Origin of the sequence: Burkholderia sp. BCC0398 (genome assembly GCF_902833245.1) — a bacterium.
GTDB lineage: Bacteria > Pseudomonadota > Gammaproteobacteria > Burkholderiales > Burkholderiaceae > Burkholderia > Burkholderia sola.
This window is the reverse complement of sequence record NZ_CADFEM010000003.1, coordinates 338,512-569,197: the sequence shown is the minus strand read 5'-3', so window position 1 is coordinate 569,197 and position 230,686 is coordinate 338,512. Positions and strand designations below refer to the sequence as shown.

The following is a 230,686-nucleotide window of genomic DNA, read 5'->3' as shown; positions in this document are numbered from 1 at the left end:
ACGTGCCTGCGGCCAGCGCGACGCCGGCCGCGAGCCCGGCGCCGGCCTGGGCCAGGAATGTGCGGCGCGGCAGCGGCGTCGCGGAAGTGTCGTTACCGTGAGTCATCGTCCCCTCCGTCAACCGACGAGCCCAAGCTGACGCATCAGCGTCAGGTTGTCTTCGATGTGCCAGTTTTCCGCGATCCGGCCGTGGTCGATCCGATAGATATCGGTCGCGATGAAGTCGATCGCCTGTCCGCGCCCGGCCGTTCCGTTGAACGCCCCGGTGAAATGCCCGCGGAAATGCAGGTGCACGACGACCCGGTCGCCGGCGACGATCATCTGTTCGATGTCGCAGCGCAGGTCCGGGATCGCGCCGCGCATCGTGCTGGACGCCGCGAGCGGCCCCGGTAGGCCCTGTTCGCGGCCGGGCGGCAGCGTTCGGTCGGTGAAGTCGTCGGCGAGCGCCGCGCGGGCGAGCGCGGGGTCGCCGGTATTCCAGAAGCTGCCGTAGCGGCGCGCGGCCAGCACGTGCGCGCGGGCCTGCGCGGCCGGCAAGCCCGCCGCGACGGTCAGCGTGTGCGGCTCGACGAGATCGGCGGCATGGGCCGCGGCGGGCCAGAGCGCCACGACGCAAGCAGCTGCCGCGAATGCGTGCGCGACGGGGCGGGTGGCCGAACGAAGGCGGATCGACATGGTTTCGAGGGTCCTGTGAAAGCGTCAGGCGACGACGCGGAACAGGTATGGTAGGTTTCCGTTCTGCATGCAAATACGGGCAAAAGGCGAATGGATTATTCGAAAAAAGGAAAGGTTTGGGTGAGGCGGGCGCCATGACGCTGATCGACGATTTCCCGGCGCTCGATACCTTCGCGCGGATCGTGTCGGCCGGCAGCCTGTCGGCGGCGGCGCGCGAGCTCGACCTGTCGTTGTCCGTCGTCAGCAAGCGACTCGCGCATCTCGAGTCGCGGCTCGGCGTGCGCCTGCTGCACCGGACGACGCGGCAGCAAACGCTCACCGACGACGGCGCGCAGTTTCACGCGCAGGTGCTACGCATCCTCGCGGAGGTCGAGCAGGCGGAAACGCTGATGCGCGATCGCCGCGGCACGGTCAGCGGCGTGCTGCGCGTGACGGCGCCCGGCGAGCTCGGCCGCCTGCGAATCGCGCCGCTCGTGGCGGCCTTTCAGCAGCGACATCCGCAATTGACCGTACAGCTGATGCTGACCGATACGGTCGTCGATCTGCTCGCGTCCGACATTGACGTCGCCGTGCGGATCGGCAATCTTGCCGATTCGACGATGATCGCGCGCGAGCTGGCGCCGAATCATCGCGTGCTGTGCGCGTCGCCGGGTTATCTCGCGGCGCACGGGTCGCCGGCCCATCCGGTCGAGCTTCGTGCGCATCGATGCATCGTGATGGGCGACCAGCCGCGTGCCGAATGGCGGTTCGACGGCGCGCAAGGCGGCGTGGCGGTCGAGGTGACGGCCGCGCTGCTGACCAACGACGGCGGCGCGGCGCGCACGCTGGCGCTCGAGGGCGCGGGCATTGCGCTGAAGTCGATCTGGGACGTCGGCGCCGATCTCGACGCCGGCCGGCTCGTACGCGTGCTGCCGGCCTTCGCGGCGTCCGCCGCGCCGCTGCATGCCGTCTATCCCGGCGGCCGTCACGTGCCGCTGCGCGTGCGGACATTCGTCGATTTCCTGCGCGAGCAGTTGCGTCATGCGTGGCACCGCCACGACTGAACCCACCCCGGGTGGCGGGCCGGGCGCGTGGCGACCCGTCATTCCGAAGCGGTTTACAATCGTTTGCATCGGGCGTCGCAAGCGTTGCCCCGCGCGTCGCCCCCCGTTCGACAGGATGCCAACGATGCCAACGACCTCAGCGAATCCCCCGGTTCCCCGCCAGCGGCGCGTGCAGTGTGCGAGCACGGCCGGCCTTCACCACGTCGCCTATACCGAGTGGGGCGACCCCGCGAATTCGCGCGTGCTCGTCTGCGTGCACGGCCTGACCCGCTCCGGCCGCGATTTCGACCGGCTGGCCGCCGCGCTGTCCGATACGTATCGCGTCGTCTGCCCCGATGTCGCCGGGCGTGGCCGCTCGGACCGGCTGGCCGATCCGCGGCTCTATGCGATTCCGCAATACGTGGCCGACATGGTGACGCTGATTGCCCGGCTCGACGTCGAATCGGTCGACTGGTTCGGCACGTCGATGGGCGGCCTGATCGGCATGGCGCTTGCCGGGCTGCCCGGTTCGCCGCTGCGCCGGATGATCGTCAACGACGTCGGTCCGCGCATCGAGCCCGATTCGCTGACGCGTATCGGCGAGTACCTCGGCGTGCAGCCGCGCTTTGCGACCGAGCAGGAGGGAGTCGATTATCTGACGTCGCTGTCGCTGCCGTTCGGTGCGCTGAGCGCCGACGAGTGGCGCGAGATCAACGGGCCGCTGCTGCACGAACTGCCCGAAGGCGGCTGGACGATGCGCTACGATCCGCGCATCGCCGAGCCGTTCAAGGCGACGACGCCCGAACTGGCCGCGCTCGGCGAGGCCGCGCTGTGGCGCGCGATCGAGACGACGGACGCGACGCTGCTCGTCGTGCGCGGCGAGACGTCCGACCTGCTGTCGCGCGAGACGGCGGCCGAAATGGTCCGTCGCGGCCGGCATGTGACGCAGGTCGAGATTCCGGGGGCAGGGCACGCGCCGGCGTTCGTCAGCGCGGACCAGATTGCGCTCGCGCGGCGGTTTTTCGTCGAAGGCGACGCATAAACGCGTCATAATATGCGGTTCGGCGGCACGCGGGCCGTGCCGCCGCCCGAATCCCTACCCATCACGACCGGAACATTTCATGGCAGTCATTCGTCACCACGGCGGGGCCCGTCTCTCCGAAACCGCGATCCACAACGGTACCGTGTATCTGGCCGGCCAGATCGCCGAAGACACCACGCAGGACATCCGCGGCCAGACGCGCGAAGTGCTCGGCCACATCGACCGCCTGCTCGCCGAAGCGAACAGCGATAAGGCCCATCTGCTGTCGGTGCAGATCTACATCTCGGATCTCGCGAACTTCGAAGGCATGAATGCCGAGTGGGACGCATGGGTTGCGGAAGGCAACGCGCCGCCGCGCGCGACCGTCGAGGCGAAGCTTGCCGATCCGGCGCTGCTCGTCGAGATCGTGGTCGTCGCCGCGCAGCGGAGCTGAGCGTCAGCCAAAGATGACCGTATTCCGGCAGGCCGTGCAATGACCGAATCCGTTTCCGCTTCTCCCGTCGCGGCGCCGTCGTTCGACGACGTGCTCGCGTTCGTGCGCGAGCGGGCCGGCGACGCGCGCCTGTCGTCCGGCGAGCTGCTCGCCGATCACTCGGCCGGCACGGCGTCGATCATGCGCACGCTGAACGTCGATCCGCACGCGATGCAGGCCGCCGCGCTGTTCGTGCTGACGCCGCATCTGAGCGACCCCGAACGCGAGCTGACCGAGCGTTTCGGCGACGAAGTCGCGCGGCTCGTGGCCGACGTGCGCAAGCTGTTGCGGCTCGGCACCGTCAGCCTGCGCGCCGCGCAGAACGCGAAGCCCGACTCCGGGCGCGACGCGGCGGAAGAGCGGCGCACGCAGATCGAGGCGCTGCGCAAGATGCTGCTCGCGTTCGCGCAGGACATCCGCGTGGTGCTGATCCGCCTTGCTTCGCGCTTGCAGTCGCTGCGCTACTACGCGGCCGCGAAGCTCGATCCGCCGCCCGACGTCGCGCGCGAGACGCTCGAGATCTATGCGCCGCTCGCGAACCGTCTCGGTATCTGGCAACTGAAGTGGGAACTCGAGGATCTCGCGTTCCGCTTCGAGGATCCCGTCACCTACAAGCGGATCGCGAAGCTGCTCGACGAGAAGCGCATCGAGCGCGAGGCGTACGTCACGCAGGCGATCGCGCGGCTGCAGCACGAGCTCGCGCAAGCGCACATCCAGGCCGACGTCAGCGGCCGGCCGAAGCATATCTACAGCATCTGGCGCAAGATGCGCGGCAAGGAGCTCGATTTCTCCGAGCTGTACGACGTGCGCGCGTTTCGCGTGATCGTGCCCGACATCAAGGATTGCTACGCGGTGCTCGGCATCGTGCATCACCTGTGGCAGCCGGTGCCGAAGGAGTTCGACGACTACATCTCGCGGCCGAAGCCGAACGGCTACAAGTCGCTGCATACGGTCGTGATCGGCGACGACGGCCGTGCGTTCGAAGTGCAGATCCGCACGCAGGAGATGCATCGCTTCGCCGAGTACGGCGTCGCCGCGCACTGGCGCTACAAGGAGGCCGGCGCACGCGGCTATGGCGGACAGTTCTCGGCGAGCGACAAGTACGACGAGAAGATCGCGTGGCTGCGTCAGTTGCTCGCGTGGAAGGACGACGTCGAGGACGGCACCGAGGTGTCGGGCGATCAGGCGTGGGCGCAACTGCGCGAGACGTCGCTCGACGACGACCACATCTACGTGCTGACGCCGCAGGCGCGCGTGATCGCGCTGCCGCAGGGCGCGACGCCGGTCGATTTCGCGTACCACCTGCACAGCGAGCTCGGCCATCGCTGCCGCGGCGCGCGCGTCGACGGCGTGATGGTGCCGCTGAACACGCCGCTTTCGAACGGCCAGACGGTCGAGATCGTCGCGGTGAAGGAAGGCGGGCCGTCGCGCGACTGGCTGAACCTGCAGCTCGGTTACCTGAAGAGCCCGCGTGCGCGGCAGAAGGTGCGTGCGTGGTTCAACTCGATCGAGCAGGAAGAAAACATCGCGCACGGCCGCGCGCTCGTCGAAAAGACGCTGCAGCGCGAGGGCAAGACGTCGGTCAGCCTGGACAACCTCGCCGCGAAGCTCGGCTTCAAGTCGCCCGAGGAGCTGTTCTCGGTCGTCGGCAAGGAAGAATTCAGCCTGCGCAACGTCGAGCACGCGCTGTCCGACGCGCCGCCGCCGGAACCGGCGCCCGAGGCGCCGGCCGATTTCGAGAAGCGCAGCAGCGGCGCGAGCGTCGCGCACGGTGCATCGACCGGCGTGCTGGTGGTGGGCGTCGACGCGCTGCTGACGCAGCTGGCGCGCTGCTGCCGTCCGGCGCCGCCCGATCCGATCAGCGGTTTCGTCACGCGCGGCAAGGGGATGTCGATCCACCGCACCGACTGCCCGACGTTTCGCCGGATGGTCGAGCGCGCGCCGGAACGCGTGCTGCAGACGACCTGGTCGGCCGACGTGCTGGGCGGGCGCGGCGCGTCCGTCTATCCGGTCGACCTGATGATCGAGGCGAGCGATCGGCAAGGGCTGCTGCGCGATATCTCCGAAGTGTTCGCGCGCGAAAAGATCAACGTCGTGGGCGTGAAGACGCAAAGCCGCCGCAATGCGGCCTTCATGCAGTTCACGGTCGAGGTCTCGAATTCGGCGCAGGTGCAGCGCGCGTGCACGCTGCTCGGCGAGGTGCAGGGCGTCGTGCGGGCAGGGCGGAAATCCTGATGGGGTTGGATCCGCGTTATTTTGCTGCGACCGCATAAAACACTTGCCAAGCCTGCAGCCACTCCATATAATCTTAGCTTCTCTAGGCTCGTAGCTCAGTTGGTTAGAGCACCACCTTGACATGGTGGGGGTCGTTGGTTCGAATCCAATCGAGCCTACCAACGAATTGAGAATGCCCGGCCTCCGGGTGTTCGAAGCAGTACACAACTCAACGCGAACAAGGCGAATACGGTTATGACACCGCGAACGTTGACCGAAACCACTTCGGAGCGACGCTAGTCGAGGAACGTTTTCGCCCTTTCAGTTTGAGTGAAGTATCGAATGCGGCCCCTCGAAAGCGGGGCCGCATTTTTTTTGTCGCGAATTTTCACGCGCGAGTTGATCTCGCGTACCTGGTCTGCCGCCCACTGTCGGCATCACGGAGAATGCTATGGTTTCGATACGCTTGCCTGACGGCTCAGTTCGACAATACGAGCATCCGGTGACAGTTGCCGAGGTTGCGGCCTCGATCGGTCCCGGCCTCGCCAAGGCTGCGCTGGGTGGCAAGCTCGATGGCGAGCTCGTGGATACGTCGACGCTGATCGACCGCGACGCGTCGCTCGCGATCGTCACGGACAAGGATGCCGACGGCCTCGACATCATCCGCCACTCGACCGCCCACTTGCTCGCGTATGCGGTGAAGGAGCTGTATCCGGACGCGCAGGTGACGATCGGCCCGGTGATCGACAACGGTTTCTATTACGACTTCTCGTACAACCGCCCGTTTACGCCGGAAGATCTGGAAAAGATCGAAAAGCGCATGCAGGAACTCGCGAAGAAGGACGAGCCGGTCACGCGCCGTGTCGTGTCGCGCGACGAGGCGGCCGGTTACTTCCGCAGCATCGGCGAGAAGTACAAGGCCGAGATCATCGAATCGATTCCGCAAAGCGACGAAATCAAGCTGTATTCGCACGGCGGCTTCACCGATCTGTGCCGCGGCCCGCACGTGCCGTCCACCGGCAAGCTGAAGATCTTCAAGCTGATGAAGGTCGCGGGCGCGTACTGGCGCGGCGATTCGAAGAACGAGCAGCTGCAGCGCATCTACGGCACGGCCTGGACGAAGAAGGAAGACCAGGACCAGTACCTGCACATGCTCGAGGAAGCGGAAAAGCGCGACCACCGCAAGCTCGGCAAGCAGCTCGACCTGTTCCACATGCAGGAAGAGTCGCCGGGGATGGTGTTCTGGCATCCGAAGGGCTGGGCGCTGTGGCAGCAGGTCGAGCAGTACATGCGCCGCCGCGTGAACGACGCCGGCTATCTCGAGATCAAGACGCCGATGATCATGGACCGCTCGCTGTGGGAAGCGTCGGGCCACTGGCAGAACTATCGCGAGAACATGTTCACGACGGAGTCGGAGAAGCGCGACTACGCGATCAAGCCGATGAACTGCCCGGGCCACGTCCAGGTGTTCAAGCACGGCCTGCGCTCGTACCGCGACCTGCCGCTGCGTTACGCGGAATTCGGCTCGTGCCACCGCAACGAGGCGTCGGGCGCGCTGCACGGCCTGATGCGCGTGCGCGGCTTCGTGCAGGACGACGCGCACATCTTCTGTACGGAAGATCAGTTCATCTCGGAATCGATCGCGTTCAACACGCTCGCGATGAGCGTGTACAAGGACTTCGGTTTCGATCACATCGACATCAAGCTGTCGCTGCGCCCCGACCAGCGTGCGGGGACGGACGAAACGTGGGATCGCGCCGAGCAGGGTTTGCGCGACGCGCTGACCGCCTGCGGCCTCACGTGGGAAGAGTTGCCGGGCGAGGGTGCGTTCTACGGCCCGAAGATCGAGTACCACATCAAGGACGCCCTCGGCCGCTCGTGGCAGTGCGGCACGCTGCAGCTCGACATGGTGCTGCCGGAGCGCCTGGGCGCCGAGTACGTCGCCGAGGACAACAGCCGTCGCCGGCCGGTGATGCTGCACCGCGCGATCGTCGGTTCGATGGAGCGTTTCCTCGGCATCTTGATCGAGCACCATGCTGGTGCAATGCCGGTCTGGCTCGCGCCGTACCAGGCAATTGTGCTCAATATCGCCGAAAGTCAGGCCGAATATGCGCACGCTCTGACCCAAACGTTGCAAAAACAAGGGGTTAGAGTGGCGGCCGATTTGCGCAACGAGAAGATTAGCTATAAAATACGCGAGCACACGCTGGAAAAGGTGCCTTATCTCCTCGTCGTGGGCGATAAGGAGCGTGATGCGCAAACGGTAGCCGTGCGTGCCCGTGGCGGCGTCGATCTTGGCGTTATGCCGGTCGAAGCCTTCGTTGAGCGTCTGCAGGAAGACCTGCGCTCGTTCAAGTAACCGCCCTGGCAGCGCGGCTCATTTTTTTAATTTTTAGAGGAAACGTAACATCGCTACTGATAAGTCGTCGCACCGCATCAACGGTGAAATCACTGCGCCGGAAGTGCGCCTGGTCGGGATCGAGAACGAACCGCTCGGTATCGTAAAACTCGCTGACGCTTTCCGTAAATCGGAAGAACTGGATGTTGACCTGGTGGAGATCGCGCCGCAAGCGGTGCCGCCGGTTTGCCGTCTGATGGATTACGGCAAGTTCAAGTACCAGGAATCGAAGAAGCAGCACGAAGCGAAGCTGAAGCAGAAGGTCATCCAGGTCAAGGAAGTCAAGTTCCGCCCGGGTACCGATGACGGGGATTACAACGTCAAGCTCCGCAATCTCGTGCGCTTCCTCGAAGAGGGCGACAAGACGAAGATCACGTTGCGTTTCCGCGGCCGCGAAATGGCTCACCAGGAAATCGGTATGCGGATGCTGGAGCGTCTGCGCACGGATCTCGAGGAAGTCGGCCAGGTCGAGCAGATGCCGAAGATGGAAGGGCGCCAGATGATCATGGTGCTCTCGCCGAAGAAAAAGAAGTAACGAGCCCGCGCGCATCGCGCGCAGGTTCGACAGTGGTTCGGCGCGTAGCCCGGTCAGGGCGGCGCGCCAACGATGACGGCGGCTGCGCAAGCGGTGCGCCGTACACAAGTGGACTGGGTTTCGAAGGGCGGGTCAAGGGCGCAAGCCAACCGCACACCCATCGCCATCTAATAAACTGGAGTTGTTCGTCATGCCTAAGATGAAGACCAAGAAGAGCGCTGCAAAGCGCTTCGTGGTGCGTCCGGGCGGTACCGTCAAGCGCGGTCAAGCCTTCAAGCGTCACATCCTGACCAAGAAAACCACGAAGAACAAGCGCCATCTGCGCGGCGCAACGGCAGTTCATGATTCCGATCTGAACTCCGTCCGCGCGATGCTCCCGTTCGCGTAACCCCTCAACTGATACTCCAAGGAGAGAAACATGCCTCGAGTCAAACGTGGGGTAACCGCACGGGCCCGCCACAAGAAGATCATCAACCTGGCCAAGGGTTATCGCGGCCGCCGCAATAACGTCTACCGCATCGCCAAGCAGGCGGTGATGCGCGCTGGTCAGTATGCGTATCGCGATCGCCGCAACAAGAAGCGTGTGTTCCGCGCACTGTGGATCACGCGTATCAACGCGGCAGTTCGCCAGCACGACATGACCTACAGCGTGTTCATCAACGGCCTGAAGAAGGCGTCGATCGAACTCGACCGTAAGGTGCTGGCCGACATGGCGGTGTTCGACAAGGCTGCTTTTGCTGCGATCGTCAAGCAGGTGAAAGCCGCCGTTGCAGCCTAATTGCGAAATTAGCACTGCGTGGTTAGTTGCAGCGAGGTTCCGGTAGTCTCGGCCGCTGCAGCGAAAACGGGGCTCTTCCGAGCCCCTTTTTTGTTTGGCGAGGCCATTTCGCTCGCCAAGACCGAATGACGTTGGAAATGATGGGATCTATGGATCTGGACCAGATTGTCGCCGACGCGCAGCAGTCCTTCGAACAGGCTGCCGACATCACCACGCTCGAAAACGAGAAAGCCCGATTTCTCGGCAAATCGGGTGCGCTGACCGAGTTGCTCAAGGGCCTCGGCAAGCTCGATCCCGAAGCACGCAAGACCGAAGGCGCACGCATCAACGTCGCGAAGCAGCAGGTCGAAGCCGCGCTCACCGCCCGTCGCCAGGCCCTGGCCGACGCGCTGCTGAATCAGCGCCTCACCGCCGAAGCGATCGACGTGACGTTGCCGGGCCGTGGCGCCGGTGCAGGCAGCCTGCACCCGGTGATGCGCACGTGGGAGCGTGTCGAACAGATTTTCGGCTCGATCGGTTTCGACGTGGCCGACGGCCCCGAAATCGAGACCGACTGGTACAACTTCACGTCGCTGAACAGCCCGGAGAACCATCCGGCGCGTTCGATGCAGGACACCTTCTACGTCGAAGGCAAGGATGCCGACGGCCGCCAGCTGCTGCTGCGCACGCACACGAGCCCGATGCAGGTGCGTTATGCGCGCATGAACCGTCCTCCGATCAAGGTGATCGCGCCGGGCCGCACGTATCGCGTCGACAGCGATGCGACCCACTCGCCGATGTTCAATCAGGTCGAGGGGCTGTGGATCGACGAAAACATCAGCTTCGCCGACCTCAAGGGCGTCTATACCGACTTCCTGAAAAAATTCTTCGAGCGCGACGACATCCTCGTGCGCTTCCGTCCGTCGTATTTCCCGTTCACGGAACCGTCGGCCGAGATCGACATGATGTTCGAGCACGGCAAGAACGCCGGCAAGTGGCTCGAAATTTCCGGCTCCGGGCAGGTGCATCCGACCGTGATCCGCAACATGGGCCTCGACCCCGAGCGCTACATCGGTTTCGCGTTCGGCAGCGGCCTCGAGCGCCTGACGATGCTGCGCTACGGTGTCCAGGATCTGCGGCTGTTCTTCGAGAACGACCTGCGTTTCCTGCGCCAGTTCGCATAACGCCGCTCGCCGCGCCGACCTGTGCCCGCGCATGCCCCGACGGACGTTTCCGACGGAGCCCGGGCGTCGATCTAACCTGTTTCGAACGTAGACATCCATGCAATTCCCTGAATCCTGGTTGAGAACCTTTGTCGACCCGCAGCTGACGACCGACGCCCTGTCGCACGCGCTGACGATGGCGGGGCTCGAAGTCGAATCGCTGAGCAAGGCTGCGCCGCCGACGTCGAAGATCGTCGTCGGCCGCGTGCTCGAAGTCGTCAAGCATCCGGATGCGGACAAGCTCAATGTCTGCCAGGTCGACGCCGGCACCGGCGCGACGCTGAACATCGTGTGCGGCGCCCCGAACGTGGCGCCCGGCATCAAGGTGCCGGTCGCGCTGGTCGGCGCGGAACTGCCGCCGGCGGAAGAGGGCGGCAAGCCGTTCGCGATCAAGCTGTCGAAGCTGCGCGGCGTGGAGAGCCAGGGGATGCTGTGCTCGGCGCGTGAGCTGAAATTGTCCGAGGATCACAGCGGGCTGCTGATCCTGCCGGAAGATACGCCGATCGGCCAGGACATCCGCGAGACGCTCAATCTCGACGACACGATCTTCGAAATCAAGCTGACGCCGAACAAGGCCGACTGCCTGTCAGTGTTCGGTATCGCGCGCGAGACGGCCGCGATCACCGGCGCACCGCTGACGCCGGTCGACATCCGCCCGGTGAACGTCGAGCTCGACGAGACGCTGCCGGTGCGCATCGCCGCGCCCGATCTGTGCGGCCGCTTCTCGGGTCGCGTGATCCGCGGCGTGAATGCGCACGCGAAGACGCCGCAGTGGATGGTCGAGCGCCTCGAGCGTTCGGGCCAGCGCAGCGTGTCCGCGCTCGTCGACATCTCGAACTACGTGATGTTCGAGCTCGGCCGCCCGTCGCACGTGTTCGATCTCGACAAGATCCACGGCGGCATCGAAGTGCGCTGGGGCAAGCGCGGCGAATCGCTGAAGCTGCTCAACGGCAACACGGTCGAACTCGACGAAACGGTCGGCGTGATCGCGGACGATCGTCAGGTCGAAAGCCTGGCCGGCATCATGGGCGGCGACAGCACGGCCGTCACGCTCGATACGACCAACATCTACCTCGAAGCCGCGTTCTGGTGGCCGGACAGCATCCGCGGCCGCGCGCGCAAGTACAACTTTTCGACCGATGCGGCCCATCGCTTCGAGCGCGGCGTCGATTACGCGACGACCGTCGAGCACGTCGAGCGCATCACGCAACTGATCCTCGAAATCTGCGGCGGCAAGGCCGGCCCGGTCGACGATCAGGCGGTGAACCTGCCGCAGCGTGTGCCGGTGAAGATGCGTGTGTCGCGCGCGAACCGCATCATCGGCGTGAAGATCGACGCCGACGAGATCGCGAACATCTTCACGCGCCTCGGCCTGCCGTTCGAGCGTGAAGACGACGCGTTCCTCGTCACGCCGCCGTCGCACCGCTTCGACATCGAGATCGAGGAAGACCTGATCGAGGAAGTGGCGCGCATCTACGGCTTCGAGAAGATTCCGGCGCGGCCGCCGGTCGCGACGAGCGAAATGCGTGCGACCCACGAGACGCGGCGTTCGATCCACGACATCCGTCACGCGCTCGCCGCGCGCGACTACGCGGAAACCGTCAACTTCAGCTTCGTCGATGCGGAGTGGGAGCAGGATTTCGCGGGCAACGACAACCCGATCCGTCTGCTGAACCCGATCGCCAGCCAGCTTTCGGTCATGCGCACGACGCTGTTCGGCAGCCTGATCTCGGTGCTGCGCCACAACCTGAACCGCCGCGCCGATCGCGTGCGCGTGTTCGAATCGGGGCGCGTGTTCATTGCCGATCCGTCGGTGAAGGCCGGCGAATTGGCGGTCGAAGGTCATGCGCAGCCGAAGCGCGTCGGCGCGCTGGCGTACGGTCCGGCATTCGACGAGCAGTGGGGCGTCGCGACCCGCGCGGTCGATTTCTTCGACGTGAAGGGCGATCTCGAGGCGCTGCTCGCGCCGGCGGTCGCGCGCTTCGTGAAGGCCGAGCATCCGGCCCTTCATCCGGGCCGCAGCGCGCGCATCGAAGTCGATGGCCGTGCGGTCGGCTGGATCGGCGAGCTGCATCCGCGCCTGATGCAGAAGTACGAGCTGCCGCACGCACCGGTGATGTTTGAAATCGACGCGGATGCGCTGACTGCACGTGCGCTGCCCGCGCCGACCGACGTGTCGAAATTCCCGCCGGTCCGTCGCGATATCGCCGTTGTCGTCGATCAGGCGGTCGAGGTTCAGGCACTTTTCGACGAAATGAAGAAGGCGCTTGCCGAAGACGCCTGCCGATTCGTTCAGAAGGTTGTACTCTTTGACGAATTTCGTGCAAAATCAAATACTTCCGGTGGTCTTGCCGCGAACGAGAAGAGCCTTGCCTTCCGCGTGACGCTGCAGGACGCGGCTGGCACGCTGCAGGACGAGGTCGTCGATCAGGCGATCCAGACGCTGGTCGAGCGAATGGCTCGTGCCGGTGCGCGCCTGCGCGGCTAAGGAGAGGGCCCGCCCGTTCGCGGGCGGCTTTTTCCATCGTAAGTTTTGATTCAACGCGCTGTATGGCAGATATGAACGACATGACCTCGAGTGAATTCGAAGCCCTCCTGACGGCGCAACGCAGCGCCATGAACCGCGACGCTTCGGCGCCGGCGTCCACGGAGACGCCGACGCTGACGAAGGCGGAACTGGCGGAGCTGCTGTTCGATAGCGTCGGGCTGAACAAGCGTGAAGCGAAGGACATGGTCGAGGCGTTTTTCGAAGTGATCCGCGATGCGCTCGAAAACGGCGAAAGCGTCAAGCTGTCGGGGTTCGGCAATTTCCAGTTGCGCGACAAGCCGCAGCGCCCGGGCCGCAACCCGAAGACGGGCGAGGCGATTCCGATCGCGGCCCGCCGGGTGGTAACTTTCCACGCGAGCCAGAAGCTGAAGGCGCTGGTCGAAAACGGCGCGGAGTAATACGCGCCCACGCCCCGCGCGGCCGCCGCGCACCCTTACCGACGGTTAACCGATGACCACCACGGTTGAGAAAGTCGTCTTGCCTCCGATTCCCGCGAAGCGCTACTTCACGATCGGCGAAGTCAGCGAACTGTGCGGGGTCAAACCACACGTGCTGCGTTACTGGGAACAGGAGTTCACTCAGCTGCGGCCGGTGAAGCGGCGTGGCAACCGGCGGTATTACCAGCATCACGAAGTGCTGCTGATCCGGCGGATTCGCGAGTTGCTGTACGAGCAGGGCTTCACGATCAACGGCGCGCGCAACCGGCTCGATTCGCCGGGCAGCGATCGGGCCGCGGCGGAGCCGGTCGAATCCGATGTGCAGGCCGCCGATGCGCGCGGGGCGGCCAACGCGGGCGCAAACGTCGATGTGACCGCGTTGCGGCAGGCATTGCTGGACGTGATCGACGGACTGAAACACGACTGAGCGCACGGTGCGCAGGATGTATGGGAAAGCCCGGTTGGCGACCGCCACCGGGCTTTTTTCATGCGGGTCGCGCCTGCGGATCAGCGCGACGCGAGCGGATTCTTCCGGCCCATGTCGACGACCAGCGTGCCGTCCGGCAGCATCCGCACCGAGCCCTGCGCGACCTGGTTGCGGTACCCGTACAGGTCGAACCGCATCGGGCCGGCCTCGGCCGAATTCCGGATCAGCGCGCGCACGTTCAGTTCGAGCACGTTGAACATCTTCATGTCGCCGCCTTCCATCCACATGTAGCTCGGCGCATCGATCTGCGGCCGCTTCGGCGCGGGCGCGCCCGGTGCGCGCCGGAACGTCAGACGCAAGCCGTCGCGCTCGACCGTCGCCTGCGCGAGCTTGCCGTTCAGCACGGGCGGCGGGAACACGGTGTACTGGTCGAGCACGAGCGTGTCGCCGCGCAGTTCCGCGCCGCGCCGCTGCAGCGGCGTCAGCGACGACAGCTCGATGCCGAGCGAGCGCAGTAGCGTCGCCTGCGGGATGCCGAGCACCGACACCTGCGACGGCTTGAATGCGAGGTGGCGGTCGTCGAGCACCGTCAGCGAGCCCTTCATGTCGGTCGGCAGCCAGACGCCCGGCACGTGATTCCACAGCTTGATGCCGCCCTGGACGCGCAGGTTCTGCCCGTCCGCGCTCAGTTGCAGGCCGTTCAGCGAACGCGGCGAATAGTCGAGCAGGTAGTCGTTGAACAGCGCCGACATCGCCTTCCACGACTCGACGACCGTGCCGCCGAGAATGCGGATGTCGTACTGGTTCGGGTCGTCGAGATCGACGGGTTCGCCGGCGCGCTTCGACACGAGTTCCACGTCGAGATCTTCGACATGAAAACCGATATCGCCGGACAGGTTGAAGTCGACGTTGCGCAGATGGATCGTCGGGTTGCGGTTCGACACGTGCCGCTCGTTGAACGGCGTCGTCGACGTGCGCCGCATCGCGACCTTCTGCATGCCGGGCCGCGCGGCGTCCGCCGCGAGCGCGTACGCTTCCCAATGCTGGCGCACGTCGCGCAGCGCATTCTGCTGCGCGGCGAGGAAGCTGTCGTTCAGGCGCGCGGCCGCGTTGCCGAGCAGCGCGCCGCTGGCCGGGCCCGCATATGTAGGCATCCGGATCGCCATCGCGCCGCTTTCGTCGAAGTTGAAATAGCCGGCCGATACCTGGTCGCGATAGTGGTACAGGTCGAACACGAACGTCTGGTCGCGCTTCGACGCGTCGAGCGGAGCGATCAGGATGTCCGCGTTCATCGGCATCGAGCGCATGAATTTCACGTCGCCGCCGCGAATGTACATCGCTTGCTGCGGCGCGTTCGCGGGCATCGCGAAGCCCGCATGCGTGCCGTCGTCGAGCTTCAGGTCGAGGCCCGCCGGCGTCACGCGCAGCGCGGTGATCGTCAGCTTCAGGCGCGGCGGCGGCATCAGCTTGTCGACCGCCATCACGAGATCGTCGCCGGCGAGTTGCGCGATCGGCGTCTCCACCTTCAGCAGGTCGGCCATTTTCACGTTGGCCGCGCGCATCACCGGCTGCGCGTCGAGGCCCGACACGCGTACGCCGGTCGGGTGGAACACGAGCTGGCTGCCGTCGCGGATCGCGAGCGTGCCGGTCAGCGAGAACGGTACCCAGCCGTCGCGCTGCATCTCGCCTTGCAGATGGATCACGCCGTCGCCGGCCGATACCGCGAGCTTGCGCAGCGGCGCGTTGCGATAGCCGAAGATGTAGGTGTTGAAGAGGGCGGTCAGCTTCGCGTTGTCGAGCGTGACCGTGCCTTCGTGCACGTCGATCTCGAAGCTCGTCGGATCGTCGAATACGATCGGCGCGCCGGCCTGCGTGGGCACGAGCGTGGCCGACAGCTGATGAATGAAGAAGCCGAGATTGTTGACGACGCGGAAATCGACGTCGCGCAGGAACGTCATCGCGCCGTTCTGGCCCGAGTCGCGCAGCGTGAACGGGCGCGGTTGCGTGAGGCTGATCGACGCGAGCGACGGCACGGTGCGCGCGATTTGCTGCTCGCGCGCGAGGCGCTCCGCCTTCGTGCGTTCTATCTTCGTCGATGCGATCGACGTGTTGCTGTCGCGCTGCGCGGCCGATTCCGCGCAGCCGGCGCAGAGCAGCGTGAGCGCCAGCGCGCCGCAGCCGAACACGCGGGATGTCGTGTGTGATCGCGGGGCGGCCGTGCGTCGCAGGCCGGCAACCCGGTCGAAAATTGCCAAAGGCGAGCGATGGCCGCGCCGGACCGCATTCCGCATCGTCTGTCTCCATGTCTTGTCTTGATCGACGGGGGCGCGCGCCACTGCACGGCGCGAGCGTCGATGCCGTGCAGTGTGTCATAGCGCGCTAGAGCGGCGTTACCAAACAACGGCCGCCCGGTTACGGCGCGCTGGCGGGCTGCCGGACAATGGTTTCGCGGTGGATGGACGGGCGGATCAAACGGTCGTTTGGTTTGTCCGGACCGTCGGCCGGCGTCTTTCGACGCGCCCCTGAAAACCCGCGGTCGACCATGACCGGCGCGGGTTTCACCGGATGCCGAAGTGGCGCGGCCCCGGGCATCGACGGATACGATCGGCGAGGGCGGCGAGGTAAGATCGGCTCAGTGGCGAATTCGACATCACAACACGGCAGCCATCACGGGGAAGCGCCATGGACCTGAAGGAAGTCGACGTACTGGGTGCGGGAGTGGGCGATCACTGGTACTACGCGTCGAAGGCGAGCGCCATTCGCCGGTTCCTGGGCGCGTCGGGCGTGAACCGGATACTCGACGTCGGTGCGGGCTCCGGCTTTTTCTCGAAGCATCTGCTCGAGCGCACGCCGGCGACGGAAGCATGGTGTGTCGACACGAGCTACGCCGACGACAGCGATGGCGAAGAGGCCGGCAAGCCCATCCACTTTCGGCGCTCCGTCGATCGATTCGATGCCGATCTCGTGTTGCTGATGGACGTGCTCGAGCATGTCGACGACGACGTCGGGCTGCTGACGCAGTATGTGAAGGGCGCGCCTGCGGGCAGCCGGTTCCTGATCACGGTTCCCGCGTTCCAGTTTCTTTGGAGCGGCCACGACGATTTTCTCGAGCACAAGCGCAGGTATACGCTCGGCGGCCTCGAGGACGTGGTCCGGCGCGCGGGGCTCGACGTCGAGCACGGCGCCTACTATTTCGGCCTGACGTTTCCGCTCGCGGCCGCACTGCGGCTGGGCGAGCGGGCGCGTTCGCATCCGCGCGAGCCTGCGTCGCAATTGCGCCGTCATCATCCGTTCGTCAACGGTTTGCTCAAGACGATCTGCCGCATCGAGTTGCCGATGTTCCGCTTCAACCGCATCGCCGGCCTGACGGTCATCTGTATCGCGCGCAAGCGGTGACGGTGACGGTGAAGGCGATGCGGGTTCGATGCCGCGGATTGCTTGCATCGGCACGATCGCGCCAAAAAATTTCACGAGGGCAGGCACAAAATGCATGCGACCCGTTCTAAATCGGGGAACTGTCTGTTATAATTTTTTTCTTTCGGGGCGTAGCGCAGCCTGGTAGCGTACCTGCATGGGGTGCAGGTGGTCGGAGGTTCAAATCCTCTCGCCCCGACCAGACAAGAACCCGCGTCAGTTCAAGCTGACGCGGGTTTTTTCTTGGCCGTCGCTTTTTTGCACATCGCGGCGCGGCCCCGGTAAAATGCACGGTTGATCCACGGAAAGCGCCGTGATTTAGCGGAAGAGGATTCCCCGAACATGACTGATCTTCGTCTTACCATGCGGTTCGCTGCAGTGCTCGCCACCGGCGCGCTCGTCGCCGGTTGCGGTACGTCGTCGCCCACGAAAGTGGACTACAAGAGCGATTCGAAATCGAAGGAAGCGTCGCTCGCAGTGCCGCCCAACATGCTCGACGAGACGGCCGATCAGCGTTCGCTGCCGCCCCAGGGCGGCGCGACTTCCCTGTCCGCGCTCAAGCAGGTCCAGCAAGCCGCGCCCGCGCTGGACACCGTCGCGCCGGCCGTGGCCGGCATGCATATCCAGCGCGACGGCACCGAAAGCTGGCTTGTGATCGACGGCAAGCAACCGGCCGCGATCTGGCCGCAGGTTCGCCGTTTCTGGCAGGAGCAGGGCTTCCTGCTCGTCGTCGACCAGCGCGACAAGGGCGTGATGGAAACCGATTGGAACGAAACCCATCCGCAGATCAACGACGGCCTGATCCGCAGCGTGATCTCGAAGGCGATGGGCAATTCGTACGTGACGGCCGAGCGCAACAAGTACCGTACGCGTCTCGATTCGGCGCCGAACGGCGGCACCTACGTGTTCATCAGCCAGAAGGGGATGCGCGAGGCGATCACCGGCGCGAACAACGATTCGAGCAAGTGGGAGCCGAAGCCGAACGATCCGGCGCTCGAGACGGAATACCTGAAGCGGCTGATGGCCGTGCTCGCGCAGAACGAGCAGCGCGCGAAGAACGGCGAACCGCCGATCGCGAACATCAAGGACGACGCAGTACCGAAAGACAAGAAGGCCGATGCCGACGCGTCGTCGAAGGCCGCTGCGGCAATCGCCGCGCAGAACGTGTCGCGCACGTCGGCGCAAGGCAGCGACGCGGCTGATGCGGCCGTGCCGTCCGAAGTCACGCTCGGCGAGCCGTACGACCGGTCGTGGCTGCACGTCGGTCTCGCGCTCGATCGCGCGAACTTCACGGTCGACGATCGCGATCGCTCGAAGGGGCTGTATTTCGTGCGCTATGTCGATCCGAAGGATCTGAGCTCGGCCGAGCAGGGCTTCTGGAGCCAGCTGTTCCACGGCAAGAAGGAAAAGCAGGCGAAGCAGTATCGCGTCAACGTGAAGGCGCTCACTGCCGATCAGACGCGTGTCGCGGTCGTCGACGATGCGGGCTCGATCGACACGTCGTCGCCGGCTCGGCAAATCATGGGATTGCTCGTGAATCAGCTCCGCTGATCCCGGCGTTTCCCGCACTCCTGAAAAGCCCGCCATCCGGCGGGCTTTTTTCATGGCTGCTCGCTGGCGCGTGCGATTGTTCTAGTGGTTCGGCCCGCCTCGTGACGTTACGTAACATTCGGGCGTTACGACGACAGAACACGTGTCACATTGTCGCCGATCCAAAAAATTGTCCTTACAAATCAAAGGAGTGTCGTGCATGTCGAGCTTGGCACGTAACCTGCTTTATAGGTTGGAATCGTTAGAACGGGGAGGCTGGCGTCAGCGTCCGGAGCGTGCGCCGCGTGCGCCGAACAACGGTCTCGATGCCTTCACATGCCGACGCGACAAGCGTCCGCACAACAGATGATGATCCGCACCCGCGTGCGGATCTCGATGGCCCCGTCGCCTATCCTCGTAGGGCGACGGTTTCGCCCGCGCTTCTCTGAAGCGCGGGCTATTTTTTTTGTGCCATCGTCATGCCGTATCGGCGTAGCCGATGCGCGCTGCGGGATTCGCGTATTCTCGGACTTTTTCGGACGAAGGAGGCGGGAATGGCGGAAATTGCAGTCGTGGCGCTGATCGTGGCGAAGCCGGGCGCGGAGGAAAAACTGCGCACCGTGCTCGAGGGTATCGTCGAGCCGACCCGCAACGAAGCCGGCGCATTGCAGTACGACTTGCACCGGGATCTGAAGGAGCCCGCGCGGTTCGTATTCGTCGAGCGTTGGGAGAGCGAGGAGGCGTTGGCTGCTCATGCGCGTTCCGCGCATATTCTCGCTTATCGCGAGGCGGCCGCGGACTGGATCGAGCGTTCCGAAATCCGCGTGCTGTCGAAGCTCCTCTGAACGCGAGCAGGCCAGGGCGACCGGACGTGTCCGGTCGCGGGCGGCGCGTCAGTGCGACGTGCCGGGTACGTCCAGGATCAGGATGATCGTCCAGTCGGCGTCGCCGTCATGGTGATACTGGCGCTCGGCAACGATGAACGGTTGCTGCTTGCCTTGCGGGCCGAGGAACAGCACGTCGCCTTCCATCGGCAGGCACTCGATCGGCGGTAGCGCGAGGAACGCGTCGGCCGAGCCGCGGGGCATCAGTTGCTTGATCTGGCGAGTGGCGGCTTCGGTCCACTCGATGTCGAGTTGAATGTTGCTCATGCTGTCCTCCGCACCGGGGTGCGCACGGGTGGAAAATTTCGGTGCGCGACTTTAGCACAGCGCGCAGGCGCCGCAACCAAAAAAGCCGAACCCGGCTGCCCGGATTCGGCTTTTCGCTGAAGCGGTGCCGCCGAACTTACTGGCTGGCAGCGTCTGCAGCCTTCGCCTTCTTGGCGGCCTTCTTGTGATGCGCAGCCTTCTTGCCGTGGTGATGCTCTTCCTGCGCCGCCGGCTGAGCCGCTTCGGCCGCTTGTTGCTGTTGCAGCGCTTGTGCACGCTGCTCGATCTCGGCGATCTTGGCCGGATCGGTGATGGTTTGAATCTGCGTGCTCTCTTGCGCGTACGCTGCGCCAGTCAGCGCCGACATCGCTACCAGGATAGCCAGGGACGTCTTCTTCATTGCTTTACCTCCGCTAAGTGGTGATGAACCCGAGTGTTGCCGTTTTGTCTGGCGACTGCCGTCGAGTGCGTGTCGAGTGTAACAAAAGTGACGGATCAATGTGCACCGGATCGTCGCACGACGCAAGACCTCGTTGAAGTCGCGCAACACTTCGCGCACTTCGTCACGCGTCTGCCATCCGGGTGGCACCGCGATTTTCGCGCCGGGTTTCCCGGTGTCGTCAAAACCAGCCGAGCCAGCGATACACGTGGAATTGCGCGATTCCCACCAGCTCGTGCAGCGCCTGCGCGGCGTTGGCCACATTGCGCCAGCGCGGCAGCCAGCCCGTCTGCGCGCGGCGGAGATTCGCATAAACGGGCTGCGGATCGATGCCGAAACGGCGGAAATCGAGCAGGGCGCGGCGCATCTGATACGACGACGTGACGAGAATGCGCGCGTCGTCATACTGTGAGCGTAGTATAGACGCAGTGAATTTCGCGTTTTCGTAGGTCGTGCGGCTGTTCGGTTCGAGCACGAGGTCGGCGGGCGCCACGCCCTGCGCGACGAGCTGGCGTCCGTAGACGGCCGCCTCCGTGTCGCCGTGATGTTGCGGGTCGCCGCCCGACATCACGACGGTGCAGCGCTGGGCCTGCTGCCGGCACGTGCGATAGAGCGCCGCCACCTTGCGGATGCGCGCGACGCCGTCCGGCGGCGGCTGCAATCCGGTGTCGGTGCGGTGCGTGCCGGCGCCGATGAGGATCAGCGTGGTGCGCCCATGCATGTCGGGGCGCTCGACCGGCGTGACGCCGGCCTCGGTCCACGCGATCAGCGGCGCCGCGAGCCAGCCCGTCGCGAGCAGCCAGAACAGCGCGGCGGCGGCGATCGAAATGGTTCGACGCTGCTTGCGGCAGAGCATGAAACCGATGAAGAGAAGTACAAATGAATCGAACAGAATCAATTTGATTGGGGTATGGTGTCTTTTTATGGACGGCTGACGATACGGCCCTGACGCGACGCCGAACAACGTTGGCCTCCAGAATCGGTGGCGGTTTCGGCGGGCGGAGACCCCGCCCGGTGCGCCGCTTCGCATTGTCGCTGCACTTTAAGAAAGAATCGAGATGGCCACGTATTCCAACGAAGCGGTGCTCGACGCATTGAGACGAGTGCAGTACCGCCAGGTACCGTGGGCACGCCGCCCGGGCGTGTTCGAGTATCTCCGTTCGCTCGGGCTGATGGACACGGTCAGGCAGAAGACCGTTGCCCCCGCACCGGGCTTTCATGCACCGGTCGACATTGCCGTACTGACCGACAGCGGTCGAGCCGAATTCTCGCGCCTCGAGCGCGCCGAGAAATTGCTTTCCTGGACTGATCGCCGCATGGACGACTACGCATTGAGCGAAGCGGGCGCCGTGGCGATTCTCGAAAGCCGCCTGTAGCGGGCTTCATCCCGGCCCGTGCATCGCCGCGCAGGCCGGCGATGCAAAAAAAAGCCCGTATCGCGAGGATACGGGCGTACCGGATACTTTTGCTGCTGCCACGCTGTGCTCATGGCAACGATGTGACTCGCCGCATGCGGCGCAGTTCCCGGATCCGGGCATTTTCTTTGGCGAAATCTCGAAATCGACAGGACTACGGATGACGCGACATGCCGGGTGGCTGTGAGCCGATCCGCGCCCGAGCGTTGCTGGCGATATCGCCGCGCAAGTCGCCGCGCGGCACGGTTTGCCGGCTCGACGAGTTGGCGGCCGGCGGCTGGCGGAGGCTGTTGCGGTGGTCCTGCTGGCGATGGGGCGGCTTCGCGCGATCGTCGGCATGGGCCGGAGCGGCCAGCGCCACGGAAACGACAATGCCGCATGCAACGAGCAGTGACATTGTTTTCATGGCGGGGCTCCCTCTCAAGCCGTCCGTGCGGCCTGTTGATATGACGCTAAGGTAAGCGTGGGAGTGCAGGCTTGCTGTAAATATTGGTAAATAGATGTTTCGCGGCACGACAACGGTAATCGACGGCAAAGCGTGCGACGCAACGAAGTCGCGTCGCAGAAAGACACCGGGCGGCCGCAGCCGCCCGATCGAGCATTCGTTACGCCATCTTGACGGGGGCGCGCCAGGATTCCGGATTGGTCCAGAAGGCGCCGCGCAGCCGGTCGCGGCTCGGCGGGGCGGGCGGCTTCGCCGCGCTTGCGCCGATGCGTCCGCGCAGCGAGATTTGCCGGCCGCTCGTGCCGAGTCGTTTCACGATTTCGGCGAGCGTACCGTCCGCCTGCCATTCGTCGAAGCGGCGGCGGCAGGTCGGCGGGGACGGGTAGCGGCCCGGCAGTTTCGACCAGCCTTCACCCGTCGACAGCACCCACAGCACGGCGTTGACCACCGACCGGGCTTCCACGCGGGGACGGCCGCGCCGCTCGCTCCGCGCGGGCTCCGAGCAAAACAGACCCTCGACCAGCGCCCACTCGTTATCTCTCAAATCGTCGAACAGCATCATGTCCTCACCTCAGCGAAGCTAACTCCGGTGCGCTGCCCTGCGCCGCGCACTCTTCAAGCACTCGAGCGTCGAGTGCCGGGTGGGGGCGTCCGGTTGGCCGGCAGCGGCGTTTCTGCTCTTCCGTCCGACGAACCTGCACCCTGTGCGCAAGGTAATGCACGAAGCGTGCCATGTCGGAGGTGAATCCCTCGAGAGCCGCTTGGCAGCGAGCTAACGGCTAAGTCAGCTAGGGGCGTATAAGACGCCAAAATAACCCGTCAGCAAATCGGGACAATCACCAATCTTGTGCAATTCGCCCATGTCACGTGCGTTTGCGAATCTATTGCACCGCAGCGAAACATGGACGGCGGGGGCCAGATTCGCTCACCGCGGACGGCTTCGCACATTAGAATCACGCATCGATATCGGCGATTGATGAGGTCGGGACATGAACGTTACGCTGCGCCAGCTTCGCGTGTTCATCGAGGTCGCGCGGCTCAAGAGCTTCAGTCGGGCGGGTGACGAGATCGGGCTCACGCAGTCCGCGGTCAGCCGTTGCGTGCGTGAGCTCGAGGCCGAACTCGGGTTGAAGCTGATCGACCGGACGACGCGCGACGTGCAGCTGACCGACGTCGGCGGAAACCTGATCGCGAGCGTGTCGCGCCTGCTCGACGATCTCGACGACACGCTGCGCGAGATTCGCGAGATTGGCGAGCAGCGTCGCGGGCGCGTGATCGTCGCGGCAAGCCCGACGATCGCCTGCAGGCTGATGCCGCGCGTGGTGGCGTCGTGCGAGCGCCAGTTCCCGTTCGTGACGCTCGGCCTGCGCGACGACGTGCAGAGCGACGTGCTGCGCAAGGTGAAGTCGAGCGAAGTCGACTTCGGCGTCGTGATCGGGCCGCTGACGGTCGCCGATATCGTCTGCGAGCCGCTGATGACCGATTCGTTCTGCCTCGTCGCGCGCGCCGACCATCCGCTTGCGGCGCGGGCCGAGGTGCCGTGGACGGCGCTCGACGGCGAGCGCCTCGTGCTGCTCGATCATGCGTCGGGCAGTCGGCCGCTGATCGACGCGGCGCTGGCCACGCATCGCGTCAACGCGACGGTCATGCAGGAACTCGGGCATTCGGCGACCGTGTTCGGGCTGGTCGAGGCCGGTGTCGGCGTAAGCGTGCAGCCGTGGCTGTCGTTGCCGCTGCCTGCCGGCTCGACGCTGGTCGCGCGGCCGCTCACGCCGCGCACCGAACGCACCGTCGAGCTGGTGCGCCGCCGCGACCGGTCGTTGTCGCCCGCCGCGCAGGCGATCTGGGAGCTCGTGCGGCAGATGCCGGCAAGGGCCGAGGATCTCGACTGACGTGCGCCGCCGTGCGCCGGTCCGGCTTGCCGGCCGGTACACTACGCGGATCGTGTTCCTCCGCGGTGTTCTCGATGACGCATTCCGCAGGTTTTTTCCCGCCGCACGATGAGCCGGCGGCGCGCACCGCGGTGCATGCGCTGCGGCCGTCGCTGATCCGCGAGGTCGCGAACGCCGGTTTCGGCGTGCCGGACATGCTGCCGTTCTGGTTCGGCGAATCCGATCGCGTGACGCCGGACTTCATCCGCGACGCCGCGGCGGCGGCGCTGCGCGACGGCGCGACCTTCTACACGCACAATCTCGGCACGGCGCCGCTGCGCGACGCGATCGCGGCCTACGTCAGCGCGCGTCACGGTGCGACGGCGGCCGACACGGTCGCCGTGACGAGTTCGGGCGTGAGTGCGCTGATGCTGGCCGCCCAGATGCTGGTCGGGCCGGGCGAGCGTGTCGTCGCCGTCACGCCGCTGTGGCCGAATCTCGTCGAGATTCCGAAGATTCTGGGAGCGCAGGTCGATTGCGTGCCGCTCGGCTACGGCGACGCGGGCTGGCAGCTCGACGTCGGCCGGCTGCTCGCGGCGCTGACGCCCGATACGCGGATGCTGCTGATCAACTCGCCGAACAACCCGACCGGCTGGACGATGTCGCGCGACGATCAGCTGGCCGTGCTCGCCCATTGTCGTCGTCACGGTATCTGGCTGGTCGCCGACGAGGTGTACGAGCGGCTTGCCTTCGACGAGGGCGGCGCGCCGTCGTTTCTCGACATCGCGTCTCGCGACGAGCGCGTCGTGGTCGTGAATTCGTTCTCGAAGGCATGGGCGATGACGGGCTGGCGGCTCGGATGGCTGATTGCGCCGGCCTCGGTGATGGGCGACCTGTCGAAGCTCGTCGAATACAACACGTCGTGCGCGCCGGGCTTCGTGCAGGCCGCGGCCGAGGTCGCGTTGCGCGACGGCGAGCCGTTCGTGCGGGCGTTCGTCACGGCGCTGCGCGACGCGCGCGATCACCTGGTCGCCGCGCTGCGGACGCTGCCGGGCGTCGAGGTGCCGCCTCCGCCGGGCGCGATGTACCTGTTCCTGCGGCTGCCGGGGGCGGCCGACAGCCTGGCGTTCTGCAAGACGCTGGTGCGCGACGCGGGGCTCGGCCTGGCGCCCGGGCGTGCGTTCGGCCCGGAGGGGGAGGGGTTCGTGCGCTGGTGTTATGCGTGCGATCCGGCGCGGCTCGACGCGGGCGTCGAGCGGCTGCGCCGGTTCCTTGCGCATGGCGCGGGCGCCCGCTGAAGCGGGGACGGAGCGGGTGCGCCGCCCGGGCGGCGGCCTGTTCCACTCATCTTTACGCACCGGGCAATTTTGCGTAATATGGCGCTCAGTCACGCGGTTCCGTCGTTGAGCCGTGCTGTTCCGTCCGGTTTGGGCCTGGCCTGAAGTTGGTTCGCCGCCCCCGGTTCGTGCTCCCATCAATATGACCGATCAGAATCGGGCGAGCGCGTCTTCCGTTCCTTTCGTCTGTTTGTTGATCCGGTTCGTTTGACCACAGGGTCTGGCCTAGCTGCATGAATACCCAAGAGGCGAAGATCGTCCTCGAGACTGCTTTGATCTGTGCGCAGGAACCGCTGAAGCTTGGCGATTTGCGCAAGCTCTTTGCCGACGGCGTGTCGGCTGACACGGTCCGCACGTTGCTCGAAGACCTGAAACAGGATTGGTCCGGTCGCGGTGTCGAACTGGTGGCGCTGGCGACCGGGTGGCGCTTTCAGAGCAAGCCGGCGATGCGTCATTATCTGGATCGCCTGCATCCCGAGAAGCCGCCGAAATATTCGCGCGCGGTGCTCGAAACGCTCGCGATCATCGCGTACCGGCAGCCCGTCACGCGCGGCGACATTGAAGAGATTCGCGGCGTCACGGTCAATACGCAGGTGGTCAAGCAACTCGAGGACCGCGGCTGGATCGAGGTGATCGGTCATCGCGACGTGCCGGGGCGTCCGGCGCTGTATGCGACGACCAAGCAGTTCCTCGACGATCTCGGCCTGAAGGCGCTCGACGACCTGCCCGCGCTCGAAGAGCCGGCTGCGAACATCGAGGCCGCGCTGCTCGCGCAGCAGGCGATGGATTTCGACGGTGACATGCCGGCGGCCGACGCGCCGCAGGCGCTGGCGGATGAAGCAGTCGCCGGCGAGTCGACCGACGGGGCCGGCGATGCCGCGGCCGACGTCGCGTCGACGCAGGAAATTCCGGGTCGCGATACGCTCGATGCTGATCGCGGGCAAACGGAACAGATTGAACGGACGGAACAGGTTGGCGCCGAAGCAGTGCCGACCGATGTGCAGCCCGAGCCGCAGCGTGCGGATTGGAGCGAGGAAGATCGCAAGCCGGCCGCCGAAGCGGCTGCCGGAGACGGAGCGGAAGCGGCCGGCGGCATGCCCGGCGAGGCCGATCAGGCCGACGCATCCCGCCTCCGTCCTGCGGACGACGAGGCGCTGGACGACACGTCCGACAGTCTCGCGGATGCCGTGCGAAGCGCCAGTGCGCCCATCGGCGCCGACGCGCTGCCGGACGACGAAGCAGAACCCGAACAGCGTCGCGCCTGATCGCGGCCAACTTCTTGCCGCGCCCGCGCCGGGCGCGAGACCTGACATTTTGAGGTTGTTTTGACAGATATCCACGATATTGAATCGTCCGCGCCTGCCGTGCAGGCAGCGCGTGCCGACGATGCGCCGGAGCGGGATGCTTCGGCCGCGGGTGGCGACGAGCGTCCCCGCCGCGGTCTGCGGCGCGGCCCGCGCAGCCTGATCGCGCGGCGTCGCGCGGCGGCCAAGTCGAAGGGCGCCGAAGGCGAGCAGCCGGGTGCCGAGGGCGCGGATGCGCAGCCGGCCGACGCTGTCGACGCGCAGCCGGCGCGTGCGCCGCGCAAGGAAGGCGCGGCCAAGGGCGGTCGCAAGCCGGCCGCCAAGCGCGAAGGCGCACCCAAGGGTGGCCAGGGCGGCCAGGGCCGTCGCGGTGCGGCGAAGGCTGAAGGCGGCCCGGCGAAGGCGGCGGAAGGCGATGCGTCCCAGGACGAGCTGTTCGCATACGTGACGTCGCCCGCCTTCGACGCGGACAACTCCGCGGGCGGCAGCGGCGTGCGTGCGCCGATGCTGCGCCGCGGCCGCAGCCAGCCGGCGAACAAGCGCGTGCTGTCGCCGGACGACGACGCGCCGAAGCTCCACAAGGTGCTGGCGGAAGCAGGCATGGGTTCGCGCCGCGAAATGGAAGAGCTGATCGTCGCCGGCCGCGTGTCGGTGAACGGCGAGCCCGCGCACATCGGCCAGCGGATCATGCCGACCGACCAGGTGCGGATCAACGGCAAGCCGGTCAAGCGCAAGCTGCCGAACAAGCCGCCGCGCGTGCTGCTGTATCACAAGCCGACCGGCGAGATCGTCAGCCACGCGGATCCTGAAGGCCGTCCGTCGGTGTTCGACCGTCTGCCGCCGATGAAGACGGCGAAATGGCTCGCGGTGGGCCGCCTCGACTTCAATACCGAAGGTCTGCTGATGCTGACGACCTCCGGTGATCTCGCGAACCGCTTCATGCATCCGCGTTACAGCGTCGAGCGCGAGTACGCGGTACGCGTCGTCGGCGAGCTGGCCGAAGGGATGCGGCAGAAGCTGCTGCACGGCGTCGAGCTCGACGACGGTCCGGCGAATTTCCTGCGCATCCGCGACGGCGGCGGTGAAGGCACGAACCACTGGTATCACGTCGCGCTGGCCGAAGGCCGCAACCGCGAAGTGCGCCGGATGTTCGAGGCGGTCGGCCTGATGGTGAGTCGGTTGATCCGGACGCGTCACGGCCCGATTCCGCTGCCGCGCGGCCTGAAGCGCGGTCGTTGGGAAGAGCTCGACGACGCGCAGGTGCGCAAGCTGATGGCAACCGTCGGCCTGAAGGCGCCGGCCGAGGAGAAGGGCAAGCGCGGCAGTGCCGGTCCGGCCGAGCGTCGCCAGCCCGACCCGATGGAGACGTCGATGGGCTTCATCAGTCGCGAGCCGGTGCTGACGACGCACGGGCAACTCGACCAGCCGCGTCGCGGCGGTGGCCGACGCGGCGGCCCGGGTCTGCCGGGCCTGAGCGGCTACGGCAGCCTGCCGGTTGCGCCGTCGGGTTATGGCAACCGCGCGGGCGGCGGCCGTGATGGCAATCGCGCAGGCGGCGGCCGCGACGGCAATCGCACCGGCGGTGGTCGCGATGTCGACGGCAATCGCGCGTCGTATGGCGCGGGCCCGAAGCGCGGCGGCAGCAAGGGTGGCGGCAATCGCAATCCGAACGGCAATCGTGCGGACGGCGCCGGCAACGGCGGCGCGCGCGGTGGCCAGCGTCCGCAGCGCAGCCGCACGCGCGGCCGCTAAGCGTCTATTGGGGCACGGCGGCGTAGAGCCGCCGGCGTGCCGGCTCGATCGGCGTCCGGCCGATTTTTCCGGCACGACGCATCGCGTCGATGATCTTCGGCTGTATCCATGCCGCGTGCCGCGGCAATGCCGATCATCGGCGCGGCGGGATGCGCCGGTCGACCGGACAAGCCCGATTTCGCATTTTCGGTCCGTAAAGGCGGCCGACGCGCTGCTTTTACCGGCTGGCTTGGCGTTTGCGCCAAAAATCGCTATAATCGCGGAGTCGCTGGGCGTACGGATTCAATGTGCGGCTCAGGTGCGACCACCAGTAAGAAGATGGGCGTTCCGCCCATTTTTTTTTGCTGAAACGGTTAGGCATCTCGGGTAGCGCTTCCTGCGCCGGCTAAGGCGCGCGCCCGCGGGTGAATCGCGAGCGGCGGGCGCGAACACCTGAGAGGACACTGTGCAACTGACGGAACTGATAGAAACCACGGTCACCGGGCTCGGCTACGAGCTGGTGGAACTCGAGCGCACCGGGCGCGGCATGCTTTGCATCTATATCGATCAGCCTGCCGGCATCTCGCTCGAAGATTGCGAAAAGGTTACGCGTCAGCTCCAGCACGTCTTGACGGTCGAAAATATCGATTACGAACGGCTCGAAGTCTCGTCCCCGGGGCTCGACCGCCCGTTGAAGAAGCTGGCCGACTTCGAGCGCTTCGCCGGCAGCGAAGTTTCCGTGACCTTGAAAAAGCCGCTGGACGGGCGCAAGACGTACCGGGGCATTCTGCACGCGCCGAATGGCGAAACGATCGGTTTGGAATTTGAGGGGAAGAAGGGCGAGGCAGCCATGCTGGATTTCACGCTGGCCGATATCGATAAAGCCCGCCTGATTCCGCAAGTTGACTTTAGGAGCCGCAAATAATGAGTCGCGAAGTGTTGATGCTGGTGGATGCGCTGGCGCGCGAGAAAAACGTCGACAAGGATGTGGTGCTGGGCGCCCTCGAGGCTGCGCTCGCGTCCGCTTCCAAGAAGCTGTTCGACGAAGGCGCCGAAATCCGCGTCCATATCGATCGCGAAAGCGGCGAGCACGAAACCTTCCGTCGCTGGCTCGTCGTGCCCGACGAGGCAGGCTTGCAGGAGCCGGATCGCGAGATCCTGCTGTTCGAAGCACGTGAGCAGAAGCCCGACGTCGAAGTCGGCGAGTATGTCGAGGAACCCGTTCCGTCGATCGAATTCGGTCGGATCGGCGCGCAGGCCGCGAAGCAGGTGATCCTGCAGAAGGTGCGCGACGCGGAGCGCGAGCAGATCCTGAACGACTACCTCGAGCGTGGCGAAAAGATCATGACGGGTACGGTGAAGCGGCTCGACAAGGGCAACTTCATCGTCGAATCGGGCCGTGTCGAGGCGCTGCTGCGCCGCGATCAGCTGATCCCGAAGGAAAACCTGCGCGTGGGCGACCGCGTGCGGGCATACATCGCGAAGGTCGACCGCACCGCGCGCGGCCCGCAGATCGAGCTGTCGCGCACGGCGCCCGAATTCCTGATGAAGCTGTTCGAGATGGAAGTGCCGGAAATCGAGCAGGGCCTGCTCGAGATCAAGGCGGCCGCCCGCGACCCGGGCGTGCGCGCGAAGATCGGCGTGATCGCGTACGACAAGCGGATCGATCCGATCGGCACCTGCGTCGGCATCCGCGGTTCGCGCGTGCAGGCCGTGCGCAACGAGCTCGGTGGCGAAAACATCGACATCGTGCTATGGTCGGAAGATCCCGCCCAGTTCGTTATCGGCGCGCTCGCGCCGGCAGCCGTCCAGTCGATCGTCGTCGATGAAGAAAAGCATTCGATGGACGTCGTCGTCGACGAGAACGAACTGGCTGTCGCGATCGGCCGCAGCGGTCAGAACGTGCGCCTTGCCGGCGAACTGACCGGCTGGCAGATCAACATCATGACGCCGGACGAATCCGCGCTGAAGCAGGGCGAAGAGCGCGACCGGCTGCGTGCGCTGTTCATGGCGCGTCTCGACGTCGACGAAGAAGTTGCCGACATCCTGATCGACGAAGGCTTCACGAGCCTCGAGGAAATCGCGTACGTGCCGCTCAACGAAATGCTCGAAATCGAGGCGTTCGACGAGGACACCGTGCACGAACTGCGCAACCGCGCACGCGACGCGCTGTTGACGATGGCCATCGCGAACGAAGAAAAGGTCGAGAACGCAGCGCTGGATCTCAAGAGCCTCGACGGCATCACGCCGGAGCTGCTCGCGAAGCTGGCCGAACACGGCGTGCAGACGCGCGACGATCTCGCCGAACTGGCTGTAGATGAACTGGTCGACATGACCGGAATGGAAGAGGATGCCGCTAAGGCGTTGATCATGAAAGCACGTGAACATTGGTTCCAGTGAGAAATGACCATGGCGCACTGATTTGATGGCGGCCGTATGGCCTGACCCGATGCTAACCGCAAGGAATCGGTCCTTGCACTAAGAGGAATGAATGGCGAGTAACAACGTAGCCCAATTTGCCGCGGAACTGAAAATGCCTGCTGGTGTGCTGCTCGAACAGCTGCAGGCAGCGGGCGTCCAGAAAGCGAGTGAAGACGATGCGCTGTCCGAAGCGGACAAGGCGCGTCTGCTCGATCATTTGCGCAAGTCGCACGGCGCAACCGACGGCGACAAGCGCAAGATCACGCTGACCCGCAAGCATACGTCGGAGATCAAGCAATCTGACGCGACGGGCAAGGCTCGCACCATTCAGGTCGAGGTCCGCAAGAAGCGTACGTTCGTCAAGCGCGACGACGTGGCCGACGGCGCGGAACAGGGTCAGGCGCAGGTCGCCGAAGCGGACGACGATGCAGAACTGAAGCGTCGCGAGGAAGAGGCGCGCCGCGAGGCCGAGCTGCTCGAGAAGCAGGCGCAGGAGTTGCGCGAGCGTCAGGAGCGCCTCGAGCGCGAGGAAGCCGAACGTCGCGCCCGCGAGGAAGCGGCCGAGGCCGAGCGCCGTCGCGCCGAGGAAGAAGCGGCGACGAAGCGTGCCGCGGCGGAAGCCGCCGCAGCCCAGCAGCAGGCGGCAGCGCAGCAGGCTGCTGCTGCCGAGCAGGAAGCGACGCCGACGCAGTCCGCGCAGGACGAAGCACGCGCAGCCGCCGAACGCGCGGCGCAGCGCGAAGCGGCGAAGAAGGCCGAGGACGCTGCCCGCGAGGCAGCCGACAAGGCGCGCGCCGAGCAGGAAGAGATCAGCAAGCGTCGCGCGGCGGCAGAAGCCGAAGCACGCGCGATCCGCGAAATGATGAACACGCCGCGCAAGGCCGTGGTCAAGGCAGTCGAGCCGCCGAAGCCGGTCGAGCCGCCGAAGCCGGCTGAAGCGAAGGGCACGCTGCACAAGCCGGCGAAGCCGGAAGGCGCACAGGCGCGTCCGGCCGTGAAGAAGCCGGCGGGTGCGGCGGCTCCGGCCACCACGCAGGCGCCGGCAGGCGCGGGCGACCGCAACAAGAAGCCGGGCGCAGGCAAGGGCGGCTGGCAGGACGACGCATCGAAGCGTCGCGGCATCAAGACGCGCGGCGACTCGAGCGGCGGCGTGGACCGCGGCTGGCGCGGCGGCCCGAAGGGTCGCGGCCGTCACCAGGACAGTTCGACGTTCCAGGCGCCGACCGAACCGATCGTTCGCGAAGTGCATGTGCCGGAAACCGTGTCGGTTGCCGATCTCGCGCACAAGATGTCGATCAAGGCCTCCGAAGTCATCAAGGTGATGATGAAGATGGGCCAGATGGTCACGATCAACCAGGTGCTGGATCAGGAAACGGCGATGATCATCGTCGAGGAACTGGGCCACCGCGCGGTTGCCGCGAAGCTGGACGATCCGGAAGCGCTGCTCGTCGAAGGCGAAACCGGTACCGATGCGGAGCAACTGCCGCGTCCGCCGGTCGTCACGGTGATGGGTCACGTCGACCACGGCAAGACGTCGCTGCTCGACCACATCCGCCGCGCGAAGGTTGCAGCGGGCGAAGCGGGCGGCATTACGCAGCACATCGGCGCTTACCACGTCGAAACGCCGCGTGGCGTCATCACGTTCCTCGATACGCCGGGTCACGAAGCGTTCACGGCAATGCGTGCACGCGGCGCGAAGGCGACCGACATCGTGGTGCTGGTGGTGGCGGCCGACGACGGCGTGATGCCGCAGACGAAGGAAGCCATCGCCCACGCGAAGGCGGGCGGCGTGCCGATCGTCGTCGCGATCAACAAGATCGACAAGCCGGATGCGAACCCCGATCGCGTCAAGCAGGAGCTGGTCGCGGAAGGCGTCGTGCCGGAAGAATACGGTGGCGATTCGCCGTTCGTGCCGGTGTCGGCGAAGACGGGCGCGGGTATCGACGATCTGCTCGAGAACGTGCTGCTGCAGGCCGAAGTGCTGGAACTGAAGGCACCGGTCGAAGCGCCGGCCAAGGGCATCGTGATCGAAGCGAAGCTCGACAAGGGTAAAGGCCCGGTCGCGACGATCCTCGTGCAGTCCGGTACGCTGAACCGCGGCGACATCGTGCTGGCGGGTACGGCCTACGGCCGCGTCCGTGCGATGCTCGACGAGAACGGCAAGCCGACGAAGGAAGCCGGCCCGTCGATCCCGGTCGAAATCCAGGGTCTGTCGGAAGTGCCGGGTGCGGGCGAGGAAGTGATCGTGCTGCCGGACGAGCGCAAGGCACGTGAAATCGCGCTGTTCCGTCAGGGCAAGTTCCGCGACGTGAAGCTCGCGAAGCAGCAGGCCGCGAAGCTGGAAAGCATGCTCGAGCAGATGGGCGAGGGCGAAGTGCAGAACCTGCCGCTCATCATCAAGGCCGACGTGCAGGGTTCGCAGGAAGCGCTCGTGCAGTCGCTGCTCAAGCTGTCGACCGACGAAGTGCGCGTGCAGATCGTGCACAGCGCGGTGGGCGGCATCAGCGAAAACGACGTCAACCTCGCGACGGCATCGAAGGCGGTCATCATCGGCTTCAACACGCGTGCGGATGCTCAGGCACGCAAGCTGGCCGAGGCGAACGGCATCGATATCCGCTACTACAACATCATCTACGACGCAGTGGATGAGGTGAAGGCGGCGATGTCGGGCATGCTGGCGCCGGAGAAGCGCGAAGTCATCACCGGCATGGTCGAGGTGCGCCAGGTCTTCAAGGTACCGAAGATCGGCACGGTCGCCGGCTGTATGGTCACGGACGGTATCGTCAAGCGCTCGTCGTCGGTGCGCGTGCTGCGCAACAACGTCGTGATCTTCACGGGCGAACTCGAATCGCTGAAGCGCTTCAAGGACGACGTGAAGGAAGTGAAGCAAGGCTTCGAGTGCGGTATGTCGGTGAAGAACTTCAACGATATCGTCGAAGGCGACCAGTTCGAAGTCTTCGAAGTGACCGAAGTCGCGCGTACGCTGTAATCGTCGCGCATCGGCTCATGGGCGGGGCAGGCTTGGGCCTGTCCCGCCCATTTTCATGGTGGCGTGCCGAAAACGGCCGCCGCTTCATCCTGATAAACGGATCACGGATCGATCATGTCCAGGAAACGTACTTCCCCCAATCGCAACGTTCAGATCGCCGACCAGATTCAGCGCGATCTGTCCGAACTCATCATGCGCGAGGTCAAGGATCCGCGCGTCGGCATCGTGACCATCCAGAGCGTGGAACTCACGCCGGACTATGCGCACGCGAAGGTCTATTTCACGGCGCTCACCGGTGATCCGGACAAGACGCAGGAGGCGCTGAACCATGCGTCGGGTCACCTGCACAACCTGCTGTTCAAGCGCCTGCACATTCATACGGTGCCGACGCTGCATTTCCATTACGACCAGACGATCGAGAAGGCCGTCGAAATGTCGCGCCTGATCAAGGAAGCGAACTCGACCCGCGCGAAGGACGACGACGAGGCCGACGCGCCTGCCAAGGACGACTGAGCTCGACGGGTCTATGACGAATGCAGCACCCCAACGTCCGCGCGTGCCCCGGCGCGTGCTGGACGGCGTTCTCCTGCTGGACAAGCCGGTCGGCCTGTCCAGCAACGATGCGCTGATTCGCGCGAAGCGCCTGCTTCTCGCGAAGAAGGCCGGTCACACCGGCACGCTCGATCCGCTGGCTTCGGGCCTGCTGCCGTTGTGTTTCGGCGAAGCGACCAAGTTTTCGCAGGATTTGCTCGACGCCGACAAGACCTATGAAGCGACGATGCGTCTCGGCCAGCGCACGGCCACCGGCGACGCGGAAGGCGACGTGATCGACACGCGGCCGGTCGAATGCGATCGGGCGGCGGTGGAAGCCGCGCTCGTGCGCTTCACCGGCGACATCGTGCAGGTGCCGCCGATGTATTCGGCGCTCAAGCGCGACGGCAAGCCGCTGTATGAATATGCGCGCGCAGGTCAGACCGTCGAGCGGGAAGGCCGCAACGTGACGATCCACTTGCTCGAACTACTCGCGTGCGAGCTGCCCGACGTGACGTTTCGCGTGACCTGCAGCAAGGGCACGTATGTGCGCACGCTGGCGGAGGATATCGGCGAAGCGCTGGGTTGCGGCGCGCATTTGACGATGCTGCGTCGCACGGGCGTCGGTGCGCTGACGCTCGAGCATGCGGTGACGCTCGACGCGCTGTCGGACGCGGCCGAATCGGCGCGCGATGCATGGCTGCAGCCGGTTGATGCGCTGCTGTCGACGTTTCCGCTGGTGCGTCTCGACGAAGCTAGCACGAAGCGGTTTCTGCACGGGCAGCGGCTACCGCTGTCGGCGCTCGAACCGATCGACGCGGGCGAGGGCGAGCGCGTGCGCGTGTACGACGCAACGCGGTTGCTCGGCGTGGCGCGCAAGGCGAATGGCGTGCTCGCGCCGGAGCGGCTGGTCGTGACGGCTGAGTGATGCGAGGCGCGCAAGCGCCATCGCCGGCACAAAAAACCCGGTCGAAATCGACCGGGTTTTTTGTTGGGTGCATTGCATTGAACGTGGTGCTCAGTGCGCGGCCGACGCCGCCGCACCCGCATCGCCGCCGCCCGCGCGTTCGGGCTTCGTGATCCAGATCAGTCCGATCAGCAGCACGAAGATCGCCGCCGAAATGTAGAACAGATCGTTCACGCCCAGCTGCGCAGCCTGCTGCGTGGCCATGTTGTTGATCAGGCCGTGTGCCTGCTGCTGCGTAAGCCCGAGATTGCCCATCTGAGTGACGGCCTGATTGAACGTCGGGTTGTACGGATTCGTCTGCTCGACCAGCTGCGCGTGGTGGAAGTTGTTGCGGTGGTCCCACGCGGTCTGGAAGATCGACGTGCCGATGCCGCCGCACATGATCCGCACGAAGTTCGACAGGCCGGACGCCGCCGGAATGCGGTGGCCGGGCAGGCCCGACAGCGTGATCGACACCAGCGGGATGAAGAAGCCCGCCATCGCGATGCCCTGCACGAGCGTCGGCAACGTCAGCGACCATTCGTCGACGCCGGTCGTGTAGCGCGAACGCATCCAGAAGCACAGCGCGAACGTGAGGAACGCGGCGGTCGCGATGTAGCGCGGATCGGTGCGCGGCAGGAACTTGCCGGTCAGCGGCGACAGCAGGATCGCGAACAACCCCACGGGCGCCATCACGAGCCCCGCATCGGTGGCCGTATAGCCGATCTGGGTCTGCAGCCACAGCGGCAGCAGCACGAGATTGCCGAAGTAGAGCCCGTAGCCGACCGCGAGCGCGATCGTGCCGCCCGTGAAGTTGCGCATGCGGAACAGCGACAGGTCGACGACCGGATGTTCCGCGGTCAGCTCCCAGATCACGAAGAACGCGAACGAGATGACCGCGATCAACGCGAGCGCGACGATCGTGGTCGACGCGAACCAGTCGAGATCCTTGCCCTTGTCGAGCATGATCTGCAGCGAGCCGACCCACAGCACGAGTAGCGCGAGGCCGACGCCGTCGATCGGCGCGCGGCGCACCGTCGATTCGCGCGTACGGTAGATCGACCACGTGGCAAGCGCGGCGGCGATGCCGACGGGGATGTTCACGTAGAAGATCCACGGCCACGAATAATTGTCCGAGATCCAGCCGCCGAGGATCGGCCCCGCGACCGGCGCGATCAGCGTCGTCATCGACCACAGGGCGAGCGCCATCGGCGCCTTCGCGCGTGGATAGCTCGACAGCAGCAGCGATTGCGACAGCGGAATCATCGGGCCCGCGACGGCACCCTGGAGCACGCGTGACGCGAGCAGGAATGGCAGGCTCGGCGCCAGCCCGCACATCCATGACGAGATGACGAACAGGATGATCGACGCGAGGAACAGGCGAACTTGCCCGAAACGGTCGGTCAGCCAGCCGGTCAGCGGCACCGAGATTGCGTTGGCGACCGCGAACGACGTGATGACCCACGTGCCCTGGTCGGACGACACGCCGAGGTCGCCCGAGATGGTCGGGATCGCGACGTTCGCGATGGACGTGTCGAGCACGTTCATGAACACCGCGAGCGACACCGCGATCGTGCCGAGCACGAGTTGCCCGCCCTGCAGGGGCGGGTAGGAGACAGGAGCCTGTGCCATGTCGGTTGTCTTTCCGGAGTCGGAACGGTTACATCATTTTCGCGGCGGCGTTCTGCTTCGCCGCGACCGGCGCCGACGCGTTGCCGCCTGCGTTCTCGGCGATGATGCGCGCGATTTCGGCGTCGGCTTCGTCGCCGTATTTCGCGAACACGTTGGTCTCGTAGACGGTGTTCGGCGCGTTGACGAGCTGGTCGCCGCGTTCGTCCTTGATGTCCACGTCGACCTGCATCGACAGGCCGATGCGCAGCGGATGCTTGTCGAGATCCTTCGGGTCGAGCTCGATACGCACCGGCAGGCGCTGCACGACCTTGATCCAGTTGCCGGTCGCGTTCTGCGCCGGCAGCAGCGAGAACGCCGAGCCCGTGCCGGCCGAGAAGCCGACGACCTTGCCGTGGTACGTGACCGACGAACCGTAGATGTCGGCCGTCATCTCGACCGGCTGGCCGATGCGCATGTGCTTCAACTGGACTTCCTTGAAGTTCGCGTCGACCCACACGGCATTGAGCGGCACCACCGACATCAGCGGGTTGCCGGGCGATACGCGCTGGCCGACCTGCACCGAGCGCTTTGCGACGTAGCCGGTGACCGGCGCCGGCAGCACGTTACGCGCGTTCGCGAGGTATGCGTCGCGCACCTTCGCGGCGGCGGCCATCACGTTCGGGTGCGATGCGATCGTCGTGTTCGCGGTCAATGCGCGATTCGATGCGAGCTGCTGCTGGGCGGCGTCGACCGATGCCTGCGCGGCCTTCACCGCGTCGCGGGCGTGCGAGATTTCTTCCTGCGACACGGCGCCCGTCTGCGCGACGGCGAGGCGGCGACGCAGGTCGTCCTGTGCCTTCGACAGGTCGGACTGGCGCAGCGCGACTTGTGCGCGGTACTGGTCGTCGTTGACGAACAGGCCGCGCACCTGGCGCACCGTCTGCGCGAGGTTGGCTTCCGCCTGCTGCAGTGCGACCTGCGAATCGGCCGGGTCGAGCACGACGAGCGGGTCGCCGGCCTTGACCGTTTGCGTGTCGTCCGCCTTCACGGCGATCACGGTGCCGGTGACCTGCGGCGTGATCTGCACGACGTTGCCGTTCACGTACGCATCGTCGGTGTCTTCATGGAAGCGGGCGACGAGGAAGTAGTACAGGCCGTATGCGATGGCCGCGATCACGATGACCGCGACGAGCAGCGTCATCATTCGTTTGCGCTTGCCGTTGTTCTGCGGCTGCGCGCTGGCGGCGTTTTGTTGGTCGCTCATGGCGATTTTCTCCGTCCGTTATTTCGAGTGTCTGCGTAGTGGTGGCGCCGGCTCAGTTGGCGGCTTGTTTGGTCGGCGTGGCCGCATCGGGCGCGGCGAGCGGCGTGCCCGTCGCGTCGAACCCGCCGCCGAGCGCCTTGATCAGCGCGAGCTGCATGTCGCGGCGACGCATCTTCAGGTTGGTCACCGTCTGCTCCGATGCGAGGCGGTTGCTGTCCGCCGTCAGCACTTGCAGTTGCGGCGACAGGCCGGCCTTGTAGCGGATGACCGCGAGATCGTACGCGCGCGTCGATGCGTCGAGCGCACGTTGGGCGTCGCCCATCTGGCGATCGACCGCGCGGATCGACGCGACCTGCGTCGCGACGTCGTTCAGCGCGCTGATCAGCGTCTGGTTGTAGTTCGCGACCGACAGGTCGAAATCGGCGTAGCGGCCCTTGAGCTGGGCGCGCAGCGCGCCGGCATCGAAGATCGGCAGGTGGATCGCCGGGCCGAACTGCGCCTGGCGGCTCGCGAAATTCAGGAATTTGCCCCAGCCGAATGCATCGAAGCCGAAGCCGGCCGCGAGGTTCACGTCGGGGTAGAACTCGGCCTTCGCTTCCTTCACGTCGTGCATCGCGGCTTCGACCTGCCAGCGCGCGGCGACGATGTCGGGGCGGCGCGACACGAGATCGGCCGGCAGGTTGCCGGGCAGCGTGACGTCGCCGCTCGGGTTCATCACGGGCGCCGCGATCTGCAGCCCGCGATCCGGGCCCTTGCCGAGCAGCGCGGCGAGCTGGTAGCGCACCGTCGTGATCTGGCCGTCGAGGTCCGACAGCGAAGCCTGCGTCGTCGCGATGTTGCCGCGGGCCGTCTGGCGTTCGACGTTGGTGTCGAGGCCGGCCGATACGCGGCCGTCGGTGATCTTGCCGACCGTCTCGCGGTTGCTGATCTCGCGCTGCGCGATGTCGCGCAGCGCATAGAGCTGCGCGAGCGAGTTGTAGGTGCGCGCGACCGACGACGCGAGCGTGATGCGCGCCTGCTGCATGTCGGCTTCGGCGGCCTTTTCCTGCGACACGGCCGTGTGCAGGCGTTCGCGGTTCTTGCCCCACAGGTCGAGTTCCCACGACGCGCTCGCGAGCGCGTTGTTCTCGCTGTACCACTGGCCGCCGTACGGAGGCGGGAACAGTGCGTTCGACGAATACAGCTCGCGCGTCCACGAATAGCTGGCTTCGGCCTTCGGCATCAGGTTCGAGCGGGACGATTCGATGTACGACGACGCCTTCGCGATGCGTGCCTGCGCCTGCGCGATCGACGGGTTGCCCTGCAGCGCTTCGTCGATCAGCTTCGGCAGTTGCGGATCGCCGAACTGGCTCGCCCAGTCGAGCGCCGGCCACTGGCCGCCCTGGGCCGGCAGGCTCTGGGCGGATTCGAATTGCGACGCGGGGGCGATCTGCTTGTCGCTCTTGATGCCGATGTAATTCGCGCAGCCCGCCAGCGCCAGCGCGGCGACCGCGGCGGCGACGGCGGCGCGGCACGACCCGGCGCGCACGGACAACGGGGAGGTTTTCATCGCGCTAACCCCTGACTCGGAATGAATGATGGACACTGCAAGGATTTCCTTACATTAATCTGTCAAAAGTAATTGTTATGGCAACTATTACGTGACGCTGCCGCCGGCCGTCTCGCAATAGTTGCTGAGAATGCGGCGCAGCATGCTCTTCAGGAACCCGACTTCTTCCGGCGTAAACCCGTCCAGCACCTGGTCGAGCACGCTGCGAAAAATGGGCGGCAGCCGTTCGGCTAGCGCACGGCCTTCGTCGGTGAGTTCGAGGCGCACGACGCGCCGGTCCTCGATGCTGCGCACGCGCGACAGCAGGCCGCGTTTCTCGACCCGGTCGAGCAGGCGCGTGACCGCGCTCGCGTCGATCCCGTATTCGCGCGCCAGTTCGGCGGCCGTCGAACACTTGCCGACCGCGATCATGAACAGCATGCTCGCCTGCGTGCCGGTGATGCCGAGCTCTTCCTGCGTGCGCTGCGTGACGAGGTTGGTCATCACGGACTTCACGCGCGACATCAGATAGCCGACGCTGTCGTTCATCTGATACGTGGACAACGGCGAAACGGGCGGTGGGGTAGGAGAATCCGACATAAAACCCTGAAGCTGCAATAGTTGACTAGGCAGCAGTATAGGCACAATTGCTTGCCGCGGCAAATGTTAATCGAACGGCTAAGCGCGTGCTCGGCACGGCGAGAATCCCTTGTCTCGATAAGGTTTTTCGTCCGGGCGCGGTGGGGCGAAGCGGATTGGCGCAGCCTGTTTTGCTGCGTTGCAACGCGCGGGACAGCTGTCGACACGCACACGTGCTATAATTTGAGGCTCTCCAAGCTGCAACGCGCGCGCCCCGTGGAAAACGAGCGCGCGCGTTTGCGCGTTCAAACGATTTCCAGGTTTCTATGACCCGCGCCCTTCGCAATATCGCCATCATCGCCCACGTCGACCACGGCAAGACCACGCTCGTCGACCAGCTGCTCCGCCAGTCCGGCACCTTCCGCGACAACCAGCAGATTGCGGAGCGGGTGATGGACTCGAACGACATCGAAAAAGAGCGCGGGATCACGATTCTCGCGAAGAACTGCGCGGTCGAATACGAAGGCACGCACGTCAACATCGTCGACACCCCGGGGCACGCGGACTTCGGCGGCGAAGTCGAGCGCGTGCTGTCGATGGTCGACTCGGTGCTGCTGCTCGTCGACGCGGTCGAGGGCCCGATGCCGCAGACGCGCTTCGTCACGAAGAAGGCGCTCGCGCTCGGCCTGAAGCCGATCGTCGTCGTCAACAAGATCGACCGTCCGGGCGCGCGGATCGACTGGGTGATCAACCAGACCTTCGACCTGTTCGACAAGCTCGGCGCGACCGAAGAGCAGCTCGATTTCCCGATCGTCTACGCGTCGGGCCTGAACGGCTATGCGTCGCTCGACCCGGCCGCGCGCGAAGGCGACATGCGCCCGCTGTTCGAGGCGATCCTCGAGCACGTGCCGGTTCGCCCGGCCGATCCGGAAGCGCCGCTGCAGCTCCAGATCACGTCGCTCGACTATTCGACGTACGTCGGCCGGATCGGCGTCGGCCGCATCACGCGCGGCCGGATCAAGCCGGGCCAGCCGGTCGTGATGCGCTTCGGCCCGGAAGGCGACGTGCTGAACCGCAAGATCAATCAGGTGCTGTCGTTCAAGGGCCTGGAGCGCGTGCAGGTCGAATCGGCCGAAGCGGGCGACATCGTGCTGATCAACGGGATCGAAGACGTCGGCATCGGCGCGACGATCTGCGCGGTCGACACGCCGGAAGCGCTGCCGATGATCACCGTCGACGAACCGACGCTGACGATGAACTTCCTCGTCAACTCGTCGCCGCTCGCCGGCCGCGAAGGCAAGTTCGTGACGAGCCGCCAGATCCGCGACCGTCTGATGAAGGAACTGAACCACAACGTCGCGCTGCGCGTGAAGGATACCGGCGACGAAACGGTGTTCGAAGTGTCGGGCCGCGGCGAGCTGCACCTGACGATTCTCGTCGAGAACATGCGCCGCGAAGGCTACGAGCTGGCCGTGTCGCGTCCGCGCGTCGTGATGCAGGAAATCGACGGCGTGCGTCACGAGCCGTACGAGCTGCTGACGGTCGACGTCGAGGACGAGCACCAGGGCGGCGTGATGGAAGAGCTCGGCCGCCGCAAGGGCGAAATGCTCGACATGGCGTCGGACGGCCGCGGCCGTACGCGCCTGGAATACAAGATCTCGGCACGCGGCCTGATCGGCTTCCAGAGCGAATTCCTGACGCTCACGCGCGGCACGGGCCTGATGAGCCACATCTTCGACTCGTACGCACCGGTCAAGGACGGCTCGGTGTTCGAGCGCCGCAACGGCGTGCTGATCTCGCAGGACGACGGCGCGGCCGTGGCCTACGCACTGTGGAAGCTGCAGGATCGCGGCCGCATGTTCGTGAAGCCGGGCGACGCGCTGTATGAGGGCATGATCATCGGCATCCACAGCCGCGACAACGACCTCGTCGTGAACCCGATCAAGGGCAAGCAGCTGACCAACGTGCGCGCGTCGGGTACCGACGAAGCCGTGCGTCTGGTACCGCCGGTCCAGATGTCGCTGGAATACGCGGTCGAATTCATCGACGACGACGAGCTCGTCGAAGTGACGCCGCAGTCGATCCGCCTGCGCAAGCGCTTCCTGAAGGAGCACGAGCGTCGCCGCGCGAGCCGCGAAGGCGCGGTCGACTAAGCATCGACTGTTCCCGCGCACGACGAAAGAGGCTGCCTTCGGGCAGCCTTTTTTGCATTCGCGCATCGCGCAACCGGAGTGCCTGCAAAACACTGTTCCGGCGGGTCGCGGCAATCCGGCAAAACCCCGCCACGCGGTGCTTTCGGGCACATTTCACCGTGAACTCCGGTATCGGTTCTGTGATATGCTGCGCGCACGCAAGTTTTAGGTCCTTCCAAGCAAGACTTGATTCGCAATCCGCTAAACGGTCAGGCCGTGTCGCGGAAGGTTGAGTAACCCGCTATTTCTCGAGAAGCTCGAAGAAAGGTGAGCGTAAAATGTCAGATGTAATGAAGCAGTTTCAGCTGAACTCCTATCTGTTCGGCGGCAATGCTTCGTACGTTGAAGAACTGTACGATGCATACCTCAACAATCCGGCGTCGGTGCCGGAGAACTGGCGAGAGTATTTCGACGCGCTGCAGAACGTGCCCGCGACGGACGGCTCCAACGCCAATGACGTCGCTCACTTCCCGATCGTCGAATCGTTCGCCGAGCGCGCGAAGGCCAATGCCTTCATCCCGCGCGAAAGCACCAGCAATCTGGCAACCGCGCGCAAGCAGGTGCACGTCCAGTCGCTGATCAGCGCCTACCGCTTCCTTGGCTCGCAATGGGCCAACCTCGATCCGCTGAAGCGTCGCGAACGTCCGGCCATTCCGGAACTCGAACCCGCGTTCTACGACTTCTCCGAAGGCGACCTCGACCAGACGTACAGCGCAAGCAACCTGTACTTCGGTTTCGACCAGGCTTCGCTGCGCGACATCGTCAAGGGCCTGCGCGACACGTACTGCGGCACGATCGGCGCCGAGTACATGTACATCAGCGACCCGGAACAGAAGCGCTGGTGGCAGGAGCGCCTGGAATCGACCCGCGCGACGCCGGCTTTCTCGGTCGACAAGAAGAAGCACATCCTGAATCGCCTGACGGCCGCCGAAGGCCTCGAGCGCTACCTGCACACCAAGTACGTCGGCCAGAAGCGCTTCTCGCTCGAAGGCGGCGAAAGCTTCATCGCGGCGATGGACGAAGTCGTCCAGCACGCGGGCAAGAGCGGCGTGCAGGAAATCATCATCGGCATGGCTCACCGCGGCCGTCTGAACGTGCTGGTCAACACGCTGGGCAAGATGCCGGCCGACCTGTTCGCCGAATTCGAAGGCAAGCACGTCGACGACCTGCCGGCCGGTGACGTGAAATACCACAAGGGCTTCTCGTCGGACGTGTCGACGGAAGGCGGCCCGGTCCACCTGTCGCTCGCGTTCAACCCGTCGCACCTCGAAATCGTGAACCCGGTGGTCGAAGGTTCCGCGAAGGCGCGGATGGACCGTCGCGGCGACGAAGACGGCCTGCAGGTGCTGCCGGTGCAGATCCACGGCGACGCGGCCTTCGCCGGCCAGGGCGTCGTGATGGAAACGCTGAACCTCGCGCAGACGCGCGGTTACGGCACGCACGGCACGCTGCACATCGTCATCAACAACCAGATCGGCTTCACGACGTCCGACCCGCGCGACGCGCGCTCGACGCTGTACTGTACCGACGTCGTCAAGATGATCGAAGCGCCGGTGCTGCACGTGAACGGCGACGATCCGGAAGCCGTCGTGCTCGCGATCCAGATCGCGATCGACTACCGGATGCAGTTCCACAAGGATGTCGTGATCGACATCGTCTGCTTCCGCAAGCTGGGTCACAACGAGCAGGACACGCCGGCGGTCACGCAGCCGCTGATGTACAAGAAGATCGCGCAGCACCCGGGCACCCGTGCGCTGTACGCCGAGAAGCTCGTGCAGCAGGGCGTGATCACCGCGGAAGACGCCGACAACTACGTGAAGGCGTACCGCAAGGCGATGGACGACGGTCACCACACCGTCGATCCGGTCCTGTCGAACTACAAGAGCAAGTACGCGGTCGACTGGGTTCCGTTCCTGAACCGCAAATGGACGGATGCAGCCGACACGGCCGTGCCGCTCGCCGAACTGAAGCGCCTGGGCGAACGCATCACCACGGTCCCGGAAAACTTCAAGGTTCACCCGCTCGTCGAGCGCGTGATCAACGACCGCCGCAACATGGCGCGCGGCGACCAGCCGCTCGACTGGGGCATGGGCGAACACCTCGCGTTCGCGTCGCTCGTCGCATCGGGCTACTCGGTGCGCCTGACGGGCCAGGACTCGGGCCGCGGCACGTTCACGCACCGTCACGCGGTGCTGCACGACCAGAACCGCGAGCGCTGGAACGACGGCACGTACGTGCCGCTGCAGAACATCGCCGACGGTCAGGCGAAGTTCACGGTGATCGACTCGGTGCTGTCGGAAGAAGCGGTGCTGGGCTTCGAATACGGTTACTCGACCGCCGAGCCGAACACGCTCGTGCTGTGGGAAGCGCAGTTCGGCGACTTCGTCAACGGCGCGCAGGTCGTGATCGACCAGTTCATCTCGTCGGGCGAAGTGAAGTGGGGCCGCGTGTCCGGTCTCACGATGCTGCTGCCGCACGGCTACGAAGGCCAGGGTCCGGAACACTCGTCCACGCGTATCGAGCGTTTCCTGCAACTGTGTGCCGACCACAACATGCAGGTCGTCCAGCCGACGACGCCGGCGCAGATCTTCCACCTGCTGCGTCGCCAGATGATCCGTCTGTTCCGCAAGCCGCTGATCGTCGCCACGCCGAAGTCGCTGCTGCGCCACAAGGAAGCGGTGTCGGATCTGTCGGAACTGGCGAAGGGTTCGTTCCAGCCGGTGCTGGGCGAAACCGATGGTGGCATCGACGCGAAGAAGGTCAAGCGCGTGCTGGCATGCTCGGGCCGCGTGTATTACGACCTCGTCGCGCATCGCCGTGAAGCGAAGGCGAACGACGTCGCGATCATCCGTATCGAGCAGCTGTATCCGTTCGCGCACAAGCAGTTCGAAGCCGAAATGAAGAAGTACGAGAACGCGACTGAAGTGGTCTGGGTGCAGGACGAGCCGCAGAACCAGGGCCCCTGGTTCTACGTCGAGCACCACCTGAAGGAAGGCATGAAGGAAGGGCAGAAGCTGGCATACAGCGGCCGTCCGGCTTCGGCCTCGCCGGCGGTTGGCTACTACGCGAAGCACTACGAGCAGCAGAAGGCCCTGATCGAAGGGGCATTCGGCCGCCTGAAGAGCGCATCGATCGCGAAATAACCGACGTCAAGCGACACGGGAAGGCGCGCGGCGCTTTCCCGTCCCTTTTGGCCCCCGCGCGCGTCGCGCGCCGCACCGGCCGAAGGAATCGCACGAACCTCGTCACACCCCAGATTAAGCATCCAGGAAAATCACATGGCTATCGTAGAAGTCAAAGTCCCCCAGCTGTCGGAGTCGGTGTCGGAAGCCACCATGCTGCAGTGGAAGAAGAAGCCGGGCGAAGCAGTCGCGCAGGACGAAATCCTGATCGAACTCGAGACCGACAAGGTCGTCCTCGAAGTGCCGGCGCCGGCAGCGGGCGTGCTCGCGCAAGTGCTGCAGAACGACGGTGACACGGTGGTCGCCGACCAGATCATCGCGACGATCGACACCGAAGCGAAGGCAGGTGCTGCCGAAGCAGCGGCAGGCGCCGCCGAAGTCAAGCCGGCCGCCGCGCCTGCAGCGGCCGCGCCGGCCGCCCAGCCGGCTGCCGCGACCGCATCGAGCTCGGCCGCCGCATCGCCGGCCGCCGCGAAGCTGCTGGCCGAGAAGGGCCTGTCGACGGGCGACGTCGCAGGGTCGGGCCGCGACGGCCGCGTCACGAAGGGCGACGCGCTGGCAGCAGGCAGCGCACCGAAGGCGGCTCCGGCCGCCGCACCGGCGAAGACCGCCGCCGCGAAGCCGGCGCTGCCGGAAGTGAAGGTGCCGGCGTCGGCAGCGACCTGGCTGAACGACCGTCCGGAACAGCGCGTGCCGATGTCGCGCCTGCGTGCGCGTATCGCCGAGCGTCTGCTCGAATCGCAGCAGACCAACGCGATCCTGACGACGTTCAACGAAGTGAACATGGCGCCGGTCATGGAGCTGCGTAACAAGTACAAGGACAAGTTCGAGAAGGAACACGGCGTGAAGCTCGGCTTCATGTCGTTCTTCGTGAAGGCGGCCGTGCATGCGCTGAAGAAGTTCCCGCTCGTGAACGCGTCGATCGACGGTAACGACATCGTCTATCACGGCTACTTCGACATCGGTATCGCGGTCGGTTCGCCGCGCGGCCTGGTCGTGCCGATCCTGCGCAACGCGGATCAGCTGAGCCTCGCCGAGATCGAGAAGAAGATCGCCGAATTCGGCCAGAAGGCGAAGGACGGCAAGCTGTCGATCGAGGAAATGACGGGCGGTACGTTCTCGATCTCGAACGGCGGCGTGTTCGGCTCGATGCTGTCGACCCCGATCATCAACCCGCCGCAGTCGGCCATCCTCGGCGTGCACGCGACGAAGGAGCGTCCGGTCGTCGAAAACGGCCAGATCGTGATCCGCCCGATCAACTACCTCGCGCTGTCGTACGACCACCGCATCATCGACGGCCGCGAAGCCGTGCTGTCGCTTGTCGCGATGAAGGATGCGCTGGAAGATCCGGCACGCCTGCTGCTCGACCTGTAAGCCGAGTCTCACCGCATCGACCCGGTCCGCGGGTTCGCGCCCACGCGCGAACCCACGGGCGTACAAGTAGAAAGGATTGTCATGTCCAAGGAATTTGACGTCGTCGTGATCGGCGCCGGCCCCGGCGGCTACATCGCCGCGATTCGCGCCGCGCAGCTCGGCAAGACCGTTGCCTGTATCGAGAAGTGGAAGAACCCGGCCGGCGCGCTGAAGCTCGGCGGCACTTGCCTGAACGTCGGCTGCATCCCGTCGAAGGCGCTGCTCGCGTCGTCGGAAGAGTTCGAGAACACGTCGCATCACCTGGCCGACCACGGCATCACGGTCGACGGCGTGAAGATCGACGTCGCGAAGATGCTCGGCCGCAAGGACGCGATCGTCGAGAAGATGACGAGCGGGATCGAGTTCCTGTTCAAGAAGAACAAGATCACTTGGCTGAAGGGCCATGGCAAGTTCACCGGCAAGACCGACGCCGGCGTGCAGATCGAAGTGAGCGGCGAGGGTGAAACCGAAGTCGTCACCGCGAAGAACGTGATCATCGCGACGGGCTCGAAGGCGCGTCACCTGCCGAACATCCCGGTCGACAACAAGATCGTGTCGGACAACGAAGGTGCGCTGACGTTCGACGCGGTGCCGAAGAAGCTCGCCGTGATCGGCGCGGGCGTGATCGGCCTCGAGCTCGGCTCGGTGTGGCGTCGCCTGGGTGCCGAAGTGACGGTGCTCGAAGCGCTGCCGGCGTTCCTCGGCGCAGCCGACGAAGCGCTCGCGAAGGAAGCGGCGAAGCTGTTCAAGAAGCAGGGCCTCGACATCCATCTCGGCGTGAAGATCGGCGACGTGAAGACGAGCGCCGACGGCGTGTCGATCGCGTACACGGACAAGGACGGTAACGCGCAGACGCTCGACGCAGACCGCCTGATCGTGTCGGTCGGCCGCGTGCCGAACACCGACAACCTCGGCCTCGAGGCCATCGGCCTGAAGGCCAACGAGCGCGGCTTCATCGACGTGGACGACCACTGCCGCACGGCGGTGCCGAACGTGTACGCGATCGGTGACGTGGTGCGCGGCCCGATGCTCGCACACAAGGCGGAAGACGAAGGCGTGCTGGTCGCGGAAGTGATCGACGGCCAGAAGCCGCACATCGACTACAACTGCATTCCTTGGGTGATCTACACGTACCCGGAAATCGCATGGGTCGGCAAGACGGAGCAGCAGCTGAAGGCCGAAGGCCGCGAGATCAAGTCGGGCAAGTTCCCGTTCTCGATCAACGGCCGCGCGCTCGGCATGAACGCGCCGGACGGTTTCGTGAAGATGATCGCGGACGCGAAGACCGACGAACTGCTCGGCGTGCATGTGATCGCGGCGAACGCGTCGGACCTGATCGCGGAAGCCGTGGTGGCGATGGAGTTCAAGGCGGCGTCGGAAGACATCGCCCGCATCTGCCATCCGCACCCGTCGATGTCGGAAGTGATGCGCGAAGCGGCGCTCGCGGTCGACAAGCGCTCGCTGAACAGCTGAGCGCGGTATAGCGCCGGCCGGCCACCGGCTGGCGCAACCGTCTCATGACGAGGGCGGGCGGGTTTTTCCCGCTCGCCTTTGTTTTTTCCGGTTTGCCCTGATGAACGTCACCGAATACTACACGCGCGAACTGACCACGCGCGGCTATCAGTCCGATCCCGCTCAGCGCGCGGCCGTCGATCGCCTGCAGCGCTGTTTCGACGAATGGGTCGACTACAAGGCGCGCCGCTCGAACGCGTTCAAGAAGCTCATCAATCACCCGGATCTCCCGCGCGGCGTCTACATGTGGGGCGGTGTCGGCCGTGGCAAGAGCTTCCTGATGGACAGCTTCTACGCGGTGGTGCCCGTGCAGCGCAAGACGCGCCTGCATTTCCACGAATTCATGCGCGAAGTGCACCGCGAGCTCGAGGAGCTGAAAGGGCAGGCCGATCCGCTCGACGAACTCGCACGACGCATCGCGAAGCGTTACCGGCTGATCTGCTTCGACGAGTTCCACGTGTCGGACATCGCCGACGCGATGATCCTATACCGCCTGCTCGACCGCCTGTTCAACAACGGCGTGCAGTTCGTGATGACGTCCAATTACGATCCCGACGACCTGTATCCGGATGGCCTGCATCGCGACCGCATGCTGCCGGCGATCGCGCTGATCAAGGAAAAGCTCGACGTGCTCAACGTCGACGCGGGGGTCGACTATCGCCAGCGCACGCTCGCGCAGGTGAAGATGTATCACACGCCGCTCGGCGCGGAGGCCGATCGCGAACTACGCCATGCATTCGGCAAGCTCGCGGCCGTGCCCGACGAGAGTCCGATCCTGCATATCGAGAAGCGCGAGCTGAAGGCGCTGCGCAAGGCGGACGGCGTCGTGTGGTTCGATTTCGCGACGCTGTGCGGTGGCCCGCGTTCGCAGAACGATTACCTCGAGCTGGCGAGCCGCTTCCATGCGATCGTGCTGTCCGAGGTGCCGCAGATGTCGCCGCGGATGGCGTCCGAAGCGCGCCGCTTCACGTGGCTCATCGACGTGCTGTACGACCACAAGGTCAAGCTGCTGATGTCCGCGGCGGTGCCGGCCGAGGCGTTGTACGTCGAAGGGCCGATGGCCAACGAATTCGCGCGTACGGTCTCGCGCATCGTCGAGATGCAATCGAAGGAATATATCGAGACGCCGCGCCGCATCGTCGATACGTCGTTGACCTGAGCCGATTGCCGGCTCGGGTAATTGGCGACATTTAAACGTCAATTTCGGTTAAATTCAGCGAATCTCAGGGTATTTTCGGATTTGTCTTATATTCATCGTTGAGGTGAGCCGATATTGTGGTGTCATGGTTATTAAGGCTGGAGATGTCCATGACCCCGTATCGCGATTTGACCGACCACCAATGGCGCTGCGTCGCGCCGCTTCTGCCCGAAATGCAGCCGCGCACCGAATTGCGCGGCCGGCCGTTAGCCAATACGCGCGCCGTGCTGAACGGCGTGCTCTGGGTGATCTACAGTGGCGCGACATGGTCGGCCATGCCGCGCCGTTACCCGTCGTATCAAACATGCCATCGACGCTTCAAGGCGTGGCACGAAACGGGCACGCTGATGAACGTGATGCGTGAGCTCTATGGCGACGTCGGCATGAATCTCTGCAATGAGCTGTCCGCGCGGATGCGCAAGCACACGCAATCGAAGGCGGCGGAGGCGCGTAGCCACGCGGCACCCGCATATCGTGCGCCGGGCAGCTATCCATCGGATGCGATGAAGCACGCGGCGTGAAGCCCATCGGTTTTTCGTTGTGCGTGCACCAAAAGAAATCGGCCTGGCGACGTCGTCGCAGGCCGATTTTTCATTGAGCCGCGCGTACTCGCGCGTACGGCGTTATTGCTGGCGCACCCAGGTCTGCGACCGGCCCAGCAGCGACACGCCGATGTAGCCGCGCACCACGAGCTTCTGGCCGCCGTCTTCAAGCGTCATCTTGCACTTGTAGACCTTGCCGTTCTCCGGGTCGAGAATGTTGCCGCCGTCCCAGTGGTCGCCGTCCTTCTTCATCGCCTTGATGATCGTCATGCCCTTGATGAGCTGATCCTTGCGCTCGTCCGTGCATGCGGTGCAGCGGCGATCGGGCGTATCATTCGCGCCGAGGCCCTTGACGACCTTGCCCGTCAGCGCTCCGTCGCCGTCCTCGGCGATCTGCACGAGCGCCTTCGGTTGATGGGTGTTGTCGTCGATCGTTTGCCACATGCCGATGGGGCTGTCGGCTTGTGCGAACGTGGGGGCTGCGCACGCGAGCAGGGCGCCGGCGATGGCGAGTGCACGCAACGGGCGAGTCAGTTGAATCATTGTCATCCTCCTTGTTTTGCATGTCTGTTCGATTCGCTCGCACGACCGTCTGCATGGGGCGGGCATGTTGCGAGCTTCGCCAGAATACGTGAAACCGCACGCCGCGTTTGATAGAGGGGACTCTAATCGAAACGGCCAGCATGACGCTCGCCGTTCGTGACTTTGGTGACCGATCAGTTGAGCTGATAAGAGAACGCCGCGTTGATGCGCGGGCTGCGTGACGCGCTTTCGACCGGCGCATCGCCGACCGGTTTGGCGACGTTCAGATCGAGGCTGTAGTAGCGGCTGTCCGTGAGTCGCACGCCGATGCCGACCGACGACATGCGATTCGGCGATGGCGTGCCCGCGTGCAGATACACGCGCGCCATGTCGTATGCGATGTACGGCGTGATCGATTTCAGATACGTCCAGCCCGGCGTGAAGCCGCGGTTGACTTCGAGCGACATCCCCCAGCCCGAGTCGCCCGACGTTTCACCCGGCTGATAGCCGAGCGCATAGCGGGTCGAGCCGAACGAGATCTGCTCGGACGTCGGCAGCGAATCGGGACTGTATTGCCCGGTCAGCGACACCGACGTGCCGATGCGGAACGGCCATTCGTTCGTCTGCGTGAAGGTCGCGCCGGTTCGAACGAAGGTCAGCGAGATCGGGCTGTCCGCCGAGATCGTCGTCGTACCGATAGTCGTGTCCTGCGCTTTCGACGCGCCGAGGATGTTGAAGCCCTTCGCGACGTTGACGCTCAGCTTCTGCACCTGTTTCGGCTGGACGCTCGTGTAGTCGAGCTGCATCTGCAGCACGCGGACTTGCGAGCGCGTATCGATGCTGTTGCCGTTGATTTTGCTCTGGTAACGGTCTTCGTTGTGCGACGCATAGCCAGACACGGTACCGAGCAGGCTACGCTGATTGTTCAGCAAGATCGGATAGGAGGCCGAAAGACCGAGCTTCTCGTTCTTGACCGTGCGCTCGACCGACGACGGCAGGCCGGGGTTGTCGGTCGGCTTGCCGCGATACGTGCTGGCATCGAGGCGCGTGATGAGGCCGTTGCTGCCGATCGGCACCGCGCCGCTGAACGCGAAGTAGGTCTGCTTGTCGCGTCCCGGCGGCGCGAGCGCCGAGATGCTCAACTGCTCGCCGAACCGCGTGAGGCCGTTTTCGGTCGCGGTGATGAGGCCCTGGACGCCCGGGTGGTTGAAGTCGATCCCCGTGCTGACGTTGAACGGCTTGCGATCGACCGCGAGTTCGAGCGTCGTCGCGCCGTCGGTGGTTTGCGGCGGCGGCACGTTCGCCTTCACCGTGAGGCCCGGCAACAGCCCGAACGTGTTCACGTAACGCTCGAACGTCGCGCGGCGCAGCGGGCGATCGTCCGTGATGTGGGCAGCAATCGCGCGAATCTTGGGTTCCATCGCGCCGGGTTTGCCGGTGACCTTGACGTCCGACACATAGCCTTCCACCACCGTGATGCGCACGACGCCGTTCTCGAACGTCTGCGCGGGAACGAACGCGAACGACAGCGCGTAGCCGCGTTCCTGATACAGCTTCGTCACGCCGTTGGCGGTTTCGATCAGCTCGCCGATCGTGATGTCCTTGCCGACGAGCGGTGTGAAGCGGCGCGTGATTTCCTCGAACGGTATCGACTTCACGCCTTCGACCTGGAACGTCTTCGGCGTCAGGTGCCGCGACAGCAGCTCCTGCAATTGCGGCGCCTGCGGCGCGACCTGAACGGTGACGTTCGGGCCCGTCTTCGGTGCGTTGATCTGGGGAAGGGAGTCGAGCGGGTTGCCGCCGACGCGCGTTTGCGCCTGTGCCGTGCCTGCTGCCGCGATGGCGAGCAGCATCATCCATCTGTCGAGTCTGGATTTCATTGTTCTTCCTCGTAGGCCTTGCTTTTCGTCTTCTTTGTAATGCCGGCGCGCGACACCCAGGTGTCGCGCGCCGCGTGCCGCCATGCCGGTTGTGTTCGTACGGCCGCGTCATTCGCTCCGGCTGCGATGACGCGACCGTCCTCCTTACTTGCCGACGCTACCCAGCGTACCCAGCAACCCCGTGACCGGTGCCAGCAGGCCCGTCGAACCGCTGCCCGACGATGCCGTACCCGACACGCTGCCGACCAGCGACGTGACCGGCGCGAGCGGGCTCGAGCCCCCGGACCCTGCTGCACCGCCCACTGCTCCGGTGACAGTATTCAGCAAACCGGTGACGGGCGCGAGAGGGTTTGCACTGCCTGCGCCGCCCGTCGCGCCGCCGAGCGCGCCGGTGACCGTCGAGACGAGGCCCGTGACCGGTGCGAGCGGGCCGCTGCCCGAGCCGCCCGTTGCGCCGGTGAGCGAGCCGAGCGGTGTCGAACCGAGACCCGACAGCAGGCCGCCGAGCGGATTCGTCGAAGCGGAACCCGACGACGAGCCGTTCTGGACGGTTGCCGTCGAGCCGCCGACGAGGCTTGTGATCAGGCCGGGGATCGGTGCTGCGCCGTTCGGGCCGTTCGGATTGACGAGGCCGCCCGCGTTGGTCACGGTATTGCCGACCGCGGTCACGAGCTGACCGACGTCGCCGACGAGCGGCTGGCTCGACGTCCCGCCGACCTGCTTGCCGGCCGAGCTGATCGCGCCGCCGATCTGGCCGAGCAGGCCCGACACGGGTTGGCCGAGACCGGTCGTCGTGCCGACCTGCTGCGTGACCTGGCCGGCCGTGATCACGAGCGGCGTGATCGCCGAGCTGATCGGTTGCGTGACCTGCTGCACGGCGCCCGACGACAGCGTCGAGCCGATCGTCGTGCCGGCGGCCGTCAGGCCGTTGGCGACCGTGTCGAGCACGGTGCCGACCGGCGTCGTGACCGGTGCGAGCGGCGCCAGCGGGCCCGCGCCCAGCGCCTTGACCGTCGAGCTCAGGCCGGACACCGTGTTGCTCGTCGCGCCGACGACGTTGCCGAGACCGGCGACCGTCGTGCCGACCGGATCTTTGATCGAGCCGGTCTGGCCGAGCCCGTTGCTCAACGCATCGGCGGCCGCGTCGATGATCGTGCCGGTGCTCGACACGGTGCTGCCGACGCCCTTCGTCACGCCGTCGCCGAGGCCCGGCAGGCTGACGTTCCCGATGGTGCTGCCAAGGTCGGTGGCGGTTTGGCCGAGCGTGCTGACGGCGCCCTTGGTACCGGTCGTCGTGCCGCTGGTGCCGCTCGTCCCGCTGGTACCGCTCGTGCCACTGGTGCCGCTCGTCCCGCTGGTGCTGCCGCTCGGCGGCGCGCTGACGCTGTTGCCGCCGCACGCGGCGAGCAGGCAGGCCGTCGCGAAAACGGTAAGGGGTACGCGCCATTGGCGCAGGGTGGTCGTCGTGTTGGAACGCTGGGACATGATGGACTCCTCGCTGTCTTGTCGATGAATGGATGTCGGATTACTTGTGCGTGCCGCCGAGCAAGCCGCCGATCAGCGACGTGACGGGTGCGAGCAGGTTCGTGCCGGAGCCGGAGCTCGTGACGGCACCCGTGCCGCCGCTCAGCGCCGGCGCGCCGACGGTGCTGGTGGCTGCGGGGACCGGCGCTGCAATCGGATTGCCGCCGCCCGTTACGCCGCCGAGTGCGCCGGTGACCGCGGAGACGAGGCCCGTCACCGGGGCGAGCGGGCTGCCGCTGCCGCCTGCCGCACCGCCGAGCGCGCCCGTCACGGTGGAGACCAAGCCGGTGACGGGTGCGAGCGGGCTGCCGCCCGCGCCGCCCGCCACACCGCCGAGCGCGCCGGTGACAGTGGAGACCAGGCCGGTGACCGGAGCCAGCGGGCCGCCACCTGCGCCGCCTGCGGCGCCGCCGAGCGCGCCGGTGACGGTGGAGACGAGGCCGGTGACCGGAGCCAGCGGGCCGCCGCCTGCGCCGCCTGCGGCGCCGCCGAGCGCGCCGGTGACGGTGGAGACGAGGCCGGTAACCGGAGCCAGCGGGCCGCCGCTCGTGCCGCCTGCTGCACCGCCCAGACCGCCGACGGTGCCGAGGAGGCCGGCGAGCGGCGCGAGCGGATTCGTCACGCCGCCCGTGCCACCTGTGAGCAGGCCGCCGACGGCCTTCACGGTGTTGCCCGTCGACGAGACGGTGCCGCCGAGGCCCGTGGTGACCGGGTTGCCGCCCGTCGATGCGATCAGCGCGCCGGCCTGGTTCAGCCCGTTGCCGATCGTGCCGAGCAGCGTGTTGACCGGTGCGCCGAGGCCGGTTGCCGCGCCGATCGTCTGCGTCGTCTGGCCGACCATCGTCGTGATCGGCGTGATGGCCGAGCTGACCGTTTGCGTGACTTGCTGGATCGGGCCGGTCGACAGCGCGTTGGTGAGCGTGGTGCCGCCGTTCGACACGGCGCCGCCGAGCGTCGATACGAGGCCGCCGACGGCGCCCGTGACCGGCGCGAGCGGCGACAGCGGGCCGCTGCCGAGGCTCGTGACCAGATTGCCGGTTTGCGTGACTGCGCCGCCGAGCTGATTGACCACGCCGCCGGTGCTGGCGACCGTGGTGCCGACCGGATCCTTCGTCGCGCCGAGCTGGCCGAGGCCGCTGCCGAGGCCATTGCCCAGCGCGGTGACCGCGCCGCCTACGCTTTGCACGATGCCGCCCGCGGCTTGCGTGGTGCCCGGATTGACGCCCGGCAGCGACTGGCCGGCGATGACGGTGCCGAGACCCGAGACGGCGCCGCCGAGCCCCGTGGGGATCGTGCTGGCTTGTGCGAGGACAGTTCCCACGGCGTTCGACGAGACACCCGAGGTGCCGGACGTACCGCTCGTACCCGAAGTTCCGCTGGTGCCGGACGTGCCGCTCGTACCCGAAGTTCCGCTGGTGCCGGAGGTACCGCTCGTGCCGCTCGTACCCGAGGTCCCGCTGGTGCCGGAGGTGCCGCTCGTACCCGAGGTGCCGCTCGTGCCGTTGCCGCCCGACGTGGAGATCGTATCGCCGCCGCCCGAGCTGGAACCGCCGCCGAGGCCCTGGCTGATGGAGCCGGAGCCGCCGCACGCGGAGAGGGAGAGCATGGCTGCAACGGTGGCCGCGATCAGAGTCGTCCGGAACACGCCATGAGGGATAACCTTAATGTCCATTTCTTCCTCGCATTAAAAATGTGTTGTGAACTGCGTTGTGTTGAGTGGTGCGAGGACTACTCTGCAACTGTCGTGCCATTTCGAGGCCCGACGGTTCGACAACCGGTTTTAAACGAGGCAATTCCTTGTCGGAAAAGGAAGTCGCGGGAATTGAAAGATTGTTGAATCTGTTTAAAAGCAGATGAATGAGAACGGTTTCGGCCGTTTCGTAACGTAACGTCACAACATTGGCGTTACGCGTGCGGCGTAACGTGGGCCCCGCGCAGGCTTGGTGGACACGGCAATGGTTTTACTGATGGATTAGGTGTGCACATCTAACCTATCGTAAATCCTATGTGTAAGTCGTACCGAAACGCCGTACAAATACGTCGTGCTCCTGGTCTTTTTTTCCGTCAGAGCGGTTAAAAGAGGTTGGAATTTAAATAGGAACGGATATAGAATCGGGAGCAGATGTAAGGAAATGTACGGTTCGGTACACTACGTTCGAGGAGGAGCGCTATCGCGAATGTTAACTTGCATCAAATCGTGAGCAATGCCCTTCGGGGCGACCTATAAAGAAAGCGCACCCGGTTGACGTTACAGCAGATGTGACGAACGGTTGGGGCAAACGGCCAGAATGCGGGGATGTATACGTATAAAGGCCAGAAAACGTAAATACAGGCACGAGGAATAAAATGAAAGCAATCATCAAGCGTTTCCTTAAGGAAGAAGACGGGGTTACCGCGATCGAGTATGGGCTGATCGCGGGTCTTATCGCTGTCGCGATCGTTGCCGGGGTGACGAACATCGGTAGCAGTCTCGGTAACATGTTTACCAATCTCGGCACGTGCGTGTCGTCTCCTTCGTCTACGAACTGTTCTGCCTCCGCGATTCGGGCAACGCCGTCGACCTAAGCCGACTTCTTCTTTTTCGGAAGTCGTCGTGGCGCAGTAGCGGGCGCACTGCCTCGGTAATCCGCCCGCCCTTGCATCTGCTGCAGGTCGTGGTGCGATGGGACATCTCTTTTTTAGCGGGGTATTTCTGGCCTGGACGGGTTTAGTCGCGGTCAGTGATACTCGTTTCCGCCGTATTTCGAACGCGCTTGTCGTAGCCGGATTAATCGGTGGGTTCGGTGCCGTGTGCGCGGCCGCGAGTCCATTTGGTATTTCGGTGCTTCAAGCAGCGGTCGGCATGCTGGTCGGCCTGATCGGGCTGATACCGTTCTTCCTTCTGCGCGTCATGGGCGCGGCGGACGTAAAAATTTTCGCTGTACTCGGTATCTGGTGCGGTGCGCATGCGCTGCTTTGGCTCTGGGTAGCTGCCAGTCTGGCTGCAGGGCTGCACGCGCTCGCACTGATGCTGCTGTCGCGCACTTCGCTCGGGAGCTTATGGCGGCAGCGCGAGCCGGCGCTGATACTTGGCAGATATCGGGCGACGCCCTATGCCGCATGCCTCGCGGTACCGGCTGCAGCATGGTTGATCTATCTGATCGCAACGAGGGGCGTGCTATGAAACGACAGAGCGCGTGTCCGGGGCGGCGGCGGCAACGTGGAGCGACAGCGGTCGAGTTTGCGATCGTGTTCCCGCTGTTCTTCGTGATTTTTTACGCGATCCTGAGTTTCGGGATGGTTTTCGTCATTCAGCAGAGCTTGACGCTGGCTGCGAGCGAGGGGGCGCGTGCAGGGTTGGCCTATGCACCGGACCTCACGACGCGCGTCGCGAACGCCAAGACGACTACGCAGAACGTTCTCGGTTGGCTAAACAGCAGTCCGCCCAACGTGGCGGCCCAGCAATGCAACTACAACGGAACGCCTACGCCGTTGCTGTACTGCCTGACAGTCACGGTCAGCTATACGCCTGATAGCTGGATGACGATCATGCCATTCCTGGGGACGATCATGACGAAGCCACTGACAGGTACGGCAGTGGTGCAAATTCCGCAGTCGATGCTGTGAGTTGGGCGTCATGACGCGATAGACATGTCACACGCAAATCGCGTGACAAGAAGAAACTAATTGGATTCATTCCGGGCATCCATACGACAACATGGCCAACAACTTAACGAAGATCATCGCGGGGCTGCTGATTGCGATCGCCGTTCTGCTCGGAATCTATGCATGGGTGCTTGGACGCAGCGCTTCAAGTCCCGCGCCGGCACGGCCGATGGTGGCGGCAACTGCGGTGCCGGTCGTGATTGCAACACGTGCGTTGCCCGGTGGGCAGCCGATCCCAGCTGATGCGCTGAAGATCCAAGCAACGGCGCCGGCACCGGCAGGCGCTTTCAGCGACCTTGTTCCACTGGTCGGTCGCGTGCCGATTCGCGACATTCCGGCCTCGACGCCGGTCGTTGCCGATGCGCTGGTGTCCGGGCTTGCCGAGGACGTGCAGCCCGGCGAGCGTGCGGTTGCGGTTCGCGTCGACGAAACGAACGCGGTCGGCAACCGGCTGCGGCCCGGGAATTTCGTCGACGTGTTCCTGAACCTGAAACGCGAAGTGGGCAGCACGATGCTTGACGGCGAGGTTTCGCAGACACAGGCGCGGCTTTTGTTGTCGAAGGTTAGGGTGTTGTCGTTCGGCGATGCGACCGCCGAGCGCGACAGCGGCAACAACAACGGTGGTAACGGGCAACCGACCGGCGCCCGCATCGCGGTGCTCGCGGTGCCGACCGCGCAGGTCGATGCGCTGACGCTCGGCGAGGCGAGCGGCCGCCTGACCTTTGCATTGCGCAACCCGCGTGACGACGACCTGGCGCTGCAGACCGTTGCAGTACGTACGGACAACAAGCTGTCGCCGTCGGCGCTGGCCGCGGCAGGCGTCTCGCTGCAGCAGCTGTCCGGCACCCCGAAAACACCGGTAGCCACCGCGAACCTGCCGCCGTTGCCCTCGCATCTGCCGCCGCCGGTGCGGCCGAGCGCGGGCGGCGGTATCGAAGTGATTCGCGGCGGCCGGTCGGAAACGGTTGCTTATTGAACCAGATCGACGGCCATCGATATCAGCGACGACAAGCAAAAGGCCGCGCGCCGGTCTACCAAACGATGAAAAACACACTGATTGCATTCGCGATTGCCATCTACGTCATGACCTTTGCCTCGTTCGCGAGCGCCGGCGCTACGATCGAACTCGCCGTCGGCGCGCAACGGCAGATTTCGGCGGGCCGTACCCTGCAGCGCGTCGCGGTCGGTGATCCGGCAGTTGCCGACGTGCTGATCATGAAGGGCAGCCGCTCGGGCTCCGTCCTGCTCATTGCGAAGGCTCCCGGCGCGACGAACGTGATGCTGTGGGAGCGCGGGCGCGATGAACCGACGATCTGGAACGTCGCGGTGGTCGATGCGGCCGCGCAAGCCGTGCTCGATGGCGCTACGCCGCGCGTGAATGCATACGGCGGCACGGCTGTGCTGCAAGGGTCGGCCGCGTCGCTCGAGGCACATGCGCGTGCGGCTGCTGTCGGCAAGAACATGGGCGGAAAAGGTGCCGTCATCGATCGCTCGACGGTTCCCGGCAAGAGTGTCGTGCAAGTCGACGTGCGGGTCGTCGAATTCAGCCGTTCGGTGCTCAAGCAGGTCGGGTTCAATTTCTTCAAGCAAAGCAACGGCTTTTCGTTTGGATCGTTTTCGCCGGGTGGCGTGCAGTCTTATAGCGGCGGTTCGGGCCCGGGGACCGGGGGATACGTTCCGACGCTCGGATCACCAGTCGCATCCGCATTCAACCTGGTCGTGAACGCGGCCGGACGCGGCATCTTTGCCGACCTGTCTCTGCTGGAGGCGAACAATCTCGCGCGCGTGCTGGCCGAGCCGACACTGGTCGCGCTGTCCGGCCAGAGCGCGAGCTTTCTCGCGGGGGGCGAGATTCCGGTGCCATCGCCGCAGGGGTTGGGTTCGACGGCGATCCAGTGGAAGCAATACGGCGTCGGGCTTTCTTTGACGCCGACGGTCTTGAGTCCGAGCCGGATCGCGCTGAAGGTCGCACCCGAGTCGAGTCAGCTTGACTTCGTGAACAGCGTGACGATCAGCGGCGTCGCAGTGCCCGGTATTACGACGCGCCGTGCGGACACGACCGTTGAACTGGGCGACGGAGAGAGCTTCGTGATCGGTGGCCTCATCGATCGCCAGACGATGTCGAACGTGAGCAAGGTGCCGTTGCTCGGCGATCTGCCGATCATCGGGACGTTCTTCAAGAATCTGAGCTATCAGCAGAACGACAAGGAACTGCTGATCATCGTGACGCCGCATCTCGTCGCGCCGATTGCCAAGGGTGCGGTGTTGCCCGCGACACCCGGTGAGTTGTCCGAGCAGCGCGACGGGCCGGTCTGGAAATCGTATCTGGGCGGAGCTGCGTCGCCCGACGCTGCTCCTGGATTTTCGAAATGAGTGGAATGTCTCGCGGTTTGCGATGCAACGCCACGTCTTGTGTAATCGGGGGTGTTCGACATGAATGCGCGAATTCAATCATTGTGTGAACCCGCCGTGACCGACTATTTCGTTTGCGCATCGCAGCATGAGGCACATGTCCGCTGGCTGGCCGATACGCTCGTATCGGCCGGCGCGGTCGAGGCCGCATCGCTGGAACCGGGTGTGCTGGCGCAGCGCATTACGGGCCTCAATCCGGCGCTCGTCTTCATCGATTTCTCGGATGGCGGCACGGCCGCGAGCATTGCCGCGGCTGCGATTCGCGCCACCCACCCCGGGCTGCCGATTGTCGCGCTCGGTTCGCTCGCACAGCCGGAGAGCACACTCGCTGCATTGCGTGCCGGCGTCCGCGATTTCATCGACGTGTCGGCGCCGGCGGAAGATGCTTTGCGCACGACTCGCGGGTTGCTGGCGAACGTCGGCGAGCCGGCGAGTCGCCACGGCAAGCTCGTTGCATTGCTCGGCGCGCGCGCGGGCATGGGGGTGAGCACGCTCGCAGCGAATCTGGCCGTATGGTTGCAGAAGCGCTCGGTGAGCCCGGAGGGGAGTGGCGTGCCGAACGGCGGGACGCCGGCCGGTCGCCAGACCGCGCTCGTCGACCTCGGGCTGCCAGCGGGCGATGGCGCACTGTTCCTGAATACCCGCTGTGAGTTCCATTTCATCGATGCGGTTCACAACCTTCGTCGCATCGATCGGACCTTCGTGAATACCGCGCTGACCCGGCATGAGAGCGGCGTCGTATTGACGACGCTGCCCGCGGATCTCGGCGCGCTGCGCGACGTGTCGTACGCGTCGTGCGCTGGTTTGCTGAACCGGTTTCGCGCATTCTTCGATCAGCAGATCGTCGATCTCGGCGGTTTCTCGAATCGTGAATTCATTGCACAAATCACGAGTTCTGCCGATGAAGCATGGCTCGTCTGCGATCAGGGCGTTGCGTCGATCGTATCGGCGGCCGATCTGCTCACCGGGCTGCGCGACGCGGGCGTCGACACCGATCGTGTACGGCTCGTCGTCAACCAGTACGACCCCGCACTCGATCTGACGCCCGCGCAAATTGCGGAGCGACTCGGGCTGTCGCTGGCCGGCACGTTGCCGTCGCGCCGCGTCGCGATCGGCCATGCGGCAAACCAGGGCCGACTCATCGTCGATATGGCGGAGCGCGATCCGTACGTGCGCGCTCTCGAGTCGCTCGCCGCGCGGTTGCCGGGCGTGTCGATTCGCCCGGCCGTACCGCGTCCGGCGTCGGGGCTGTCCGCGCTGAAGCGCTTCATTCAACCTTCGTCCAAGCGGTCGTAAGCGATGGCACACGACATTCAATTTGCCGACGGCGCAGCGCCGTTTTCCCAGACGCAGCAATTCCACGACATCAAGAATGCCGCGCACGAACACTTGCTGACGCGCATCGAAGAGTTGGGCGCCGAGTTCGGCAGATGGTCCCGCCAGGCGATCAACCAGTTCGTCGATCTCGAGATTGACAGCTTCGTGCGCTTGCGCCGCATTCCGCTCAACGAGAACGAGGTACGGACGGTCGCGGAGGCGTTGACGAAGGAGCTCGCGGGTTTCGGGCCGATCGAGGATCTACTTGCGGACCCCGCGGTCGAGGACATCCTGATCAACGGCTACAGCGACGTGTATGTGTCGCGTCATGGGATCCTCGCCAAGCTGCCAGTGCGCTTCACCGACAACGCGCACTTGTTGCGGATCGTGCGGCGGATCCTCGCGCCGATCGGTCGCCGTCTCGACGAGTCGAACCCGATGGTCGATGCACGGTTGCCCGACGGCGGTCGCGTAAACGTGGTGATCGAGCCGCTGTCGATCGACGGTCCGGTCGTGTCGATCCGGAAATTCCGCAAGGATCCGCTGAAGCCGTCCGACCTGCTCGGCAACGGAACGTTCAACGAAGAGATCAACACGTTGCTTCAGGCGGCAGTCGAGGCGCGCTGCAACATTCTCGTGTCGGGCGGTACGAGTTCCGGCAAGACGTCGCTCCTGAACGCGCTCGCGTTCCATATTCCGGAGATCGAGCGTGTCGTGACAATCGAGGATACGGCGGAACTGTCGCTGAACCACCCGCACGTCGTGCGGCTCGAAAGCCGACCGGGCGGGTTCGACGGTACCGGCGTCGTGTCGATTCGCGACTTGCTGCGCAATACGTTGCGGATGCGTCCGGACCGGATCATCGTCGGCGAAGTGCGCGGCGGCGAGGTGCTGGAAATGCTGCAGGCAATGAACACGGGCCACGACGGCTCGATGGGCACCGTGCATGCGAGTTCGCCGCGCGAGTGTCTGTACCGTCTCGAGATGCTGGCCGGTTTTGCAGGTTTTCAGGGCACCGAGTCGAGCCTGCGTCGGCAGATCGCGAACGCCATCGACTTCATCGTGCAAATCGGACGCCTGTCGAACGGGCGGCGACGGATTTTATCGATCACCGAAGTGACGGGACTGTCCGACAACATCATTGCGACCCAGGAGCTTTACCGCTATGAAGCGCGCGTGACACCGGAGGGCGAGGAAGTCGATCACTGGGAAACCCTGGGCATTCATCCGCATTCACCGAAGCTCGCACGCTTTCGCCAGACGCTGACGAGTGGTGGGTTCGGCGACGGCGGATTCGGTGGAGGCGGCTTTGGCGGTGGCGGGTTCGGCCGCGGCGGCGGGGGTTTCAATGTATAGCGCAATGGTATGGGCGCTGGCGATCGCGATGCTGTGTGTCGCGGCTGCGATGATGCTGTGGCATCACGCGGAGACCCGGCGCGTACGGACCGACGCGAAGCGTTTCATCGACAGCCGGCTCGAGCCGCGCGCACGCGTCTCCGCATCGGCGACACCTGCTGCTGCTGCTGGTGCCGTGCGCACCATGCAGCAACCGGGGGCGGCACGGAAGGTACCGTCCGAGGCCTTCGGGGCGCACTGGTATGCGACTGCCTCGGAATATCTGTCCAACCTTGCGAGCCGCGCGGGGATAGACGATGCGCGTGGCAAGGCAGTCGTCGCGCTTGCCGTGCTCGTCGCGGCTGCGGTCGTCGCGGGCAGCCACGGCGGCATGCTGGCGTGTTTCGCGGCACTCATTTGCGGAGGCGCGATACTTGGCGTTTGGCTCGCATCGCGGATTCAGCGGAGACGGCTGAAAATTGTTCGGCAGATCCCGTCATTTCTCGACGGGATCGTGCGTCTCGTGACGCTGGGCAACAGCGTGCCCGCTGCTTTTCAGTCCGCACTGTTGACGACCGAGGAGCCGCTGCGCGGCTGTCTCGACGTCGTGTCGAGGATGCTGCGGAGCGGTATCGAGATCGACCGCGCGATGATGCACATCGCGAAGATCTACCGGGCCGAAGAGTTCGAGCTCGTCGGCTCGGTGCTGCGCTTGTCGGTCAAATACGGCGGTCGCGCGGATGTGATGCTTGAACGGATGGCCGTGTTCATGCGCGATCTCGAGCAAGCCGAACGTGAATTGACCGCGATGTCGTCGGAGACGCGGCTGTCCGCGTTCGTCCTCGTCATGCTGCCAATTGCAATCGGCAGCTTTGTCGTGATGACCAATCCGAAGTATCTGTACGGAATGTGGGGCGATCCGAGCGGGCGGTCGCTGCTGATGATCGCGTTCCTGGCCCAAGCGGTAGGTAGCATTTGGCTGTATCGAATGGCTCGGCTCAGGTGAGGCTATGACGGCAACTCAAATCGGAGCGATTGCATTGGCCGTGGGCGCGCTCGGGGTGCTGCTGCTCGGGATGGTCGTGACGTTACGTGCGAATGCCGCCGCGCGGGCCGAACGAGCATTGGTCGATGCGCTGGATCGGCGCATGGCTGCATTGGAGGCGGCGAAGGCGCGGCCCGCGCAGGATGGCGATGCGCCGGCGAAAGCCAACGTGCGCGGCGGGCAGCGTGTCGAACGTTGGCTGAATCGCCTGTCGGCGGCAGGCATGCGGTGGCTGGATACCGGCTTCGGCAAATATGCTGTCGCGGAAGAAGATCGTCGCCTCCTGGAGCAATGCGGGTATGTCGATGCACGGACGCGTGGACTGTTTCTGAGTGCACGGGTCGCGTGCGGGATCGCGTTGCCGCTGCTGTTCGCGATGTTCGCGAGCGGGCGCGTGAAAGGCAGTATCTGGATGGTCGGCATGTGTGGTGCATTCGCGCTCGGCTTCATGCTGCCGAAACTCTATGTGCAGCGCCGCGCCGCGTCGCGGCGACAGAGCGTTGTCGACGAACTGCCGCTACTCGTTGACATGTTGCGCTTGCTGCAAGGTGTCGGCCTGTCGCTCGATCAAAGCCTGCAGGTCGTGACGAACGATTTTCGGGGGATGCTGCCGGTGCTGTCGTCGGAGGTGGGAATCGCGCAGCGTCAGTTCGCCGCGGGCCGTACGCGCGAGCAGTCGCTGCAACGGCTGTCGAGTGGATTCGACAACGAGGATCTGCGCGCGATCGTGCGATTAATGATTCAGGTCGACAAGCATGGCGGTGCGGTGCAGGAACCGCTCAAGCAGTTCGGCGACCGTTTGCGCGAAACGCGTCGAGCGATGCTGCGCGAACGGATCGGTAGATTGACGGTAAAGATGACGGGCGTAATGGTGCTGACGCTGTTACCCGCTCTGCTGATCGTAACGGCGGGGCCGGGCATGCTGGCGGTGATGCGCGCGTTGTCGTCGCAGCATTGAAGGATGGAAGGACAGACGATGAAGCGAATCGGCGAAGCGGTAACCCGGGCGGGCATGCTGGCGGTGGCGCTGCTGCTCGGCGCATGCGCAACCAAGGAAAGCGGGTATGGCGTCGGCGCGCAGACCGAGCGTGCGGCACTGATGCAAGCAGCAGATCAGAAGCAGTCGGTGCCGGATACGCCGGGGATGTATCTGGGTCTGATTCAGCGCATGCAAGCGCAGGGCCTCTATTACGCTTCGCTCGCGCATATCGATGCATATGACAAGACATACGGTGTCATGCCGGAATCGATCCTGTTGCGTGCGGATGCGCTGCGGATGACCGACCAGCCGGCCGCAAGTGCGGCTGTGTATGCGCAGTTGCTGAAGACGCCACTTGCGGCCCGTGGTTATCGCGGGCTGGGGTTGCTTGCGGGCGCTGCAGGCGATTTCGACCGTGCCGTGCAGGCGCTGACGCAAGCATCGGAACTCGCGCCGACGGATCCGTCGCTACTGTCCGACCTCGCTTATGCGAAGTTGCGCAGCGGCGACGTCGTCGGCGCGCGAGTGCCGTTGATGAAAGCTGCCGAACTCGATCAGCGCAATCCGAAAATCGTCAGCAACCTTGCGCTGTATCTGTTTGCGGCAGGACGTGCGCAAGATGCGCAACGGCTGATGAACCAGCAGCATCTGTCGCCGGAAATTCGAAAGGACATCAACGGTGATGCCGCGAAGATCGCCGCGGCAGTGCGTGCGCAGCAGCGCGCAATCGCGACGCCGCCGGTGGTATCGCGGCCCGGCGCGACGACGCCGATCACGCCGATGGCGAACAACTTCGGTTACGACCAAACTGTGCCGCTGCTGCAACGGTTTTCACAATGAACGGACATTCGGGGAACGACATGAGCGACAACACACGGAATCGAAGCGCATGCGGGCGCCGGATTGCGACGCTGGTCTCGATCGTCTGCATCGTAACGGGTTCCGGCGCTGCATACGGTCAAGATGCCGTGACACTGGGTGCGTCCGACGTTGGCCGCTCGACCAAAGACTGGCTCGCGATGCAGCGCGACAACCGCGCGGCGGCGCCGACGCAACCGGTGTTCGGGGACGTCGCGTCGCTTGCGTACCAACGCTATCTCGATTCGTTCAAGAACAAGATCCCTGATTCGATGAGTTCGCAACTCGGCGCCGTGGGTGGCATGTCGGGCGGCGGACAGGGCGGGCAATAAGCGGGATGACCATGCGCGCAGATCAGTCGCACACGGCGCGGCGGGACAGCGCCGGTCGTCCCGGGATAAACCGCCAGCGCGGTAGCGTCGCGATCATGGCGACGATCTGGGTGCTGGTCGCGATCATTATCCTGGGCGCGATCGACGTCGGTCATTTCTATGCCGAAAGACGCCGGATGCAAGCGGCGGCCGATTTGGCTGCGTTATCGGCAGTCTCTCAAGTGACGACCGACGCGACTTGCCAGGCAGCGAGGACCGCAGCCAGCCAAATCGCGAACCCGGCGACGAATGCATTGCCGGAGGGTTCGAAAGTTTCCGTGTCGTGCGGCATCTGGACCGCGCCTCAGGGCGGCGGCAGCGCGCAGTTCACACGGGTGTCGGGCGACACAATCAGCGGTAACCAGTGCGCTGGGCTCTCTGCGGGAACGGTCAATGGCCAATCGACCAACGCAGTTTGCGTCACGGTGACCGAGCCGGTCGACGGGATTTTTCGCGGCGGCGTCACGATTGGCGGATCGGCCATTGCCAAGAGCGTACCGACCGACACTTTTACGCTGACCACGTCGCTTGCAGCGTTGAACGGTGGATTGGCCAACCAATTGCTCAAAGCGTTGACACGGTCAAACGACAATGCGCTGAATCTCCAGCTGGTTGACTATCAGGGACTCGCACAAGTCAACTTGAAGCTGGCCGGCATTCTTGCCAATCTCCCGGTCGGCACCAGTACAGGCGTGCTGAATGGCACCGTGACGCTCGGTCAGCTGGCGAATGCCGCGGTGCAGGCGGCGACGCAGCAGAGCGTAGCCGCGGCGAACCTGAAGGTGCTGAATGCATTGGTCATCGCCCTTTGTCCGGGGGGAGTCTGCGGCGGGCCGCAGATCGCGCTCGGTCAACTGGTTTCCGCTGCGACCGCGACGGGAAGCTCTGCCGTCAATGCCAGCGTCAATGCACTCGGATTGCTGTCGACGGCACTGCAAATCGCGAATGGCACGAATTCGGTCGACATTCCCAGCGTCACGGTTCAGACGCCTACCGCGCTCTCACCGCTACTGAACGTGGCCGTGTCGGGTTCAGTCAAGTTGGGGGCCAATCCGCCGTCCACGGCGAGCGGTCCGCCCGGGCCGTTGAATTGCGGGACGTCCGATTGCGCAACCAGCACGTCGACCGCGCAGGGCAACGTGTTCCTCAATACGTCGCTCTCGCTGCTGTCAAGCTGCCCCACCGGTGGATTGGTCTTTCCGGGTGGCAGTTGTCCGTCAGGTAGTCCGACGCCGCTTGCTGCCGTTCAATTGCCGATTACGGCGTATGTGGCGCCCGCCACGGCAGGCCTGGCGTCCGTCAGCTGTTCGGCGGACGGTACGAAAAGCGCGACAGTGAACGTGCAGACCGGAGTCGTCGCCGTCTATATCGGGGGGGCTTCAAGTACGAAGATCAATCTCTCCGCTCCGTCCGGTTATTCACCCGACGGTAGCGCGGCTCCGATTCCGCTGGTGTCCGTCAATCTGAGTAGTTTGCTCAATCTGCTGAACCTCGGCGGACTGTCGTCTACGCTGGCAGTATTGATCAAGACCCTGACGCTGGGTATCGTCGATCTGAACGCAATTTCGGTCAACATTGGCTTGCGGCCCGGGCAAATGACGACAGTGCCCGTCGCTAATCAAAGTCCGACGCCGTTGCTATTCTCATATCCGGGATCTCAATCATCCGCTGCACCGAATCCACCGTCGCCGTACACGTTGGGCACGGGAACGGACCAGTTCCTGTCGCCGGCGGTGACGGGCATCACGAACAATGGTCTCACGGTGTCGTTGGCGCTGGGTGACAGTGGATTGCTTGGAGCGCTGAAAGCAGTAGGCATCGATCTGACCGGGGTATTGAGTCAGTTGTTGAGTAACCTTCTCGGACCGCTTCTGAGCGCGCTCGGGAACACGCTCGTTCCGCTCCTCCTGCAACCGATCGATTCGCTCCTGACTTCCGTCACGGGCCTGCTCGGCCTGAGCCTAGGAAACGCCTATGTCACGAACACGCCGGATTCGATCAAATGCGGCAATCCCATGCTGGTTCAATAAATGCTTGAGCGTTCCGTTATCGAAGCAGCCGGTATCGTCGCTGCCCGCAGTCGGCCGCTGATCTGCAACGCCAGGCAACCCGTCAATTACTGAAGCCGCACCCGAAACATGAGAACCACGCCCGCAATCGAAGAGCTCGACCTGTACGTCTGGGAAGGCAAGGCGGACATCGTCGACCGCGTCGCCCGGTGCATGGCGAGCTTCGACGTCGAAGTGATCCGCGCCGACAACGCGACGGTCTCGCCCGAGCGCGCCGCGATGCGGCGGTCGCTCGCGATCATCAGCGTGACGATGATCGAAGGCGGCGCGGCATTCCTGCGCGACTGGCAGGCCAATATCGGCATGCCGGTCGTCTGGGTCGGCGCGGCGCGCGACCACGACGCGTCGCAGTATCCGCCCGAGTACTCGCACATCCTGCCGCTCGACTTCACGTGCGCGGAACTGCGCGGCATGATCGGCAAGCTCGTCACGCAACTGCGCGCGCACGCCGCCGAAACGTTGCAGCCGTCGGAACTCGTCGCGCACTCCGAATCGATGCAGGCGCTGCTGCACGAAGTCGATACGTTCGCCGACTGCGACACCAACGTGCTGCTGCACGGCGAAACCGGCGTCGGCAAGGAGCGCATCGCGCAACTGCTGCACGAAAAGCATTCCCGCTATCGGCACGGCGAGTTCGTGCCGGTGAACTGCGGCGCCATTCCGGATGGCCTGTTCGAATCGCTGTTCTTCGGCCATGCGAAAGGGTCGTTCACGGGCGCGGTTGTTGCGCATAAAGGCTATTTCGAGCAGGCGGCCGGCGGCACGCTGTTCCTCGACGAAGTCGGCGATCTGCCGCTGTACCAGCAGGTCAAGCTGCTGCGCGTGCTCGAGGATGGCGCGGTGCTGCGCGTCGGCGCGACGGCGCCGGTCAAGGTCGATTTCCGTCTGGTCGCGGCGAGCAACAAGAAGCTGCCGCAGCTCGTGAAGGAAGGGCTGTTCCGCGCGGACCTCTATTACCGGCTCGCGGTGATCGAGCTGAGCATTCCGTCGTTGGAAGAGCGCGGTGCGGTGGACAAGATCGCGCTGTTCAAGTCGTTCGTCGCGCAGGTGGTCGGCGAGGAGCGGCTCGCCGAGTTGTCGGACCTGCCGTACTGGCTCACGGATTCGGTGGCGGACAGCTATTTCCCCGGCAACGTGCGCGAACTGCGCAACCTCGCCGAGCGCGTCGGCGTGACGGTGCGGCAGACGGGCGGCTGGGATGCCGCGCGGCTGCAGCGGCTGATCGCGCACGCACGCAGCTCGGCCCAGCCGGTGCCGGCGGAGAGTGCGGCCGAGGTGTTCGTCGATCGCAGCAAGTGGGACATGAACGAGCGTAACCGTGTGATCGCGGCGCTCGACGCCAACGGTTGGCGGCGTCAGGACACGGCCCAGCAGCTCGGCATCAGCCGCAAGGTGTTGTGGGAAAAAATGCGCAAGTACCAGATCTTCGACGAAGAGCCCGAGACCCGCGAAAGCGAGTAATTAATGAGATAAAATCGCGTGGAATGACAACGATCCGCGCGGGAATAAAACTTCATGAGCCATATGACGGGGTTGGGGCGGGTGAGCGTATTGCTCGCCCTGGTAGGAGGCATGCAAGGCGCGTTCGCGCAGGGGCTGGCAGGCAGCGATCCGTCGGCGGTGCAGCCGGCGTCGGCGCCGGTGGCCGCGATTCCGGTGATCGATTCGCAGGCACCGACGTCGGTGCAGCCGCAGGCCGGCGAGTCGACGGGGCCGAGCACGGTAGACGATTTGCAGCGCCAGATCCAGGCGCATTCGCTGACGGAAATGCGCACGAGCTACAACGGCAGCTACGGCGCGAGCCTGCTGTTCAACGTCAAGGACGGTGCGTATTTCGTCGCGCTGTTTCAGCAAAAGGCGTTCTGGCGCGTGATCAAGACTTACAACGAAGCGCGAGCGGAAGCGATCTATCGCGATTTCTCGCACCAGGCCGAGCGGCTGGCCGTCGACGAACTGCGCGCGGCGAAGCTGGAATCGCAGAAGGCGCAGATGGACAAGCAGATCGAAGTCGTGCAGGACCGCGCGCGGCGTCTGCAGGCGGACATCTCGATCGCCCGCCAGCAGCAGGCGGCGGTGGCGGATCGCCAGAAGAGCGTGCGGAGCGAAACGGCGACGCTGCAGGCGCAACAGGCTCAACTTCAGTCGCAACTGCGGGCGTTGCAGCAGCAGGTGCGTTCGTTGCAGCGCGAGGCCAACGCGGGCCTGCCGACGACGGCACGCTGAACCCGGTCGCGGCGGCGGTGCGGCGACGTGCCGCGCCGGCCGTACCAGTGAAAAGGGCAAGCCGGTTGGCTTGCCCTTTTGTTTTACTGGCCGTCCGGCACGATTCGCCGGCGCCGCGTCACGATGACCGGCCCGTTGCCGCCGCGGGAATCCGACGGCGCGGCGTTGCCGGATGCGTCGCCGGTGTCGCGCGGCGCGCCGTAGCTTTCGCGGGGTTCACGCGGAGCGCCGTAGCCTTCGCGCGGCTCACGCGAGCCGTAACCCTCACGCGGTTCGCGCGAACCGTAGCCTTCACGCGGCTCGCGAGAGCCGTAGCCGCCGTCGCCGCGCGATTCGCGCGGGCCGCCGTGCGAGCCGTACGGGCTGTGACCGCCGCCTTCACGGCCGCCGGGGCGACCGCCGGTGCGCGGGCCGCGGGGGCCGCCGCCGCCAGGGCGCGAGCCGCCCGTATCGAGCTGGATCGTGGAAATCGCGCGCTTGTAGATGCCTTGCAGACCCACGGGGGTGCGCAGCATCACCAGATACTGGTCGAACGACTCGATACATCCCGTCAGACGAATGCCGTTGACGAGATAGATTTCAACACGCTTACGTTCCTTGCGCGCCGAATTGATGAAGTCGTTTTGCGGATGGGATTCTGCGGGATTGGCCATTGAGGTGCGGCAGGAGCCTGCGTCAGAGAATATGTTGTGCGTGTGTGTGGCGTGTTCGTCCACAAGGCGTTTGGCGGAATTCTACCCTGTTCGATAGGGGAGCGCGCAGTCGCGATTGTGTCGAACCGTAACCCACTATAGACGTTCCGGCGCATTTTCGCGATTAGGCCGAACGGCCGAAGCCGTTTCGTTACGCTGCGTTACGACTCTCGCAGCCCCGTATCACCTCGGTGCGCGCGCTGCGCTTACATTGGTCGCGCGAGCCGGGCGGGCCGGCTTATCAGGGATGCGGAGCATGAACAAGAGGCAAGTCGCAGTGGTGATCGGGAGCATGGCGTTGCTCGTTTCCGGCAGTGCAATGGCGGGGCGTGTGGATCTGTCGGTCGGCATCGGCGTACCGGTCGCGCCGGTAGCACCGGTCTATGTCGAGCCGGCGCCGGTCTATGTAGCGCCGCAGCCCGCCGTCGTCGCCTATCCGGGCTACGGGTATGGCTATTACGGCGATGACGACGACGACCGCTACCGCAAGTGGCGCAAGCACTATTACAAGCACTGGCATCGTCACCACGACGACGATGACGATTGAACCCGCGGTGAGCCGCGCCGACGCGCGTCAGAACGCGTAATCCGGGTTTTTCGGGTCGAATGCGGTGTCGTCGAGGGGCGTCGGCGCGATTTTCTCGATGACGATCCGCTCGAAGATCCTGCCGTCGTTGTCATAGGATTCGACGGTTCGGAAATAGGGGGCGTGCAGGTCGAGCCCCAGCACTTCCTTTTTCGCATAGAACTGCGGCCGGCCGGTCGGCGTTTCGTAGGTGAGTGCGACGACGCGCACGCCGTCGATCGTCCGGGCCTCCACGTCGGTCGGCCGCTGCACGCCGGCTTCCACGTATTTCTTCCCTTCGGTCAGGTACAGGTTCGCGATGAACTCGGTGCCGAGATCCTTCACCTGATGATTCGACTGGGCGCGCGCGAGCGCGCCGTCGATCGCCGTCCACAGCGGAATCTTGCCGAGCAGGCCGCCGAGGTGGCCGTACATCTCGTCCTTGCGCTGCGTCGTGTCGTAGATCGTCTCCTGTCCGGCATGCGCGCCGCCCGGCAGCCATTTCGCATACAGGCGCAGCGGCTCGCGGGTCGTCTTCACGAGCATGCGATCGGGCGTGTCGGGCCATTTTCCGCTGATGCGCTCCTGGCGCACCATCGTGAACTGGTAGGACGGATAGCCGTTCGGGCCGTGACGGATATAGAGCGGCACGGCGAGCGGATCGAGCGCCTTGAAGAGCGCGGTGAGCGTCGTGTCGTCGAGCTGAGCGAGCGTGCCGCGCTGGGCCGCCGTGCGCAGCCAGCGCGCCTGTTGCGCAACCGGCTCGTGCGTGACCTTCGCGAGCTCCGCCGGCAGCGCGGCCGCCGGCGCCGCGCTCGCGGCGCCGGCCGTTTCCTGCGCATGCAGCGCGGCTTGCGCGAGCGCCAGCGCGCACGCGACGGTCGCCACGGCGGCATGCCGCGCGCGGCGTTTCATTCGTTCGTTCATCGACGGCGTCTCCCGGAGCGATGGATCGTTCAGCCTTGCTTCGCGGCCTTGAGTTTGGCGAGTTCCTCGTCGCGCAGCGCGCGGCGCAGGATCTTGCCGACATTCGTCTGCGGCAGCGCGTCGCGGAACTCGACGAATTTCGGCATCTTGTAGCCGGTCAGGTTCTTGCGGCAGTGCGCGAGCACGTCCTCGGCCGTCAGCGACGGGTCGCGCCGCACGACGAACACCTTGATCCGTTCGCCCTGGACCTCGTCGGGAATGCCGATCGCCGCGGCTTCGCTGATGCCGGGATGCATCACGAGCACTTCCTCGATCTCGTTCGGATACACGTTGAAGCCCGACACGAGGATCATGTCCTTCTTGCGGTCGATCAGGCGGATGAAGCCGCGCTCGTCCATCACGCCGATGTCGCCGGTGGCGAGCCAGCCGTCGGCGTCGATCACCTTCGCCGTCTCGTCGGGGCGCTGCCAGTAGCCGCGCATCACCTGCGGGCCGTGCACGCACAGCTCGCCCGGCTCGCCGATCGCGGCCCAGGTGCCGTCCTCGCGGCGAAAGCGCACGACGGTCGACGGCGCGGGCAGCCCGATCGAACCGCTGAACGCGGCCATGTCGTTCAGGTCCACGGGATTCATCGTGACGATCGGCGAGCACTCGGTGAGGCCGTAGCCTTCGACCACCGGCCGGCCCGTCACCTGCTGGAAGCGCTCGGCGACCGCGCGCTGCATCGCCATCCCGCCCGCCATCGCGAGCTTGAGCTTCGAGAAGTCGCGCTTGCGGAATTCCTCGTTGTCGAGGAACGCGTTGTACAGCGTGTTGATGCCGGTGATGCCCGTGAACGTCTCGTGGCGGATGATCTTCATCACCATCTTCATGTCGCGCGGGTTCGCGATCAGGATGTTGCGCCCGCCGAGCCCCATGAAGATGAACGCGTTCACCGTCAGCGAATAGATGTGATAGAGCGGCAGCGGCGTGAGCACGGTCTCGACGTCGCCCGACACCTGGTCGGCGATCCAGGCCTTCGCCTGCAGCAGGTTCGCGATCAGGTTGCCGTGCGTGAGCATCGCGCCTTTCGCGACGCCGGTCGTGCCGCCCGTGTACTGCAGGAACGCGAGATCGTCGCGCGTGATCTGCACCGGTTGCGGCTTGCCGCGCGCGCCGAGCGCGAGCGCGGAACGCAGCCGGATCGCCTGCGGCAGGTGGTAGTCCGGCACGAGCTTCTTCACGTGCTTCAGCACAAAATTGATCAGGCGGCCTTTCGCGTTGAGGCCGTCGGCGAGCAGGTCGCCGAGCGCGGTGACGACGATGTGCTTCACCTGCGTTTCCGGCAGCGCGTCCTGCAGCGTGCGCGCGAAGTTCTCGAACACGACGATCGTCTGCGCGCCGCTGTCCTTCAACTGATGCGCGAGTTCGCGCGCTGTGTAGAGCGGGTTCACGTTGACGACGATCGCGCCGGCCTTCAGCGTGCCGAACAGCGCGACCGGATACTGGAACGTGTTCGGCAGCATGATCGCGACACGGTCGCCGGGCTTCACGCCGACGCTTTGCAGATACGACGCGAATGCGTCGACCTTCTGCGCGAGCGTGCGGTAGGTCATCGACGCGCCGGCGCTCACGTAGGCGACGCGCTCGGCGAAGCGGGTCGTGCATTCGTCGAAGAACTGCACGAGCGACGCGTATTGCGTGACGTCGATCTCGTGCGGAACGCCGGGCGGGTACGACGCGTACCAGACGGCGTCGGTGTTCGGCGGAAGTTGGGCCGAGGTGGGTGCTGCGGAAGATGACATGACGTGTCTCCGGTCTTGGCTCTCGGCGAGGGCCCGCGCGTCAGCGCCTGCCCATGCCCCGTGCTTCGCGGCCGGCCGACGCGGGCGTCTCGACGCCGTGCCCGACCGCGCGTATCAATCAAATCGTGAACAGGAAGCCGCGCGTGGCCTCGCGCGCTCAGTTCGTGGAATGCAGTGTCGCAGCCTCGGCGGTCGTCGTCGGGCACGACTGCGGCAGCCCGAACGCTTCGCTTGCGCCCGCGTCGTCGAGTACGGCCGCGAAGATCGACAGTTGAGCACTGTCGGGCATCGGCGCCTTCAGCGCGGCGACGATCAGCGACGACAGCCGCGCGATCATCTGCACGTCGTTCATCGTGCGGCCTTGCGAGAATTCGTCGATCAGGCTTTCCGTTTCGGCGCCCGCGAGCGCGCCGGACAGCGCGCCGATCGCGAAGTGCAGCCGCCAGCCGAGCTCGGTGCGCGGCAGGTGCGGCAGCGCGCGCTGGAACGCGTCGAAGAAGCGGCCCGCGACGCTCGCGTAATGCGCGGTCAGGAAGTTGCGCACGAACGGCGAAGGATCGGTGTACGCGCGGCCGATCAGCCGCAGGAACCCGGGCCCGCCGCGTTCGGGGTTGCGCGATGCCTTCAGCGCCGGAATGAACATCGCGCCGAGCACGTGCTCGCAGGTGATGTGCGTGCCGAGCTGCGCATCGAAGCGGTCGAGGATGCCGAGGCGTTCCTGGTTCAGCTGGTCGAGCCGGCGCGACAGCATCGCGTGGATCAGCGCTTCCTTGCTGCCGAAGTGGTAGTTGACCGCGGCGAGATTGACCGTCGCGCGCGACGTGATCTGCCGCATCGACATCGCTTCGAAGCCATGTTCGATGAACAGGTCCTCGGCCGCATCGAGAATGCGCGCCTTCGTCCCGCCGGTCTGCCGCGTGCCGGATGACCGTGCCCCCGACGGCCGTCCCGCGGATGGCCGCCCCTCCTGACTTACTGCCATGTTCCGCCTCCCATGCCGGTTTCCCGGCCGCGAACTGGTGATTTGATTATCTGATTCAAACAGTCGTTTTTATTAAGATAAAAAATCGCGGGCGGACCGGGCAAGCGCGGAATCTGGATCAATTCCTCTAGTTCGATGTGCGGGTGCGGAAAGCACGGCGCCCGCGCCCGGCGGGGCGCGGCGCGCGCGATGACGCGGTGCCGCAACGTGCGGGGTCACCCGGTAGTGGTACGCGTATTGACCGATTGCGTCATGTCGATGCCGCGCCGCTCGCGGCTGAACAGGATCAGCACGGCGATCGCGACGGCGACGATGCCGGCCACGAGCGCGAGCGCGAAGCCGTAATTGTCGTGGTTCGACACGGCGAGCGACGCCTGCATCGTCGCGTTGCCCGACGCGAGCAGGTTGCCGAGCTGGTAGACGACGCCGGGGAAGGTCGCGCGGATCTCGTCGGGCGAGATCTCGTTCAGGTGAACCGGTATCACGCCCCATGCGCCCTGTACCGAGATCTGCATCAGGAACGCGCCGGCGGCGAGCGCGATCGCGCCGCTGGAGAACGCCCACAGCGGCAGCACGGGCAGCGCGATCAGCGCGGCGATGAAGATCGCGCGGCGCCGGCCGATCCGCTCCGAGATCGCGCCGAACGACAGCCCGCCGACGATCGCGCCGATGTTCAGCACGATCGTGATCCACGACACGGTATGGGGATCGAAGTGATGCTGTTCGCGCAGGAAGGTCGGATAGAGATCCTGCGTGCCGTGCGAGAAGAAGTTGAACGCGGTCATCAGCACGATCGCGTAGATCGTGAGCTTCCAGTTCTGTTTCAGCGTGGCGCCGAGGCTCGGGCGCGCGCGCTTCTCCATCTGTTTCCAGGCCGGCGATTCGGGCACGTGTGCGCGGACGTACAGCACGAGCAGCGCGGGCAGCACGCCGACCATGAACATCCCGCGCCAGCCGATGTATTGGTAGAACAGGCCGAACACGACCGACGCGAGCAGATAGCCGCTCGGGTAGCCGGCCTGCAGCAGCCCGGACACGAGGCCGCGCGCGTGGGTCGGCACGGTTTCCATCGTCAGCGCGGAGCCGACGCCCCATTCACCGCCCATCGCGATGCCGAACAGCGCGCGCAGCACGAGCAGCGCGGTCAGGCTCGGCGCGAAACCCGACGCGAGTTCGAGTAGCGAATAGCATGCGATGTTGACCATCAGCGTCGGGCGGCGACCGAAGCGGTCGGCGAGCCGGCCGAAGATCAGCGCGCCGAGCGGGCGCATCGCGAGCGTCAGCGTGAGCGCGAACGCGACGGCGGGGATCGTCGACGCGAATTCCGCGGCGATGTCCTTCAGCACGAAAACCATCAGGAAAAAGTCGAACGCATCGAGCGTCCAGCCCAGATAGGCGGCGATCGTGACGTTGCGTTGCTCGCGGGTCCAGCTCATGTGCGGGTCTCCTCGTTGGCTTGCGCGCTCGCGATTCTGCATGCGGATGCCGGCCCGGCTCGCGCGCGGCGCGGGGCACTGATCGAGTGTAGGCTTGCGCGCCGCGCGAGGTGGGGCGCGATAGCCGCGAATCGGGAATAATCCCTACGAAATGCACTGTTTCGGAAATGGAAACGGAGCCGCGCGAGGCGCGCGACCGGACTCTGTATCATTCCGGAAGGCTTTTTGTATCAGTTCTGTAATGCGCGCGCTGCGCATCGCCACCGAATCAGGAGTCCCGATGAACGACCGTTCCGCCACTGCATTGCCCGTGCTCGAAACCGCGCGGCTGTGGCTGCGTCCGCGCGTGCTGGCCGATCTCGATGCGTGCATCGAGATGGATCGCGATCCCGAGGTCACTCGCCACATCGCGGGCCCGTGGCACGACCCCGTCGAGCATCGCCGCTTCGTCACGCACCGGATCACGCGCGACTATCCGCCCGGTCTCGGCTACTGGTCGATCTTCGAGAAGGCCGCGCCCGAGGTGTTCATCGGCTGGATCCTGCTGATCCCCGACTACAAGGACGGGTCGCGCGACGTCGAGATCGGCTGGCGGCTCGTGCGTGCGACGTGGGGGCGCGGCATCGCGAGCGAAGCCGCGGCGGCCGTCGTGCGGCACGCGTTCGACACCGTGCGCCTGCCGCGCGTGATCGCCGATATCGCGGAGGCCAACAGCGGCTCGCTGAACGTGGCGCGCAAGCTCGGAATGCGGCGCGTGAGCATCGTGCACGACGGCATTCCCTACATCCGGCATCGTCTCGAACGCAACGATTTGCGCGCGTAGCGCGGCGTCGTGCAGGCAGCGGGCGTCGCGGATCGTCGACCGAACGCGGATCAAGACGATGACGGATTAACGGCGCGCGCGATCCGGAGTATCGTTGCCGGAATTTCGCTACATGGGGTACGACCATGGCACTCGGCAACGACGTTCATCTCATTCCCGTCAGGCTCGACGCGCTGCGTCCGACCCAGATGACGGTCGGCTATCGCGAAGTGAAGGCGAAGCGCAAGCACTGGAAGGCGCTGAACCGGCGCGCCCGCAAGGCCGCGATCGAATCGCACTGGTTCCCGGCCGTGCTCGGCCCGGGCGGGCTGCACTACATCACCGATCATCATCATCTCGGCCTCGCGCTGATCGAGGAGGGCGAGGCACGCGTGAACGCGATGCTGCTGAAGGATCTGTCGTGGCTCGACGACACGATCTTCTGGCGGATGATGGAACACAACCAGTGGGTGCATCCGTTCGGCCCGGACGGCTCGCGGCGCGACTATGCGCATTTGCCGAAGGCGCTGACGGGCCTCGAGGACGATCCGTACCGCAGCCTCGCCGGCGAGCTGCGCACGGCGGGCGGCTATGCGAAGGACGCGACGCCGTTCAGCGAATTCCTGTGGGCCGACTATCTGCGCCAGCACGTGACGCTCGACCAGATCCGCAAGAACTTCGCGAAGGCGCTCGACGTCGCGCTGCATCGCGCGCACGAGCAGGATGCGCGCTATCTGCCCGGCTGGTCGGGCGTGATTGCCGTCAAACCCTGACCGGCGCACGGCGCGCACCGCCTCATGACGATCGCCCCGATCCGCCCCGACGCCGGCCCGCAACATCCGGACCATTTCGCGACGCTCGATGCGCCGCCCGCGCCGCGCACGCGGCGCGTCGGCCTCGATGCGCTCGCCGGCCTGTCGATTGCCGGCCTGCTGATTCCCGAGGCGGTCGCGTATGCGGGGCTCGCCAATCTGCCGCCGCAGGCCGGCCTGATCGCGCTGCTGTCGGGGCTCGTCGTCTATGCGCTGACGGGCAGCAGCCGCTTCGCGATCGTGTCGTCGACGTCGTCGTCGGCCGCGGTGCTCGCCGCGACCGTGCTCGCCGAATCGGGGATGGCGCTGGCCGCGCAGCTCGCGCTGGCGGCGGCGCTCGTCGCGATGACGGGCGTGCTGTTCATCCTGGCCGGCGTCGCGCGGCTCGGCGGCATGTCGGACTTCGTCGCGCGGCCTGTGCTGCGCGGCTTCACGTTCGGTCTCGCGCTGACGATCGTCATCAAGCAGCTGCCGAAGATTCTCGCGATTGCCGTGCAGCACAGCGACGCGCCGCACGTCGCGCTCGACCTGCTCGCCGGCGCGCCGCACGCGAATCTCGCGAGCGTCGTGCTCGGCGCGACCGCGCTCGCGCTACTGTTCGTGCTCGGGCGCCGCTCGCGCGTGCCCGCGACGCTCGTCGTGATCGTGCTGTCGATCGCGGCGAGTTATGCGGTCGACTGGCAGCGGTACGGCATCGCGATCGTCGGCCATATCGACTTCCGGCACCTCGAATTCGGCTTGCCGCATCTCGATCGCAATGCGTGGATGCAGACGGTCGAGCTCGCATTCGCGCTGATGCTGATCCTGTACGCGGAATCGTACGGATCGATCCGCAATTTCGCGCTGAAGCACGGCGATACCGTATCGCCGAACCGCGACCTCGTCGCGCTCGGCTGCGCGAACCTCGTGTCGGGCCTGCTGCACGGGATGCCGGTCGGCGCCGGCTATTCGGCGACGTCGGCGAACGAGGCGGCCGGTGCGCAGTCGCGCGTGGCCGGCCTGTGGGCAGCCGGCGTGGTCGCGCTGATCGTCTGGCTGCTGCTGCCGCAGCTCGCGCGCACGCCCGAGCCGGTGCTCGCGGCGATCGTGATCTTCGCCGTCAGCCATTCGCTGCATCCGTCCGTGTTCCGGCCGTACTGGGCGTGGCATCGCGACCGGCTCGTCGTGATCGCGGCGCTGCTCGCGGTGCTCGTGCTCGGCGTGCTGCACGGGCTGCTCGCGGCCATCGGCGTGAGCCTGCTGCTGACGCTGCGCAAGCTGTCCGAGCCGAACGTCAGCGTGCTCGGCCGGCTGCGCGACAGCCACGATTTCGTCGACGTCGCGAGCCATGCCGAGGCGAAATCGGTGCCGGGCGTGCTGATCGTGCGGCCCGAGGCGCAGCTGTTCTTCGCGAACGCGGACCGAATGCTCAATCGCGTGCGGGCGCTGCTGAAGACCGCGCCGGACACGCATACCGTGATGGTGAGTCTCGAGGAAACGCCGGATGTCGACGGCACGACGATCGAATCGTTGCGCACGTTCGCGGCCGAATGCGCGGCGCGCGGGCTGCGGCTCGCGCTCGTGCGACTCAAGGTGCACGCACTGCATGCGCTGCGCCGCGCGGCGGACGGTACGCTGCACGCCGACGTGATGTCGGAGCTGAGCGTCGACGAGAGCCTGCAACTGTTGCAGGCGGGCAGGCCGCCGAACGGCAGCGGCGGCCGCGAAGGCACGAGCGCCGCGTGACGGCGCGGCGCGTCGGCGCCGTCTATGGCGAAAGCGCGGCGCCGGCGGCGGTGCGCTCGATCATGTCGGCCACTTCCGCGGCCGTCGGCGCATAGGCGCCCGCATGTTCACACGCCACGGCCGCGCACGCGGCCGCGTGGCGCAGATGCTCGGCGGCCGACGCATCGGGCCGCGCAAGCTGGCTCGCGAGCCAGCCGCCGATGCTCGCATCGCCGCAGCCGACCGTATCGGCGACTTCAGTCGGGAACGCAGGCTGGAACAGCACGGTATCGCGATGCAGCAGTTGCATGCCGGCCGCGCCGTGCGTGACGAGCATCGTCGCGTCGGGCGCCCACGTGCGCAGTTGCGCGAGCGCGGCTGCTTCGTCGAGTTCCGGAAACAGCCCGCGCAAATCCTCGTCGGATACCTTGATCCAGTCGGCGAGCGCGGTCAACCGGCGCAGCGTGTCGCGATACGACGGTGCGGCCATCGGCGCGCGGAAGTTCGGATCGAACGAGATGCGCTTGCCGGCCGCGCGCGCGGCCTGCGCGAGCGCGATCAGGCGCGACGCGAGCGGCTCGCGCACGACGCCGAGCGAGCCGACGTGCACGATGTCGGCCGCGTCGAACGCGCCGGCCGGCAAGTCGGCCGGATCGAACGCGAGATCGGCGCTGTTTTCGCCGATGAAGAAATAGTCGGGCGGCTGCTTCGATACGACCATCGCGAGCAGCGGCGCGCGGTCGACCTGCCGGATGAAGCGCATGTCGAGCCCCGCGTCGGCGCTCTTGCGCATCAGCTCGTCGCCGAAGGTGTCGCGGCTGACCGTGCCGGCGAAGGCCGTCGGCACGCCGAGTCGCGCGCCGACGCGCGCGACGTTCCAGCACGAGCCGCCGGCGATGCTGTGCCAGTGGTTTGCGTCGTCGCGGATGAAATCGGTCAGCGCTTCGCCGAACACGATCAGGCGGGGAAACGTCGTCGTCATGTTGAAACCTTGTGCCGCGGCGTCGCGCGCGGCCGTACGGCGGTTGATCTGAATCTGAACGGTCGGGCAGTACGGGCCGTCGCGCGCGGCGACGCGGCCCGCCACCGCCCGGCGTCGCGGGCGGGCGGCGCGCTCGCCGCGATCAGCGTGGGGCGCTCCAGCCCTTGTAGGTCTTCACGTTGTCGCGCGTGACGAGCGTCGGCTCGATCAGGATCATCGGGTTGGCCGGCTTCTGGCCGTTCATGATCCCGTAGCCGACATTGACGGCCTGCTGCGCCATCGCCCACGGATCCTGGCTCGACGACGCCTGCACGAGCGTATTCGACTTGAGTGCGACCTCGATGTCGGGCGCGCCGTCGACCGACGTGATCACGATGTTCGGACGGTTCAGCTGTTTCGCCGCGAGATCGGTGCCGATCGCCTGCGGGTCGTTGATCGCGAACACGCCGTCGAGCTTCGGAAAGCGCGTCAGGTAGCCCTGCATCGCATTCATCCCGCCTTCGCGCGAGCCCTTGCCGTCCTGGTCGCTCGACAGCAGCTTGATGCCGGCGTTTTTCGCGAGCACGGCCTTGCAGCCGTTCACGCGATCGATCACGGCCGACACCTGCGGGCCGTTCTCGATGATCACGTTGCCCTTGCCGTTCAGCTTCTTCGCGAGGTAGTCGCACGCGAGTTCGCCGGCCTTCACGTTGTTGGTCTGCACGGTCGCATTCGCGCCGGCCGCCGCGACGTCCACCGCGACGACCGTGATGCCGGCTGCCTGCGCCTTCTTCACCGCCGGCTCGATCGCCTTCGGATCGGTCGCGTTGAGCAGGATCATGTCGACGTGCGCGGAGATGAAGTTGTCGATCTGCGTGAACTGCTTGTTCAGGTCGTAGTCGGCCGAGACGGCCGTGACCTTCGCATTCGGGTTGAGCTGCTTCGCGCGCGCTTCGGCGCCTTTCACGATCGTGACGAAGTACGGGTTGCCGAGCGAGCCGACCGTGACGCCGATCGATTTCAGCGGCTTGTCGGCTGCATGGGCGGCGGCGCTGAAGGCAAGTGCGCAGGCGACGGCGGTCAGGGCGGCGGTGTGCTTGAACATGTCGTTGTGTCTCCGAGAGGTCTGTTGGCGAACGGGCGCAGGAGGACCTGCCTGCACCTTGATGGTTGAATGGTAAGAGACGGGTATCAGGTACGGGCCGAGTCGCGCTGGCGGTAGCGGTCGAGCGCGACCGCGCCGATGATCACGAGCCCCTTGATGATGTACTGCCAGATGTCGGACACGCCGAGCAGCACGAGGCCGTTGGTCAGCACCGCGATGATCAGCGCGCCGATCAGCGTGCCGACGATCGAGCCGACGCCGCCGACGAAGCTCGTGCCGCCGAGGATCACCGCGGCGATCGCGTCGAGCTCGTACGACTGGCCGAGCTGCAGGCCGTTGGCCGCATACAGGCGCGCGGCCGACATCACCGCGCCGAGGCCGGCGAGCAGGCCCGACGCCGCATACACGAACAGCTGGATCGCCCGCACGTTGATGCCCGACAGGCGCGCGGCTTCCGGATTGCCGCCGACCGAGTAGATCCGCATCCCGAGCACGGTGCGGCGCAGGATGAACCACGAGATCGCGATCACCGCGCAGGCGATCACGACGAGCCACGGCACGCCGAGGATCGAGCCGTTGCCGATGAACGCGAACGGCAGTTGCGGGTTGAACACGGTCGTGTCGTTGCCGATCAGCCGCGCGACGCCGCGCACGGCCGTCATCGCGCCGAGCGTGACGATGAACGGCGGCAGGCGCAGGAACGAGATCAGTCCGCCGTTGATCGCGCCGAACACGAGGCCGACGACGAGCGCGAACGGCACGCCGAGCCAGCCCCAGCCGGGAATGGTCGACGCGATCAGCGCCGCGACGGCCGCGGCGGCGAGCACCGAGCCGACCGACAGGTCGATGCCACCCGTCAGGATCACGAAGGTCATGCCGGCGGCGAGCACGATGTTGATCGACGCCTGCTGCGTGACGATCGACAGGTTCTGCAGCGTGAAGAAACCGTCGGTCAGGAAGCCGAAGCCGACGCACAGGACCAGCAGCACCGGCAGCATGCCGGCCGTACGGATCAGCGATTGCATGCGGGCGCGATGATCGGCGCCGCGCATCAGGGGCGTGCGGTTGGTGACCGGATGGGCGGTCGCGGAAGCGAGGTTCCGCTGCTTGGTCGGGTTGATCATTTCGGTACCTTGAATGAAGAGGGAAATGAAGGGGCCGTGGTCAGTGCGCGTCGGCCAGTTCGGCCTGCGAGCCGGTGGCGAGCGCGATGATCGCTTCCTGCGTGATCGGCGTATGCGTGTGTCCGCCGAGTTCGCCCGCGATCTCGCCTTCGCGCATCACGAGCACGCGGTCGGCGACGCCGATGATTTCCGGCAGTTCGCTCGAGATCACGATCACGCCCACGCCGGCACGGGCCAGTTCGTTGATGATCCGGTAGATCTCGGATTTCGCGCCGATGTCGACGCCGCGCGTCGGTTCGTCGAGGATCAGCACGCGCGGCTTCGTCTCGAGCAGGCGCGACAGCAGCACTTTCTGCTGGTTGCCGCCCGACAGCGCGCCGACGTTGACGTTCGCGTGCGGGACGCGGATCGACAGCGATGCAATCGCGTCGCGCGCGCGTTCGGCGCCGCGCGCGAGGTCGAGCGCGCCGAGCCGCGCATCGCGGTTGCATACCGAGATGTTGATGTTGTCGCGCACGCTCATGTCGAGGAACAGGCCCTGGCGCTTGCGGTCTTCCGTCAGGTAGACGAGGCCCGCGTCGATCGCGTCGCGCGGCGAGTGTGCGCCGAACGTGCGCTCGCCCAGCTTCACGTCGCCGCGCACGCGCGGCTCGGCCCCGAAGATCAGCCGCGCGAGCTCGGTGCGGCCCGCGCCGACGAGGCCCGCGATGCCGAGCACTTCGCCCGCGTGCAGGTCGAGGCTGCAGCCGCGCACGCGCGCGCCGTCGGCGATGTCGCGGACCGACAGCAGCAGGTGGCCGGGGTCGTACGGCGCGTGTTCCTTCTTGTAGAAACCGGAGATGTCGCGGCCGACCATCATCGCGACGAGTCGCTCGGCCGACAGCGCCTCGCGTTCGAGCGTGCCGACGTACGTGCCGTCGCGCAGCACCGACACGCGATCGGACAGCTCGTAGATCTCCGCCATCCGGTGGCTGATGTAGATGATCGCGAGGCCTTCCTCGCGCAACTGGCGGATCAGGCGGAACAGGTGTTCGGTTTCGCGCGACGACAGCGGCGTGGTCGGCTCGTCCATCACGAGGATGCGGGCGCGGGTGTGCACGGCGCGCGCGATTTCGACGAGCTGCTGTTCGGCGATCGACAGCGTGTCGACGAGCGTGTCGGGCCCGAACGGGGCGCCCAGGCGCGCGAGCACGTCCTGGCAGCCGCGCGCCATCGCCGCGCGATCGATCGTGCCCCAGCGCCGGTTGCCGCGGCGCAGTTCGCGGCCGACGTAGATGTTTTCCGCGACGGTCAGGTTCGGCGACAGGCACAGCTCCTGGTAGATCACCGCGACGCCGGCATCGCGCGCGGCGAGCGGGCCGTCGATGTCGATGCGTTGGCCGTCGATCAGGATCTCGCCGCCGGCGTCGGCGCGATAGGCGCCCGACAGGATCTTCATCAGCGTCGATTTGCCCGCGCCGTTCTCGCCCATCAGCGAGTGGATCTCGCCCGGATAGACGGTGAGGCTGACGTTGTCGAGCGCGCGCACGGCCGGGAACGTCTTGCTGATCCCGCGCATCTCGAGCAGCGGGCGGGGCGACTCAGAACGCGACATGGTGGACCTCCTGCGAATCGGTGCGGGCGCCCTTGAGGATGCCGGCCCGCGGGGAGAAGTTGAAAAACATAGGCAGCGTGGCGGCGCCGATCGCGCCGGCATCGGCGCCGAACGTGCCGCGCACGAGGACCGGCGTGCCGCGCGCCTCGGGCGCGGTGGCCACGAGCGCCGCGCGCAGGCGGGTCGTGAGCGCGTCGAGCAGGCCCGCGTCGGTGTCGGCGTCGATCACGACCACCGGCGCGTCGATCACGCACAGCACCGCGCGCAACGCCGGCGCAAGCGCGTCGACGCAGTCGTCGATCCATTCGTCGACGGCCGGCAGGCCGCGGGCGATGCAGGCTTCGAGATCGGCGCGGTTGTCGACCGTCTCGCCGTGATGGCGCAGGTGGCGCACGAGCGCATGCAGCGAGGCGCGTGCGAGCAGGATGTCCCACGGGCCGCGCGGCGGCGGCGCGGAGGCCAGCCGGCTCGGCGGCACCGGAATCACCGCGATGTCGCCGGCATTGCCGGTCACGCCGCGCAGGCAGTCGCCGTCGATCGCGATGCCGCCGCCGATCGCCGGCCCGATGAACAGGTAGACGAAGTCGTCGCACTGCCGGCCGTACCCGTAGAACAGTTCGGCGATCGCGGCCGCGTTGCCGTCGTTTTCGCCGAATACGGGCAGCGACAGCGTGCGGCCGAGGTCGGCCGCGAAGTCGACGTCTTCCCACGCGCGGAACGTGTCGGGCGCGAGGCCGAGCTCGCGCATCCACGCGCCGAGGTTGTACGGCTGCGCGACGCCGACGCCGGTCAGGCGCGCGCGTTCATGGTCGGGGAGCAGGGCCTGCATCGCGTCGATGTCGTGACGCACGATCTCGAGCACGTCGGCGGGCGGCGGAAGCAGCGTGTCGTGCGAGCGGCGGCCGAGCACGTCGCCCGCGAAATTGACGAGCGCCGTCTCGATGCGCATCCGGTCGAGATGGACGCCGATGCCGAACGCGCCGCGCGGATCGAGGCGGATCAGCGACGCCGGCTGGCCGCGCTGGCCTTCGGTGCGGCCCGCGAATTCGATCAGCTTCGCGTCGGCGAGCGACGCGATGATGCTGCCGACCGCCGTCCCCGTCATGCTCGCGAGACGGGCGAGGTCGGCCTTCGATGCGCTGCCCGCACGGCGCAGCGTCTTCAGCAGCAGGCGCTCGTTGTAACGGCGCACGTTGGCCGAATTGCTTCCCTGGCCGAAGTGCGGGCTTCTCATGGCGTCTCCTTCCATGTCGCACCGCTCGGCGGCGCATTAAATAAATCATGTTGATTTATTTAACCGCGCGAACGGCGGTCTGTCAGCCTAGGGAAATCCCGGTCGTATCCGGGAACGGCAGCGTGGCTCGGCCGCCCGCGGCTCGTTTCGGGGCCGGGAATTTCGAATTCGTCTGATGGATTTGCTGCCGGCCGCGCGTCACGATTGCCGGCTCGGCTGCATGCGAAAGCACAGCCGGAAGAGGGCGATGTCTGCGGGCGCCGCGTGATGCGGGGCCGGCAGCGTCGGTCGTTCATCGTTTACTGGACGCAGGGCGGCGGGAGCCGTCCGGCGTCTGCACTCGGGAGAAACGCCATGCATCGTACGACGCGGCCTTCGGTATCGCTGCTCGATCCTTATACCGGCAGCGAACCGCTGCCGCTTTACACGACGACGGTGACGGTCACCGGCGGCGAAGCGGCCCACGGACGTTCGTCCGGCCACGCGCGTTCGACAACCGGCGAACTCGATGTGTCGTTGCGCCTGCCGGTCGAATTGGGCGGAGTGGGTGGCGGTACGAATCCGGAGCAGTTGTTCGCGGCCGGCTTCGCGGCGTGCTTTCACGGCGCGTTGACGCTGGTGGCGATGCGGCGCCGGGTGCGCTTGCCGCCCGATCTCGCGATCACGGCCAGCGCAACGTTTCAGCGCGATCCGGTGGATGGCCTGTTTGCGATCGCGCTCGATCTCGAGGTCGGCATGCCGGGCGTCGGCGCAACTGCCGCGCGCGAGCTGGTCGCGGAGACGGAGGCGATTTGTCCGTACGCGAAGATGGCGAGGGACGGGATTCAGCATGTCGTGCGCGTCACCGGGACGGTGTAATCACGACGCCAGCCGGCTGCGCTTGCAAGCGCAGCCTTTCGAGCCCTCGCGCAAGGCGCACAGGCGCTTTGTTTCCTGGGCTTGAAATGAAAAAAGGCCGGCTAGAAGCCGACCTTTTTAGAAAACAGATGGTGCCCAGGAGAGGACTCGAACCTCCACGATGTTGCCACCGCTAGGACCTGAACCTAGTGCGTCTACCAATTCCGCCACCTGGGCACGTTTCGCTTGCTGCGATGCGAAGACCGCTATTTTAGCGTGCTGACGGAGTCTGTCAACACAATTTCATCCGGAGCGATAAAAATAATGCGCGCGTGGCGTGGCGCGATCGTCACGCGCCGATCGGTTCCGCGCGCTTCGCGGTGAAATTCCAGCGCTCCGCCTGGCTGGTATCGACGCGGGCGGGCAGCAGTCCGGCCGCCAGGAACGTATCGGCGATCTTCTGTTGTTCGCCGAAGTTTTGCGCGGCCACCGCGCGGACGAGGTAGCTGCGTCGCGCATTCGCCCGCGCGATCGTCGCAGCATCGAGCCCCCAGATCGGCGCGAGCGTGTTCGCGGCGTCCTGCGGATGGTCGCGCAGCCACGCGCCGGCCTGGGACAATTGGTCGAACAGAATCTGGACGACGTCGGGGCGCGCGGCGGCAAAGCTGCTCGATGCGAGGTAGTAGCGCTGGTACGACGCGAGTCCGCTGCCGTCGGCCAGGATCCGCACGTCGGGATTCCGGTCGACCGACGCGACATAGGGGTCCCACGTGATCCATGCGTCCACGCTGCCGCGCTCGAATGCGGCGCGGCCGTCCGCGGGCGTCAGGTAATGGATCGCCACATCGGCGGGCGCGAGCTTCGCGCGGGCGAGCGCGGCGAGCAGCAGGTAGTGGCTGCCGGCTGCCTTCGTGACCGCGATACGCCGGCCCTTGAGATCGGCGAGCGTGCGCAGCGCGCTGTCCTGCTTGACGACGATCGCCTGCGCCTTCGGCGAAGGCGCCTCCTGCGCGACATACACGAAACGCGCATGCGCGGCCTGCGCGAAGACCGGGACCGTATCGGCCACATCGGCGCTGAAGTCGACGGCGCCGACGTTGAGCGCTTCGGTCAGCGGCAATCCGCTCGCGAATTCATGCCATGACACGGTCAGGCCGAGCGGCGTCAGCGCCTGCTCGAGCGTGCCGCGCGTCTTGAGCAGCGTGATCAGCGTCGACGACTTCTGGTAACCGATGCGCAGTGCGGCCGGCGCGTTCTCGGCGTGCGCGCGGACACCGGCGGCCGTGAGGCCCGCGGCCAGCATCGCGCGTGCGAATGTGCGGCGGTTCATCGACGTCATGAAGGGGACTCCTCGTTGGATGCGTTGAAAGCGAGGCGGCTAACGTAACAACGGGGAGGGGGATTGATAACCGATAAATTCTGCTATCGATCGGAGCGGCCGACATAAGGGGCGAAGACGGGCAGTCGCGATGGAAGTGCCGAAATGAAAAAGGCCGGCTGAAAGCCGACCTTTTTAAATACAGATGGTGCCCAGGAGAGGACTCGAACCTCCACGATGTTGCCACCGCTAGGACCTGAACCTAGTGCGTCTACCAATTCCGCCACCTGGGCACGTTTCGCTTGCTGCGATGCGAAAGACCGAAATTATAGCGGGTCCGAAGTGGCTGTCAACACAATTCCACTGGAACCCACCAAAAATATTCGTTCGCGCTCGATAGCCGCCGGCACCTCGACGGATCGGACCGCGCCGTTGCACGACGAAACTGCGGCGCGATGGCCCTGTATCGACGCGAACCGGCCCGCGACCCGTCGTCCCGTTGCGCAGACAACGGCGGAGCGTTGCCGTCCGTCCTCGTCGTGGGCAGCACGCTTGATTTCGAGGGATAAGACAAGTACTAAAGTGCGGATAAATCCTATGGGACAAGAGATAATTGAATCTGGAACTTGAAAAAAATCAAAGCGATTCGAGCAACATGTCGGTCTGGTAACCGGCAGCCGAATGCGGCGCGGTTGTGTGTTGAGGAACCCGAGCCCGCCTGCGCGGTAGTCGCGCGGCGGGATCGCCAGTGCGACGAAGAATGCGGACGATCCGCCGCAAGACAATTCAGGAAATGCGCACCATCGAACTCGGGCAAATAAAACAATAACGCGGAATGCCATCCCATGCCTGACTGGCTCAATCGAGTCTGGAGAATCGCGACGTCCGTGCGGCCCGCCGTCTGGCCGCTGTCGGCCGGCGTTGCATTGCTGGCGGTGCTCAGCTGTACGCCGGCGGCCGAGACCTTGCTGTCTCCGCTCGACCGTCTGTACTGGAATCTGGTCACGACCGGCGTCGATTACGGCGCGCGCGACGATGTCGTCGTCATCTCGATCGACAAGAAGACGGTCGCCGAACTGGGGGGCGATGCAAGTTATACGCGAGCCGCCTATGCGCAAGTGCTCGATCGCCTGGGCGGCGCATCGAGCGTCGTGCTCGACATGACGATGTTCGGCCCGGCGCGCGGCGACGACGCGCTCGTGGCTGCGCTCGCCCGGCACGGGCGCGTCGTGCTGCCCGCCCACGTGTCGCCGGAGGGCACGCGCGCCGACACCGTGCTGCTGCCCGCGCCGCGGTTGCGCGGCGCGGCGGCGGCCGTCGGCCAGCGCAGCGTCGTGCTCGGCAGCGACCATCTGGTGCAGGGCATCGTGCCGTACGTCCGGGCCGGCGATTCGGACCGCGAACTGTCGCATGTCGCGCTGGAGGCGATTCGTGTCGCGGGGAGGTCGCTGCCGGCCGGCGACGTGCGCCTTCACGTGCAGGATCACGTGTCCAGGATGGGCCATGTCGAAGCGAGCTCGCTCGCGTTGCTCCTGCCGGCGCGCTTCGATCTCGACCGCTATTCGTACGTCGATGTGCTGAAGGGGCGGATCCCCGAGTCGGCGTGGCGCGGCCGCATCGTCTTCGTCGGCGACGCGATGTCCGATCTCTCCGGCGTCTACGACCTGTCGACGTCGGCGGGCGGACGGCTGCGTCGCGTCGAGGTGGATGCGCTGGTGACGCAGGCGCTGGTCGACGGCCAGATCCTGTGGCGCGAGCCGATCGCGATCCAGATCGCCGTCAGCATCGCGGTCGCGACGGGGATGCTGCTGATCTGCCTGCTGGTGCCGGGCTGGCGCATGTATGCATTCGCGATCGGGTGGCTGGCCGCGTTCGTCGCCGCCGAAATGCTGCTGCTCGTACATGGGTCGTACTGGACGCCGATCGGACCGTTGCTTGCCGTGTGCGTATTGATTTTCGCGATATGCGGCTGGCGGCGCGCCGGCAGCCTGCGGGCGTTCCTGCTGAGCGAATACGGGATGCTGCGCGGGCTGGCCGGCCAGCACGCGTTCGTCGGCTTGCCGCCCGCGGCCGGCGCGGACAGCGGGCTGCCGACGACGGATGAAGTCGACCTCGCGATGCAGCGCATTCGCGAATGGCGGACGGCGTATGTCGACATGATCGAGACGCTGCCGTATCCGATCTTCGTCGAACAGCGTGGCGAGATGCTGATGTGCAACGCACGCGGCCGCGCGATGCTGGCGGCGCTCGACGCCGACGGCGACGCGGCGGTACGGCGCGTGCTGTCGATCGTGCGCGACGAAGTGCTGACCGCGAAGGCGAGCGGCAAGATCCATTCGGCCGAGCTGGCGCTGAACGGGCGCACGCAGATGGTGATGGTGACGCCGTTCGGCGATGGCGAACGGCACAGTTCGACCGCGAGCATGATCTGCCTCGTCGATATCCACAACATCAAGGCCGCGGTCGAAAGCGACCGGCGGACGCTGCGGCACATGGCGCACGATCTGCGCAACCCGCTGTCGACGGTGCTCTCGCTGCTCGAGGAGCGCAACCAGGCCGATGGCGCGAGCGACGAGGGTTTCCTGGCCGACCTGCACAAGCTCGTCGACTACAGCCTGCGCGTCGCCCAGGATTTCACGCAGTTGTCGCGCGCCGAGCACCTTGACACGCATGCCTACGTGCCGATGTCGGCGAGCGACCTCGCGACGGAAGCGGTCGATCATGTCTGGCACAGCGCGAACGGGAAGCGCATCCGCGTCGAGGGCCCGCATTACGAGGGTGACGACGCGTTCGTCCTCGGCAATCGCGACATGCTGCTGCGCGCGTTGACCAATCTGCTCGACAACGCGATCAAGTACTCGGCCGAGGACACGGTGGTCGACGTGTGGATCGATGCCGACGACCGGCAGGTTTCGGTCGCGGTGCAGGACCAGGGGATCGGCATTCCGGCCGACGCGATGCCGCGGCTGTTCGAACCGTTCTTTCAGGTCGACGGCATGTATCGCGACGCAAGTGGCGGTGTCGGCCTCGGGCTGCCGTTCGTGAAGGCAGTGATCGAGCGCCACGGGGGATCGGTCGAGGTGACGTCGGCGCCGGGGCAGGGCAGCCGCTTTACCGTACGCTTGCCGAGAACCGCAGCGCAAATGCTCGAAGACGCGTAACCGCCGGGTACCGGAACGGCAGCGCGGGCGTGCGCTTTGCCGAAGCCGGGCGAGGATTGAAACCCGATCGATGAAAGGCCGGATCCCGTGCCGCGCGGGTCCGGCCTTTTTGCGTTTCGGCGGGGCATTCGTCACGACGACGAATACCGAGGCCCGGACAGCGTGTCGAATGACCGTCACGCGGAACGTGTACTTCGTGTCCTGTTTGACCGACGGCACGTCGACGCTCGCGGTCGCGCTCGTCGCATTGACGAGCTTCAGCGGATCGCCGCCGACCTGTTCCCACTTGAAGCTCAGCTTGTCGCCGTCGGGGTCGCGCGACTTCGACGCATCGAGCGTCACCGTCTGCGGCCCGGTCACCGTCATGTCGGCGCCTGCGTTTGCGACCGGCGGATGGTTTTCGGCACCGCCGCCGCCTTCGTCGCCGTGGCCGAGGCCCTTGTGCATCGCGTTCAGGATGTCGCCGTTGTCCGCGTCGATTTCCCACGAGAACAGGCCGCCCAGCTGATGCGCCCGCACGTAGTCGCCCTTGGCGAGAACGGAGCGCTCGTCGTCGAACGTGAGAAGTTCGCCGGTGCTCTTGTTGAACACGTACGGCGCTTCGGCCGTCTGGTCGTAGTGGTATTCGTAGCCGTTGATGCCGGCGTTGTTGGGCCCGATCATCTCCGCCTTGAGCTTCTTGTAGTCGAGGATGCCCGGCTCCCACTGGCCCTTGTGCGGGCCCGTCGCCGTGCCGGTGAACGGATTGCCGTCGGCATAGCCGTGCACGCCGTTCCAGCCGCGCGCATACGCCGCCGCGCCGACCACGAGCTTCTTCGGATCGACGCCCTGCGCGAGCAGCGCCTTGATCGAGTTGTGCGTCGTGTACGCGGTGTCGGGCTTCCAGTCCGGTGCGTACAGCGCGGTTTGATGGCCCAGCTCCGTCAGACTGAACGCACCGTAGAAGTCGTACGTCATGTCGAAGATGTAGTCCATGTACTTCGTGGCTTCCTTGTAGTTCACCACGTCGATCTTGTCCTTGCCCGCGCCGATCGCCGACGTCAGCTCGTAGGTCTTGCCGGTTTCCTGCGACAGCTTGTCGAGCATCTGCCGCAGTTCCTTCATCAGCGTCACATACAGCGGGCCGTCCTTCACCGGATCGCCGAGCGACGGATTCACGCCCTTGCCGCCGGGGAATTCCCAGTCGATGTCGACGCCGTCGAAGAACTTCCACGTGCGCAGCAGTTGTTCGGTCGAATCGACGAACACCTTGCGCTTCGCCGGATCGTGCATCTGGAAGAACGGGTCGGATAGCGTCCAGCCGCCGATCGACGGCAGGATCTTCAGGTTCGGGTTGCGCTTCTTCGCGGCCATCATCTGGCCGAGCACGCCCTTGAGCTTCGAATTTGCGGTCTGGCCCGGCAGCGCCTTGGCCATTTCGCCGTACGTGTCGTGGATCGCGACGCTGTAGTCGGGCAGGCCCTTGCAGCTTTGCATCAGCGTGTTGAACGAGCCCGGCAGGTCCTTCGCGAGCGACGCGTTCACGTCCGCGCCGCCGCAGATCGGGATGAAGCCGTACAGCATGTGCGTGAGGTTCTCGACCGGCACGTTGTCGACGTTGAACTTGCGATCGTAGATCGACCAGGTCGCGAAGTAGGTGCCGACCACCGAGTCGGACGTGTTCGCATACGGCTTGTGGGTCTTGCTCGCGTTGTTCGGCAGGTCGTCCGCCAGTTCGGGAATCGTGTCGAACACGACCACGTCGAGCGGCGCGCTGTCGGTCGAGGCGCCGTTGGCGTCGATCACGCGAACCTGCATCTTCTTTACGCCGGGCGTCTTCACGTTCGCGACGACCTGGCCGCTTTGCGTGCCGCCGGGCGTCATCCGGACCTCGGACGCCGGATCGACGACACCGTTGCTGCACCCAGCGTTTCGTCAGCAGGACATACGTCACGCACATTCCGGCGGATCGTTCGCGATTCGCTTAACGAGGCAACTCCATTCAACGCTCAACCCAACGGAATCAGATGAGAACCCGATCAGCCAAAAAGACCCTCTTTACCCTGTCGCCGCTCGTAGCCTGCGCGTCGATGTTCTTCGCGCAAGCCGCGTTTGCCCACGGCTACCTGTCGGAGCCGCCGTCGCGCGGCCTGCTGTGCAGTTCGAAGGCGGGCAAGGTCGAAAACTTCAACTGCGGTTCGGTCACCTACGAACCGCAAAGCATCGAAGGCAAGCAGGGTTTCCCGGCAGCCGGCGCGCCGGACGGCGAGATCGCGAGCGGCGGCGTGACGCAGTTCAGCGAGCTCAACGAGCAGTCGGTCGATCGCTGGAAGATCACCGACATCAAGCCGGGCGCGCAGAAGTTCAAGTGGACGTTCACCGCGCCGCACGTGACGAAGGAATTCAAGTACTACCTGACGAAGCAGGGCTGGAATCCGAACGCGAAGCTCACGCGCGAGCAGTTCGACCTGGCGCCGTTCTGCACGATCGACGGCGGGATGAAAAAAGCCGACGAGATCGGCCCGCACGGCTGCACGATCCCGTCGGACAAGAAGGGCCATCACGTGATGCTGACGACGTGGCACGTCGGCGATACGGCCGGCATGTTCTATAACGTGGCCGACCTGAACATCACCGACGCCGGCGGCCCGACCGATCCGGGCAAGCCGAACTGGTCGAACGTCGGCAGCATCGCGCCGACGATGGACCTGAAGACTGGCGACAAGGTCACGAACCGCGTGTTCAAGTCGGGCGGCGAAGTGCCGTCGATGAAGACCACGGTGACGATCGGCTCCGCGCAGCAGGGCGAACGCAACATGTGGCCGATGCTGCTCGCGAAGGAAATCAACCGCACGCAGGCGGCGAACCTGATCGCCGGCGTCGAGCGCGACGGCCGCATCGAGCCCGCGCTTGGCAAGAACGACGTGTTCTCGAAGAGCACCAGCGGCATCGTGCGCACCGAGACGACGATCGATCACCAGCCGGAAGGCGGCCTCGACGAAGGCTTCAGCATTTCGAACAACGGCGAGTTCAAGATCCAGAACGGCAAGGCGACCGCGAAGTTCTTCCTGAAGTTCAATCACACCAAGGACACGAACGTCACGGTGAAGGTCTACGACGCGGCGAACTCGCTGGTCGGCTCGAAGTCGTCGACGATGCGCATGCAGGGCGACGTGAACGTCGATATCGCGAACGCGAAGGCGGGCGACCACACGGCCGTGGCGACGTCGCAGATCGAGGGCGGCACGCTGAAGCAGGAAACCACCACGTTCAAGCTGACCGGCGAATCGGGCGGCGAAGGCGCTCAGTGCCAGGCTGCATGGAAGCAGGGGACGGCCTACACGGGCGGTGCGAAGGTGCAGCACAACGGCCGCACGTACGAGGCGCGCTGGTGGACCCAGAACGAGGTCCCGGGCGATCCGGCATCGACGGGCGCCGACCATACCGGCAAGGTGTGGAAGGACCTGGGCGCCTGCAGCAAGTAACGACCTGACAAGGAGATGACGTGAGCCGCGCGCAGCCATGCGCGCGGCTTTTTTGCTGACGCGCGGTCGCGAGTCGGCCGATTCAAAACCGTTTTTGATATTTCGTTGATGAAGGTGGTGACGCTTCCCTTCCCCCGGGAAAATGACCTCATCGATCGGCGCTTTCCTTCAATCGAACCACCTCTCCGAAAGCGCCTCACTCACCTGCCGTCTGCAACACGACGGCCCCCGGCCGCGACGCCGTGCCGGGATCTCTACAGAGGGCAAACGACGTGAAACAGAACTACCGGAAATGGGCAACGCGCCGCGGCCAGCAGGGCTTTACGCTGCTGGAGCTGCTGGTCGTGCTGCTGATCATCGCGCTGCTGGCCGGCTATGTCGGTCCGAAGCTGTTCTCGCAGGTCGACAAGGCCAAGGTCAAGTCGACCGAAGCGCAGATGAAGACGCTGGGCGACGCGGTCACGCAATTCCGGCTCGACACGGGCCGCTATCCGACGGCCGACGAAGGGCTCGACTCGCTGGTCGCGCAGCCGCAAGGCAGCGACGGCTGGAACGGTCCGTACCTCGCGAAGGCGGTGCCGAAGGACGGCTGGGGCCGCGCCTACCAATGGAACGTGCCGGGCCGCGAAGGCGAGGCGGAGATCGTGTCGCTCGGACGGGACGGTCGTGTCGGCGGGAGTGGTCTCGATGCGGACCTCGTCTATGACATGTAAGGGTCCGCGCCGCTGGATCGCGGGGGTGGCGCTGTTCGCCGCCTGCGCGTCCGGCGCCGCGGCCAAGGATTGCTGGACCCGGGCGGGCGATCGTCACGGCATCGATCCGTTGCTGCTGGTCGCGATCGCGAAAGTGGAATCCGCGCTGAACCCGCGCGCGATGAACTGGAACCGGAACGGCACCTACGACATCGGGCTGATGCAGATCAACAGTTCGCATTTGCCGCGTCTCGTCAAGGTCGGCGTGACGCACAAGCGATTGATCGACGAGCCGTGCACGTCGATCGACACCGGCGCGTCGATTCTCGCCGGATTCATCGACCGGCACGGCTACACGTGGAACGCAGTCGGCGCGTACAACGCCGGGTCGTCGACGAAACGGGAACCCGCGCGCAAGGCTTATGCGACCAAGGTCTGGCGCGTGTACCACGCGCTGACGAGCGATCGCGACGCGAGCCTTGCGCTGCTCGACGACTGGCGGAGGTAGCGATGGACGCGTTTCGGGTACGCGTGCTTGCCGCCGGCAAGGTCACGCAGCAGGCGGTCGAAGCGGCAAGCGAGACGGACGTGCGGGCGCGCTTCGCGGCGCAGGGCGCGGTCGTGCTCGAGGTGCGGCGCGATGCCCGTTTCGGGCGTCGCAGACGGGCGCCGAAGTTCGCGCTCGCGCTGTTCCTGCAGGAATTGTCGACGCTGCTCGACGCGGGCCTCGTGCTGATCGAGGCGCTCGAGGCGCTGCGCGACAAGGCGGATTCGGGCCGGGATGCGAAGCACGTGATCGACCGGATCCTGGCGGTGATGGTCGAGGGGCAGCCGTTGTCGAAGGCGCTCGCGCAGCAGCCCGCCATTTTTCCGCCGCTGCTCGTCGCGACGATCGAATCGTCGGAGGGCAGCGGTCAGTTGCCGCTCGTCCTCAAGCGCTATCAGCAATACGAAGTGCGAATCGAACAGGTTCGCAAGCGCGTGATCGGCGCGCTGATCTATCCGGCGGTCGTGATCGGCGTGGGCATCGCGATCCTGCTGTTCATGGCGTTCTTCGTGATCCCGCGTTTCGCGGTGGTGTTCGAATCGCTCGCCACATTGCCTGCGACGGCCCGCGCGATGCTCTGGTGGGCGAACCTGCTGCGCGAGAACGGGATGGCGGTCGGGCTCGCGGTCGCTGCGTCGTTCGTCGGCGCGGCGCTGGGGCTCCGCTCGGCCGCGTTCAAGCGTGCGGTGCAGCGCCTGATGTGGCGCGCGCCGAAAGTGCGCGACATCTGCGCGCTGTTCGCGCTCACGCGGTTCTACCGGACCGTCGGCCTGCTGATCGCGGGCGGCACGCCGGCGATCGTGGCGCTGGAGCTGTCCGGCAAGGTGTTGCCCGAGCACTTTCGCGCGCGGCTCGCCGTCGCGCTGACCGAGATGCGCGCAGGGCGGCCGGTCGCGGCCGTGCTCGCCGCGCATGGATTGACGACGTCGGTCGCCGAGCGGCTGTTGCGCGTGGGCGAACAGAGCGGCGACCTCGGCGGGATGTGCGAGCACATCGCGCAGTTTCACGACGGCGCGCTCGACCGCGCGATCGAGATGCTCAGCAAGGTGTTCGAACCGGTCCTGATGCTCGCGGTGGGCGCGACGGTCGGCGCGGTGGTCCTGCTGCTCTACATGCCGATCTTCGAATTGGCCGGCAGCGTCGGATAGCCCGAGCGCCAACGCGTTCGCGATTCCACTGTCCAACTGGAGAAAATTCAATGAAAACGGAACACATCGTTCAACGCTGGCAGTCGGAATCCGACGCATCGGGCGTCGATTTCGCGCAGTACGTCGGCGGGTTGCTGGCCGCCGATGCGGCGCTGCTCGCACAGGCGGCCGCCTGCCTCGGCATCGGCGCAGTCGACGCGGATGCGCTGCGCGCGGCGCGCACGCGCTTCGACCTGCTGCCGCTGCACGACGCGCTGACCTGGCGCGTGCTGCCGGTCGAACTCGACGGCGCGCCGTGCGTGGTCGTCGCCGATCCGTTCGCCCGCCACGTGCGCGACGAACTGCTTGCGCGCTTCGGCACGCGGCCGATCGAACTGGCGATGAGCGCGCCGGGCGAGGTCGAGCGGCTGCTCGGCGACATCGAGTCGAGCGAGCGGCTGATGGATGACGTGACGATCGATACGCAGGGCGATTCGCTCGCGCAGGCGATCGAGTCGATCTCGCTCGCGAGCATCGCGAAGGACGAAAGCCCGATCATCCGGCTCGTCAACACGACGCTCTACGACGCGCTGCAGAGCCGCGCCAGCGACATTCATCTCGAAGCGGTGCCGGACGGCCTGTCGATCCGCTACCGGATCGACGGCGTGCTGCAGTCGATCCGCCATATTCCGGGGCTCGAGGCGGCCGCGCAGACGCTGTCGCGTCTCAAGGTGCTCGCCGCGCTCGACATCGCGGAGAAGCGCGTGCCGCAGGACGGCCGCTTCAAGGTCGTGATGCAGGGCCGCGAAATCGATTTCCGCGTGTCGATCATTCCCGGCACCCATGGCGAAAACGCGGTGATGCGCGTGCTCGACAAGTCGCAGCGCGGCGACAGCGTGAGCCTCGACGTGCTCGGCTTCGATGCGCCGACGGCGCGGCGCGTGCGCGCGCTCGCGCATCGTCCGTACGGGCTGATGCTCGTGACGGGGCCGACCGGCAGCGGCAAGTCGACGACGCTGTACGCGGTGCTGTCGGAGGTCAACACCGGCGACGACAAGATCATCACGATCGAGGACCCGGTCGAATACGAACTGCAGGGCGTGCTGCAGATTCCGGTCAACGAGCGCAAGGGGCTCACGTTCGCGCGCGGCCTGCGCTCGATCCTGCGTCACGATCCGGACACGGTCATGGTCGGCGAGATCCGCGACGAGGAGACCGCGTCGATCGCCGTGCAATCCGCGCTGACCGGCCACCGCGTGCTGTCGACCGTGCATGCGAACGACGGGTTCAGCGTGATCGACCGGTTCATCTACATGGGCGTGGAGCCGTCGACGTTTCTCGAGGCGCTGAACGGCGTCGTGTCGCAGCGCCTGGTACGCCGGATCTGCGCGAACTGCGGCGACGCCGCGCACGGCGCCGACCTGCGCGACGCGCCGCTCGACGAGCTGAAGCGCGTGGTCGCGCCCGGCGCGGGCTGCGAGACGTGCCGCGGCACCGGCTATCACGGCCGGATCGGGCTCGCGGAAGTGCTGACGCTCGACGCCGCGATGAAGGTCGCGTTGCTCGAACGCTCGATCGAGAAGCGGACGCGCGCGCTTGCGGACAACGCCGACTACCAGTCGATGCGCGACGCGGGGCTGGCGGCGATTCGCGCGAGGCTCACGACGTTCCAGGAGGTGCAGCGTGCGATCGCCGTGGAATAACGCCGTCGCGGTGCTTGACGCCGACACGCTGCGCGTGTGGACGAGCGACGGCTGGCGCGTGCGTCGCGCCGGCCCGCCGCAGATCGTCGTCGCGCACGACGGACTGCCGGCCGACGCGCTGGCGCGGGTGCTGGGCGACCTGCCGAAGCAGCGCCTGCCGATGTGCAACCGCCTGCGGATCGTCGTCGGCCATCCGTGGACGCATGGCGTCGTGCTGCCGTGGCAGGACGGGCTGGTGTCGGACGCCGCCTGGGACGGCTATGCGCGCGCGCTGTTCGCCGCCCGCGCGCAGCGCGGTGCGCTGCGCATCCGTATCGAAGCCGCGCGGCACGGCCGCGCACGTCTGGCGGTGGCGGCCTGCGACACGTTGCTCGCGTCGCTCGCGACCGTGAGCCGCGCCACCGGCTGGCGGCTCGTCAGCGTGCGCGATGCGCTGTCGGCGTCGCTCACGCTGCATGCGGGCCGCCTGAGCGCGGAAGACTGCCGCTACGCACTATTGCAGCCGCGCGTCGTCACCTGCGTGTTTCGTCGCGCTGGCGAGTGGGCCGACGTGGTCACGCTGCCGCGTGCGGGCGGCCGGCGGCTCGACGACTGGTTCGCCGCCGCCGCGCTGATGGCCGGGCAACCGCTGGCCGGCGCGGCGTTCGCGAGTGCGCTCGACGGCGCGCCGCCTGCCGCGGACGACGTCACGCTGCTCGACGACGGGTGGGGCGACGTACCCGTGTGCGCATCCGGAGAACCGGCATGACGCGCGTCGACGAACTGGATTTCGCGGCGCCTCGCACGCGCGTCACGCCGTGGGCGGCCGTCGCGCTGTGCTGCGCGTTGCTCACCGGTGCATTCGCCGCGAGCGAGTGGTCGCGCGTCGACCAGTTGCGCGACGACGTCGGCCGCCTCGAAAGCCGTATCGACCAGCGCAAGCGCGCGATCGAGCGCGAGCAGCGCCGGCAGAAGAGCATGACGCCGGAGCAGCGCCGCATCGAGCGCGTGCTCGCCGAGCAGAAGACGAGCGCCGCGGGCTCCGGGCTGTCGGTGGTCGACTGGATCGAGCACGCATGGACGCCGCAAATCGCGCTGAAATCGCTGACGGTCGACAAGGCCGGCCGCGAGGCGCGCATCGAAGGCGGCGCGGCGGAGTTGTCGCACATCTACATCTTCGTCGATCGTCTGAACGACCGTCACCCGGACCGCAAGATCGGCCTGCTGCAGCACCGCACGAAAGCGGAGGACGGCAAGAACATCTTTCACTTCAGCCTGAGCATCGAACACCCATGACGAACCTGAAAGCAATCGACACGACGGCGCTTGCCGCGCGGCTGCGCTGGGGCGCCTATGCGGCGACCGCCAAGCTCGGCGTGCCGGGGCTGCTCGCGGGCGGACTGGTCGTCGCGCTGATCGGCGCTCACGCGCTGCACCTGCAGCCGGACGACGAGCGGCTCGAGGCCGAGCGTTCGGCGCGCGTGGCGGAGCTGGCCGCGCTGCCGAAGCCGGGCAAGCAGGCCGGCGCCGGCGGCATGACGCTGCAGCAGGTGCAGCAACTGCGCAGCAGCGAGCAGGCGTACTCGATTTTCCAGATCCTGTCGCAGCGCGGCATGGATCGCAAGCACGCGACGTATCGCCGCGAAGTCGAGATGAAGGGCAAGCTGCGCCGGCTCACGATCAGCATCGCGCTGAGCGGCAGCTATGTCGGGCTGCGCGAAGCGATGCGCGAGATCGCGGACCAGCCGATGGTGCGCATCGAGGGCGTGTCGATCGAGCGCGACCGGATCGACAGCGCCACCGTCACCGCCGACCTGCGGGTCAGCCTGCTGGGGCCCGATACATGATGCGCACCGTCCTGATCCCGCTGGCGCTCGCAGTCGCCACCGCTTGCCTCTCCGGCGGCAGCGCCGCGCACGAGAGCGGCAGCCCGGCGCCGATCGTCGACGTCTTCCCGGCGCAGAGCTGGGCGTCGCTCGGCGCGGAGCCGGCGCGCGACGACCCGCCGCCGGTCGCGGCGCCCGAACCCGCACCCGAACCGGAACCGCCGTCGCTCGACACGCCGATCGACGCGCCGCCGGCCGCCGCCGTCCCGTTCGAGATCGCCGGGGAGTGGCGCGAGAGCGGCCAGCGCATCGTCGTGCTGGAAGGCATCGGCAAGACGTTCCTGCTGTGCGGATCGCGCTGCGACGTGCGGGACGCGGTACGGCCGGGCGACGAGATCGCCGAAGGCTACCGGCTGAAGAAACTGGGCGAACAGGGCACGGTGATCGTGACCCGCGGCAGTGCCGATGTCGAGCTGTCGCTGCCCGTCCCGATCCAATGAACCCCGAATCCAACCTCTGCCGAACACCATCATGAAACGTAAAGTCAGTCTGTTGCTCCTGATTTCGGCGCTTGCGCTGACAGGATGCGCAAGTACCCCGTTCAATGCCGCGCCCGATGCCGCCGCGACGCCCGCCGAACGACTCGGCACGCTGCAGCAACAGCAGGCCGCCGCGCCCGACGACATCGCCGTCACGACCGCCGTCGAATTCAGCCGGCAAGCGTATGTGCGCGCGGAACTGAAGGAAGCCGACCGCCAAGTCGCGCAGGGCAACCATGCGGCCGCGATCGATCACCTGGAGAACGTGCTGGGCGAAGATCCGGGCAACCTGAAAGCCGCCCAGATGCTCGAGCAGGTCAAGCGCCGCCAGCAAATGGCGGTCGACCTCGCGCGCGCGCAGCGCATCGGCGGCGAGAAACCGCAGGAGGCGCTCGAGATCGCGCGGCGCATCCTCGCCGAGCAACCGAACCACGCGGGCGCCAAACGCCTGCGCGACACGATGCTGCGCCAGTCGCAGGCCAGCCGCGCGGTGCGCCCGCAACTGTCCGACGCGCTGCGCAAGCCGGTGTCGCTCAATTTCAAGCAGCAGCCGCTGGCCAACATCTTCGACGTGATTTCGCGCGTGTCCGGCGTGAATTTCGTGTTCGACCGCGACGTGGACACCAGTCAGGCCGCGACGCTGCTCGCGGAGCGCACGACCGCCGAAGACGCGATCAACCTGCTGCTGCGTACCAACCAGCTCGAGAAGAAGGTGCTCGACAAGCACACGCTGCTCGTCTACCCGTCGCAGCCTGAGAAGGCCCGCAATTACACGGAGTTCGCGATTCGCACGTTCTTCCTGTCGCATGCGGACGCCAAATCGGTGATGGCCGCGCTGCGCCAGATGGTCAAGCCGAAGGACGTGTACGTGGACGAGCGGGTGAACGCGGTCGTCATGCGCGACACGCCGGAGACGATCCAGGTCGCGGAGCGCGTGGTGATGGGGCTCGACATCCCGCAATCGGAAGTGACGCTCGACGTGCAGGTGCTCGAGGTGAACATGAACGACAGCCTCGATCTCGGCGTCCAGTATCCGGGCAAGATCCAGTTCAACGCGCTCGGCGGCGTGGAAGGCGGTGCGCTGACGCTCGGCGACCTGCTGCGGCTGAATCGCGACCGCGTCGGCGTGTCGAGCGAATCGGGCGGCCTCGCGCTCGCGATCGATCTGCTGCAGAAGCAGGGCAAGACGAAGACGCTCGCCAACCGGCCGCGCCGCTGTACGCCGACGCGCCGATGCTGCTGTCCCGCACGCGGGGCTTCGCATGAGCGTCCGTCGACGTGCCCGCGCGCGCGGCTTTACGCTGATCGAGCTGATGGTGGCGATGTCGCTGCTGGCGTTGCTCGCGACCGTCGCGCTGCCGTTGACGGATCTCGTCAAGCGGCGCGCGGACGAGGCCGAGCTGCGCCGTACGCTGGTCGTGATCCGCTCGGCACTCGATGCATACAAGGAGGCGGCGAGCGACGGGCGGATCGAGCGCAGCGTCGACGCGAGCGGCTACCCGGCCGACCTGCGCGCGCTCGTCGACGGCGTCGTCGACAAGAAGTCGACGGACGGTGCGCGACTGTATTTCCTGCGCAAGATTCCCGCCGATCCGATGTGCGAATGCGACGGCAAGGCGCCCGAAGACACGTGGGAAACGCGCAGCTACGCGAGCGATCCCGATTCGTTTTCTTCCGGTGAGGACGTGTTCGACATCCGCTCGACCAACCGCAAGGAGGGCCTCAATGGCGTCCCGTACAACCAGTGGTAGTCGTGTGCGCCGCGCCGCCGGCTTTACGCTGATCGAGTTGCTCGTCGTGATGGCGATCATCGCGGCGCTCACCGCGTTCGTCGCGCCCGGCTACCTGAAGCAGAGCGACCGCGCGAAGGAAACGGTGCTGCGTCACAACCTGAACACGCTGCGCCAGTCGATCGACGACTATCGGGCGGATCACGGCCGCGATCCCGCCACGCTCGATGCGCTGGTCGAGCAGCGCTACCTGCGCGAGCTGCCGCTCGATCCGGTCACCGGCAAGCGCGGCTCGTGGCGGCCGCAGGCCGGCGAGACGGGTGGCATCGCGGACGTGAAGAGCGGGGCGAAAGGGCGTGCGCTCGACGGGAGCGACTATGCGACGTGGTGATCGGCGATGCGGCTTGCGCGGACAGCGCGGCATCGCGTATCTCGGCGTGCTGATGCTGGTCGCGGCGCTCGGGCTCGGCATGACGCAGGCGGCGCGGATCTGGACGACGGTGCAGCAGCGCGACCGCGAGGCGCAGCTCCTGTTCGTCGGCGACCAGTTTCGCGCGGCGATCGCAAGCTACTACAATGCGGCGGGAGGCGGCCGCTATCCGGCGTCGCTCGACGCACTGCTCGAGGATCGTCGCGGGCTGCCGACGGTGCGTCACCTGCGGCGCCTGTACGCCGATCCGCTGACCGGGTCGACGCAGTGGGGGCTCGTGAAGGCGCCGGACGGCGGCATCATGGGCGTGTTCAGCGAGGCGCCCGGGCAACCGCTGAAGCGCCAGGGTTTCCCGGCGCGATACGACGCGTTCGGCGACAGCGGCGCGTACAGCGAATGGACTTTTGTTTATCTGCCGCCCGCTCCGGTCGACTCTGCGGCGAACGGGCCGGGAGACGGGGCGGCATACTGAGATCAGGACGAACATGATTGTCGCAATACTTGAAGACATCGTGACCCAGGCAGGCGTCGTGGCCGGCTGGCTCAACAAGGCCGGCTACGACACGGAGGTGCGGCACGACGGCGACGGCTTCATCGAACTGGTGCGCACCCAGCGCGTCGACGTGCTGCTGCTCGACTGGGACGTGCCGGGCAAGTCGGGGATCGAGGTGATGCGCTGGGCGCGCGAATCGTTCGCCGACGCGCTGCCGATCATCATGATGACGCAGCACGACGGCGAGAACGACATCGTGTTCGGTCTGAACAGCGGCGCCGACGATTACCTGATCAAGCCGCTGCGCGAGCGCGAGCTGGTTGCACGCGTGAACGCGCAGGCGCGCAAGTACTATCCCGAGACGCAGCGGGCGAAGGTCGTCGAGGTCGGCAAGTTCGCGCTCGACGTGAGCGCGCACGCCGCGACCGTGGACGGTGCGCCGGTCGAACTGTCTCTGCGCGAGTTCGAGGTCGCGCTGATGCTGTTCGAGAGCGTCGGGCGGATCGTGTCGAAGGACATGATGATCAAGCGCATCTGGGGCGTGGTCGACCGGAAGTACGACGCGACGCTTGCCACCTACGTGAGCAAGCTGCGCTCGAGTCTCGGGCTGCGCGCAAAAAATGGTCTCGTGATCACGACGGTCTACAACTACGGATACCGGCTCGAGCGGGCCTGAGCATCCGGCCGGATAGCGGCCGCTTCGTCTCCCGATCCGGCGACGCGGGGTGGCGCACCGCCTCGGCTCGCTGGCCTTCCGCCGCCGTTCGGCATTGCAACGATGCACGTCGCGACGCTGTCGTGATGCGCGGCGGCGCGCTTCGCGATCCATTCATCCACCTGTTCTTTCTCTGTCATTTTCCACCGGTTCGAACGGCACGTTCGGTCACGCCGGTGCGAGATCGCGCTCGCGCTCGGCGCGCGTGCGGCGCCTGTCGGGCGATCGTTGAGGATCTCTTCACATTTGTTGGGTGGCGGCGACCGGGCCGGAATAATGCCTGTGAACTCGACGGGTTCACGGTTCCGCTGTCCGGGACCGGCAGTGAAGCTCCTTACTTTTCCCCAAGACATTCGATGAAACAGTTCCAGAAACCTTTCGTGCTGCTCGCCCTGATGGCGGCATTCGGTTCGACGTCCGCGTTCGCGGCCGACGGCACGGTGAACTTCCACGGCAAGATCGTCGCGACGACCTGCAAGATCGACAACAGCAATATTCAGGTGCCGCTCGGCGCAATCGGTATCGACCAGCTCGCCGAAGCGGGCCGGGAAAGCCGTCGCGTGCCGTTCCAGATCGCGCTGAGCGAGTGCAATGAGCAGTTGAGCGGCGTGCGTGCGCAGTTCGAAGGGCTGTCGCACGGCGAAGATGCGACGCTGCTCGCGGTCGGCACCGGCAGCAAGGACGACGCGAAAGGCGTCGGTATCCAGTTGATGCACGAAGACGGCAAGCAGATCGGCATCAATACGGAATCCGACACACTCCAGTTGACGCCGGGCAGCAACGTGCTGAACTTCGCCGCGAACTACGTTTCGACGTCGGACCAGACCGAGGCGGGCGAGGCGAACGGTACGGCGTCGTTCACGCTGAACTACCGTTGAGCCGAGGGGGCCAGCCGATGACGCATCGCTTCGTACCCCGCGTGCTTGCCTGCATGCTCGGGCTGTGCATGACTCACGGCGCACTCGCGGGCATCGTGGTGGGCGCGACCCGCGTGATCCTGCAGGAAGACCGGCGCGAGGCCGTCGTGCCCGTGAAGAACACGGACGGCCAGCCGTATGTCGTGCAGGCGTGGATCGACGGCGGGCCCGCGCAGGCCGGCGCGAAAGCGCCGTTCTTCGTTACGCCGCCGCTGTCGCGGCTCGATCCCGGCAAGGAAAACCTGCTGCGCGTGATGCGCGTCAAGCACGCACTGCCGGCCGATCGCGAGTCGATGCTGTGGCTGAACGTGAAGGAAATACCGGTCGCGGCGAAGCAGGAGAACGTGTTGCAGATCGCGATCCAGACGCGGCTCAAGGCGTTCTACCGCCCGCAGGGCCTGACCGGCTCGGCGGCCGATGCACCGGCGGCGCTGACCTGGCGCATCGTGCCGTCGCGCGACGGCGCGATGCTGGCGGTGTTCAATCCGACGCCTTATCACGTCACGTTCGCGAAGATCGACGTCGATGCGGGGGCGACCGAGGATGTCGATCTCGAGACGGCGCCGCCGTTGCAGGCGACGACCTACCCGCTGCGCAACCTCCGTGCGCTGCCGGCGCAGCCGGTCGCGCTGCGGTTCAGCACGATCAACGACTACGGCGCCGTGACGCCGACCGTCACGGTGACGGTGCCGGCCGACGCCACCTGATGCGACGCGGTCGCGCAGCCGCGGCCGACGGGCGCTTCACGATCCGCTTTTACGACCTTTTCATCCTTCAGACCTCACGCGGCGCGCGTTCATCCGGCGCGCGCCGCGCCTTTCGTTCATGACACGACGCCTTCACCTGCTGCGCCGATGCGTGCTCGCGCTCGCCTCGACCCTCGCGATCGGATTGCCGATCGCGGGCGGCGGGTCCGCGCACGCGCAGACGGCATTCAATCCCGCGTTCCTCGCGTTCGGCAACACGCAGGCGGACGTGGACCTCGACGCGTTCGCCGAGGCGAACGTGCTGCTGCCCGGCATCCATCCGGTCGAGGTGGCGGTGAATGGCGAATCGTACGGCCTGAACGACATCCGCTTCGAGCGCGGCGCCCCCGACGAATCGGTACGGCCGTGCCTGAGCGCCGCGCAACTCGATGCGTTCGGCGTGAATCTCGCGGCGTTTCCGCGACTCGCGGATGCACAGGACAATGCGTCCGCTTGCATGAACCTGCGCGACGCGATGCCGGACGCGACCGTCACGGTAGACCCGGATCGCCAGGCGCTGTCGCTGACGGTCCCGCAGGCGAAGATGAAGCGGGTCCCGCGCGGCTCGGTCGATCCGTCGCGCTGGGACAACGGCATCGATGCGATGCGCATCGACTACCGTGTCAACGCCGCGCAGCGGCGCTACGGCGACCTGCCGTCGGGCCACGCGACGGAAGCCTACGGCAGCGTGCGCGCGGGCCTGAACCTCGGCGCGTGGCGCCTGCGCGGCAGCGCGATGGCGAACCGCAACGCGTCCGGTTTGCAGACGCAGTTCTCGAACGCCTATCTCGAACGCGACATCCCCGCGTGGCGCAGCCGCGTGACGCTCGGCGACAGCTTCACGTCCGGCAGCGTGTTCGACAGCGTGGCCTTCCAGGGCGTGCAGCTCGCGTCCGACGACACCATGCAGCCGGACAGCCAGCGCGGCTACGCGCCCGTCGTGCGCGGCATCGCGCAAAGCCACGCGAAGGTCGAGATCCGTCAGAACGGCTATCTGATCTACAACAGCTACGTACCGCCCGGCCCGTTCGAGATCGACGATCTGTATGCGGTCGCGTCGAACGCGGATCTCGAGGTGACGATCATCGAGGCCGACGGGCAGGCGCGCAGCTTCATTCAGTCGTCGGCGAGTATTCCGACCCTGCTGCGCCAGAACGCGTGGTCGTATCGCGCGGCTGCGGGCCGCCTGCGCGCCGATTCCGGCCGGCCGCAGTGGTTCGCGTCGGCGAGCGCCGCCTATGGCTTGCCGGGCGAGACGACGATCTACGGCGGCGCGACCTTCGCGAGCGGCTATGCGGCGCTGGCGGCCGGGGTCGCGCGCAACATGGCGCGCCTGGGCGCGGTGTCGGTCGACGTCACGCATGCGCGCCACCGGAACCACGCGGGGCAGGCGGGGGCCGGCAGCGCCGCGCGCCTGATGTTCGCGAAGGCGTTCGCGGCCACCGGCACCGAGCTGCGCGCCGCGCACCATCATTATTCAGACGGCTATCGCAGCCTGTCCGACGTCGCAGTGCGCTATGCGGCGTCGGTCGACCGGTGGGCGTATCGCGCCGGCAAGCGCAGCCGCAGCGAGCTGAGCGTGTCGCAGAACCTCGGACGCGCGGGCTCGCTGTACGTCAACGCGAGCCGGCGCACGTACCGCGACGGCGCGGGGGAAGACCGGCTGGTGCAGCTCGGCTATTCGGGTAGCGTATCGCGCGTGTCGTACAACGTGAGCGTCAGCCACGAGTCGCGCGCCCGCGGCGCGAGCAGCCGGCAGGTGTCGCTGAACCTGTCGCTTCCGATCGGCGGCGGGCGCACGGCGGCGCCTCGCGCGTACGGCAGCGCGACGCTGATCGCCGGCACTGCCGGCACGGAGCAGCGCGCGGGCGTGTTCGGCACGCTGCTCGCCGACGATAGCCTCAGCTATGGCGTCGACGCCGATCGATCGGCGAACGGCCTCGGCGGCGCCCTGAACCTGAACTATCGGGCGACGGCCGGCCAGTTCTCGGCCACCCACAACCAGGCGCGCGGCGGCTCGCAGACATCGGTCAGTGCCGCGGGCGGCGTGCTCGTGCACGGCGGCGGCGTGACGTTGTCGCAGCCGCTCGGCGAAACCGTCGCGCTCGTGCGCAGCGAGCGCGCGGCCGGCGTCGGCGTGGTGGCGCATGCCGGCGTGCGTACCGACCGCGCGGGTTATGCGGTCGTGCCGCATGTCACGCCGTACCGGCAGAACCGCATCGCATTGCGGACCGCGGAGCTCGATCGCCGGCTCGAGATCCGCAACGCGATCGTGCACGTCGTGCCGACGCGCGGGGCGGTCGTGCTGGCGCCGTTCGAGGTCGAGGCCGGGCGCCTGATGCTCGATCTGGTCGACGACGCGGGCAAGCCGGTGCCGTTCGGCGCGGCCGTGCTGACGGCGAACGGCAAGGCGGTCGGCATGGTCGGCCCGAACGGTCAGGGCTTCGTCACGGGGATCGACCGCGCCGGCGACCTGCTCGTGCGCTGGGGCATGCGTGCGGACGAACGCTGCGCGCTGTCGTACGACATCGGCGAATCGACCGCGCATCGCAATTTTCCCGAACTCGCGGCCGTCTGCTCGCGCGCGCATCCGGCGCTGCGGGCCGACGCCGCGTCAACCTCGTCATCCCGATCATGAAACCCTCGACTTTCCGATTTGCCGCGCGTCTGCGCCGCTGGGCGGCACTCGTCGCGCTGACGCTCGGTACGGCGCCCGCGTTCGCCACGTGCCTGAGCGCGCCCGAAGACTTCAATCCGCTCGAGTTCGGCCCGATCGCGGCCGACAGTGTCGACGCCGGCGGCATCGTCGCGTCGGCGCGTTTCACGCTGACCGTCACCTGCTCGCGCAACGGCCAGAACGTGCCCGAGCCACGCACGTTGCGGTATGCGAGCGAGTTCGGTCCGCTGCCGGGCATGAACCTCTGGGCGAGCAACCTGCCCGGGCTCGCGCTTCGCGTGGCGCGAGATGGCGAGGATCTCGGCGGCCAGACCGACGGGTTGCTCGGCGTGCATCCGGGCGATGGCACGGCGCGCGAGTACGTGATCGACGTGGAACTCGTCAAGACCGGGCCGGTGACGCCCGGCTTCCTGCAGGGGCAGGTGCTGAGCGTCGATGCATCGGCCGCGATTGGCGACCCCGACCACAACGTGGTGCACAAGCACATCACGAGCAGCTATGTGCGCGGTGTCGCCTGCACGGTCAATACCGATTCCAAGCATCTTGTCGTGCCGCTCGGCGCGGTGCCCGCGAACGCTTTCGATGGTCCGGGCTCGACCCGTGCGTCGCGGGAATTCGCGATCAACCTGACCTGCAGCCCGTATGGAGAAGCGCGGCCGACGCCGCTGTCGATCCAGTTGCTCGGCGAGACGGTGCCGGGCACGGCGGACGTGCTGAAGCTGCATGGCGACGCTGCCGCGCAAGGGGTGGGGATCCGCGTGCTGAAGGACGAAGCGCCGGTGGCGTTGAATGCGTGGCACAGCCTCGGCGATGCGACCGTCGGCGCGACCACGTTGCCGTTCACCGCGCAGTACTACCAGTACGGCGAGCGCGTGACGGCGGGTTCGGGCGACGGCGTGATGACATTCCTGATCGAGATGCGTTGACGCCGGCCGGCCACGCGGCGCTCGTCCGCGCGCCGGCCAGCGCCGGACCGGGCGTTTTGAAATCTTTGAGGATGCTTATCCATACCGGAATCGACGTCGATAATTTCATCCACTGTTCCAACACAACACTGCAATGGCAATCGATAAAGGATGAATCATGCATACGGTTTCTCAGACCAGTTTTCGGCAAGCGTCTTCGGATGACGGCCGCTACGATCGCTTTTCCCGCGCACTGCACTGGATCTTCGCGGTCGTGATCCTGTACACGATGGTGGCCGGATTCTCGCTGCACTTCATTACCCAGCCGGACGTCTGGCGTTTCGTGTCGACGCTCAACATGTCGCTCGCGAGCAGCCTGATCGTGCTGTTTCCGCTGCGCTACGTGTGGTCGTTCTTCCGCCGGACGCCGCCCGACATCGCGTCGATTCCTTCGAAGCAGCGATCGATCGCGCATCTGGTGCACTCGCTGATTTACGCGCTCGTCGCGTTCGTGCTGTTCAGCGGCTTCGTGATGGTGCCGGACGGCTACTGGCTGTTCTGGGCGGTTTACGTGAATACGCCGTTCAGCGCGGGGCCGGTTACCGAGCACTGGTTCGTGCTGCACAAGATCGGCTGCTATCTGCTGGCATTGCTGGTGGTCGCGCACGCGGGCGCCGCGCTCAAGCACCATTTCGTGTCGAAGAACGGCGTGCTGAAGCGCATGCTTTGACGAGGCCGCCGCAGTGAGTCGATGAAAGGGAAGGCGGGCGCGCAGGCGCTTTACTTCCTGGGCCGAAAATGAAAAAAGGCCGGCTAGAAGCCGACCTTTTTAGAAAACAGATGGTGCCCAGGAGAGGACTCGAACCTCCACGATGTTGCCACCGCTAGGACCTGAACCTAGTGCGTCTACCAATTCCGCCACCTGGGCACGTTTTGCAGTAGCTGCTTGCTGCAAAGAAGCGAAATTATAGCGCCCCAATTATTCCTGTCAACGCTTTTTTGCGATGCATCGCAAACCGGCTGCCGCCGCGCGTGCCGGCGGCATTCCCGTCATTTGGCGACACGGGCGGGTGATAGAATGACCCGCCGCCGTCAATATAGAACTGTCAGACGGACACCTCTATGTTGATGCCGTGCACCATCAGTCAACGCAACGAGAACAATCATCGACAAACCCTTGAGCAAATATCCGTACCCCATTCCGAGCCGTGAAGAGATTCTCGGCGTGCTGCGTACGAGCGACGCGCCGCTGGCCGCCAACGACATCGCCGAAGCCCTGTCGATCAAGCGTCAGGAGCGCGAGGGGTTCTTCCGGCGTGTCGCCGCGATGGAGCGCGACGGCCAGATCCGCCTCGACAAGCGCGGCCACTACCAGTTGACCCATCCGTCGAATTTCGTCGCAGGGCGCGTGCAAGGGCATCGCGACGGCTACGGGTTCGTGATCCGCGACGACGGCCAGGACGACCTGTTCTTGCCGAACGGCGAAATGCAGAAGGTGATGCACAACGACCGCGTGCTCGCGCGGATCGTCGGCTACGATCGCCGCGGCCGGCCGGAAGGGCATGTCGTCGAAGTCACCGAGCGCGCGAACAAGCGCGTGATCGGCCGCCTGCTGAACGAGAACGGCGCGCTGATCGTCGCGCCGGAAGACAAGCGCATCGGCCACGACATCCTGATCACGCAGAACGTGAAGAAGGCGAAGGTCGGGCAGGTCGTCGTCGTCGAGCTGACCGATTTCCCGAGCCGTCATTCGCAGCCGCTCGGCCGTGTCGTCGAAGTGCTCGGCGACATCGACGATCCGGGCATGGAAATCGAAATCGCGGTGCGCAAGTACGGCGTGCCGCACGAATTCAGCCAGCCGGCGCTCGACGAAGCCGCCGCGCTGCCCGACAAGGTGCGCCCCGCCGACCTGCGTTTCCGCGTCGACCTGCGCGACGTGCCGCTCGTGACGATCGACGGCGAGGACGCCCGCGACTTCGACGATGCCGTCTACTGCGAGCCGGTCAAGGTCGGCCGCGGCGACGGCTACCGGCTGATCGTCGCGATCGCCGATGTGTCGCACTACGTGCAACCGGGTAGCGGGCTCGACGCCGACGCGCTCGAGCGCAGCACGTCGGTCTACTTCCCGCGCCGCGTGATCCCGATGCTGCCGGAGAAGCTGTCGAACGGCCTCTGTTCGCTGAATCCGCAGGTTGATCGCTGCGTGCTCGCGTGCGACATGGTGATCACCGGGCGCGGCGAGATCAAGGCATACCAGTTCTATCCGGCCGTGATCCATTCGGCGGCGCGCCTCACGTACACGGAAGTCGCGGCCGTGCTGTCGAACACGAAGGGGCCGGAGGCCGCGCGCCGCGCCGACCTGCTGCCGCACCTGCAGGATCTGTACGGCGTCTACAAGTCGCTGTTCGCCGCCCGTCAAAAGCGCGGCGCGATCGACTTCGACACGACCGAGACCTACATCGTCTGCAATTCGCAGGGCAAGATCGAGCAGATCGTGCCGCGCCAGCGCAACGACGCGCACAAGCTGATCGAGGAATGCATGCTGGCCGCGAACGTCTGCGCGGCCGATTTCCTGAAGCGCAACAAGCATCCGGGCCTGTACCGCGTGCACGCGGGGCCGACGCCGGAGAAGCTCGAGAACCTGCGCGCGTTCCTGCGCGGCATGGGCCTCTCGCTCGGCGGCGGCGACAAGCCGCATGCGAGCGACTACGCGGCGCTGATGGCGCAGATCCGCGACCGGCCGGACGCGCAGATGCTGCAGCCGATGCTGCTGCGCTCGATGCAGCAGGCGGTCTACAGCCCGGACAACATCGGCCACTTCGGTCTCGCGTACGAGGCGTACGCGCACTTCACGAGCCCGATCCGCCGCTATCCGGACCTGCTCACGCACCGCGCGATCTACGCGATCCTGTCGGGCAAGAAGTACGCGCCGAAGGCGCCGGAAGGCTTCGAGCTGAATACCGCGTTGTCGCCGCGCGCCCGCGCGATGCAGCAGGCCGACGACGAAGCGCGCGGCCGTTCGCGCTCGAACACGGCGATCTGGGAAGAGCTTGGCCTGCACTGCTCGGCGAACGAGCGCCGTGCGGACGAAGCGTCGCGCGACGTCGAGGCGTGGCTCAAGTGCTACTTCATGCGCGACAAGCTCGGCGAGGAGTACGGCGGGATGGTGAACGGCGTGACGTCGTTCGGCATCTTCGTGCAGCTCGACACGCTGTTCATCGAAGGGCTCGTGCACGTGACGGAGCTCGGCTCGGACTACTTCCAGTACGACGAGATCAAGAACGAGCTGCGCGGCGAACGCACGGGCATCCGCTATCGCCTGTCGGATCGCGTGCGCGTGCAGGTGAGCCGCGTCGATCTCGATGCGCGCAAGATCGATTTCCGCCTCGTGCGCGATACGCCGGTGAAGGCGCCGCGTCCGTCGCCCGCGCCGGCTGCCGGCGTCGATCGCAACGGCGGCGGCCCGCGCGTGCGTGCGCTGCCGCCGGTCGACGAAGCCGCGCCGCGTCGCAAGCCGGCCGCGAGCGCGCCGAGCGTCGCGGTGAAGGAAGCGCGCGCCGCGCGTGGCGCCGCGAAGAAGAAGGGCGGCGGCGGTGGCGGCGGCGCACCCGCGAAGCCGACCGCGAAGAAGGCCCGCGCCCGCAAGAAGTATTGAGCGTTCGGGGCGGCGTACGCGCACGCCCCGCAGTATCGAGAGACGCCGCGTCACCGGTCATCGGCCGGCCACGCGGCGCTTTCCTTTTCCATGGATCGCGGCCGCGCACGTCGCGCGGCCGCACGTTTGATCGAAGGTTGTTCCAGTCATGTCACGTCTGAAGGTTCTTTACGGTTTTCATGCGGTGACCGCACGTTTGCGGCACGATGCATCGACGGTGGCGGAGGTGCTGTACGACCAGACGCGCCGCGACCGCCGCATGCAGGACTTCCTGCACACCGCGAAGGAAGCGGGCGTGCGGCTGATCGCGGCCGACGAAACGCGCCTGTGGGGCCTCGCGCATACCGAGCGCCACCAGGGCGTCGTCGCGCGCGTCGAGGACATGCCGCTCGCGCAGAACCTGTCCGAGCTGCTCGACGGGATCAACGGGCCCGCGCTGCTGCTCGTGCTCGACGGCGTCACCGATCCGCACAACCTCGGCGCATGCCTGCGGGTCGCCGATTCGGCCGGCGCGCACGCGGTGATCGCGCCGCGCGACCGGGCGGTCGGCCTGAACGCGACCGCGGCCAAGGTGGCGAGCGGCGCGGCCGATACGGTGCCGTACATCACGGTGACGAACCTCGCCCGCGCGCTGCGCGAGCTGAAGGAGGCCGGCGTGTGGATCATCGGCACGTCGGACGAGGCGTCGGCGACGCTCTACGACACGAAGCTCGACGGCCCCGTCGCGCTCGTGATGGGCGCGGAAGGCGAAGGCATGCGCCGGCTCACGCGCGACACCTGCGACGAAGTGATGAGCATCCCGATGGCCGGCAGCGTCGAAAGCCTGAACGTGTCGGTCGCCAGCGGCGTGTGCCTGTACGAAGCCGTGCGCCAGCGGCGCGTGAAGGGCTGAGCCCGGGGCTGCCCCGTCCCGCGCGCGATGCGCGGGCGTCGAATGACCCGAACGACGCGCGCCGCGATGCAACGCGGCACGCGGCTCTGCGGAACCCGCGACCGATGACCCTGTTTCGTGTTGGCGTCTCCTGCGCCGTGCTCGGCCTGCTCGCAGCCTGCACGTCGCCGTCGCTCGTCGAACGCGGCACCTACTACGCCGACACGAGCCTGCACGCGCGCGGCGCCGATTCGCGGATCCGCTTTCTCGTGATGCATTACACCGAAAGCGACGAGACGAAATCGCTGCGCACGCTGACCGGCGAGTCGGTCAGCGTGCACTACGTCATCCCGCCGCAGCCGCGCACCGAGCGCGGGATGCCCGTCGTCTACCAGCTCGTTCCGGAAGCGCGGCGCGCGTGGCACGCGGGCGTCAGCGAGTGGCAGCGCACGACCGAGCTGAACGCGGTGTCGATCGGCATCGAGAACCTGAACCGCGGCCCGCTCGACGCGCAGCAGCGTACCTGGCAGCCGTATCCGCCCGAGCAGGTCGACGCGCTGATCCGTCTGTCGAAGGACATCGTCGCGCGCTACGGGATTGCGCCGACGCGCGTGGTCGGGCACAGCGACATCGCGCCGCAACGCAAGATCGATCCCGGTCCGCTGTTCCCGTGGCATGCGCTCGCGCAAGCCGGCGTCGGCGCATGGCCGGACGACGCGACCGTCGCCGCGCGGCTCGGCGGCCGCGACCCGCACGCGCCGGTCGACGTGCGCGACCTGCAGTTCAAGCTCGCGCGCTACGGCTACGACGTGCCGACCGACGGCGTGCTCGACACGCGCACGCAACGCGTGTTCGCGGCGTTCCAGATGCATTTCCGGCCGTCCGATTACGCGGGCAATCCGGACGCGGAAAGCGACGCGATCGCGCAGGCGCTGCTCGACAAGTACTTCCCCGGCACGCAAGCGGCGGCCCCCGCACCGGCGGCCGACACGCGCTGACTACGCGGCGTATCGCACGCCGAAAAACGCGGAGGCGTCCGCCGACTCCGGTAAACTGGCAGTTTTCCGCAATCCCGCAGCATTACCACGCCATGACTCAAGACGAACTCAAACGCCTCGTCGGCCAGGCCGCCGCCGATTACGTGATCCAGAACGTGCCGGAAGGCGCCGTGATCGGTGTCGGCACCGGCTCGACCGCCAACTGCTTCATCGACGCGCTCGCCGCCGTCAAATCGCGCTATCGCGGCGCCGTGTCGAGCTCGGTCGCCACGACCGAACGCCTGAAATCGCATGGCATCAAGGTGTTCGACCTGAACGAGATCGAGTCGCTTCAGGTGTACGTCGACGGCGCCGACGAAATCGACGCAGGCGGCGCGATGATCAAGGGCGGCGGCGGCGCGCTGACGCGCGAGAAGATCGTCGCGTCGGTGGCCGACACGTTCGTCTGCATCGCCGACGCCAGCAAGCGCGTGCCGGTGCTCGGCGCGTTCCCGCTGCCGATCGAGGTCGTGCCGATGGCGCGCACCGCGATCGGCCGGCGCGTGACCGCGCTCGGCGGCGTGCCCGTGCTGCGCGTGACGAAGGACGGCGCGCCCTACATCACCGATAACGGTAACGAGATCATCGACGTGAAGGGCCTGCAGATCGCCGATCCGCGCGGTTTCGAAGCGCAGCTGAACGCATGGCCGGGCGTCGTGACGGTTGGCCTGTTCGCCGAACGCGGCGCGAATCTGTGCTTGCTCGGCACGGAAAACGGCGTCGAAACGATCGTTTATCCGGCTGGCTGAAACTGAATGAGAAGCAGTCCGTAACGGTGCGGTATCGGCCGTCATGGATTGGATGGTTAAATCTTGTGGAAACCGGGGTCCGGCAGGCGCGGCGCGCTTCCCGGGCCTTTTTTTTAGCCGTATAAATCACCTCGTTCAAAAGAGGGATAACCCTGTCAGGTGTTTACCAGATAGCGAAATATCGTCGAACTCATCAACTTATAGATCATAAGAACAGAGTAGTAACCAGGGCCGGCGGAACTGCGGAGCAGGTGTTCGCAAATCGACGCACGGGGAGGTGTCATGGAGCAGGGCAAAGACCGGTCACTGGTCGCCAAAGTGATGGATGGGCTTGTCGCGGGTATCGTCGAGGACAAGTACGGCGGCATCTTGCCGCCGCAGGACGTGCTGTCGAAAGAGTTCGATGTGAGCCGCACGGTGATGCGGGAAGCGTTGTCGATGTTGCTTGCGCGCGACATGCTCGACGTGCGTCCGAAAGTCGGGACGCGCGTGCGGCCGATGCGCGACTGGCGGATGATCGACGAGGACGTTGTGAGCTGGCGCTTTCGGGCAAAACCCGATCCGCAGTTCATGCGCGACGTCATCGAATTCCGGATGCTGATCGAGCCACGTGCGACCGCGCAGGCGGCGGTGCGTGCGACGGCGGCCGACATCGCGGGCATTCGCGAAGCGTTCGATGCGTTCAAGGTGCTGCAGCCGGGCGACGCCGGCTACGACACGGCGGACGAGTTGCTGCATACGCGGATCGTCCAGGCGAGCGGCAACCAGTTCTTCCAGCAGATGGCGGCGATCGTGCGCGGCGCTGTGCGTCTCGTGAACCCGCGCGTCGTGCAGAAGGAGGGCGCGCACGACACCGCGGTGAAGGCGCATGCGCGCGTCGTCGATGCGATCGAGCGGCGCGACCCGCGCGAAGCCGAAGCGGCGTCGCTCGCGCTGATCGATTTCAGCGCGGACGAGATTTCGCGCGATTTCTCGGTCGACGTGCCGGTGCGCGCCTGACGCGGCGCGTGTCGCTCATCCTCGTGCCGCCGGGCCGTTTATCATGACGGGCGGCCGGCAGCGTGCCGGCCACCGTCATACGACCGACACGGAAGATCAGGATGAACGACAACGACCATCGCCCGGTGCGCTTCGGCATCGTCGGTGCAGGCAGCATTGCGCGCCGCTTCGCGCAAAGCCTCGCACACGTGCCGGGCGCCACGCTCACCGGCGTCTGGGCGCGCCGCGCCGACGCGGCTGCCGCCTTCTGCGGGGCATACGGCGGCACGCCTGCCGCGCGCCTCGACGCGCTCCTCGCGAGCGACGAAATCGACGCGGTCTACATCGCGACGCTCCATGACAGTCACGCGCGGTACACGCTGGCCGCCCTGGCTGCCGGCAAGGCCGTGCTGTGCGAGAAACCCGCGGCGCTGAACGCCGCGCAACTCGACACGGTGCTGGACGCGGCGCGCGATGCCGGGCGGCTCTTCATGGAGGCGATGAAGCCCCCATTCTTCCCGCTGTATCGTCAACTGCGTGCGCACCTGCGTGACGATCCGATCGGCGAGATCCGGCTCGTGCGGGCGGGCTGCGCATCGTCGTCGGTGCCGGACGACCATTCCGTCTATCGGCTCGATCGCGCAGGCGGCGCGTTGCTCGACATCGGCATCTACGAGGCGTTTCTCGCTGTCGACTGGCTCGGCGCGGCGCGCGACGTACAGACGCTCGGCCGCGTCGGTGCGACCGGTGTCGACCTGTTCGCGAGCCTGAACAGCGTGCATGCGAACGGCGGGATCGCGCAGCTCTTTTGCGGGCTCGACGTGATGGGGCGCGGCGACGCGCTGATCGCCGCGGCCGGCGGCCACGTGACGATTCACGAGAAGTGGTGGAACCCCGAGCGTGCGACGATCCGCTATGCGGACGCGCGCACCGTCGAACTCGACGCACCGGCCGCGGGCGGCGGGCTGAACTACGAAACCGCGCATTTCTGCGACCTGCTGCGCGCGGGCGAGACCGAAAGCCCGATCATGACGCACGACCATTCGCGGCAGATGATTGCGATGACCGATGCGGCGCGCGCCGTGCTCGGCGTGCGTTATTCGGGCGAATAGGCGGAATGGACGAAACAGGCGGGAAGGAAGGCGCCGGGCCCGCGAGCGCGGCCCGGCGTAACTGCGCGGCTCAGTGCCGCGACGGCAGCGACAGGCGCTTTTCGTACCAGCGCTGCACCCATTCGAGAATCTGGCACAGGATCCAGTACACGGCTGCGGCGGCGAGATAGAGCGGCAGCGGCTGATAGGTCGCCGCGATCACTTCCTGCGCGCTGCGCAGCAGTTCGGTCACGGTGATCACCGACACGAGCGACGTGTCCTTGATCAGGCTGATCAGGCTGTTCGACAGGCTCGGCACCGCGATGCGCAGCGCCTGCGGGCCGATCACGTAGCGCAGCGTCTGGCCCCACGACAGCCCGAGGCTGTATGCGGCGAGCCATTGGCCGCGCGCGATCCCGTTGATCGCGCCGCGCATGCTTTCCGACATGTAGGCCGCGACGTTCGCGGACAGTGCGATCACGCCGGCCGGCGTCGGGTCGAGCGAGATGCCGAGGCTCGGCAGCCCGTAATAGATCACGAAGATCTGCACGAGCAGCGGCGTGCCGCGCATCAGGCTCACGTACGCGCGCGCCAGCCACGCGAGCGCGTTGACCCAGATGCGCTCGAAGCCGTCGAGCGCTTCGCTTTGCCGGATGCCCATCATCGCGAGCACGACGGCGCCAAGCAGGCCGAACACCATCGACAGCACGGCGAACTTGACGGTCAGTACGGCACCCTGGGCGAGCACCGGCAGCGATTGGACGAGCAGGGACGTTGTCGACATGGAATACGAAGCGAATGCGTGCGCGAAAGCGCAATCATAAACCGGACCGATAAAACAAAGGGCGGCATCGTTGCGGATGCCGCCCTTTCCGGCCCGCCGTCAGGCGGGAAATGCAGGCGTGCTTACTTGATCGGTTTCGTCACGTCGATGCCGAACCACTTGTCGGAGATCTTCGTGAACGTGCCGTCGGCCTCGAGCTGCGTCATCGCGTCGTCGATCGCCTTCTGGAACTTCGGGTTGCCCTTCTTGAACGGGATACCCGACGGGTTCGCCGAACCGACGTTCGCGCCCGGGCGCAGCGGCAGCTGCGAGTTCTTCGTCAGGTACGCGAGCATCAGGCGGTCGTTGAGCGCCGCGTCGAGGCGGCCGGCCGCGAGATCGCGCAGGTACTCGGGCGCGCCCGGGTACGTCTTCACGTCGATGCCGGGCACCGATTTCGCCATGTCCATGTAGTTGGTGCCGAGCGCGACGCCGAGCTTCTTGCCCTTCAGGTCTTCCAGCGACTTGAACTCGCGCGTGTCGTCCTTGCGCTGGATCAGCTGCGCGGACGAGAACGTGTACGCAGGCGAGAAGTCGAGCGTTTCCTTGCGCTTGTCGGTGATGCCGACCTGGTTGGCGATCACGTCGAACTTGCCCGCCTGCAGGCCCGCGATGATGCCGCTCCATTCGGTCGTCACGAACTCGGCCTTCACGCCGAGCTTCGCGGCGACGGCCTTCGCGATGTCGACGTCGAAGCCGACGAGTTCGCCTTGCGGGTTCTTCGAGTTGAACGGCGGGAACGTGCCTTCGAGGCCGACGCGCAGCGTGCCACGCTGCTTGACCTGGTCGAGGAGGTCGGCCGCATGCGCGGTCGCGGCAGCGAACGACGTGCCGATCACGCCGGCAACCAGCAGCTTCTTCAACAGCGAAAATTTCATCGTGTGTGTCCTTGCCCTGTCCGGGTCAATGATTCTGATCGTGAAGCGATGATAGCAAAAACGCTATCAATATCTAAATAAAGTTTGTTTATGGCTATATTACGCGGTGCGTTCGCGGGCGATCGCCTTCACGCATTCGGACACGAGCGCCGGGCCGCGATAGATGAAGCCGGTATAGAGCTGGACGAGCGCCGCGCCGGCCGCGAGCTTCGCACGGGCATCCTCGCCCGAGAAAATGCCGCCGACGCCGATGATCGGCACGTCGTTGCCGACTTCGGCGTGCAGCTTGCGGATCACCTCGTTCGACGCGTCGAACACCGGGCGGCCCGACAGGCCGCCGGCTTCGTCCGCGTGCGGCAGGCCCTGGACGGCCGCGCGCGACAGCGTCGTATTGGTGGCGATCACCGCTTCGATCTTGTGGCGCAGCAGCGTGTCGCCGATTTCCTTGACCTGCTCGTCGTCGAGATCGGGCGCGATCTTCAGCGCGAGCGGCACGAGCTTGCCGTGCAGGTCGGCGAGGCGCTGCTGCTTGTCCTTCAGCGCGGCGAGCAGCGCGTCGAGCTCGCCCGCGCCCTGCAACTGGCGCAGGTTCTTCGTGTTCGGCGACGAGATGTTGATCGTCACGTAGCTCGCGAACGGGTACACGCGCTCGAGGCAGTACAGGTAATCCTCGGCCGCGCGTTCGATCGGCGTGTCGGCGTTCTTGCCGATGTTCAGGCCGAGGATGCCGCGATAGCGGGCGGCCTGCACGTTCTTCACGAACTGGTCGACGCCGTGGTTGTTGAAGCCCATCCGGTTGATCAGCGCTTCGGCCTGCGGCAGCCGGAACATCCGCGGGCGCGGGTTGCCGGGCTGCGGGCGCGGCGTGACCGTGCCGACCTCGATGAAGCCGAAGCCGAGCGCCGCGAGGCCGTCGATGGCCGCGCCGTCCTTGTCGAGGCCGGCCGCGAGGCCGACCGGGTTGCGGAACGTGAGCCCCATCACGGTGCGCGGCGCGTCGGGCACGCGGGCCGACAGCGCGCAGGCGAGGCCCGTGCGTCCGGCCGCGCCGAGCGCGCGCAGCGTAAGGTGGTGAGCGTCTTCCGCATCCATTTTGAACAGGGATGCGCGGGCCAGCGGGTAGAGGGAACTGAACACGGGAATGGGGCGGACGGCCGAAATGAATGACAACCCGCTATTTTACCGGGAGTTGCGCGGCACGGGCGTGCTTCGCTTCGTAGCCGCCGCGACGCGCGTCAGCCCGAGCCGGAATGTCCGCCCGGCAACGGCGCGCGCGCCAGCGCCGCGTCGACGGGCGGCAGGTCGATCCGTTCCGGATCGAGCGTCTTCCAGCGGCCGTCGATCAGCCCTTCGAGCGGATGGAAGTTCGCCTTGTAGGCCATCTTCGGGCTCTCGCGGATCCAGTAGCCGAGGTACACGTAGGGCAGCCCGAGGCTCTTCGCCTGCTCGATCTGCCACAGGATGTTGTAGGTGCCGTAGCTCGTGTGCCGGTCGTCGGGCTCGAAGAACGTATAGACCGACGACAGCCCGTCGCCGAGGATGTCGATCATGCTGACCATCCGCAGCTTGCCGGGTTCGCCGCCCGGTGCGTCGAGGTCGCGGAATTCGACGAGGCGCGAGTTGATCCGGCTTTGCAGCAGGAACTGTTCGTACTGGTCGCGACTGTCGCGATCCATGCCGCCGCCCGCGTGGCGCGCGGACTGGTAGCGCATGTAGAGCGCGTAGTGCTCTTCGTCGTAGTGCAGCGGCGACACCGTCGCGACCAGCGTGCGGTGCCGCTTCCACATCCTGCGCTGCGTGCGCGTCGGCGCGAACTCGCCGACCGGCACGCGCACCGGCACGCATGCGCGGCAGCCGTCGCAGTACGGACGGTACGTGAAGACGCCCGAGCGGCGGAAGCCGGCCTTCACGAGTTCGGTGTAGATGTCGGAATTGATCAGGTGGCTCGGCGTCGCGACTTGCGAGCGTGCGATGCGGCCGTCCAGATAGCTGCACGGATAGGGCGCCGTTGCATAGAATTGCAACGCCGAAAGCGGTGAAAGCGGCAGCTCAGTCGGGTGAGTCATGGGCAGCTCTCGATGCAGGGAAGGAGTGCCGCGCTAGCGCTCGCTCCCGGTGGGCGCCGCCGTTTCGGCGGGGCTCGTCAGCGCGGCGAGCACGCGCTTGTCGAACTGCCACGGAATCGGCGGTTCGGCTGCCGCGCGGCGCACGTGAGCGACAAAGGCCTGGCGTGCGATCTCGCGGCCGCCGAGCGACGCTAGATGCGACGTATTCTGCTGGCAGTCTATCATTTCCAACCCCTGCTCGCGAAGGTGCGCGACGAGCGCGGCCAGCGCGATTTTCGATGCATCGGTCACGTCCGCATACATCGACTCGCCGAAAAACATCCGGCCGAACGACACGCCATAGAGGCCGCCGACGCGGCGCCCGTCGTGCCACGTTTCGATGCTGTGCGCGTTGCCGGAGCGGTAGAGCGACGTATAGGCGTCGATGATCTCGGCGGTGATCCAGGTGCCGCGCTGCCCGCGGCGCGGCGCCTGCGCGCACGCGCGCATCACGCCGGGAAAGTCGTGATCGACGCGCACTTCCCATTCCGGCGTGCGCAGCACGCGCTTCAGCGTCTTGCGCAGCGACGGCGACACCTTGAATTCGGCCGGCACCAGGATCATGCGAGGGTCGGGGCTCCACCACAGCACCGGCTGGCCGTCCGAGTACCACGGGAAGATACCGCGCCGGTACGCGTCGATGAGGCGCGACGGCAGCAGGTCGGCGCTCGCGGCGAGCAGCCCGGGCGCGCCGGTCGCAGGGCCGAGCGCGCGTTCGATGGACGGAAACGGATCGTCCGGGCCGAGCCAGGGAACCATGGGTGGGGGCTCAGCCGTTGCGCAGCGAGCGGAAGATATCGCCGGTGTGCACGCCGTAGTCGCCGGCTGCGCGATCGGCGAAGAAGAAGCGCAGCGTCTGGCTGACGGTCGGGAACGCGATCTCGTCCCACGGAATGTCGGCTTCGTCGAACAGTTTCACTTCGAGGCTTTCCTCGCCGGCTTCGAAACCCGGATCGGTGAGCCGCGCGAGGTAGAACAGGTGGACTTGATGCACGTGCGGCACGTTGAGCAGCGTGAACAGGTTCTGCACCTCGACGCGCGCGCCGGCTTCCTCGAGCGTTTCGCGCGCGGCGGCTTCCGCGGTCGTCTCGCCCATTTCCATGAAACCCGCCGGCAGCGTCCAGAATCCGTAGCGCGGTTCGATCGCACGGCGGCACAGCAGGATCTGGTCGCCCCAGACCGGCACCGTGCCGACGACGTTGCGCGGATTCTGATAGTGGATCGTGCCGCAGTGATCGCAGACGAAGCGTTCACGGTTGTCGCCAGGCGGAATGCGCGCGAGGACTTCGTGACCGCAGACGGAGCAGAATTTCATGTCGAGTGGAAGGGACGAGGTGATGCGAGTGTATCACCGGCCCGCGGCATTCTTGAACGCCTGCGCATGCGGCGGCGTGTCGGGCGAAACGGCGCGCGCGTGCGCGAAGAGGGCGCGGCGTCCGGACGCGCGAAAACAAAAAGCCCGGCGCGAGGCCGGGCTTTTTGCGACATTCTGGACGGTTGGTTGCGGGGGTAGGATTTGAACCTACGACCTTCGGGTTATGAGCCCGACGAGCTGCCAGACTGCTCCACCCCGCGTCCGTCGAAGAAATGAATTATATGGGCTAACCCAGATGCGTGCAAGTGTTTTCTGACAACCGCATGGCAGGCGCTGGTGGGGCCGGTACGCGGTGGCACGTGCGCTAGAATCGAGCGGTTTGTGTCGCCATCCCGGCAGCGGCGCTGCGCGATCGCATCGGCGCCGCTGCAATTCTCATTACTGCATCGACGGATTCATGGATATCGCTCACGATCTGCAATCGATCGGCGCGCAGGAACAGGCGCTCGTGTTTCCCCATTTCGACCCGGCCCGCGCGTGGGCGCTCGGCAACCGGATGCACGCGCTCGCGACGTCGCGCGGCCATGCGATCGCGATCGACATCGTCACGTTCGGCCAGCCGCTGTTCTACGCGGCGCTCGCCGGCGCGACGCCCGACAACGCCGACTGGGTGCGCCGCAAGCGCAACGTCGTCGCGCATTTTCGCCGCAGTTCGTACGCGATCGGCCTGCGCATGCAGCAGGCCGGCGCGACGCTCGCGGACAAGCACGGGCTGCCGGCCGCCGACTATGCGTCGCACGGCGGTTCGTTTCCGCTGACCGTCGCCGGCGCCGGCGTGATCGGCTCGATCACCGCGTCCGGGCTGCCGCAGCGCGCGGACCACGAGTTCGTCGTCGAGGCGCTGTGTGCGGAACTCGGTCACGACTACGCGGTACTGGCCCTCGCAAGGAGCTGAGCGATGCAACTGCCCGGTTACGCATGGCTCGCGATCGCGATCGTCGCGGAAGTGATCGGCACGTCCGCGCTGCGCGCGGCGGACGGCTTCACGCGCCTCTGGCCGTCGGTGCTCGTCGTCGCCGGTTACGGCGTCGCGTTCTACTGCCTGTCGCTCACGTTGCGCACGATGCCCGTCGGCATCATCTATGCCGTCTGGTCGGGCGCCGGCATCGTGCTGATCACGCTCGTCGCGATGCTGCTCTATCGCCAGGTGCCGGACGTGCCGGCGGTGATCGGTCTCGGGCTGATCATCGCGGGCGTCGTGGTGCTGAACCTGTTCTCGAAGATGCAGGCGCACTGAGCGTGCGACTGCCGTTTGCCGGATGACCGTCATGACCGATTCCACTCCCGCCGCCGTTTCCGCCGAATCCGCCCAGCCTGACGTGCGCGCGTACGTCGCGAACCGCATCGGCTTTCTCGAACTGAACCGGCCGAAGGCGCTGAATGCGCTGTCGGTCGGCATGATCCGGCTGATGCAGCAGGCGCTCGACGCGTGGCGCGACGATCCCGACGTCGTCGCGGTCGTCGTGCACAGCCCGCATCCGCGCGCATTCTGCGCGGGCGGCGACGTGCGCTTCTTCCACGACGCGTGGCGGCGCGGCGACCGCGATGCGGTCGACACGTTCTTCATCGACGAATACACGCTGAACCATGCGATCTTCACGTATCCGAAGCCGTACATCGCGCTGATGCACGGCGTCGTGATGGGCGGCGGCATGGGGATATCGCAGGCGGCGCGGCATACGGGCGGCCTGCGCGTCGTGACCGACTCGACGAAGATGGCGATGCCCGAAACGCGCATCGGCCTGTTCCCGGACGTCGGGATGAGCTGGTTTCTCGCGCGCACGCCCGGCGCGATCGGCCGCTATCTCGCGGTGACCGGCGCGACGCTCGACGCGGCCGGTGCGCTGTACGCGCAACTCGCCGACGTCTATCTGCCCGACGCCGCGCTGCCGGCGCTGCTCGACACGCTGCGTACCGCGCGCATCGACAGCGGCGCGCAGGCCGTCGCATGCGTGAAACATGCGGCAGCCGCGCACAAGGTCGTGCCGACGCCCGACACGTCGGCGCTCGCCGATGCGCGTGCCGGGATCGACCGGCATTTCGCGCAGCCGGACATCAACGCGATCCTCGCGTCGCTCGACGCCGAGCAGGATTGCGCGGCGGTCGACGGCTGGGTCGAGAAGGCGACCCACGCGACGCGCGAGCAGTTGTCGCCGCTGTCGATGGCCGTGTCGCTCGAAGTCGTCGAACGCGCGCGCGGCGCGACGATGGCCGATTGCCTGCGGCGCGATCTCGATCTCACGCGCTCGACCTTCGCGCGCGGCGACGTGATCGAAGGCGTGCGCGCGCTGATCGTCGACAAGGATCACCAGCCCGTGTGGCGTTTCAAGTCGGCTGCCGACGTCCGGCGCGCCGACGTGCTCGCGATGTTCGACAGCCCGTGGGCGCCCGACGCGCATCCGCTGCGCGAGCTGAAGGACTGACGTCGATCAGGCTGAACCGCGCGAGCCGATCGACGCGCGACACGGAAACGAAAAGGCCGCGTGCACGATGCACGCGGCCTTTTTCATGGAAGTCGGCCGGTCCTGAAGGGCGCGTCGCCCGCGCCGCGGCGTTATTCGTCGCCCGCGTCGTCCGACATGAACGCGCGCATGAACACGAGCGCGCCGAAACCCCACACCGCATTGGCCGCGAAGCCGGCCGCGAGCACGGGCATCATGTTGCCCGACGGCCAGATGCCGCGCAGCGGATCGATCGCGAACACGCGAGCCGCCGTCAGCACGATGCCGCCGAACACGAGTGCGCCGATCCACGATGCTTCGCGTTCCGGCGACACGCGCAACAACCACGCCATCGGAATCGCGCAGCACGCGCTGATCAGCGCATTCGCGACAAATTCAGGAATGCCGAGCGGCGCGAACGGTTGTGTCGAGAAGCCGGTTGCGGCGATCAGGTCGGCCGTGTGAAGGAGGGCGAGCGTGGCCTCGCGGAAGAACAGTGCGGCCAGGAAGCCGGACAGGAAGGGCAGGATGACTTTCTGCATCGATGAGTGCACCGCAGGCGCGCACGGCCGGGGCCGGGCGCGCGGAGTTATTCGGATAGGTGCGCCATTATAGGGCCCGGCCGCGGCGATATTCGCTCCAGCGTCGTGCTAATCACGAAAGCGGAAAACCTAAGCTCAAAAAAATCGTTCCAAAGCCCTGTACCGGTCCCTAGACTGATTTCCCAGAAACAGCCGTGCAATCGCGTCCTCGTCCGCGGCACGGCCTGACCGGCGAGCCATCCCGATTCGAATGCACACCATGCATGCGTCGCTCATCCGCGACGCGAGCAGGGCGATGTCTTTTTCAAATTTCGGCAGTGACAGTCAAGCAGGAGCAGCAGATGAATGTGTTCTGGTTTATCCCCACGCATGGCGACAGCCGCTATCTCGGCACGGCCGAAGGCGCGCGAGCCGCGGACTACGATTACTTCAAGCAGGTCGCCGTGGCGGCCGACACGCTCGGCTACGACGGCGTGCTGCTGCCGACCGGCCGTTCCTGCGAGGATGCGTGGGTCGTCGCGTCGAGCCTGATTCCGGCGACGCAGCGTCTGAAGTTCCTGGTCGCCGTGCGTCCCGGCATCGCTTCGCCGGGGCTGGCCGCGCGGATGGCCGCGACGTTCGACCGCCTGTCGGGCGGCCGCCTGCTGATCAACGTCGTCACGGGCGGCGATGCGGCCGAGCTCGAAGGCGACGGCCTGTTCGCCGATCACGACACGCGCTACGAGATCACCGACGATTTCCTGAACATCTGGCGCGGGCTGCTGACCGCGTCGCACGACAACGGCGGATTCGACTACATCGGCAAGCACCTGCAGTCGAAAGGCGGCAAGGCGCTTTATCCGCCGGTGCAGCATCCGCATCCGCCGCTGTGGTTCGGCGGCTCGTCGCCGGCCGCTCACGCGATTGCCGCCGATCACATCGATACCTACCTGACCTGGGGCGAGCCGCCCGAGGCCGTCGCGAAGAAGATCGCCGACATCCGCGCCCGTGCCGACGCGCGCGGCCGCAAGATCAAGTTCGGCATCCGCCTGCACGTGATCGTGCGCGAGACCGAGGACGAAGCATGGCGCGACGCCGAGCGGCTGATCAGCCGGCTCGACGACGACACGATCGCGCGGGCGCAGAAGGCGTTCGCGAACATGGATTCGGAAGGCCAGCGCCGGATGGCCGCGCTGCACGGCGGCAAGCGCGGCGGCCGCGAGGCGCTCGAGGTCTATCCGAACCTGTGGGCCGGCGTGGGGCTGGTGCGCGGCGGCGCCGGCACGGCGCTCGTCGGCAATCCCGAGCAGGTCGCCGAACGCATGCGCGAATACGCGGATCTCGGTATCGAGACGTTCATCCTGTCCGGCTATCCGCACCTCGAGGAGTCGTATCGGTTCGCGGAACTCGTGTTCCCGCTGATCAAGGGCCAGGGTGTCGAGAAGGCGGCCGGTCCGTTGTCGGGGCCGTTCGGCGAGATCGTCGGCAACAACTATCTGCCGAAGACGAGCCAGAGCTGAGCGACGGAGGCTTGCGATGACAACGAAAACGTCGAAGACGGGCGTCGCCGTGGCCGCCCGCGCATGGCGCGGCGTCGCGCCGTGGCTCGTGCCGCTCGCGTTGCTGGTGGTGTGGGAAGTCGGTGCGCGCACCGGCTGGCTGTCGACCCGCGTGCTGCCCGAGCCGGTGGCGGTCGTGCGCGCGGCCTGGTCGCTCGTGACGTCGGGCGAAATGTGGGCGAACGTGAAAGTGAGCACGTGGCGCGCGCTGTTCGGCTTCGCGATCGGCGGCGGCGTCGGCCTCGCGCTGGGGCTTGCGACCGGGCTGTCGAAGGCCGCCGAGGTCGCGCTCGACTCGACGATCCAGATGATCCGCAACATCCCGGCGCTCGCGATGATTCCGCTCGTGATCCTGTGGTTCGGCATCGACGAGAAGGCGAAGCTGTTCCTCGTCGCGCTCGGCGTGTTCTTCCCCGTCTACATCAATACGTATCACGGGATCCGCTCGGTCGACGCGAACCTGATCGAGATGGCGAAGAGTTACGGCGTGCGCGGCTTCGCGCTGTACCGCGACGTGATCCTGCCGGGCGCGCTGCCGTCGATTCTCGTCGGCGTGCGTTTCGCGCTCGGGCTGATGTGGGTGATGCTGATCGTCGCGGAAACGATCTCCGCGCAGTCGGGCATCGGCTACATGACGATGAACGCGCGGGAATTCCTGCAAACCGACGTGGTGGTGGTCGGCATCCTGCTGTACGCGGTGCTCGGCAAGCTGGCCGATGTGCTGGCGAAATGGATCGAGCGCGTGACGCTGCGCTGGCACCCCGCCTATCAATCAGGAGCAAAGGCATGAATGCGACGACTTCGGCGGCCGCCTACGGCCCGCTCGCCGGCGCAGACCTCGAGGCCGAGTTGGCGCAGGCCCGCGTCGCGGACGGCGATGCGCGCGATGCGGCCATCCTCGAACGTGACGGCGGCGCATCGGTCGTGCCGCTCGCGCGGCGGCGCGCGGGCGGTCCGGCATCCGACGACGCGGTCACGCTGTCGGGCGTCAGCAAGCGCTTCGGCGCCCGCACGGTGCTCGACAACGTCGAGCTGAACATCGCGCGCGGCAGCTTCGTCGCGATCGTCGGCCGCAGCGGCTGCGGGAAATCGACGCTGCTGCGTCTCGTCGCGGGACTCGAGCAGCCGAGCAGCGGCGCGCTCGTGACGCACGGCGACGGCGGCGGCGCGCTCGATACGCGGATCATGTACCAGGACGCGCGCCTGCTGCCGTGGAAGACCGTGCTGCAGAACGTGATGCTGGGCCTCGGCCGCGGCGCGCGCGACCGGGCCCGCGCGGTGCTCGACGAAGTCGGGCTGCTGGAACGCGCGAACGACTGGCCCGCGCAACTGTCGGGCGGGCAGCGGCAGCGCGTCGCACTGGCCCGTGCGCTCGTGCACCGGCCGCAACTGCTGCTGCTCGACGAGCCGCTCGGCGCACTCGATGCGCTGACCCGCATCGAAATGCACGCGCTGATCGAGCGCCTGTGGCGCGAACATCGATTCACCGCGCTGCTCGTCACGCACGACGTGCAGGAAGCCGTCGCGCTCGGCGACCGCATCCTGCTGATCGAGCAGGGGCGGGTGGCGCTCGACCAGCCGGTGCCGCTCGACCGGCCGCGTGCCCGCGCGTCGGCGGCCTTCGCGGCACTCGAGGATCGCGTGCTGAAACGCGTGCTCGCCGGCGGCCCCGGCGCGGTCGATCAAGACACGCAGCATGAAGCAGACAAGGTTCGACCGGTCGGGCAGATCCGCTGGGCCGTTTAATGCCGGGCGGCTCCGGCCGCCCGTTCTGAGACTTTTTCTTCGGAGCGATCATCCCGATGAGCATCACCGCAATCAACGTACGTAACCAGTTCAAGGGCAAGGTCAAGGAGATCATTCGCGGGTCCGTGGTCTCCGAAGTCGACGTCGAGACGCCGTTCGGCATCGTCACGTCGGTGATCACCACCCGTTCGGTGGACGAACTCGAACTGAAGGTCGGCGCCGAAGTCGTCGCGCTCGTGAAGTCGACGGAAGTCTCGATCGCGCGTCTCTGAGCGCGTGGGTCGCGCGTCGGTGCGGCGCCGCCGGGCAGGCAACGTGCCCGGCGGCGCCGCATTGCATTCGTGGAGCGCGTTTGCCTCGGTATTCGACTGCCGGACGAAGTGCTAGGATGGAACGACACCGATGCCGGAGGCGAACGCATGACCCCCATCCTTTCCCCCGAAGCCATCGAGGCGCTGAAATGGATCGACCAGTTCGGCGACAGCCGGCCGGTTCCCGCCGCGTTCAATGACGTTATCTACGCATTGCTGAACGACGGGCTGATCTATCAGGCGACGGCCGACCGGGTCGACCTGACGGCCGATGGCCGGTCATTTTTGTCAGACGAATACGATTGAGCGCGCGATGGAACCGAGAGGCAGCGACCTCGGCGATTTCAGCGAGCCGTACCGCGGCTTCGAGATCGAGGTGAAGACCGAGCAGGTCTGGGACGGCGAGCATGCGCATTACCGCGTGCTGCGAGGCGATACCGTGCGGATCGACTGGCGGCTGGTCAAGGTCGACGGGATGCTGTTGACCGAGCGGCACGTGATCGAGCGCGTGTTCGACGAGGCGCGCCGGGCGGTCGATGCGGAGCTGGGCGACCGGTAGCGCGCGTGTCGGGCGGGCATGGCCGGGATTGCGGTAAAATACCCGGTTGTTTCCGCGCCGCCTGGCCTGTACCCGAATTCCATGTCCGTTTCGTCCTCGCTTCCTCCCCGCCGTGTATCGGTCGCGCCAATGCTCGACTGGACCGACCGCCATTGCCGGTCGTTCCACCGCACGCTGACGCGCAATACGTGGCTGTATACGGAGATGATCACGACGGGCGCGCTGCTGTTCGGCGATGCCCAGCGGCATCTTGCGTTCACGCCGAGCGAATCGCCGGTCGCGCTGCAACTCGGCGGCAGCGAGCGGGACGACCTCGCGCGCGCGGCGAAGCTCGGCGAGCAGTGGGGCTACGACGAAATCAACTTGAATTGCGGTTGCCCATCCGAGCGCGTGCAACGCGGCGCGTTCGGTGCATGCCTGATGAACGAGCCGCAGCTCGTCGCCGACTGCGTGAAGGCGATGCGCGATGCGGTGTCGGTGCCGGTCACGGTCAAGCACCGGATCGGCGTCGATGCGGTCGAGGACTACGCGTTCGTGCGCGACTTCGTCGGCACGGTGGCCGAGGCCGGTTGCGAAACGTTCGTCGTGCATGCCCGCAACGCGATCCTGAAGGGGCTGTCGCCGAAGGAGAATCGCGAGATCCCGCCGCTCAAGTACGACTATGCGTATCGGTTGAAGCGCGATTTTCCGTCGCTGGAGATCGTGATCAATGGTGGCATCACGACGCTCGATGAAGTCGCGCAGCATCTGGAGCATGTCGACGGCGTGATGCTCGGCCGCGAGGCGTATCACAACCCGTACGTGCTGGCGGAGGTCGATGCGCGCTTCTACGGATCGAGCGCGGCGGTGCCGACGCGCGAAGCGGCCGAAGCGCAACTGATCGCGTATTGCGCGGCCGAGCTGAAGCGCGGCACCTACCTCGGCGCGATCGTGCGGCACGCACTCGGGTTGTATCGCGGCATGCCGGGCGCGCGTGGCTGGCGTCGCGTGCTGTCCGACAACAAGAAGCTCGCACGCGGCGATCTGGCCGTGTTCGACGAGGCACGCGCGCATCTGAACGAAGCCGAAGAATTTTTTGAAAAAAAGGCTTTGCAAGATTCAAAAGTGTTCGTATAATCTTGTTCTTCGCTGCTGAAACAAAACAGCGAAACGAAGCAAGCAGTATCAGTGGTGGCTGTAGCTCAGTTGGTAGAGTCCAGGATTGTGATTCCTGTCGTCGTGGGTTCGAGTCCCATCAGCCACCCCAACAAATTCAAGCAAAAAGCCCGGTTCATTGAACCGGGCTTTTTGCTTTCTGGCGTTCGGACACAGCTAATGCGTGTCTTGGTCCCGGCTTCTTTAACGAAGTGGCATTCCCGTATTCAGCGAATCAACCACGGCGCCATTTCGGCCTCGCGCGCGTCAAAAGAGCGGTTGCATAAATCGAGTCGTCCCGGCGATATGACTTCGCTACCGAATATGAGACCTCGAATGAGACGACGCGGGCAGGTATCGGAATCGGGCGCGCGATCGTTCGTGGTATCGACGGATGGCCGCTTGTCCCGCATCGCCGATGTGGATGACGGAGATGGCGACGAGGCCCCCGGGCCTGCTTCGTATCGCGTTTCCTTGTCGTTGCGCTGACAACGTTCGTACCATGCTCGCGCCGTTTCCTTTCCCGCCTAAGGTTCCCGCGCGCCGTGCCGTTATCTTCTCTGGACAGCCCTCGTGCCTCGAATGCTGATCCGTTTTCTTGCCTGCTCGCGCTAAACGCGAGCGGGCTTTTTTCGTTTACGGCCGCTCGTAACCGGCTGATTGGCGGAATCGAACAAGGGCTTGGCGCAAACCGACAAAGCGCAACAGTCTTACATGCGTGTAATGTAGGACCTTCCTCGTGCCCTCATGCTTTGCAGGGCCGTTCGATCCCGACGACCGGAGAAGGTGTCGGGATTTTTTTTGGGCGCTCGCCGACGATCGCCGACAAGCCCTGCGAAATGCATCCCGCAAAGCGCGGTATATTTTGCGACGACACAGGCCGATCAAGAGAACCTACACGAGGAGTGGCTATCGATGCCGGACACGGTCACACTGCGCGCCGCGACGCGGCCCGACGCGAGCCACATTGCTCGCCTGCACACGCTGAGCTGGCAAACCGCCTATAGCCACATCCTTCCGGCCAGCTATCTGTCCGACGAGGTGCCGACGGAGCATGCGATCCGGTGGCGCAACTATTTCGATCGCAACGAGAGTGAGTGGGGTCTCGTGCTGATCGCCGAGTCGAACGGCGAGCCCGTCGGCTTCGTCAGCGCCGAGCGCCCCGTCGATCCGGCGCTGGGTGTGCTGCTCGACTGCCTGCACGTTCATCCTTCGCATCACGGCGGCGGCACGGGCAAGCGCATGATCGAAGCCGTTCGCGCATGGGCTCGCTCGATCGGCGTGGACAAGGTCCATCTGCAGGTACTCGAGGGCAACGTGCGTGCGATCGGGTTCTACGAACACAACGGCTGGCAATTGGCCGGTGTCGAAACGTGTCGCATCGGCCAGACGCAAGTCACCGACCGGATTTACGCAATCCACGCTTGAACGCCGGCCGGCATCGATGCGAGCGGCGGCAAGCGAGTGCAATTGCGCCTGGCTGCTAGGGAAGCGCCGGGTGAAAGCCGAACGGGCTTTGCCCTCACTCGCCGCAATACCGCACAAGCAAATCGGCTTCGGTCTCGTGAATTTCGACGGGCAAGATCGTCGCGCCGGCATAGGCGAGATAGCGCGCGCGATGCTGGCCGTTACGGAACGATGCGACGCCGATTTTCGACAGGCCGGGAATGCCGAGCAACGTTCGCGTTCTCGTCTCGCGAAACGTGATGAACGGCATGTCCGGAATCCGGTCCTGGCCCGGATCGAGAAATTCGCGAATGCCCGCGGCTTTTCCAGGGGCCCAGTACTGGACCGACGGCAACACATAGTCGGTGGTGTCCCGGTCGGCGCAGGCGAGCAGTTTACTCAGGTCGATCGTCACGACCCGATGGCGAGAGTCGTCGGACGAGAATACCCGCTTGAGGTGCGTGTAGGCATAGGGAACGTGCCCGGGAAGCTGGACGATCCAGACATCTACGCCGCTTTGTCGTGCGTGAGCGAGCGTCATTATTTCCTCTGGTAGCGCAAGCGGTCTTTGTGATCCGAGTTTAGCAGCGCGGACGGCTGCGCAGCAGGTCGAGACCAAAAATAGGAAAACAGAGCGACTTGCGGCTCAATCTGCAAAAGGAATGGGGGCGGCCATCCGTTGACGGCCCATATCGACGGGCCGCAACAATATCGCGATACGGCCAGCGAGAATGAAGCGCTGCGCGAAATTCTCGCAAGATTCATACTGTGTGGCGAAGCATGCGTCACGCACCGGGCATCACGAAAACTGAGAGGGCACATTGAACGGAGAGGCCAAGTCGTCGAAACTCGAGATCGACCATCTCGATTACCGCTTCACGGCAACGCTCGAAATCACGGAGTCCGGCCGTACCGCCGTTGTCGACAGGCAACTCGAGTCCGAGGTACGCAGCAAGACGCTCGGGTGGATCGTGTTCGATCGTTTTCTCGAGCGGAACGATTTCGCCGATGAGGCGGACGCGCGCGCCAATATCGTCGACTGGCTGGCGCGGCTGGCCGATCCGAGGTCCGTTGCCTCGGCCGAGATTGCGAAGGCGCGCGCGGTGGCAACCGGCGTGGTGGCGGCAGATCTGTCGACAGCCGAAATCGTCGGCGGCGTCGCTATTGAAATCGCCGGCAATCTCGACTGGATCGATAGGACGGTCGACTGGTTTTCCAGTGGTGCGTTGTAGCGACGAACGCGTGTTTTCGTGACGTAGATCATTGCGCGCAAGAAATTCCGCACATAAAAATGAGATGGAAATCGCATTGCGCAAAAAAATAGAATAATCCTGCTTTGACAATATCTGCGACTTACCGGAAACTGCCGCGGGTCTGAAAACGAGATTTGAATTAAAAAGAAATAAAAGGCTGGAATGAAAAACCGAACGCGGTCGGCCGGTTCCTCGCGCTTGAATCACGATGGTATTCGCCGGCACGCGCGCATGCCGGTTGCCGTCGCGTTGTCACTAAAGGGTGAGTTGCCGCACAGACCGTCGCGCAGCCCGCGATCACAATTTGACCGGTTGACCGTTCTTCCCCGGCCCGGTCAACCGTTTCCCCGCTCGCTCGTGCAGGAGCGGGGGCTTTTTGCCCCCCCGACGCCGGAAGATTGCGTCGGCGGAATCGGACAGGCGTTCGGCGGGCTGCGCGACGGCACACGTTCGCCCCCGACATCCGTTCGCCCGATCCGGACGAATTGCTTTCCTCGTGCCTGAGCGAACCCTCAGGCCCATCGCCGGTCCTTGCCGGCGATGCCTTGTCCCGGCGGCGCGTCACAGCGCTGCCGGGATGTTTTTTGCGTCACGTCACATCGCGCGTCACGGGCATCGCGCTCCGCTCAGCCCGCCTGTTCGACGCTGGTTTCCCATCCGTCATAGTTGCCGCCGAGCGCGCGCACCTCGCGATTGAGCGCGACCGTGTGGCGCGTGACGTCGGCGAGCGCCATCGTGCCTTCGTGCGAAAACCGCACCGCCGACTTGCCGTCCTCGGTCGGCGCGACCGATTCGACCGGATAGCCTTTCGCTTCGGCCCAGTCCGCGAACTGGTGCGCGTCGCTCGGGTCGGGGAAGTACGCCCAGTGCATCACGCGCCGGCTCACGTCCGGCGCGTCGCCTTGCTGCCGCAGCGCGTCCAGCGTGCGCATGTCGCGCATGATCTGCCAGTCGTCGTCGGTCGGGTAGAGCGTCTGCCAGTATGTCGTCTTGTCGGGGTCGTCCTGATGGGCATACTGAAGCGCATAGGTCGTCTGGTCGGCCAGCGAGTCGACGATCTCCGCGGCCGCCTCTTCGTCGAACGGCACGTAGAAAAGAAAATCCCGGTTGCCGTCGACGGTGATGCGGCCGACCTGCACGCCGCCTTTCGCGACGATCGCGGCGTCGAGCAGATCCTCGATCTTGGCGAGATCGGCGAATTCGTCGCCGGTCGGCAGACCTTCGGGCGACGGATGTGCAAAGGGGACGCGCACGCTGAGCAGCGACGTGCGCGGATCGCCTTCGGCGATTTCCGCAAAGCCGTGATTGAAGCTGATGAAAGCCTGATGGTCGCCCATTCTGGCAGGGAAGGTTCCCCAGGCGTCGCTCATGTGTTTCTCCCGTACACGATTGTCTGTTGACGGTTGCAAAGCGTCCCAATGTATCATCGAAAATCGCGTTGGCCGGAGCCGCGCACCTGATCGCGGGCCGTGTGCGCCGCGCCCGCGGGATCCGGGCTGTTCGCAGCGCGCCGCATGCATGCGGCCGGCCGCAAAAATTCAAGGGAGATGCCGATGTCGACGTTCGCGGTGAATGGTGTCCGAATCGATCCGCTCAGCGCGCGCGTGACGCACGTGCGCTGGGCGGCCGTGAACCCGGCCGATCGCTCGTGGGCGGCGACGCCCCGCGAGGCCCCGGTGGCGGACGTGGCGCGCGCGCTTGCGTCCGGTAACGATGTCCGCGCGATCTTCTCGGCCTCGGACACCACCGCAATCGGGCCCAGGCTGAAACGCGTGCTGTATCGCGATGCGTCGGAAGGCATCGAGCTCGACATCGATGCAACGAGCGAGTCGCGCACGTTGCGCGATCTGCCGCAGATCTGACCGCGAGCCGTTTCCCCAACCGAATCGCGCGAACGCGCCCACGACCATGTCCAGATTCGCCATTTTTCCGCTGGCATTCGCGCTTTGTCTGGCGCTTGCCGCCTGCCAGACCGCGTCCGGGCCGACGCCCGTGCACCCGTCGCCCGAAACCGCGTCGACGACCGTTCCCGCATCGTCGCCGCCGGCCGCGCCGATTCGCGGCATCGGCGTCGCGCCTCGTCTGGCCGGGCAGAGTCACGCGGCCGTCGGTCAATGCACGACCGACGGTACCGTCAACGTATGCAATTGACCGGCGTCGGCGCGATGGCGCGTGATGCGTGCAAACGGAATCGGAATCCCGACATGTCGCCCGCGTCGATGGACGGGCGGCCGTCGACACGAGCCGGCGAGCAATGAACGACGAACGCGAAACGACGGATTCCGGCTGGCACGTCGATCCCGTTGCGGGAACGGTCACCGGCGCGTTGCCGGTGACGCTCGCGGTCGACAGCCGAAGCCTGAAAAGCAGGGCGGTCGTGTGTGCGGGGCTGGCCGCGGCGAGCCTGTGCGGTTACGTGGCCGCCCCGACGCTCTGGCCGCTAGCGGCGCTGGCCGCGTTGCTGGGGCTCGCCAGTGCCGCGTTGTTCGTCTCGTCGCGGCGCAAGCTGGCGCTGCAGGTCGACGAGACGGGCTTCCGGCTGATCGGTTCCGCCCGCGAAAAACCCGTCACGCCGTGGCGGGACGTCGCTGAATTCCGGATCGTCAGCGTCGCCGGTAATCGTTACATCGGCTACCAGTTCTCCGTACATTCTTCCCGTACGAAGGTGCCGGGCGGCGTGATGCTGCCGATTGCCCGGTTTGCCGATCTTCCGCTCGACGCGGTGGCCGCGTTGCTGGAGGCTTGCCGCCGGCAGTTCGGCTTGCCGGACCAACCGGCCGACCGAACGGGCCGGTAACGCCCGATGCGGCTTCCTGCGCGCCCCGTCACTCGAGCAAACAGAAAAATCCCGGGCGCCGTGTCGATTTCCGCGGGAGTCGTCCGTCGTAGCATCGGAGGCGTGCGCATCGCGCGTCCGTCCCGATTTTCGATACGACAACCGACTGAAGGAGCGACACCATGGCCACATCCGTCAAGCCGATCCCGGAAGGGATGCGCACGCTGACCCCGCACCTGATTTGTGCGGGCGCTACCGCCGCCATCGACTTCTACAAGCGCGCGTTCAATGCGACCGAACAGTTTCGCCTCGCGATGCCCGACGGCCGGCTCGCGCATGCGTGCCTGGCGATTGGCGATTCGACGCTGATGCTGGTCGATGAAATGCCCGAACACGGCGCGCTGGGGCCGAAGGCGCTGAAAGGCACGCCCGTCTGCCTGCATCTGTACGTGCCGGACACCGATGCGGCGATCGAGAGGGCGGTCGCGGCCGGTGCGACGGTCACGATTCCGGCGGCCGACATGTTCTGGGGCGATCGTTACGGGCAGGTCGAGGATCCGTTCGGGCATCGCTGGTCGCTGGCGACGCATCAGCGCGATCTGACACCCGAGCAGATCGCGGACGCCATGGCCAGCGCGCCGCCCTGCGGCAGTTGAATCGACACCGTCGCACGAGCGCGGCGACGGCGGCGACGGGCAGCGCGGCGGCTTGATCGCGCCGCGCCGGCCTGGCTCGTCGGCGGTCATGCGCGGGCCGTCCGGCCGCGCTGCTTGTGTTAGTCCATCCGCCGATCGGCCGAGCCAAGCAGGTCGGCGACGGTGCGATGGCGGGCGGGATCATAGGCAACGTGTCCGACCGGGCCGCCACGTCGGCCGGTTTCGGTGCGATTTGCGTGAGTCTTGTCTCGTGTCCCGACTGTCAGGTCGGTCATGGTTCGTCGAACAGTATTGCGCACGGTTCGATGCATCGCCACGCTGCAACTCCCGCCGCGGCGGCGATCGGGTTCGCGAGTGTCGGTGAAGATGCGGCGAGAAGCGAGGGGCATCGGCCCGCGTTCCGTCCCGATGCGGAATCGGACCCGCGATGCCTCAAGGGCGCGCGTCGCCCTGCCGTAAACAGGACGAGTCCAATCGTTCATCTCATCTCATCCGATCGCACCATGGTTCGAATTCTGTACGCGGGCTATCTCGCGTTTGCGCTGTATCTCCTTTACCCGCTGGTTCAGAACACGCTGATGTTCAGCACCGCGTGCGTGCGCAGCGTGCTGCCGATGGGCGACCACGGGCTGTCGGCGAATTCGGCCAGCGGCGCGGACGGGCACGCGAGCCGTTGTGTCGCGAGCGCGCCTGCGCGCGTCGCGACCGGGCGGGCGCCGGAAATCCATTGAACGCGGCGCGTCGCGCGTGAAGGGCGCTTCGCGACGCCGCGTGCTGGCCATTCGGCCGAATTGAACATCGCGCCATGCTCGCCGATCATCTGCAACGCGGCGGCAGAAATGCGAGGGGCGAGCGCCACGAGAAAGCGTGTGTCGGCGTCAGTAGCTGGAGCGATACGGCGTGCCCTGGTCGAAGCGGCTTTGCCAGTGCGTGAGGTAGCGTGACGCGAGTTGCGGGTTGTTCCAGACCACGACGACGTTCTCGGAATTGCGGCTGGCCGCCGACGCACTGTAGTTGAACGAACCCGTTTCGACGTGCTCGGCGTCGATCACGAGGTACTTGTCGTGATGGATCGCATAGGCATCGATCGTGCGCGTCGGGATGCCGGCGTTGACGAGCAGGTTCAATGCCTGCTTGCTGCTCTTCGCGCGATTGCCCTTGTCGTCGACGACCACCGCGACGTTGACGCCGCGGCGCTTGGCGGCAAGCAGCGCGCGCGCGACGGGCGGCGACGTGAACGAGTACGCGGCGACCCGGATCGAGGTGCGCGCCGCCCCAATCGCTTTCAGCACGAGCGCCTCGGCGCCGCCGTCGGGCGAGAATGCCGATTCGACGACCTGGGTCGCGGGGGCTTCGTGAGTGGGGGCCGGCAGCCATCGCGACACGAGGTCGATCGCTTGCTGGAGCAGCGATTCGCTTTGCGTCTTGCCGAAGGCGGCGAAGGGTGTGGCGAGCAGGGAAGCGGCGAGACAGGCGGCGGCGAGGCGATTGCGCGACAACATCTTGGACAGCGAATAATTTCGAGACAGCGGGCCGTGAGTGTAACGCACGCATGCCGGCCCGGTCACGCGCGGATGCGAAACGAGGGCGTGCGCAGTGATCGGCAGGGGTGGACAGGGTGACGCAAAGTTGCGTTATGCAGCCGGTGCGGGCGAGCGGGCGATCAACGCACAGCGATAGTGCCGGCGATGGCAGGCGATTGCGTTTGCCGTTGCGGCGCACCGGCGTGCGAACGATGCGTGCGCCGGCGGGCGGACTGCGACTCGATGCGGCCTGTGGCCCAAGCGTATGTCTAGCAGGCGCGTCGGAACGACATCCGCGCGCGACGTATCGTCAATCCGTGGATGCGGACGCCTCGGTCCCGTCGGACGCGATCCATCCGGGCCCCGGCTCGGGCTGCACGTCGCGTGCGTCGAGCGGTTCGCCGCACGCCGAGCATACGGTGACCGCGTGCATCAGTTGCCCGCAGGCCCGGTGGCGTAATTGCACCGGCGGCCCCTGGCCGTCGTCCTTCCAGCGATCGCCCCACGCCATCAGCGCGAGCAGGGCCGGGTAGAGGTCGAGGCCCTTTTCCGTCAGCCGGTATTCGAAGCGCGGCGGGCGTTCCTGATACGCGCGCTTGACGAGCACGCCTTCGTCGACGAGCCGCGCGAGCCGTTCGGCCAGCACGTGGCGCGTCAGGCCAAGCTGGGCCTGGAACGCGTCGAAGCGGCGGCAGCCGAGGAATGCGTTGCGCAGGATCAGCATGGTCCAGCGGTCGCCGAGCACGGCGAGCGTGCGCGCGACCGAACAGTTCAGCGTGCCGATGTCATCCCATTTCATTGTCGAGTCTCGTGCCCGTTGCGGCAGTCTTGCGGCGGTTCAGCGAAATAGCGGGTTCGATTATAGAACCCGCCTTCGGTCGCAACGGGCGCAGGCGCGTTGACAACGGCCCGCCTCGTTGACAATAATGAGTTCCAATTTAGAACTTACTCGCGCGGCGACGCGCTTTCAACCCGGAGACAACCCGATGAACCCGCTTTCCCTGTCTGGCCTCGATCTGCTGCGTGCCGCCGCGTCCGGAGACGCGCCCCTTGCGTCGATTTCCGAGACGATTCCGATGCGCCCGCTCGACGTCGAGCTCGGTTACGTGAAGTTTTCGGCGCGGGCGGACGGCCGGCACCTGAACCCGCTGGGCGGCGTGCACGGCGGGTTCGCCGCGACGGTGCTCGATTCGGTCACCGGGTGCGCGGTACATTCGATGCTCGACGCGGGCGTCGGTTACGGCACCGTCGATCTGCACGTGAAGATGCTGCGGCCCGTGCCGCGCGACGTCGACCTGATCGCGGAAGGACGCGTGATTCACCTGTCGCGTTCGCTGGGCGTCGCGGAGGGCACGCTGAAGACGCCGGACGACAAGATCGTCGCGCATGCGTCGGCGACCTGCTTCATCCAGCGACCGCAGTGACGGAGCGCGGCCGCATCCGGGCGGGCGCGTGAACGCGCGGGGCAGCGCTGGAGGCCGCCTGTAAGCGTGCGCCGCGCCTGCCTGAAGCAGTTGCGTCAATGTGATAGCTTTCCTGCTTTCCACCGACGCGACAGGAACAGCATGGAATACCGCACACTCGGCGATTCGGGTCTCGAGGTCAGCCTGATCGGTCTCGGCACGATGACGTGGGGCGAGCAGAATTCGGAGCGCGACGCGCACGAGCAGATCGACTACGCGCTCGGGCAGGGCGTGACGCTGATCGACGCCGCGGAGATGTATCCGGTGCCGCCGAAGCCCGACACGCAGGGCCGCACCGAGCAATACATCGGCACCTGGATCGCGCAGCATCGCGCGCAGCGCGACCGTATCGTGCTCGCGACGAAGATCGCGGGCCCGGCGCGGCAGCCGCACAATCCGCGCCATATTCGCGGCGAGGGCAACCAGTTCGACCGCAAGAACCTGACCGAAGCGCTCGACGGCAGCCTCAAGCGCCTGCAGACCGACTATGTCGATCTCTACCAGTTGCACTGGCCCGATCGCAGCACGACCACGTTTGGCCGGCCCGCGTATCCGTGGGTCGACGACACATACACGGTGCCGATCGAGGAAACGCTCGGCGTGCTCGCGGAATTCGTGAAGGCCGGCAAGGTGCGCGCGATCGGCGTGTCGAACGAAACGCCGTGGGGTGTCGCGCAGTTCCTGCGCGCGGCCGAAAAGCTCGGGCTGCCGCGCATCGCGAGCATCCAGAATCCGTACAGCCTGCTGAACCGCACGTTCGAGAACGGGCTGTCGGAATTCACGCATCGCGACGGCGTCGGCCTGCTCGCGTATTCGCCGCTTGCGTTCGGCTGGCTGTCCGGCAAGTACGAGAACGGCGCGCGTCCGGCCGGTGCGCGCATCACGCTGTTCGAGCGTTTCCAGCGCTACAGCAAGCCGCAGGCCGTCGAGGCGACGTCGCGTTACGTCGCGCTCGCGCGGCGTCACGGGCTGTCGCCCGCGCAACTGGCGCTCGCGTTCGTCAACAGCCGCCCGTTCGTGCGCAGCAACCTGGTCGGCGCGACGTCGCTCGAGCAGTTGAAGGAGAACATCGGCAGCATCGACGTGGCGCTGTCCGACGAGATCCTCGCCGAGATCGACGCATTGCACGAACGGCAGCCGAACCCGGCGCCGTAAACGGCACGCGGCCCGCGCGGCAGCGATGCCGCGACGGGCCGAGTCGGGCGGTTGCGGCGGCGCCGCGCCGCGCCGTCGTTTCTCGCGTCAGCGCATCTTCAGCCGCGTGCGCGCGACGAACAACGCGGCGAGGCTCAGCAGCGCGCATCCCATCAGATAGAGCGCCGGCGACAGTCGGTTGCCGGTCGTGCTGATCAGCCAGGTGATGACGAACGGCGCGAAGCCGCCGAACAGCGTGACGCCGGTGTTGTAGCTGACCGCGAGCCCGGTGGCGCGTGTTTGCGACGGGAACAGTTCGGCCATCAGCGCCGGCAGCGCGCCGCAGTACATCGCCTTCAGCGCGCCGATCCAGATCAGTGCGGCGAGCATCGTCGCGAACGACGCGTGGCGCGTGAGCCACGCGAACGTCGGCCACACGGTCAGCAGCATCAGCACGGCCGCGACCGCCATCATGCGGATCCGCCCGGTGCGGTCGGACAGATGGCCGACGACCGGCGTGACGAGCGTCAGCACGAAACCGGTCGCGAGCGTCGCCGCGAAGCCCGTCGATGCCGGCAGCCCGAGCTGCTTGATCGCGTAGGTCGGCATGTACAGGATCATGTAGTTGACCGCGGTCGAGATCACGAGCGCGCCGATCGACAGCAGCAGCCGCACCTTCTGGTCCGCGAACAGCTCGCGAACCGGCGCCTCGGAGCGCGCCTGCGTCTTGAACTCGACGCCTTCGTCGACGTAGCGGCGGATATACAGCCCGACCGGGCCGATCGCGAGCCCGAACAGGAACGGCACGCGCCAGCCCCAGCTTTCGAGTTGCGCGGTGGTCAGCGTGGCCGTCAGCAGCGCGCCGAAGCCCGACGCGAGCAACGTCGCGAGGCCCTGGCTCGCGAACTGCCAGCTCGACATGAAACCGCGCCGCTGCGGCGCGTGTTCGACGAGAAATGCGGTCGAACTCGCGAATTCGCCGCCCGCGGAAAAGCCCTGCATCAGCCGCGACAGCATGATCCCGAGCGGCGCGAGCATGCCGATCGATGCGTAGGTCGGCATCAGCGCGATCAGCAGCGTGCCGGCCATCATCATCGCGATCGACAATAGCAGCGACGCCTTGCGGCCCGCGCGGTCGGCATACGCGCCGAGCACGAAGCCGCCGATCGGCCGGATCAGGTAGGACAGCCCGAACGTGCCGAGCGTCAGCATCAGCGACGTCGCTTCGCTCGTGGCGGGGAAGAACAGCTTGGCGATCGTCACCGCGAAGAAGCCGTAGACGATCAGGTCGAACCATTCGAGCGCGTTGCCGATCGACGCGGCGAAGATGATGCGCCGGATTTTCGCGGCGCTCGGGCGCGCGGCGTCCTGCGCGGTGAGGGTGGTCGTATTCATCGTGTGTGCAGATCCCGTGAAAGGGGCGAAGCGCGTTACAGGGCGGCGCCGGCCGCGGCGGATGCCGCGCGGCGAACGGGCGGCGCGTCGTCGCCGAGATCCCAGAAGAGGCCGGCCATCATCTGCAGCCCCTCGCTGACGACGCTCGCGAGCAGATGCTCGTCGGGCGCGTGCTGCGAGCACGCCGGGTACGAGTGCGGCACCCACAGCGTCGGCAGCCCGAGCGTGTCGGCAAACACCTCGTTCGGCAGCGTGCCGCCGAGATTCGGCAGGATCGCGGGCTTCTTGCCGGTGGTGCGCGCGAGCGACGCGACGGCCCAGCGCACCCACGGATCGTCCGGCGGCACGCGCGTCGCCGGTGCGCCGCGCTCGACGTCGATCTCGATGTCGGCGAAGCCGTGCGCATCGAGGTGCGCGCGCAGGTGCGCATGCAGTGCTTCCCAGTCGGTGCCGACGACGAAGCGCAACTGGCAGTGCGCATACGCGGCGGGCGGGATCGCGTTGACGGGGTGCTCCGGATTGCCGGCCTTGAACGCGAGGATCTCGAACGTGTTCCAGCCGAATACGCGTTCGGCCGCGGACAGGCCGGGCTCGCCCCAGTCGGCGTCGAGCGCCGGGTCGCCGGGGCCGCCGCCGACGGAAAGATCGGCGAGCGCGTCACGCACCGCGGCCGGGATCGGCGGCGGGCGCAGCCCCGCGACGCGAATCGCGCCGCGCGCGTCGACGAGGCTCGCGAGCGCATGCGCGAGCACGATCGCCGGATTGCGCAGCAGTCCGCCCCAGTTGCCGGAATGATGCGCACCGTCGCGGGCGCGCAGGCTCAGCTTGAAGTTGACCGCGCCGCGCGAGCCGAGGAAGACCGTCGGGCGCGCGGCGGCGATGCGTGGGCCGTCCGACGCGATCAGCACGTCGGCCGCCAGCGCGTCGCGCTCCTGGCGGCACAGCGCGTCGAGCCCCGGCGACCCGGTTTCCTCGCCCATTTCGATCAGCAGCTTCGCGTTGAAGCCGAGCCGGCCGCCGCGCGCATCGAGCACGCTCGCCAGCGCGGCGAGGTTGATCGTGTGCTGGCCCTTGTTGTCGGCGCTGCCGCGGCCATACCAGCGATCGCCGTCGGCCGTCAGCGTCCACGGCGACAGCGGCGCGCGCCACTGCGCGTCGTAGCCGCGCACGACGTCGCCGTGGCCGTAGATCAGCACGGTCGGCAGCGCGTCGTCTTCGTGGCGCGACGCGAGCAGGAACGGGCCGCCGCCGTCGACCGGGTTGTCGACGATCCGCGACGTGAAACCGAGGCGGGCGGCCTCGGGCGCGATCTCGTCGGTCAGATAGGCGCGCAGCGCGGCGCCGCTGCCGCATTCCTGGCTTTCGGTGCGCAGGCCGACGCGGCGGCTCAGGGTCGTGAAGAACGCGCCGGATTCGAACTGGTTCAGCGCATGCTGGATGGCGGCGGTACGGCTCAAATCGTGTCTCCTCGGTCGGGTTCGCCGTGCGCGGGCCGCGCAGGCAACGTGAAGTGCGATCGATTCTAGAAAGCCGCTTTTTTTGTCACAATGATCGAATTTCGAACCTTTCTTTGCCGAAAAGGCAAAGCAGCGCGGCCGGATGCGGCGCGGAGACAGAACGATGGCGGCTTTCCTGCATGGCCTGGGGTTGCGGTATTTCGTCGAGGTGGCGCGTACCGGCTCGATCAGCGACGCGTCCGCGCGGCTGCACGTGGCCGTGTCGGCGATCAGCCGCCAGATCGCGAAGCTGGAGAGCGAGCTCGGCGCGCCGCTGTTCGAGCGGCGGCCGCGCGGGATGGCGTTGTCGGAGGCGGGGGGGCGGTTGCTGGCGTTCGCGCAGCGCAGCCTGCTGGAGGCCGAGCACGTGATGAAGGACATCGGCGGGCTCGACGCGCTGCACGGCAGCCTGCTGAAGATCGCGTGCTCGGAAGGGTTCGCGATCGATTTCCTGCCCGGCGTGCTCGCGAGCTTCAAGGCGCGCCACCCGGGCGTCGATTTCACCGTATGGGTCGTATCGCCGGCGGACGCGACCCGGCGCGTGCGCGACGGCGATGCGGACATCGCATTGACGTTCAGCCTCGCGCCGGAGAAAGGCGTGCGCGTCGACCACACCGAGCGCGCGCCGGTCTTTGCGCTGGTCCGGCACGATCACCCGCTCGCGGCGCGCGATGCGGTGTCGCTTGCCGATGTCGCGCGGCACGCGCACGTGCTGCCCGAGGCCGGCACGACGGTGCGCCAGTTGATCGACATCGCGTGCGCGCTCGACGGGCTGCTGCTCGAGCCCGAACTGACCAGTAACAATACTGCGGCGATGTACGGCTACGCGCGCCGCACGGGTGCGGTGATGTTCACGGGGCTGTTGTCGGTGCGCGATCGCGCCGATGCGGACGGCTTCGTCGTCGTGCCGGTGACGAACCCGCAACTGCGCGAACGCAGCATCCAGGTGCAGACGATGGCCGGGCGCGATCTGCCCGCGTCGGTGCGCGCGTTCCGCGACCATCTGATCGACGCGATGCAGGCCGCGTCGTCGTCGCCGACTGCCGCACGAGGCCCGGGACGCCGGCCCGTGAGATAATCGTCAATCCGCCTTCCGTGCCCATGCGGCTCCCCGAGCCGCATCGCCCCTGTTCGACGCCAAATTGAAGAACCTGATTGTCACCCTCGATCGCGCCGGCGAGTTCGACGAGATCATCGACGTGCGCACGCCGCTCGAGTTCGCCGAGGACCATATCCCCGGCGCGCTGAACGCGCCCGTGCTCAGCAACGAAGAGCGCGTGCTCGTCGGCACGATGTACCGGCAGGTGTCGCCGTACGAGGCGACGCGCGTCGGCGCGGCGATCGTCGCGCGCAACATCGCACGCCATCTCGACACGACGTTTGCCGACCGGCCGCGCAACTGGCGACCGCTGATCTACTGCTGGCGCGGCGGCAAGCGTTCGGGCTCGATGACGACCTGGTTCAACCTGATCGGCTGGAAGGCGCGCCAGCTCGACGGCGGCTACAAGGCATACCGCCGGTCGGTGTGCGCGACGCTCGACTCGCTGCCGACGCGCTTTCGCTACATCGCGCTCGTCGGCCATACGGGCTGCGGCAAGACACGCCTGCTGAACGCGCTGCGCGACGTGGGCGCGCAGACGCTCGATCTCGAAGCACTCGCGTGCCATCGCGGCTCCCTGCTCGGCGCGCTGCCGGGCAAGCCGCAGCCCACGCAAAAGGGGTTCGATTCCGGGCTCGTCGAGACGCTCGGGCGTTTCAACTCCCAATGGCCAGTATTCGTCGAGTCGGAAAGCCGCAGGATCGGGCTCGTGCAGTTGCCGATCGCGCTGATCGAAGCGTTTCACGCGGGGCCGTGGGTGCAGGTCGAAGCGGCGCACGACGAGCGGATCGCGTTCCTGCTCGACGATTACGCGCACCTGTTCGACGAACCGGACGCATTCAAGGCGCAGCTTCATCGGCTGATCGGCCTGCACAGCCGCGAAGAGGTGATGCGCTGGAAGGCGCTGATCGATGCCGGCGCGCGGGCCGATCTGTTCACCGAACTGATCGACAGACATTACGATCCCGCCTACGCACGCACGTATCGCGCGACATACGACAAGCCGAACCGCGCGCTGACGTTCACGTTCCGGCCCAACGCGGACGACGTACGCGCTCAGGCGCGCACGCTGCTGGCCGAACTCGCGCAGGCCGGATTGCCCGCATCGGCCGCGCTTGCCGGCGGCACGACATCCGAAACCGACAAAAACCAATCGACGATCACCACACGATGACGACCACACGCACCCAACCGAACCCGGCCCTCGGCTGGATGACCTTCCTGCTGATCGCGGTCGCGGGACTGTTCTACGTAAAATGGTTCCCGTACTACAACAAGGCGTTCGTTGCCGCCGAGCACCATTCGATCGGCCAGTCGATCCTGATGGGCACGTCGGCGGCCGCACCCGAGCCGTCGCTGAAGGCGGCGCTCGACTACGCATGGGCATACGGCAAGGCGATCTGGCAGGCGATGGTGCTCGGCCTGCTGCTTGGCTCGGCCGTGCAGGCGCTGCTGCCCGCGCATTGGGTGGCGCGCGTGCTCGGCCGCACGGGCTTCGGCAGCGTCGCCGCGGGCGGGCTGCTGTCGCTGCCCGGGATGATGTGCACGTGCTGCGCGGCGCCGGTCGTCGCCGGCCTGCGTGCGCGCCATGCATCGCCGGGCGGCGCGGTCGCGTTCTGGCTCGGCAATACGGTGCTGAATCCGGCCGCGCTGGTGTTCATGGGCTTCGTGCTCGGCTGGCACTGGAGCGCGCTGCGCCTCGTGCTCGGCATCGCGATGGTGTTCGGGATCGGTTATCTGCTGAACCGCATCGCGCGCCCCGAAGACCGCAGCATCGACGATGCGCAGCTCGCCGCGCTGGCGGCCGAACAGGCCGCTGCCGGCAATCCGTTCGTCCGCTGGATGAAACTGCTCGCGCGCATGGCCGTGCGGCTCGTGCCCGAATACATCGTGCTCGTGCTGCTGCTCGGCGCCGCGCGCGCGTGGCTGTTTCCGCACATCGGCCCGGACATCGGCAATCATCTCGGCTGGATCGTCGCGTTCGCGTTCGCGGGCATGCTGTTCGTGATCCCGACGGCCGGCGAGGTGCCGATCATCCAGGCGATGCTGTCGCTCGGCATGGGCGTCGGTCCGGCCGCCGCGCTGCTGATGACGCTGCCGCCGATCAGCGTGCCGTCGCTCGCGATGCTCGCGCGTTCGTTCAAGCCCTACATGCTGGCGATCGTCGCGACGCTCGTCGTCGTATTCGGGATCGTGAGCGGCTTGCTCGCGATCGCGTTCGGGTTCTGACAACGCGGGCGACACGCCGGCCCGGCGCACGCGTCGCATTCGTATTCATCCGGCGCCGCCGCTTCACGCGTGCGGCGCCCTTTACAAGAAGCAAACAGGAAAACGCATGACCCAACCGAAGATCCATCCTCGACTCGAAAAGGCGCTGACGCGCGGCGATCTCGCGATCCGCCAGGCCAATTCCGCGCGGGCGACTGCCGTGCTGAACGCGCTCGGCACGATGATCATCGAGGCATCCGCAACGATCGGCGTCGAGGCCAGCATCGACATTCCGCAAGGCGATCGCATCTACGATCCGGTCAACGGCCTGTGGCCGCAGAAGATGCTGGTGTCGTTCGACGGCCCGGTGAACGAAGCCGACAAGGAAGAACTGCGCACGGTCTATCTGGTGGCCGACGATCCGGGCACGCAGTTCCGCGTCGAATGGCATCGCGCGGACGGCAAGCTCGGCCGCCAGGAAGGCGGCCCGCTCGCGACCGTCGCGTTCCTGACCGACGTCGAAATTCCGTGGAGCGACGATGACGAGTAACGTCGTCGCATGAAGCCGGTGCCCGGCGCCTGGTGCCCGACGCCTGGTGCCCGACGCGCCGGCCGTCAGCGCATCATCCGCCGCCGGAACAGCCACGCGGACAGCAGGAACCCGCCGACCGCGTAGCCGGCGAGCACCACGACGTGCAACGCGATGTCGGTCGCCGGCCGACCGAGCATCGCAGGCCGGATCAGCTCGACCGCATTCGCGAGCGGCAGCGCCTGCGCCGCGTGCCGCGCGAGCGGCGGCAACTGCGTGATCGGGAAGAACACGCCCGACAGCAGCAGCATCGGCGTCAGCACGAGCGTCTGGTAGAACATGAAGAAATCGTAGGATGGCGCGAGCGCCGTGACGATCATCGCGAGGCTGGCGAACGCGAGGCCGGCCAGCGCGATCACGGGCAGCACCGCGAGCATCGACGGAAACGCCGCGTAGCCGAGCACGCCCGCGACGAGCATGATCGCGCTCCCCGACAGCATCGCCTTGCTGGCCGCCCAGACGATCTCGCCGAGCACGATGTCGCCGAGCGCGAGCGGCGTATGCATGATCGCTTCCCACGTGCGCTGCACGTGCATCCGCGAGAAACCCGAATACATCGATTCGAAGCTCGCGGACATCATCACGCTCGAGCCGACCGTGCCGGCCGCGAGGAACGCGATATACGACACGCCGTCGACATGGCCGAGCATCAGGCCGAGCCCGAAACCCAGCCCGAACAGATAGATCATCGGATCGGCGAGATTGCCGAACATCGACGCGAGCGCGAGCTTGCGCCACACGAGATAGTTGCGCCGCCAGACGGCGACCCAGTTGCTTGCGTTCGCCGGCATCGCGATCGCGAAGCGCGACGCGCGCGGCGGGGCCGATGGCGTGGTGGCGGAATAGTTGCGGACGTCCATGGTCGATCAGTCCTGCATCTCGCGGCCCGTGAGCCGCAGGAACACATCCTCCAGATTGGCCGGGCGATGCAGATAGCGCAACCCCGGGCGGCCCGTGAGTCGTGCGCTGACCGGTTCGGGGTCGGTCACGTAGCAGAACAGCGTCTCGCCGCTGATCTCGGTGTGCTTCGCGAATGCCGACAACTCGTCGCGCAGCGCGACCGGATCCGGCCCGTAGATCTCGATCACGTCGCAGCCGATCTCCGATTCGATCAGTGCATGCGGCGCACCTTCGGCGATCTTGCGGCCTTCCTCGATCACGCACAGCCGATCGCACAGGCGCTCGGCTTCTTCCATGAAATGCGTGGTGATCAGGATCGTCTTGCCGCGCGCGAGCAGCGAGCGCAGCCGCTCCCACATCAGGTGGCGCGCCTGCGGATCGAGGCCCGTCGTCGGCTCGTCGAGCACCAGCACGTCGGGATCGTTGACGAGCGCGCGGGCGAGCGTGAGGCGGCGTTTCATGCCGCCCGACAGTTCGCCGACTTTTGCATCGGCCTTGTTTTCCAGCTTCGCGAATTCGAGCAGGGGCGGCACGAGCGCGCGTGCGGCCTGCGCGGACATCCCGAAATAGCGGCTGAACACGAGCAGGTTTTCACGGACGGTGAAGTCGGGGTCGAGGTTGTCGAACTGCGGGACGACCCCGACTCGCCGGCGTGCATGTCGCGCACGCGATGGAACCGGTTCGCCGCACAGCGCGATCGTGCCTGCGTCGGGATGCGCGAGGCCGAGCAGCATCTTCAGCGTCGTGGTCTTGCCGGCGCCATTCGGCCCGAGCAGACCATAGCATTCGCCGGCCTTCACGTTGAAGGACAGGCCATTGACGACGAGCTTGTCGCCATAGCGCTTTTCGACGTTGCGGAAATCGATTGGTGCGACGGACATGGGCGTGTTGTCGTTGTAAGCGGGTGCGTTCCGCTGTCCGGCCCGCGGCCCGTGTGCGAACGGATCGCGCGAAGGCGTGTCACATGGGCATGGCCGAAGCATACGACGCCGGCGCGAGCTGGCCCGCCGGACGTGGAACGGGGCCATTCTAGTGCATCGCTGCATCGCTTGAGGGCATGCGCGCACGGTGCGATTCAAGCGCGCAGCGATCGTGCACCGCATCATCGCGCACGCGCCGAGTGGGGCGAATCAGCGTTTTCCATCCCTTGCGTCCTGAATTGCGGCGCACCATGATGAATGCGTAGGCTCGTTGTCGCGATAGGGAGGCTTCATGGCTAGCTACAACAAGATTTTGCTGTGTTACGACGGCACGCTCGAAGGGCGCAAGGCGCTGCGTTACGGCGCCAATCTCGCAATGGACCTGAAGGCCGAAACGCACTTGCTGTCGGTCGTGGACATGCGTTCGAGCATCGCGCAAAGCGCGGGTTTGCTGACCGACGTTGCATGCGGCCGCTTCGAGGAAACCGCGCGCGAAATCCTGCAGGAAGGCGTGAACTGGCTGCGCGAGCGCGGCGTCCAGGCCGAAGGCCATTTCGCATTCGGTTATCCGATCGACGAAATCGCGAATCTCGCGTCGGAGCTGAAGGTCGACCTCGTCGTCGTCGGCCACCGGTGCCGCAGCGGATTGTCGAGATGGTGGATGGGGTCGGGCAATACGCAACTGCTCGATCGCGTGAACTGCAGCATTCTGGTCGCGTGCTCGTCGGCGGAAGAGCAGAAGGCCGAAATCGCGCGCGAACGTGAAGCGGCCACGGCGAGCAGCCAATGACCTAAAGGCTGGATGACCCTGACAGCCCGACCGGCGATGCGGGCCGGTCAGGCGTCGTGCTGCATTGGCAGCGCGCGCACCGAGCGCGGCCTGTTATGCGTGCAGGTCGATTCCGGACAATTTCCACGAGAACAGCCCGAAGCGGTGGAAGATCGCCGCATAGCGCGTGCCGTCGGCGCTGCGCTGATATGTGACGACGAATTCATCGATATTCCGGTAGCCCGCGCTGGTTTGCTGCTGGCGCGGCGCTTGCGTTGCTTCGCTCGGGCTGGCTGGTGCGGCGGGCGCAGGTGCCGGCGACGATGCGGCCGAAGCGGCCGCGTTGCCGCCCGGTACCGCAGCACTTGCCGGCGCCGGATTGACGGGCGGTGCGGCAGGCGGGTTGCCGGACGCATTGCCTGCTGGCGGCTGATTCGACCACTCGGGCGGGCGCTCGCCGGGATTGCCGCGCGGCGGCAATCCGCTCATCAACGCGGCGACGCCTTCCGGGGTCGCGTACGCATCGACCAGCGGGCCGATCAGCGCCGACCCGATCAGCGCGCCAATCACCGCTAACGGATTGTTCTTCTTCACGGCGTCGATCCGGCGCATCAACTCTTTCGTGACCTGCTGCTTCAGGCTGATGCGCAGCGACGGAAAATCGACATACTCGCTGATCGCCTGCGCATCGCGCGCATCGATCGCCGATTTCAGGCGACCGAGCGCGACATACGGTGACGCGTACGCATAGCCGAGCGCCGCAATGAGGGCGACGACCAGCGCGACGATCAGCAGCGGCTTGGTTCGCCAAGTGCGGCGCGACGATTCAGTCACGTTGCCTCCGGTGCGGGAAGGTTCCGCAATCAGAGACCGCCCGGCGTGGCCGATCGTTCCTCCGCGATGCAGCGATCGATCATCCGGCACACGGCATCGATCGTGCCCACCATGATCAGACGCGAGCGGCCGTGATAGACGCGCACCGGCGCGCGGCGCGCGGGTTCCGCATGATTCAGACCGGCGTTCAGCGACACCCGCGCGAACGCGGGGAGCGCCGACGGCAGCAGGGACGCCTGCCGTTCGACTGCGATTTCTTCTTGCACAGGCGCCGCCGCGGACAGCGGTGCGCAGGGCGTGCGGCCGCGCAGATGACGCAGGCGACCGAATTGACGGAAAGGCAGCAGGCGGGAAAGGCGTTCCATGATGTTCTCCTAGCGAGACGGAATGTCAGAGTTCGCCCGAGCGGATCAGCCCGACGGCGATGCCTTCCAGCGCGAAATCCGCGCTGCCGGCCTTGACGAAGATGTTTTCGTAATCCGGGTTCTCCGCGATCAGTTCGAGGCCGCCGGGCCGGCGCATCAGGCGCTTGACCGTGACGTCGTCGCCCAGACGCGCGACGATGATCTGGCCGTCCTTCGCTTCCGTGCGCTTCTGCACGGCGAGGAGGTCGCCGTCGAGAATGCCGGCGTCGCGCATCGACAGGCCGCGCACCTTCAGCAGATAGTCGGGCTTGCTGGTGAACAGCGCGGGATCGCACGCGTAGTGCTGCGAGATGTGCTCCTGCGCGAGGATCGGGCTACCGGCCGCGACGCGGCCGACGAGCGGCAGCGACAGTTGCATCAGGCCGGCGTGCGGCAGCGTGAACTGATGCGGGGCGTCGTCGAGGCCGAGCAGCCGGATGCCGCGCGACGCGCCGGCCGCCAGCTCGATCACGCCCTTGCGCGCCAGCGCGCGCAGGTGCTCCTCGGCGGCATTCGGCGAACTGAAGCCCAGCTCGGCCGCGATCTCGGCACGGGTGGGCGGGAATCCGGAGCGCTCGATCGCGCGACGGATCAAGTCGAACACTTGCTGCTGACGGGCGGTGAGTTTGGTCATGGCTGAACTGTATGGATAGACAGTGAGCTGTATTTTTATACAGTACTTGGGGAATTTCAAGTGTTACTTGAGGTTCGACGCGATCGCGCCGGTTCCGGCGTGATTTCGCGACGTCCTGACGCCGGTTTGTCCGCCGCAACCGTCCATCCCGTCTGCGTTAGCACTTTTGAGTATTAAAAAATAAGGAACGATTATTTTTAATCATGTAACCCGTTCGATAGACTGGCCCGACATCGCAATACCGACAACACTGGAGAACCAAGGATGGCGAAGCGCAATACGGGGCTGGTGGGCGGAGTGGGTCGCCTGATCGCAACACTCGCGCTGGGCGCGGCGGCGGCGCTGGGCGTCGCGACGCATGCGCAGGCCGATACGACCTTCCTGAACGTGTCGTACGACCCGACGCGCGAGCTGTATCAGGATTTCAACCAGGCGTTCGGCAAGGAGTGGAAGGCGAAGACGGGCGAAACGGTCAACTTCAAGCAGTCGCACGGCGGTTCGGGCGCGCAGGCGCGCTCGGTGCTCGACGGGCTGCAGGCCGACGTCGTCACGCTGGCGCTCGCGTACGACATCGACGCGCTCGCGAACAAGGGGCTGGTGAACAAGGATTGGCAGAAGCGCCTGCCCGACAACGCGTCGCCGTACACGTCGACGATCGTGTTCCTCGTGCGCAAGGGCAATCCGAAGGGGATCAAGGACTGGGACGACCTGACCAAGCCGGGCATCTCGATCGTCACGCCGAACCCGAAGACCTCGGGCGGCGCGCGCTGGAACTACCTGGCCGCATGGGCGTACGCCCAGCACAAGCCGGGCGGCAACGAGCAGACCGCGAAGGAATTCGTCTCGAAGCTCTACAAGAACGCAGGCGTGCTCGATTCGGGCGCGCGGGGCGCGACGACGAGCTTCGTGCAGCGCGGGATCGGCGACGTGCTGATCGCATGGGAAAACGAGGCATTCCTGTCGGTCAAGGAATTCGGCACCGACAAGTTCGAGATCGTCGTGCCGTCGGTGAGCATCCTGGCCGAGCCGCCCGTCGCGGTGGTCGACAAGGTGGTCGACAAGAAGGGCACGCGCAAGCTGGCCGAGGCATACCTGAATTTTCTGTACAGCCCGCAGGGCCAGGAAATCGCGGCGCGCAACTACTACCGGCCGCGTTCGAAGAACGTACCGGCGGAGCTGACCAAGCAGTTCCCGAAGCTGAAGCTGTACACGGTCGACGACACGTTCGGCGGCTGGACCAATGCGCAGAAGACGCATTTCGCGGACGGCGGCGTGTTCGATTCGATCTACAAGCCGCAGTAACGCACGCAGTCACACCATAACGACAAGCGGCGCGCCACGACAGCGCGCCGCGTCCCCGACGGCTCGCCGGCGCGATTCACTGCGCCGGCGTTTGCGTCGGACCCGTGAGCAGCATCGACCCAGCAAGAGCATCCGATGACGACGTACACCTTTCGCAAGCCGAGCGCGCTGCCCGGTTTCGGCGTGACACTCGGCATCACGGTGGCCTATTTGAGCCTCGTGGTGCTGATTCCGCTCGCCGCCACGTTCCTGAAGACCGCGACGCTGTCGTGGGACCAGTTCGTCACCGCCGTCACGTCGCCGCGCGTGCTCGCGTCGTACCGGCTGACGTTCTCGGCCGCGCTCGGCGGCGCGCTGATCAACGCCGTGTTCGGCTTCCTCGTCGCATGGGTGCTGGTGCGCTACACGTTCCCGTTCAAGCGCCTCGTCGACGCGGTCGTCGACCTGCCGTTCGCGCTGCCGACGTCGGTGGCCGGCATCTCGCTCGCGGCCGTCTACGCGACCAACGGCTGGGTCGGCCAGTATCTGGCGCCGCTCGGCATCAAGATCGCGTTCACGCCGGCCGGCGTGCTGGTCGCGCTGACCTTCATCGGGCTGCCGTTCGTCGTGCGCACCGTGCAGCCGGTGCTCGAGGATTTCGAGCGCGAGCAGGAAGAAGCCGCCGCGTGCCTCGGCGCGTCGCGCTGGCTGACGTTCCGCCGCGTCGTGCTGCCGGCCGTGCTGCCGGCGCTGCTCACCGGTTTCGCGCTGTCGTTCGCGCGCGCGCTCGGCGAATACGGGTCGGTGATCTTCATCGCCGGCAACGTGCCGATGAAATCCGAGATCACGTCGCTGCTGATCATCACGAAGCTCGAGCAGTACGACTACGCGGGCGCGACCGCGCTGGCGGTCGTGATGCTGGTCGTGTCGTTCCTGATGCTGCTGCTGATCAACACGCTGCAGTGGTATCTGCAGCGTCGTACGAGCAAGGGGGCGAGCGGCCCGGCGCCCGCCACCGTCACCGCCGCTGCTGCCGCCGCAGGAGGCCAGCAATGAGCCAGGAGGCCACCGTCGTGCTGAAAACCCCGTCGCCGGCCGCGCGTGCCGCGAAGCGGCTCGACCCGGTCAGCGAGTCGCGCGTCGTGCGCTGGCTGCTCACCGGCATCGCGCTGGCGTTCCTCGCGTTCTTCCTCGTCGTGCCGCTCGCCGCGGTGTTCGTCGAGGCGTTGCGCAAGGGCGTCGGCTTCTATCTCGAATCGCTCGCCGATTCCGATGCGTGGTCGGCGATCAAGCTGACGCTGACCGTCGCCGTGATCGCGGTGCCGCTGAACCTCGTGTTCGGCGTGTGCGCATCGTGGGCGATCGCGAAATTCGAATTCCGCGGCAAGGCGCTGCTGACGACGCTGATCGACCTGCCGTTCTCGGTGTCGCCGGTGATCTCGGGCCTCGTGTACGTGCTGCTGTTCGGCGCGCAGGGCTGGTTCGGGCCGTGGCTGCAGGATCACGACGTGCAGATCATCTTCGCGGTGCCGGGCATCGTGCTCGCGACGATCTTCGTCACGTTCCCGTTCGTCGCGCGCGAGCTGATTCCGCTGATGCAGGCGCAAGGCACCGACGAGGAAGAAGCCGCGCGCGTGCTCGGCGCGTCGGGCTGGCAGATCTTCCGGCGCGTGACGCTGCCGAACGTGAGGTGGGGCCTGCTGTACGGCGTGATCCTGTGCAATGCGCGCGCGATGGGCGAGTTCGGCGCGGTGTCGGTCGTGTCCGGCCACATTCGCGGCGTGACCGACACGATGCCGCTGCACGTAGAGATCCTGTACAACGAATACAACTTCGCGGCGGCGTTCGCGGTGGCGTCGGTGCTGGCGCTGCTCGCGCTCGTCACGCTCGCGCTGAAGCTGATCGCCGAGCGTCATCTTGCGGCCGAACTGGCCGACGCGCACGACGCCGTTCCCGCACATGCCGGCCCCGTCGGCGCCGTTTCGTCGAAATCGTAAAGAGGCAACCAGAATGGGTATCACCGTCCGTCACCTTCAGAAGCGCTTCGGCGATTTCACGGCGCTCGACAACGTCTCGCTCGACTTCCCGCCCGGCGAACTGGTCGCGCTGCTCGGGCCGTCCGGCTGCGGCAAGACCACGCTGCTGCGCGTGATCGCGGGCCTCGAGCACGCGGACGCCGGCCAGGTCGTGCTGCAGGGGCTCGACGTCGCGTCGGTCGGCGCGCGCGAGCGGCAGGTCGGCTTCGTGTTCCAGCATTACGCGCTATTCCGCCACATGACGGTGTTCGAGAACGTCGCGTTCGGGCTGCGCGTGAAGCCGCGCCGCGAGCGGCCGTCCGAAGCCGCGATTCGCGAGAAGGTGCACGAGCTGCTCAAGCTCGTGCAGCTCGACTGGCTCGCGCAGCGCTATCCGTCCGAGCTGTCGGGCGGCCAGCGTCAGCGCATCGCGCTCGCCCGCGCGCTCGCGGTCGAGCCGAAGGTGCTGCTGCTCGACGAGCCGTTCGGCGCGCTCGACGCGAAGGTCCGCAAGGAGCTGCGCGGCTGGCTGCGTCGCCTGCACGACGACCTGCACATCTCGACGATCTTCGTCACGCACGACCAGGAAGAGGCGCTCGAAGTGGCCGATCGCATCGTCGTACTCAATCGCGGCCACGTCGAGCAGGTCGGCAGCCCGCAGGACGTCTACGACCATCCGCAAAGCGCGTTCGTGTACGAGTTTCTCGGCGCGGCGAACCGGCTGCCGGGCACGGTGGCCGGGCGCGGCTTCGTCGCCGAGGGCGCGGCGGCGCCGATCGAGGTCGACGCCGATTTCGCGGGCCCCGCGAACGCGTACGTGCGGCCGCACGATCTGCAGCTGTGGCCGGCGGGCGAAGGGCACAGCGACGGCATCGCGGTGGACGTGCGGCGCGTGATTCCGCTCGGCGGTTCGGTGCGCGTGGAGCTCGAGGCGCGCGCGGGCGGCGCGCTCGAGGCGGAACTCGACCGCGACGCATGGCGCGCGCTTTCGCTGCAGGTCGGCGACGGCGCGACCGCCGTGCCGCGCGCCGTGCGGGTATTTCCCGCGCGTTGACGAGACAACGCAGGGCAGAGGGCGGGATTCGCGCCGATTCGACAATCAAACAACGACAGCCTAAGAGGCATACCCATGAATTTTCAGCAATTGCGGTTCGTGCGCGAAGCGGTGCGCCAGAACATGAACCTGACGGAAGTCGCGAACGTGCTGTACACGTCGCAGTCGGGCGTGTCGAAACAGATCAAGGATCTGGAAGATGAGCTGGGCGTCGACATCTTCATTCGGCGCGGCAAGCGGCTGACGGGGCTCACGGAGCCCGGCAAGGCGGTGCACCAGCTGATCGAGCGGATGCTGCTCGACGCCGAGAACCTGCGCCGCGTCGCACGCCAGTTCGCCGATCAGGACAGCGGCCACCTCGTCGTCGCGACGACGCACACGCAGGCGCGCTACGCGCTGCCGAAGGTGATCCGGCAGTTCACCGAGGTGTTCCCGAAGGTGCATCTCGCGCTGCGTCAGGGCAGCCCGCAGCAGATCGCGCAGATGATCCTGAACGGCGAGGCCGATCTCGGTATCTCGACCGAGGCGCTCGACCGCTATCCGGACATCGTCACGTTCCCGTGCTATTCGTGGCACCACACGGTCGTCGTGCCGAAGGGCCACCCGCTCGTCGGTCGCGAGAACCTGACGCTCGAGGAAATCGCCGAATACCCGATCATCACGTACGACCAGGACTTCACGGGCCGTTCGCACATCGACCAGGCGTTCACGCAGGCGGGCGCGGTGCCCGACGTCGTGCTGACCGCGATCGACGCGGACGTGATCAAGACCTACGTCGAGCTCGGGATGGGGATCGGCGTGGTCGCGGCGATGGCCTACGACCCGCAGCGCGACACGGGGCTCGTCGCGCTCGGCACGCAGCACCTGTTCGAGGCGAGCACGACGCGGGTCGGGCTGCGCAAGGGCGCATTCCTGCGTGCGTATGCGTACCGGCTGATCGAAATGTTCGCGCCGCACCTGAACGAAGCGGAAATCGCGGGGCTGTTGCGCGAAGCCGTTTGATTCGCGCGTGTCGCGCGCTGTCCGGGCGGATCCCGCGGACGGCGCGCGACACGCATGACGCGCACCTTGCCGTACGCCGCGCCGGGCGGCGGCGGGGGGATGGCCGCCGTCACGCTTCAAGCATCGGCCGACGCTGCCGGTCCGGTGCGTCGCGTCAGCCGACGATCGACCTGCGTTCCCGTGCGGACAGAAAAACAAGAACAACCGGCAACGCAGAACCTGCATGCACCGCGCTTCGGCGAACCGCCGCCGGCATCGCGAGTGTCGTATTTGCGCGTCGCGAAGCGCGCTCGCGCGCTCCGAATAAACCCTTAAATATTGATTAGACAGGTTGCGCGCCGAAGCGAATCGGTACAGCATAGCCTTCACTCCGCCGGCGTCCCGCCGGCGGTGGCGCGTCAACGCCAGCACGCGCCAGGCAGTCGGCCGTCTGCCTCGCTTCCATTCCGTGGTACCGACAGCAACATCGATGGCCATTGCCCGGGTAGTGTGGCGCAAACGTTTGCTCACATTAAAACAACAACCGAACAACAATCGGCCTTCGGGCCAGTCGCCAGGAGATGTGTATGAATGTCCGCTTTCGCCGTCGCTTCCTGACCGCCGCGCTCGCCGCCGTCGCGGTGGCCGCTGCCCCGGCTGTCCACGCGCAGTCCGCGGCCAAGCCGAAGGTCGCGCTCGTGATGAAGTCGCTCGCCAACGAGTTCTTCCTGACCATGGAAACGGGCGCGAAGGAATACCAGAAGCACAACGCGAACCAGTTCGACCTGATCACCAACGGCATCAAGGACGAGACCGACACCGCGAACCAGATCCGCATCGTCGAGCAGATGATCGTGTCGAAGGTCGACGCGATCGTGCTCGCGCCGGCCGATTCGAAGGCGCTCGTGCCGGTCGTGAAGAAGGCCGTCGACGCCGGCATCGTCGTCGTGAACATCGACAACCGGCTCGATCCCGACGTGCTGAAGTCGAAGAACCTGAACGTGCCGTTCGTCGGCCCGGACAACCGCAAGGGCGCGCGCAAGATCGGCGACTACCTTGCGAAGCGGCTGAAGGCGGGCGACCAGGTCGGCATCGTCGAAGGCGTGTCGACGACGACCAACGCGCAGCAGCGCACGGCCGGCTTCCAGGACGCGATGAAGGCGGGCGGGATGAAGGTCGTGTCGGTGCAGTCGGGTGAATGGGAGATCGACAAGGGCAATGCGGTGGCCGCCGCGATGCTCAACGAATACCCGAACCTGAAGGCGCTGCTGTGCGGCAACGACAACATGGCGATCGGCGCCGTGTCGGCCGTGCGCGCGGCCGGCAAGCAGGGCAAGGTGCTCGTGGTCGGCTACGACAACATCAACGCGATCAAGCCGATGCTGAAGGACGGCCGCGTGCTCGCGACCGCCGACCAGTATGCGGCGAAGCAGGCCGTGTTCGGCATCGACACGGCGCTCAAGGCGATCGCCGAGCATCGCAAGCAGGCCGACCTGTCCGGCGTGGTCGAGACGCCGGTGGATCTCGTGACGAAGTAACGCCGCACCGGTCCGGCCGCCGCGCTCAAGAATCCGGCGCGGCGGCCGTTATCCGGTGTGTGCGCGATCACGGCCACTGCATGCACTTGTGAGCGTCATACCCGCGCGCCCCGTGCGCGCGGCCGCAACCAGGATCGCGATGGAACCGACCTTCCAACCCTCCCGTTCAGCCCACCCCGTGCTGTCCGTCTCCGGCATCGGCAAGACCTATGCCGAACCCGTGCTCGCCGACGTCACGCTGACGCTCGACGCGGGCCAGGCGCTCGCGCTGACCGGCGAGAACGGCGCCGGCAAGAGCACGCTGTCGAAAATCATCGGTGGGCTCGTCGACCCGACCACCGGCACGATGCAGCTCGGCGGCGAGGCCTATGCGCCGGCGAGCCGCACGCAGGCCGAGGCGCTCGGCGTGCGCATGGTGATGCAGGAGCTGAACCTGCTGCCGACGCTGAGCGTCGCCGAAAACCTGTTCCTGAACCGCCTGCCGCGGCGCTTCGGCATCATCGATCGCGCGCGGCTGCGCGACGACGCGCGCGCGGCGATGGCGCAGGTCGGGCTCGACGCGGTCGACCCCGATACGCCGGTCGGCGCGCTCGGCATCGGCCATCAGCAGATGGTCGAGATCGCGCGCAACCTGATCGGCGACTGCCGCGTGCTGATTCTCGACGAACCGACCGCGATGCTGACCGCGCGCGAAGTCGAGCTGCTGTTCGAGCAGATCGACCGGCTGAAGGCGCGCGGCGTCGCGATCGTCTACATCTCGCACCGGCTCGAAGAGCTCGCGCGCGTCGCCGAGCGCGTCGCGGTGCTGCGCGACGGCCGGCTCGTGCATGCGGGCGACATGGCGGCGACGACGTCCGAAGGGCTCGTCACGCTGATGGTCGGGCGCGAGGTCGGCGAACACATCGATCTCGGCGAGCGCCGCTTCGGCGCGCCGCGGCTCGCCGTATCGGGCCTCACGCGCGGGACGGCGGTGCGCGACGTGTCGCTCGAGGTGCGCGCGGGCGAGATCTTCGGCATCTCGGGGCTGATCGGCGCGGGACGCACCGAGCTGCTGCGGCTGATCTACGGCGCCGATACGCCGGATGCCGGGACGATCGCCGTCGGTCAGCCGTTGAAGCCGGCGCGGATCGCGTCGCCCGTCGATGCGGTGAAGCTCGGCATCGCGCTGATCACCGAGGATCGCAAGGGCGAAGGGCTGCTGCTGTCGCAGTCGATCACCGCGAACGTGTCGCTCGGCCAGCTCGACCGGCTCGCGCGCGGCGGCATCGTCGATTCGGCCCGCGAAACGGCGCTCGCCGAGCAGCAGATCGATGCGCTGCGGATCCGTACGCACGGCGCGGCGCAGCCGGTCGGCGAGCTGTCGGGCGGCAACCAGCAGAAGGTCGTGATCGGCCGCTGGCTCGCGCGCGACATGGGCGTGCTGCTGTTCGACGAGCCGACCCGCGGGATCGACGTCGGCGCCAAATTCGAGATCTACACTTTGATGGGCGCGCTCGCGCGCGAAGGCCGCGCGCTGGTGGTCGTATCGAGCGACCTGCGCGAGCTGATGCTGATCTGCGACCGGATCGGCGTGATGTCGGCCGGGCGCATGACCGCCGTGTTCGAGCGCGGCAACTGGACCCAGGACGCGCTGCTGGCCGCGGCGTTCGCCGGCTTCGGCCGCGAGACGCCGGCGGCCGCCATGCAGCATCCGGACCCGGAGCACGCGCGCGGCGCCGCTCCGGGCACTTCGACGACAGGACGACAGCAATGACCCAGCCTCCCGTATCCCCGACCGACGCAGGCGCGCAGCAGGACGTGACGGGCCGCCGCGCGCGCACGCTGTCCGGCACGCGGCTCGGCCTGTCGAACTATCTCGGGCTCGCCGGCGCGCTGGCCGCGATGATCGCGCTGTTCTCGGTGCTGAGCTCGCATTTCCTGACCTACGACACGTTCAGCACGATCGCGAACCAGATTCCCGATCTCGTCGTGATGTCGGTCGGGATGACCTTCGTGCTGATCATTGCCGGGATCGACCTGTCGGTCGGCTCGGTGCTCGCGCTCGCCGCGTCGATGGTCAGCGTCGCCGCGCTGAAATGGCAGTGGGGGCCGCTGCCGGCCGCGCTGATCGGCATCGCGGTCGCGACCGCCACGGGCGCGCTGACGGGCGCGGTCACGGTCGGCTGGCGGATCCCGTCGTTCATCGTGTCGCTCGGCGTGCTGGAGGCCGCGCGCGGCCTCGCGTACCAGCTGACGAATTCGCGCACCGCGTATATCGGCGACGCGTTCGACTTCCTGTCGAACCCGATCGCGCTGGGCATCTCGCCGGCGTTCCTGATCGCGGTCGCGGTGATGATCGCGGCCCAGTTCGTGCTGACGCGCACGGTGTTCGGACGCTATCTGGTGGGCATCGGCACGAACGAGGAAGCGGTGCGACTTGCAGGGGTTAACCCGCGGCCGTATAAAATCCTCGTATTCGCACTGATGGGCGCGCTCGCGGGGCTCGCGTCGCTGTTCCAGATTTCGCGGCTCGAGGCGGCCGATCCGAACGCGGGCGCGGGCCTCGAACTGCAGGTCATCGCCGCCGTCGTGATCGGCGGCACGAGCCTGATGGGCGGGCGCGGCTCGGTGATCAGCACGTTCTTCGGCGTGTTGATCATCTCCGTGCTGGCCGCGGGGCTCGCGCAGATCGGTGCGAACGAGCCGACGAAACGGATCATCACGGGTGCGGTGATCGTGGTGGCGGTCGTGCTCGATACGTATCGCAGCCGGCGTACGCGCGTGCGGTAAAAAGACAGACAGAACAGACCAGAGAGAAACGGGAAATGGCGACGATCAAGGATGTGGCGGCCATGGCGGGCGTGTCGTTTACGACCGTCTCGCACGTGGTGAACAATTCGCGGCCGGTGTCCGCCGACGTGCGTGCGAAGGTCGAGGGCGCGATCCGCGAGCTGAATTACGTGCCATCGGCCGTGGCGCGCTCGCTGAAGGCGCGGGCGACGGCGACCATCGGCCTCGTCGTGCCGAACAGCACGAATCCGTACTTCGCCGAGCTGGCGCGCGGCATCGAGGATCAGTGCGCGGCCAACGGCTATTGCGTGTTCTTCTGCAATTCGGACGACGATCCCGTGAAGCAGCGCAACTACCTGCGCGTGCTGCAGGAAAAGCGCATCGATGGGCTGATCGTCGCATCGGCCGGCGAGGACGCGGTGCTCGCGCAGACGCTCGCGGATATCCATGCGCCGCTCGTCGTCGTCGACCGCAACATCGAGGGGCTCGCGGCCGATCTCGTGCAGATCGACCACGAGCGCGGCGCATACCTGGCGACGCGCCACCTGCTCGAACTCGGACACGCGAAGATCGGCTGCATCACCGGGCCGACCGACACCGCGGTCAGCGCGATGCGCGTACACGGCTTCATCCGCGCGATGGCCGAGCGCGGCGTCGACATCGTGCCGGGCGCGATCGCCGAAAGCGATTTCTCATGCCTCGGCGGCTATCACGCGGCGTCGCGGTTGTTCGAATCGGTACGGCCGAGCGCGATCTTCGCGGGCAACGACCTGATGGGGGTCGGCGCGCTGCGCGCGGCGGCCGAGCGCGGGCTGCGCGTGCCCGACGACTGTTCGATCATCGGCTTCGACGACATCGAATTTTCCCGCTACACGTATCCGGCGCTGTCGACGGTCGGCCAGTCGGTGCGCGCGCTCGGCGAAATGGCCGCGCAGACGTTGATCGAACGGATCGGCGGCGGCTCGACCGCCGTGCCGAGCCGCCGCCGTGTCGTGTCGCCGCGCCTCGTGCTGCGCGAATCGACGGCCGTCTATCGCGAGCCGGCCGCGCCGGGTGCGCGCGCATGACGGCGAGCGCAACGGGCGCCGGCCGCGTGACGGTGGTCGGCAGCCTCAACATGGATCTCGTCGTGCGCGCGCCGCGGCTGCCGCTGCCGGGCGAAACGCTCGCCGGGCACGCGTTCGCGCAGGCGGCGGGCGGCAAGGGCGGCAACCAGGCCGTCGCCGCCGCCCGGCTCGGCGCGCAGGTCGCGATGATCGGCTGCGTCGGCGCGGATGCGCACGGCGCGGCACTGCGCGCGGGCCTCGAGGCCGAGGGAATCGACTGCACGGGGCTCGCGACGAGCGCGTCGGCGTCGACCGGCGTCGCGCTGATCGTCGTCGACGATGCGAGCCAGAACGCGATCGTGATCGTCGCGGGCGGCAACGGCGAGGTCACGACCGACACGATCGCACGGCACGAGGCCGCGCTGGCGACGGCCGACGTGCTGATCTGCCAGCTCGAGACGCCGCCGGACGCGGTGTTCGCGGCGCTGTCGGCCGGACGCCGGCTCGGCCGCACGGTGGTGCTCAATCCGGCCCCGGCCGTCGCGCCGCTGCCGGACGGCTGGCTGCCGCTCGTCGATTACCTGATCCCGAACGAGGTCGAGGCGGCCGCGCTGACCGGGCTGCCGGTGCGCGACCCGGCCGACGCCGAAGCCGCCGCGCGGGCGCTCCAGGCCGGCGGCGCGCGCAACGTGCTGATCACCCTCGGCGCGCGCGGCGTGCTCGCGCTGACGGCCGACGGCGCCGCGCGGCACTATCCGGCGCCGGTCGTGCAGGCCATCGACACGACGGCGGCCGGCGACACCTTCATCGGCGGCTTCTCCGCACGGCTCGCGGCCGGCGCGGACGTCGATACCGCCATTCGCTTCGCGCAACGCGCGGCGGCGCTGTCGGTAACGCGCGCGGGCGCCCAGCCCTCGATCCCGACGCGGGCCGAACTGGCCGACTAGGGCCGATTCTCCAGTCTCGCGTTTTCGGTTCCCCACGCGCCCGGTCCGTCGCACGAGACGGCCGGGTGCGCTGCATTGGCGCGCCGACGCGCGTTCGCCCCGTTTTCGCTCCGACCCGAATTGCGTCGATTATTCAGTCTTATTCAATAAACAGACGAATAATGCGAAATAAACACGGCAAAACCATCAAGTTATGCGCCGCGCGGTCGTAAATGCACCGAGTGAAGCAATGCTTCGAGCCAACGGGCCGGGCCCGTTCATGACGACGCAACACAGGGTGGATGATGGTGTTCAGGAAGCTGACGATTCGTGCGCGCATCGGTTTGACGATGGCGTTTCTGGCGGTACTGCTGGCTGTCACCGGCGTGCTCGGTCTGCACGGGATGACGCGTTCGAACGAGTCGACGCGCGAGATTTACACGAACCAGATGCCGAGCGCGGTCGACGTCGCGGTCTCGGAAATGTTCGCCGCACGCGAGCGCCTCGCACTCGACCGTGCGGCGCTGCTGGCCGGCACGCCGGACTCGGCGGCGGCCATCGAGCGCAGCCGCGCGATGCGCACGCAGTCGGACGCGTGGTGGCAGAAATACCTTGCGCTGCCGCGCGACGCCGACGAGGACCGGCTCGCACAGGACGTCGCCGCCCGGCGCAAGGTGCTGCAGGCCAGTTGCGACGCGTTCGCGAGTGCGGTCGCGGCCGGCGATCATGACCGGATCGGCGACGGCGCGAAGCAGCTTCAGGCGCGCTATACCGAGCTGGCCGCGGCCGGCGAAGCGCTGCGCAACTTCCAGTTCACCAATGCGCAGGCGCGCTTCGATCAGGCGAAATCGGTGTTCGAGACGATGCGCGTGCTGTCGATCGTCGTGCTGTTGGCCGGCATCGGCGCCGCGGTGCTGTCGTGGCTGACGCTGAGCCGCGCGATCGGCCGCCCGATCGCCGACGCGCTGTCGCATTTCGACGCGATCGCCGCGGGCGACCTGCGCCGGCCGATCGTCGTGGACCGGCGCGACGAGATGGGCCAGATGCTGGAGGGCCTCGCGAGGATGCAGCGCGGGCTCGTCGACACGGTGCGCACCGTGCGCGGCGGCAGCGAGTCGATCGCGACCGCGGCCCGCCAGATCGCGGCCGGCAACATCGACCTGTCGTCGCGTACCGAGGAACAGGCCGCCGCGCTGCAGGAAACCGCGTCGAGCATGGAGCAGCTGACCGGCACCGTGAAGCAGAACGCGGACAATGCGCGTCAGGCAAGCTCGCTGGCCGCGAATGCGTCCGAGATTGCAAACAAGGGCAATACGGTGGTCGGCCAGGTGGTCGGCACGATGGGCGAAATCAACGACAGCTCGGCGAAAATCGCGGACATCATCGCGATCATCGAGGGAATCGCGTTCCAGACCAACATTCTTGCGCTGAATGCGGCCGTCGAAGCCGCGCGGGCCGGCGAGGAAGGCCGCGGCTTCGCGGTTGTCGCCGGCGAAGTGCGCAGCCTCGCGCAGCGTTCGTCGAGCGCGGCGAAGGAAATCAAGGCGCTGATCGACGCGTCGGTGGAGCGGATCCGGACCGGCTCGACGCTGGTCGACGAAGCAGGGCGCACGATGAGCGACGTGATCAGCGCGGTTCAGCGCGTGACGGACATCATGGGCGAGATCGCGGCGGCGTCCGAGGAGCAAAGCGGCGGGATCGACCAGGTGGCGCGCGCGGTCACGCAGATGGACGAGGTCACGCAGCAGAATGCCGCACTCGTCGAGGAAGCCGCGGCTGCCGCGCAATCGCTCGAAGAACAGGCCGCCCGCCTGCGCGAAACGGCGGCGGTATTCCAGCTCGACGACGGAGCGACACGCGCGGGCGCCGTCGTTGCGGTGGCGGCGCGTCCTGCGCCGCGTGCGCCTTCCGCTCCGGCGGCGGCCCCCGCACCGGCTGCCGCGCGCGTCGAACGCGACGCCGCGCCGAAACGCGCGGCCGCTGCAGCGACGGCGCCGGCGCGCAAGCCTGCCGCCGTCTCGCCCGCGCCCGCGCCCGCGCCGGCCGCCGCGACCGCCGGCGGCGACGACTGGGAGACGTTCTGATCGGCGCGCGCCGCGTATCGATCCCCATTTGGTGACCCACGACGCCCGCGATTGCGGGCGTCGTCGTTTCTGCGACAGTTGAATGTGACAGCGTGGACGATCGGTCGTGCATCGGCGCGTGCGTTGCGCATCGTGCACCGACGGACCCTCGGCGATGCGCTGCATGCGCGTCATGTTCCCCCGTTCGTCGTACGGGTATGTCCGTAAGGGACTGCGAAAAAAATTTGTAACGGTGCGCGCGGCGTGTCATCGCACGCGACCGCTCGAACGTATAGGAATGAAGGGAGAGGCGACGACGTCGGAGGCGTCCAACGCACGAGACGTTTCGATGTTCGACGAGACGCGGCGGATGCAGTTTCTGCGGCTCGGGAGGTCGATTGTAAAACGACGAAATGCGTTGTCCAAGCGGTGTTGTCGAGAATGACGAACTTCATACGAAGAGTTCGTGAAAAAAAATAAGAAAGGGTTTAGGATGAATTCGAACGCGCTTGCTTCTGCGCAGTCAGACGAAGGCAGGCACGTCTTCAGACTCAGGCGAGGGAGGTAGCATGGATATTTACAGCAGCTTCGCGAACCGCTTCGAAAAAACGCGAGAGGAAGAGCTCTCGCTGGAGGAGTATCTCGCGCTCTGCAAGAACGATCCATCCGCGTACGCGACGGCTGGTGAACGCATGCTGGAAGCAATCGGGGAACCTGAACAGATCGATACCCGCAACGACCCGCGCCTGTCGCGGATCTTCGCGAACAAGGTCATCAAGGTGTATCCGGCATTCCGTGAGTTCTACGGAATGGAGGAGGTGATCGAGCAGGTGGTCGCATACTTCCGCCACGCTGCGCAAGGTCTTGAAGAGAAGAAGCAGATTCTCTATCTGCTGGGCCCGGTGGGCGGCGGCAAGTCGTCGATCGCCGAGCGCCTGAAGCAACTGATGGAGCGCGTGCCGTTCTATGCGCTGAAGGGCTCGCCCGTCAACGAATCGCCGCTCGGGCTGTTCGACTACGACGAGGATGGTCCGATCCTCGAGGAACAGTACGGCATTCCGCGCCGCTACCTGAAAAGCATCCTGAGTCCGTGGGCCGTCAAGCGCCTGCACGAATACAACGGCGACATCCGCCAGTTCCGCGTGGTGCGCCGCTTTCCGTCGATCCTGCGGCAGGTCGGCATCGCGAAGACGGAGCCGGGCGACGAGAACAACCAGGACATTTCGTCGCTGGTCGGCAAGGTCGATATCCGCAAGCTCGAACAGTACGCGCAGGACGATGCCGATGCGTACAGCTACTCGGGCGGCCTGTGCCTCGCGAACCAGGGCCTGCTCGAATTCGTCGAAATGTTCAAGGCGCCGATCAAGGTGCTGCACCCGCTGCTGACCGCCACGCAGGAAGGCAACTTCAAGGGCACCGAAGGTTTCGGCGCGATTCCGTTCGACGGCGTGATTCTTGCGCACTCGAACGAATCGGAGTGGAAGGCCTTCCGCAACAACCGCAACAACGAGGCACTGCTCGACCGGATCTTCGTCGTGAAGGTGCCGTACTGCCTGCGCGTGTCGGAAGAGATCAAGATCTACGAGAAGCTGATCCGCAATTCGTCGCTGGCCGAGGCCGTATGCGCGCCGGGCACGCTGAAGATGATGTCGCAGTTCTCGGTACTGTCGCGCTTGCACGAGCCGGAGAATTCGAGCCTGTTCTCGAAGATGCAGGTGTACGACGGCGAAAACCTGAAGGATACCGATCCAAAGGCGAAGTCGTACCAGGAGTATCGCGACTACGCGGGCGTGGACGAAGGGATGACCGGCGTGTCGACACGGTTCGCGTTCAAGATCCTGTCTCGTGTGTTCAACTTCGATACGAGCGAGGTCGCGGCGAACCCGGTGCATTTGATGTACGTGCTCGAGCAGCAGATCGAACGCGAGCAGTTCCCGCCGGAAACCGAGCAGAAGTATCTGTCGTTCGTGAAGGACGTGCTCGCATCGCGCTACGCGGAGTTCATCGGCAAGGAGATCCAGACCGCGTATCTCGAGTCGTATTCGGAGTACGGTCAGAACATCTTCGATCGCTACGTCACGTATGCGGACTTCTGGATCCAGGATCAGGAATTCCGCGATCACGACACGGGCGAGAGCTTCGACCGCGCCGCGCTGAACGCGGAACTGGAGAAGATCGAGAAGCCGGCCGGGATCAGCAATCCGAAGGATTTCCGCAACGAGATCGTGAACTTCGTGTTGCGTGCGCGGGCGGCGAACGCCGGCAAGAATCCCGTGTGGACGAGCTACGAGAAGTTGCGCGTCGTGATCGAGAAGAAGATGTTCTCGAACACCGAGGAACTGTTGCCGGTCATTTCATTCAACGCCAAGGGTTCGGCGGAGGAGCAGCGCAAGCATGAGGACTTTGTGAACCGGATGGTCGCGAAGGGCTATACGCCGAAGCAGGTGAGGCTGCTTTGCGACTGGTACCTGCGCGTGCGCAAGTCGTCATGACGCGCGCGGTATCGCGCCCGTACGGCGAGTCCGTACGGGCGCTTTCAGAGGCGCCGCCCGCATGACGGCAGACGGCATGCGCGGCGAGTGCCCCGGCAGATCGACTTTCGAGCGGGAGACCGGGAGTGCTTCATCAAATCATCGACCGCAGGCTGGCCGGCAAGAACAAGAGCATCGCCAATCGCGAACGCTTTCTGCGTCGCGTCAAGAACTACATTCGTCGTGCCGTGTCCGACGCGGTGCGCGACCGTAGCATCAAGGATATCCAGAGCACGCAGAGCATCACGATCCCGCGCAAGGACATCGCGGAGCCGAATTTCCGGCACGCGCCGGGCGGGCGTCGCGAATATGTGCACCCGGGTAATGAAGACTACGTGCGCGGCGACAAGATTCCGCGTCCGCAGGGCGGCTCGGGCGGCGGCGGCAGTCAGGCGAGCAACGAGGGCGAAGGGCAGGACGACTTCGTGTTCGAGCTGTCGCGCGACGAATTCATGCAGTACTTCTTCGACGATCTCGAACTGCCGCGCCTCGTGAAGACGCACCTGCTGACGGTGCCGAGCTGGAAGAACGTGCGCGCGGGCTGGTCGGCGGAAGGTACGCCGAACAACATCGACGTCGTGCGTTCGCTGCGCAGCGCGCTCGGCCGGCGCATCGCGCTCGGCTCGCCGCTCGTCAACGAGCTGCGCGAGCTCGAGGCGCAGCTGGAGGCGCTGAAGAGCGACCCCGAAGACCGCCGCGCGGAAATCGCGACGCTCGAGGCCGAGATTCATCACCTGAAAGGGCGCATCTGGCGGATTCCGTTCATCGATCCGTTCGACCTGCGCTACATCAACCGCGTGAAGCAGCCGCAACCGTCGAGCCAGGCCGTGATGTTCTGCCTGATGGACGTGTCGGGCTCGATGGACGAGCAGCGCAAGGATCTCGCGAAGCGCTTCTTCATCCTGCTTTACCTGTTCCTCAAGCGCAACTACGAGCGCATCGAAGTCGTGTTCATCCGCCACCACACGCGCGCCGAGGAAGTCGACGAGGATACCTTCTTCCATTCGACCGAAAGCGGCGGCACCGTGGTGTCGAGCGCGCTCGAACTGATGCGCAAGGTGATGGACGAGCGCTACTCGCCGACCGAGTGGAACATCTACGGCGCGCAGGCGTCCGACGGCGACAACTGGACTGACGATTCGCCCAAGTGTCGCAAAATCCTGGAAGAGGATATCCTCACCAAGACGCGTTACTTCGCGTATATCCAGGTCGCGCCGGAAGAGCAGAATCTGTGGCTGGAATACGCGCAACTGGCCCTGTCGCAACCGCATCTCGCGATGAAAAAAGTGGAATCGGCTGCGGACATTTACCCGGTGTTTCGCGAATTGTTCGAAAAGCAGGTGGAAATGTCATGACGACCCGCCATCTGCACAACGAGTCGCGCGGCTACGAGCCGCGCCCTTCCGGCGACGATACGGCCGGCCCTGCCGCACCGCAGCAACGCGCGCAGGCCGAACCGCCGCCGCCGGCCGCCGACTTGCCCGGTTCCGGGCAAAAGGAAGCGCGTATGAACGTTGCCGAACGCAAGCCGTTGCCGTGCCCGTCCGACTGGACGTTCGAATTGCTCGAGGAATACGACACGCACATCTCGCAGGTCGCCGAACAATACGAGCTCGACATCTACCCGATCCAGCTCGAACTGATCAGCGCCGAGCAGATGATGGATGCGTATGCGTCGGTCGGGATGCCCGTCAACTACCGTCACTGGTCGTTCGGCAAGCACTTCCTCGCGACCGAGAAGAGCTACCGCCGCGGCCAGATGGGCCTGGCCTACGAAATCGTCATCAATTCGAACCCGTGCATCGCGTATCTGATGGAAGAGAACACGATGACGATGCAGGCGCTCGTCATCGCGCACGCGGCGTACGGGCACAATTCGTTCTTCAAGGGCAATTACCTGTTCCGGCTGTGGACCGACGCGCACGCGATCATCGATTATCTCGTGTACGCGAAGAACTACGTCGCGGAATGCGAGGAGCGCTACGGCCTCGATCGCGTCGAGGAACTGCTCGACTCGTGCCATGCGCTGATGAATTACGGCGTCGACCGCTACAAGCGGCCGCAGAAACCGTCGCTGTCGAAGGAGGCGGCGCTGCGGCGCGAGCGCGAGGCGTACCTGCAGTCGCAGGTCAACGAGCTGTGGCGTACGCTGCCGGGCAAGAAACCGGAGCTGACGGAGGAGCAGGACGACCGCTATCCGTCCGAGCCGCAGGAGAACCTGCTGTATTTCGCGGAGAAGAATGCCCCGCTGCTCGAACCGTGGGAGCGGGAAGTGATCCGCATCGTGCGCAAGATCGGCCAGTATTTCTATCCGCAGCGGCAGACGCAGGTGATGAACGAAGGCTGGGCGACGTTCTGGCACTACACGTTGCTCAATACGCTGTACAACCAGGGGAAGCTGGAAGACGGCTTCATGATGGAGTTCCTGCATTCGCACAGCAACGTGGTCTACCAGCCGCCCGTCACGAAGCCGTACTACAGCGGGATCAACCCGTATGCGCTCGGTTTCTCGATGATGAGTGACATCCGACGGATCTGCGAAGCGCCGACGGAGGAAGACTACAAGTGGTTTCCGGAGATCGCGGGCACGCCGTGGCTGCCGGCGATGCACTACGCGATGCGCAACTTCAAGGACGAGAGCTTCATCGCGCAGTACCTGTCGCCGAACCTGATCCGCGAGATGCGGCTCTTCTCGGTGCTCGACGACGACATGCGCGATTCGCTCGAGGTATCGGCGATCCACGACGATTCCGGTTACCAGTACGTGCGGCAGGCGTTGTCGCGGCAGTACGACATCCATCACCGCGAGCCGAACATCCAGGTGTGGGCCGTCAATACGCGCGGCGACCGCAGCCTCACGCTGCGCCACTTCATGACCGACAACCGCCACCTGTCGGGCGACAGCGACGAAGTGCTCAAGCACATGGCGCGGCTCTGGCAGTTCGACGTGTACCTGGAAAGCGTCGACGAGGCCGGCACCGTGCGCAAGCGCTACGAGTGCCGCTACGTGCCGCCGGAAGTGCGCGTGTGATCGTCGCCGCAGTCGGAAATGTTTGCATCGAACGCCAGCCTTCGGGCTGGCGTTTTCATATGACGAACGCGTGGCGGGAGAAAATTTTTCTACATCCGGACGAACCCGGAGCGCTTGTTACTTTACATTTCGCTAAAATCCCGTAGCGCCGTGCGCCGGAACCGGTGCCACGTGCGACCGCACGCGGCGGCCCCCAGCCGTCTCGCCCAGAAAGCACTAAAAGGAACAGACCAACCCATGGACGTCCAGACCGACCAAGCTGCGCTGTCCGCGCATGACACCCGGCGGCGCGTGTTCGCCATCGTCGGCGCCTCATCGGGCAACCTCGTCGAGTGGTTCGACTTCTACATCTACTCGTTCTGCGCGCTGTACTTCGCGCCGGCGTTCTTCCCGAGCGGCAACACGACGACGCAGTTGCTGAACACGGCCGGCGTGTTCGCGGCCGGCTTCCTGATGCGTCCGATCGGCGGCTGGCTGTTCGGCCGCATCGCCGACCGTCACGGCCGTCGCGCGGCGATGATGATCTCGGTGCTGATGATGTGCGGCGGGTCGCTCGTGATCGCGGTGCTGCCGACCTATGCGCAGATCGGCGCACTCGCGCCGGCGCTGCTGCTGGTCGCGCGCCTGTTCCAGGGCCTGTCGGTGGGCGGCGAGTACGGGACGAGCGCGACCTACATGAGTGAAGTCGCGCTGAAGGGCCGTCGCGGCTTTTTCGCGTCGTTCCAGTACGTGACGCTGATCGGCGGCCAGCTGTGCGCGCTGCTGGTACTCGTGATCCTGCAGCAGACGCTGTCCGCCGGCGAGCTGAAAGCATGGGGCTGGCGCATTCCGTTCGTGGTCGGCGCGGCGGCCGCGCTGATTTCGCTGTACCTGCGCAAGTCGCTCGACGAGACGTCGACGAGCGCATCGCGCGACAAGAAAGACGCCGGCACGATCCGCGGCGTGTGGCAGCACAAGGGCGCGTTCTTCACCGTGGTCGGCTTCACGGCCGGCGGCTCGCTGATCTTCTACACGTTCACGACGTACATGCAGAAGTACCTCGTGAACACGGCCGGTATGCACGCGAAGACGGCCAGCAACGTGATGACCGTCGCGCTGCTCGTCTACATGCTGATGCAGCCGGTGTTCGGCGCGCTGTCGGACAAGATCGGCCGCCGCACGTCGATGATCCTGTTCGGTTCGTTCGCGGTGATCGGCACGGTGCCGCTGATGCACGCGCTGAAGGACGTGACGAGCCCGGTGGCCGCATTCGTGCTGATCACGGTGGCGCTGGCGATCGTCAGTTTCTACACGTCGATCAGCGGCCTCATCAAGGCCGAGATGTTCCCGCCGGAAGTGCGCGCGATGGGCGTCGGCCTGTCGTATGCGGTGGCGAACGCGATCTTCGGCGGCTCGGCCGAGTACGTCGCGCTGTGGTTCAAGTCGATCGGCAGCGAGGAAACCTTCTACTGGTACGTGACCGTGCTGTGCGCGATCTCGCTGATCGTGTCGTGGCGGATGCGCGATCCGAGCAAGGAAGGGTATCTGCGTCACGAGCCGTGATCGGGCTGCGCGTCGCGCGTACTTGCATGATGACGAACGTCCCGCCGGTTGGCGGGACGTTTTTTTTTTGCGGCGTGCGATTCCGCACGCGCCGGCATGAGCGTGCCGCGTCATATCGATATGGAAATCGATTCGTTGTCCATGACGGGCGATTTCCTTAATCTGGCTGCGTAGTTCGTGTGACACCTCCTTGACTGGGATTCGCGCCCGCTGCTTGCAGCGGGCGTCTTTTTTTGTGTGACCGCGTGCGTGACCGCAGCCCATGTGCCTCATCACGAAACCCGCAGAGCAAAGCACCATTTGTTGGTTCGAATTCGCCGCACGCGCTGATACGTTAGCGGCTTCGCGACGACACACTTCGTCGCGATGTGTTTCGAACCGTGCCGCCGCGCGATCCGCGGCGGCCTCCATAACAAATCAGGTCGTGCTCATGAAAATCAACACGCTCGCTACGTGGCTCATCGGGGTCGCGCTCATCTCCGCAGGCACCGTCGCGCATGCGGACCGTCTCGACGACATCAAGAAGGCCGGCGTGCTGCGCGTCGCGACGTTCGACAGCAACCCGCCGTTCGGTTATGTCGACGCGAAAAGCAACCACATCGTCGGTCTCGACGTCGATTACGCGAAGGCGCTCGCCGACAAGCTCGGCGTGAAGCTGCAACTGCAACCGACCAACCCCGCGAACCGCATTCCGTTTTTGACGTCCGGCAAGGTCGACCTCGTGCTCGCGAACTTCACGATCACCGACGAGCGTGCGAAGCAGGTCGACTTCAGCATCCCGTATTTCTCGTCGGGCCAGCAGTTTCTCGCGAAGAAGGGCGTGCTGAAATCGGCCGACCAGCTGAACGCGCTGCGCGTGGGCGCGGACAAGGGCACGACGAACGAGATCACGCTGCGCGAGAAATTCCCGAAGGCGACGATCGTCGCGTACGACGACACGCCGTTCGCGTTCGCCGCGCTGCGGGCCGGCAACGTGCAGGCCATCACGCAGGACGGCCCGAAGCTGATCGGCCTGCTCGCGAACGTGCCGGACAAGCAGAACTACGAGATCCCGGCGTTCACGATCTCGAACGATTACATGGGCGTCGGCGTGCCGAAGGGCGAGACGCGCCTGCTCGGCTTCGTCAACGACACGCTGAAGGGGCTCGAGGCGAGCGGCCGCGCCACGCAGATCTACGACGCGTGGTTCGGGCCGACGACGAAGACGCCGCTCACGCGCATCTTCCGCATCGGCGACAAGACCTGACCTTCGCTGCACGCGCGCCGCGATCGGCCGGAACACCGGCCGCGCGGCGCTTTTCGTTTTCATCCGACCGCGCGCGTCGTGCGCGCTCTCCAGCATGCTCGGATTGGCTCCCAAATATCTATCCTGGCTCTGGCAGGGCTTCCTGCTGACACTCGGCCTCGCGGCCGCGTCGGCGATTGCCGCGACCGTCGGCGGGCTGCTGCTCGCCGTGATGCGGCATGCGCGCGGCAGGGCGCCGCGCGCGGCCGCCGCCGCGTACGTCGTCGCGTTTCGCAACACGCCGCTGCTCGTGCAACTGCTGTTCTGGTATTTCGGCGTCGCGTCGTTGCTGCCCGATACGTGGATCGCGTGGCTCAATGCACGCCATGCGGTGAGCGCGGGCCCGTTTACGCTCGCGTGGCCGTCGTTCGAATTCGTCGCGGGCTGGGTCGGCTTGAGCGCCTATACCGCAGCGTTCGTCGCCGAGGAATGCGAAGCCGGCCTGCGCGGCGTACGGCGTGCGCAACACGATGCGGCGGCCGCGCTCGGCCTCACGCCGACGCAGTCGCTGCGTTACGTGGTGCTGCCGCAGGCCGTGCGCATCGCGCTGCCGCCGCTGTTCGGCCAATACATGAATCTCGTGAAGAACTCGTCGCTCGCGATGGCGATCGGCGTGGCCGAGCTGTCGTATGCGTCGCGGCAGGTCGAGACCGAGACGTTCAAGACGTTCGCCGCGTTCGGCGTCGCGACGCTGCTGTACGTCGCGGCGGTGGCCGCGATCGAGGCCGGCGCGTATGCGGCCACGCAGTGGCGCGACCGGCTCGGAGCGGGGCGCTGACGATGGACCTTTCGCTGCTGCTGTCGAATCTGCCGTACCTGTTGGTCGGTGCATTTCCGGACGGCCCGCTCGGCGGTGCCGCGCTGTCGCTGGTGCTGGCGCTCGCGAGCGCCATTGCGTCGGCCGTGCTTGGCGTGGCGCTCGGTGTCGCGATGGCGCTCGCACGCGGCCCGGCGCGCGTGCTGCTGCTCGCGTTCATCGGCTTCTTCCGCGCGATTCCGGTGCTGATGCTGATTTTCTGGACGTATTTCCTGATGCCCGTGCTGCTGCACATGGATGTGCCGGGACTCGCGACGGTCGTGTGCGCGCTGGCGCTGGTCGGCGGCGCGTATCTCGCGCACGCGGTGCACGCGGGAATCGTCGCGGCGGGCGACGGGCAATGGCAGGCCGGACTGTCGCTCGGGCTCACGCGCTGGCAGACGGTGCGCTACGTGCTGCTGCCGCAGGCGATCCGGATCATGACGCCGTCGTTCGTCAACCAGTGGGTCGCGCTCGTGAAGGACACGTCGCTCGCGTATATCGTCGGCGTGCCGGAACTGTCGTTCGTCGCGACGCAGGTGAACAACCGGCTGATGGTGTATCCGGCGCCGATCTTCCTGTTCGTCGCGGTGATCTATCTCGTGCTGTGCACGTCGCTCGATGGCGCGGCGCGGTGGTTGTTGTCGCGAGGCGCGCAGGCGCGGCGTGTCGAGAGCACGGCGGTCGAACGGATCAAATCCTTGCGATGATGTAATCCCGATAAGCAATTACAAGAGATCTGATTACAGGTCGCATGCCGATTCGACCTCGCAATTCTGTCAGGGATTTTTTTGAACTGACGGGTGAGGTAAGATTCGCCCGGATTGCCGTTAACAATACCGTCGATATTTGCAGTCGGCGGAGTATTTCATTATATAAAATATCGAGATAGTCGGATTGGCATGGCAGTAATCGACCGATGTATCGAGTCGTCTCGTCCGTCGCTTCCCGGCGACGATTGACACTCGTGGACGGTGCCTTTCCACGATTTCAAATAGATTCCACGCGATGTCCGAGGCCGTGAGGGCGGATCGAACGAAAATCGCGAGTAGACCAAGAAGATGAACAAAAACCATTATCGGCTGGTATTCAGCCGCGTACGGGGTATGTTGGTTGCCGTCGAAGAGACGGCCGGCAGCGCGGGGAAAACAAATACGGGCGAGACTCGCCGTGTCGCCAAGCGCGGCGCCGAGCATCCGGCAGCGAAGTTCGCATTACGGGTGACTGCATTCGGCGCGCTGGTCGCAGCCGGCGCGAATCCGATATGGGCGAATGCGCAGATCGTCGGCGGAGGGGCTCACGCGCCCGCGGTGGTGCAGACGCCCAACGGCCTGCCGCAAGTCAACATCAACACGCCGAGCGCTGCCGGCGTGTCGCTGAACACCTATAACCAGTTCGACGTTCAGAAAAACGGCGCGATCCTGAACAACGCGTCGACGATCGTCAACACGCAGCAGGCCGGCTATATCAACGGCAACCCGAACCTGAGTGCGGGGCAGGCGGCGCGCATCATCGTCAACCAGGTCAACAGCACCGCGGCGAGTCAGATCAAGGGATATGTGGAGATCGCGGGCAGCCGCGCGGAGATCGTGCTGGCCAACCCTGCCGGTATCGTCGTGGACGGTGGCGGGTTCATCAATACCTCGCGCGCGGTCTTGACAACCGGCGTGCCGCAGTTTGGCACGGACGGGGCGTTGACGGGCTTCAATGTCAATCGCGGCCTCGTAACCGTGCAAGGCGCGGGCCTCGATACCTCGAATGTTGATCAGACTGACATCATCGCCCGTGCTGTACAGGCTAATGCCGCGATCTACGCGAAGAATCTCAACGTAATCGCCGGTACGAATCAGGTTAATCACGACACGCTTGCCGCGACGCAGGTCGCCGGTGACGGTCCTGCACCTGCTGTCGCGATTGACGTGGCTCAGTTAGGCGGCATGTATGCCAATAGGGTGTTTCTGGTTGGCAACTCCGCAGGCGTTGGTGTCGCGAACGCAGGGACGATCGCGGCGCAGGCAGGCGATTTGACGTTGCAATCGGACGGCCGGCTCGTGCTCGCGGGCAAGACCACGGCAAGCGGCAACCTTGCGATGTCGGCCTCGGGCGGCATCCAGAATAGCGGCACCACGTATGCGCAGCAATCGTTGTCGGCGAACACCGCGGCCGATCTGACGAACAGCGGGACGCTCGCGGCGCAGCAGAATACGACGGTCAACGCCGGCAGCGTCAACTCGACCGGTACGCTCGGCGCGGGTGTGAACAACGACGGTTCCGTCGCGCACAGCGGCGACCTGAACTTGAGTGCGTCGGGCCAACTGACCGCGACCGGCCAGAATGTGGCGGGCGGTAACGCGTCGCTGACGGGCGGCAGTGTGAATCTCGCCGGCAGCCAGACCGCCGCGAACGGCAATCTGTCGCTGAACGCGACGGGCGGCGACGTGAATCTGTCGAACGCGACGACGAGCGCGCAAGGCGCCATTCAGGCGAACGCATCGGGCACCGTGATCAACGACCGCGGCAGCTTGTCGAGCGGCAGCAGCACGACGCTGACCGGCGGCAACCTTTCGAACCAGGGCGGCAAGGTATCGTCTCAAGGCGCGCTGTCGGTGAATGTCGCCGGCCAGATCGCCAACCAGTCCGGCGAACTGGTATCCGAAAGCACGGCGGACGTGCGTGGCGGCGCCATCGCGAACAACCAGGGCACCGTTCAAAGCGCAGCTAGCATGACGGTGGCCGGTGCGTCGCTGGACAACACGGCGGGTCGGATCACGTCGCTCAACAGCGATGGCCTGACAGTGACGGCCAGCAGCCAGTTGACCAACGCAGCGGGCACGACTGCAAACGGCGCGCAGGGCGGCGTGATCGGTGGCAACGGCGACGTCACCGTGCATGGCGGCAACGTTGCCAACCACGGGACGATGACGTCCAATACGAATCTGCAGGTCTCGGGACAATCGGTCGACAATAGCGGTGGCGCTTTGCAGGCTACGCAAAAGGTGGCGGTCGATGCGGGCGCGCGTCTGATCAACAGCGGCGGCTCGATTGTCGCTCAGACGGCAGCACTGACCGGCACGACCCTCGACAATAGCGCGGGCGCGGTGAAGGTCGACACGGTGTCGTTGAACGCGACCGACCTCGTGAATCACGGCGGCACGATCACGCAGATCGGCACCGGCGCGATGAGTGTGAACGTGTCGGGCACGCTCGACAATTCCGGCGGCGGTACGTTGCAAACCAACAGTAGCGACCTGACGCTCGCTCCCGCGTCGCTGGTCAATGACGGCGGCAAAATCACGCACGCGGGCACCGGCACGCTTACGCTCGGCAACGGCACGGGATCGGTGTCGAACGTCGGCGGTGCGATCGCGAGCAACGGGCGCGTGGTGGCGCAATCGGCCACGCTGAACAACACGTCCGGCTCGATCAGCGGGCAAACCGGCCTGTCGGCCACGGTCGGTAGCGCGCTGAACAATACGAATGGCAAGCTGCTGTCCAATACGGACCTTGGCATCACCAGCGGCACGCTCGCGAACGACGGCGGTCAGATTAGCGCGACTACGAACGCGATGATCCACGCGGGCTCGATGACGAACCTGAGTGGATCGGCCAGCGCGTCCAATCTGTCGGTGACGGCCGATTCGACGCTTAACAATAGCGGCGGCAAGCTCGAAGTCAACCAACTCGCGTTGACCACACCGAACCTGACGAACCATGGCGGCACGATCACGCAATACGGCTCGTCGACCATGGCTGTCAACGTCAGCGGCACGCTCGATAACGCGGCAGCCGGTGTGATTCAGACGAACAGCACCGACCTTACGCTGACTCCGGCTTCGCTCGTGAACGATGGCGGCACGATTACGCATGCAGGTACCGGCACGCTGACGATTGGCAACGGCACTGGTTCGATTTCGAACGCGGGCGGCTCGATCGCGAGCAATGGGCGAGTCGTCGCGCAAAGCGGTTCGCTGAACAACACCTCGGGAGCGATCAACGGCCAAGCCGGGGTGACGGCGACGATCGCCGGCGTATTGAACAACACGCATGGCAAGCTGTTGTCCAGTACGGACCTTGCTGTTTCCAGCGGCACACTGACGAACGACGGTGGCCAAATTGGCGCAAGCGCGAACGCGATGATCCACACGGGCTCGATGTCGAACCTGAGCGGTTCGATCGTCGCGCCTAACCTGTCGGTGACGACCGACTCGACGCTTGACAACAATGGCGGTTCGCTCGAAGCGAATCAGCTCGCGTTGAGCGCGTCGAATCTTGCGAACCACGGTGGCACGATTACGCAACTTGGCTCGTCGGCCATGGCTGTCAACGTCAGCGGCACGCTCGACAATTCGAATGGCGGCACGCTACAAACCAACAGTACGGACCTGACGCTTTCCCCTGCATCACTCGTCAACGATGGTGGCACGATTACGCATGCCGGCAGCGGCACGCTGGCGCTTGGAAACGCAACGGGATCGGTATCGAACGTTGGCGGAGCGATTGCAAGCAACGGTAGCGTCGTAGAGCATTCGGCCACGCTGAACAATACATCGGGATTGATCAACGGCAAATCCGGGTTGACGGCCACGGTCGGCAGCGTGTTGAACAATACGAACGGAAAATTGCAGTCCCGTGCGGACCTTGGCATTTCCAGCAGCACGCTGACGAACGACGGCGGTCAGATTGGCGCGAGCACGAACGCGTCGATCCACACAGGCTCGATGACGAACCAGAGCGGATCGGTCAGCGCGTCCAACCTGTCCGTGACGGCCGATTCGACGATCGACAACAGCAGGGGCAAGCTCGAAGCCAACCAATTTGCGTTGAGCGCGCCGAACCTGACGAACCACGGCGGGACGATCACGCAATATGGCTCGTCGGCCATGGCTGTCAACGTCAGCGGCTCGCTCGACAACTCCGCAGCGGGCGTGATTCAAACGAACAGTACGGACCTGACGCTGGCCGCTAGCCAATTGAACAATGCAGGCGGCACGATCACGCATGCCGGTACCGGGACGCTGACCATCGCGCCGGGTAACGGCGCGAGTGCGCTGAACAATGCAGGCGGAACCATTGTCACCAAAGGGCAGGCGGTTGTCGACGCGAGCAGTTGGGACAACTCGAACGGCATTCTCGCGGCACAGGGCGGCGTGATGGCGACGGTTGCGGGCGACGTGAACAACGCACAAGGCTTGGTGCGTGCGGGCGCGTCTCTGTCGTTGACGAACGGCGGCGTGCTGGTGAACCAGGCCGGGCACGTTCAGGCCGGTCAGACGACGGCCGGCGACACGAGCACGCTTGCGGTTCATTCCGGCTGGATCAACAACGCTGACGGGGCCATTACCGACCTCGGCACGGGCGCGATGACTGTGCAGGGCGGCAGCCAGATCACGAACAGCCGCGCGGGCAACGTGTCGGGCATGGGCGCGATCACCGGTAACGGCGACGTTACGATCAGCGCGACATCGATTTCGAACACGCAAGGCGGGCAGTTGAGCGGCGCGAGCCTCCATGTTCAAGGGGCGACCTTGGACAACAGCGGCGGGCAAATCGGCAGCGTTGCGAATTCGAGCGGCAACGTGGACGTGACGGCGAGCGCCGCAATCACGAATACGAACGGGCAAATCAGCTCCACGCACGACCTGACGATCACGGCTCCGACACTGCAAGGCGGCGGCGCGTATAGCGCGGCGCACGATGTACGCGTGAACCTGCAAGGCGATTACACGACAACGCCGGATACGCAGTTCAACGTCGGCAACGATCTTACCTTTGCGCTACCCGGCACGTTCACCAACAACGCGGGTTTCCAAACCATCAATGGCCTGAACATCAACGCGGCCAATATCGTCAATTCGGGCGCGTTGTCGGCCGGTGGACTGCTGCATACGCAATCGAGCAATCTGTTCAATACCGGGTCGCTGGTGGGCGGGAGTGTCTCGCTCAACGCAACCGGCACGGTATCGAACGTGGGGTCGACGGCGTTGATAGGCGCATCGGATAGCAACGGCAAGCTTGAAATTCTCGCGCACGACATCGAAAACCGTGACGACGCGACGGCGACCGATTCGATGCCGACGACGGCGATTTTCGGGATGGGTAAGGTTGTACTCGCGGGCGGCAAGGACGCGAGCGGCAATTACACGAATGCGGCACTCGTCAATAACTCGTCGGCCTTGATCCAGTCCGGTAGTGATATGGAGTTGCACGCCGACAAGGTGACGAGCACGCGTCGTGTGATGAGCACGACGGGAAGCTCGAGCAACGTCGATCCGGCTGTACTTGCGCAATACGGCATTAGCCTGTCAGGTTGCGCATCGTACTTCGCGGTGAATTGCATGAACGGGGGGCAGATGATCGCCGGTCTCCGGTCCGACAACATCACACCGGCCGAAGCGGCCGCCATCATCGCCCAGCCGGGCGGTATGTATATTGAGCCGCCTCACGGCGGCCAGTGGAACAGCGCGTACTTCTACACGACCTACACTGGAACGGCTGTGGGGAACACGGTCACGGCATTGAGCCCGACTGCGCAAATCGTGTCGGGCGGCAAGATCGATGCCTCGTCGACCGGCACCCTGCAAAACTACTGGAGTAGCATCACAGCGGTTGGCAATGTCGATATGCCGCATGCCTACGATGCCAATGGTTGGGCGGCTACCGGCCAGCAGGCGCCGACCGTAACGGTGACGTACTCGGGCCAGTATCACTACAACAACTACGATAGCAGCGAATATAACTGGCAATTGCCGTTTGGCAACGCGCCATTTGTGACGGGCAATCCGGGGGGCTACACCCAAGCTGCGCCAGCGGACGTCAAGACCTACAAGCTGCCGGGCTACGATTCGACCTTGGGTTCGAATGGCACAATTTCCGGCACGGGCGTGAGCATCAACAATACTGCGGGCAACGCATCGCTTCCGTCCCTTGGCTTGTTGCCCGGTCAATCGGTTGCGGGGTTGACGCCTGTTTCGCTTAATGGCGCAGCGACGGGTTCGGGGGCGACGGTGACGCCTGCCACGCTCAATGGCAATGCAACGGCTTCGGCAACGACTGGTGGCGCCGTTCGCGGGACGATCACGGGTGCGGGTGTCCAGTCGACGGCGCCGGTGCATGGCGGCGCCTCAACACAGGTCGATCGGATCATTGCAAGTGCGACTGCGTTGAACGTGCTGAACAACCTGACGATTCCACAGGGTGGCTTGTACCGACCGAATCCGTCGCCGAATGCGAGCTACGTGATCGAGACGAATCCGGCGTTCACGAACCAGAAGAACTTCATTTCGAGCGACTACTTTTTCGGTCAGATCGGGGTTGACCTTACCCACATTCCAAAGCGCCTGGGTGACGGCTTCTATGAGCAGCAGCTCGTGCGTAATCAGGTGACGGCGCTGACGGGCCGCGCGGTATTGGGTCCGTACACGGACCTTCAGACGATGTATCAGCAGCTTATGGCGGCGGGTGCATCGTTGGAGAAGTCGCTTAATCTGCCGCTGGGCGCGAGCTTGTCTCCCGAGCAGGTATCGAAGTTGACCGGTAACGTGATCATGATGGAAACGCGCGTGGTCGACGGTCAGTCGGTGCTCGTGCCCGTCGTGTATCTGGCACAGGCGAACCAGCAGAACATCAATGGTCCGCTGATCACCGCCACCGACATCGATCTGAAGGACGCGCAGAACTTCACGAACAGCGGCACGCTGAAGGCGGACAATTCGTTGTCGATTCAGGGCAAGCAGATCGACAACGCGTTCGGTGCGCTTCAAAGCGGCGGGCTGACGACATTGATAGCTGAAGGTAATGTTGATCTGACTTCGGCCAAGGTAAAGGCTGGCAGTCTGTTGATCGGCACAGGTGGCGATCTGATTCTGAATACCGCAGCCAAGACCGATACGCAGGTGAGCCGTGACGGTGCGATCAGCGTTAGGACGACGCTGGGGCCGACAGCGAGTATTGATGTGACTGGCGATGCCGGGATCATCACGGGCGGGAGCTTCCAGCAGAACGCCGGTAGCCTGGCGGTGGGCGGCAATTTCGGCGCATTGATCGGCGGTGACTGGAATCTGGGCGCGGCGCAAACGGGAGAGCACAAGGTTGTTCAGCGCGCGAACGGCGTGTCGAATACCGATTTCAACCAATCCGCGGTCAGTTCGGTCAAAGTCGGAGGCGTGTCGGCAGTCGCCATCGCGGGTGATCTGACCTCGCATGGCGCACAAATCGAGCTGGGTAAGGGGGGCGCGATTGCCGCGCAGGGGAACATCTCTCTGTTGACGGCAAGCGCGACCTCGAACTTGAACAGCAACAGTTCGGGTAGCGATAGTCACGGCAGCTATGCAGAAACGCAACATGCGTCAGATCAGACGCTGACGGGTACCACGCTCAAGAGCGGCGATGCACTCAGCCTTTCATCGGAAAAGGACATTACGCTCAGCGGCAGTACGCTGGTCCTTGACAAAGGCAAGGCGACGCTGGATGCGAAGGGGGATGTAAATATCGGCGTCGCGACCGAGACGCACGAGCTCAATTCGCACGAGAATCACAGTCACGGTAGCGTGGTCAGCAGCACGAAGGTGGCAAGCGGCCTTGACCAGACCGACACAATCAGTCATGGCAGCCTGGTGTCGGCCGACAGCGTGTCGGTGACAAGCGGGCGCGACATCAACGTGACCGGTAGTGGGGTTGTCGGGACGGGCGATGTCTCGCTGGATGCGGCGCGCCACGTGAATGTCCTTGCGGCGGAGGATCGGAGCGATTCGTCGGCGTATTTCGACAAGAAGCAATCGGGTGTGATGGGTTCCGGTGGTCTGGGCTTCACGATTGGTTCGGCCGAGCAAAAGGCGCAGTCGGATAATCACGTGGTTACGCAGAGCCAGGACCGCAGCACGGTTGGCAGCGTGCGGGGCAACGTGTCGATCAAGGCCGGTGAAAACGTCCACATCGGTGGCAGCGACGTTACAGCAGGTAGGGCCGCAGGTGACACTAAGAACGCGACGGGCAATATCAAGATCGCAGGCCAGAATGTCACGATCGATCCGAGTGAGGACGACGCACGAACCCACGACCAGCAGGAATCGAAGTCCAGCGGTTTGACGTTCGCGGTCACTGGTACGCCGTTCGATACGGTTCGTAATCTGAAAGACAACGCGTCAACCGGTAACGGATTCCAGCGCGGGCAGAGCGTTGCGAACGAGATTGGCGCCAGCGCGCTTGATGTGCCGTCGATTTCCGTGACCTATGGTCGCAGCCAGAGCAAGAGCGTGATCGATACGTCGAACCAGACGCATGCCGGCAGCGCAATCCGCGGTGCGGGCAATGTTTCCGTGACCGCTACGGGCGGCGCGGAGCGTGACGCACTGGGCAATGCGATTGATGGCGATATTAATGTGATCGGCTCGACGATCAGTGCAGGCGGCAAGACGCTGCTGGATGCAAACCGGAACGTGAACCTCGCGGCGTCGACTGACAAGTATCAACAGAGCAACGCATCGAGTAGTTCGAGCACGAGTATTGCCCTCCTGTCGTCACCGAGCCTGGGCGATTTGGGGCGTTGGATTGGTGGTACGGCGAACCATGGCGGCAACAGTCCCTCGCCGTACAACGCGAGCCGCAGTAGCACAGACGGCAACATGTCGGAGACCCACCAGACGGCGAGCCTTGTCACTGGCGACCAGGTTGAAATCGTCAGTCGAACGGGTGATGTAAACGTCGTCGGATCGGGGGTGAGCGGCACTCACGATGTGAAGGTGACAGCCGACAAAGGTGCGATCAACGTGCTCGCAGGTCTGGAGACGAGCGCGAGCCATCAAGAATCGAGCAGCCGCCAGATCGGCAGCCTTGGCAGCAATGGCACGTCAACGGGTTTCAGCGTCGGTGTGGCGAGCAGCCATACGGTGCAGGATAGTGCGAGCCAGACGCAGAACACGATGCGCAGCCAGATCGCGAGCGCGAGCGGAAACGTGACGCTCGACGCGAAGAAGGATATTACGGTCGCGGGCTCTGACTTGATGGCGGGCAACGACCTGAAGCTCAAGGGCGAGAATGTCCACCTTGACCCGGGCTCGGATACGACGCAAACGAGTATGAGCCAGCACTCGAGCCAGTTCGGCGTCAGTCTTGCGTTGGGCGGTGCTGTGGGTAATGCCGTGACCGCGGTGAACCAGAGCATGCGAAACCCGGCGCGTGGTGACGATGCGCGCCTTGGCGCGCTTGACAAGGCGCAGGCCGCGCTGTCGGTCTACGACGCGACCAAGGTGGCGGAGAATTTCAGTAATGGCAAACCGACCGGGCAACCGCTCATCAAGGCGACGGTGAGCATCGGCGGTGGCACGAGCAGCAGTGAATCGCGTAGCAGCTCGCTTGCGAACACCGGGAGCACGCTTGCGGCAGGGCGGAACGTCGAGGTAATCGCCACGGGAAGCGGTGCAAAGGATGCGGACGGTTTTGCTGCGGACGGCAATATCGACGGTCGCGGCACGCGCATTACGGGCAAGAACGTGACACTCGACGCTGCCCGCGATATCAACCTGCAAAGCGCGAAGGATACGACGCAACTGTCGAGCAGCAACAGCAGTAGCGGCGGCAGCATCGGTATCGGCGCGAGCCTTGGTGGACAGCAGAACGGCTTTACGCTCGAATTGGGCGCGAGTATGGCACGTGGTAACGCGAACGGTCAGAGTGTGACGAACCGCGATACGGTGGTGTCAGCAAGCGATACCCTTACATTGAAGAGTGGTCGCGATACGAATCTGCGCGGAGCTGAAGCGACGGGCAATCGTGTTGTCGCGGACGTGGGTCACGATCTGAACATCCAGAGCCAGCAGGATACGGCGACGTATGACAGCAAGCAGACGAGCGGCGGATTCCAGGCAAGCATCTGTGTGCCGCCGTTCTGCTACGGCCAGACGGTGAGCGGTAGCGCGAGCGCGAGCCAGCAGAACGTCAAAGCGAACTACGCTTCGGTCAACCAGCAAAGCGGGATATTTGCAGGCAGCGGGGGCTATGACGTCAACGTCGGGAACCATACGCAGCTCGATGGTGGGGCGATCATTGCCACGGCAAGTCCCGACAAGAACAGCCTGTCCACGCAGACGCTGGGCTATACGAACATCGAAAACAAGGCGAGCTATTCGGGCGAGTCGGTCGGCTTCAGCGCGAGCGGTGGTGTGGGTAACAGTTCGTCCAAGGGTATCAACCTGAATACGCCAGTCATCCAATCCGGGCCGGTCGGGCGGGGACCGGTGACGCCGAACGGTTTGGGGCCCAGTGGGTTCTCGTCGGCGGGTACCAGCAGCGACGTGACGGGAACGACCTACGCAACGGTGAGCCCGGGCAAGATCACGGTTCGCGGTGATGCGGGTACCGGACACGACAGTACGGAAGGACTGAATCGCGATACGTCGATTGCGAACGGCGCAGTGCAGAACACGTTCGACGCGCAGAAGGTGCAGAACGATATCGCAGTGCAACAGGCAGCCGGTCAGGTCGGCATGCGGGTCGTCGGCGAAATCGGGAAGTACATGACGGATAAGGCGGCGGCCGCTGTAAAAACGGCGGATGCCGAGCTGAAGGCCGCCGAGAAATCGGGTGATCCGGCGGCGATAGCGACGGCCAAGGCCAATCTCGATTCAGCCAATCAGCAGTATGCGATGTGGAACGAGGACAGTGCGAGCCGGACGATCGCGCACGCGGTCGTAGCGGGGGGCGCTGCTGCGCTCGGTGGCGGTAACGTGGCCGGTGCGGTAGGGGGGACGCTGGCGGGTGACTATGCGAGCAAGGAGGTGGGGCAACTCACGAACGATACGCTCGGAGGGACGCTGTTGACGAACGTTGCAGCAGGTGCGGCTGGTGCTGCAGCAGGCGGAGCGATCGGTGGCGCGTCGGGGGCAATTAGCGGTGGGGGTGGTGCGTTGAGCGCCGACATGTACAATCGGCAATTGCACCCGGACGAAAAGGCCGCCATTGCGAAGAAATCAAATGGAGATAAAGATTTAGAAAATAAATTGACGCGTGCGGCCTGTTACGTAGTTCAGTGCTGGGCGGAATTTACTCCAAATAGTGCGCAATATCAGGAAAATTTCGTTTCTATTGTCGAGGCTGAGAATCTCAAATCTCAGATTGATTGGGTCGTGGGGCAGCAGAGCCGAGGTTTGTTTGTTTACTCTGAAGGTCAAAGGTATGTCGACAACGTAAAGTCGAATCTGATCGCGCCGGCGAAGGATGCGGCTAAAGTTATTACGGGAATCATAGCGACTACGACTGGACTTGGCCTCTGTTCCGCGGCGGGCGTTGGGTGTATCGCTGGCGGGCCGATGGCCGCAATGGGGGCAAGTGATATAACAGAAGGGGGGACAGGTTTGTATCGCTTCTATTTCGGGGACGGGGCGGTAGGATACAATCCGCTGAAAAGCGCAGCTGCAACGGTATTCCCTCAATGGGGCGAGGTTGGATACGATGTTGTCAACTTCGTTGTTAGTCTTGGTGCTCTTTCTGCGCCGCAGGTGCTTAACGTTGGCCTTGCAGATGGACTTGGACGTGCCAAATCTATGTTCGGTGTAACTGTCCCGGCGTTTAATAATGTTAAATTGTTACCGCTTACAAAAATGCCGTTGCCTGGAGTAAATCAACCGGCAATGCTAATTGGTGTTGGGGTAAAAGGTGTCGCAGTTTATACCGGCGTGTCGAATGCGAAAGGATCTGGTGAAAAGTGAGGGGCGGCATGTTTGAAAGAATTAGGGAAATTGTTTTTATCATTTCCGTATCTCTTGGGACGGGTATTTTTTGGTCTTTTTTGATTTCGGGAATGGTCAGGTACGCCTTTGGGGTTGATGAGAATAAGGTTCTTTTGTATTTGGGGTTTCCTATATTTTTTGTCTACTTTTTTTGGTGTTGTTCTGCATTAAATAAAATTTTGCGGAAAGCGAGGGGTGGCTAACGTATTTCGGCTGCTTGTCGTGGTGCATAGCCACGTATGCAGTCGATAGGGATCTGTTGGACGAGATCGCGTAAGTGGTCTACAGGCAGAATCAAGGATTCGAGGGCAAAAGAAAATCAAGAGGCGGCTGACGGCGTTGCCGCCCACGGCCTTGATGTCGCTCGGGGTATAGTGAACATGACTACTGAGTCTGGCGGCGTTCATGCAATCGTCGTCGATTCTGTCAAGAACGGCGTGGCTTACATTCGCGATCCGTGGCCGCGTGGCGTTGGGTCTGCATATTCTGTTCCAGTGAATGCTCTGCAGGGCGTATTAACTAGAATAGGCGTGATTATCCATCCATGAGATCAATGCATTCGGTGTAACTATGAATAAAATCTGTGATCTTTACTTGCCCGTCGAGTCGATGTCGGTCGACATCAGATTTCTCAGACTTTTCGATTCTGGATTTTCGTACGATGCCGGACGCTCGTATAGTGGTTTCATGAACGTAAACGTTTCTAGGGTAAAGTTGGTTTCTGTTGTTTCCGAGTTGCGAAAAAAGAGAGTTTTATCTTTTAGTGTTCCTGTGGCGTACCGAGATGGCAAGGCCATGGATGTTCGCGAAGCAATGGAAATTGCGGAGAGTTACGCGAAGTCGAGCGGCTGCTTAATAGCCGGAGCGTCGCCTCGATCGGAATTCGCGCCTTTATTTTGGGTGTTCGATATTGTAGGCAAAGAAGGGGGCGCTGACAAAGTGGGAGGAGTAGTGATGGTGGATAAACTAGATGGTCACGTTTGGACGATGGCTGAGTGCGAGGAGTATATGTACGACTACAACAATGTGTTTTGGTTCCATTGAGATTGCTCGCCCCGACGAGTACTAAGATGTCGTCTTGGAATTGAGTCGCAGTGTCTTGTTGATGGGCTAAAAAATGGACAAACTTGCGGCTCCTGTAAAGATTAAATGAATATTATATGCCAAGAGAACTTGATTATTCGAATATTCAGATAAATGGTCTGGGTCATCTCGAAAAGCACCTTCTGGCCCTTTCTGATAAGGTGAAATTCTTTTTGGAGATTATCTCAAGCGGTAGCGGAGATCCTGATTTTTGTATGGTACGCCTTCGCTCTCACGCCATGGCTGCAGCCTTGGTATCATGGTTCAAGGGGCGTGACTTAATTTCCTTTAAGCAGTGGTGCTATGTATCTGGAAAACTGGAATCCATCACGTTTCAACGAGAGCCGAAAAGTTGGTGCCCAGCGTATCTTCTATTGATGCCGTTGTTATCGGATCACGAGGGGTTGATTCAATGGTTCTCAAGCAATGATCAGCCGTTCGACATGATTCGAGCCAATGATCCGGCGACAGCGGAATTTCATGGATACCAGGCGCTTTTGGCTCTGCGCGGTGAGTGGAAGACGTTGGAGGAGCGTTGCCTCAAGATCATTGGAAATTCGTCGACAGAGATGAAAAAGTACGAAATAGATCATCGTTTCTATCTTGCATTGTCCCGTCGAGATGTGCCGAGCATGGAGGCGACGTTACAAGAGCTCACGTCGCCAAAAGTTGCTAAGGTGCGAAACGCCGAACACGCGTTCGGCTTTACTGAAAAACTCATTGGCACCCATGCGGCGATATACGCGAAAATCGCGTGGCGCCACGGATTGAGGGTGAGGGTTGACACGCCTTGGATTCCGGAGGAGTGGCTGCCGATTGAGCCGCTAGACAAGTACCTCGATCCTTACGAGTTTATGGGGAATTTTAAAGTTTGATCGATTATTCTGCCCCTCGAATTTTTGCTCGAGCGTGGTGGTGATCATTTGTTGGGATCAGGCGGAATCAGGGATTTAAGAACAATGAAAATCAAGAAGCGGCTGGCGGCATTGCCGATCACAGCCTTAGTATCGCTCGGGGTGCAGGCGCAGCAAGCCCCCACGCCTGCCGATCAAGCCGCCGCAGCTCGCGCGAACGCCGAACAGGATCGGCAGGCGCAGCAGCAACGTGACGTGCAGCAGCGCGACGCGGCCGTACGTACTCCGTCCGTGCGTTCCGACGTGCCAAAGGTTGAAGCGTATCCGGCACTTCCCTCGGAGACGCCGTGCTTCCGCATCGATCGATTTACGCTCGATGTGCCGCCCTCATTGCCTGATGCAGCGAAGGCCCAAGGGGCATCCGCCTTGCCGATGGATCGTTTCGCGTTCGCGCGCGAATGGCTGAACCACTACGCAGGGCAATGCGTCGGTAAGCAAGGCGTAGACGTGTTAGTCAAAGGGCTGTCCCAGGCGATTCTGGCGCGCGGCTACGTCACGACGCGCGTGCTCGTTCCCGAGCAAGACCTATCGAACGGCACGCTCAGACTCTCGCTGATTCCCGGCACGATTCGCCATGTGCGCTTCGCTGATGAAAAACTGCGGGGTACATGGAAAACGGCTTTCCCCACCCGCGACGGTGAGGTGCTGAACCTGCGCGACCTCGAACAAGGCCTTGAGCAAATGAAACGCGTATCGAGTCAGGATATTTCGATGCAACTTGTTCCGGGCGAGCTTCCCGGTGAAAGCGACGTCGTGCTCGACGTAAAGCGTGGCAAGCCGTGGACCGTCGTCGCATCGGTCGACAACGCCGGCACGCGCGCGACCGGCAAGCTGCAAGGCAACCTGTCGCTTGGCATCGACAACCCGCTCGGCCTGAACGACGTCTTCAACATCGGCGTGAGCCAGGACCTCGAATTCGGCGACAAGCGTCTCGGCTCGCACGGCTGGAACGGCTTCTATTCGATTCCATGGGGCTACTGGACGGCGACGCTCTCGGCCTACACGAACACGTACTACCAGCAGATCGCTGGCGTGAACCAGACGTTCATCGCAAGCGGCAATTCGAAGACGGTCGATTTCAAGCTGGCTCGCGTGTTGTCGCGTAGTCAGAACGACGTATTCGGTGCGTACCTTCGCCTGTCGCGTCGTTTCGGACAAAGCTTTATCGAAGACACCGAGATTTCGCAGCAGCGCCGCAATAACACGATGATCGAGCTCGGCCTGACCGATCGCCACTATTTCGGCGGCGCGCAGTTCGATGGCTCACTTGCATATCGTCAAGGCGTCGGTGGATTCGGTGCTCAGGACGACAGGTTGGCAGAGGGTGGTGGGCCGACCTATCGGTTCAAGATGACCGTGCTCGACGGGAACCTGTCGGTGCCGTTCGCGATCGGCAAGCAGCCATTCCGCTATGTCGGCACATTCCACGGCCAGTACACCGGAAACACGCTGTACTACATCGACGACTTGACGATTGGCAGTCGATACACGGTACGCGGCTTCGACGGTGAAACGATGTTGGCCTCCGCACGCGGCTTCTACTGGCGCAACGAGCTACAGGCGCCGATCGGGCAGACGGGGCAGGCGCTCTATGCGGGGCTCGATTATGGCCGCGTATGGGGGCCGCAGCCGATCGCACTCGTCGGCACGCAACTGGCGGGCGCTGTGATCGGCGTGAAGGGGAGTGTCGGCACGCGATTCGGCTCCTATGCGTACGATCTCTTCGCGGGTACGCCTGTCTACAAGCCGTCGGGTTTTCCGACTGCGCGAGTGACGCTCGGTTTTCAGGTGACCGCTCAGTTCTGAATAAACGCGGTCTTGTTTGTCATGAGGGAACCAACCTCGGTCGACTACGAGGGGCAAGCGCACACCGCCGACGGTATCGAGCGCAGTTCTACTTTTACCTCGCGCCAAAACATTGGCTCAAGCCCGTGACCAACTGACGGTGTAGAGAAGAGCGCGGGAGCATTCTGACAACCGTGCGCTCTTCTCCAACCACCACGATCGTGTGCCTCGGCGTCAGCCTCGTTCTGCCGAGTAGTGCGTATCGAAAACCGCCCGCAACGTCGACGGACCGGTCGCGAAATCCCCCCACAGCGGCCCGTCGTTCTGCGCGAACGCGAACGGCGTCTTATTGATCGACGCGAGGCGGAAGCGCCATTGCGCGGCTTCCTGGCGGAATGCGGTGAGCTGCATGTCGGACAGCCCCGTCTGCGCGTTCGCGAGCGTGACGAGCGGATCGACCGGATCGTTCGCGACCCGCACCTCGAAATGCAGGTGCGGGCCGGTGGCCGCGCCCGTCATCCCGACCGAGCCGATGCGCTGGCCCTGCTTCACCGTTTCGCCGACCTTCAGCCCGCGCGCGTACGCGGACAGGTGCGCGTAGTACGTCGAATAGCCGTCCGCATGATCGACGATCACATAGCGGCCGTAGCCGCCCGGATCGGTGCCGACGAACGATACGACGCCGTCGGCCGCCGCATCGACCGGCGTGCCGCTCGGCGCGGCGAGATCGACGCCCGTATGGAACGCCATCGCCTGCGACAACGGATGGATGCGCTCGCCGAAGAACGAGCTGATGCGCGTCCACTTGACCGGCATCGTGAACGCCGCGGCTTCGAGCGGCGAGCCGTCGAGCGCGTAGTACGCGCCGTGCTCGGCGCCCGGCGCGCGGAACCAGATCGCGCCGAACGTGCGGCCGGCGACGCGCAGCTCGAGCGCGGTGAGCCGCGGCGTGCCGTCGTTCGTGTCGAACGCGACGCGGTAATAGTCGCCGCGCTGCGCACTCGCGCGCATCGCGACCTTGCCGGTGACGAGGTCGCCGAGCTGGATGCGCACTTCGGGCGGCACGTCGAGACGGTTCAGCGTATCGGACAGCGTGAGCTCGATGTCGCCCGCGCGCATCCCTTGCCGGCGATCGGGCGACGCGAACTGAAACAGGCTCGCGTAGCCGAGCATGTCGTTGCGATGCGCACTGAGTGGCGCGAACAGGCCCGGCTGCAGGCTGCGATCGTTGCGATCGACGTGTTCGTTGCGCTCGCCGATCGTGCGGGCGAGTTCGCTCGTCACGAAATGCTGCGCGGTGGGAAACGGCGTATCGGACAGCACGCGCTGCGGCAGCGCGGCCGTGCCCGAATCGACGGCGCCCGGCAATTGCGACACGGCCGGCAGCGCGGCGGCGAGGCCGAATGCGGCGAGGGCGCCGAGCACGGCGGCCGGCACGAGCGCGCGCACGGCGCGCTGCGCGCGACCGGGCGCGACGGCATCAGGGGTTGCGACAGACTTGACCAAGGTGTCCACATCCAGGAAAGCGGTTCAAAGGGGTGTGGGCGGGGGCCGCCGGCGGCACATCCGTCGAACGGCGACGGGGCGGGCGGCGGGCGTGCAACAAAACAGGCCCCGCCAGGGGCCTGTGTCGTTTCCGTTCGACCCAACCTGCGGGGCGGTGCCCGCTTCGAACGGCGGCGTGCATACCGGGTCGAACCCGGTTATCACGAAGACGCTAAAGAAAGATGACAGCGTCAGTCTACCGATGTTCCGCGAAACGTTAAAAATTTTAAAGAGGGTCGGCTCACTCGTTTCGCACTGCGGTAAATCGGGTTAAATCAGCATTTGTTACGACGATTCCCCTCAGTCCGGCAATTTTTGCGCGCGTCTGCGCAGGGCGGCGGACGTGCGCACGGCGTCGAAACCGGCGTCGAGCATCGCCTCGGCGTCGTTCCACAGGTTGCCGCGCAGCCGGTTGGTCCAGATCATCGACGCGAACACGCCTTCGAGCAGCGACACGAGGTAGACGGCGGCCAGATGCACGTCGAGATCGGCGGCCACTTCGCCGGCCGCGATCGCGCGACGCAGCAGCGCCTTGGTGATCCGCAGCATCTGCAGCTCGAGCAGCATGCGGCGCCGCTGCAGCGCGCCGTTTTCCTCGCTCTGCTCGCATTTCGTATAGAGGATCACGAGCACGCGCTGCATCGGGCCCGGCTCGCCGCATTCCTGCAAGTAGTGCGACGCGGCGCGCCGCAATGTAGCGAGCGGCGGCAGGCCGTCGCCCGCGTCGAACCCCTCGGACGTGCGCGCGAACGCGCGGTCGCACATCGCCAGACACACTGCCATCTTGTTGCGGTAGTGGCCGTAGACGGCGCCCCGCGACATCCCGGCGGCCTCGGCGAGGTCCGCCATCGCGGTTTGCGCGACGCCTCTTTCGAGCAGCACGAGCTCGGCGGCGTCGAGGATCCGGTGCTTGATGGCGAGCGATTCTTCCCGGGTCTTGCGGGCCATGTCGTGAAATTCCTTACAGTTCGCTGTCGTTTTATTGAGACAGTGCGTCAGCCGGATGGAAAGCGGATGTATTTAATCAGTCGTGACTGATTATAATCGGCCACCCTGAGCCGCCGCATTGTATCGGCGGCGAACGATCCGAGGTCAGAACATGAATAACAAACGCACCCTGTGGCGCCGCCTGCGGCTGGCGCCGTTCGCGCTCGCGGCGCTGCTGGCCGTGGCCGGATGCGGAAAGGGCGACAAGGACGCCGAGCCGGAGACAGCGAAGCAGGCCACCGTCGTGACGGTGCGCCCGACGGCCGTGCCGATGACGGTCGAACTGCCGGGCCGGCTCGACGCGTACCGGCAGGCGGAAGTCCGCGCGCGAGTCGCGGGCATCGTCACCGCGCGCACCTACGAGGAAGGCCAGGAAGTGAAGCAGGGCGCGGTGCTGTTCCGCATCGATCCCGCGCCGCTGAAGGCCGCGCGCGACGCCGCGCAGGGCGCGCTCGCGAAGGCACAGGCCGCCGCGCTCGCGGCGACCGACAAGCGCCGTCGTTACGACGATCTCGTGCGCGATCGCGCGGTGAGCGAGCGCGACCACACCGAAGCCGTCGCGGCCGATACGCAGGCGAAGGCCGAGGTCGCGTCCGCGAAGGCCGAACTCGCGCGCGCGCAACTGCAGCTGGACTACGCGACCGTCACCGCGCCGATCGCGGGCCGCGCACGGCGCGCGCTCGTGACCGAGGGCGCGCTCGTCGGCCAGGACCAGGCGACGCCGCTCACGACCGTCGAGCAGCTCGATCCGATCTACGTGAACTTCTCGCAGCCGGCCGCCGACGTCGACGCATTGCGTCGCGCGGTGAAGAGCGGGCGCGCAACGGGCATCGCGCAGCACGATGTCGCGGTGACGCTGCTGCGCGCCGACGGCACCGCATATCCGCTGAAGGGCAAGCTGCTGTTCAGCGATCTCGCGGTCGACCCGACCACCGACACCGTCGCGATGCGCGCGCTGTTCCCGAATCCGGAGCGCGAACTGCTGCCGGGCGCGTATGTGCGGATCGCGCTCGACACGGCGGTCGACCGGCGCGCGATCCTCGTGCCGCGCGACGCGCTGCTGCGCACGGCCGACCGTACGTCGGTGCGTGTCGTCGGCGCGAACGGCAAGGTCAAGGACGTCGAGGTCACGGCCGACCAGATGAGCGGCCATGACTGGCGCATCACGCGCGGCCTCGCGGGCGGCGAGCGCGTGATCGTCGACGACGTCGCGCAGTTCGCGCCCGATACGGCCGTCCAGCCCGTCGAAAAGGCGCCGCCGTCGAAGGCGGCGCCGGCAGCGGCCGCTTCGCAGGCGGCCGCCCGTCAAACCTGACCGGTTCAAACCAACATGGCACGTTTCTTCATCGATCGCCCCGTCTTCGCATGGGTGATCGCGATCTTCATCATGCTGGGTGGCCTGTTCGCGATTCGCGCGCTGCCCGTCGCGCAGTACCCGGACATCGCGCCGCCCGTCGTCAGCATTTATGCGACGTACCCGGGCGCGTCCGCGCAGGTCGTCGAGGAATCGGTGACCGCGCTGATCGAGCGCGAGATGAACGGCGCGCCGGGGCTGCTGTATACGTCCGCGACGAGCAGCGCCGGCGCGGCGTCGCTGTACCTGACGTTCAAGCAGGGCGTGAACGCCGATCTCGCGGCCGTCGAAGTGCAGAACCGGCTGAAGACGGTCGACGCGCGCCTGCCCGAGCCCGTGCGCCGCGACGGCATCCAGGTCGAGAAGGCCGCCGACAATATCCAGCTCGTCGTGTCGCTGACGTCCGACGACGGCCGGATGACCGACGTGCAGCTCGGCGAATACGCGTCGGCGAACGTCGTGCAGGCGCTGCGCCGCGTCGAGGGCGTCGGCAAGGTGCAGTTCTGGGGCGCCGAATATGCGATGCGGATCTGGCCCGACCCGGTGAAGCTGGCCGGGCACGGGCTCACCGCGTCGGACATCGCGTCGGCCGTGCGCGCGCACAACGCGCGCGTGACGATCGGCGACATCGGCCGCAGCGCGGTGCCGGACAGCGCGCCGATCGCGGCGACCGTGTTCGCGGACGCGCCGCTGAAGACGCCAGCCGATTTCGGCGCGATCGCGCTGCGCGCGCGGGCCGACGGCTCCGCGCTGTTCCTGCGCGACGTCGCGCGCGTCGAATTCGGCGGCAACGACTACAACTATCCGTCGTACGTGAACGGCAAGGTCGCGACCGGGATGGGCATCAAGCTCGCGCCGGGCTCGAACGCGGTGTCCACCGAGAAGCGCGTGCGCGCGACGATGGACGAGCTGTCCCGATACTTCCCGCCGGGCGTGAAATACCAGATTCCGTACGAGACGTCGTCGTTCGTGCGCGTGTCGATGAACAAGGTCGTCACGACGCTGATCGAGGCCGGCGTGCTGGTGTTCCTCGTGATGTTCCTGTTCATGCAGAACCTGCGCGCGACGCTGATCCCGACGCTCGTCGTGCCGGTCGCGCTCGCGGGCACGTTCGGCGTGATGTATGCGGCGGGCTTCTCGATCAACGTGCTGACGATGTTCGGGATGGTGCTCGCGATCGGCATCCTCGTCGACGACGCGATCGTCGTCGTCGAGAACGTCGAGCGGCTGATGGTCGAGGAGGGGCTCGCGCCGTACGACGCGACCGTCAAGGCGATGCAGCAGATCAGCGGCGCGATCGTCGGGATCACCGTGGTGCTGACGTCGGTGTTCGTGCCGATGGCGTTCTTCGGCGGCGCGGTGGGCAACATCTACCGGCAGTTCGCGCTGTCGCTCGCGGTGTCGATCGGCTTCTCGGCCTTCCTCGCGCTGTCGCTGACACCCGCGCTGTGCGCGACGCTGCTCAAGCCGGTGGCCGGCGATCATCACGAGAAGCGCGGCTTCTTCGGCGGGTTCAACCGCTTCGTCGCGCGCGCGACGCAGCGCTATGCGACGCGGGTCGGCACGATGCTGAAGAAGCCGCTGCGCTGGCTCGTCGTGTACGGCGCGCTGACCGCGGCCGCGGTGCTGATGCTCACGCAGTTGCCGACCGCATTCCTGCCGGACGAGGACCAGGGCAACTTCATGGTGATGGTGATCCGCCCGCAAGGCACGCCGCTCGCGGAAACGATGCAGAGCGTGCGCGCGGTCGAGTCGGCGATCCGCCGCGACGAGCCGACCGCCTATACGTATGCGCTCGGCGGCTTCAACCTGTACGGCGAAGGGCCGAACGGCGGGATGATCTTCGTCACGCTGAAGAACTGGAAGGAGCGCAAGGCCGTGCGCGATCACGTGCAGTCGATCGTCGCGCGCATCAACGAGCGCTTCGCGGGCACGCCGAACACGACGGTCTTCGCGATGAACTCGCCGGCGCTGCCCGATCTCGGCTCGTCGAGCGGCTTCGACTTCCGGCTGCAGAACCGCGGCGGGCTCGACTACGCGACGTTCAGCGCCGCGCGCGAGCAACTGCTCGCGGCGGGCGGCAAGGATCGCGCGCTCACCGACCTGATGTTCGCGGGCACGCAGGATGCGCCGCAACTGAAGCTCGACATCGATCGCGCGAAGGCGTCCGCGCTCGGCGTGTCGATGGACGAGATCAACACGACGCTCGCGGTGATGTTCGGCTCCGACTATATCGGCGACTTCATGCACGGCACGCAGGTGCGGCGCGTGATGGTGCAGGCCGACGGGCGGCACCGGCTCGATCCGGACGACGTGAAGAAGCTGCGCGTGCGCAACGCGCGCGGCGAGATGGTGCCGCTCGCGGCGTTCACGACGCTGCACTGGACGATGGGGCCGCCGCAGCTCACGCGCTACAACGGCTATCCGTCGTTCACGATCAACGGCTCGGCCGCGGCCGGCCACAGCAGCGGCGACGCGATGGCCGCGATCGAGCGGATCGCCGCGAAGCTGCCGGCCGGCATCGGCCATGCGTGGTCGGGGCAGTCGTTCGAGGAGCGGCTGTCGGGCGCGCAGGCGCCGATGCTGTTCGCGCTGTCGGTGCTCGTCGTGTTCCTCGCGCTCGCGGCGCTCTACGAGAGCTGGTCGATTCCGTTCGCGGTGATGCTGGTCGTGCCGCTCGGCGTGATCGGCGCGGTGCTCGGCGTGACGCTGCGGATGATGCCGAACGACATCTATTTCAAGGTGGGGCTGATCGCGACGATCGGGCTGTCCGCGAAGAACGCGATCCTGATCGTCGAAGTCGCGAAGGATCTCGTCGCGCAGCGCATGTCGCTCGTCGACGCGGCGCTCGAGGCCGCGCGCCTGCGGCTGCGGCCGATCGTGATGACGTCGCTCGCGTTCGGCGTCGGCGTGCTGCCGCTCGCGTTCGCGTCGGGCGCCGCGTCCGGCGCGCAGACGGCGATCGGCACCGGCGTGCTCGGCGGCGTGATCACGGCGACCGTGCTCGCGGTGTTCCTCGTCCCGCTGTTTTTCGTGATCGTCGGCCGCCTGTTCGACGTCGGCCCGCGCCGGCGCGGCGGTGCGCAGCCGACGACGATGGAGGGTTCGCAACCATGATATTCGCGCTGAATGCACGCGCCGCGCGGCGGGCGCCGGTCGCGCTGGCCGCCGCGCTCGCGCTCGCCGGGTGCTCGCTCGCGCCGCGTTACGAGCGCCCGGCGGCGCCGGTGCCGGCGTCCTATGCGCCGGTCGACGGCAGTACGGCGCCGGCGGCCCTACCGAGCGCGGCACGGGATGCCGCGCTGCTCGACGACTGGCATGCGTATTTCACCGATCCGGCGCTGCAGGCGTGGATCGACGCGGCGCTCGCGAATAATCGCGACCTGCGGATCGCGGCCGGCCGGCTCGAGGAAGCGCGCGCGCTGTACGGCGTGCAGCGCGCGGACCGGATGCCGTCGGTCGACGCGAATCTCGGCTACGAACGCGCGCGCCAGTACGACCCGGTCGTGCGCGAAAGCGCGATCAGCGGGCTGTATCGTGCGGGCGTCGGCGTCAGCGCATACGAGCTCGATCTGTTCGGCCGGGTGCGCAACCTGTCCGACGCGGCGCTCGCCGAGTATTTCGCGACTGCCGACGCGCAGCGCACGGTCCGTATCGGTGTGATCGCCGAGGTGGCGGGCGCGTACGTTTCCGAACGATCGTTGCACGAGCAACTGGCGCTCGCTGAGCGCACGCTCGAAGCCCGCGAACGGGTGGCCGCGCTCACGCAACGCCGCTATGCCGCCGGCACGAGCGACGCGATCGAGCTGCGTTCGGCCGAGATGCTGGTGGCGTCCGCGCGCGCATCGCAGGCCGCGCTGCAGCGCGAGCATGCGCAGGCCGTACGGGCGCTGCAACTGCTGGCGGGCGACTTCGCGCGCAACGTGCCCGACGACGCGACCGCGCTCGACACGCTGTCGATCGCGCCCGTGGCGCCGGGCGCGCCGAGCGAACTGCTCGAACGGCGGCCAGACATCCGGCAGGCCGAGGCGCGGCTGAAGGCCGCGAACGCGAACATCGGCGCGGCGCGCGCGGCGTTCTTCCCGCGCGTCGCGCTGACGACCGACTACGGCTCGGTGAGCGACGCGTTCTCGAGCCTGTTCGCGGCCGGCACCAGCGTGTGGACGTTCGCGCCGCGCATCACGCTGCCGATCTTCGCGGGTGGTCGCAATCGCGCGAACCTCGACGTCGCGCACGCGCGCAAGGACATCGCGGTCGCCGAATACGAGAAGGCGGTGCAGACCGCGTTTCGCGAAGTGGCCGATGCGTTCGCCGCGCGCGACTGGATCGACCGGCAGCTTGCCGCGCAGCAGGACGTATATGCGGCGGACGGCGCACGGCTGAGGCTCGCGGAGCGCCGCTATGCGGGCGGCGTCGCGACCTATCTCGAGCTGCTCGACGCGCAGCGCAGCACGTACGAGTCGGGGCAGGAGCTGATCCGGCTCAGGCAGCTCAGGCTCGCGAACGCGATCGCGCTGTATCGCGCGCTCGGCGGCGGCTGGGCGCCGGCAACGGCGGAGGCCGCGGCTTCCGCGTGACGTGCGACGCGTCGCCTGACGCGGCAGCGTGTCGGGCGACATGACGGCGGCCGTACGATTCAACGTGCGGCCGCTGCTTCGACAGCGCGTGATGCCCGTCGTTTCGCCGCGCGGCATCGGCGCTTCCTGGCGCTGTTCCGCGCCTCCTTTTCATCTCCCGGCAGGGCAGAGCGGTTGCTTCCCTGCCACCCGCATCCGGCGACCGGTCGTGCCGCTCCCCGGCGCAAACGTGTGCCGCGTTCTTTCCTTTTTCATCTCGTCCAATCCGGCAAGCGAGCCGCGTTCCAGCGGCCGCGCATGCATGCGATTCAAGATCGGCAATTGACGAATGGATTAATCAACATATCGGAATTAATGGTGGCGGCAAAGTGTCGCGGTAAAACGTTTGTATTCTTGCGCAATCGTTTGCGCGATAAATCCATATTGATGGAATGCCATCGTTAATTTCCTGTCAGTTGAAAATGATTCGATATTGGCGTTGTAATCGGACAACGATGGCGGTGTTGGACAATGTTTTGTCCTTTGAGCGGCGGTCCTGCGCAAGCCGGCGCCAGCAAGGAAGTGCGCGGCGTCGATGATTATCGGCAAGAAATTCCCTTAATCTTCAATCGGTTCCGGAAAATCAAAAAGGACTGCGGATAAAAAATCCGGGATTGAAAATGGAAGGGAATTAATGAGGTTTTGGAGGGGTAAATCGAACATTGTCAGATACATTTGACAATGATTTACAGACATCTTTCGTGGTTATCTCGATAATGCCGCCTCGTGTCGGACGGGAGCCACCACGCGCTGTCGTTTGTGTCCGCCACGTCGTCCATTCCATTTGCACTCCTTACGGGAAACCTCATGAAAAAATCCATCCTGAGCGCTGTCGCACTCGCAGCCCTGTCCACCTCGGCCTTCGCAGCGGGCACCGGCACGATCAACTTCACGGGCGAGATCGTCGCGGGCGCATGCGGCATCGACTCGGGCTCGGTCAACCAGACCGTGAACCTCGGCAAGGTGCCGACCAACGTGTTCAAGCAAGCCGGCGACAAGTCCACGCCGACCAACTTCGACATCAAGCTGACCGATTGCGACACCAGCGTCGCGAAGAACGCGTACTTCACGTTCACGGGCACGTCGAGCGCGGGCCAGCCGAAGCTGCTCGCCACGATCGGTTCGGCAACCAACGTCGGCATCCGCCTGCAGGCCGCGTCGGGCGAATACCTCGACAACGGCGCCGAGCAGAAGGCGCCGACGCTGCTGCAGAACGGCACGAACATCGCGCGCTTCGCGGCGATGTACGAAGCGACGGCAGCCGGCGTGACGCCGGGTACCGCCGACGGCGTCGCGAACTTCACGGTCCGCTACCAGTAAGCATCCGTACCGGAGGAGGGATGCGTGCATCCCTTCCTCCTTCGTCCTTCCTCTCGTTTTCCTTCTCCTCGGACTCCCGGTAGCACCGCGTGCGAATCAGACATTCCTTCCTTTGCGTCTCCGTGCTGGTCGTCGGCAGCCAGAGCCAGGCGACGGAATTCAATTCGTCGTTCCTCGACATCGACGGAACGCGCAACGTCGACCTGTCGCAGTTCTCGCAGGCCGACTTCACGCTGCCCGGCGAGTACATGCTCGACCTGCAGGTCAACGACCTGTACCTCGGATTGCAGCCGATCGAATTCGTGGCGGTCGATGCGACGGGCGCGGGCAAGCCGTGCCTGCGGCCGGAGCTCGTCGCGCGGTTCGGCCTGAAGCCGTCGCTGGTCAAGGACCTGCCGCGCTTCCGGGGCGGTAGCTGCGTCGACCTGGCCGCGATCGAAGGGGCGACCGTGCGTTACCTGAAAAGCGACGGGCGGCTCAAGATCACGATTCCGCAGGCGGCGCTCGAATTCACCGATTCGACCTACCTGCCGCCGGAGCACTGGTCCGAAGGGATTCCCGGCGCGATGCTCGACTATCGCGTGATCGCGAACACGAACCGCAACTTCGGTGCGGGCGGCGGGCAGACGAATGCGATCCAGGCGTACGGGACGGTCGGCGCGAACTGGGATGCGTGGCGTTTTCGCGGCGACTACCAGGCGCAATCGAACGTGGGCAACACCGCGTACGCGGACCGCACGTTCCGCTTCAGCCGGCTTTATGCGTTTCGCGCACTGCCGTCGATCCAGTCGACGGTGACGTTCGGCGACGACTACCTGACCTCCGACATTTTCGACACGTTCGCGCTGACGGGCGCGTCGATCCGCAGCGACGACCGCATGCTGCCGCCGTCGCTGCGCGGCTATGCGCCGCTGATCTCGGGCGTCGCGCGCACCAACGCGACCGTGACCGTGTCGCAGGCCGGCCGCGTGCTGTACGTGACGCGCGTGTCGCCGGGCGCATTTGCGCTGCAGAACATCAACACGAGCGTGCAGGGCACGCTCGACGTCGCGGTCGAGGAAGAGGACGGCAGCGTGCAGCGCTTCCAGGTGACGACGGCCGCCGTGCCGTTCCTCGCGCGCACCGGCCAGTTGCGCTACAAGGCCGCGGTCGGCAAGCCGCGGCTGTTCGGCGGCGCCGGCATCACGCCGTTCTTCGGCTTCGGCGAAATCGCGTACGGCCTGCCGTTCGACGTCACCGCGTATGGCGGCTTCATCGCCGCGTCGGGCTATACGTCGATCGCGCTCGGCGTCGGCCGCGATTTCGGCGCGTTCGGCGCGGTGTCGGCCGACGTCACGCATGCGCGGGCGCGCTTGTGGTGGAACGGCGCGACACGCAACGGCAACTCGTATCGGATCAACTATTCGAAGCACTTCGACGGGCTCGATGCGGACGTGCGCTTCTTCGGCTACCGCTTCTCCGAGCGCGAGTACACCAGCTTCGCGCAGTTCTCCGGCGACCCGACCGCGTACGGCCTCGCCAACAGCAAGCAGCGCTATTCGGCGACGCTGTCGAAGCGCTTCGGCGACACGTCGACCTATTTCTCGTACGACCAGACGACCTACTGGGCGCGCGCGTCCGAGCAGCGCGTCGGCCTGACGCTCACGCGTGCATTCTCGATCGGCACGCTGCGCAACCTGAACGTCAGCGTGTCGGCATTCCGCACGCAAAGCGCCGGCGCGAGCGGCAACCAGTTCTCGGTCACCGCGACGCTGCCGATCGGCGGCCGCCACACCGTCACGTCGAACCTGACGACGGGCAACGGCAGCACCAGCGTGAACGCGGGCTACATCTACGACGATCCGGCCGGCCGCACCTATCAGGTCAATGCGGGCGAGACCGACGGCCGCGCGTCGGCGAACGCGAGCTTCCGGCAGCGCACGTCGGCGTACCAGCTCACCGCGCAGGCATCGACGCTCGCCAATGCGTATGCGGCCGCGTCGCTCGAAGTCGACGGCTCGTTCGTCGCGACGCAGTACGGCGTGTCCGCGCACGCGAACGGCAACGCGGGCGATACGCGGCTGCTGGTGTCGACCGACGGCGTGCCCGACGTGCCGCTGTCCGGCACGCTCACGCACACCGATTCGCGCGGCTACGCGGTCCTCGACGGCATCTCGCCTTACAACGTGTACGACGCGACCGTGAACGTCGAGAAGCTGCCGCTCGAAGTGCAGGTGACGAACCCGATCCAGCGCATGGTGCTGACCGACGGCGCGATCGGCTTCGTGAAGTTCTCCGCCGCGCGCGGCAGCAACCTGTACCTGACGCTGACCGACGCGGCCGGCCACGCGCTGCCGTTCGGCGCGTCGGTGCAGGACGCGGCGAACGGCAAGGAGCTCGGCATCGTCGGCGAGGGCGGCGCGGCGTTCCTGACCCAGGTTCAGCCGAAATCCGCGCTGGCGGTGCGGGCGGGCGAACGCACGCTGTGCACGATCGACGCGCTGCCGAATCAGCTCCAACTCGAAGGCACGCCGATTCCGGTGACGTGCCGGACACCGGGCGAGTCGCATGCGGCGGCCGCGCGGGTCGAACGATGATTTTCATGGATCCAGCGATGAAGAACGCTTTCTCCCTTTCTTTCCCGCGGCGCGCGCTGTGCGCGTTCGCGACCGTCGGCGCGATGCTGGCTGGCGCCGCGCAGGCGGCGATCGTGCCCGATCGCACGCGCGTGATCTTCAACGAAGGCGAGCAGGCCGCGATCGTGACGATCACCAACAAGAGCGCGACATATCCGTATCTCGTGCAGTCGTGGCTCGAGGACGCGAAGGGCAACAAGACCACATCGCCGCTGATGGTCGTGCCGCCGCTGCAGCGCATCGAGGCGAACGAGCGCAACGTGCTGCGGATCGCGAAGCTGCCGGGCACCGAGTTGCCGGCCGATCGCGAAACGGTGTTCTACCTGAACATCCGCGAAGTGCCGCCGAAGACCGATACGCCGAACACGCTGCAGATCGCGCTGCATACGCAGATGAAGCTGTTCTACCGGCCGAAGGCCGTGCAGCCCGCGCGCGACGAGGACTGGACGCTGCCGATGACGCTGCGGGTGGAGGCGGCCGCGCACAAGCTGGTGTTCGACAACCCGACGCCGTACCACGTGACGGTGGTCGACGTGAGCGCGGGCGCGCAGAAGACGCCGGTGCCGATCGAGCCGGTGATGGTGAGCCCGATGAGCACGGCCGACGTGCCGTTCAAGGCCGCGACGCCGGCGACGCTGTTCGTCACGCATATCGACGATTACGGCGGCCAGGTGGCGGTCGAGTATGCGTGCGACGCCGGTGTGTGCAAGAGCGTGAAGCAATGAGCGCGGGCATGCGTCATCGGGCGGCGCCAGCGGCATGGCTGCGCTGGGTCGTCCTCGCGCTGCTGATCGCGGCCGTGCAGCCGGCGTGGGCGCTGCGCTGCCTGACGAACAGCGGCGCGACGTCGTTGACCGAGCCGATCGGCGGCGTGGCGTCGTATCCGACCGACGCGCCGGACGGCTACGTGATCTGGGTGTCGCCGGTGCGCACGACGTCGGGGTATTGCTACAAGGACCTGGGGGACGCCGGCAGCCTGAAGGTCGTCGACAACATCTACTTCTACGCGAATCCGAATCGTACGGACCCTGCCGCATGGGGACTCGAGATCGGCATCCGCTACAAGGGCGTCGATTATTTCGACAAGACCAGCAATCGCGGCGGCGGGGTGTTTACCGGGTATTCGGTGCCGCCGTGCACCCGGTACGACTTCGACCGCGGGCGTTGCCAGCGCACGAACATCAGCATCGACTACCAGGTCGTCGTGCGCAAGAAGGGCAACTGGATCCAGCCGCCGAGCGATATCTACACGGTGTTCCAGTTCGACGGCGAGTTCGGGCTGAATGCGTTCGGCACGAGCTTCCAGTACCGGCTGAGCGGCCTGCGCAACCTCAAGCCGACGCCGTGCTTCGTCGACGTCCTCGTGACGCCCGAACCGGGCATCGTCAATTTCGGGCAGGTGCAGGCGGCGGGTAACGGCTTCATGCCGGCGGTGCCCCGCAAGCGGTTCTCGTTGTCGCTGACCAAGAAATGCAACGTCGCGGTGCGGGTGGACGGGTATTTCGAAACGAGTTTTCCGGTCCAGAACGGTTTGCTGGTGCCGGCGCAGGACAGCAATTTCGGGATCGGCATCGAGGATAGCCAGGGCAAGGCCATTCCGTTCAACCAGCAGTTCACGCTGGCTCAGTTCGCGTCCAACGTAATGAATCAGAGCGTGCTGATGGACGCGGTGCTGAAGTCGTTCGGGCCGCCGAAGATCGGGCGGTTCGATGCGACGGCGACGATCCGGTTGTTCATCTACTGACGGCGGTGGGCGCGGCCGCGTCGTGAATCTCGGCCGTTTCGGTCACCGGGCAACTTCCTTCGGCCCGGAAAGCTTGCCGTGCTTCGTAGACCCGTCGCGTTCGTCCTGTCCGCCGAAGCAGGCATTTCGGCAATTGTTCAGACAAATCCCGCTAACCTAAAGGGTTATCTCGTAATCGGATTGAGAATGATTTGCGTTTACGTTAAATTCCCTTATCTCGGAATTTGACGGAGCAGATCGATGGCGATGGCGGAAGTGCTCGACCGACCGGTAGCGGCAGCGGCAAACCCGTTCCTCGGCAGTTATCCGGACCTGCCGCCGCGCGCCGCGCCGCGTGCGCGCCGGGCGTCCGAGCCGCGTGCGCAGGGCGCGCTGCTCGATGTGCTGATCTCGCATCGCGCGATGCTCGTCAACGTCGCGCGCGGCTTCGTCGGCTGCGCGAGCCGCGCGGAGGACGTCGTGCACGACGTGTTCGTGAAACTCGTCGAGTTCCCCAATCAGGACGCGGTGCGCCAGCCGGTCGCGTACGTGACGCGGATGGTGCGCAACGCATCGATCGACGCGTGCCGCCGGCAAAGCCTCGAAAACGTCTATCACACCGAAGAGGACGACGGCTACGACGTGCCGTCGCCCGAGCCGACGCCGGAAGCCGCGTTGATGACGCGCGATACGCTGCGGCGCGTGTGCGCCGCGCTCGACGACCTGCCGGCGCGCAGCCGGGCGGCATTCGAGATGGTGCGGCTGCGCGAGGAGACGCTGCAGACCGCGGCGCGTGCGCTGAACGTGTCGCAGACGCTCGTGCATTTCATGGTGCGCGACGCGGAGCGCCACTGCGCGGAGTGCCTCGACGCATGCCATCGCGGCGTCGCCTGCCCGGTGTTCCTGGGCGGCCGCGCACGGCGGCGGTAAAAAAACGCGCCGGCCAACCGTCTATCAGACAGGAGCGGCCGAATCCGCCGCTTCGCTTCCTTCAACCGCCCAGCGATTTCCGATCATGACGCAAGCCCCGACGCCTTCCGCCGACACCGACGATCTCGTCTATACGGTCGTCATCAACGACGAAGAACAGTATTCGATCTGGCCGACGTTCCGGCCCGTGCCCGCCGGCTGGCGCGAGATCGGCGTGAGCGGCCCGAAGGCCGACTGTCTCGCGCACATCGAAACCGTCTGGACCGACATGCGCCCCGCGAGCCTGCGCCGCGCGATGGACGGCGAGCGCGCGACGCGCGCGTCGTGACCCGTTGCGCCGCATGTGCGGCGCGTCACCTGAAGAGGACGTTGCATGACCCTGCTTTCGTTGCCGACGCTCGACGACCTGCGTATCGAGCCGGGACTGCCCACCGTCGTGTCGCCGCGCGGCAACGACGGGATGTCGATCGACGACGTCGCGCCACTCGCGCGCGAGATCGCGGCCGACACGCTCGAACGGGCGGGCGGCGTGCTGTTCACGGGCTTTCGCGTGCCGTCGATCGACACGTTCCAGCAATTCGCGGCCTCGTTCGGCGATCCGCTGATCGGCTATGAATACGCGTCGACGCCGCGCAGCCAGGTCGAAGGCGCGGTCTACACGTCGACCGAATACCCGCCGCACCGCGCGATTCCGCTGCACAACGAGCAGTCGTACACACGCGAATGGCCGCTGCGGATCTGGTTCCACTGCGCGCTCGCCGCGCCGAAGGGCGGGGCGACGCCGATCGCGGACAGCCGCGCCGTTTACCGCGCGCTCGATCCGGCGCTCGTCGCGCGCTTCGAGAAGCGCGAGCTGCTGTACGTGCGCAATTTCGGGCAGGGTCTCGATCTGCCGTGGCAGCAGTCGTTCGGCACCGACGAGCCGGCCGAGGTCGAGCGGATGTGCGCGGCGCGCGGCATCGAGTGCGCGTGGCGCACCGACGACGACGGCGAACTGCTGCTGCGCACGCGCGAGCGTTGCCAGGCCGTCGCGCGCCATCCGCGCACGGGGGACCGCGTATGGTTCAACCAGGCGAACCTGTTTCACCTGTCGGCGCTCGACGACGACATGCAGGAAGCGCTCGTCGACGCGGTCGGGCTCGAGAACGTGCCGCGCAACGTGTATTACGGCGACGGCGAACCGCTCGAGGCCGACGCGCTCGCGCAGATCCGCGGCGTGCTCGACCAGCAGCGCATCGTGTTCCCGTGGCGCACCGGCGACGTGCTGATGCTCGACAACATGCTGACCGCGCATGCGCGCGACCCGTTCGAGGGGCCGCGCAAGGTCGTCGTCGCGATGGCGCAGAGTTACACGGTCCCGCGCGACCGAACGGAGGATTGATGACGCGTCGTACCGCCGCGCTTGCCGCGCGCGGACTGTCGGTGGGATATCGCGACCATGTCGTGATCGACGGGCTGGACCTGTCGATCGCGGCCGGCCGCGTAACCGCGCTGTGCGGACCGAACGGCTGCGGCAAGAGCACGCTGCTGCGCACGCTCGCGGGCCTGCAGCCCGCGCGTGCCGGCCACGTTGAAGTCAACGGCAAGCCGCTCGCATCGTTTCGCCGTCGCGCGCTCGCGCGCGAGCTGACGATGCTCGCGCAGTTCAACCAGATTCCGTCGGGCCTCACGGTGCGCGAACTCGTCGCGTACGGGCGCTATGCGTACGGCGGCTTCCTGCGCGGCCTGTCGCGCGCCGATCAGGCGGCGATCGACGAGGCGCTCGACACGAGCGGCCTTGCGAACGATGCGGAGCGCGACGTCGGCGCGCTGTCGGGCGGCGAACGCCAGCGCGCGTGGATCGCGATGGCGCTCGCGCAGCAGGCGCCGATCGTGCTGCTCGACGAACCGACGACGTATCTCGACATTCATCACCAGCTCGACATCCTCGATGCGCTGCGTGCGCTGAACCGCGCGCGCGGGCTGACGATCGTCTGGGTGTTGCACGACCTGAACCAGGCGGCCGCGTACAGCGACGAGATCGTGCTGATGCGCGCGGGCCGTCTCGTCGCGCAGGGCACGCCCGACGCGATGCTCGAGCCGGCGCGGCTGCGCGCGGCGTTCGGCGTCGAGATGCTGAAGCTCGCGCATCCGCAGACGGGCGCGCCGATGTGCGTGCCGGCCTACGGGCCGTCGACCGACGGCGCGCCGCAGGCGGCCGGCGTCTTCGACCGGGATCTCGCCGTATGACGACGTTCGCGATGCGCAAGCGCCTCGCGGCGACGGGCAAGAGCGCGGCGAAGGGCCGGGCCGGCGCGATCGCGTTCGGTCTCGTCGCGCTGATCGCGCTGCTCGCGGCGCTGCGGATCGCCCCCGATCTGCGCGTGTGGTGGGACGCGGCGCCCGGCAGCGATGCCGCGTCGCTCGCGCACGTATTCCTGTTCGACCTCAATCTGCCGCGCGTCGCGGCCGCGCTCGTCGCGGGCGGCAGCCTCGGCATCGCCGGCGCACTGTTCCAGTCGCTCACGCGCAATCCGCTCGCGTCGCCCGACCTGCTCGGCGTGACGGGCGGCGCCCAGCTCGGCCTGCTCGCGGCGATGCTGGTGCCGGCGCTGGCGGGCGTCGCGTCGGTGCCGCTGCTGTTCGTGTGCGGGCTCGCGGCTGCCGCGTGCGCGATCGTCGCGGCGGGCGGCTGGCGCGCGACGCCGTTGCGGCTCGTGCTCGCGGGCAGCGTGTGCATGCTGCTGTTCGCGGCGCTGTCGACGCTCGTGCTCGCGTTCTTCGAGCAAAACATCGCGGGCGCCGCGCTGTGGACCAACGGCAGCCTGTACCAGCCGGGCGCGGCGGGCCTCGCGCTCGCCGCGCGCTGGCTCGTCGTGCCGCTGGTCGCGCTGCCGTTCGTGATCCGGCCGCTGAATCCGCTCACGCTCGGCGACGATGCGGCGGCCGCGGCCGGCGTGCGCGTCGATGCGACGCGGCTTGCCGCGACGATCGTCGCGGTCGCGTTCACGAGCGTGGCGGTCAGCATCGCGGGCCCGCTGTCGTACGTCGGCCTCGTCGCGCCGAACCTGCTGCGCCAGGTGCGCGGCGCGCGCGCGGCGCGGCTCGGCGTGCTGGTGCCGCTGTCGGCGCTCGCCGGGGGCGCGCTCGTGCTCGTCACCGATAGCGCGGTGCTCGCATCGGGCCTCGACGCGACGCTGTCGACCGGCGTCGCGATCGCGCTGGTCGGCACGCCGCTGATGCTCGCGATGATCCGGCGCGGCGCCGCGTGGTCGGGCGTGCTGCACGCGGATGCCGAACGTGCGGCGGGCGGCGGCTCGACGCGGCTCGTCGGCTGGCTCGAACGGCTCGGCTGGCCGTTGCGCACCGTGCTGTTCGTCGTGGCGGGCTTGCTCGTGGTTTTTGTCGGCGTGTCGGCCGGCCCCGAATGGCTGTCGCCCGCGCGCTGGTCGGCCGCGCTGTCCGGTCACGATGCGCTCGCGCGGATGCTGATCGACCTGCGCCTGCCGCGCTTGCTGTGCGCGCTGCTCGCCGGCGCGTTGCTGGCGGTCAGCGGCGTCGCGATGCAAAGCGTCGTGCGCAATCCGCTCGCGGGCCCGGAAGTGCTCGGCGTCACGCAGGGCGCGGGGCTCGTCACGCTGTTCGCATTGTCGACGTGGCCGCTGATGGGCCACGTGACGCTGGCCGCCGCCGCGCTGATCGGCGGCGGGCTGTCGCTCGCGATCACGCTCGCGCTGAATCACCGGCATCGCTACGCGCCGCTCGCGGTCGCGCTGACCGGCATCGTGATCGGCGCGCTGTGGACCACGCTCGCGCAATGGCTGATCACGCAGGAAAGCGTGCAGCCCGCGCGCTTCGTCGTATGGCTCGTCGGCGGTACGTACGGCCGCAGCTGGGGCGAGGTGTCGATGCTGCTGCCGTGGTGCGTGCTCGCGGTGCCGGTGTTCGCGTGGCTCGCGAAACCGCTCGACATGCTCGCGCTCGGCGACGATCAGGCGGCCGCGCTCGGCCTGCCGGTGGCCGCGCTGCGGCCGCTCGCGCTGACGATCGCGACGCTCGCCGCGTGCGCGGCCGTCGCGGCGGTCGGGCCGGTCGGTTTCATCGGGCTGATGGCGCCGCACGTCGCGACGATGCTCGGCGCGCGCCGACATCGCACGCGGCTGTGGCTCGCGGCGGCGTGCGGCGCACTGATCCTCGGCGTCGCGGATCTCGCGGCGCGCACCGTCGTCGCGCCGCGCGAAGTGCCGGCCGGCGTGCTGACCGCGCTGATCGGCGCGCCGTACCTGCTCGGGCTGCTGATTCTCGAGGGGCGCCGCGCCCGGCGCGCCGGGCGATGACGCCGGCGCTCGACGGCGCGCGCGCCACGCGCTTTTCGGCGTTCGCGCCGGAACCGTTCGCCGAGCACCTCGACGCCGTGTGGCTCGGCATGCCCGACGATGTGCACGCGCCGGGCCGCATCGTCGTGCCCGTCAGCGCGTTGCCCGCGCACCGCGACGCCGTGCTCGCCGCGATGGTCGACCATTACGGCGGCGATCCGGCGCAGCATGCGCGTGCGCTGATGTCGCAATGGAGCAAATACTATTTCGGCCGCGCGGCGCCGGCCGGCGTCGTCGCCGCGCTGACGCTCGGCCGGCCGCTCGACATGACGCCCGAGCGCACGTTCGTCGCGCTCGACGACGGGATGCCGGCCGCACTGTATTTCGCGAGCGATGCGCTCGGCGCGCCGTGCGACGAACCTGAGCCGCGCTATGCGGGGCTCATCGCGCATCTCGGCGCGGTGATCGACCTGCTCGCCGCGATGGGCCGCGTCACGCCGCGCGTGCTGTGGAGCAACGCGGGCAATCTGCTCGACTATCTGCTCGATACGTATCGTTCGCTGCCGTGCGCGGCGGATCCCGTCCGCGATGCGGACTGGCTGTTCGGCTCGACCTGCGTGCACGGCGAGCCGAATCCGCTGCGCATGCCCGTGCGCGATGCCGTGCCGCGCTCGCCGCTGCTGCCGACGCCGTTTCGCGCGCGCCGCGTGTGCTGCCTGCGCTACGAAATTCCTGGAGAAACGCAACTGTGTGGAAGCTGCCCCCTGCTACTGACGATGGACGACGCGGCGCTGGCCGAGCAGGACGCGATCCGGTGACGCACGCCGGCCGCCGGCATGTGCTTGGGACGCTCGCGGCCGCGCTCGGCGTCGCGTGGTGCGGCGCGTTTTCCGCATCGGCCGCCGCAGCTTCCGTGGCCGGGAGCGCCGGCGGTACGCAAGGCGCCGTGTCGCTGGCCGGCAATCCCGTCGTGTCGCAGGCCAGCGCGAAGATGCCCATTCGGCCGCAGCGCGTGGTCGCGCTCGACTTCATGTTCGCGGAAAGCGTGATCGCGCTCGACCTCGTGCCGGTCGGGATGGCCGATACCGCGTTCTATCCGGGTTGGCTCGGTTATCGGAGCGAGCAGCTCGCGCACGTGACCGACATCGGCTCGCGGCAGGAGCCCGGGCTCGAGGCGATCGCGGCGGTCAAGCCGGACCTGATCATCGGCGTCGGGTTCCGGCATGCACCGATCTTCGACGCGCTCGACCGGATCGCGCCGACGATCCTGTTCCAGTTCAGCCCGAACGTGTCCGAAGGCGGCGTGCCCGTCACGCAGCTCGACTGGATGCGGCAGATCTTCCGGACGATCGGCGCGGTGACGGGGCGCGACGCGCGCGCGCAGGCGGTCGAAGCGCAACTCGACGCCGGCATCGCGCGCAATGCGGCGCGGCTCGCGGCCGCGGGCCGCCACGGCGAGCGCGTCGCGCTGCTGCAGGATCTCGGCTTGCCCGATCGTTACTGGGCCTATACCGGCAACAGCACGTCGGCCGGCCTCGCGCGGGCGCTCGGGCTCGATCCGTGGCCGAAGAAGCCGACGCGGGAAGGCACGCTGTACGTGACGTCGGCCGACCTGCTGCGGCAGCGCGACCTGGCCGTGCTGTTCGTGACCGCATCGGGGATGGACGTGCCGTTGTCGACGAAACTCGATTCGCCGGTGTGGCGTTTCGTGCCCGCGCTGCGCGAGCATCGGATCGCGCTGATCGAGCGCAACATCTGGGGGTTCGGCGGGCCGATGTCGGCGCTGAAGCTGGCCGACGTGATGACCGATACGGTGCTGAAGCTGCCGGCCGTGCGTTGAGCGTGCGGACGAGGCCGCGTTGACGGGCAGGGCGTGGCGACCGACTTGACGACGCGGGGCTTCCGCCTGTCCTTTCGCTACAAGTCAGCCACATTCCCCGCTGAAACGACCATCGCCGACACACTGCCCATGCAGCATGTCGGCGATTTTTTCGATCGACTGTCGGTGTCGTGTTACGCGCTCAGCGCATCGACGCCATCCTGCGCGCGCAGGCGCGCCGGCTGCGTGTCGCTGACGATGCGCCCGTTGTCGAGCTTCAGCAGACGGTCGGCGAGATCGAAGTAGCGGTCGTCGTGCGTGATCACGATCACGGCCTTGCCGCGCGCGCGCAGCTCGGGCAGCAGTTGTTCGTAGAACACGGCCTTGAACGACGGATCCTGGTCGGCCGCCCATTCGTCGAACAGGTAGAACGGGCGATCTTCCAGGTACGCGACGACGAGCGCGAGCCGCTTGCGCTGCCCGGTCGACAACGCGCGCGTCGAGAATGCGCCGTCGACCACCTTCACCTTGTGGTCGAGCGCGAGTTTCGCGACGAGCGCGTTCGCCCGCGCATCGGCCTGCGCACGCGACGGATCGTCGGGGTCGACGATGCCGAGCAGCGCATCGAACAGATGGAAATCGTTGAACACCGCGCTGAAGCGCTGCCGGTAGGCCGCGCGTTCGCGCCAGCCGATCGTGCGGCCGTCGACCTCGATCGTGCCTTCCTCGGGCTCGTACAACCCCGTCAACACCTTCGCGAGCGTCGTCTTGCCGCTGCCGTTGCCGCCGACGATGAACACGAGTTCGCCCGGCTTGATCGTCAGGTCGATCGGCCCGATGCTGAACATCCGTTCGTCGCGCTCGTGGAAATACGCATGCGTGACGCCGCGCAGCGTGACCGCGCCGGCCGGCGGCACGTCGGGCGCATCGGCCGCGGGCGGCACCGTGCGCAGCGCGCCGAACTCGGCCATCACGCCTTCGATCCGCGTGAGCGACACGCGCGCCGCGTTGACGGTCGGCAGGTTGTTCAGCAGGCCGTCGAGCGGCACGAGCATGAACAGGAACACGACGACGTAGCCGGCGGCCGCGGCCGGATCGGCATGCACGCCGAGCTGCGGCCAGAACGACGCGATGCCGAGGAACACGTAGAACAGGAAGATGATCCAGCCGACGCCGACCGCATACGCGCTGAACGCGCGGCGCCGATGGTCGCGCACTTCGCCGATCGCGGCGCCGAGCTGGCCGTCGACGAACTGGCGGGCGCGCGCGTCGTGCAGCTTCAGCTCCTTCGCGCCGGAGAACAGCGAGCCGAGATAGCCGAACAGGCGGTCCTGCGCCTGGCCGGCCGCTTCGAGCGCCGCGATCGCGCGGCGGTCGCCGGTGTGATAGCCGAGCGAGCCGGCGACGATCGCGGCCAGCGCCAGCACGCACACGGGCCAGGACAGCCACGCGAGATAGCCGAGGCAGCCGAACACGATCGAGCCGTGCATGACCAGGTTCGGCAGCGCGAAGAACAGCATCGACACGTTGGTCGCGTCGTCGGTCAGCACCGACTGCACGGGCGCCGCGCCGATCCGCTCGATGTCGCGCAGTTCGGCCGCGCCGACGCGCCGCGCCAGATGCACGCGCAGCCGCGCCATCGTGTCCTGCGACAGGCGGGCGAACAGCGTGCCCGACACGATCCGCGTGACGAGCGCGATCACCGCGCACAGCGCGAAGCGCCACGCGAGCGCGGCGTCGGCGGCGCCCGGTTGCGACAGCGCGCGGTTCAGCGTCGCGACGAGCAGCACGCTCGCGACGCCGTTCAGCACGCACGCGGTGAGCGCCAGCGTGAGCGACACGCGGCTTTCGCGCAGCAGCGCAAGGATCAGGCGCGCCGCGGGGCGGCCGGGGGAAGCGTCGAGGGACGGCGGGGAAGAAGGCTCGTGGGCGGCTGTCATCGGCAACGTCGGTAAAGGGAAGGCAGGCAATAACGCGAAAAACGGCAAATCTGACGCGAAAGCGGCGGGCGGGGCGCGCCCCGTTCCGGCTTTCCTTCCTGATAGACGAACGGGCCGCGCAAATATTTAGCGACATCGCCAAAAAAAGCGGTCGCACGCATTTTGCGCACAAAGCGGTAAAAAATCGGCCGCGTCGTTCGTCACACCAGTGAAGCCGCCCCAAGCGGCCCCGAGACTTGGCCGAAGCGGCCGGACCGAAGGATTTCACGCACATGACGAGTTTCCCGACTGCGCTGCATCACCGAATCCGCGAACTGGCGCGCATCGCGCCCGACGCGCCCGCCATCGCGGTGCCTTTCCAGAACGACCTGCGCCTGTCGCGCGGTGCGCTCGACGCACGTGCGTCGCAACTCGCCCGGCAACTGCGGGCGGCCGGCGTCGGCGCCGAAGTGCGGGTCGGCGTGTGCGTCGAGCGGTCGGGCGACCTGTTCGTCGCGCTGCTGGCCGTGCTGAAGGCCGGCGGCGTGTTCGTGCCGCTCGATCCGCGCCATCCGGCCGCGCGCCTCGACTGGATCGTGCAGGACGCGCAACTGCGGCACGGCATCGTCGACGCCGCCGGCCGCGCGGCGCTCGGCACGCCGTTCGAACACGCGTTCGACGCAGCGGTGGAAGCATCGGGCGTCGCGCAGGATCACGTGTTCGATGACGACATCGTGACCGTGCATCCGCGTTCGGCCGCTTACATGATCTATACGTCGGGCTCGACCGGCACGCCGAAGGCGGTGGTCGTCGAGCACGGGCCGCTCGCCGCGCATTGCGACGCGCTCGCGGCCGCGCTGCCGATCGAGGGCGGCGACCGTCTGCTGCATTTCGCGTCGGTCAACTTCGACGCCGCGCACGAATGCTGGCTCGCGCCGCTCGCGGTCGGCGCCGGCATCGTCGTGGCGCCGCCGCAGCCGTTCGCGCCGGTGGACGCGCATGCGCTGATGGTGCGCGAAGCCGTGAACGTCGCCGCGTTTCCGCCCGCGTACCTGCGTGAATTCGCGGCCGTCGCCGCGCGCGACGGCGTGCCGCCGGCCTTGCGCGTGCTCGCGTTCGGCGGCGAAGCGCTGCCGCAGCAGGCGTTCGAATTTGTGCGCCGCACGTTCCCGGCGGTGCGCCTGATCAACGGTTACGGGCCGACCGAAGCCGTGATCTCGCCGATGCTGTGGCCGGTCGAGCCGGGCGAGATGCCGGTGCTGGCCGCGGACGACGCGTATGCGTCGCTGCCGATCGGCCGCGTGATCGGCCCGCGGGTCGCGTGCATCGACGGCGCCGACGCCGATGGGGTGGGCGAACTGCTGCTCGGTGGCGTGTGCGTCGCACGCGGTTATCACGGTCGTCCGGCGCTCACGGCCGAGCGTTTCATTCCCGATGCGGACGGTGAACCCGGCGCGCGCGTCTATCGCACCGGCGACCTGGCACGCCTGCGCGACGACGGCGCATACGATTATTTGGGCCGCCTAGACGATCAGGTCCAGGTGCGCGGCGTGCGCGTGGAACCGGCGGAAATCGCCGCGTGCCTGCGCTCGCACCCGGCCGTGACCGACGCGGCCGTGATGGCCGACACCGCCAACGGGCCGACGCGCTTGATCGCGTGCGTCGCGCTGCGCGCGGCGGCCGACGATGCCGCATTGAAGGCGCATGTGGCCGCGCAATTGCCGGCCGCGTGGCAGCCGCACGGGTTCGTGCGGTGCGATGCGCTGCCTTACACGCTGAACGGCAAGCTCGACCGTGCCGCGCTGCGCGAGCGGATTGCCGCCCAGCGGATTGCCGCCCAGCGGATTGCCGCCCAGCGGATTGCCGCCGCGCGCGACACGACGCAAGCCGCGGGCGATGCGCCGCGCACACCGACCGAACAACAGATCGCGGGCCTCTGGCAGACGCTGCTGGGCCTCGACGCCACGCCGTCGCGCGACGATCGTTTCTTGGCGCTGGGCGCCGATTCGCTCGCCGCGATGCAGTTGCAGGCCGCGATCCGTGCCGCCATGCGCGTGAACCTGCGGCTCGACACGCTGTTCGCCGATCCGGCGCTCGCCGAACTGGCCGAAATCGTCGACCGCGCGGAACGCGAGACCGGCGAACCGCTGGCCGCGATTGCCGCGCGCCGCGCGCCGGCCGATGCGGCCGCGTCGGGTGCGACGTACGTCGATCGTGCGGCATCGCTCGCCCAGCAACGCTTCTGGGTGCTCGCGCAAACGCGCGACGCAAGCGCGGCGTATCACATCGCCGCGCACTGGACGATCGACGGCGTGCTCGACCGCGACGCGCTGCAGCGCGCGCTCGATCACGTGATCGGCCGACATGAAGCGTGGCGCACGACACTCGTGGACAACGACGACGGCGTCGTGATGCAGCGGATTCACGCGCATCTGCCGGTGTCGATCGCGTCGGTCGACCTGCGCGAGCAGCCGCCGGCTGCCCGCGACGCGCAAGCCGCGCGTCTTGCCGAGCGCGACGCGGCCGAACCGTTCGACCTCGCGCGCGGCCCGCTGCTGCGCGCGACGCTGGTCGTGCTCGCGGACGACCGTCACCGCCTGCTGCTGACCGCGCATCACGCGATCACCGATGGCTGGAGTTCGCGGTGCGCGTTCGACGAACTGTCGGCTGCGTACTGCGCGTATGCCGAAGGCCGCGAACCGTCGCTGCCCGGATTGCCGATCCAGTACGCGGACTACGCGGACTGGCAGCGCGACATGCTGGCCGGCGGCGAGGGCGAGCGCCAGCTCGACTACTGGCGCGGCGCGTTGTGCGACGTGCCGGGCCCGCTCGCGCTGCCGGTCGACCGCCAGCCGGGCGCCGCACGCACGCTGCACGGCGCGCGCGTATCGGTGCGCCTGCCCGATGCGGTCGCGGCCGACGTGCGGCAACTCGCGCGCGACGCGCAGGCGACCGTCTTCACGGTGCTGCTGGCTGCGCTCGACGCATGGCTGTCGCGACTGACCGGCGAAACCGACGTCGTCGTCGCGGTGCCGGTCGCGCATCGTCAGCGCCCCGAAACGCGTGCGTTGCTGGGTCTTTTCCTGAATACGGTCGCGCTGCGCGTCCGCGTGGCGCCGACGCTGCCGTTCCGTGCGCTCGTCGATGCGGCGCGTACCGCGGCGCTCGACGCGGTCGCGCACCAGGACGTGCCGTTCGAGCGCGTCGTCGACGCGGTGAAGCCGCCCGTCAAGCGCGGCGACGAATGGCTGCGCGTGAAGTTCGCGCAGCAGTTCGACGCACGGCACGACAGCGTGCTGCCGGGCGCCACGGCGGTCGCGACGCCGGGGCCCGATCTCGCCGCGCGCTTCGATTTCGCGCTGGATTTCACCGACGACGCGAACGGGATCGAACTGGTCGCGGCCTATGCGACCGACTGCATCGATGCCGATACCGCGCGTGCGTGGCTCGACAGCTATGCGGCGCTCGTCGCGTCCGCCGCGCATGAACCGCACGCGACGACGGCCGCGCTGCCGTGCGATGCATCGGTGGCGTCGCGCCAGCCGCGCGACGGCCGTGCGCTGCGCATCGAACATGCCGACATCGTCGCCGCGTTCGCGCGGCAGGCGGCTGCCTATCCGCATCGCGTCGCACTTTCTGACGCATCGACCTCGCTGACGTTCGCCGAACTCGACGACGCATCGAACCGCATCGCGCGGGCGCTGACGCAACGCGGCGTCGCCGCCGAAGCGGCGGTCGTCGTCTGCATCGAGCGTTCGGCACGGTTCGTCGTCGGCCTGCTCGGCGCGCTGAAAGCCGGCGCGCTGGCCGTGCTGCTCGACCTGGCGCAACCGTCCGCGCGCCTCGCCGCGGCGGCCGCCGACTGCGGCGCGCGCTGGGCGCTCGTCGCGGACCCGGCCGCGTGGCCGGCCGGCACCGACACGCAGCCGCTCGACGTCGACGCGCTCGCGCAGGACGCGACGCTTGCCCATGCGGCCGGCATGCGCGTCGCGCCGCACCCGGAACAGGGCGCGTACCTGATCTACACGTCGGGCTCGACCGGCACGCCGAAGGGCGTCGTCGTGTCGCACGGCGCGCTGGCTGACTACGTGCAGGGGATGCTCGACGAACTCGCGTTCGCGCCCGACGCGTCGTTCGCGATGGTGTCGACCGTCGCCGCGGACCTCGGCCACACGACGCTGTTCGGCGCGTTGTGCGCGGGCCGTACGCTGCACCTGCTGCCGGCCGCGTGCGCGTTCGATCCGGACCTGTTCGCCGACGAAATGCGCCGCCGCGACGTGGGCGTGCTGAAGATCGTGCCGAGCCACCTGCAGGCTCTGCTCGACGCGCGCGTGCCGGCCGACGTGCTGCCGCGCCACGCGCTCGTGACGGGCGGCGAAACGCTCACGTGGGCGCTCGTCGCACGGCTGGCCGCGCTCGCGCCGGCCTGCCGCGTGATCAACCATTACGGGCCGACCGAAGCGACGGTCGGCGCGATCGTGTGCGACACGGCGTCGATTGCCGCCGACGCGCGCGATCCGGCGAGCGGCGTGCCGCTCGGCCTGCCGCTGCCGAATGCGCGCGCGCTGGTGCTCGACGCGTTCGGCGCGTGCGTGCCGGCCGGCGCGACCGGCGAGCTGTATCTGGGCGGGCCGGGCGTCGCGCGCGGCTACCTCGGCCGGCCCGCGCAAACGGCGGAGCGCTTCGTGCCCGATCCTTTCACGCGGGGCGCGCGGCTGTATCGGACGGGCGACCGCGTGCGGTTGCGCACGGACGGCCGTCTGGCATTCCTCGGCCGCATCGACGATCAGGTGAAGATTCGCGGCTACCGCGTCGAGCCGGGCGAGGTGAGTGCGGCCGTGCGCGCGGCCGGCCCGATCGCGCAGGCTGAAACGCTCGCGATCGAGCACGATGGCCGCCTGCGGCTCGCGACGTTCGTCGTGATGCGCGACGGCGCGGCGTTCGACGAAGCCGCGGTGCGCGCCGCGCTGGCCGCGACGCTGCCCGACTACATGGTGCCCGCGCAGTTTGTCTCGCTCGCGCGTCTGCCGGTGACCGCGAACGGCAAGATCGATCGCGCGGCATTGCGCGAACTGGCCGCCGTGCCGGTTGTGGTCGCGTCCGGCGATGCACCGCAAGGCGCGGTCGAAACGGTGCTTGCCGATGTCTGGCAGGCCGTGCTGAAGGCGCCGAAGGTCGGCCGCGACGACAACTTCTTCGAACTGGGCGGCGACTCGATCCTCGTGCTGCAGGTGATCGCCCGGGCGCGCAAGCGCGGTGTCCGCTTCACGCCGAAGCAGCTGTTCGACGGGCCGACCGTCGCCGAACTCGCGCGCGTCGCGAAAACGGATGACACGGCCGTCACCGCGCAGCACCCTGCGGTTGCGCCTGCAACGGCCACGCCGGCTGCCAAGCCGATCCTGACGCCCGCACAACAGCGCTTCTTCGCGCTCGATATCCCGCACCGCGGCCACTGGAACCAGTCGGTGTCGTTCGACGTGCGCGGCGCGTTCGACGCGGACGCATTCGCGCGCGCATTCGACGCGTTGCTCACACATCACGACGCATTCCGCCAGCGCTTCGCATGCGCCGCCGCCGGCACGTGGCACGCGAGCGATGCGGCGAAGCCGTACGACGCGCTGCCGTTCGTCGAAGTCGCCGCACGCGACGAAGCCGATGCACTGGCGCGCTTCGACGCGCTGCAACGCCGTCTCGATCTCGGCAACGGGCCGCTCGCCTGCGCATGCGCGGCACGGCTGCCGGACGGTTCGACGCGGCTCTATCTCGCGATTCACCATGCGATCGTCGACGGCGTGTCGTGGCGCATCCTGCTCGACGATCTCGACACCGCTTACCGCGCGGCATGCGAGCGCACGCCGGTCCGCCTGTCGCAGCCGGGCCTGCGCGCGGACGCCTGGTCCGCACGGCTCGCCCGCGCGGCAACGGAACCGGTGTCGCCGTTCGCAGCGGAAGCCGCCTACTGGGCCGGCACGGCGCAGGGCGACGACATCGCGCCCGATCACCCCGACGCAGCGGCGACGAACGCCGATGCGGCCGTCGTCGTGCAGACGATCGACGCGACATTGACCCGCGCCGCACTGACCGACGCGCACGCGGCCTATCGCACGCAGACGATCGAGCTGCTCGGCGCGGCGCTCGCACTCGCGCTGGCCGGCGCGCGCGGTGCCGCATCGTGCCGGGTCGAACTCGAGGGGCACGGCCGCGAAGCGCTGTTCGACGACGCGGATGCCAGCCGCACGATCGGCTGGCTGACGAGCCATTACCCGGTGACGCTGCCGGTCGCAGCCACGGCCCGCGACACGCTGTGCGCGGTCAAGGACACGCTGCGCGCGGTGCCGCACAAGGGGCTCGGCTTCGGCGTGCTCGCGCACTACGGCGATGCGGCCACGCGTGCGGCGCTGGCCGCCGTGCCGCGTCCGCGCGTCACGTTCAACTATCTCGGCCAGTTCGACGCGCCGCGCGACGCGACGCTCGTCCCGCGCTTCGGCGGCACCGGCGTCGAGCGCGATCCTCGAGGCCCGCTCGGCAATACGCTCGCGATCCATGCGTACCTCGACACGGACGGCGACGGCGCGCGCACGCTGAAGGTGCACTGGGTCTACGGTGCGCCGCAATTCGAACGCGCGACGATCGACGCATTCGCCGAACGCTTCGCGACCGCGCTGCGCGAACTCGTCGATGCATGCGTGTCGCGCGTCGCGCATCGCGGCGCCGGCGCGACGCCGGGCGATTTCCCGCTCGCGCAGGCCGCCGGCCTCACGCAGGCCGCGATCGAACGCGCGCCGCTCGACTGGTGCGCGATCGACGACGTGTATCCGCTGTCGCCGATGCAGCAGGGCATCCTGTTCCATGCGCTGTTCGCGCCCGGCCACGCGAGCTACGTGAACCAGCTCGTCGCGACCGCGACCGCGCTGGACGCCGACCGGCTCGCGGCCGCATTCGACGCGTCCGTCGCGCGTCACGACATCCTGCGCACGAGCGTGATGCCGGACGAAGCCGCGCCGCTGCAATGCGTGCATCGGCACGCACGCATGCCGGTCGAGCAACTCGACTGGCGCACGCGCGGCGACACGCTCGACGCCGATTTCGACGCATGGCTCGCGGCCGACCGCACGCGCGGCTTCGACTGGCGCGCGCCGCCGCTGATGCGGCTCACGCTGATCCGCGTGACGGACGATGCGTGGCGGGTCGTCTGGACGCGCCACCACGTGCTGCTCGACGGCTGGAGCACCGCGCGCCTGCTCGCCGACGTGCTGCGCGACTACCGCGACCCGGACGCCGTGTCGCCGTTCGCGAGCCGCCCGGCGCTGCGCTATCGCGATTTCATCGCATGGCTCGGCACGCGCGACCGCGACGCCGACGAGCGCTTCTGGACCGACCGCCTGGCGCGGCTCGATGCACCGACGCTGATCGCGGAGCGCACGGCCGATCGCGCGGATGCCGAGATGGTCACGTGGCGCGCGACGCTCGACGCCGACACGACGGCGCGCGTCGCGCAAACCGCCCGCGCGCTGAAGCTGACCGTCAACACGCTGGTGCAGGGCGCATGGGCGCTCGCGCTGCAGCGGATGACGCACCAGCCGGCCGTCGCGTTCGGCGCGACCGTCGCCGGCCGCCCCGATGTGCTTGCGGACGTCGACTCGGTGCTCGGCCTCTTCATCAACACGCTGCCGGTCATCACCGCGCCGGCGCCGCAGCAACGTGCGGCCGACTGGCTGCAAGCGCTGCAACGCGAGAACGCGGCGGCCGCCGAACACGCGCACACGCCGCTCGCCGACATCCAGCGCTGGGCGCGCGGGTCGGGCGGCGCGCTGTTCGACACGCTGGTCGTGTTCGAGAACTATCCGGTGGACGAGTCGGTGCGTGACGCCGATCCGCGCGCGCTGGCGTTGAGCGGCATACGCAGCATCGAAGCGACCGATTTCGCGCTGACGCTCGTCATCGAAAGCGGTGCCGAACTGACGATCGACTACGGCTACGACACCGCACGCGTCGACGCGCGTCAGGTCGAGACCTGGCATCGCGCGTTTGCCTGCGCGCTCGATGCGCTGGCCCGTACGCCGGACGCGCTGCTGGGCACGCTGTCGATCGCCGACGATGCGACCCGCGATACGCTCGTGCATGCGCAGCACACCGCACATGTCTGGCCGTCCGAACAGCGGCAGCCGCTGCACCTGCAATTCGCCGACGCGGCACGGGCGACACCCGACGCGACCGCGCTCGAATACGCGGACGCTCACGGCCGCGTGCAGCGCGCGACCTATCGCGAACTCGACGCCGCGACGTCGCGCATCGCCGCCGCACTGCGCCGGCGCGGCGTGCAGCCCGACACACCCGTCGCGCTGTGCGTCGAGCGCTCGTTCGACATGGTGATGGCGCTCGTCGGCGTGCTGAAGGCCGGCGCCGCGTACCTGCCGGTCGATCCCGACTATCCGGCCGAGCGCATTGCGTACCTGCTGCGCGACGCGCGGCCGGCCGTCGCGATCACGCAGGCGCATCTGCGCGAGCAGGTCGAGGCCGCGCTGGGCGAGGGCGCCGATACGCAATTGCTGACGGTCGCGGACTTGCTGGCCGACGAAGCGCGCGAAATCGACCACGAAGCCGCCGCGATCGACGACGCGCAGCTCGCGTACCTGATCTACACGTCCGGCTCGACCGGCAAGCCGAAGGGCGCCGGCAACACGCACGGCGCGCTTGCGAACCGGATCGCGTGGATGCAGCACGCGTACCGGCTGACGCACGACGACGTCGTGCTGCACAAGACCCCGTTCGGCTTCGACGTGTCGGTGTGGGAATTCGTGTGGCCGCTCGCGATCGGCGCGAAGCTCGCGATCGCCGCGCCGGGCGATCACCGCGACCCGGCGCGCCTGGCCGCCGCGATCCACGCGCACGGCGTGACGGTGCTGCATTTCGTGCCGTCGATGCTGGCCGCGTTCGCCGCGCATCTCGACGATTTCTCGGCCGCCGCGCAATGCGACAGCGTGCGCCTGATCGTCGCGAGCGGGGAGGCGCTGGCGCCCGAGCTCGTCGCGAAGATGGCGCGCCTGTTGCCGAACGCGACGCTCGTGAACCTGTACGGGCCGACCGAGGCCGCGATCGACGTATCGCACTGGACCTGCGGCCCCGACGACGCGCAGGCGGTCGCGGTGCCGATCGGCCATCCGATCGCGAACCTGCAACTGCACGTGCTCGATGCCGCGTGGCAGCCGGTGCCGGCCGGCGCGACCGGCGAACTGTATCTCGCGGGCGCGGGCCTTGCACGCGGCTATCTCGGCCGTCCGGCGCTGACTGCCGAGCGGTTCGTGCCCGATCCGTTCGTGCCAGGCGCCCGCATGTACCGCACCGGCGACCTCGCACGCCGGCGCGCGGACGGCGCGCTCGACTACCTCGGCCGCGTCGACACGCAGGTGAAGCTGCGCGGCCAGCGGATCGAGCCGGGCGAGATCGAGGCGCTGCTGCGCGCGGCGCCGGGCGTCAACGATGCGGTCGTGGTCGTGCGCGACGCGCAACTGATCGGCTATGTCGCGCGCGGCGACGCGGGCCCGCTCGACCGTGCGGCGCTGCTCGGTGCGTTGCGCGCGCAACTGCCGGCGTACATGGTGCCGTCGCAGTTGATCGAGCTCGATGCATTGCCGGTCACGCCGAACGGCAAATGCGACCGCCATGCGCTGCCCGCGCCGGTGCGCGAAGCGACCGAAGCCGTCGAACTCGCGACCGATACCGAGCGCGCGCTCGCCGACATCTGGCAGCGCGTGCTGCATGTGGACGCGATCGGCCGCGACGGCGATTTCTTCCTGCTCGGCGGCCACTCGCTGCTCGCGACGCAGGCCCACGCGCAGGCGAACCTGCACTGGGGGCTCGCGCTGCCGCTGCGCACGCTGTTCGACACGCGCACGCTGGCGCGCTGCGCGGAAGCGATCGACGTGGCCTGCGCGGCACGCGGCGCGACCGATGCGGCGAGCGCGATCGACGCGCTGCTCGGCGAACTGGAAACCCAATAAGGACGACGGATGACGAAGGTTCAACCCGACTGGCTCGCGCTCGCGACGCGTTTCGCGCAACTGCCCGACGCGCAGCGTGCGGTCTTCATCGACAAGCTCGGCGCGGCCGGCATCGACTTCCGCGTGCTGCCGATCCCGCCGCGCACGCCGCGCAGCGATCGCGTGCCGGCATCGTTCGCGCAGACGCGGCTGTGGCTGCACGCGCGGCTGATCGATGCGCCGGACGCGTATCACATCACCGAGCGCCTCGCGCTGACGGGGCCGCTCGACGTGCACGCGCTGCGTCTTGCATGCGACGCGTTGATTGCGCGCCATGAGGCGCTGCGCACGACCTTCGACGAAGCGCAGGACGGCGTCGCGCAGACGATCCACGCACCGCTGCGCTGCCCGTGGCGCGAAACCGATCTCGAAGCGTTGCCGGACGCGCAGCGCGCGGCACGCGCGGAAGCCGTCGCGACGGCCGACGAAGCCGAGCCGTTCGATCTCGGCACGGCGCCGCTCGTGCGCGCGCATCTGGTGCGCTTCGACGCGACGCATCACTGGCTCGCGCTGACCGTCCATCACATCGTGTCGGACGGCTGGTCGTCGGGCGTGATGCTGTTCGAGCTTGCGGCGTTCTATCGCGCGTATGCGTCGGGCGAACCGGTGACGCTCGCGCCGCTGCCGATTCAGTACGCCGACTACGCGCTGTGGCAGCGCCGCTGGCTCGATGCCGGCGAGCGCGACCGTCAGCTCGCGTTCTGGCGCGAACGGCTCGATCCGCAGCGCGGCGTGCTGACGCTGCCCGGCGCGACCGCACGGCCGGCCCGTCGCAGTGCGCGCGGCGCGCGCCATGTGTTTTCGCTCGACGCGCGCGTCGCTGCGCAGTTGCGCGCGTTCGCGGCCGCGTCCGGCGCGACGCCGTTCGCGGTGCTGCTCGCCGCGCTCGATGCGCTGCTGGCGCGCGCGACCGGCGACGCGCGGATCTGCGTCGGCGTGCCGGCCGCGAACCGCGAGCGCGCGGAAGTCGCCGGCCTGATCGGCTTCTTCGTCAATACGCTCGCGATCGACGTCGACGTGCCCGCGCACGGCGATTTCTCGTCGCTGGTCGCGCGTACGCAGCGTGCGCTCGTCGATGCGCAGATGCACCAGGACGTGCCGTTCGAGCAGGTGGTCGACGCGCTCGGCGTGCCGCGCAGCGCGAGCCACCATCCGCTGTTCCAGGTGATGGCCGCGTATGGCGAACGCCGCGCGCTGCCGCCGCTCGGCGCGGCGTCGGCCGCGCTGCTGCCGTCGGGCACGCCGTCCGCGAAATTCGACCTGACGCTGTCCGTCGAAGCGACGCCGGACGGCACGTTCGACGCCGCCTTCATCTACGCGCTCGACCTGTTCGACGCGGATGCGATCGCACGGCTGGCCGCGCGCTTCGTCACGCTGCTGACCGATGCGCTCGCGCGCCCCGATCTGCCGATCGGCGATCTCGACTGGCTGCCCGCCGACGAACGCGCGCAGCTCTTCGCGTGGAACGCGCCGGCCGGCGCGACCGCCGCCGAGCCGTTCGTACCGGTGCATGCACGCATCGCCGCCCATGCGCACGCGCGGCCCGACGCACGCGGTGTCGCCGATATCGATCGCGCGTTGACGCGCGGCGAGGTCGATGCCCGTGCCGCACGTTTGGCGCGCCATCTGGTGGCGGCCGGCGTGCGGCCCGAGATGCGCGTCGGCGTCGCGCTGCAGCGCTCGGTCGACCTGCTCGTCGCGCTGATCGCGGTGCTGAAGTCGGGCGCCGCGTTCGTGCCGCTCGATCCGGCTCATCCGCGCGAACGGCTCGCGCAGATCGTCGGCGATGCGGCCATTGCGCACGTGCTGACCGACGCCGCGAGCGCCGCGTCGCTGCCCGACTTGCCTGAATTGCGCATCTGGCGCGCGGACGAAATCGCCGCGCTCGACGAAGCCGCGCACGTCGCGCTGCCGGACGTGCTGCCCGGTCATGCGGCGTATGCGATCTACACGTCGGGTTCGACCGGCAAGCCGAAGGGCGTGATCGTCGACCACGCGTCGTTCGCGCTGCATTGCGCGGCGATCGCCGAGCGCTACGGCGCGGGCGAGCACGACGTGTTCCTGCTGTTCCAGTCGGTCAATTTCGACGGCGCGCACGAAGGCTGGTTTTCGCAATACATGTCGGGCGCCGCCGTGTCGGTGACGGCCGACGTGCTGTGGCCGCCCGCGCAGACCTGCGCGATGATGATCCGCGACGGCGTGACGATGACCTACGTGCCGCCCGGCTGCGCGGCCCAGCTCGCCGAATGGGCGCTCGCGCACGGCGCGCCGCCGACGCTGCGTTCGCTGACCGTCGGCGGCGAGGCGACGTCGCGCGAGGCGTTCGCGATGCTGCGCCGCGCGCTGCCGAACGTGCGCGTGGTCAACGGCTACGGCCCGACCGAAACGGTCATCACGCCGACGCTGTGGATGTTCCGTCCCGGCGACGATCTCGCGAAGCTCGGCGACGCCGCGTATCTGCCGATCGGTACGCTGGTCGGCGCGCGCACCGCGCACGTGCTCGATGCGCGGCTGCATCCGCTGCCGGTCGGCGTGATCGGCGAACTGTATCTGGGCGGCGAGGGCATCGGCGTCGCACGCGGCTACCTCGACCGGCCGGCGCTGACGGCCGAGCGTTTCGTGCCCGATCCGTATGGTGCGCCGGGCGCGCGGCTGTACCGGACCGGCGATCTCGTGCGGCGCCGCGCGGACGGCGTGTTCGATTTCATCGGCCGCGTCGATCATCAGGTGAAGCTGCGCGGCCTGCGCATCGAACTCGGCGAAATCGAAGCGCAGCTCGCCGCGCACGACGCGGTGCGCGAAGCCTGCGCGGTCGTGCACGGACAGGGCGCGCTCGCGCAACTCGTCGCGTATGTCGAGTTGACCGCCGAAGCGCAGGCGGCCGCGCAGCCGGTCGAAGCCGCGACGCTCGATGCGCACCTGCGCCGCACGCTGCCCGACTACATGGTGCCCGCGCAACTGATCGTGCTCGATGCGTTGCCGCGCAACGCGAACAGCAAGGTCGACCGCGCGCGGTTGCCGGCGCCGGTGCGGGTCGAACGTGCGTACGAGGCACCGCACGACGGCGACGAAGCCGCGCTCGCGGCGATCTGGTGCGACGTGCTGAACCTCGAACGCGTGGGCCGCGGCGATCACTTCTTCGACCTCGGCGGCCATTCGCTGGCAGCCGTGCGCGTCGCGACGCGCGTGGCCGAGCGGCTCGGCCGCGACGTGCCGGTGCGTGCGTTGTTCGAGGCGCCCGTGCTCGCGCCATACGCGCGGCAGGTGGCCGATGCGCCGCGCGCCGCGCATACCGGCGCCACGGCGCCGGGCGTCGCCATGGCCAAACCGGACGCGCACGGCGTGTGGCCGCTGTCGCCCGCGCAGCTCGGCCTGTGGTTCCTGTGGCGCGCGCAGCCGGACAGCGCCGCATACAACATTCCGGTCGCGCTGCGCGTGCGCGGCCCGCTCGACGTCGATGCGCTGCGCGCCGCGTTCGCGGATGCCGCCGCCGGGCATCCGGCGCTGCGCGCGCGGCTCGTCGTCCGCGACGGCGCGCTGCCGGGCCAGCGGATCGACGCAGACGTTGCCGTCGATCTGCCGGTGATCGACCTGTCGGCGCAAGCCGATGCGCTGGCTCGCGCGACCGCGCTGACCGACGCGGATGCGCTCGCCCCGTTCGACCTCGCGGCCGACGCGCCGCTGTGGCGCGCCCGCGTGTTGCGGCTCGGCGCGGACGATCACGTGCTGTCGGTGACGATCCACCACATCGTGTCGGACGGCGAATCGATCGAGCTGTGGCTCGACGCGGTGCGCGCCCGCTATGTCGCCCGCGTGCAGCGCAGCGCCGTGCCGGCCGGTGAAGCCGTCGAACCGGCCGCGCCACCGCTCGTGCTGCCCGCGCCGTGCCATCCGGCGCGCGTCGCGTACTGGTGCGATGCGCTCGCCGATCTGCCGTCGCGCATATTGCCGCAGCGCACCGATGCGCCGGCCGTGCCGCAATGGCGCGCGGCCCGCATTGCATTCGAATTCGATGCGCCACTGATTCGCGCCGCGCGCGACGCCGCGTCGGCCTCGCACGCGACGCTGCCGATGCTGCTGCACGCGGCGCTCAACACCGCGCTGTTCCGCGCGACGGGCGCGGCCGACCAGCCGGTCGGCGTGCTCGCGTCGACGCGCGAACTCACGGGCGACGCGGCCCGCGCCGCGCTGGGCCTGTTCATCAACTCGGTCGTCGTGCGCACGCGGATCGCCCCGTCCGCGCGCCGTGCGGACGTGCTCGCGCAAGTGCGCGACACGGCGCTTGCCGCCTATGCGCATGCCGACGTGCCGTTCGCCGACGTCGTGGCCGCGCTGCGTGCGCCGCGCGCCGCGCAGGCCAATCCGCTGTTCCAGGTGATGTTCAACTACCTGCGCCCGACCGGCGCCGCCGCACGCGACTGGGCCGGTCTGTCGCTGGCCGGATTCGACGACGTGCGCCATCGCGTCGTGTTCACGCTGGAGCTGGACGTCGTCGAGCATCCGGATGGCCGCGTGAGCGCCGCGTTCTCGTATGCGGACGAACTGCTCGCGCGCGATTTCGTCGAGACGCTCGTCGATCTGTATCACGACGAAGTCGCGCGGTTCGCCGGCGCATCGGAGGCGGCGCTCGGCGCACCTGATAAGCACGCAGCCGCGCACGCTGCGTCCGGCGCACGCGCCGGCGCCGCGACCCAGCCCCCTGCAATGCCGTCCCATGCGGCCGCCGCGCTCGCCGCGCTGTGGTCGGACACGTTCGCGACGGCCGCACCCGAGGCCGATGCAGACCTGTTCGAAGCCGGCGCGACGTCGTTCGACGTCGTGCGCTT

The 230,686-nt window shown here is 66.3% G+C and carries 185 protein-coding genes, 7 tRNA genes and 4 pseudogenes (2 of these 196 running past the window's edge); 142 read left to right on the top strand and 54 right to left on the bottom strand.

Translation table 11 applies throughout. The annotated features are described in order from the left end of the window. Positions 1-106, bottom strand: partial view of a polysaccharide deacetylase family protein gene (locus HWX76_RS09220; protein ID WP_050012462.1) — the beginning only. The gene continues 905 nt to the left of window position 1, outside the view; 106 of the gene's 1,011 nt are visible here — the first part of the coding sequence; the start codon lies at positions 104-106; its stop codon lies off the left edge, out of view. A gap of 11 nt (positions 107-117) precedes the next feature. Further along, positions 118-675 (bottom strand): ester cyclase, encoded by a 558-nt coding sequence (locus HWX76_RS09215; RefSeq protein WP_176015711.1) that lies wholly within the window; start codon positions 673-675, stop codon positions 118-120. Positions 676-809: 134 nt separating this feature from the next. Between HWX76_RS09215 and HWX76_RS09210 the strand changes: the two genes are divergently transcribed. The 13 genes from HWX76_RS09210 (at position 810) to HWX76_RS09150 (ending at position 13,750) form a co-directional block, all read left to right on the top strand. After that, the gene (locus HWX76_RS09210; protein ID WP_050012464.1) at positions 810-1,718 is read left to right on the top strand and encodes a LysR family transcriptional regulator; all 909 of its coding nucleotides are present in this window, start codon (positions 810-812) and stop codon (positions 1,716-1,718) included. Positions 1,719-1,842: 124 nt separating this feature from the next. Next, positions 1,843-2,739 (top strand): alpha/beta hydrolase, encoded by an 897-nt coding sequence (locus HWX76_RS09205; protein ID WP_089488380.1) that lies wholly within the window; start codon positions 1,843-1,845, stop codon positions 2,737-2,739. A gap of 79 nt (positions 2,740-2,818) precedes the next feature. Continuing rightward, positions 2,819-3,172, top strand: coding sequence for a RidA family protein (locus HWX76_RS09200; protein WP_176015710.1), 354 nt, complete (start codon positions 2,819-2,821; stop codon positions 3,170-3,172). A gap of 39 nt (positions 3,173-3,211) precedes the next feature. Continuing rightward, the gene (locus HWX76_RS09195) at positions 3,212-5,446 is read left to right on the top strand and encodes a bifunctional (p)ppGpp synthetase/guanosine-3',5'-bis(diphosphate) 3'-pyrophosphohydrolase (RefSeq protein ID WP_089488381.1); all 2,235 of its coding nucleotides are present in this window, start codon (positions 3,212-3,214) and stop codon (positions 5,444-5,446) included. 84 nt (positions 5,447-5,530) lie between these two features. Continuing rightward, positions 5,531-5,607: transfer RNA gene (locus HWX76_RS09190), tRNA-Val, on the top strand. 269 nt (positions 5,608-5,876) lie between these two features. Continuing rightward, positions 5,877-7,784 (top strand): threonine--tRNA ligase, encoded by a 1,908-nt coding sequence (gene thrS / locus HWX76_RS09185; protein ID WP_089488382.1) that lies wholly within the window; start codon positions 5,877-5,879, stop codon positions 7,782-7,784. Positions 7,785-7,833: 49 nt separating this feature from the next. After that, positions 7,834-8,358, top strand: coding sequence for a translation initiation factor IF-3 (gene infC, locus HWX76_RS09180; protein WP_071734130.1), 525 nt, complete (start codon positions 7,834-7,836; stop codon positions 8,356-8,358). 190 nt (positions 8,359-8,548) lie between these two features. Beyond that, on the top strand, positions 8,549-8,746 hold the full coding sequence (gene rpmI / locus HWX76_RS09175) for a 50S ribosomal protein L35 (RefSeq protein WP_004191477.1): 198 nt from the start codon (positions 8,549-8,551) through the stop codon (positions 8,744-8,746). Positions 8,747-8,776: 30 nt separating this feature from the next. Then, the gene (gene rplT / locus HWX76_RS09170) at positions 8,777-9,136 is read left to right on the top strand and encodes a 50S ribosomal protein L20 (RefSeq protein ID WP_004192938.1); all 360 of its coding nucleotides are present in this window, start codon (positions 8,777-8,779) and stop codon (positions 9,134-9,136) included. A gap of 149 nt (positions 9,137-9,285) precedes the next feature. After that, entirely contained in the window at positions 9,286-10,299 is a 1,014-nt protein-coding gene (pheS, locus tag HWX76_RS09165; RefSeq protein WP_050012469.1) for a phenylalanine--tRNA ligase subunit alpha, read from the top strand. Positions 10,300-10,396: 97 nt separating this feature from the next. Then, positions 10,397-12,826 (top strand): phenylalanine--tRNA ligase subunit beta, encoded by a 2,430-nt coding sequence (pheT, locus tag HWX76_RS09160; protein ID WP_050012470.1) that lies wholly within the window; start codon positions 10,397-10,399, stop codon positions 12,824-12,826. Positions 12,827-12,897: 71 nt separating this feature from the next. After that, positions 12,898-13,284, top strand: a complete 387-nt coding sequence (locus HWX76_RS09155) for an integration host factor subunit alpha (protein ID WP_006486093.1) — start codon at positions 12,898-12,900, stop codon at positions 13,282-13,284. A gap of 52 nt (positions 13,285-13,336) precedes the next feature. After that, entirely contained in the window at positions 13,337-13,750 is a 414-nt protein-coding gene (locus HWX76_RS09150; RefSeq protein WP_050012471.1) for a MerR family transcriptional regulator, read from the top strand. 80 nt (positions 13,751-13,830) lie between these two features. Here HWX76_RS09150 and HWX76_RS09145 read toward each other — a convergent pair whose 3' ends face one another. Beyond that, the gene (locus HWX76_RS09145) at positions 13,831-16,041 is read right to left on the bottom strand and encodes a hypothetical protein (protein ID WP_176015709.1); all 2,211 of its coding nucleotides are present in this window, start codon (positions 16,039-16,041) and stop codon (positions 13,831-13,833) included. A 391-nt stretch (positions 16,042-16,432) separates the two neighbouring features. Here HWX76_RS09145 and HWX76_RS09140 point away from each other — a divergent pair, with 391 nt between their 5' ends. The 4 genes from HWX76_RS09140 to HWX76_RS09125 all read left to right on the top strand — a co-directional run bounded on the left by HWX76_RS09140 (position 16,433) and on the right by HWX76_RS09125 (position 19,539). Further along, positions 16,433-17,146 (top strand): methyltransferase domain-containing protein, encoded by a 714-nt coding sequence (locus HWX76_RS09140; protein ID WP_050012473.1) that lies wholly within the window; start codon positions 16,433-16,435, stop codon positions 17,144-17,146. Positions 17,147-17,289: 143 nt separating this feature from the next. After that, positions 17,290-17,366 (top strand) — tRNA-Pro (locus HWX76_RS09135). A gap of 140 nt (positions 17,367-17,506) precedes the next feature. Further along, positions 17,507-18,715 carry an outer membrane protein assembly factor BamC gene (gene bamC, locus HWX76_RS09130; RefSeq protein ID WP_176015708.1) on the top strand — a complete coding sequence of 403 codons (1,209 nt, stop codon included), beginning with the start codon at positions 17,507-17,509 and terminating at the stop codon, positions 18,713-18,715. 533 nt (positions 18,716-19,248) lie between these two features. Next, positions 19,249-19,539 carry a putative quinol monooxygenase gene (locus HWX76_RS09125; protein WP_050012475.1) on the top strand — a complete coding sequence of 97 codons (291 nt, stop codon included), beginning with the start codon at positions 19,249-19,251 and terminating at the stop codon, positions 19,537-19,539. A 48-nt stretch (positions 19,540-19,587) separates the two neighbouring features. On the opposite strand, the gene HWX76_RS09120 is transcribed toward HWX76_RS09125, so the two are convergent. The 3 genes from HWX76_RS09120 to HWX76_RS09110 all read right to left on the bottom strand — a co-directional run bounded on the left by HWX76_RS09120 (position 19,588) and on the right by HWX76_RS09110 (position 21,182). Next, positions 19,588-19,845 carry a hypothetical protein gene (locus tag HWX76_RS09120; protein WP_034184019.1) on the bottom strand — a complete coding sequence of 86 codons (258 nt, stop codon included), beginning with the start codon at positions 19,843-19,845 and terminating at the stop codon, positions 19,588-19,590. 136 nt (positions 19,846-19,981) lie between these two features. After that, the gene (locus HWX76_RS09115; protein WP_050012476.1) at positions 19,982-20,245 is read right to left on the bottom strand and encodes a hypothetical protein; all 264 of its coding nucleotides are present in this window, start codon (positions 20,243-20,245) and stop codon (positions 19,982-19,984) included. Between the two features lie 220 nt (positions 20,246-20,465). Continuing rightward, positions 20,466-21,182: a YdcF family protein gene (locus HWX76_RS09110; protein ID WP_050012477.1), complete on the bottom strand. Its 717-nt coding sequence runs from the start codon at positions 21,180-21,182 to the stop codon at positions 20,466-20,468. Between the two features lie 160 nt (positions 21,183-21,342). Between HWX76_RS09110 and HWX76_RS09105 the strand changes: the two genes are divergently transcribed. Next, positions 21,343-21,660 (top strand): hypothetical protein, encoded by a 318-nt coding sequence (locus HWX76_RS09105; RefSeq protein WP_050012478.1) that lies wholly within the window; start codon positions 21,343-21,345, stop codon positions 21,658-21,660. Between the two features lie 193 nt (positions 21,661-21,853). On the opposite strand, the gene HWX76_RS09100 is transcribed toward HWX76_RS09105, so the two are convergent. After that, positions 21,854-22,105, bottom strand: coding sequence for a hypothetical protein (locus HWX76_RS09100; RefSeq protein WP_050012479.1), 252 nt, complete (start codon positions 22,103-22,105; stop codon positions 21,854-21,856). Between the two features lie 211 nt (positions 22,106-22,316). Beyond that, positions 22,317-22,703 (bottom strand): annotated as a pseudogene (locus HWX76_RS09095) (transposase); the annotation flags it as partial. 430 nt (positions 22,704-23,133) lie between these two features. Here HWX76_RS09095 and HWX76_RS09090 point away from each other — a divergent pair. The 9 genes from HWX76_RS09090 to truB all read left to right on the top strand — a co-directional run bounded on the left by HWX76_RS09090 (position 23,134) and on the right by truB (position 35,256). Further along, positions 23,134-24,036, top strand: a complete 903-nt coding sequence (locus HWX76_RS09090) for a LysR family transcriptional regulator (protein ID WP_089488385.1) — start codon at positions 23,134-23,136, stop codon at positions 24,034-24,036. Positions 24,037-24,110: 74 nt separating this feature from the next. Then, on the top strand, positions 24,111-25,313 hold the full coding sequence (locus HWX76_RS09085) for a pyridoxal phosphate-dependent aminotransferase (protein WP_050012683.1): 1,203 nt from the start codon (positions 24,111-24,113) through the stop codon (positions 25,311-25,313). A gap of 272 nt (positions 25,314-25,585) precedes the next feature. Beyond that, complete coding sequence (gene scpB / locus HWX76_RS09080; RefSeq protein ID WP_050012481.1) at positions 25,586-26,617, top strand: SMC-Scp complex subunit ScpB; 1,032 nt, start codon at positions 25,586-25,588, stop codon at positions 26,615-26,617. A gap of 60 nt (positions 26,618-26,677) precedes the next feature. Next, positions 26,678-28,408 (top strand): 23S rRNA pseudouridine(2605) synthase RluB, encoded by a 1,731-nt coding sequence (gene rluB / locus HWX76_RS09075; protein ID WP_089488386.1) that lies wholly within the window; start codon positions 26,678-26,680, stop codon positions 28,406-28,408. 445 nt (positions 28,409-28,853) lie between these two features. Further along, the gene (gene rimP / locus HWX76_RS09070) at positions 28,854-29,312 is read left to right on the top strand and encodes a ribosome maturation factor RimP (protein ID WP_006476167.1); all 459 of its coding nucleotides are present in this window, start codon (positions 28,854-28,856) and stop codon (positions 29,310-29,312) included. Then, entirely contained in the window at positions 29,312-30,787 is a 1,476-nt protein-coding gene (gene nusA / locus HWX76_RS09065; RefSeq protein WP_006476166.1) for a transcription termination factor NusA, read from the top strand. Before rimP ends, nusA begins: the two co-directional genes overlap by 1 nt. Positions 30,788-30,878: 91 nt before the next feature. Further along, positions 30,879-33,797, top strand: a complete 2,919-nt coding sequence (gene infB, locus HWX76_RS09060; RefSeq protein WP_050012483.1) for a translation initiation factor IF-2 — start codon at positions 30,879-30,881, stop codon at positions 33,795-33,797. Positions 33,798-33,911: 114 nt separating this feature from the next. Then, positions 33,912-34,310 (top strand): 30S ribosome-binding factor RbfA, encoded by a 399-nt coding sequence (gene rbfA, locus HWX76_RS09055; protein WP_050012484.1) that lies wholly within the window; start codon positions 33,912-33,914, stop codon positions 34,308-34,310. A gap of 13 nt (positions 34,311-34,323) precedes the next feature. Beyond that, positions 34,324-35,256: a tRNA pseudouridine(55) synthase TruB gene (gene truB / locus HWX76_RS09050; protein WP_176015707.1), complete on the top strand. Its 933-nt coding sequence runs from the start codon at positions 34,324-34,326 to the stop codon at positions 35,254-35,256. A gap of 90 nt (positions 35,257-35,346) precedes the next feature. Here truB and HWX76_RS09045 read toward each other — a convergent pair whose 3' ends face one another. The 4 genes from HWX76_RS09045 to HWX76_RS09030 all read right to left on the bottom strand — a co-directional run bounded on the left by HWX76_RS09045 (position 35,347) and on the right by HWX76_RS09030 (position 40,277). Next, a complete protein-coding gene (locus HWX76_RS09045) occupies positions 35,347-36,906 on the bottom strand; it encodes a DHA2 family efflux MFS transporter permease subunit (RefSeq protein ID WP_050012486.1) in 1,560 nt (519 codons plus the stop codon). A 28-nt stretch (positions 36,907-36,934) separates the two neighbouring features. Then, positions 36,935-38,149 (bottom strand): HlyD family secretion protein, encoded by a 1,215-nt coding sequence (locus HWX76_RS09040; RefSeq protein ID WP_050012487.1) that lies wholly within the window; start codon positions 38,147-38,149, stop codon positions 36,935-36,937. A gap of 52 nt (positions 38,150-38,201) precedes the next feature. Then, positions 38,202-39,698: an efflux transporter outer membrane subunit gene (locus tag HWX76_RS09035; RefSeq protein WP_050012488.1), complete on the bottom strand. Its 1,497-nt coding sequence runs from the start codon at positions 39,696-39,698 to the stop codon at positions 38,202-38,204. 87 nt (positions 39,699-39,785) lie between these two features. Beyond that, the gene (locus HWX76_RS09030; protein WP_050012489.1) at positions 39,786-40,277 is read right to left on the bottom strand and encodes a MarR family transcriptional regulator; all 492 of its coding nucleotides are present in this window, start codon (positions 40,275-40,277) and stop codon (positions 39,786-39,788) included. A gap of 305 nt (positions 40,278-40,582) precedes the next feature. On the opposite strand from HWX76_RS09030, the gene typA reads away from it, so the two are divergent. From typA to HWX76_RS09000, 6 genes are all read left to right on the top strand, one after another. After that, entirely contained in the window at positions 40,583-42,409 is a 1,827-nt protein-coding gene (gene typA, locus HWX76_RS09025) for a translational GTPase TypA (protein WP_006476159.1), read from the top strand. Between the two features lie 317 nt (positions 42,410-42,726). Then, positions 42,727-45,591, top strand: a complete 2,865-nt coding sequence (locus tag HWX76_RS09020) for a 2-oxoglutarate dehydrogenase E1 component (RefSeq protein ID WP_050012490.1) — start codon at positions 42,727-42,729, stop codon at positions 45,589-45,591. A gap of 135 nt (positions 45,592-45,726) precedes the next feature. Beyond that, a complete protein-coding gene (gene odhB / locus HWX76_RS09015) occupies positions 45,727-47,004 on the top strand; it encodes a 2-oxoglutarate dehydrogenase complex dihydrolipoyllysine-residue succinyltransferase (protein WP_050012491.1) in 1,278 nt (425 codons plus the stop codon). A gap of 81 nt (positions 47,005-47,085) precedes the next feature. Then, positions 47,086-48,516: a dihydrolipoyl dehydrogenase gene (gene lpdA, locus HWX76_RS09010; RefSeq protein ID WP_050012492.1), complete on the top strand. Its 1,431-nt coding sequence runs from the start codon at positions 47,086-47,088 to the stop codon at positions 48,514-48,516. Positions 48,517-48,616: 100 nt separating this feature from the next. Then, positions 48,617-49,714 (top strand): cell division protein ZapE, encoded by a 1,098-nt coding sequence (zapE, locus tag HWX76_RS09005; RefSeq protein ID WP_027811308.1) that lies wholly within the window; start codon positions 48,617-48,619, stop codon positions 49,712-49,714. 116 nt (positions 49,715-49,830) lie between these two features. After that, a complete protein-coding gene (locus HWX76_RS09000) occupies positions 49,831-50,274 on the top strand; it encodes a transposase (RefSeq protein ID WP_124593173.1) in 444 nt (147 codons plus the stop codon). Between the two features lie 102 nt (positions 50,275-50,376). On the opposite strand, the gene HWX76_RS08995 is transcribed toward HWX76_RS09000, so the two are convergent. From HWX76_RS08995 to HWX76_RS08980, 4 genes are all read right to left on the bottom strand, one after another. Further along, positions 50,377-50,838, bottom strand: a complete 462-nt coding sequence (locus HWX76_RS08995; protein ID WP_050012494.1) for a DUF2147 domain-containing protein — start codon at positions 50,836-50,838, stop codon at positions 50,377-50,379. 173 nt (positions 50,839-51,011) lie between these two features. Continuing rightward, positions 51,012-52,697, bottom strand: coding sequence for a ShlB/FhaC/HecB family hemolysin secretion/activation protein (locus tag HWX76_RS08990; RefSeq protein ID WP_050012495.1), 1,686 nt, complete (start codon positions 52,695-52,697; stop codon positions 51,012-51,014). Positions 52,698-52,841: 144 nt separating this feature from the next. Beyond that, entirely contained in the window at positions 52,842-54,185 is a 1,344-nt protein-coding gene (locus HWX76_RS08985; protein WP_124556364.1) for a collagen-like triple helix repeat-containing protein, read from the bottom strand. Positions 54,186-54,222: 37 nt separating this feature from the next. Continuing rightward, complete coding sequence (locus HWX76_RS08980; RefSeq protein WP_050012497.1) at positions 54,223-55,893, bottom strand: collagen-like triple helix repeat-containing protein; 1,671 nt, start codon at positions 55,891-55,893, stop codon at positions 54,223-54,225. 674 nt (positions 55,894-56,567) lie between these two features. Between HWX76_RS08980 and HWX76_RS08975 the strand changes: the two genes are divergently transcribed. The 14 genes from HWX76_RS08975 (at position 56,568) to HWX76_RS08910 (ending at position 70,475) form a co-directional block, all read left to right on the top strand. Next, complete coding sequence (locus HWX76_RS08975) at positions 56,568-56,786, top strand: Flp family type IVb pilin (protein WP_124556365.1); 219 nt, start codon at positions 56,568-56,570, stop codon at positions 56,784-56,786. Positions 56,787-56,883: 97 nt separating this feature from the next. Then, positions 56,884-57,384: a prepilin peptidase gene (locus tag HWX76_RS08970; protein ID WP_124556366.1), complete on the top strand. Its 501-nt coding sequence runs from the start codon at positions 56,884-56,886 to the stop codon at positions 57,382-57,384. Then, positions 57,381-57,827 carry a TadE/TadG family type IV pilus assembly protein gene (locus HWX76_RS08965; protein WP_124556367.1) on the top strand — a complete coding sequence of 149 codons (447 nt, stop codon included), beginning with the start codon at positions 57,381-57,383 and terminating at the stop codon, positions 57,825-57,827. The genes HWX76_RS08970 and HWX76_RS08965 overlap by 4 nt, the downstream gene beginning before the upstream one ends. Before the next feature lie 91 nt (positions 57,828-57,918). Continuing rightward, complete coding sequence (cpaB, locus tag HWX76_RS08960) at positions 57,919-58,842, top strand: Flp pilus assembly protein CpaB (RefSeq protein WP_124556368.1); 924 nt, start codon at positions 57,919-57,921, stop codon at positions 58,840-58,842. Between the two features lie 65 nt (positions 58,843-58,907). Then, positions 58,908-60,239 carry a type II and III secretion system protein family protein gene (locus HWX76_RS08955; protein WP_124556416.1) on the top strand — a complete coding sequence of 444 codons (1,332 nt, stop codon included), beginning with the start codon at positions 58,908-58,910 and terminating at the stop codon, positions 60,237-60,239. A gap of 60 nt (positions 60,240-60,299) precedes the next feature. Continuing rightward, positions 60,300-61,574: a fimbrial protein gene (locus tag HWX76_RS08950; protein ID WP_176015706.1), complete on the top strand. Its 1,275-nt coding sequence runs from the start codon at positions 60,300-60,302 to the stop codon at positions 61,572-61,574. 3 nt (positions 61,575-61,577) lie between these two features. Beyond that, positions 61,578-62,951, top strand: a complete 1,374-nt coding sequence (locus HWX76_RS08945) for a CpaF family protein (RefSeq protein WP_124556370.1) — start codon at positions 61,578-61,580, stop codon at positions 62,949-62,951. Next, positions 62,944-63,936, top strand: coding sequence for a type II secretion system F family protein (locus HWX76_RS08940; RefSeq protein ID WP_176015705.1), 993 nt, complete (start codon positions 62,944-62,946; stop codon positions 63,934-63,936). Before HWX76_RS08945 ends, HWX76_RS08940 begins: the two co-directional genes overlap by 8 nt. 4 nt (positions 63,937-63,940) lie before the next feature. Then, positions 63,941-64,933, top strand: coding sequence for a type II secretion system F family protein (locus tag HWX76_RS08935; RefSeq protein ID WP_124556372.1), 993 nt, complete (start codon positions 63,941-63,943; stop codon positions 64,931-64,933). Between the two features lie 18 nt (positions 64,934-64,951). Continuing rightward, complete coding sequence (locus tag HWX76_RS08930) at positions 64,952-65,794, top strand: tetratricopeptide repeat protein (RefSeq protein WP_176015704.1); 843 nt, start codon at positions 64,952-64,954, stop codon at positions 65,792-65,794. A 20-nt stretch (positions 65,795-65,814) separates the two neighbouring features. Beyond that, entirely contained in the window at positions 65,815-66,144 is a 330-nt protein-coding gene (locus tag HWX76_RS08925) for a DUF3613 domain-containing protein (protein WP_244137951.1), read from the top strand. Positions 66,145-66,149: 5 nt separating this feature from the next. Next, complete coding sequence (locus HWX76_RS08920; protein ID WP_244137950.1) at positions 66,150-68,213, top strand: pilus assembly protein TadG-related protein; 2,064 nt, start codon at positions 66,150-66,152, stop codon at positions 68,211-68,213. 108 nt (positions 68,214-68,321) lie between these two features. Continuing rightward, positions 68,322-69,713: a sigma-54 dependent transcriptional regulator gene (locus tag HWX76_RS08915; protein WP_124556375.1), complete on the top strand. Its 1,392-nt coding sequence runs from the start codon at positions 68,322-68,324 to the stop codon at positions 69,711-69,713. A 54-nt stretch (positions 69,714-69,767) separates the two neighbouring features. Continuing rightward, a complete protein-coding gene (locus tag HWX76_RS08910) occupies positions 69,768-70,475 on the top strand; it encodes a DUF2968 domain-containing protein (RefSeq protein ID WP_050012510.1) in 708 nt (235 codons plus the stop codon). An 83-nt stretch (positions 70,476-70,558) separates the two neighbouring features. On the opposite strand, the gene hfq is transcribed toward HWX76_RS08910, so the two are convergent. Continuing rightward, the gene (gene hfq, locus HWX76_RS08905; protein WP_006495323.1) at positions 70,559-71,128 is read right to left on the bottom strand and encodes an RNA chaperone Hfq; all 570 of its coding nucleotides are present in this window, start codon (positions 71,126-71,128) and stop codon (positions 70,559-70,561) included. A 295-nt stretch (positions 71,129-71,423) separates the two neighbouring features. Here hfq and HWX76_RS08900 point away from each other — a divergent pair, with 295 nt between their 5' ends. Further along, positions 71,424-71,714: a hypothetical protein gene (locus HWX76_RS08900; RefSeq protein ID WP_089488641.1), complete on the top strand. Its 291-nt coding sequence runs from the start codon at positions 71,424-71,426 to the stop codon at positions 71,712-71,714. Positions 71,715-71,741: 27 nt separating this feature from the next. On the opposite strand, the gene HWX76_RS08895 is transcribed toward HWX76_RS08900, so the two are convergent. From HWX76_RS08895 to HWX76_RS08880, 4 genes are all read right to left on the bottom strand, one after another. Further along, positions 71,742-72,659 carry a DUF1571 domain-containing protein gene (locus tag HWX76_RS08895; RefSeq protein ID WP_124630429.1) on the bottom strand — a complete coding sequence of 306 codons (918 nt, stop codon included), beginning with the start codon at positions 72,657-72,659 and terminating at the stop codon, positions 71,742-71,744. Between the two features lie 29 nt (positions 72,660-72,688). Then, positions 72,689-74,443 carry an AMP-binding protein gene (locus HWX76_RS08890; RefSeq protein ID WP_050012513.1) on the bottom strand — a complete coding sequence of 585 codons (1,755 nt, stop codon included), beginning with the start codon at positions 74,441-74,443 and terminating at the stop codon, positions 72,689-72,691. Positions 74,444-74,600: 157 nt separating this feature from the next. Beyond that, positions 74,601-75,425 (bottom strand): TetR/AcrR family transcriptional regulator, encoded by an 825-nt coding sequence (locus HWX76_RS08885; protein WP_124556379.1) that lies wholly within the window; start codon positions 75,423-75,425, stop codon positions 74,601-74,603. Between the two features lie 215 nt (positions 75,426-75,640). After that, on the bottom strand, positions 75,641-76,861 hold the full coding sequence (locus HWX76_RS08880) for an MFS transporter (protein ID WP_089488394.1): 1,221 nt from the start codon (positions 76,859-76,861) through the stop codon (positions 75,641-75,643). Between the two features lie 280 nt (positions 76,862-77,141). Here HWX76_RS08880 and HWX76_RS08875 point away from each other — a divergent pair, with 280 nt between their 5' ends. The 3 genes from HWX76_RS08875 (at position 77,142) to HWX76_RS08865 (ending at position 80,200) form a co-directional block, all read left to right on the top strand. After that, entirely contained in the window at positions 77,142-77,684 is a 543-nt protein-coding gene (locus HWX76_RS08875; RefSeq protein WP_050012685.1) for a GNAT family N-acetyltransferase, read from the top strand. A gap of 125 nt (positions 77,685-77,809) precedes the next feature. Further along, complete coding sequence (locus HWX76_RS08870) at positions 77,810-78,436, top strand: ParB-like protein (RefSeq protein WP_050012516.1); 627 nt, start codon at positions 77,810-77,812, stop codon at positions 78,434-78,436. 24 nt (positions 78,437-78,460) lie between these two features. Continuing rightward, complete coding sequence (locus HWX76_RS08865; protein WP_050012517.1) at positions 78,461-80,200, top strand: SulP family inorganic anion transporter; 1,740 nt, start codon at positions 78,461-78,463, stop codon at positions 80,198-80,200. Positions 80,201-80,222: 22 nt separating this feature from the next. On the opposite strand, the gene HWX76_RS08860 is transcribed toward HWX76_RS08865, so the two are convergent. The 5 genes from HWX76_RS08860 to HWX76_RS08840 form a co-directional block, all read right to left on the bottom strand. Then, positions 80,223-81,161 carry a carbohydrate kinase gene (locus tag HWX76_RS08860; protein ID WP_176015703.1) on the bottom strand — a complete coding sequence of 313 codons (939 nt, stop codon included), beginning with the start codon at positions 81,159-81,161 and terminating at the stop codon, positions 80,223-80,225. 142 nt (positions 81,162-81,303) lie between these two features. Continuing rightward, positions 81,304-82,245, bottom strand: a complete 942-nt coding sequence (locus HWX76_RS08855) for an ABC transporter substrate-binding protein (protein ID WP_050012518.1) — start codon at positions 82,243-82,245, stop codon at positions 81,304-81,306. An 86-nt stretch (positions 82,246-82,331) separates the two neighbouring features. After that, complete coding sequence (locus HWX76_RS08850; RefSeq protein WP_050012519.1) at positions 82,332-83,369, bottom strand: ribose ABC transporter permease; 1,038 nt, start codon at positions 83,367-83,369, stop codon at positions 82,332-82,334. A 40-nt stretch (positions 83,370-83,409) separates the two neighbouring features. Continuing rightward, on the bottom strand, positions 83,410-84,963 hold the full coding sequence (locus HWX76_RS08845) for a sugar ABC transporter ATP-binding protein (RefSeq protein ID WP_124556384.1): 1,554 nt from the start codon (positions 84,961-84,963) through the stop codon (positions 83,410-83,412). Beyond that, entirely contained in the window at positions 84,950-86,197 is a 1,248-nt protein-coding gene (locus HWX76_RS08840; RefSeq protein ID WP_176015702.1) for an ROK family protein, read from the bottom strand. Before HWX76_RS08840 ends, HWX76_RS08845 begins: the two co-directional genes overlap by 14 nt. A gap of 354 nt (positions 86,198-86,551) precedes the next feature. Between HWX76_RS08840 and HWX76_RS08835 the strand changes: the two genes are divergently transcribed. Further along, the gene (locus tag HWX76_RS08835) at positions 86,552-87,055 is read left to right on the top strand and encodes an Ohr family peroxiredoxin (RefSeq protein WP_050012522.1); all 504 of its coding nucleotides are present in this window, start codon (positions 86,552-86,554) and stop codon (positions 87,053-87,055) included. Positions 87,056-87,184: 129 nt separating this feature from the next. Here HWX76_RS08835 and HWX76_RS08830 read toward each other — a convergent pair. From HWX76_RS08830 to HWX76_RS08820, 3 genes are all read right to left on the bottom strand, one after another. After that, positions 87,185-87,271 (bottom strand) — tRNA-Leu (locus HWX76_RS08830). A gap of 112 nt (positions 87,272-87,383) precedes the next feature. Next, entirely contained in the window at positions 87,384-88,373 is a 990-nt protein-coding gene (locus HWX76_RS08825) for an aliphatic sulfonate ABC transporter substrate-binding protein (RefSeq protein ID WP_050012523.1), read from the bottom strand. A gap of 185 nt (positions 88,374-88,558) precedes the next feature. Next, positions 88,559-88,645, bottom strand: a tRNA-Leu gene (locus HWX76_RS08820). A gap of 552 nt (positions 88,646-89,197) precedes the next feature. On the opposite strand from HWX76_RS08820, the gene HWX76_RS08815 reads away from it, so the two are divergent. After that, the gene (locus HWX76_RS08815) at positions 89,198-91,513 is read left to right on the top strand and encodes an ATP-binding protein (RefSeq protein WP_124630426.1); all 2,316 of its coding nucleotides are present in this window, start codon (positions 89,198-89,200) and stop codon (positions 91,511-91,513) included. 210 nt (positions 91,514-91,723) lie between these two features. On the opposite strand, the pseudogene HWX76_RS08810 reads toward HWX76_RS08815, so the two are convergent. After that, a pseudogene (locus HWX76_RS08810) lies at positions 91,724-93,310 on the bottom strand (glycosyl hydrolase family 18 protein); the annotation flags it as partial. Between the two features lie 209 nt (positions 93,311-93,519). Between HWX76_RS08810 and gbpA the strand changes: the two are divergent. From gbpA to HWX76_RS08715, 19 genes and pseudogenes are all read left to right on the top strand, one after another. Beyond that, on the top strand, positions 93,520-94,977 hold the full coding sequence (gene gbpA, locus HWX76_RS08805) for an N-acetylglucosamine-binding protein GbpA (RefSeq protein WP_176015701.1): 1,458 nt from the start codon (positions 93,520-93,522) through the stop codon (positions 94,975-94,977). A 272-nt stretch (positions 94,978-95,249) separates the two neighbouring features. Further along, positions 95,250-95,690, top strand: coding sequence for a type II secretion system major pseudopilin GspG (gspG, locus tag HWX76_RS08800; RefSeq protein ID WP_050012527.1), 441 nt, complete (start codon positions 95,250-95,252; stop codon positions 95,688-95,690). Continuing rightward, the gene (locus HWX76_RS08795; RefSeq protein ID WP_089488644.1) at positions 95,665-96,177 is read left to right on the top strand and encodes a lytic transglycosylase domain-containing protein; all 513 of its coding nucleotides are present in this window, start codon (positions 95,665-95,667) and stop codon (positions 96,175-96,177) included. The genes gspG and HWX76_RS08795 overlap by 26 nt, the downstream gene beginning before the upstream one ends. Positions 96,178-96,179: 2 nt before the next feature. After that, the gene (locus HWX76_RS08790) at positions 96,180-97,364 is read left to right on the top strand and encodes a type II secretion system F family protein (protein ID WP_089488399.1); all 1,185 of its coding nucleotides are present in this window, start codon (positions 96,180-96,182) and stop codon (positions 97,362-97,364) included. A gap of 50 nt (positions 97,365-97,414) precedes the next feature. Next, the gene (locus tag HWX76_RS08785; RefSeq protein ID WP_050012529.1) at positions 97,415-99,046 is read left to right on the top strand and encodes a GspE/PulE family protein; all 1,632 of its coding nucleotides are present in this window, start codon (positions 97,415-97,417) and stop codon (positions 99,044-99,046) included. Continuing rightward, positions 99,027-99,794, top strand: coding sequence for a hypothetical protein (locus HWX76_RS08780; RefSeq protein ID WP_235356171.1), 768 nt, complete (start codon positions 99,027-99,029; stop codon positions 99,792-99,794). Before HWX76_RS08785 ends, HWX76_RS08780 begins: the two co-directional genes overlap by 20 nt. After that, entirely contained in the window at positions 99,791-100,321 is a 531-nt protein-coding gene (locus tag HWX76_RS08775; RefSeq protein ID WP_176015700.1) for a hypothetical protein, read from the top strand. Before HWX76_RS08780 ends, HWX76_RS08775 begins: the two co-directional genes overlap by 4 nt. Beyond that, positions 100,318-100,872, top strand: a complete 555-nt coding sequence (locus HWX76_RS08770) for a hypothetical protein (RefSeq protein ID WP_050012531.1) — start codon at positions 100,318-100,320, stop codon at positions 100,870-100,872. Before HWX76_RS08775 ends, HWX76_RS08770 begins: the two co-directional genes overlap by 4 nt. Further along, complete coding sequence (locus HWX76_RS08765; protein ID WP_050012532.1) at positions 100,869-101,351, top strand: hypothetical protein; 483 nt, start codon at positions 100,869-100,871, stop codon at positions 101,349-101,351. The genes HWX76_RS08770 and HWX76_RS08765 overlap by 4 nt, the downstream gene beginning before the upstream one ends. Next, positions 101,317-102,294: pseudogene (locus HWX76_RS37015) on the top strand (secretin); the annotation flags it as partial. The gene HWX76_RS08765 and the pseudogene HWX76_RS37015, both read left to right, overlap by 35 nt. A 358-nt stretch (positions 102,295-102,652) precedes the next feature. After that, complete coding sequence (locus HWX76_RS08755; protein WP_050012534.1) at positions 102,653-103,141, top strand: type II secretion system protein; 489 nt, start codon at positions 102,653-102,655, stop codon at positions 103,139-103,141. Beyond that, entirely contained in the window at positions 103,116-103,511 is a 396-nt protein-coding gene (locus HWX76_RS08750; protein ID WP_050012535.1) for a prepilin-type N-terminal cleavage/methylation domain-containing protein, read from the top strand. Before HWX76_RS08755 ends, HWX76_RS08750 begins: the two co-directional genes overlap by 26 nt. Positions 103,512-103,524: 13 nt before the next feature. Further along, on the top strand, positions 103,525-104,022 hold the full coding sequence (locus tag HWX76_RS08745) for a type II secretion system protein (protein ID WP_244137949.1): 498 nt from the start codon (positions 103,525-103,527) through the stop codon (positions 104,020-104,022). 13 nt (positions 104,023-104,035) lie between these two features. Next, complete coding sequence (locus HWX76_RS08740; protein WP_050012537.1) at positions 104,036-104,719, top strand: response regulator transcription factor; 684 nt, start codon at positions 104,036-104,038, stop codon at positions 104,717-104,719. Positions 104,720-105,114: 395 nt separating this feature from the next. Next, positions 105,115-105,636, top strand: coding sequence for a fimbrial protein (locus tag HWX76_RS08735; protein WP_050012538.1), 522 nt, complete (start codon positions 105,115-105,117; stop codon positions 105,634-105,636). A 17-nt stretch (positions 105,637-105,653) separates the two neighbouring features. Continuing rightward, positions 105,654-106,382 carry a molecular chaperone gene (locus HWX76_RS08730; protein ID WP_050012539.1) on the top strand — a complete coding sequence of 243 codons (729 nt, stop codon included), beginning with the start codon at positions 105,654-105,656 and terminating at the stop codon, positions 106,380-106,382. Positions 106,383-106,500: 118 nt separating this feature from the next. Then, a complete protein-coding gene (locus tag HWX76_RS08725; RefSeq protein WP_060733861.1) occupies positions 106,501-109,059 on the top strand; it encodes a fimbria/pilus outer membrane usher protein in 2,559 nt (852 codons plus the stop codon). After that, entirely contained in the window at positions 109,056-110,024 is a 969-nt protein-coding gene (locus tag HWX76_RS08720) for a fimbrial protein (RefSeq protein WP_124630421.1), read from the top strand. The genes HWX76_RS08725 and HWX76_RS08720 overlap by 4 nt, the downstream gene beginning before the upstream one ends. A 157-nt stretch (positions 110,025-110,181) precedes the next feature. Beyond that, entirely contained in the window at positions 110,182-110,733 is a 552-nt protein-coding gene (locus tag HWX76_RS08715) for a cytochrome b/b6 domain-containing protein (RefSeq protein ID WP_050012542.1), read from the top strand. A 111-nt stretch (positions 110,734-110,844) separates the two neighbouring features. Here HWX76_RS08715 and HWX76_RS08710 read toward each other — a convergent pair. After that, positions 110,845-110,931 (bottom strand) — tRNA-Leu (locus HWX76_RS08710). Positions 110,932-111,180: 249 nt separating this feature from the next. Between HWX76_RS08710 and rnr the strand changes: the two genes are divergently transcribed. From rnr to HWX76_RS08680, 6 genes are all read left to right on the top strand, one after another. Next, entirely contained in the window at positions 111,181-113,658 is a 2,478-nt protein-coding gene (gene rnr / locus HWX76_RS08705; protein WP_050012543.1) for a ribonuclease R, read from the top strand. A 148-nt stretch (positions 113,659-113,806) separates the two neighbouring features. Beyond that, positions 113,807-114,550 carry a 23S rRNA (guanosine(2251)-2'-O)-methyltransferase RlmB gene (gene rlmB, locus HWX76_RS08700; RefSeq protein WP_050012544.1) on the top strand — a complete coding sequence of 248 codons (744 nt, stop codon included), beginning with the start codon at positions 113,807-113,809 and terminating at the stop codon, positions 114,548-114,550. A 104-nt stretch (positions 114,551-114,654) separates the two neighbouring features. Further along, positions 114,655-115,527 (top strand): N-acetylmuramoyl-L-alanine amidase, encoded by an 873-nt coding sequence (locus HWX76_RS08695; RefSeq protein ID WP_176015698.1) that lies wholly within the window; start codon positions 114,655-114,657, stop codon positions 115,525-115,527. A 92-nt stretch (positions 115,528-115,619) separates the two neighbouring features. Next, positions 115,620-116,315 carry a ribose-5-phosphate isomerase RpiA gene (rpiA, locus tag HWX76_RS08690; protein WP_050012546.1) on the top strand — a complete coding sequence of 232 codons (696 nt, stop codon included), beginning with the start codon at positions 115,620-115,622 and terminating at the stop codon, positions 116,313-116,315. Positions 116,316-116,597: 282 nt separating this feature from the next. Next, positions 116,598-117,314 (top strand): FCD domain-containing protein, encoded by a 717-nt coding sequence (locus HWX76_RS08685; protein ID WP_050012547.1) that lies wholly within the window; start codon positions 116,598-116,600, stop codon positions 117,312-117,314. A 101-nt stretch (positions 117,315-117,415) separates the two neighbouring features. Continuing rightward, complete coding sequence (locus HWX76_RS08680; protein ID WP_176015697.1) at positions 117,416-118,405, top strand: Gfo/Idh/MocA family oxidoreductase; 990 nt, start codon at positions 117,416-117,418, stop codon at positions 118,403-118,405. Positions 118,406-118,475: 70 nt separating this feature from the next. Here HWX76_RS08680 and HWX76_RS08675 read toward each other — a convergent pair whose 3' ends face one another. The 7 genes from HWX76_RS08675 to HWX76_RS08645 all read right to left on the bottom strand — a co-directional run bounded on the left by HWX76_RS08675 (position 118,476) and on the right by HWX76_RS08645 (position 123,765). Further along, complete coding sequence (locus tag HWX76_RS08675; RefSeq protein ID WP_006484207.1) at positions 118,476-119,168, bottom strand: amino acid ABC transporter permease; 693 nt, start codon at positions 119,166-119,168, stop codon at positions 118,476-118,478. A 122-nt stretch (positions 119,169-119,290) separates the two neighbouring features. Then, positions 119,291-120,085, bottom strand: coding sequence for a cystine ABC transporter substrate-binding protein (locus tag HWX76_RS08670; RefSeq protein WP_050012549.1), 795 nt, complete (start codon positions 120,083-120,085; stop codon positions 119,291-119,293). A 99-nt stretch (positions 120,086-120,184) separates the two neighbouring features. Then, entirely contained in the window at positions 120,185-121,222 is a 1,038-nt protein-coding gene (locus HWX76_RS08665; protein WP_012492588.1) for a quinone-dependent dihydroorotate dehydrogenase, read from the bottom strand. Positions 121,223-121,320: 98 nt separating this feature from the next. Then, positions 121,321-122,151, bottom strand: coding sequence for an arginyltransferase (locus HWX76_RS08660; RefSeq protein ID WP_050012550.1), 831 nt, complete (start codon positions 122,149-122,151; stop codon positions 121,321-121,323). 33 nt (positions 122,152-122,184) lie between these two features. Continuing rightward, the gene (gene aat, locus HWX76_RS08655; RefSeq protein WP_050012551.1) at positions 122,185-122,949 is read right to left on the bottom strand and encodes a leucyl/phenylalanyl-tRNA--protein transferase; all 765 of its coding nucleotides are present in this window, start codon (positions 122,947-122,949) and stop codon (positions 122,185-122,187) included. 10 nt (positions 122,950-122,959) lie between these two features. After that, positions 122,960-123,505 (bottom strand): NUDIX hydrolase, encoded by a 546-nt coding sequence (locus HWX76_RS08650; RefSeq protein ID WP_006476111.1) that lies wholly within the window; start codon positions 123,503-123,505, stop codon positions 122,960-122,962. A gap of 183 nt (positions 123,506-123,688) precedes the next feature. Next, positions 123,689-123,765 (bottom strand) — tRNA-Met (locus HWX76_RS08645). A 197-nt stretch (positions 123,766-123,962) separates the two neighbouring features. Here HWX76_RS08645 and HWX76_RS08640 point away from each other — a divergent pair. The 3 genes from HWX76_RS08640 to HWX76_RS08630 are packed head-to-tail and all read left to right on the top strand — an operon-like array spanning position 123,963 to position 125,988. Then, complete coding sequence (locus HWX76_RS08640) at positions 123,963-124,460, top strand: heme-degrading domain-containing protein (RefSeq protein ID WP_069621415.1); 498 nt, start codon at positions 123,963-123,965, stop codon at positions 124,458-124,460. 3 nt (positions 124,461-124,463) lie between these two features. Further along, the gene (locus HWX76_RS08635) at positions 124,464-124,802 is read left to right on the top strand and encodes a multidrug efflux SMR transporter (protein WP_011545307.1); all 339 of its coding nucleotides are present in this window, start codon (positions 124,464-124,466) and stop codon (positions 124,800-124,802) included. A 31-nt stretch (positions 124,803-124,833) separates the two neighbouring features. Then, positions 124,834-125,988: an enoyl-CoA hydratase/isomerase family protein gene (locus HWX76_RS08630; RefSeq protein ID WP_050012689.1), complete on the top strand. Its 1,155-nt coding sequence runs from the start codon at positions 124,834-124,836 to the stop codon at positions 125,986-125,988. A gap of 131 nt (positions 125,989-126,119) precedes the next feature. Here HWX76_RS08630 and HWX76_RS08625 read toward each other — a convergent pair whose 3' ends face one another. Continuing rightward, complete coding sequence (locus HWX76_RS08625) at positions 126,120-126,548, bottom strand: hypothetical protein (protein WP_006484223.1); 429 nt, start codon at positions 126,546-126,548, stop codon at positions 126,120-126,122. A gap of 341 nt (positions 126,549-126,889) precedes the next feature. On the opposite strand from HWX76_RS08625, the gene ssuD reads away from it, so the two are divergent. The 9 genes from ssuD to HWX76_RS08580 all read left to right on the top strand — a co-directional run bounded on the left by ssuD (position 126,890) and on the right by HWX76_RS08580 (position 133,264). Further along, positions 126,890-128,047, top strand: a complete 1,158-nt coding sequence (gene ssuD / locus HWX76_RS08620) for an FMNH2-dependent alkanesulfonate monooxygenase (protein ID WP_050012553.1) — start codon at positions 126,890-126,892, stop codon at positions 128,045-128,047. A 16-nt stretch (positions 128,048-128,063) separates the two neighbouring features. Beyond that, a complete protein-coding gene (gene ssuC / locus HWX76_RS08615) occupies positions 128,064-128,876 on the top strand; it encodes an aliphatic sulfonate ABC transporter permease SsuC (RefSeq protein WP_050012554.1) in 813 nt (270 codons plus the stop codon). Next, complete coding sequence (locus HWX76_RS08610; protein ID WP_050012555.1) at positions 128,873-129,832, top strand: ATP-binding cassette domain-containing protein; 960 nt, start codon at positions 128,873-128,875, stop codon at positions 129,830-129,832. Before ssuC ends, HWX76_RS08610 begins: the two co-directional genes overlap by 4 nt. Before the next feature lie 56 nt (positions 129,833-129,888). Continuing rightward, complete coding sequence (locus HWX76_RS08605) at positions 129,889-130,104, top strand: TOBE domain-containing protein (RefSeq protein ID WP_006476104.1); 216 nt, start codon at positions 129,889-129,891, stop codon at positions 130,102-130,104. A gap of 147 nt (positions 130,105-130,251) precedes the next feature. Beyond that, a complete protein-coding gene (locus HWX76_RS08600; RefSeq protein WP_050012556.1) occupies positions 130,252-130,449 on the top strand; it encodes a hypothetical protein in 198 nt (65 codons plus the stop codon). A 7-nt stretch (positions 130,450-130,456) separates the two neighbouring features. After that, positions 130,457-130,702: a hypothetical protein gene (locus HWX76_RS08595; protein WP_050012557.1), complete on the top strand. Its 246-nt coding sequence runs from the start codon at positions 130,457-130,459 to the stop codon at positions 130,700-130,702. A 129-nt stretch (positions 130,703-130,831) separates the two neighbouring features. Beyond that, entirely contained in the window at positions 130,832-131,818 is a 987-nt protein-coding gene (gene dusA / locus HWX76_RS08590; RefSeq protein ID WP_239468935.1) for a tRNA dihydrouridine(20/20a) synthase DusA, read from the top strand. Positions 131,819-131,872: 54 nt separating this feature from the next. Further along, positions 131,873-131,948 (top strand) — tRNA-His (locus tag HWX76_RS08585). An 803-nt stretch (positions 131,949-132,751) separates the two neighbouring features. Next, on the top strand, positions 132,752-133,264 hold the full coding sequence (locus HWX76_RS08580; protein WP_050012559.1) for a GNAT family N-acetyltransferase: 513 nt from the start codon (positions 132,752-132,754) through the stop codon (positions 133,262-133,264). 94 nt (positions 133,265-133,358) lie between these two features. Here the strand turns inward: HWX76_RS08580 and HWX76_RS08575 are convergent, their stop codons facing one another. After that, positions 133,359-133,823 (bottom strand): hypothetical protein, encoded by a 465-nt coding sequence (locus tag HWX76_RS08575; RefSeq protein WP_050012560.1) that lies wholly within the window; start codon positions 133,821-133,823, stop codon positions 133,359-133,361. Between the two features lie 280 nt (positions 133,824-134,103). On the opposite strand from HWX76_RS08575, the gene HWX76_RS08570 reads away from it, so the two are divergent. Further along, positions 134,104-134,514, top strand: coding sequence for a hypothetical protein (locus HWX76_RS08570; RefSeq protein ID WP_050012561.1), 411 nt, complete (start codon positions 134,104-134,106; stop codon positions 134,512-134,514). A gap of 647 nt (positions 134,515-135,161) precedes the next feature. On the opposite strand, the gene HWX76_RS08565 is transcribed toward HWX76_RS08570, so the two are convergent. Then, the gene (locus HWX76_RS08565; RefSeq protein ID WP_050012562.1) at positions 135,162-135,905 is read right to left on the bottom strand and encodes a DUF695 domain-containing protein; all 744 of its coding nucleotides are present in this window, start codon (positions 135,903-135,905) and stop codon (positions 135,162-135,164) included. Positions 135,906-136,088: 183 nt separating this feature from the next. On the opposite strand from HWX76_RS08565, the gene HWX76_RS08560 reads away from it, so the two are divergent. From HWX76_RS08560 to HWX76_RS08545, 4 genes are all read left to right on the top strand, one after another. Next, complete coding sequence (locus tag HWX76_RS08560) at positions 136,089-136,397, top strand: hypothetical protein (RefSeq protein WP_011545327.1); 309 nt, start codon at positions 136,089-136,091, stop codon at positions 136,395-136,397. Between the two features lie 46 nt (positions 136,398-136,443). Continuing rightward, positions 136,444-136,686, top strand: coding sequence for a hypothetical protein (locus HWX76_RS08555; RefSeq protein WP_176015696.1), 243 nt, complete (start codon positions 136,444-136,446; stop codon positions 136,684-136,686). 103 nt (positions 136,687-136,789) lie between these two features. Further along, complete coding sequence (locus HWX76_RS08550; protein WP_050012564.1) at positions 136,790-137,332, top strand: hypothetical protein; 543 nt, start codon at positions 136,790-136,792, stop codon at positions 137,330-137,332. 161 nt (positions 137,333-137,493) lie between these two features. Continuing rightward, on the top strand, positions 137,494-137,967 hold the full coding sequence (locus HWX76_RS08545; RefSeq protein WP_089488409.1) for a VOC family protein: 474 nt from the start codon (positions 137,494-137,496) through the stop codon (positions 137,965-137,967). 119 nt (positions 137,968-138,086) lie between these two features. Here HWX76_RS08545 and HWX76_RS08540 read toward each other — a convergent pair whose 3' ends face one another. Then, positions 138,087-138,449, bottom strand: a complete 363-nt coding sequence (locus HWX76_RS08540; RefSeq protein ID WP_124630406.1) for a hypothetical protein — start codon at positions 138,447-138,449, stop codon at positions 138,087-138,089. Between the two features lie 21 nt (positions 138,450-138,470). On the opposite strand from HWX76_RS08540, the gene HWX76_RS08535 reads away from it, so the two are divergent. After that, a complete protein-coding gene (locus HWX76_RS08535) occupies positions 138,471-138,698 on the top strand; it encodes a hypothetical protein (RefSeq protein ID WP_080334187.1) in 228 nt (75 codons plus the stop codon). A 147-nt stretch (positions 138,699-138,845) separates the two neighbouring features. On the opposite strand, the gene HWX76_RS08530 is transcribed toward HWX76_RS08535, so the two are convergent. Both HWX76_RS08530 and HWX76_RS08525 read right to left on the bottom strand, forming a co-directional pair. Next, positions 138,846-139,469, bottom strand: a complete 624-nt coding sequence (locus tag HWX76_RS08530; RefSeq protein ID WP_050012566.1) for a phospholipase D family protein — start codon at positions 139,467-139,469, stop codon at positions 138,846-138,848. 331 nt (positions 139,470-139,800) lie between these two features. Next, a complete protein-coding gene (locus HWX76_RS08525) occupies positions 139,801-140,289 on the bottom strand; it encodes a helix-turn-helix domain-containing protein (RefSeq protein WP_006476090.1) in 489 nt (162 codons plus the stop codon). Between the two features lie 187 nt (positions 140,290-140,476). On the opposite strand from HWX76_RS08525, the gene HWX76_RS08520 reads away from it, so the two are divergent. Both HWX76_RS08520 and HWX76_RS08515 read left to right on the top strand, forming a co-directional pair. After that, entirely contained in the window at positions 140,477-140,914 is a 438-nt protein-coding gene (locus HWX76_RS08520) for a PaaI family thioesterase (protein ID WP_050012568.1), read from the top strand. A 141-nt stretch (positions 140,915-141,055) separates the two neighbouring features. After that, positions 141,056-142,108, top strand: a complete 1,053-nt coding sequence (locus HWX76_RS08515) for an NADP(H)-dependent aldo-keto reductase (protein WP_050012569.1) — start codon at positions 141,056-141,058, stop codon at positions 142,106-142,108. An 87-nt stretch (positions 142,109-142,195) separates the two neighbouring features. On the opposite strand, the gene HWX76_RS08510 is transcribed toward HWX76_RS08515, so the two are convergent. Beyond that, positions 142,196-143,482, bottom strand: a complete 1,287-nt coding sequence (locus HWX76_RS08510) for an MFS transporter (RefSeq protein WP_050012570.1) — start codon at positions 143,480-143,482, stop codon at positions 142,196-142,198. A 35-nt stretch (positions 143,483-143,517) separates the two neighbouring features. Beyond that, the gene (locus HWX76_RS08505; RefSeq protein ID WP_124630404.1) at positions 143,518-144,939 is read right to left on the bottom strand and encodes a M20 family metallopeptidase; all 1,422 of its coding nucleotides are present in this window, start codon (positions 144,937-144,939) and stop codon (positions 143,518-143,520) included. 163 nt (positions 144,940-145,102) lie between these two features. Between HWX76_RS08505 and HWX76_RS08500 the strand changes: the two genes are divergently transcribed. The 4 genes from HWX76_RS08500 (at position 145,103) to HWX76_RS08485 (ending at position 148,835) form a co-directional block, all read left to right on the top strand. Beyond that, the gene (locus HWX76_RS08500; protein WP_176015695.1) at positions 145,103-146,056 is read left to right on the top strand and encodes a LysR substrate-binding domain-containing protein; all 954 of its coding nucleotides are present in this window, start codon (positions 145,103-145,105) and stop codon (positions 146,054-146,056) included. A gap of 64 nt (positions 146,057-146,120) precedes the next feature. Beyond that, positions 146,121-147,251: a tRNA 2-selenouridine(34) synthase MnmH gene (mnmH, locus tag HWX76_RS08495; RefSeq protein WP_050012573.1), complete on the top strand. Its 1,131-nt coding sequence runs from the start codon at positions 146,121-146,123 to the stop codon at positions 147,249-147,251. After that, positions 147,248-148,306 (top strand): permease, encoded by a 1,059-nt coding sequence (locus HWX76_RS08490; protein WP_124630402.1) that lies wholly within the window; start codon positions 147,248-147,250, stop codon positions 148,304-148,306. Before mnmH ends, HWX76_RS08490 begins: the two co-directional genes overlap by 4 nt. A gap of 106 nt (positions 148,307-148,412) precedes the next feature. Next, positions 148,413-148,835: a hypothetical protein gene (locus HWX76_RS08485; RefSeq protein ID WP_050012574.1), complete on the top strand. Its 423-nt coding sequence runs from the start codon at positions 148,413-148,415 to the stop codon at positions 148,833-148,835. A 65-nt stretch (positions 148,836-148,900) separates the two neighbouring features. Here the strand turns inward: HWX76_RS08485 and HWX76_RS08480 are convergent, their stop codons facing one another. Further along, positions 148,901-149,734: an ABC transporter permease gene (locus HWX76_RS08480; protein WP_050012575.1), complete on the bottom strand. Its 834-nt coding sequence runs from the start codon at positions 149,732-149,734 to the stop codon at positions 148,901-148,903. Between the two features lie 6 nt (positions 149,735-149,740). After that, positions 149,741-150,655, bottom strand: a complete 915-nt coding sequence (nodI, locus tag HWX76_RS08475; RefSeq protein WP_050012576.1) for a nodulation factor ABC transporter ATP-binding protein NodI — start codon at positions 150,653-150,655, stop codon at positions 149,741-149,743. A 331-nt stretch (positions 150,656-150,986) separates the two neighbouring features. On the opposite strand from nodI, the gene HWX76_RS08470 reads away from it, so the two are divergent. After that, positions 150,987-151,484, top strand: a complete 498-nt coding sequence (locus HWX76_RS08470; protein WP_089467374.1) for a universal stress protein — start codon at positions 150,987-150,989, stop codon at positions 151,482-151,484. Positions 151,485-151,577: 93 nt separating this feature from the next. Here the strand turns inward: HWX76_RS08470 and HWX76_RS08465 are convergent, their stop codons facing one another. From HWX76_RS08465 to lexA, 3 genes are read right to left on the bottom strand one after another with little or no spacing between them, the layout of a single operon-like run. Beyond that, positions 151,578-152,297, bottom strand: a complete 720-nt coding sequence (locus tag HWX76_RS08465; RefSeq protein ID WP_176015694.1) for a DUF2939 domain-containing protein — start codon at positions 152,295-152,297, stop codon at positions 151,578-151,580. Between the two features lie 29 nt (positions 152,298-152,326). Then, positions 152,327-152,662 (bottom strand): hypothetical protein, encoded by a 336-nt coding sequence (locus HWX76_RS08460; protein ID WP_069621440.1) that lies wholly within the window; start codon positions 152,660-152,662, stop codon positions 152,327-152,329. Positions 152,663-152,687: 25 nt separating this feature from the next. Then, positions 152,688-153,335 (bottom strand): transcriptional repressor LexA, encoded by a 648-nt coding sequence (lexA, locus tag HWX76_RS08455; protein ID WP_050012580.1) that lies wholly within the window; start codon positions 153,333-153,335, stop codon positions 152,688-152,690. A 15-nt stretch (positions 153,336-153,350) separates the two neighbouring features. Between lexA and HWX76_RS37010 the strand changes: the two are divergent. From HWX76_RS37010 to HWX76_RS08345, 23 genes and pseudogenes are all read left to right on the top strand, one after another. Then, positions 153,351-153,422: pseudogene (locus tag HWX76_RS37010) on the top strand (sodium:proton symporter); the annotation flags it as partial. Positions 153,423-153,599: 177 nt separating this feature from the next. Then, the gene (locus HWX76_RS08450) at positions 153,600-154,637 is read left to right on the top strand and encodes a sulfate ABC transporter substrate-binding protein (RefSeq protein ID WP_050012581.1); all 1,038 of its coding nucleotides are present in this window, start codon (positions 153,600-153,602) and stop codon (positions 154,635-154,637) included. Positions 154,638-154,772: 135 nt separating this feature from the next. Next, complete coding sequence (gene cysT / locus HWX76_RS08445) at positions 154,773-155,672, top strand: sulfate ABC transporter permease subunit CysT (protein WP_050012582.1); 900 nt, start codon at positions 154,773-154,775, stop codon at positions 155,670-155,672. Beyond that, positions 155,669-156,613 carry a sulfate ABC transporter permease subunit CysW gene (gene cysW / locus HWX76_RS08440; protein WP_050012583.1) on the top strand — a complete coding sequence of 315 codons (945 nt, stop codon included), beginning with the start codon at positions 155,669-155,671 and terminating at the stop codon, positions 156,611-156,613. Before cysT ends, cysW begins: the two co-directional genes overlap by 4 nt. Positions 156,614-156,626: 13 nt before the next feature. Next, positions 156,627-157,685 carry a sulfate ABC transporter ATP-binding protein gene (locus HWX76_RS08435; RefSeq protein WP_050012584.1) on the top strand — a complete coding sequence of 353 codons (1,059 nt, stop codon included), beginning with the start codon at positions 156,627-156,629 and terminating at the stop codon, positions 157,683-157,685. Between the two features lie 75 nt (positions 157,686-157,760). Further along, complete coding sequence (locus HWX76_RS08430) at positions 157,761-158,687, top strand: CysB family HTH-type transcriptional regulator (protein ID WP_176015693.1); 927 nt, start codon at positions 157,761-157,763, stop codon at positions 158,685-158,687. A gap of 566 nt (positions 158,688-159,253) precedes the next feature. Continuing rightward, the gene (locus HWX76_RS08425; protein ID WP_050012585.1) at positions 159,254-160,204 is read left to right on the top strand and encodes a sugar ABC transporter substrate-binding protein; all 951 of its coding nucleotides are present in this window, start codon (positions 159,254-159,256) and stop codon (positions 160,202-160,204) included. A gap of 139 nt (positions 160,205-160,343) precedes the next feature. Then, complete coding sequence (locus HWX76_RS08420) at positions 160,344-161,957, top strand: sugar ABC transporter ATP-binding protein (RefSeq protein WP_176015692.1); 1,614 nt, start codon at positions 160,344-160,346, stop codon at positions 161,955-161,957. Then, the gene (locus HWX76_RS08415) at positions 161,954-162,973 is read left to right on the top strand and encodes an ABC transporter permease (protein WP_006476069.1); all 1,020 of its coding nucleotides are present in this window, start codon (positions 161,954-161,956) and stop codon (positions 162,971-162,973) included. The genes HWX76_RS08420 and HWX76_RS08415 overlap by 4 nt, the downstream gene beginning before the upstream one ends. Before the next feature lie 35 nt (positions 162,974-163,008). Further along, positions 163,009-164,040: a LacI family DNA-binding transcriptional regulator gene (locus HWX76_RS08410; protein WP_050012587.1), complete on the top strand. Its 1,032-nt coding sequence runs from the start codon at positions 163,009-163,011 to the stop codon at positions 164,038-164,040. Next, entirely contained in the window at positions 164,037-164,966 is a 930-nt protein-coding gene (gene rbsK / locus HWX76_RS08405; protein ID WP_050012588.1) for a ribokinase, read from the top strand. Before HWX76_RS08410 ends, rbsK begins: the two co-directional genes overlap by 4 nt. 284 nt (positions 164,967-165,250) lie before the next feature. Continuing rightward, positions 165,251-167,029, top strand: a complete 1,779-nt coding sequence (locus HWX76_RS08400) for a methyl-accepting chemotaxis protein (protein WP_176015722.1) — start codon at positions 165,251-165,253, stop codon at positions 167,027-167,029. Between the two features lie 548 nt (positions 167,030-167,577). Next, positions 167,578-169,500, top strand: a complete 1,923-nt coding sequence (locus HWX76_RS08395) for a PrkA family serine protein kinase (protein WP_069621450.1) — start codon at positions 167,578-167,580, stop codon at positions 169,498-169,500. 125 nt (positions 169,501-169,625) lie between these two features. Continuing rightward, entirely contained in the window at positions 169,626-170,894 is a 1,269-nt protein-coding gene (locus HWX76_RS08390; protein WP_006476064.1) for a YeaH/YhbH family protein, read from the top strand. Beyond that, positions 170,891-172,570: a SpoVR family protein gene (locus tag HWX76_RS08385; RefSeq protein ID WP_050012590.1), complete on the top strand. Its 1,680-nt coding sequence runs from the start codon at positions 170,891-170,893 to the stop codon at positions 172,568-172,570. The genes HWX76_RS08390 and HWX76_RS08385 overlap by 4 nt, the downstream gene beginning before the upstream one ends. Before the next feature lie 237 nt (positions 172,571-172,807). Next, positions 172,808-174,112 (top strand): MFS family transporter, encoded by a 1,305-nt coding sequence (locus tag HWX76_RS08380; protein ID WP_050012591.1) that lies wholly within the window; start codon positions 172,808-172,810, stop codon positions 174,110-174,112. Positions 174,113-174,542: 430 nt separating this feature from the next. Beyond that, positions 174,543-175,358, top strand: coding sequence for an ABC transporter substrate-binding protein (locus tag HWX76_RS08375; RefSeq protein ID WP_124556421.1), 816 nt, complete (start codon positions 174,543-174,545; stop codon positions 175,356-175,358). Positions 175,359-175,452: 94 nt separating this feature from the next. Beyond that, entirely contained in the window at positions 175,453-176,175 is a 723-nt protein-coding gene (locus HWX76_RS08370) for an amino acid ABC transporter permease (RefSeq protein WP_124630399.1), read from the top strand. A gap of 2 nt (positions 176,176-176,177) precedes the next feature. Continuing rightward, the gene (locus HWX76_RS08365; protein WP_176015691.1) at positions 176,178-176,903 is read left to right on the top strand and encodes an amino acid ABC transporter permease; all 726 of its coding nucleotides are present in this window, start codon (positions 176,178-176,180) and stop codon (positions 176,901-176,903) included. Positions 176,904-177,254: 351 nt separating this feature from the next. Next, positions 177,255-188,894: a hemagglutinin repeat-containing protein gene (locus tag HWX76_RS08360; RefSeq protein ID WP_176015690.1), complete on the top strand. Its 11,640-nt coding sequence runs from the start codon at positions 177,255-177,257 to the stop codon at positions 188,892-188,894. A 708-nt stretch (positions 188,895-189,602) separates the two neighbouring features. Then, entirely contained in the window at positions 189,603-189,959 is a 357-nt protein-coding gene (locus HWX76_RS08355) for a hypothetical protein (protein ID WP_176015689.1), read from the top strand. Positions 189,960-190,075: 116 nt separating this feature from the next. Beyond that, positions 190,076-190,873 (top strand): Imm49 family immunity protein, encoded by a 798-nt coding sequence (locus HWX76_RS08350; protein ID WP_176015688.1) that lies wholly within the window; start codon positions 190,076-190,078, stop codon positions 190,871-190,873. Positions 190,874-190,957: 84 nt separating this feature from the next. After that, complete coding sequence (locus HWX76_RS08345; RefSeq protein ID WP_176015687.1) at positions 190,958-192,718, top strand: ShlB/FhaC/HecB family hemolysin secretion/activation protein; 1,761 nt, start codon at positions 190,958-190,960, stop codon at positions 192,716-192,718. 213 nt (positions 192,719-192,931) lie between these two features. Here the strand turns inward: HWX76_RS08345 and HWX76_RS08340 are convergent, their stop codons facing one another. Both HWX76_RS08340 and HWX76_RS08335 read right to left on the bottom strand, forming a co-directional pair. After that, a complete protein-coding gene (locus HWX76_RS08340; protein ID WP_176015686.1) occupies positions 192,932-194,203 on the bottom strand; it encodes a M23 family metallopeptidase in 1,272 nt (423 codons plus the stop codon). A gap of 339 nt (positions 194,204-194,542) precedes the next feature. Beyond that, positions 194,543-195,190: a TetR family transcriptional regulator gene (locus tag HWX76_RS08335; RefSeq protein WP_176015685.1), complete on the bottom strand. Its 648-nt coding sequence runs from the start codon at positions 195,188-195,190 to the stop codon at positions 194,543-194,545. 151 nt (positions 195,191-195,341) lie between these two features. On the opposite strand from HWX76_RS08335, the gene HWX76_RS08330 reads away from it, so the two are divergent. From HWX76_RS08330 to HWX76_RS08265, 14 genes are all read left to right on the top strand, one after another. Then, positions 195,342-196,544, top strand: a complete 1,203-nt coding sequence (locus HWX76_RS08330; RefSeq protein WP_176015684.1) for a MexX/AxyX family multidrug efflux RND transporter periplasmic adaptor subunit — start codon at positions 195,342-195,344, stop codon at positions 196,542-196,544. 15 nt (positions 196,545-196,559) lie between these two features. After that, positions 196,560-199,700, top strand: a complete 3,141-nt coding sequence (locus HWX76_RS08325; RefSeq protein ID WP_176015683.1) for a multidrug efflux RND transporter permease subunit — start codon at positions 196,560-196,562, stop codon at positions 199,698-199,700. Then, positions 199,700-201,160 (top strand): efflux transporter outer membrane subunit, encoded by a 1,461-nt coding sequence (locus HWX76_RS08320; RefSeq protein ID WP_050012690.1) that lies wholly within the window; start codon positions 199,700-199,702, stop codon positions 201,158-201,160. Before HWX76_RS08325 ends, HWX76_RS08320 begins: the two co-directional genes overlap by 1 nt. An 846-nt stretch (positions 201,161-202,006) precedes the next feature. Next, entirely contained in the window at positions 202,007-202,519 is a 513-nt protein-coding gene (locus tag HWX76_RS08315; RefSeq protein ID WP_050012601.1) for a fimbrial protein, read from the top strand. A gap of 122 nt (positions 202,520-202,641) precedes the next feature. After that, positions 202,642-205,095, top strand: a complete 2,454-nt coding sequence (locus HWX76_RS08310) for a fimbria/pilus outer membrane usher protein (protein ID WP_176015721.1) — start codon at positions 202,642-202,644, stop codon at positions 205,093-205,095. A 17-nt stretch (positions 205,096-205,112) separates the two neighbouring features. Next, a complete protein-coding gene (locus HWX76_RS08305; RefSeq protein ID WP_050012603.1) occupies positions 205,113-205,859 on the top strand; it encodes a molecular chaperone in 747 nt (248 codons plus the stop codon). Then, positions 205,856-206,878, top strand: a complete 1,023-nt coding sequence (locus HWX76_RS08300; RefSeq protein ID WP_050012604.1) for a fimbrial protein — start codon at positions 205,856-205,858, stop codon at positions 206,876-206,878. Before HWX76_RS08305 ends, HWX76_RS08300 begins: the two co-directional genes overlap by 4 nt. 240 nt (positions 206,879-207,118) lie before the next feature. Then, complete coding sequence (locus tag HWX76_RS08295) at positions 207,119-207,787, top strand: RNA polymerase factor sigma-70 (RefSeq protein WP_050012605.1); 669 nt, start codon at positions 207,119-207,121, stop codon at positions 207,785-207,787. Between the two features lie 85 nt (positions 207,788-207,872). Continuing rightward, on the top strand, positions 207,873-208,115 hold the full coding sequence (locus HWX76_RS08290) for an MbtH family NRPS accessory protein (protein WP_050012606.1): 243 nt from the start codon (positions 207,873-207,875) through the stop codon (positions 208,113-208,115). A 45-nt stretch (positions 208,116-208,160) separates the two neighbouring features. Beyond that, positions 208,161-209,168, top strand: a complete 1,008-nt coding sequence (locus tag HWX76_RS08285; RefSeq protein WP_089467403.1) for a TauD/TfdA family dioxygenase — start codon at positions 208,161-208,163, stop codon at positions 209,166-209,168. Then, positions 209,168-210,016: an ABC transporter ATP-binding protein gene (locus HWX76_RS08280; protein WP_176015681.1), complete on the top strand. Its 849-nt coding sequence runs from the start codon at positions 209,168-209,170 to the stop codon at positions 210,014-210,016. The genes HWX76_RS08285 and HWX76_RS08280 overlap by 1 nt, the downstream gene beginning before the upstream one ends. Continuing rightward, positions 210,013-212,103, top strand: a complete 2,091-nt coding sequence (gene fhuB / locus HWX76_RS08275) for a Fe(3+)-hydroxamate ABC transporter permease FhuB (RefSeq protein ID WP_176015680.1) — start codon at positions 210,013-210,015, stop codon at positions 212,101-212,103. Before HWX76_RS08280 ends, fhuB begins: the two co-directional genes overlap by 4 nt. Beyond that, positions 212,100-212,900 (top strand): siderophore-iron reductase FhuF, encoded by an 801-nt coding sequence (gene fhuF, locus HWX76_RS08270; RefSeq protein ID WP_176015679.1) that lies wholly within the window; start codon positions 212,100-212,102, stop codon positions 212,898-212,900. The genes fhuB and fhuF overlap by 4 nt, the downstream gene beginning before the upstream one ends. Further along, positions 212,897-213,922, top strand: coding sequence for an iron-siderophore ABC transporter substrate-binding protein (locus HWX76_RS08265; protein ID WP_176015678.1), 1,026 nt, complete (start codon positions 212,897-212,899; stop codon positions 213,920-213,922). The genes fhuF and HWX76_RS08265 overlap by 4 nt, the downstream gene beginning before the upstream one ends. Positions 213,923-214,095: 173 nt before the next feature. On the opposite strand, the gene HWX76_RS08260 is transcribed toward HWX76_RS08265, so the two are convergent. Further along, positions 214,096-215,841, bottom strand: a complete 1,746-nt coding sequence (locus HWX76_RS08260; RefSeq protein WP_124556434.1) for a cyclic peptide export ABC transporter — start codon at positions 215,839-215,841, stop codon at positions 214,096-214,098. Between the two features lie 272 nt (positions 215,842-216,113). Between HWX76_RS08260 and HWX76_RS08255 the strand changes: the two genes are divergently transcribed. Continuing rightward, positions 216,114-225,821, top strand: a complete 9,708-nt coding sequence (locus HWX76_RS08255; RefSeq protein WP_176015677.1) for a non-ribosomal peptide synthetase — start codon at positions 216,114-216,116, stop codon at positions 225,819-225,821. Positions 225,822-225,830: 9 nt separating this feature from the next. Then, positions 225,831-230,686 carry the 5' portion of a non-ribosomal peptide synthetase gene (locus tag HWX76_RS08250; RefSeq protein ID WP_176015676.1) on the top strand. 133 nt of this gene lie beyond the right edge of the window, so 4,856 of the gene's 4,989 nt are visible here — the first part of the coding sequence; it begins with the start codon at positions 225,831-225,833; its stop codon lies beyond the right edge, outside the window.

Excerpts from the sequence above, each read along its gene's own strand:
- HWX76_RS08535 (WP_080334187.1), top strand. The coding sequence starts at position 138,471 with ATGGTTCGAATTCTGTACGCGGGCTATCTCGCGTTTGCGCTGTATCTC.
- nusA (WP_006476166.1), top strand. The coding sequence starts at position 29,312 with ATGAGTCGCGAAGTGTTGATGCTGGTGGATGCGCTGGCGCGCGAGAAA.
- HWX76_RS09205 (WP_089488380.1), top strand. The coding sequence starts at position 1,843 with ATGCCAACGACCTCAGCGAATCCCCCGGTTCCCCGCCAGCGGCGCGTG.
- odhB (WP_050012491.1), top strand. The coding sequence starts at position 45,727 with ATGGCTATCGTAGAAGTCAAAGTCCCCCAGCTGTCGGAGTCGGTGTCG.
- HWX76_RS08480 (WP_050012575.1), bottom strand. The coding sequence starts at position 149,734 with ATGGACGTCCGCAACTATTCCGCCACCACGCCATCGGCCCCGCCGCGC.
- nodI (WP_050012576.1), bottom strand. The coding sequence starts at position 150,655 with ATGTCCGTCGCACCAATCGATTTCCGCAACGTCGAAAAGCGCTATGGC.
- HWX76_RS08940 (WP_176015705.1), top strand. The coding sequence starts at position 62,944 with ATGTATAGCGCAATGGTATGGGCGCTGGCGATCGCGATGCTGTGTGTC.
- fhuF (WP_176015679.1), top strand. The coding sequence starts at position 212,100 with ATGACGCCGGCGCTCGACGGCGCGCGCGCCACGCGCTTTTCGGCGTTC.
- HWX76_RS08470 (WP_089467374.1), top strand. The coding sequence starts at position 150,987 with ATGGCTAGCTACAACAAGATTTTGCTGTGTTACGACGGCACGCTCGAA.
- HWX76_RS08980 (WP_050012497.1), bottom strand. The coding sequence starts at position 55,893 with ATGGACATTAAGGTTATCCCTCATGGCGTGTTCCGGACGACTCTGATC.
- pheT (WP_050012470.1), top strand. The coding sequence starts at position 10,397 with ATGCAATTCCCTGAATCCTGGTTGAGAACCTTTGTCGACCCGCAGCTG.
- HWX76_RS08715 (WP_050012542.1), top strand. The coding sequence starts at position 110,182 with ATGCATACGGTTTCTCAGACCAGTTTTCGGCAAGCGTCTTCGGATGAC.
- HWX76_RS08285 (WP_089467403.1), top strand. The coding sequence starts at position 208,161 with ATGACCCTGCTTTCGTTGCCGACGCTCGACGACCTGCGTATCGAGCCG.
- rbfA (WP_050012484.1), top strand. The coding sequence starts at position 33,912 with ATGTCCAGGAAACGTACTTCCCCCAATCGCAACGTTCAGATCGCCGAC.
- HWX76_RS08515 (WP_050012569.1), top strand. The coding sequence starts at position 141,056 with ATGGAATACCGCACACTCGGCGATTCGGGTCTCGAGGTCAGCCTGATC.
- HWX76_RS08855 (WP_050012518.1), bottom strand. The coding sequence starts at position 82,245 with ATGTTCAAGCACACCGCCGCCCTGACCGCCGTCGCCTGCGCACTTGCC.
- thrS (WP_089488382.1), top strand. The coding sequence starts at position 5,877 with ATGGTTTCGATACGCTTGCCTGACGGCTCAGTTCGACAATACGAGCAT.
- HWX76_RS08610 (WP_050012555.1), top strand. The coding sequence starts at position 128,873 with ATGAATGCGACGACTTCGGCGGCCGCCTACGGCCCGCTCGCCGGCGCA.
- HWX76_RS08770 (WP_050012531.1), top strand. The coding sequence starts at position 100,318 with ATGACGAACCTGAAAGCAATCGACACGACGGCGCTTGCCGCGCGGCTG.
- HWX76_RS08325 (WP_176015683.1), top strand. The coding sequence starts at position 196,560 with ATGGCACGTTTCTTCATCGATCGCCCCGTCTTCGCATGGGTGATCGCG.
- HWX76_RS09125 (WP_050012475.1), top strand. The coding sequence starts at position 19,249 with ATGGCGGAAATTGCAGTCGTGGCGCTGATCGTGGCGAAGCCGGGCGCG.
- HWX76_RS09105 (WP_050012478.1), top strand. The coding sequence starts at position 21,343 with ATGGCCACGTATTCCAACGAAGCGGTGCTCGACGCATTGAGACGAGTG.
- scpB (WP_050012481.1), top strand. The coding sequence starts at position 25,586 with ATGAATACCCAAGAGGCGAAGATCGTCCTCGAGACTGCTTTGATCTGT.
- rbsK (WP_050012588.1), top strand. The coding sequence starts at position 164,037 with ATGACGGCGAGCGCAACGGGCGCCGGCCGCGTGACGGTGGTCGGCAGC.
- HWX76_RS08430 (WP_176015693.1), top strand. The coding sequence starts at position 157,761 with ATGAATTTTCAGCAATTGCGGTTCGTGCGCGAAGCGGTGCGCCAGAAC.
- HWX76_RS08865 (WP_050012517.1), top strand. The coding sequence starts at position 78,461 with ATGACGATCGCCCCGATCCGCCCCGACGCCGGCCCGCAACATCCGGAC.
- HWX76_RS08740 (WP_050012537.1), top strand. The coding sequence starts at position 104,036 with ATGATTGTCGCAATACTTGAAGACATCGTGACCCAGGCAGGCGTCGTG.
- HWX76_RS08990 (WP_050012495.1), bottom strand. The coding sequence starts at position 52,697 with ATGAAATCCAGACTCGACAGATGGATGATGCTGCTCGCCATCGCGGCA.
- infB (WP_050012483.1), top strand. The coding sequence starts at position 30,879 with ATGGCGAGTAACAACGTAGCCCAATTTGCCGCGGAACTGAAAATGCCT.
- HWX76_RS08875 (WP_050012685.1), top strand. The coding sequence starts at position 77,142 with ATGAACGACCGTTCCGCCACTGCATTGCCCGTGCTCGAAACCGCGCGG.
- HWX76_RS08525 (WP_006476090.1), bottom strand. The coding sequence starts at position 140,289 with ATGAAATGGGATGACATCGGCACGCTGAACTGTTCGGTCGCGCGCACG.
- HWX76_RS08295 (WP_050012605.1), top strand. The coding sequence starts at position 207,119 with ATGGCGATGGCGGAAGTGCTCGACCGACCGGTAGCGGCAGCGGCAAAC.
- HWX76_RS08755 (WP_050012534.1), top strand. The coding sequence starts at position 102,653 with ATGAGCGTCCGTCGACGTGCCCGCGCGCGCGGCTTTACGCTGATCGAG.
- HWX76_RS08380 (WP_050012591.1), top strand. The coding sequence starts at position 172,808 with ATGGACGTCCAGACCGACCAAGCTGCGCTGTCCGCGCATGACACCCGG.
- cysW (WP_050012583.1), top strand. The coding sequence starts at position 155,669 with ATGAGCCAGGAGGCCACCGTCGTGCTGAAAACCCCGTCGCCGGCCGCG.
- lpdA (WP_050012492.1), top strand. The coding sequence starts at position 47,086 with ATGTCCAAGGAATTTGACGTCGTCGTGATCGGCGCCGGCCCCGGCGGC.
- HWX76_RS08565 (WP_050012562.1), bottom strand. The coding sequence starts at position 135,905 with ATGAGCGACGCCTGGGGAACCTTCCCTGCCAGAATGGGCGACCATCAG.
- HWX76_RS08510 (WP_050012570.1), bottom strand. The coding sequence starts at position 143,482 with ATGAATACGACCACCCTCACCGCGCAGGACGCCGCGCGCCCGAGCGCC.
- HWX76_RS09215 (WP_176015711.1), bottom strand. The coding sequence starts at position 675 with ATGTCGATCCGCCTTCGTTCGGCCACCCGCCCCGTCGCGCACGCATTC.
- HWX76_RS08825 (WP_050012523.1), bottom strand. The coding sequence starts at position 88,373 with ATGACGTCGATGAACCGCCGCACATTCGCACGCGCGATGCTGGCCGCG.
- HWX76_RS08965 (WP_124556367.1), top strand. The coding sequence starts at position 57,381 with ATGAAACGACAGAGCGCGTGTCCGGGGCGGCGGCGGCAACGTGGAGCG.
- HWX76_RS08395 (WP_069621450.1), top strand. The coding sequence starts at position 167,578 with ATGGATATTTACAGCAGCTTCGCGAACCGCTTCGAAAAAACGCGAGAG.
- HWX76_RS08750 (WP_050012535.1), top strand. The coding sequence starts at position 103,116 with ATGGCGTCCCGTACAACCAGTGGTAGTCGTGTGCGCCGCGCCGCCGGC.
- HWX76_RS08650 (WP_006476111.1), bottom strand. The coding sequence starts at position 123,505 with ATGAAATTCTGCTCCGTCTGCGGTCACGAAGTCCTCGCGCGCATTCCG.
- HWX76_RS08290 (WP_050012606.1), top strand. The coding sequence starts at position 207,873 with ATGACGCAAGCCCCGACGCCTTCCGCCGACACCGACGATCTCGTCTAT.
- HWX76_RS08970 (WP_124556366.1), top strand. The coding sequence starts at position 56,884 with ATGGGACATCTCTTTTTTAGCGGGGTATTTCTGGCCTGGACGGGTTTA.
- HWX76_RS08545 (WP_089488409.1), top strand. The coding sequence starts at position 137,494 with ATGGCCACATCCGTCAAGCCGATCCCGGAAGGGATGCGCACGCTGACC.
- HWX76_RS08995 (WP_050012494.1), bottom strand. The coding sequence starts at position 50,838 with ATGATTCAACTGACTCGCCCGTTGCGTGCACTCGCCATCGCCGGCGCC.
- HWX76_RS08420 (WP_176015692.1), top strand. The coding sequence starts at position 160,344 with ATGGAACCGACCTTCCAACCCTCCCGTTCAGCCCACCCCGTGCTGTCC.
- HWX76_RS08550 (WP_050012564.1), top strand. The coding sequence starts at position 136,790 with ATGAACGACGAACGCGAAACGACGGATTCCGGCTGGCACGTCGATCCC.
- zapE (WP_027811308.1), top strand. The coding sequence starts at position 48,617 with ATGAACGTCACCGAATACTACACGCGCGAACTGACCACGCGCGGCTAT.
- HWX76_RS08790 (WP_089488399.1), top strand. The coding sequence starts at position 96,180 with ATGGACGCGTTTCGGGTACGCGTGCTTGCCGCCGGCAAGGTCACGCAG.
- HWX76_RS08765 (WP_050012532.1), top strand. The coding sequence starts at position 100,869 with ATGATGCGCACCGTCCTGATCCCGCTGGCGCTCGCAGTCGCCACCGCT.
- HWX76_RS08870 (WP_050012516.1), top strand. The coding sequence starts at position 77,810 with ATGGCACTCGGCAACGACGTTCATCTCATTCCCGTCAGGCTCGACGCG.
- HWX76_RS08490 (WP_124630402.1), top strand. The coding sequence starts at position 147,248 with ATGACGACCACACGCACCCAACCGAACCCGGCCCTCGGCTGGATGACC.
- hfq (WP_006495323.1), bottom strand. The coding sequence starts at position 71,128 with ATGGCCAATCCCGCAGAATCCCATCCGCAAAACGACTTCATCAATTCG.
- rpiA (WP_050012546.1), top strand. The coding sequence starts at position 115,620 with ATGACTCAAGACGAACTCAAACGCCTCGTCGGCCAGGCCGCCGCCGAT.
- HWX76_RS09140 (WP_050012473.1), top strand. The coding sequence starts at position 16,433 with ATGGACCTGAAGGAAGTCGACGTACTGGGTGCGGGAGTGGGCGATCAC.
- HWX76_RS08680 (WP_176015697.1), top strand. The coding sequence starts at position 117,416 with ATGAACGACAACGACCATCGCCCGGTGCGCTTCGGCATCGTCGGTGCA.
- HWX76_RS08625 (WP_006484223.1), bottom strand. The coding sequence starts at position 126,548 with ATGCAGAAAGTCATCCTGCCCTTCCTGTCCGGCTTCCTGGCCGCACTG.
- HWX76_RS08930 (WP_176015704.1), top strand. The coding sequence starts at position 64,952 with ATGAAGCGAATCGGCGAAGCGGTAACCCGGGCGGGCATGCTGGCGGTG.
- HWX76_RS08540 (WP_124630406.1), bottom strand. The coding sequence starts at position 138,449 with ATGAACGATTGGACTCGTCCTGTTTACGGCAGGGCGACGCGCGCCCTT.
- HWX76_RS08850 (WP_050012519.1), bottom strand. The coding sequence starts at position 83,369 with ATGATCAACCCGACCAAGCAGCGGAACCTCGCTTCCGCGACCGCCCAT.
- HWX76_RS08600 (WP_050012556.1), top strand. The coding sequence starts at position 130,252 with ATGACCCCCATCCTTTCCCCCGAAGCCATCGAGGCGCTGAAATGGATC.
- HWX76_RS08305 (WP_050012603.1), top strand. The coding sequence starts at position 205,113 with ATGAAGAACGCTTTCTCCCTTTCTTTCCCGCGGCGCGCGCTGTGCGCG.
- HWX76_RS09145 (WP_176015709.1), bottom strand. The coding sequence starts at position 16,041 with ATGCGGAATGCGGTCCGGCGCGGCCATCGCTCGCCTTTGGCAATTTTC.
- HWX76_RS08955 (WP_124556416.1), top strand. The coding sequence starts at position 58,908 with ATGAAAAACACACTGATTGCATTCGCGATTGCCATCTACGTCATGACC.
- HWX76_RS08460 (WP_069621440.1), bottom strand. The coding sequence starts at position 152,662 with ATGGAACGCCTTTCCCGCCTGCTGCCTTTCCGTCAATTCGGTCGCCTG.
- HWX76_RS08450 (WP_050012581.1), top strand. The coding sequence starts at position 153,600 with ATGGCGAAGCGCAATACGGGGCTGGTGGGCGGAGTGGGTCGCCTGATC.
- HWX76_RS08890 (WP_050012513.1), bottom strand. The coding sequence starts at position 74,443 with ATGTCATCTTCCGCAGCACCCACCTCGGCCCAACTTCCGCCGAACACC.
- ssuD (WP_050012553.1), top strand. The coding sequence starts at position 126,890 with ATGAATGTGTTCTGGTTTATCCCCACGCATGGCGACAGCCGCTATCTC.
- HWX76_RS09090 (WP_089488385.1), top strand. The coding sequence starts at position 23,134 with ATGAACGTTACGCTGCGCCAGCTTCGCGTGTTCATCGAGGTCGCGCGG.
- HWX76_RS08925 (WP_244137951.1), top strand. The coding sequence starts at position 65,815 with ATGAGCGACAACACACGGAATCGAAGCGCATGCGGGCGCCGGATTGCG.
- HWX76_RS08730 (WP_050012539.1), top strand. The coding sequence starts at position 105,654 with ATGACGCATCGCTTCGTACCCCGCGTGCTTGCCTGCATGCTCGGGCTG.
- HWX76_RS08365 (WP_176015691.1), top strand. The coding sequence starts at position 176,178 with ATGGACCTTTCGCTGCTGCTGTCGAATCTGCCGTACCTGTTGGTCGGT.
- HWX76_RS09120 (WP_034184019.1), bottom strand. The coding sequence starts at position 19,845 with ATGAGCAACATTCAACTCGACATCGAGTGGACCGAAGCCGCCACTCGC.
- HWX76_RS08840 (WP_176015702.1), bottom strand. The coding sequence starts at position 86,197 with ATGAGAAGCCCGCACTTCGGCCAGGGAAGCAATTCGGCCAACGTGCGC.
- HWX76_RS08775 (WP_176015700.1), top strand. The coding sequence starts at position 99,791 with ATGACGCGCGTCGACGAACTGGATTTCGCGGCGCCTCGCACGCGCGTC.
- HWX76_RS08785 (WP_050012529.1), top strand. The coding sequence starts at position 97,415 with ATGAAAACGGAACACATCGTTCAACGCTGGCAGTCGGAATCCGACGCA.
- HWX76_RS08795 (WP_089488644.1), top strand. The coding sequence starts at position 95,665 with ATGCGGACCTCGTCTATGACATGTAAGGGTCCGCGCCGCTGGATCGCG.
- HWX76_RS08860 (WP_176015703.1), bottom strand. The coding sequence starts at position 81,161 with ATGACGACGACGTTTCCCCGCCTGATCGTGTTCGGCGAAGCGCTGACC.
- aat (WP_050012551.1), bottom strand. The coding sequence starts at position 122,949 with ATGGTTCCCTGGCTCGGCCCGGACGATCCGTTTCCGTCCATCGAACGC.
- HWX76_RS09040 (WP_050012487.1), bottom strand. The coding sequence starts at position 38,149 with ATGAGCGACCAACAAAACGCCGCCAGCGCGCAGCCGCAGAACAACGGC.
- HWX76_RS08735 (WP_050012538.1), top strand. The coding sequence starts at position 105,115 with ATGAAACAGTTCCAGAAACCTTTCGTGCTGCTCGCCCTGATGGCGGCA.
- gbpA (WP_176015701.1), top strand. The coding sequence starts at position 93,520 with ATGAGAACCCGATCAGCCAAAAAGACCCTCTTTACCCTGTCGCCGCTC.
- typA (WP_006476159.1), top strand. The coding sequence starts at position 40,583 with ATGACCCGCGCCCTTCGCAATATCGCCATCATCGCCCACGTCGACCAC.
- HWX76_RS09020 (WP_050012490.1), top strand. The coding sequence starts at position 42,727 with ATGTCAGATGTAATGAAGCAGTTTCAGCTGAACTCCTATCTGTTCGGC.
- HWX76_RS08575 (WP_050012560.1), bottom strand. The coding sequence starts at position 133,823 with ATGACGCTCGCTCACGCACGACAAAGCGGCGTAGATGTCTGGATCGTC.
- HWX76_RS09210 (WP_050012464.1), top strand. The coding sequence starts at position 810 with ATGACGCTGATCGACGATTTCCCGGCGCTCGATACCTTCGCGCGGATC.
- HWX76_RS08595 (WP_050012557.1), top strand. The coding sequence starts at position 130,457 with ATGGAACCGAGAGGCAGCGACCTCGGCGATTTCAGCGAGCCGTACCGC.
- HWX76_RS09155 (WP_006486093.1), top strand. The coding sequence starts at position 12,898 with ATGAACGACATGACCTCGAGTGAATTCGAAGCCCTCCTGACGGCGCAA.
- HWX76_RS08260 (WP_124556434.1), bottom strand. The coding sequence starts at position 215,841 with ATGACAGCCGCCCACGAGCCTTCTTCCCCGCCGTCCCTCGACGCTTCC.
- bamC (WP_176015708.1), top strand. The coding sequence starts at position 17,507 with ATGACTGATCTTCGTCTTACCATGCGGTTCGCTGCAGTGCTCGCCACC.
- HWX76_RS08485 (WP_050012574.1), top strand. The coding sequence starts at position 148,413 with ATGACCCAACCGAAGATCCATCCTCGACTCGAAAAGGCGCTGACGCGC.
- HWX76_RS08360 (WP_176015690.1), top strand. The coding sequence starts at position 177,255 with ATGAACAAAAACCATTATCGGCTGGTATTCAGCCGCGTACGGGGTATG.
- ssuC (WP_050012554.1), top strand. The coding sequence starts at position 128,064 with ATGACAACGAAAACGTCGAAGACGGGCGTCGCCGTGGCCGCCCGCGCA.
- HWX76_RS08685 (WP_050012547.1), top strand. The coding sequence starts at position 116,598 with ATGGAGCAGGGCAAAGACCGGTCACTGGTCGCCAAAGTGATGGATGGG.
- HWX76_RS08560 (WP_011545327.1), top strand. The coding sequence starts at position 136,089 with ATGTCGACGTTCGCGGTGAATGGTGTCCGAATCGATCCGCTCAGCGCG.
- HWX76_RS08880 (WP_089488394.1), bottom strand. The coding sequence starts at position 76,861 with ATGAGCTGGACCCGCGAGCAACGCAACGTCACGATCGCCGCCTATCTG.
- HWX76_RS08845 (WP_124556384.1), bottom strand. The coding sequence starts at position 84,963 with ATGTCGCGTTCTGAGTCGCCCCGCCCGCTGCTCGAGATGCGCGGGATC.
- HWX76_RS09085 (WP_050012683.1), top strand. The coding sequence starts at position 24,111 with ATGACGCATTCCGCAGGTTTTTTCCCGCCGCACGATGAGCCGGCGGCG.
- HWX76_RS09035 (WP_050012488.1), bottom strand. The coding sequence starts at position 39,698 with ATGAAAACCTCCCCGTTGTCCGTGCGCGCCGGGTCGTGCCGCGCCGCC.
- HWX76_RS08400 (WP_176015722.1), top strand. The coding sequence starts at position 165,251 with ATGGTGTTCAGGAAGCTGACGATTCGTGCGCGCATCGGTTTGACGATG.
- HWX76_RS08315 (WP_050012601.1), top strand. The coding sequence starts at position 202,007 with ATGAAAAAATCCATCCTGAGCGCTGTCGCACTCGCAGCCCTGTCCACC.
- HWX76_RS08895 (WP_124630429.1), bottom strand. The coding sequence starts at position 72,659 with ATGAACGAACGAATGAAACGCCGCGCGCGGCATGCCGCCGTGGCGACC.
- HWX76_RS08580 (WP_050012559.1), top strand. The coding sequence starts at position 132,752 with ATGCCGGACACGGTCACACTGCGCGCCGCGACGCGGCCCGACGCGAGC.
- HWX76_RS08410 (WP_050012587.1), top strand. The coding sequence starts at position 163,009 with ATGGCGACGATCAAGGATGTGGCGGCCATGGCGGGCGTGTCGTTTACG.
- HWX76_RS09150 (WP_050012471.1), top strand. The coding sequence starts at position 13,337 with ATGACCACCACGGTTGAGAAAGTCGTCTTGCCTCCGATTCCCGCGAAG.
- pheS (WP_050012469.1), top strand. The coding sequence starts at position 9,286 with ATGGATCTGGACCAGATTGTCGCCGACGCGCAGCAGTCCTTCGAACAG.
- HWX76_RS08920 (WP_244137950.1), top strand. The coding sequence starts at position 66,150 with ATGACCATGCGCGCAGATCAGTCGCACACGGCGCGGCGGGACAGCGCC.
- HWX76_RS09115 (WP_050012476.1), bottom strand. The coding sequence starts at position 20,245 with ATGAAGAAGACGTCCCTGGCTATCCTGGTAGCGATGTCGGCGCTGACT.
- HWX76_RS08280 (WP_176015681.1), top strand. The coding sequence starts at position 209,168 with ATGACGCGTCGTACCGCCGCGCTTGCCGCGCGCGGACTGTCGGTGGGA.
- HWX76_RS08605 (WP_006476104.1), top strand. The coding sequence starts at position 129,889 with ATGAGCATCACCGCAATCAACGTACGTAACCAGTTCAAGGGCAAGGTC.
- HWX76_RS08255 (WP_176015677.1), top strand. The coding sequence starts at position 216,114 with ATGACGAGTTTCCCGACTGCGCTGCATCACCGAATCCGCGAACTGGCG.
- HWX76_RS08885 (WP_124556379.1), bottom strand. The coding sequence starts at position 75,425 with ATGGCAGTAAGTCAGGAGGGGCGGCCATCCGCGGGACGGCCGTCGGGG.
- HWX76_RS08385 (WP_050012590.1), top strand. The coding sequence starts at position 170,891 with ATGACGACCCGCCATCTGCACAACGAGTCGCGCGGCTACGAGCCGCGC.
- HWX76_RS08300 (WP_050012604.1), top strand. The coding sequence starts at position 205,856 with ATGAGCGCGGGCATGCGTCATCGGGCGGCGCCAGCGGCATGGCTGCGC.
- HWX76_RS08555 (WP_176015696.1), top strand. The coding sequence starts at position 136,444 with ATGTCCAGATTCGCCATTTTTCCGCTGGCATTCGCGCTTTGTCTGGCG.
- HWX76_RS09100 (WP_050012479.1), bottom strand. The coding sequence starts at position 22,105 with ATGAAAACAATGTCACTGCTCGTTGCATGCGGCATTGTCGTTTCCGTG.
- HWX76_RS08330 (WP_176015684.1), top strand. The coding sequence starts at position 195,342 with ATGAATAACAAACGCACCCTGTGGCGCCGCCTGCGGCTGGCGCCGTTC.
- HWX76_RS08975 (WP_124556365.1), top strand. The coding sequence starts at position 56,568 with ATGAAAGCAATCATCAAGCGTTTCCTTAAGGAAGAAGACGGGGTTACC.
- fhuB (WP_176015680.1), top strand. The coding sequence starts at position 210,013 with ATGACGACGTTCGCGATGCGCAAGCGCCTCGCGGCGACGGGCAAGAGC.
- HWX76_RS08950 (WP_176015706.1), top strand. The coding sequence starts at position 60,300 with ATGAATGCGCGAATTCAATCATTGTGTGAACCCGCCGTGACCGACTAT.
- HWX76_RS08945 (WP_124556370.1), top strand. The coding sequence starts at position 61,578 with ATGGCACACGACATTCAATTTGCCGACGGCGCAGCGCCGTTTTCCCAG.
- HWX76_RS08375 (WP_124556421.1), top strand. The coding sequence starts at position 174,543 with ATGAAAATCAACACGCTCGCTACGTGGCTCATCGGGGTCGCGCTCATC.
- HWX76_RS08915 (WP_124556375.1), top strand. The coding sequence starts at position 68,322 with ATGAGAACCACGCCCGCAATCGAAGAGCTCGACCTGTACGTCTGGGAA.
- HWX76_RS08530 (WP_050012566.1), bottom strand. The coding sequence starts at position 139,469 with ATGTTGTCGCGCAATCGCCTCGCCGCCGCCTGTCTCGCCGCTTCCCTG.
- HWX76_RS08675 (WP_006484207.1), bottom strand. The coding sequence starts at position 119,168 with ATGTCGACAACGTCCCTGCTCGTCCAATCGCTGCCGGTGCTCGCCCAG.
- HWX76_RS08415 (WP_006476069.1), top strand. The coding sequence starts at position 161,954 with ATGACCCAGCCTCCCGTATCCCCGACCGACGCAGGCGCGCAGCAGGAC.
- rpmI (WP_004191477.1), top strand. The coding sequence starts at position 8,549 with ATGCCTAAGATGAAGACCAAGAAGAGCGCTGCAAAGCGCTTCGTGGTG.
- HWX76_RS08910 (WP_050012510.1), top strand. The coding sequence starts at position 69,768 with ATGAGCCATATGACGGGGTTGGGGCGGGTGAGCGTATTGCTCGCCCTG.
- HWX76_RS08725 (WP_060733861.1), top strand. The coding sequence starts at position 106,501 with ATGACACGACGCCTTCACCTGCTGCGCCGATGCGTGCTCGCGCTCGCC.
- HWX76_RS08695 (WP_176015698.1), top strand. The coding sequence starts at position 114,655 with ATGACCCTGTTTCGTGTTGGCGTCTCCTGCGCCGTGCTCGGCCTGCTC.
- HWX76_RS08435 (WP_050012584.1), top strand. The coding sequence starts at position 156,627 with ATGGGTATCACCGTCCGTCACCTTCAGAAGCGCTTCGGCGATTTCACG.
- rplT (WP_004192938.1), top strand. The coding sequence starts at position 8,777 with ATGCCTCGAGTCAAACGTGGGGTAACCGCACGGGCCCGCCACAAGAAG.
- HWX76_RS08640 (WP_069621415.1), top strand. The coding sequence starts at position 123,963 with ATGGATATCGCTCACGATCTGCAATCGATCGGCGCGCAGGAACAGGCG.
- HWX76_RS08350 (WP_176015688.1), top strand. The coding sequence starts at position 190,076 with ATGCCAAGAGAACTTGATTATTCGAATATTCAGATAAATGGTCTGGGT.
- HWX76_RS08520 (WP_050012568.1), top strand. The coding sequence starts at position 140,477 with ATGAACCCGCTTTCCCTGTCTGGCCTCGATCTGCTGCGTGCCGCCGCG.
- HWX76_RS08425 (WP_050012585.1), top strand. The coding sequence starts at position 159,254 with ATGAATGTCCGCTTTCGCCGTCGCTTCCTGACCGCCGCGCTCGCCGCC.
- HWX76_RS08500 (WP_176015695.1), top strand. The coding sequence starts at position 145,103 with ATGGCGGCTTTCCTGCATGGCCTGGGGTTGCGGTATTTCGTCGAGGTG.
- HWX76_RS08835 (WP_050012522.1), top strand. The coding sequence starts at position 86,552 with ATGCATCGTACGACGCGGCCTTCGGTATCGCTGCTCGATCCTTATACC.
- HWX76_RS08345 (WP_176015687.1), top strand. The coding sequence starts at position 190,958 with ATGAAAATCAAGAAGCGGCTGGCGGCATTGCCGATCACAGCCTTAGTA.
- lexA (WP_050012580.1), bottom strand. The coding sequence starts at position 153,335 with ATGACCAAACTCACCGCCCGTCAGCAGCAAGTGTTCGACTTGATCCGT.
- rlmB (WP_050012544.1), top strand. The coding sequence starts at position 113,807 with ATGTCACGTCTGAAGGTTCTTTACGGTTTTCATGCGGTGACCGCACGT.
- HWX76_RS08635 (WP_011545307.1), top strand. The coding sequence starts at position 124,464 with ATGCAACTGCCCGGTTACGCATGGCTCGCGATCGCGATCGTCGCGGAA.
- HWX76_RS08720 (WP_124630421.1), top strand. The coding sequence starts at position 109,056 with ATGAAACCCTCGACTTTCCGATTTGCCGCGCGTCTGCGCCGCTGGGCG.
- HWX76_RS08630 (WP_050012689.1), top strand. The coding sequence starts at position 124,834 with ATGACCGATTCCACTCCCGCCGCCGTTTCCGCCGAATCCGCCCAGCCT.
- HWX76_RS09045 (WP_050012486.1), bottom strand. The coding sequence starts at position 36,906 with ATGGCACAGGCTCCTGTCTCCTACCCGCCCCTGCAGGGCGGGCAACTC.
- cpaB (WP_124556368.1), top strand. The coding sequence starts at position 57,919 with ATGGCCAACAACTTAACGAAGATCATCGCGGGGCTGCTGATTGCGATC.
- HWX76_RS08335 (WP_176015685.1), bottom strand. The coding sequence starts at position 195,190 with ATGGCCCGCAAGACCCGGGAAGAATCGCTCGCCATCAAGCACCGGATC.
- truB (WP_176015707.1), top strand. The coding sequence starts at position 34,324 with ATGACGAATGCAGCACCCCAACGTCCGCGCGTGCCCCGGCGCGTGCTG.
- dusA (WP_239468935.1), top strand. The coding sequence starts at position 130,832 with ATGCTCGACTGGACCGACCGCCATTGCCGGTCGTTCCACCGCACGCTG.
- HWX76_RS09200 (WP_176015710.1), top strand. The coding sequence starts at position 2,819 with ATGGCAGTCATTCGTCACCACGGCGGGGCCCGTCTCTCCGAAACCGCG.
- HWX76_RS08370 (WP_124630399.1), top strand. The coding sequence starts at position 175,453 with ATGCTCGGATTGGCTCCCAAATATCTATCCTGGCTCTGGCAGGGCTTC.
- HWX76_RS09195 (WP_089488381.1), top strand. The coding sequence starts at position 3,212 with ATGACCGAATCCGTTTCCGCTTCTCCCGTCGCGGCGCCGTCGTTCGAC.
- HWX76_RS08670 (WP_050012549.1), bottom strand. The coding sequence starts at position 120,085 with ATGAAATTTTCGCTGTTGAAGAAGCTGCTGGTTGCCGGCGTGATCGGC.
- HWX76_RS09030 (WP_050012489.1), bottom strand. The coding sequence starts at position 40,277 with ATGTCGGATTCTCCTACCCCACCGCCCGTTTCGCCGTTGTCCACGTAT.
- HWX76_RS08935 (WP_124556372.1), top strand. The coding sequence starts at position 63,941 with ATGACGGCAACTCAAATCGGAGCGATTGCATTGGCCGTGGGCGCGCTC.
- HWX76_RS08355 (WP_176015689.1), top strand. The coding sequence starts at position 189,603 with ATGAACGTAAACGTTTCTAGGGTAAAGTTGGTTTCTGTTGTTTCCGAG.
- HWX76_RS08900 (WP_089488641.1), top strand. The coding sequence starts at position 71,424 with ATGAACAAGAGGCAAGTCGCAGTGGTGATCGGGAGCATGGCGTTGCTC.
- HWX76_RS08660 (WP_050012550.1), bottom strand. The coding sequence starts at position 122,151 with ATGACTCACCCGACTGAGCTGCCGCTTTCACCGCTTTCGGCGTTGCAA.
- HWX76_RS08815 (WP_124630426.1), top strand. The coding sequence starts at position 89,198 with ATGCCTGACTGGCTCAATCGAGTCTGGAGAATCGCGACGTCCGTGCGG.
- cysT (WP_050012582.1), top strand. The coding sequence starts at position 154,773 with ATGACGACGTACACCTTTCGCAAGCCGAGCGCGCTGCCCGGTTTCGGC.